This window comes from Aliinostoc maniaoense, from assembly GCF_058172895.1.
On record NZ_CP187952.1, the window covers coordinates 5,649,777 to 5,880,462 of the forward strand.

The 230,686-nt window shown below is 40.1% G+C and carries 202 protein-coding genes and 2 tRNA genes (2 of these 204 only partly in view); 116 read left to right on the forward strand and 88 right to left on the reverse strand.

Annotation, left to right across the window (positions count from 1 at the left end):
* On the reverse strand, positions 1 to 193 hold the 5' portion of the coding sequence (locus tag ACPZ3T_RS24675) for a 2OG-Fe(II) oxygenase (RefSeq protein ID WP_490272075.1). It extends 629 nt beyond the left edge of the window; the window shows 193 of its 822 coding nt (coding positions 1–193); its start codon is at positions 191 to 193; its stop codon lies off the left edge, out of view.
* 313 nt (positions 194 to 506) lie between these two features.
* On the opposite strand from ACPZ3T_RS24675, the gene ACPZ3T_RS24680 reads away from it, so the two are divergent.
* Positions 507 to 1,403, forward strand: a complete 897-nt coding sequence (locus ACPZ3T_RS24680) for a class I SAM-dependent methyltransferase (RefSeq protein ID WP_490272076.1) — start codon at positions 507 to 509, stop codon at positions 1,401 to 1,403.
* Between the two features lie 172 nt (positions 1,404 to 1,575).
* Here the strand turns inward: ACPZ3T_RS24680 and ACPZ3T_RS24685 are convergent, their stop codons facing one another.
* Both ACPZ3T_RS24685 and ACPZ3T_RS24690 read right to left on the reverse strand, forming a co-directional pair.
* Positions 1,576 to 2,403 (reverse strand): glycosyltransferase family 2 protein, encoded by an 828-nt coding sequence (locus ACPZ3T_RS24685; protein ID WP_490272077.1) that lies wholly within the window; start codon positions 2,401 to 2,403, stop codon positions 1,576 to 1,578.
* Positions 2,404 to 2,858: 455 nt separating this feature from the next.
* Positions 2,859 to 3,068: a hypothetical protein gene (locus tag ACPZ3T_RS24690; protein ID WP_490272078.1), complete on the reverse strand. Its 210-nt coding sequence runs from the start codon at positions 3,066 to 3,068 to the stop codon at positions 2,859 to 2,861.
* Positions 3,069 to 3,305: 237 nt separating this feature from the next.
* Between ACPZ3T_RS24690 and ACPZ3T_RS24695 the strand changes: the two genes are divergently transcribed.
* From ACPZ3T_RS24695 to pheT, 4 genes are all read left to right on the forward strand, one after another.
* Positions 3,306 to 5,465, forward strand: a complete 2,160-nt coding sequence (locus ACPZ3T_RS24695) for a Tex family protein (protein WP_490272079.1) — start codon at positions 3,306 to 3,308, stop codon at positions 5,463 to 5,465.
* 300 nt (positions 5,466 to 5,765) lie between these two features.
* On the forward strand, positions 5,766 to 6,161 hold the full coding sequence (locus tag ACPZ3T_RS24700) for a phage holin family protein (RefSeq protein WP_490272080.1): 396 nt from the start codon (positions 5,766 to 5,768) through the stop codon (positions 6,159 to 6,161).
* A 135-nt stretch (positions 6,162 to 6,296) separates the two neighbouring features.
* Positions 6,297 to 6,488: a YqaE/Pmp3 family membrane protein gene (locus ACPZ3T_RS24705; protein WP_490272081.1), complete on the forward strand. Its 192-nt coding sequence runs from the start codon at positions 6,297 to 6,299 to the stop codon at positions 6,486 to 6,488.
* Between the two features lie 392 nt (positions 6,489 to 6,880).
* Positions 6,881 to 9,316: a phenylalanine--tRNA ligase subunit beta gene (gene pheT / locus ACPZ3T_RS24710; RefSeq protein ID WP_490272082.1), complete on the forward strand. Its 2,436-nt coding sequence runs from the start codon at positions 6,881 to 6,883 to the stop codon at positions 9,314 to 9,316.
* A gap of 399 nt (positions 9,317 to 9,715) precedes the next feature.
* On the opposite strand, the gene ACPZ3T_RS24715 is transcribed toward pheT, so the two are convergent.
* From ACPZ3T_RS24715 to ACPZ3T_RS24735, 5 genes are all read right to left on the reverse strand, one after another.
* Positions 9,716 to 11,080 carry an IS4 family transposase gene (locus tag ACPZ3T_RS24715; RefSeq protein ID WP_490272083.1) on the reverse strand — a complete coding sequence of 455 codons (1,365 nt, stop codon included), beginning with the start codon at positions 11,078 to 11,080 and terminating at the stop codon, positions 9,716 to 9,718.
* Between the two features lie 242 nt (positions 11,081 to 11,322).
* The gene (locus tag ACPZ3T_RS24720) at positions 11,323 to 13,005 is read right to left on the reverse strand and encodes a glycosyltransferase family 39 protein (RefSeq protein WP_490272084.1); all 1,683 of its coding nucleotides are present in this window, start codon (positions 13,003 to 13,005) and stop codon (positions 11,323 to 11,325) included.
* A 124-nt stretch (positions 13,006 to 13,129) separates the two neighbouring features.
* Entirely contained in the window at positions 13,130 to 13,498 is a 369-nt protein-coding gene (locus ACPZ3T_RS24725; protein WP_490272085.1) for a hypothetical protein, read from the reverse strand.
* Positions 13,499 to 13,649: 151 nt separating this feature from the next.
* A complete protein-coding gene (locus ACPZ3T_RS24730) occupies positions 13,650 to 14,660 on the reverse strand; it encodes a DUF1350 family protein (protein ID WP_490272086.1) in 1,011 nt (336 codons plus the stop codon).
* Positions 14,661 to 14,744: 84 nt separating this feature from the next.
* Positions 14,745 to 16,937, reverse strand: coding sequence for a hybrid sensor histidine kinase/response regulator (locus tag ACPZ3T_RS24735; RefSeq protein WP_490272087.1), 2,193 nt, complete (start codon positions 16,935 to 16,937; stop codon positions 14,745 to 14,747).
* Positions 16,938 to 17,191: 254 nt separating this feature from the next.
* On the opposite strand from ACPZ3T_RS24735, the gene ACPZ3T_RS24740 reads away from it, so the two are divergent.
* Positions 17,192 to 17,377, forward strand: a complete 186-nt coding sequence (locus ACPZ3T_RS24740; RefSeq protein ID WP_490272088.1) for a hypothetical protein — start codon at positions 17,192 to 17,194, stop codon at positions 17,375 to 17,377.
* Between the two features lie 24 nt (positions 17,378 to 17,401).
* Positions 17,402 to 20,068: a chloride channel protein gene (locus ACPZ3T_RS24745; protein WP_490272089.1), complete on the forward strand. Its 2,667-nt coding sequence runs from the start codon at positions 17,402 to 17,404 to the stop codon at positions 20,066 to 20,068.
* Positions 20,069 to 20,089: 21 nt separating this feature from the next.
* Here ACPZ3T_RS24745 and ACPZ3T_RS24750 read toward each other — a convergent pair whose 3' ends face one another.
* Positions 20,090 to 21,541, reverse strand: a complete 1,452-nt coding sequence (locus ACPZ3T_RS24750; RefSeq protein ID WP_490272090.1) for a sensor histidine kinase — start codon at positions 21,539 to 21,541, stop codon at positions 20,090 to 20,092.
* Positions 21,542 to 21,823: 282 nt separating this feature from the next.
* Here ACPZ3T_RS24750 and ACPZ3T_RS24755 point away from each other — a divergent pair, with 282 nt between their 5' ends.
* The 4 genes from ACPZ3T_RS24755 to ACPZ3T_RS24770 all read left to right on the forward strand — a co-directional run bounded on the left by ACPZ3T_RS24755 (position 21,824) and on the right by ACPZ3T_RS24770 (position 27,224).
* Positions 21,824 to 22,234, forward strand: a complete 411-nt coding sequence (locus ACPZ3T_RS24755; protein WP_490272091.1) for a hypothetical protein — start codon at positions 21,824 to 21,826, stop codon at positions 22,232 to 22,234.
* A 304-nt stretch (positions 22,235 to 22,538) separates the two neighbouring features.
* The gene (locus ACPZ3T_RS24760; RefSeq protein WP_490272092.1) at positions 22,539 to 23,987 is read left to right on the forward strand and encodes a WD40 repeat domain-containing protein; all 1,449 of its coding nucleotides are present in this window, start codon (positions 22,539 to 22,541) and stop codon (positions 23,985 to 23,987) included.
* A 364-nt stretch (positions 23,988 to 24,351) separates the two neighbouring features.
* Entirely contained in the window at positions 24,352 to 24,789 is a 438-nt protein-coding gene (locus ACPZ3T_RS24765) for a BON domain-containing protein (protein ID WP_490272093.1), read from the forward strand.
* 542 nt (positions 24,790 to 25,331) lie between these two features.
* On the forward strand, positions 25,332 to 27,224 hold the full coding sequence (locus ACPZ3T_RS24770) for a lipoxygenase family protein (protein ID WP_490272094.1): 1,893 nt from the start codon (positions 25,332 to 25,334) through the stop codon (positions 27,222 to 27,224).
* 233 nt (positions 27,225 to 27,457) lie between these two features.
* On the opposite strand, the gene ACPZ3T_RS24775 is transcribed toward ACPZ3T_RS24770, so the two are convergent.
* Both ACPZ3T_RS24775 and ccsB read right to left on the reverse strand, forming a co-directional pair.
* Positions 27,458 to 27,787 (reverse strand): KGK domain-containing protein, encoded by a 330-nt coding sequence (locus ACPZ3T_RS24775; protein WP_490272095.1) that lies wholly within the window; start codon positions 27,785 to 27,787, stop codon positions 27,458 to 27,460.
* 250 nt (positions 27,788 to 28,037) lie between these two features.
* A complete protein-coding gene (ccsB, locus tag ACPZ3T_RS24780; RefSeq protein ID WP_490272096.1) occupies positions 28,038 to 29,093 on the reverse strand; it encodes a c-type cytochrome biogenesis protein CcsB in 1,056 nt (351 codons plus the stop codon).
* Between the two features lie 70 nt (positions 29,094 to 29,163).
* On the opposite strand from ccsB, the gene ACPZ3T_RS24785 reads away from it, so the two are divergent.
* A complete protein-coding gene (locus ACPZ3T_RS24785; protein WP_490272097.1) occupies positions 29,164 to 29,358 on the forward strand; it encodes a hypothetical protein in 195 nt (64 codons plus the stop codon).
* Here ACPZ3T_RS24785 and ACPZ3T_RS24790 read toward each other — a convergent pair.
* From ACPZ3T_RS24790 to ACPZ3T_RS24800, 3 genes are all read right to left on the reverse strand, one after another.
* Positions 29,355 to 31,049: a DUF3352 domain-containing protein gene (locus tag ACPZ3T_RS24790; protein WP_490272098.1), complete on the reverse strand. Its 1,695-nt coding sequence runs from the start codon at positions 31,047 to 31,049 to the stop codon at positions 29,355 to 29,357. The two genes, ACPZ3T_RS24785 and ACPZ3T_RS24790, sit on opposite strands and share 4 nt — an antisense overlap.
* A 240-nt stretch (positions 31,050 to 31,289) precedes the next feature.
* Entirely contained in the window at positions 31,290 to 31,919 is a 630-nt protein-coding gene (locus ACPZ3T_RS24795) for a chorismate lyase (protein ID WP_490272099.1), read from the reverse strand.
* A gap of 177 nt (positions 31,920 to 32,096) precedes the next feature.
* A tRNA-Leu gene (locus ACPZ3T_RS24800) sits at positions 32,097 to 32,177 on the reverse strand.
* 490 nt (positions 32,178 to 32,667) lie between these two features.
* Between ACPZ3T_RS24800 and accC the strand changes: the two genes are divergently transcribed.
* The 5 genes from accC to ACPZ3T_RS24825 all read left to right on the forward strand — a co-directional run bounded on the left by accC (position 32,668) and on the right by ACPZ3T_RS24825 (position 37,332).
* A complete protein-coding gene (gene accC / locus ACPZ3T_RS24805; protein ID WP_490272100.1) occupies positions 32,668 to 34,011 on the forward strand; it encodes an acetyl-CoA carboxylase biotin carboxylase subunit in 1,344 nt (447 codons plus the stop codon).
* Between the two features lie 455 nt (positions 34,012 to 34,466).
* Positions 34,467 to 36,056, forward strand: coding sequence for a GmrSD restriction endonuclease domain-containing protein (locus ACPZ3T_RS24810; RefSeq protein WP_490272101.1), 1,590 nt, complete (start codon positions 34,467 to 34,469; stop codon positions 36,054 to 36,056).
* Between the two features lie 157 nt (positions 36,057 to 36,213).
* Entirely contained in the window at positions 36,214 to 36,450 is a 237-nt protein-coding gene (locus ACPZ3T_RS24815; RefSeq protein WP_490272102.1) for a hypothetical protein, read from the forward strand.
* On the forward strand, positions 36,450 to 36,776 hold the full coding sequence (locus ACPZ3T_RS24820) for a type II toxin-antitoxin system PemK/MazF family toxin (protein WP_490272103.1): 327 nt from the start codon (positions 36,450 to 36,452) through the stop codon (positions 36,774 to 36,776). Before ACPZ3T_RS24815 ends, ACPZ3T_RS24820 begins: the two co-directional genes overlap by 1 nt.
* 346 nt (positions 36,777 to 37,122) lie before the next feature.
* Positions 37,123 to 37,332, forward strand: a complete 210-nt coding sequence (locus ACPZ3T_RS24825; RefSeq protein WP_490272104.1) for a DUF6887 family protein — start codon at positions 37,123 to 37,125, stop codon at positions 37,330 to 37,332.
* Positions 37,333 to 37,371: 39 nt separating this feature from the next.
* Here the strand turns inward: ACPZ3T_RS24825 and ACPZ3T_RS24830 are convergent, their stop codons facing one another.
* Both ACPZ3T_RS24830 and ACPZ3T_RS24835 read right to left on the reverse strand, forming a co-directional pair.
* The gene (locus ACPZ3T_RS24830) at positions 37,372 to 37,620 is read right to left on the reverse strand and encodes a type II toxin-antitoxin system Phd/YefM family antitoxin (RefSeq protein ID WP_490272105.1); all 249 of its coding nucleotides are present in this window, start codon (positions 37,618 to 37,620) and stop codon (positions 37,372 to 37,374) included.
* Positions 37,621 to 37,766: 146 nt separating this feature from the next.
* Positions 37,767 to 38,060, reverse strand: coding sequence for a YggT family protein (locus ACPZ3T_RS24835; protein ID WP_490272106.1), 294 nt, complete (start codon positions 38,058 to 38,060; stop codon positions 37,767 to 37,769).
* Between the two features lie 264 nt (positions 38,061 to 38,324).
* Here ACPZ3T_RS24835 and psbX point away from each other — a divergent pair, with 264 nt between their 5' ends.
* The 4 genes from psbX to ACPZ3T_RS24855 all read left to right on the forward strand — a co-directional run bounded on the left by psbX (position 38,325) and on the right by ACPZ3T_RS24855 (position 40,802).
* The gene (gene psbX / locus ACPZ3T_RS24840; RefSeq protein WP_174709687.1) at positions 38,325 to 38,444 is read left to right on the forward strand and encodes a photosystem II reaction center X protein; all 120 of its coding nucleotides are present in this window, start codon (positions 38,325 to 38,327) and stop codon (positions 38,442 to 38,444) included.
* A gap of 215 nt (positions 38,445 to 38,659) precedes the next feature.
* Entirely contained in the window at positions 38,660 to 39,583 is a 924-nt protein-coding gene (locus ACPZ3T_RS24845) for a Ycf66 family protein (RefSeq protein ID WP_490272107.1), read from the forward strand.
* Between the two features lie 53 nt (positions 39,584 to 39,636).
* Entirely contained in the window at positions 39,637 to 40,197 is a 561-nt protein-coding gene (locus ACPZ3T_RS24850; protein ID WP_490272108.1) for a TolB family protein, read from the forward strand.
* 77 nt (positions 40,198 to 40,274) lie between these two features.
* Positions 40,275 to 40,802 (forward strand): TolB family protein, encoded by a 528-nt coding sequence (locus tag ACPZ3T_RS24855; protein ID WP_490272109.1) that lies wholly within the window; start codon positions 40,275 to 40,277, stop codon positions 40,800 to 40,802.
* A gap of 161 nt (positions 40,803 to 40,963) precedes the next feature.
* Here ACPZ3T_RS24855 and ACPZ3T_RS24860 read toward each other — a convergent pair whose 3' ends face one another.
* Positions 40,964 to 41,950: a succinate dehydrogenase/fumarate reductase iron-sulfur subunit gene (locus ACPZ3T_RS24860; protein WP_490272110.1), complete on the reverse strand. Its 987-nt coding sequence runs from the start codon at positions 41,948 to 41,950 to the stop codon at positions 40,964 to 40,966.
* Positions 41,951 to 43,430: 1,480 nt separating this feature from the next.
* Between ACPZ3T_RS24860 and ACPZ3T_RS24865 the strand changes: the two genes are divergently transcribed.
* The 4 genes from ACPZ3T_RS24865 to ACPZ3T_RS24880 all read left to right on the forward strand — a co-directional run bounded on the left by ACPZ3T_RS24865 (position 43,431) and on the right by ACPZ3T_RS24880 (position 45,774).
* Complete coding sequence (locus ACPZ3T_RS24865; RefSeq protein ID WP_490272111.1) at positions 43,431 to 43,865, forward strand: AbrB family transcriptional regulator; 435 nt, start codon at positions 43,431 to 43,433, stop codon at positions 43,863 to 43,865.
* Between the two features lie 174 nt (positions 43,866 to 44,039).
* A complete protein-coding gene (locus tag ACPZ3T_RS24870) occupies positions 44,040 to 44,906 on the forward strand; it encodes a CPBP family intramembrane glutamic endopeptidase (protein WP_490272112.1) in 867 nt (288 codons plus the stop codon).
* Between the two features lie 261 nt (positions 44,907 to 45,167).
* The gene (locus ACPZ3T_RS24875; RefSeq protein WP_490272113.1) at positions 45,168 to 45,455 is read left to right on the forward strand and encodes a type II toxin-antitoxin system Phd/YefM family antitoxin; all 288 of its coding nucleotides are present in this window, start codon (positions 45,168 to 45,170) and stop codon (positions 45,453 to 45,455) included.
* Positions 45,439 to 45,774 carry a type II toxin-antitoxin system RelE/ParE family toxin gene (locus tag ACPZ3T_RS24880; protein WP_490272114.1) on the forward strand — a complete coding sequence of 112 codons (336 nt, stop codon included), beginning with the start codon at positions 45,439 to 45,441 and terminating at the stop codon, positions 45,772 to 45,774. The genes ACPZ3T_RS24875 and ACPZ3T_RS24880 overlap by 17 nt, the downstream gene beginning before the upstream one ends.
* A 77-nt stretch (positions 45,775 to 45,851) precedes the next feature.
* On the opposite strand, the gene ACPZ3T_RS24885 is transcribed toward ACPZ3T_RS24880, so the two are convergent.
* The 3 genes from ACPZ3T_RS24885 to ACPZ3T_RS24895 form a co-directional block, all read right to left on the reverse strand.
* Positions 45,852 to 46,796, reverse strand: a complete 945-nt coding sequence (locus ACPZ3T_RS24885; protein ID WP_490272115.1) for a heme o synthase — start codon at positions 46,794 to 46,796, stop codon at positions 45,852 to 45,854.
* A 128-nt stretch (positions 46,797 to 46,924) separates the two neighbouring features.
* Positions 46,925 to 47,098: a hypothetical protein gene (locus ACPZ3T_RS24890; protein ID WP_490272116.1), complete on the reverse strand. Its 174-nt coding sequence runs from the start codon at positions 47,096 to 47,098 to the stop codon at positions 46,925 to 46,927.
* A 116-nt stretch (positions 47,099 to 47,214) separates the two neighbouring features.
* Complete coding sequence (locus ACPZ3T_RS24895) at positions 47,215 to 48,150, reverse strand: COX15/CtaA family protein (RefSeq protein WP_490272117.1); 936 nt, start codon at positions 48,148 to 48,150, stop codon at positions 47,215 to 47,217.
* A 403-nt stretch (positions 48,151 to 48,553) separates the two neighbouring features.
* On the opposite strand from ACPZ3T_RS24895, the gene ACPZ3T_RS24900 reads away from it, so the two are divergent.
* From ACPZ3T_RS24900 to ACPZ3T_RS24925, 6 genes are all read left to right on the forward strand, one after another.
* Positions 48,554 to 49,660, forward strand: coding sequence for a cytochrome c oxidase subunit II (locus tag ACPZ3T_RS24900; protein WP_490272118.1), 1,107 nt, complete (start codon positions 48,554 to 48,556; stop codon positions 49,658 to 49,660).
* A 125-nt stretch (positions 49,661 to 49,785) separates the two neighbouring features.
* Positions 49,786 to 51,504, forward strand: a complete 1,719-nt coding sequence (gene ctaD, locus ACPZ3T_RS24905) for a cytochrome c oxidase subunit I (protein ID WP_490272119.1) — start codon at positions 49,786 to 49,788, stop codon at positions 51,502 to 51,504.
* Between the two features lie 190 nt (positions 51,505 to 51,694).
* Positions 51,695 to 52,315: a cytochrome c oxidase subunit 3 gene (locus ACPZ3T_RS24910; protein WP_490272120.1), complete on the forward strand. Its 621-nt coding sequence runs from the start codon at positions 51,695 to 51,697 to the stop codon at positions 52,313 to 52,315.
* A gap of 229 nt (positions 52,316 to 52,544) precedes the next feature.
* The gene (locus ACPZ3T_RS24915) at positions 52,545 to 53,549 is read left to right on the forward strand and encodes a GDP-mannose 4,6-dehydratase (protein ID WP_490272121.1); all 1,005 of its coding nucleotides are present in this window, start codon (positions 52,545 to 52,547) and stop codon (positions 53,547 to 53,549) included.
* 44 nt (positions 53,550 to 53,593) lie between these two features.
* The gene (locus ACPZ3T_RS24920) at positions 53,594 to 54,754 is read left to right on the forward strand and encodes a glycosyltransferase family 4 protein (RefSeq protein WP_490272122.1); all 1,161 of its coding nucleotides are present in this window, start codon (positions 53,594 to 53,596) and stop codon (positions 54,752 to 54,754) included.
* 164 nt (positions 54,755 to 54,918) lie between these two features.
* Entirely contained in the window at positions 54,919 to 55,290 is a 372-nt protein-coding gene (locus ACPZ3T_RS24925; protein WP_490272123.1) for a hypothetical protein, read from the forward strand.
* A 118-nt stretch (positions 55,291 to 55,408) separates the two neighbouring features.
* Here the strand turns inward: ACPZ3T_RS24925 and ACPZ3T_RS24930 are convergent, their stop codons facing one another.
* Both ACPZ3T_RS24930 and ACPZ3T_RS24935 read right to left on the reverse strand, forming a co-directional pair.
* Positions 55,409 to 56,152 carry a DsbA family protein gene (locus ACPZ3T_RS24930; RefSeq protein ID WP_490272124.1) on the reverse strand — a complete coding sequence of 248 codons (744 nt, stop codon included), beginning with the start codon at positions 56,150 to 56,152 and terminating at the stop codon, positions 55,409 to 55,411.
* A 302-nt stretch (positions 56,153 to 56,454) separates the two neighbouring features.
* Positions 56,455 to 57,240, reverse strand: coding sequence for an RNA polymerase sigma factor SigF (locus ACPZ3T_RS24935; RefSeq protein WP_490272125.1), 786 nt, complete (start codon positions 57,238 to 57,240; stop codon positions 56,455 to 56,457).
* 479 nt (positions 57,241 to 57,719) lie between these two features.
* Here ACPZ3T_RS24935 and ACPZ3T_RS24940 point away from each other — a divergent pair, with 479 nt between their 5' ends.
* Together ACPZ3T_RS24940 and prfB are read left to right on the forward strand one after the other, a co-directional pair.
* Positions 57,720 to 58,448 (forward strand): Bax inhibitor-1/YccA family protein, encoded by a 729-nt coding sequence (locus ACPZ3T_RS24940; protein ID WP_490272126.1) that lies wholly within the window; start codon positions 57,720 to 57,722, stop codon positions 58,446 to 58,448.
* 146 nt (positions 58,449 to 58,594) lie between these two features.
* Positions 58,595 to 59,711, forward strand: a protein-coding gene (gene prfB / locus ACPZ3T_RS24945; RefSeq protein ID WP_490272127.1) for a peptide chain release factor 2 whose coding sequence is annotated in 2 segments (ribosomal slippage) — positions 58,595 to 58,666 and positions 58,668 to 59,711 — 1,116 coding nt in all. Because the reading frame shifts where the segments join, the coding sequence is not laid out codon by codon here.
* Here the strand turns inward: prfB and ACPZ3T_RS24950 are convergent.
* Positions 59,676 to 59,816: a hypothetical protein gene (locus ACPZ3T_RS24950; RefSeq protein WP_490272128.1), complete on the reverse strand. Its 141-nt coding sequence runs from the start codon at positions 59,814 to 59,816 to the stop codon at positions 59,676 to 59,678. The two genes, prfB and ACPZ3T_RS24950, sit on opposite strands and share 36 nt — an antisense overlap.
* Before the next feature lie 61 nt (positions 59,817 to 59,877).
* Here ACPZ3T_RS24950 and ACPZ3T_RS24955 point away from each other — a divergent pair, with 61 nt between their 5' ends.
* The 5 genes from ACPZ3T_RS24955 to ACPZ3T_RS24975 all read left to right on the forward strand — a co-directional run bounded on the left by ACPZ3T_RS24955 (position 59,878) and on the right by ACPZ3T_RS24975 (position 62,960).
* A complete protein-coding gene (locus ACPZ3T_RS24955; RefSeq protein WP_490272129.1) occupies positions 59,878 to 60,033 on the forward strand; it encodes a DUF3285 domain-containing protein in 156 nt (51 codons plus the stop codon).
* A 289-nt stretch (positions 60,034 to 60,322) separates the two neighbouring features.
* Positions 60,323 to 60,853 carry an rRNA maturation RNase YbeY gene (ybeY, locus tag ACPZ3T_RS24960; RefSeq protein ID WP_490272130.1) on the forward strand — a complete coding sequence of 177 codons (531 nt, stop codon included), beginning with the start codon at positions 60,323 to 60,325 and terminating at the stop codon, positions 60,851 to 60,853.
* A gap of 139 nt (positions 60,854 to 60,992) precedes the next feature.
* Positions 60,993 to 61,454: a diacylglycerol kinase family protein gene (locus tag ACPZ3T_RS24965; RefSeq protein ID WP_490272131.1), complete on the forward strand. Its 462-nt coding sequence runs from the start codon at positions 60,993 to 60,995 to the stop codon at positions 61,452 to 61,454.
* A gap of 139 nt (positions 61,455 to 61,593) precedes the next feature.
* Positions 61,594 to 62,193, forward strand: coding sequence for an anthranilate synthase component II (locus ACPZ3T_RS24970; RefSeq protein ID WP_490272132.1), 600 nt, complete (start codon positions 61,594 to 61,596; stop codon positions 62,191 to 62,193).
* Complete coding sequence (locus ACPZ3T_RS24975) at positions 62,193 to 62,960, forward strand: MBL fold metallo-hydrolase (protein ID WP_490272133.1); 768 nt, start codon at positions 62,193 to 62,195, stop codon at positions 62,958 to 62,960. Before ACPZ3T_RS24970 ends, ACPZ3T_RS24975 begins: the two co-directional genes overlap by 1 nt.
* 63 nt (positions 62,961 to 63,023) lie before the next feature.
* Here ACPZ3T_RS24975 and menH read toward each other — a convergent pair whose 3' ends face one another.
* Complete coding sequence (gene menH / locus ACPZ3T_RS24980) at positions 63,024 to 63,851, reverse strand: 2-succinyl-6-hydroxy-2,4-cyclohexadiene-1-carboxylate synthase (RefSeq protein ID WP_490272134.1); 828 nt, start codon at positions 63,849 to 63,851, stop codon at positions 63,024 to 63,026.
* A gap of 200 nt (positions 63,852 to 64,051) precedes the next feature.
* The gene (locus ACPZ3T_RS24985) at positions 64,052 to 64,453 is read right to left on the reverse strand and encodes a metal-sensing transcriptional repressor (protein WP_490272135.1); all 402 of its coding nucleotides are present in this window, start codon (positions 64,451 to 64,453) and stop codon (positions 64,052 to 64,054) included.
* A 394-nt stretch (positions 64,454 to 64,847) separates the two neighbouring features.
* Here ACPZ3T_RS24985 and ACPZ3T_RS24990 point away from each other — a divergent pair, with 394 nt between their 5' ends.
* The 3 genes from ACPZ3T_RS24990 to ACPZ3T_RS25000 all read left to right on the forward strand — a co-directional run bounded on the left by ACPZ3T_RS24990 (position 64,848) and on the right by ACPZ3T_RS25000 (position 67,580).
* Positions 64,848 to 66,065: an HhoA/HhoB/HtrA family serine endopeptidase gene (locus ACPZ3T_RS24990; protein ID WP_490272136.1), complete on the forward strand. Its 1,218-nt coding sequence runs from the start codon at positions 64,848 to 64,850 to the stop codon at positions 66,063 to 66,065.
* Positions 66,066 to 66,292: 227 nt separating this feature from the next.
* Positions 66,293 to 67,474, forward strand: coding sequence for an aldo/keto reductase (locus ACPZ3T_RS24995; protein WP_490272137.1), 1,182 nt, complete (start codon positions 66,293 to 66,295; stop codon positions 67,472 to 67,474).
* Positions 67,443 to 67,580: a hypothetical protein gene (locus ACPZ3T_RS25000; protein WP_490272138.1), complete on the forward strand. Its 138-nt coding sequence runs from the start codon at positions 67,443 to 67,445 to the stop codon at positions 67,578 to 67,580. The genes ACPZ3T_RS24995 and ACPZ3T_RS25000 overlap by 32 nt, the downstream gene beginning before the upstream one ends.
* Before the next feature lie 41 nt (positions 67,581 to 67,621).
* On the opposite strand, the gene ACPZ3T_RS25005 is transcribed toward ACPZ3T_RS25000, so the two are convergent.
* Positions 67,622 to 67,963, reverse strand: a complete 342-nt coding sequence (locus ACPZ3T_RS25005) for a XisI protein (protein WP_490272139.1) — start codon at positions 67,961 to 67,963, stop codon at positions 67,622 to 67,624.
* Positions 67,964 to 68,021: 58 nt separating this feature from the next.
* Positions 68,022 to 69,314, reverse strand: a complete 1,293-nt coding sequence (locus tag ACPZ3T_RS25010; protein ID WP_490272140.1) for a hemolysin family protein — start codon at positions 69,312 to 69,314, stop codon at positions 68,022 to 68,024.
* 74 nt (positions 69,315 to 69,388) lie between these two features.
* On the opposite strand from ACPZ3T_RS25010, the gene ACPZ3T_RS25015 reads away from it, so the two are divergent.
* The 12 genes from ACPZ3T_RS25015 to ACPZ3T_RS25070 all read left to right on the forward strand — a co-directional run bounded on the left by ACPZ3T_RS25015 (position 69,389) and on the right by ACPZ3T_RS25070 (position 78,423).
* Positions 69,389 to 69,694: a hypothetical protein gene (locus ACPZ3T_RS25015; protein WP_490272141.1), complete on the forward strand. Its 306-nt coding sequence runs from the start codon at positions 69,389 to 69,391 to the stop codon at positions 69,692 to 69,694.
* On the forward strand, positions 69,642 to 73,172 hold the full coding sequence (mfd, locus tag ACPZ3T_RS25020; protein ID WP_490272142.1) for a transcription-repair coupling factor: 3,531 nt from the start codon (positions 69,642 to 69,644) through the stop codon (positions 73,170 to 73,172). The genes ACPZ3T_RS25015 and mfd overlap by 53 nt, the downstream gene beginning before the upstream one ends.
* 135 nt (positions 73,173 to 73,307) lie before the next feature.
* Positions 73,308 to 74,144 carry an endonuclease/exonuclease/phosphatase family protein gene (locus tag ACPZ3T_RS25025; RefSeq protein ID WP_490272143.1) on the forward strand — a complete coding sequence of 279 codons (837 nt, stop codon included), beginning with the start codon at positions 73,308 to 73,310 and terminating at the stop codon, positions 74,142 to 74,144.
* Positions 74,131 to 74,550 carry a hypothetical protein gene (locus tag ACPZ3T_RS25030; protein ID WP_490272144.1) on the forward strand — a complete coding sequence of 140 codons (420 nt, stop codon included), beginning with the start codon at positions 74,131 to 74,133 and terminating at the stop codon, positions 74,548 to 74,550. Before ACPZ3T_RS25025 ends, ACPZ3T_RS25030 begins: the two co-directional genes overlap by 14 nt.
* A 52-nt stretch (positions 74,551 to 74,602) precedes the next feature.
* Positions 74,603 to 75,166: a Uma2 family endonuclease gene (locus tag ACPZ3T_RS25035; protein ID WP_490272145.1), complete on the forward strand. Its 564-nt coding sequence runs from the start codon at positions 74,603 to 74,605 to the stop codon at positions 75,164 to 75,166.
* Positions 75,167 to 75,352: 186 nt separating this feature from the next.
* Positions 75,353 to 76,660, forward strand: coding sequence for a hypothetical protein (locus ACPZ3T_RS25040; protein ID WP_490272146.1), 1,308 nt, complete (start codon positions 75,353 to 75,355; stop codon positions 76,658 to 76,660).
* 137 nt (positions 76,661 to 76,797) lie between these two features.
* Positions 76,798 to 77,013, forward strand: a complete 216-nt coding sequence (locus ACPZ3T_RS25045; RefSeq protein ID WP_490272147.1) for a hypothetical protein — start codon at positions 76,798 to 76,800, stop codon at positions 77,011 to 77,013.
* Positions 77,014 to 77,433 carry a type II toxin-antitoxin system VapC family toxin gene (locus ACPZ3T_RS25050; RefSeq protein WP_490272148.1) on the forward strand — a complete coding sequence of 140 codons (420 nt, stop codon included), beginning with the start codon at positions 77,014 to 77,016 and terminating at the stop codon, positions 77,431 to 77,433.
* Positions 77,434 to 77,550: 117 nt separating this feature from the next.
* Positions 77,551 to 77,724: a type II toxin-antitoxin system HicB family antitoxin gene (locus ACPZ3T_RS25055; RefSeq protein WP_490272149.1), complete on the forward strand. Its 174-nt coding sequence runs from the start codon at positions 77,551 to 77,553 to the stop codon at positions 77,722 to 77,724.
* A 185-nt stretch (positions 77,725 to 77,909) separates the two neighbouring features.
* Entirely contained in the window at positions 77,910 to 78,035 is a 126-nt protein-coding gene (locus tag ACPZ3T_RS25060; protein WP_490277362.1) for a DUF6888 family protein, read from the forward strand.
* Positions 78,032 to 78,265: a DUF6887 family protein gene (locus tag ACPZ3T_RS25065; protein ID WP_490272150.1), complete on the forward strand. Its 234-nt coding sequence runs from the start codon at positions 78,032 to 78,034 to the stop codon at positions 78,263 to 78,265. The genes ACPZ3T_RS25060 and ACPZ3T_RS25065 overlap by 4 nt, the downstream gene beginning before the upstream one ends.
* A 26-nt stretch (positions 78,266 to 78,291) precedes the next feature.
* Positions 78,292 to 78,423 (forward strand): hypothetical protein, encoded by a 132-nt coding sequence (locus tag ACPZ3T_RS25070; protein WP_490272151.1) that lies wholly within the window; start codon positions 78,292 to 78,294, stop codon positions 78,421 to 78,423.
* 58 nt (positions 78,424 to 78,481) lie between these two features.
* On the opposite strand, the gene ACPZ3T_RS25075 is transcribed toward ACPZ3T_RS25070, so the two are convergent.
* The 5 genes from ACPZ3T_RS25075 to ACPZ3T_RS25095 all read right to left on the reverse strand — a co-directional run bounded on the left by ACPZ3T_RS25075 (position 78,482) and on the right by ACPZ3T_RS25095 (position 82,559).
* Positions 78,482 to 79,300, reverse strand: a complete 819-nt coding sequence (locus ACPZ3T_RS25075) for an EndoU domain-containing protein (RefSeq protein ID WP_490272152.1) — start codon at positions 79,298 to 79,300, stop codon at positions 78,482 to 78,484.
* A 103-nt stretch (positions 79,301 to 79,403) separates the two neighbouring features.
* On the reverse strand, positions 79,404 to 80,399 hold the full coding sequence (gene ilvC / locus ACPZ3T_RS25080; protein WP_490272153.1) for a ketol-acid reductoisomerase: 996 nt from the start codon (positions 80,397 to 80,399) through the stop codon (positions 79,404 to 79,406).
* A 162-nt stretch (positions 80,400 to 80,561) separates the two neighbouring features.
* Entirely contained in the window at positions 80,562 to 80,804 is a 243-nt protein-coding gene (locus tag ACPZ3T_RS25085; protein ID WP_490272154.1) for a hypothetical protein, read from the reverse strand.
* Positions 80,805 to 80,815: 11 nt separating this feature from the next.
* Positions 80,816 to 81,682: an aldo/keto reductase gene (locus ACPZ3T_RS25090; RefSeq protein ID WP_490272155.1), complete on the reverse strand. Its 867-nt coding sequence runs from the start codon at positions 81,680 to 81,682 to the stop codon at positions 80,816 to 80,818.
* 94 nt (positions 81,683 to 81,776) lie between these two features.
* Entirely contained in the window at positions 81,777 to 82,559 is a 783-nt protein-coding gene (locus ACPZ3T_RS25095; RefSeq protein WP_490272156.1) for an ABC transporter permease, read from the reverse strand.
* Between the two features lie 222 nt (positions 82,560 to 82,781).
* Here ACPZ3T_RS25095 and ACPZ3T_RS25100 point away from each other — a divergent pair, with 222 nt between their 5' ends.
* Positions 82,782 to 83,405, forward strand: a complete 624-nt coding sequence (locus tag ACPZ3T_RS25100; protein WP_490277363.1) for an exopolysaccharide biosynthesis protein — start codon at positions 82,782 to 82,784, stop codon at positions 83,403 to 83,405.
* Between the two features lie 128 nt (positions 83,406 to 83,533).
* On the opposite strand, the gene ACPZ3T_RS25105 is transcribed toward ACPZ3T_RS25100, so the two are convergent.
* Entirely contained in the window at positions 83,534 to 83,728 is a 195-nt protein-coding gene (locus ACPZ3T_RS25105; RefSeq protein WP_490272157.1) for a heavy-metal-associated domain-containing protein, read from the reverse strand.
* 337 nt (positions 83,729 to 84,065) lie between these two features.
* Positions 84,066 to 84,296: a K(+)-transporting ATPase subunit F gene (gene kdpF, locus ACPZ3T_RS25110; RefSeq protein ID WP_490272158.1), complete on the reverse strand. Its 231-nt coding sequence runs from the start codon at positions 84,294 to 84,296 to the stop codon at positions 84,066 to 84,068.
* 342 nt (positions 84,297 to 84,638) lie between these two features.
* Here kdpF and ACPZ3T_RS25115 point away from each other — a divergent pair, with 342 nt between their 5' ends.
* Positions 84,639 to 84,839: a hypothetical protein gene (locus ACPZ3T_RS25115; protein WP_490272159.1), complete on the forward strand. Its 201-nt coding sequence runs from the start codon at positions 84,639 to 84,641 to the stop codon at positions 84,837 to 84,839.
* Positions 84,840 to 85,109: 270 nt separating this feature from the next.
* Here the strand turns inward: ACPZ3T_RS25115 and ACPZ3T_RS25120 are convergent, their stop codons facing one another.
* The 4 genes from ACPZ3T_RS25120 to ACPZ3T_RS25135 all read right to left on the reverse strand — a co-directional run bounded on the left by ACPZ3T_RS25120 (position 85,110) and on the right by ACPZ3T_RS25135 (position 89,170).
* A complete protein-coding gene (locus ACPZ3T_RS25120) occupies positions 85,110 to 86,075 on the reverse strand; it encodes a PrsW family intramembrane metalloprotease (RefSeq protein WP_490272160.1) in 966 nt (321 codons plus the stop codon).
* Positions 86,068 to 86,988, reverse strand: coding sequence for a class I SAM-dependent methyltransferase (locus tag ACPZ3T_RS25125; protein WP_490272161.1), 921 nt, complete (start codon positions 86,986 to 86,988; stop codon positions 86,068 to 86,070). Before ACPZ3T_RS25125 ends, ACPZ3T_RS25120 begins: the two co-directional genes overlap by 8 nt.
* An 89-nt stretch (positions 86,989 to 87,077) precedes the next feature.
* A complete protein-coding gene (locus ACPZ3T_RS25130) occupies positions 87,078 to 87,221 on the reverse strand; it encodes a hypothetical protein (protein WP_490272162.1) in 144 nt (47 codons plus the stop codon).
* Between the two features lie 269 nt (positions 87,222 to 87,490).
* The gene (locus ACPZ3T_RS25135; protein WP_490272163.1) at positions 87,491 to 89,170 is read right to left on the reverse strand and encodes a DUF3352 domain-containing protein; all 1,680 of its coding nucleotides are present in this window, start codon (positions 89,168 to 89,170) and stop codon (positions 87,491 to 87,493) included.
* Between the two features lie 362 nt (positions 89,171 to 89,532).
* Here ACPZ3T_RS25135 and ACPZ3T_RS25140 point away from each other — a divergent pair, with 362 nt between their 5' ends.
* Together ACPZ3T_RS25140 and ACPZ3T_RS25145 are read left to right on the forward strand one after the other, a co-directional pair.
* Complete coding sequence (locus ACPZ3T_RS25140) at positions 89,533 to 89,676, forward strand: hypothetical protein (protein WP_490272164.1); 144 nt, start codon at positions 89,533 to 89,535, stop codon at positions 89,674 to 89,676.
* A 56-nt stretch (positions 89,677 to 89,732) separates the two neighbouring features.
* The gene (locus ACPZ3T_RS25145; RefSeq protein ID WP_490272165.1) at positions 89,733 to 92,327 is read left to right on the forward strand and encodes a M1 family aminopeptidase; all 2,595 of its coding nucleotides are present in this window, start codon (positions 89,733 to 89,735) and stop codon (positions 92,325 to 92,327) included.
* Here ACPZ3T_RS25145 and ACPZ3T_RS25150 read toward each other — a convergent pair.
* Positions 92,324 to 92,674, reverse strand: coding sequence for a hypothetical protein (locus ACPZ3T_RS25150; RefSeq protein ID WP_490272166.1), 351 nt, complete (start codon positions 92,672 to 92,674; stop codon positions 92,324 to 92,326). The two genes, ACPZ3T_RS25145 and ACPZ3T_RS25150, sit on opposite strands and share 4 nt — an antisense overlap.
* 101 nt (positions 92,675 to 92,775) lie before the next feature.
* Positions 92,776 to 93,861, reverse strand: a complete 1,086-nt coding sequence (locus tag ACPZ3T_RS25155; RefSeq protein ID WP_490272167.1) for a hypothetical protein — start codon at positions 93,859 to 93,861, stop codon at positions 92,776 to 92,778.
* 298 nt (positions 93,862 to 94,159) lie between these two features.
* On the opposite strand from ACPZ3T_RS25155, the gene ACPZ3T_RS25160 reads away from it, so the two are divergent.
* From ACPZ3T_RS25160 to ACPZ3T_RS25175, 4 genes are all read left to right on the forward strand, one after another.
* Positions 94,160 to 95,881 carry an ABC1 kinase family protein gene (locus ACPZ3T_RS25160; protein ID WP_490272168.1) on the forward strand — a complete coding sequence of 574 codons (1,722 nt, stop codon included), beginning with the start codon at positions 94,160 to 94,162 and terminating at the stop codon, positions 95,879 to 95,881.
* 62 nt (positions 95,882 to 95,943) lie between these two features.
* Positions 95,944 to 96,324 carry a hypothetical protein gene (locus tag ACPZ3T_RS25165; RefSeq protein ID WP_490272169.1) on the forward strand — a complete coding sequence of 127 codons (381 nt, stop codon included), beginning with the start codon at positions 95,944 to 95,946 and terminating at the stop codon, positions 96,322 to 96,324.
* A 226-nt stretch (positions 96,325 to 96,550) separates the two neighbouring features.
* On the forward strand, positions 96,551 to 97,876 hold the full coding sequence (locus ACPZ3T_RS25170) for an RNA-guided endonuclease InsQ/TnpB family protein (RefSeq protein WP_490272170.1): 1,326 nt from the start codon (positions 96,551 to 96,553) through the stop codon (positions 97,874 to 97,876).
* Between the two features lie 428 nt (positions 97,877 to 98,304).
* Entirely contained in the window at positions 98,305 to 99,339 is a 1,035-nt protein-coding gene (locus ACPZ3T_RS25175; RefSeq protein ID WP_490272171.1) for a hemolysin family protein, read from the forward strand.
* 349 nt (positions 99,340 to 99,688) lie between these two features.
* Here the strand turns inward: ACPZ3T_RS25175 and ACPZ3T_RS25180 are convergent, their stop codons facing one another.
* Both ACPZ3T_RS25180 and ACPZ3T_RS25185 read right to left on the reverse strand, forming a co-directional pair.
* Positions 99,689 to 100,954 (reverse strand): MFS transporter, encoded by a 1,266-nt coding sequence (locus tag ACPZ3T_RS25180; protein ID WP_490272172.1) that lies wholly within the window; start codon positions 100,952 to 100,954, stop codon positions 99,689 to 99,691.
* Between the two features lie 344 nt (positions 100,955 to 101,298).
* A complete protein-coding gene (locus ACPZ3T_RS25185; protein ID WP_490272173.1) occupies positions 101,299 to 101,766 on the reverse strand; it encodes a MarR family winged helix-turn-helix transcriptional regulator in 468 nt (155 codons plus the stop codon).
* 278 nt (positions 101,767 to 102,044) lie between these two features.
* Here ACPZ3T_RS25185 and ACPZ3T_RS25190 point away from each other — a divergent pair, with 278 nt between their 5' ends.
* From ACPZ3T_RS25190 to ACPZ3T_RS25230, 9 genes are all read left to right on the forward strand, one after another.
* Positions 102,045 to 107,072 carry a PAS domain-containing protein gene (locus ACPZ3T_RS25190; RefSeq protein ID WP_490272174.1) on the forward strand — a complete coding sequence of 1,676 codons (5,028 nt, stop codon included), beginning with the start codon at positions 102,045 to 102,047 and terminating at the stop codon, positions 107,070 to 107,072.
* Between the two features lie 2 nt (positions 107,073 to 107,074).
* Positions 107,075 to 108,754: a hybrid sensor histidine kinase/response regulator gene (locus ACPZ3T_RS25195; RefSeq protein WP_490272175.1), complete on the forward strand. Its 1,680-nt coding sequence runs from the start codon at positions 107,075 to 107,077 to the stop codon at positions 108,752 to 108,754.
* Positions 108,755 to 109,054: 300 nt separating this feature from the next.
* A complete protein-coding gene (locus ACPZ3T_RS25200) occupies positions 109,055 to 109,954 on the forward strand; it encodes an alpha/beta fold hydrolase (RefSeq protein ID WP_490272176.1) in 900 nt (299 codons plus the stop codon).
* A 169-nt stretch (positions 109,955 to 110,123) separates the two neighbouring features.
* Positions 110,124 to 110,675 (forward strand): NADPH-dependent FMN reductase, encoded by a 552-nt coding sequence (locus ACPZ3T_RS25205; protein ID WP_490272177.1) that lies wholly within the window; start codon positions 110,124 to 110,126, stop codon positions 110,673 to 110,675.
* 309 nt (positions 110,676 to 110,984) lie between these two features.
* Positions 110,985 to 111,827: a YaaW family protein gene (locus ACPZ3T_RS25210; RefSeq protein ID WP_490272178.1), complete on the forward strand. Its 843-nt coding sequence runs from the start codon at positions 110,985 to 110,987 to the stop codon at positions 111,825 to 111,827.
* A complete protein-coding gene (locus ACPZ3T_RS25215; RefSeq protein ID WP_490272179.1) occupies positions 111,809 to 113,140 on the forward strand; it encodes an O-antigen ligase family protein in 1,332 nt (443 codons plus the stop codon). The genes ACPZ3T_RS25210 and ACPZ3T_RS25215 overlap by 19 nt, the downstream gene beginning before the upstream one ends.
* Before the next feature lie 929 nt (positions 113,141 to 114,069).
* Positions 114,070 to 114,198: a hypothetical protein gene (locus ACPZ3T_RS25220; protein WP_490272180.1), complete on the forward strand. Its 129-nt coding sequence runs from the start codon at positions 114,070 to 114,072 to the stop codon at positions 114,196 to 114,198.
* A gap of 9 nt (positions 114,199 to 114,207) precedes the next feature.
* Positions 114,208 to 114,729 (forward strand): Ycf51 family protein, encoded by a 522-nt coding sequence (locus tag ACPZ3T_RS25225; protein WP_490272181.1) that lies wholly within the window; start codon positions 114,208 to 114,210, stop codon positions 114,727 to 114,729.
* 281 nt (positions 114,730 to 115,010) lie between these two features.
* Positions 115,011 to 115,910, forward strand: a complete 900-nt coding sequence (locus tag ACPZ3T_RS25230) for a DNA-methyltransferase (RefSeq protein ID WP_490272182.1) — start codon at positions 115,011 to 115,013, stop codon at positions 115,908 to 115,910.
* Between the two features lie 75 nt (positions 115,911 to 115,985).
* Here ACPZ3T_RS25230 and ACPZ3T_RS25235 read toward each other — a convergent pair whose 3' ends face one another.
* Positions 115,986 to 116,198 (reverse strand): hypothetical protein, encoded by a 213-nt coding sequence (locus ACPZ3T_RS25235; protein WP_490277364.1) that lies wholly within the window; start codon positions 116,196 to 116,198, stop codon positions 115,986 to 115,988.
* 522 nt (positions 116,199 to 116,720) lie between these two features.
* Here ACPZ3T_RS25235 and ACPZ3T_RS25240 point away from each other — a divergent pair.
* Genes ACPZ3T_RS25240 through ACPZ3T_RS25250 form a run of 3 tightly spaced genes read left to right on the forward strand, consistent with a single transcriptional unit; the run spans position 116,721 to position 118,438 of the window.
* Positions 116,721 to 117,881: an SGNH/GDSL hydrolase family protein gene (locus ACPZ3T_RS25240; RefSeq protein WP_490272183.1), complete on the forward strand. Its 1,161-nt coding sequence runs from the start codon at positions 116,721 to 116,723 to the stop codon at positions 117,879 to 117,881.
* A gap of 36 nt (positions 117,882 to 117,917) precedes the next feature.
* Positions 117,918 to 118,280 carry a DUF4864 domain-containing protein gene (locus ACPZ3T_RS25245; protein ID WP_490272184.1) on the forward strand — a complete coding sequence of 121 codons (363 nt, stop codon included), beginning with the start codon at positions 117,918 to 117,920 and terminating at the stop codon, positions 118,278 to 118,280.
* The gene (locus ACPZ3T_RS25250) at positions 118,244 to 118,438 is read left to right on the forward strand and encodes a hypothetical protein (protein ID WP_490272185.1); all 195 of its coding nucleotides are present in this window, start codon (positions 118,244 to 118,246) and stop codon (positions 118,436 to 118,438) included. The genes ACPZ3T_RS25245 and ACPZ3T_RS25250 overlap by 37 nt, the downstream gene beginning before the upstream one ends.
* A gap of 4 nt (positions 118,439 to 118,442) precedes the next feature.
* Here the strand turns inward: ACPZ3T_RS25250 and larE are convergent, their stop codons facing one another.
* A complete protein-coding gene (larE, locus tag ACPZ3T_RS25255) occupies positions 118,443 to 119,270 on the reverse strand; it encodes an ATP-dependent sacrificial sulfur transferase LarE (RefSeq protein ID WP_490277365.1) in 828 nt (275 codons plus the stop codon).
* Between the two features lie 334 nt (positions 119,271 to 119,604).
* Positions 119,605 to 121,389 carry a hybrid histidine kinase/response regulator HrmK gene (gene hrmK, locus ACPZ3T_RS25260; protein ID WP_490272186.1) on the reverse strand — a complete coding sequence of 595 codons (1,785 nt, stop codon included), beginning with the start codon at positions 121,387 to 121,389 and terminating at the stop codon, positions 119,605 to 119,607.
* Between the two features lie 324 nt (positions 121,390 to 121,713).
* On the opposite strand from hrmK, the gene ACPZ3T_RS25265 reads away from it, so the two are divergent.
* Complete coding sequence (locus ACPZ3T_RS25265; RefSeq protein ID WP_490272187.1) at positions 121,714 to 122,580, forward strand: branched-chain amino acid ABC transporter permease; 867 nt, start codon at positions 121,714 to 121,716, stop codon at positions 122,578 to 122,580.
* Here ACPZ3T_RS25265 and ACPZ3T_RS25270 read toward each other — a convergent pair.
* Positions 122,560 to 122,718 carry a hypothetical protein gene (locus tag ACPZ3T_RS25270; protein ID WP_490272188.1) on the reverse strand — a complete coding sequence of 53 codons (159 nt, stop codon included), beginning with the start codon at positions 122,716 to 122,718 and terminating at the stop codon, positions 122,560 to 122,562. The two genes, ACPZ3T_RS25265 and ACPZ3T_RS25270, sit on opposite strands and share 21 nt — an antisense overlap.
* 138 nt (positions 122,719 to 122,856) lie before the next feature.
* A complete protein-coding gene (locus ACPZ3T_RS25275; protein WP_490272189.1) occupies positions 122,857 to 122,991 on the reverse strand; it encodes a photosystem I protein PsaX in 135 nt (44 codons plus the stop codon).
* A 378-nt stretch (positions 122,992 to 123,369) separates the two neighbouring features.
* Between ACPZ3T_RS25275 and sat the strand changes: the two genes are divergently transcribed.
* From sat to ACPZ3T_RS25290, 3 genes are all read left to right on the forward strand, one after another.
* Positions 123,370 to 124,548 carry a sulfate adenylyltransferase gene (sat, locus tag ACPZ3T_RS25280; protein ID WP_490272190.1) on the forward strand — a complete coding sequence of 393 codons (1,179 nt, stop codon included), beginning with the start codon at positions 123,370 to 123,372 and terminating at the stop codon, positions 124,546 to 124,548.
* Between the two features lie 82 nt (positions 124,549 to 124,630).
* The gene (locus ACPZ3T_RS25285; RefSeq protein ID WP_490272191.1) at positions 124,631 to 124,831 is read left to right on the forward strand and encodes a hypothetical protein; all 201 of its coding nucleotides are present in this window, start codon (positions 124,631 to 124,633) and stop codon (positions 124,829 to 124,831) included.
* Complete coding sequence (locus tag ACPZ3T_RS25290; protein WP_490272192.1) at positions 124,770 to 126,929, forward strand: caspase family protein; 2,160 nt, start codon at positions 124,770 to 124,772, stop codon at positions 126,927 to 126,929. Before ACPZ3T_RS25285 ends, ACPZ3T_RS25290 begins: the two co-directional genes overlap by 62 nt.
* Here ACPZ3T_RS25290 and ACPZ3T_RS25295 read toward each other — a convergent pair.
* From ACPZ3T_RS25295 to ACPZ3T_RS25305, 3 genes are all read right to left on the reverse strand, one after another.
* On the reverse strand, positions 126,926 to 127,048 hold the full coding sequence (locus tag ACPZ3T_RS25295) for a hypothetical protein (protein WP_490272193.1): 123 nt from the start codon (positions 127,046 to 127,048) through the stop codon (positions 126,926 to 126,928). The genes ACPZ3T_RS25290 and ACPZ3T_RS25295 overlap by 4 nt on opposite strands.
* A gap of 113 nt (positions 127,049 to 127,161) precedes the next feature.
* Positions 127,162 to 129,174 (reverse strand): glycoside hydrolase family 10-like protein, encoded by a 2,013-nt coding sequence (locus ACPZ3T_RS25300; protein WP_490272194.1) that lies wholly within the window; start codon positions 129,172 to 129,174, stop codon positions 127,162 to 127,164.
* 371 nt (positions 129,175 to 129,545) lie between these two features.
* Positions 129,546 to 129,731, reverse strand: coding sequence for a hypothetical protein (locus tag ACPZ3T_RS25305; protein WP_490272195.1), 186 nt, complete (start codon positions 129,729 to 129,731; stop codon positions 129,546 to 129,548).
* Between the two features lie 187 nt (positions 129,732 to 129,918).
* Here ACPZ3T_RS25305 and ACPZ3T_RS25310 point away from each other — a divergent pair, with 187 nt between their 5' ends.
* Positions 129,919 to 130,398 carry a hypothetical protein gene (locus ACPZ3T_RS25310; protein WP_490272196.1) on the forward strand — a complete coding sequence of 160 codons (480 nt, stop codon included), beginning with the start codon at positions 129,919 to 129,921 and terminating at the stop codon, positions 130,396 to 130,398.
* 119 nt (positions 130,399 to 130,517) lie between these two features.
* Here ACPZ3T_RS25310 and ACPZ3T_RS25315 read toward each other — a convergent pair whose 3' ends face one another.
* From ACPZ3T_RS25315 to ACPZ3T_RS25325, 3 genes are all read right to left on the reverse strand, one after another.
* Complete coding sequence (locus ACPZ3T_RS25315) at positions 130,518 to 131,726, reverse strand: NupC/NupG family nucleoside CNT transporter (RefSeq protein WP_490272197.1); 1,209 nt, start codon at positions 131,724 to 131,726, stop codon at positions 130,518 to 130,520.
* Positions 131,727 to 131,985: 259 nt separating this feature from the next.
* A complete protein-coding gene (locus ACPZ3T_RS25320) occupies positions 131,986 to 133,383 on the reverse strand; it encodes an amidohydrolase (protein ID WP_490277366.1) in 1,398 nt (465 codons plus the stop codon).
* A gap of 232 nt (positions 133,384 to 133,615) precedes the next feature.
* Entirely contained in the window at positions 133,616 to 134,953 is a 1,338-nt protein-coding gene (locus ACPZ3T_RS25325; RefSeq protein WP_490272198.1) for a PPC domain-containing protein, read from the reverse strand.
* A 628-nt stretch (positions 134,954 to 135,581) separates the two neighbouring features.
* Here ACPZ3T_RS25325 and ACPZ3T_RS25330 point away from each other — a divergent pair.
* The 9 genes from ACPZ3T_RS25330 to ACPZ3T_RS25370 all read left to right on the forward strand — a co-directional run bounded on the left by ACPZ3T_RS25330 (position 135,582) and on the right by ACPZ3T_RS25370 (position 152,993).
* Positions 135,582 to 137,606, forward strand: coding sequence for a protein kinase domain-containing protein (locus tag ACPZ3T_RS25330; RefSeq protein WP_490272199.1), 2,025 nt, complete (start codon positions 135,582 to 135,584; stop codon positions 137,604 to 137,606).
* Entirely contained in the window at positions 137,603 to 137,737 is a 135-nt protein-coding gene (locus ACPZ3T_RS25335; protein WP_490272200.1) for a hypothetical protein, read from the forward strand. The genes ACPZ3T_RS25330 and ACPZ3T_RS25335 overlap by 4 nt, the downstream gene beginning before the upstream one ends.
* Before the next feature lie 115 nt (positions 137,738 to 137,852).
* Complete coding sequence (locus ACPZ3T_RS25340; protein ID WP_490272201.1) at positions 137,853 to 138,644, forward strand: cysteine hydrolase family protein; 792 nt, start codon at positions 137,853 to 137,855, stop codon at positions 138,642 to 138,644.
* A gap of 3 nt (positions 138,645 to 138,647) precedes the next feature.
* Complete coding sequence (locus ACPZ3T_RS25345) at positions 138,648 to 139,103, forward strand: cupin domain-containing protein (protein ID WP_490272202.1); 456 nt, start codon at positions 138,648 to 138,650, stop codon at positions 139,101 to 139,103.
* A 641-nt stretch (positions 139,104 to 139,744) separates the two neighbouring features.
* The gene (locus tag ACPZ3T_RS25350) at positions 139,745 to 140,317 is read left to right on the forward strand and encodes a response regulator transcription factor (protein ID WP_490272203.1); all 573 of its coding nucleotides are present in this window, start codon (positions 139,745 to 139,747) and stop codon (positions 140,315 to 140,317) included.
* A gap of 497 nt (positions 140,318 to 140,814) precedes the next feature.
* Positions 140,815 to 144,135 carry a PAS domain S-box protein gene (locus ACPZ3T_RS25355; RefSeq protein WP_490272204.1) on the forward strand — a complete coding sequence of 1,107 codons (3,321 nt, stop codon included), beginning with the start codon at positions 140,815 to 140,817 and terminating at the stop codon, positions 144,133 to 144,135.
* A gap of 25 nt (positions 144,136 to 144,160) precedes the next feature.
* On the forward strand, positions 144,161 to 145,303 hold the full coding sequence (locus tag ACPZ3T_RS25360; protein WP_490272205.1) for a hybrid sensor histidine kinase/response regulator: 1,143 nt from the start codon (positions 144,161 to 144,163) through the stop codon (positions 145,301 to 145,303).
* Positions 145,304 to 145,327: 24 nt separating this feature from the next.
* Positions 145,328 to 147,661: an NACHT C-terminal helical domain 2-containing protein gene (locus tag ACPZ3T_RS25365; protein WP_490277367.1), complete on the forward strand. Its 2,334-nt coding sequence runs from the start codon at positions 145,328 to 145,330 to the stop codon at positions 147,659 to 147,661.
* A gap of 901 nt (positions 147,662 to 148,562) precedes the next feature.
* On the forward strand, positions 148,563 to 152,993 hold the full coding sequence (locus ACPZ3T_RS25370) for a PAS domain S-box protein (protein WP_490272206.1): 4,431 nt from the start codon (positions 148,563 to 148,565) through the stop codon (positions 152,991 to 152,993).
* Between the two features lie 123 nt (positions 152,994 to 153,116).
* On the opposite strand, the gene ACPZ3T_RS25375 is transcribed toward ACPZ3T_RS25370, so the two are convergent.
* The 3 genes from ACPZ3T_RS25375 to ACPZ3T_RS25385 are packed head-to-tail and all read right to left on the reverse strand — an operon-like array spanning position 153,117 to position 157,600.
* Positions 153,117 to 154,958, reverse strand: coding sequence for an AAA family ATPase (locus ACPZ3T_RS25375; RefSeq protein ID WP_490272207.1), 1,842 nt, complete (start codon positions 154,956 to 154,958; stop codon positions 153,117 to 153,119).
* Positions 154,959 to 154,994: 36 nt separating this feature from the next.
* Entirely contained in the window at positions 154,995 to 156,899 is a 1,905-nt protein-coding gene (locus tag ACPZ3T_RS25380; RefSeq protein ID WP_490272208.1) for an ArsA family ATPase, read from the reverse strand.
* 14 nt (positions 156,900 to 156,913) lie between these two features.
* Complete coding sequence (locus ACPZ3T_RS25385) at positions 156,914 to 157,600, reverse strand: GvpL/GvpF family gas vesicle protein (RefSeq protein WP_490272209.1); 687 nt, start codon at positions 157,598 to 157,600, stop codon at positions 156,914 to 156,916.
* 146 nt (positions 157,601 to 157,746) lie between these two features.
* Here ACPZ3T_RS25385 and ACPZ3T_RS25390 point away from each other — a divergent pair, with 146 nt between their 5' ends.
* Positions 157,747 to 158,061: a gas vesicle protein gene (locus ACPZ3T_RS25390; protein WP_490272210.1), complete on the forward strand. Its 315-nt coding sequence runs from the start codon at positions 157,747 to 157,749 to the stop codon at positions 158,059 to 158,061.
* Between the two features lie 127 nt (positions 158,062 to 158,188).
* On the opposite strand, the gene ACPZ3T_RS25395 is transcribed toward ACPZ3T_RS25390, so the two are convergent.
* From ACPZ3T_RS25395 to gvpA (ACPZ3T_RS25430), 8 genes are all read right to left on the reverse strand, one after another.
* Positions 158,189 to 158,578, reverse strand: coding sequence for a gas vesicle protein GvpG (locus tag ACPZ3T_RS25395; protein WP_490272211.1), 390 nt, complete (start codon positions 158,576 to 158,578; stop codon positions 158,189 to 158,191).
* A gap of 11 nt (positions 158,579 to 158,589) precedes the next feature.
* On the reverse strand, positions 158,590 to 159,327 hold the full coding sequence (gene gvpF, locus ACPZ3T_RS25400) for a gas vesicle protein GvpF (RefSeq protein WP_490272212.1): 738 nt from the start codon (positions 159,325 to 159,327) through the stop codon (positions 158,590 to 158,592).
* A 24-nt stretch (positions 159,328 to 159,351) separates the two neighbouring features.
* Positions 159,352 to 159,819, reverse strand: a complete 468-nt coding sequence (locus tag ACPZ3T_RS25405) for a gas vesicle protein K (RefSeq protein ID WP_490277368.1) — start codon at positions 159,817 to 159,819, stop codon at positions 159,352 to 159,354.
* A gap of 23 nt (positions 159,820 to 159,842) precedes the next feature.
* Positions 159,843 to 160,277 (reverse strand): gas vesicle protein, encoded by a 435-nt coding sequence (locus ACPZ3T_RS25410; RefSeq protein ID WP_490272213.1) that lies wholly within the window; start codon positions 160,275 to 160,277, stop codon positions 159,843 to 159,845.
* Positions 160,278 to 160,279: 2 nt separating this feature from the next.
* A complete protein-coding gene (gvpN, locus tag ACPZ3T_RS25415) occupies positions 160,280 to 161,362 on the reverse strand; it encodes a gas vesicle protein GvpN (protein WP_490272214.1) in 1,083 nt (360 codons plus the stop codon).
* A 371-nt stretch (positions 161,363 to 161,733) separates the two neighbouring features.
* Positions 161,734 to 162,123 (reverse strand): gas vesicle protein GvpC, encoded by a 390-nt coding sequence (gene gvpC / locus ACPZ3T_RS25420; RefSeq protein ID WP_490272215.1) that lies wholly within the window; start codon positions 162,121 to 162,123, stop codon positions 161,734 to 161,736.
* 193 nt (positions 162,124 to 162,316) lie between these two features.
* A complete protein-coding gene (gvpA, locus tag ACPZ3T_RS25425) occupies positions 162,317 to 162,532 on the reverse strand; it encodes a gas vesicle structural protein GvpA (protein WP_010996411.1) in 216 nt (71 codons plus the stop codon).
* Between the two features lie 108 nt (positions 162,533 to 162,640).
* Entirely contained in the window at positions 162,641 to 162,856 is a 216-nt protein-coding gene (gene gvpA, locus ACPZ3T_RS25430; RefSeq protein ID WP_010996411.1) for a gas vesicle structural protein GvpA, read from the reverse strand.
* Between the two features lie 389 nt (positions 162,857 to 163,245).
* Here gvpA (ACPZ3T_RS25430) and ACPZ3T_RS25435 point away from each other — a divergent pair, with 389 nt between their 5' ends.
* Positions 163,246 to 163,512 (forward strand): hypothetical protein, encoded by a 267-nt coding sequence (locus tag ACPZ3T_RS25435; protein ID WP_490272216.1) that lies wholly within the window; start codon positions 163,246 to 163,248, stop codon positions 163,510 to 163,512.
* Positions 163,513 to 163,606: 94 nt separating this feature from the next.
* Entirely contained in the window at positions 163,607 to 165,226 is a 1,620-nt protein-coding gene (locus ACPZ3T_RS25440; RefSeq protein WP_490272217.1) for a CocE/NonD family hydrolase, read from the forward strand.
* A 214-nt stretch (positions 165,227 to 165,440) separates the two neighbouring features.
* Here the strand turns inward: ACPZ3T_RS25440 and ACPZ3T_RS25445 are convergent, their stop codons facing one another.
* Positions 165,441 to 167,057 carry an iron uptake porin gene (locus ACPZ3T_RS25445; protein WP_490272218.1) on the reverse strand — a complete coding sequence of 539 codons (1,617 nt, stop codon included), beginning with the start codon at positions 167,055 to 167,057 and terminating at the stop codon, positions 165,441 to 165,443.
* A 397-nt stretch (positions 167,058 to 167,454) separates the two neighbouring features.
* Complete coding sequence (locus tag ACPZ3T_RS25450; protein WP_490270384.1) at positions 167,455 to 168,876, reverse strand: hypothetical protein; 1,422 nt, start codon at positions 168,874 to 168,876, stop codon at positions 167,455 to 167,457.
* Between the two features lie 405 nt (positions 168,877 to 169,281).
* Here ACPZ3T_RS25450 and ACPZ3T_RS25455 point away from each other — a divergent pair, with 405 nt between their 5' ends.
* Positions 169,282 to 170,280, forward strand: coding sequence for a metal ABC transporter substrate-binding protein (locus ACPZ3T_RS25455; protein ID WP_490272219.1), 999 nt, complete (start codon positions 169,282 to 169,284; stop codon positions 170,278 to 170,280).
* Between the two features lie 210 nt (positions 170,281 to 170,490).
* Positions 170,491 to 171,261 (forward strand): metal ABC transporter ATP-binding protein, encoded by a 771-nt coding sequence (locus ACPZ3T_RS25460; protein ID WP_490272220.1) that lies wholly within the window; start codon positions 170,491 to 170,493, stop codon positions 171,259 to 171,261.
* 290 nt (positions 171,262 to 171,551) lie between these two features.
* Here ACPZ3T_RS25460 and ACPZ3T_RS25465 read toward each other — a convergent pair whose 3' ends face one another.
* Entirely contained in the window at positions 171,552 to 171,815 is a 264-nt protein-coding gene (locus ACPZ3T_RS25465; protein WP_490277369.1) for an ArsR/SmtB family transcription factor, read from the reverse strand.
* A gap of 238 nt (positions 171,816 to 172,053) precedes the next feature.
* Between ACPZ3T_RS25465 and ACPZ3T_RS25470 the strand changes: the two genes are divergently transcribed.
* The 6 genes from ACPZ3T_RS25470 (at position 172,054) to ACPZ3T_RS25495 (ending at position 177,188) form a co-directional block, all read left to right on the forward strand.
* Positions 172,054 to 172,923 (forward strand): metal ABC transporter permease, encoded by an 870-nt coding sequence (locus ACPZ3T_RS25470; protein WP_490277370.1) that lies wholly within the window; start codon positions 172,054 to 172,056, stop codon positions 172,921 to 172,923.
* A gap of 75 nt (positions 172,924 to 172,998) precedes the next feature.
* A tRNA-Phe gene (locus ACPZ3T_RS25475) sits at positions 172,999 to 173,071 on the forward strand.
* Positions 173,072 to 173,257: 186 nt separating this feature from the next.
* Positions 173,258 to 174,412 carry an Arm DNA-binding domain-containing protein gene (locus ACPZ3T_RS25480; RefSeq protein ID WP_490272221.1) on the forward strand — a complete coding sequence of 385 codons (1,155 nt, stop codon included), beginning with the start codon at positions 173,258 to 173,260 and terminating at the stop codon, positions 174,410 to 174,412.
* A 138-nt stretch (positions 174,413 to 174,550) separates the two neighbouring features.
* Positions 174,551 to 175,168: a hypothetical protein gene (locus ACPZ3T_RS25485; RefSeq protein WP_490272222.1), complete on the forward strand. Its 618-nt coding sequence runs from the start codon at positions 174,551 to 174,553 to the stop codon at positions 175,166 to 175,168.
* A 36-nt stretch (positions 175,169 to 175,204) separates the two neighbouring features.
* On the forward strand, positions 175,205 to 176,125 hold the full coding sequence (locus ACPZ3T_RS25490) for a hypothetical protein (protein WP_490272223.1): 921 nt from the start codon (positions 175,205 to 175,207) through the stop codon (positions 176,123 to 176,125).
* Positions 176,126 to 176,600: 475 nt separating this feature from the next.
* Entirely contained in the window at positions 176,601 to 177,188 is a 588-nt protein-coding gene (locus ACPZ3T_RS25495) for a hypothetical protein (protein WP_490272224.1), read from the forward strand.
* A 204-nt stretch (positions 177,189 to 177,392) separates the two neighbouring features.
* On the opposite strand, the gene ACPZ3T_RS25500 is transcribed toward ACPZ3T_RS25495, so the two are convergent.
* On the reverse strand, positions 177,393 to 177,824 hold the full coding sequence (locus tag ACPZ3T_RS25500; protein WP_490272225.1) for a hypothetical protein: 432 nt from the start codon (positions 177,822 to 177,824) through the stop codon (positions 177,393 to 177,395).
* Between the two features lie 191 nt (positions 177,825 to 178,015).
* Here ACPZ3T_RS25500 and ACPZ3T_RS25505 point away from each other — a divergent pair, with 191 nt between their 5' ends.
* Together ACPZ3T_RS25505 and ACPZ3T_RS25510 are read left to right on the forward strand one after the other, a co-directional pair.
* On the forward strand, positions 178,016 to 178,300 hold the full coding sequence (locus ACPZ3T_RS25505; protein ID WP_490272226.1) for a type II toxin-antitoxin system RelE/ParE family toxin: 285 nt from the start codon (positions 178,016 to 178,018) through the stop codon (positions 178,298 to 178,300).
* A 14-nt stretch (positions 178,301 to 178,314) separates the two neighbouring features.
* Positions 178,315 to 178,623 (forward strand): HigA family addiction module antitoxin, encoded by a 309-nt coding sequence (locus ACPZ3T_RS25510; RefSeq protein ID WP_490272227.1) that lies wholly within the window; start codon positions 178,315 to 178,317, stop codon positions 178,621 to 178,623.
* Between the two features lie 28 nt (positions 178,624 to 178,651).
* Here ACPZ3T_RS25510 and ACPZ3T_RS25515 read toward each other — a convergent pair whose 3' ends face one another.
* Both ACPZ3T_RS25515 and ACPZ3T_RS25520 read right to left on the reverse strand, forming a co-directional pair.
* Positions 178,652 to 181,135: an NACHT C-terminal helical domain 2-containing protein gene (locus tag ACPZ3T_RS25515; RefSeq protein WP_490272228.1), complete on the reverse strand. Its 2,484-nt coding sequence runs from the start codon at positions 181,133 to 181,135 to the stop codon at positions 178,652 to 178,654.
* A 96-nt stretch (positions 181,136 to 181,231) separates the two neighbouring features.
* Complete coding sequence (locus ACPZ3T_RS25520; protein ID WP_490272229.1) at positions 181,232 to 182,458, reverse strand: WD40 domain-containing protein; 1,227 nt, start codon at positions 182,456 to 182,458, stop codon at positions 181,232 to 181,234.
* A gap of 111 nt (positions 182,459 to 182,569) precedes the next feature.
* On the opposite strand from ACPZ3T_RS25520, the gene ACPZ3T_RS25525 reads away from it, so the two are divergent.
* A complete protein-coding gene (locus ACPZ3T_RS25525) occupies positions 182,570 to 182,896 on the forward strand; it encodes a DUF433 domain-containing protein (RefSeq protein ID WP_490272230.1) in 327 nt (108 codons plus the stop codon).
* 3 nt (positions 182,897 to 182,899) lie between these two features.
* Positions 182,900 to 183,241: a DUF5615 family PIN-like protein gene (locus tag ACPZ3T_RS25530; protein ID WP_490272231.1), complete on the forward strand. Its 342-nt coding sequence runs from the start codon at positions 182,900 to 182,902 to the stop codon at positions 183,239 to 183,241.
* A gap of 55 nt (positions 183,242 to 183,296) precedes the next feature.
* On the opposite strand, the gene ACPZ3T_RS25535 is transcribed toward ACPZ3T_RS25530, so the two are convergent.
* Together ACPZ3T_RS25535 and ACPZ3T_RS25540 are read right to left on the reverse strand one after the other, a co-directional pair.
* Positions 183,297 to 185,774, reverse strand: coding sequence for an NACHT domain-containing protein (locus ACPZ3T_RS25535; RefSeq protein WP_490272232.1), 2,478 nt, complete (start codon positions 185,772 to 185,774; stop codon positions 183,297 to 183,299).
* 116 nt (positions 185,775 to 185,890) lie between these two features.
* Positions 185,891 to 187,306: a kinetochore Spc7 family protein gene (locus ACPZ3T_RS25540; protein ID WP_490272233.1), complete on the reverse strand. Its 1,416-nt coding sequence runs from the start codon at positions 187,304 to 187,306 to the stop codon at positions 185,891 to 185,893.
* A gap of 97 nt (positions 187,307 to 187,403) precedes the next feature.
* Here ACPZ3T_RS25540 and ACPZ3T_RS25545 point away from each other — a divergent pair, with 97 nt between their 5' ends.
* Both ACPZ3T_RS25545 and ACPZ3T_RS25550 read left to right on the forward strand, forming a co-directional pair.
* On the forward strand, positions 187,404 to 188,333 hold the full coding sequence (locus ACPZ3T_RS25545; protein ID WP_490272234.1) for a caspase family protein: 930 nt from the start codon (positions 187,404 to 187,406) through the stop codon (positions 188,331 to 188,333).
* A 203-nt stretch (positions 188,334 to 188,536) separates the two neighbouring features.
* Positions 188,537 to 191,935 carry an AAA domain-containing protein gene (locus ACPZ3T_RS25550; RefSeq protein WP_490272235.1) on the forward strand — a complete coding sequence of 1,133 codons (3,399 nt, stop codon included), beginning with the start codon at positions 188,537 to 188,539 and terminating at the stop codon, positions 191,933 to 191,935.
* Here ACPZ3T_RS25550 and ACPZ3T_RS25555 read toward each other — a convergent pair.
* A complete protein-coding gene (locus ACPZ3T_RS25555) occupies positions 191,932 to 193,212 on the reverse strand; it encodes a formylglycine-generating enzyme family protein (RefSeq protein ID WP_490272236.1) in 1,281 nt (426 codons plus the stop codon). The two genes, ACPZ3T_RS25550 and ACPZ3T_RS25555, sit on opposite strands and share 4 nt — an antisense overlap.
* Positions 193,213 to 193,331: 119 nt before the next feature.
* On the opposite strand from ACPZ3T_RS25555, the gene ACPZ3T_RS25560 reads away from it, so the two are divergent.
* From ACPZ3T_RS25560 to ACPZ3T_RS25580, 5 genes are all read left to right on the forward strand, one after another.
* Positions 193,332 to 194,051, forward strand: coding sequence for a DUF433 domain-containing protein (locus ACPZ3T_RS25560; RefSeq protein ID WP_490272237.1), 720 nt, complete (start codon positions 193,332 to 193,334; stop codon positions 194,049 to 194,051).
* Positions 194,048 to 194,482 carry a DUF5615 family PIN-like protein gene (locus ACPZ3T_RS25565; protein ID WP_490272238.1) on the forward strand — a complete coding sequence of 145 codons (435 nt, stop codon included), beginning with the start codon at positions 194,048 to 194,050 and terminating at the stop codon, positions 194,480 to 194,482. Before ACPZ3T_RS25560 ends, ACPZ3T_RS25565 begins: the two co-directional genes overlap by 4 nt.
* A gap of 268 nt (positions 194,483 to 194,750) precedes the next feature.
* Positions 194,751 to 198,875, forward strand: coding sequence for a chromosome partitioning protein ParA (locus ACPZ3T_RS25570; protein ID WP_490272239.1), 4,125 nt, complete (start codon positions 194,751 to 194,753; stop codon positions 198,873 to 198,875).
* Positions 198,875 to 199,801, forward strand: coding sequence for a hypothetical protein (locus ACPZ3T_RS25575; protein ID WP_490272240.1), 927 nt, complete (start codon positions 198,875 to 198,877; stop codon positions 199,799 to 199,801). Before ACPZ3T_RS25570 ends, ACPZ3T_RS25575 begins: the two co-directional genes overlap by 1 nt.
* Positions 199,798 to 206,073 carry a DEAD/DEAH box helicase gene (locus ACPZ3T_RS25580; protein ID WP_490272241.1) on the forward strand — a complete coding sequence of 2,092 codons (6,276 nt, stop codon included), beginning with the start codon at positions 199,798 to 199,800 and terminating at the stop codon, positions 206,071 to 206,073. Before ACPZ3T_RS25575 ends, ACPZ3T_RS25580 begins: the two co-directional genes overlap by 4 nt.
* 19 nt (positions 206,074 to 206,092) lie before the next feature.
* Here ACPZ3T_RS25580 and ACPZ3T_RS25585 read toward each other — a convergent pair whose 3' ends face one another.
* Both ACPZ3T_RS25585 and ACPZ3T_RS25590 read right to left on the reverse strand, forming a co-directional pair.
* Complete coding sequence (locus tag ACPZ3T_RS25585) at positions 206,093 to 207,187, reverse strand: reverse transcriptase domain-containing protein (RefSeq protein WP_490272242.1); 1,095 nt, start codon at positions 207,185 to 207,187, stop codon at positions 206,093 to 206,095.
* Positions 207,188 to 207,418: 231 nt separating this feature from the next.
* Entirely contained in the window at positions 207,419 to 208,483 is a 1,065-nt protein-coding gene (locus ACPZ3T_RS25590) for an RNA-binding domain-containing protein (protein WP_490272243.1), read from the reverse strand.
* Between the two features lie 634 nt (positions 208,484 to 209,117).
* Between ACPZ3T_RS25590 and ACPZ3T_RS25595 the strand changes: the two genes are divergently transcribed.
* The 3 genes from ACPZ3T_RS25595 to ACPZ3T_RS25605 are packed head-to-tail and all read left to right on the forward strand — an operon-like array spanning position 209,118 to position 211,087.
* Entirely contained in the window at positions 209,118 to 209,879 is a 762-nt protein-coding gene (locus tag ACPZ3T_RS25595; protein WP_490272244.1) for a TIGR04255 family protein, read from the forward strand.
* Positions 209,864 to 210,520 (forward strand): hypothetical protein, encoded by a 657-nt coding sequence (locus ACPZ3T_RS25600; RefSeq protein WP_490272245.1) that lies wholly within the window; start codon positions 209,864 to 209,866, stop codon positions 210,518 to 210,520. Before ACPZ3T_RS25595 ends, ACPZ3T_RS25600 begins: the two co-directional genes overlap by 16 nt.
* An 18-nt stretch (positions 210,521 to 210,538) precedes the next feature.
* A complete protein-coding gene (locus ACPZ3T_RS25605; RefSeq protein WP_490272246.1) occupies positions 210,539 to 211,087 on the forward strand; it encodes a hypothetical protein in 549 nt (182 codons plus the stop codon).
* A 274-nt stretch (positions 211,088 to 211,361) separates the two neighbouring features.
* Here the strand turns inward: ACPZ3T_RS25605 and ACPZ3T_RS25610 are convergent, their stop codons facing one another.
* The 5 genes from ACPZ3T_RS25610 to ACPZ3T_RS25630 all read right to left on the reverse strand — a co-directional run bounded on the left by ACPZ3T_RS25610 (position 211,362) and on the right by ACPZ3T_RS25630 (position 213,940).
* Positions 211,362 to 211,748 carry an HNH endonuclease gene (locus ACPZ3T_RS25610; protein ID WP_490272247.1) on the reverse strand — a complete coding sequence of 129 codons (387 nt, stop codon included), beginning with the start codon at positions 211,746 to 211,748 and terminating at the stop codon, positions 211,362 to 211,364.
* 84 nt (positions 211,749 to 211,832) lie between these two features.
* Positions 211,833 to 212,453 carry a hypothetical protein gene (locus ACPZ3T_RS25615; RefSeq protein ID WP_490272248.1) on the reverse strand — a complete coding sequence of 207 codons (621 nt, stop codon included), beginning with the start codon at positions 212,451 to 212,453 and terminating at the stop codon, positions 211,833 to 211,835.
* 281 nt (positions 212,454 to 212,734) lie between these two features.
* Positions 212,735 to 212,929 (reverse strand): hypothetical protein, encoded by a 195-nt coding sequence (locus ACPZ3T_RS25620; RefSeq protein ID WP_490272249.1) that lies wholly within the window; start codon positions 212,927 to 212,929, stop codon positions 212,735 to 212,737.
* Between the two features lie 124 nt (positions 212,930 to 213,053).
* Positions 213,054 to 213,386, reverse strand: coding sequence for a helix-turn-helix domain-containing protein (locus tag ACPZ3T_RS25625; RefSeq protein WP_490272250.1), 333 nt, complete (start codon positions 213,384 to 213,386; stop codon positions 213,054 to 213,056).
* Positions 213,383 to 213,940, reverse strand: coding sequence for a hypothetical protein (locus tag ACPZ3T_RS25630; RefSeq protein ID WP_490272251.1), 558 nt, complete (start codon positions 213,938 to 213,940; stop codon positions 213,383 to 213,385). The genes ACPZ3T_RS25625 and ACPZ3T_RS25630 overlap by 4 nt, the downstream gene beginning before the upstream one ends.
* A 172-nt stretch (positions 213,941 to 214,112) precedes the next feature.
* Between ACPZ3T_RS25630 and ACPZ3T_RS25635 the strand changes: the two genes are divergently transcribed.
* On the forward strand, positions 214,113 to 214,274 hold the full coding sequence (locus ACPZ3T_RS25635; protein WP_490272252.1) for a ribbon-helix-helix domain-containing protein: 162 nt from the start codon (positions 214,113 to 214,115) through the stop codon (positions 214,272 to 214,274).
* 109 nt (positions 214,275 to 214,383) lie between these two features.
* On the opposite strand, the gene ACPZ3T_RS25640 is transcribed toward ACPZ3T_RS25635, so the two are convergent.
* The 4 genes from ACPZ3T_RS25640 to ACPZ3T_RS25655 form a co-directional block, all read right to left on the reverse strand.
* Entirely contained in the window at positions 214,384 to 214,629 is a 246-nt protein-coding gene (locus ACPZ3T_RS25640) for a hypothetical protein (RefSeq protein ID WP_490272253.1), read from the reverse strand.
* Positions 214,630 to 214,944: 315 nt separating this feature from the next.
* Entirely contained in the window at positions 214,945 to 219,387 is a 4,443-nt protein-coding gene (locus ACPZ3T_RS25645) for an NACHT and WD40 repeat domain-containing protein (RefSeq protein WP_490272254.1), read from the reverse strand.
* A 659-nt stretch (positions 219,388 to 220,046) separates the two neighbouring features.
* Complete coding sequence (locus ACPZ3T_RS25650) at positions 220,047 to 220,661, reverse strand: hypothetical protein (RefSeq protein WP_490277371.1); 615 nt, start codon at positions 220,659 to 220,661, stop codon at positions 220,047 to 220,049.
* Between the two features lie 58 nt (positions 220,662 to 220,719).
* Positions 220,720 to 220,938 carry a hypothetical protein gene (locus ACPZ3T_RS25655; protein WP_490277424.1) on the reverse strand — a complete coding sequence of 73 codons (219 nt, stop codon included), beginning with the start codon at positions 220,936 to 220,938 and terminating at the stop codon, positions 220,720 to 220,722.
* Between the two features lie 108 nt (positions 220,939 to 221,046).
* Between ACPZ3T_RS25655 and argC the strand changes: the two genes are divergently transcribed.
* Positions 221,047 to 222,015: an N-acetyl-gamma-glutamyl-phosphate reductase gene (argC, locus tag ACPZ3T_RS25660; RefSeq protein WP_490272255.1), complete on the forward strand. Its 969-nt coding sequence runs from the start codon at positions 221,047 to 221,049 to the stop codon at positions 222,013 to 222,015.
* 26 nt (positions 222,016 to 222,041) lie between these two features.
* Here argC and ACPZ3T_RS25665 read toward each other — a convergent pair whose 3' ends face one another.
* A complete protein-coding gene (locus tag ACPZ3T_RS25665) occupies positions 222,042 to 222,257 on the reverse strand; it encodes a hypothetical protein (protein WP_490272256.1) in 216 nt (71 codons plus the stop codon).
* Complete coding sequence (locus ACPZ3T_RS25670; protein WP_490272257.1) at positions 222,227 to 223,879, reverse strand: mechanosensitive ion channel; 1,653 nt, start codon at positions 223,877 to 223,879, stop codon at positions 222,227 to 222,229. Before ACPZ3T_RS25670 ends, ACPZ3T_RS25665 begins: the two co-directional genes overlap by 31 nt.
* 234 nt (positions 223,880 to 224,113) lie before the next feature.
* On the opposite strand from ACPZ3T_RS25670, the gene ACPZ3T_RS25675 reads away from it, so the two are divergent.
* Positions 224,114 to 224,566 (forward strand): SRPBCC family protein, encoded by a 453-nt coding sequence (locus tag ACPZ3T_RS25675; RefSeq protein WP_490272258.1) that lies wholly within the window; start codon positions 224,114 to 224,116, stop codon positions 224,564 to 224,566.
* A gap of 45 nt (positions 224,567 to 224,611) precedes the next feature.
* Here the strand turns inward: ACPZ3T_RS25675 and ACPZ3T_RS25680 are convergent, their stop codons facing one another.
* Together ACPZ3T_RS25680 and cobN are read right to left on the reverse strand one after the other, a co-directional pair.
* On the reverse strand, positions 224,612 to 225,835 hold the full coding sequence (locus tag ACPZ3T_RS25680) for a peptidoglycan-binding domain-containing protein (RefSeq protein WP_490272259.1): 1,224 nt from the start codon (positions 225,833 to 225,835) through the stop codon (positions 224,612 to 224,614).
* A 6-nt stretch (positions 225,836 to 225,841) separates the two neighbouring features.
* On the reverse strand, positions 225,842 to 230,218 hold the full coding sequence (gene cobN / locus ACPZ3T_RS25685; protein WP_490272260.1) for a cobaltochelatase subunit CobN: 4,377 nt from the start codon (positions 230,216 to 230,218) through the stop codon (positions 225,842 to 225,844).
* Positions 230,219 to 230,309: 91 nt separating this feature from the next.
* Between cobN and ACPZ3T_RS25690 the strand changes: the two genes are divergently transcribed.
* On the forward strand, positions 230,310 to 230,686 hold the 5' portion of the coding sequence (locus ACPZ3T_RS25690) for a GAF domain-containing sensor histidine kinase (protein ID WP_490272261.1). 1,561 nt of this gene lie beyond the right edge of the window; the window shows 377 of its 1,938 coding nt (coding positions 1–377); the start codon lies at positions 230,310 to 230,312; its stop codon lies off the right edge, out of view.

The window sequence follows — 230,686 nt, forward strand, 5'->3', positions numbered from 1 at the left end:
GTAGTAAGTCTTCTTTATTGGGGAAAGCATTGTATATGTCTATGACATCACTTTCATGCAATAAGTCATCTACATAACAACTATTTATTCTGTCTTTGATGGCAAAATCATTTTTTAAGGCATACTTAGACTGTTCAAGTTTATGTAAAATTTGTTCAATATAATAATTTCTTATATTATTTTGGTCTGACATTAGCAATTTAACCTACTTAGGTAAATAAATTTACAACTACTCAACTATTTTACTGTTTGAATCAAGATATTAAAGGCAAAATAGATAATTTATTCAGGAAAATTTGGCGACTTGATATTTAAGTATTATTATCGTTGAAATTATTCAATCTCTTGAATGTATTTAAAATACACAATCCAATGTAAATGTCAACTAGAATCCTACATAAACTTATTGTTTTTTTTCAATAAAGTTGACCTAATGACAAAAGCAATTTGATATATTCGTATTATCAACAGGTCAGTTCGTAAATATACGTTTAAATTCATACTCTATGTTAAAACAACAAATCAAAAACTCCGCTCAGTATTTTTTACATTCAGAGGAAATTGAGAGATGGGATGAAGATATAGTTGTTTGCAAGATTTTAAATCCCACTCCAGCCATGCAAGCAAATAGTTACTACTTTGGGCATCCGCAATGGGGAGTCGGTTATTTTCAAGCCTGCCATAGAGATGAAAAATTTGTGGAACTGTGGAAACAAGTGATTGGTAGTTGGGATGGCAAAATAGTAGTAGATATTGGTTGTGGCCCAGGGAATTTGTATGCAGCTCTCAGAGAATCTTGTGGTGAACCTGAGTTATTAATTGGTGTAGATGTTTCTCTTGGTGCTTTGAAAATAGCCAGTCAATTGGGATATAAAGCAATTGTGGCTGATGCTCAAAATCTACCTTTGGTTGCTGGTTTTGCTGATATTGTGACGCTTAATGCTACTTTGCATCATTGCGATGATATGGCCAAGGTTTTACAAGAGGCAGCTAAGTTGGTGCGTCCTGGTGGAATGCTAATCACAGATCACGATCCGCAAAAAAGTGCTTATCAGTTCAAAGGTTTAGGTTCACTATTATGGCAATTAAGGTTGCCAATTTACCGTTATATGAAACGAGGTGGACATTCCACTCCAGAGGAGCAGTCCTGGTGTTTGGCAACGGAGGTACATCACAATGCTTGTGATGGTGTGACATCAGAGATGTTTTATGAAACACTAGAACCAATGGGATTTGGGGTTAAGGTTTACCCCCATAACCATTTGGTGGGTGCAGAAGCATTAAAAGGTAATTACGGTAGACCTTTTTGGAAGTATCGTGTAGCTCAGAGATTATCTGGTATTGACCCTGACACCGCAGAAGCTGCATTGTCGTTGATGTGTGTTGCTACTCGTAAGAATTGATCAATCATTTCAGACTTAGTCTTGTAGGTTGCGTCAGATATCAAAAATCTGTTTATTGACAGTATTTAAGAGGTCTGACGCACCCTACTAATATCCCAGTTGCGTAAGTACTGGGTAACTTTTTCATCTCAGAGTTAGAAACCCTGAGAGGAAAACGGATGTAGTAGCTTCCTCAGTTGCGTTTTAATTTCTCGGTTTCAATGATACGAATTGCCAAGATAGTTTCAGCTAACACACGTTGAAATACATAATACCAACCATGCCAACCGTCAAAAATCCAGCCTTCGATAATTAAGCAATAGAGAAAGACCATCCAAGGAGCTAAAAATTTTTGTCTACGGATACGATCAACCCAATCTAGTTCATTGAAGGGAGTTTCTAGGATTTTCTTGGATTCTAGGATTGTATAGCGTTCTTGTGACCATAGCCAACGGCTAAAGGGTTTGCGATCATCGTGGTATAGATAACCAGATAGTAGAGCTGACTTACCATTCAGATGTAAAACTTGTGTATGTCCATCATCAATATAGATGGCTTTGCTTTTTTGAAAGAGGACTTGACGGGGTGGGAGTATTCTGGTGTTGCGGACGGGTTTACCAAATATACAGTACTTGAACTGAGCAAAGTAGCCATCAATTTCCCCATCGACAGGTAAGGCAGCAATTTCAGAGATTAACTCATCTGTAACTATATAATCTGCATCCAGAGAAAGTACCCAGGGTGAGTGAACTTGTTCTAAGCCATAGTTCCATTGTTTACCATGAGTATCAAATTCGCGTTGAAATACTTGGACTTGTGGGTAGGAATTGAGTATTTCCAGGGTTTTATCAGTACTATAGCTATCAATAACTATGATTTTTTTTGCCCAAGTTAGACACTCAAGTGTGCGTCCAATATTGGGTTCTTCATTATAAGTAAGGATTAAAGGTGTGATTTGCTCTAACATGGATACAGTTATGCCATCAGAATTAGACCAATTTTCTGTAGTCGGTGTTTGCATAGGAAATTAGATAATTGATGTAGTTAGGGTTTGAGTCTTTTTATGGGATAGCATATATAACCCGGTGTTTGTAGATTTTTGATCAATTAGATGATTAAGTGTAATCCATAAAATATAATCAAGGCTAAGTGTTTAGAGATATTTATAGTAAAACTTAGTAAGTTTTTATACATTATGTAACAAAGCTGATGATTGGGGTGAATATTATCAACCTGAATCGGCTTTTGGTTATGTTGTGAACTACAAAGCTAAGATGTGAAGTATATACTAGTAGTAAGATTACTATGAGGGATGATACTTAGAAATCACCACTGAGTATGATAAAAATTACGGGCTGATCGGCGTTGGAATAATAGGATATTCAAGTTAGCACTGTTGATGATTCTTGGAGAAAGACTGGATCTGTGGCGATCGCTATTCGCTATAGCTATAATGTTAGTCTTTCTCAACTTGTGTTAATTTTTCTGTTTTAAAAATCTGTGAGTGCCAGCAAACACCACAATCAACAGCAAAAGCTGTATTTGCCACGGTGCTAAAATCAAGCTCAAAATTAAACTCAAGATTGTAAACAAACTAATAATATAAGCTGTTTCATCATGACACTTTTGTGATATGTAACCAGTTGCTAAACCAGTGACAAGGGGAATCAGAAAAAACAAGGGCATTTTTAGTCACCTCCAACAGTGAAACGTAAAGTTTCTATGAAATTTGATAAAGTTCTATTTCTAATTTGGTTAATCTTACATCTTAGTTGATCGCATCACAAGAGATTAATTAAAACAAGTACATATATTTGTTAAGATTACGCAAGCATATAGTAAATTAGCTTAACATTCTGTGCTGTCACTAGCGCAAATATTTAGCATATTAAATTTAAAACTGATATTTTGCTGAGACACCTAATGCAAAACATTCCTAAGATCCTGGCAACAGAACTAGAACTTAAACCCTATCAAGTAGAAAACGCACTCTTACTTTTAGCAGAGGGTGCGACAGTTCCCTTTATTGCACGTTACCGAAAAGAACGCACTGGAGAAATGAATGAAATCCAACTGCGTGATTTAGCTGATAGGTATACATACTTAACAGAATTAGAGGAAAGAAAGTCAGTAATTTTAAAAGCGATCGCGGAACAAGGTAAACTGACTGACGAGTTACAAAATAAAATTTCATCTTGCTTACAAAAAACAGAACTTGAGGATTTATACCTACCATATCGCCCCAAACGCCGCACCCGTGCAACTATCGCTAGAGAGAAAGGTTTGCAACCCTTAGCAGATTTTATCAAAGGTTTAAATGTCAAAAATCCCGTTTCTGCATCATTACAGGAAGAAGCAGCAAAATATATTGCCGAAGCCACAGGGGTAAAAACTGCCGATGAAGCCTTGAAAGGTGCGAGTGATATTTTAGCGGAAGAAGCCGCCGAAAAAGCTGATTTACGCGCCTATATTCGGGATTATTTCTTAGAAGATGGTGTCTTTGTTTCCCGCATTAAAGATGACTACCCTGAAGGTACAACTAAGTTTGAAATGTACCGCAATTATCAAATTAAAGTCAAAAATATTGCTCCCCATAATATGCTGGCTTTATGTCGGGGAGAAGCTGAGGGAATATTAAACTTTGATATTGCTTTTGACGAAGATGTTGTCCTTTCCTATTTAGAATCCCAGGAAATTAAAACTAAAGTGCGAGGAATTAGGGATTTTTATCAAGCAATGCTCAAAGATGCTTTTAATCGCCTCATGAAAACTTCCTTAATAGGAGAAGTAATTTCAGAAAAGAAAACCTATGCAGATATAGAATCCATCAAAACCTTTGAAGCAAATTTACGAGAATTATTACTATCTGCACCTGCGGGAATGAAACCAACTTTAGCGATAGATCCCGGATTTAGAACTGGGTGCAAAGTCGCAATTCTCGAACAAACTGGTAAATTTTTAGAATATCAGGCGATATTTCCCCATCAAGCGGCTGAACAACGGAATAAAGCCGCCCAAACTCTCAAAAATTTGATTGAAAAATACAAAATCGAGTTAATTGCTATTGGTAATGGTACAGCCTCCCGTGAAACAGATGAATTTGTCACGCAAGTATTACAAGCACTAGAGCGTAAACCCATCAAAGTCATAGTTAATGAGTCTGGTGCATCTATATATTCTGCTAGTAAAGTGGCGATTAATGAGTTTCCTGATTTAGATGTGACGGTGCGAGGTGCTATTAGTATTGGTAGGCGGTTGCAAGATCCTTTAGCAGAATTGGTGAAAATTGACCCCAAATCAATCGGTGTGGGACAATATCAGCATGATGTAGATCAAAAGTTATTAAAGAAGAAATTAGATGAAACTGTAGAAAGTTGTGTGAACTATGTTGGCGTAGACTTAAATACAGCATCAAAAGAATTATTAACTTTTGTTTCGGGAATTACACCTACAGTTGCTAATAATATTGTGGCTTATCGCAATCAGCATGGGGCGTTTAAAAATCGTCAACAGTTATTGAAAGTAGCGAAACTGGGGCCGAAAGCCTTTGAACAAGCGGCGGGTTTTTTGCGTATTCGTGGCGGAGAAAACCCCTTGGATAATACAGCCGTGCATCCAGAAAGTTACCCAGTAGTGAAAGCGATCGCCTCTGATTTAAACGTACCATTAAATCAAGTTACGCAAATTGCCGAAAAACTGCAAAAGACCAACTTAAAAAAATACGTCACCGATAGCGTTGGTGAACCTACCCTGCGAGACATCCTTAAAGAACTAGAAAAACCAGGTAGAGATCCCCGTGCAGAATTTAAGTACGCCACCTTTAAAGAAGGCATTAAAGAAATCAGCGACTTGCAAGAGGGAATGGAACTAGAGGGAATTATCACCAATGTTGCTAACTTTGGCGCATTTGTTGATATTGGTGTTCATCAAGACGGGTTAGTACATATCTCCCAACTCGCCGATAGATTTATTGATGATCCTAAAAAAGTTGTGAAAGTAGGACAAGTAGTAAAAGTGCGGGTATTAGAAGTCAATGAGAAATTAAGGCGTATTAGTTTGTCCATGAAAGCCGTTAAGCAGTAACAATATAACGCGATGTGCAACTTCTTATTAAAACCCCTCCTGTAAATGTAGAGACGTTGCATGCAACGTCTCTACTTTGATTCTTGCTCCTTGTAGGGAAGGGGCTGGGGGTTAGGTTTGAGAGAAAGTTGCACACGGCGTAATATAGCAAAAAAGAACAGAGTATTCATCACTATTAAATGAAATCATCCCTTGGGGAGAGAGATAATATATCTCGCAAGGGATGCTGATATATCAGCGATTATTTAAAGATATAAGAGGAAATTACAAATAGTTTTCTCTGAATTTTTAGGTAATACAATGTTAGGAACTTTCTTAATAACTTTAGCTACAGCACTAAGCTTACTAATCGTTGATTTAGTTGTGCCTGGTGTGAACATTGCTAACTTTCCAGCCGCTTTAATTGCTGCCTTGGTAATTGGTTTAATTAATGGGTCAGTAAAACCAGTTCTTTCAACTCTATCTTTACCCCTAAATTTCTTAACACTGGGAGCATTTTCTCTGGTAGTTAACGGTATTTGTTTTTCATTAGCAGCCGCATTAGTACCAGGTTTTAGCGTTCGTGGTCTGATTGCCTTTATTTTGGGGCCTGTTGTTTTATCTTTTGCTAACACACTTATTAGCAAGTATTTTGTTGAAAAAAATCTCACCTTGCCTTCAGAGACAGATACTAAAGGTGAATTGCCATCTAGCTAGTTACAAATACCTTCAGCAAATTCCCTTGATTTCAGCCATTCTTAATCTTAATCATAAGATAATTCCTGAGATGGAGTTTGCCATTTGGTTAGTTAAACACAATGTAAATAAACTTGAAAAACTAAGAACAATCTCATGAAATTAGTACGTTTTATTCTTGGATTATTAGTACCCCCATTAGGTGTTTTCTTGACTGTGGGAATAGGGCCAACCTTAATTATTAATATTTTGCTCACCCTTTTAGGTTGGCTTCCCGGTAGTATTCATGCAATTTGGGTAATTGCTAAACATGAAGAAAAATTGAATAGCGAGAGAGGAGTTTACTAAAAACTCATATCGTTTCTTCATGTAGCTTGCCTGGCGTAGCCATAGATGCGCTTTATTCTGGACTGTAGAGACGTTGCATGCAACGTCTCTACATTATTTATGTTGCATGCAACGTCTCTACATTATTTATTTGGTACAACTTCATAGAGAATTGGTATCAGTTGAGATAAAAAATTAGTTTCTTCCTCTCAACCCTTATACCCCAACACCCCTGTGTTTGTTAGGGTGTTGGGTTTCCTGTTGATTATTAAATCTAGATGCCGCAGCCTCACTTAAATTAAAAATTACGAATTACGAATTACTAACGTAGTAGGATGATCAACGGGAAAACCTCAAAACCACAGAGGCGACCTAAAATTAAAGCAAAAGACGAACTGAAAACAAGCACACTCATGCGTATATCTCTGAATTGGCTGCGGGAACTAGTAGAGATAAAACTGAGCCACGAAGAACTGGCAGAAACCCTTACGATGGCTGGGTTTGAAGTCGAAGATATTGAAGACCGGCGCACCTGGGCTGACGGCGTTGTAGTGGGTAGAGTGCTTGAGCGTCAACCCCACCCCAACGCTGATAAGTTGAGTGTTTGCACAGTCGATGTCGGTGCGGCGGAAACTTTAAACATTGTCTGTGGTGCGTCTAATGTCCGGGCTGATATTTATGTACCAGTAGCGACTACAGGCACTTATTTACCCAATATCGACTTAAAAATCAAACCCGCCAAACTGCGCGGTGTTCCATCTCAGGGGATGATTTGTTCTTTAAAAGAACTCGGTTTACCCACAGATGTAGACGGTATTCATCTTTTCCCTGAAGAAAATATGACCTTGGGTAGTGATGTGCGCCCTTTATTGGGTTTGGATGACATCATTTTAGATGTCACCGCCACCGCTAACCGTGCAGATGCTTTAAGTATGGTGGGGATAGCGCGGGAAGTTGCAGCTTTGACAGGCGCACAGTTGAGCATCCCTGCACCTGGGGAAATATCAATATCCCAAAATGCTGGGGCGTTAAGTTTAAAAATAGCTGATACCCAAGCTTGTCCAGCTTACATTGGCACAGTGATTGATAATGTCACAATTGCCCCTGCCCCCGAATGGTTACAGCAACGCCTGCGGGCGGCGGGAGTGCGTCCCATCAATAATGTTGTAGATATTACCAACTATGTATTATTAGAATGGGGGCAACCGCTACACGCCTTTGATAAAGACCGTTTAAAATCTGTCGGTGGTAGTGAAAATACTAGCATTGGTGTGCGATTTGCTAACGCTGGGGAAACTCTTAAAACCCTAGACGGACAAACTCGCAATTTAACCACCCAAAATTTATTAATTACTGCCAATGATAAACCCGTGGCTTTAGCGGGGGTAATGGGTGGCGAAGAAACAGAAGTCCACGACGGGACACAAAGCTTAGTTTTAGAAGCAGCGTTATTTGATTCTGTCGCTATTCGCCGTTCCTCCCGCAGTGTCGGGTTAAGAAGTGAATCTTCGGGAAGATATGAACGCGGTGTCAACCGTGCAGAGTTGGAAGTGGCTTGTCGTCGCGCTCTGTCCCTGATTGTAGAATTAGCTGGCGGTGTTATTGTTCATCAAGAAACTGCTGATACCCGTCCTGATCCTTCTAGTTGGAGTCGTTCTATTTCTTTGCGTTTAGACCGAGTAAATGAAGTGTTGGGGCCTGTAATTTTGGGTGAGGACACAGGAGAACTAGAAGCGGAAGACGTAGAAAGAATCCTCACAGCTTTGGGTTGTCAGCTAACCACCACGGGAGAGAAAGTTTGGAATGTTATTGTTCCCCCTTATCGTTACCGGGACTTAGAGCGAGAAATTGATTTAATTGAAGAAATTGCTCGTCTCTATGGTTACGATCGCTTTTGTGATACCCTACCAGATAAAGCGGAAGCTGGTTATTTACCCATAGACCAAGAATTAACTCGCAAGTTACGCGCCACTTTACGCGGGGAAGGTTTAACGGAGTTAATACAATATTCCTTAGTTAAACCTGGGGATAGTAGACAAGTTGTCTTAAGTAACCCCTTATTCACCGAATATTCCGCCTTACGTACCGATTTAATCTCTGGTTTAATCGACGCATTCCAATACAACCTCGAACAAGGTAACGGTTCTCTGAATGGTTTTGAAATTGGGCGAATTTTCTGGCAAGAAGAAGAAGGTTTGTTAGAAAAAGATGCGATCGCTGGTATCATGGGCGGAGATAGAACCATTGGTAAATGGTCAAAAGGTGGCAAAGAACAACCGATGACCTGGTTTGAAGCCAAAGGTATTTTAGAAAGCGTCTTCCAGCAATTAGGCATACAAGTAGAATATCAACCTGATTGCCGTGATGCACGCCTCCACCCAGGCCGCACCGCTTCATTATGGATTAGAGGTAATAGTTTAGGTATCTTTGGACAACTCCATCCCCAAATTCGCAGAGATAAAGGTTTACCAGAATCGGTTTATCTCTTTCAGTTAGATTTAAACGTGCTGTTAGATGCTGTAGACGAGGATGAAATACTTGTGCCAGCATTTAAAGCCTATTCTACCTACCCAGCTAGCGATCGTGATATCGCTTTCTTTGCACCGGTGAAAGTTTCCGTCGCCGAACTAGAAAAAGCGATTAACAAAGCTGGTAAAGGCTTACTAGAATCTGTAGAACTGTTTGATGAATACCGTGGCGAAAACGTCCCCCAAGGACAACGCAGTTTAGCCTTTCGTCTAGTATATCGCTCAGGCGATCGCACTCTTACCGATACCGAAGTCGAGCCGGTTCACAACAAAGTCCGTGAAGCCTTAGTTGAGAAATTCGGCGTTAACCTCAGAAGTTAATCAGACCAATTCTTTATGAAGCTGCATATAATTTGATCCCCCCTAACCCCCCTTGAAAAAAGGCTACGGTGTACACACGTCTTTGTGCTGAGTGCAAAATGTGACTTGATCCCCCCTAGCCCCCCTTAAAAAAGGGGGAACAAGAATCAAAGTCCCCCTTTTTTAAGCTATCCATTATAAACATCTTTCTTAACAGGAAAGTTGACAGAAGTAAGGAGTTATGCAGCCAGGAGTCAGACAAAATAACAGCAGCAAAGATGGGGAAAAATCAAGATGAAAAGGAAAAAAACAGCAAAAAGTCCGAATGATCTCATCACAACCTGGGTGTGAACATCTCATCAGAGGAATGAAAGCACTCACACCCAACAAATTGAGTCTAGATCAGGCAAGAATTAATAATTAATGATAGAGAGACTGACAAACTTGCCAACCTTCAACAAGATCATGTAATCGAGTCAAGCCACGCCAGAGAACTTTAACACCAGGAGAACCATCGCCTTTACGACCTAAAAATCCACCAAGTCGAGCCATCCAATTGACAACTTCAGCTAAAGTAGGTGGTGATGTATGAGGATAAACTTGGTGATGTATAGTAGCATAGAGGACTTGCCACTCGTGAGGTTGTAGAACCAGTTCACAACTAGCATTCGGCTGATAACGAGCTAAGTAAGTCAAAAACAATAAACGCCAAGCAACGATGCTGTAAGTGGCCAAAGCCATCTCGATTCTGTGGGCGGTTTCCAGTTGTAGTTTCTCGATACGACAACCACTTTTTAAGACATAATGATAACGTTCAATCAACCAACGATAACTGTACCATTGCACATACTGCAAAACATCTTCCATATTCCTAATTTTTAAGGTGGTCAGCAGTAACCAACAAATTGGCTCACACTCTGGTGGAGGGTCAACTTCTGTGACCAAAATTGCTTGTAATGTGATGGCAGCTAGTTGTTCAGTCTTGGGGCGATTTTGGGGTGGTGCAATGGTAATTGTGCGATAACGGAGATTTAGGGTAGCAGTTGTTTGCGGTCGTGTAGGATTGCGTTTCACCTCCAAGGTGATTGTACCGAGTGCATCAACACATTCTACCTGTTCCCATAAATGCTGTTGAGTATCAACCAAACAGCGATTTTGTGTCGCTCGAATCAGAAAATCTGAACCAGGACGACGTGGACAAGCAAATAAGTCATAAATGTCCGCTTCCCTGTCGGCAATTGTCACTACTTCTACTGACTCAGGAATCATTGATTCGGTGCTTTTCAAAGCATCCAACCATTTTTGGCTTTCTTTTTGCGTCGTCAATTTTTGTTTTCTGTGTTCGGCCTTTCCTAATTCTTCTTCCTTTCTCGCCCACACTTGTTGCTCTATGATGCCTAATGGTATTCCCTGTGGCGAGACTGTCATGACTGAGTGGACTTTTAATCCTTGAGCATATTTGCTATCGAGATATCCTCTTCCCGATAGGGCTTTGTGAGTCGTGTAGTTCAGTTCTGTGGTGTCTTGAATCGCCAACACTACCCCATACTTACTTATTCTCTCTACTGTTGCATCTCGATGTCCTTGTCTAATCATCGCTGGTTTGATGTATGGTGAATCCCAGAAGTCATAGGTGGCTTTAGTCTGTGCCCATGTGCCACTCGCTTGTGGAATACTCGCTTCTGGTTTAGCACTTAAATTTTCTACGATTTTGATTAACCGTTTGGTTCTTCTGATGTCTCCTAAGTCTGTTGTTTCTAGTTCTGTTGTGATCCATTGTTCCATGTGCTGACTTTGGTAGATTCCCCTCTCTTTTACACAACACATATTTTCTACTTTCTGTCAACTTTTCTGTTAAGAAAGATGTTTATAATGGATAGCTTTTTAAGGGGGATTTAGGGGGATCAAAACGATGTGGGACAAGGTTATCAGACTTGTGTGTACACGGTAGACTAGGGAAGGGGGGTTAGGTTCTCCATCACCCCAAACACCTCACGTAGAGACGTGATAAATCGCGTCTTTGAAGATCAATTATCTACTGAACCGCATTGGTAAAGCTGATAGGGAATACCGATGCGGTAATGATTTTTAGGGTCAATTGTACAAATATTGTTGCCAGATAAAATTAACTTTTCAGGATAATCTCTGCGTCTGAGTCCAGGGGACACTATCCAGAGATTGAATTGGGATTTTATCGTGATGGAAAGTTGTGCAAGCTTCGTCCACACATCAGTTAAAGTAGGATAATTTTGTACAGCAGCAAAGCTGTCTGAATCTGAAGTTTGATTTCTAATTTTTTCTAGTGCTAAAGCAAAACTTAATCCTAAAGCCACATCTTGATAACTTTGATATGTCACTACTAACATCAATGGTAAAGATGGTTCTAAATTCATATTTTCAGCAACTTTCTCAGGCATAAATGGCTTTTGAAAAGCTAAATTATTAATAACTAAGATACTACTTAATAAACTGACAAATATAATAATTAATCTTTGCCGTTTAGTTTTGATATTATAATTCTTATCCTGAGAAATACTAGCCGCCAAGAGAGAGCAAACACCAGGATAATAAATAAAACTATATCTAGGAATAGCAGTAATATCTTTACCTGATAAATAAGCTATGGCAACACACTGTAACCAGATCAAACTAGTAAAACTAATGAGTGTAAATGTAGCCAAATGAGTTGTATCTTGTGACCAAATTTGTTTTAAGCCTTGAAGAATAATTAATCCTACCCAAATAGTAAAAATCAACATTAATAATCCGCAAATAATCATAATTATCAATGATTGATTTTCCACGGGTAAAGCTATCATCATTAACGCCAGATTAACGATAGTTTGATAAAAAGGCGCAAATAATTCTGTACTGGGTAGCCAATTAGTTTCTGAGCGTTGAGCGTGACTAATAATTATTACTGCCCAAGGGAGGAAGGCGATTAAAACACTAATAGATGATATAATTAAAGCAACAATAACTTTATATTTCTGTTTTTTCGGAAATTTATAGCGGTAAATTAATAGTAATAAAGTAGCAATTTCAGCAATAAAAGCGAGAATAAAAAAGTAATGGGTGTAAAACCCAATAATACTAAGAAAGATCCAGAGAAACCAAGCCCAGGATTTTACCTTTCCTTCTACAATATCCCGTTGTATCTGCATGATGCACAACAATGATAAGGTAATCAGAAACATAGGTAAGGTATAGTGCCGTGCTTCTTGAGAAAGATAAACAGCAAAGGGAGATATTGCCATCAATAATGCGGCAATAATTGCTGATTTTGGCGAAAATGCGATATAATTCACCCCATAAATAGCAGCGATCGCACCTAGACCAAATAAAACTGGGAGCGATCGCAATTGCATCACCCAATTATTTCCGAATATCCTCACCCATTCCAGCCAGCGATACATCCCACAAAAAAATAGTGGGGGATGGGTAGACTGACTAGCCAGGTTATCAGCAATTTGCACACAGCTAACTCCAGGCTGAAAAGTAAAAATATCTGGGATACTTTTTAAGGGAACAACTACATCCAAAGGTAAATCATGATAGTTTTTTCCGAAACTAAATATGGCTGTAATAACTTCATCCATCCACAAAGGCTTAAAATCTAAATAGGCAAAACGTAAAACAGCACCAATTGCGATCGCTCCCAATAAACCAAGATAGTTAAAATAACCTCTGGGATGTCTGATTATAGCCATATTAAATCACTGCTGTTTGAGTAGTTCAACAAAAGAGTGATCGTCAATCAATTTTAGATTCAATCCCCCATCCAAAATTTAAACTCTAAAATTCGGAGAATCAAACCTCACAATTTACTGTAATCTAGGTTGATGTTTCCGAACTTTGAATAGAGAGGTTAATGCGTTCTGCCCAATCTTGATGATTGTCAATCGTTAAAATTATACGTTTGAAAGACTCATTCTTAAGTTCCAAAGTTAAATAATTTTTATCTTGAGTCACATACCAAAACTCTTTACCTCTACTGCTGTAGTATGTTCCTGCCTTAATAACCCCTGGAATACTAGTCCCAGGACTACGAATTTCTGTCCAACTGCTAACAGGCTCAGTTGTGACAGCAGATGTTATATTATTGAGGGGAATCACAAAAGTTTGATTGAGATTAACGCTCAGAAACTGTTCGTACCATTCCCAGGAAATTTGTAAGTTGCCATTAAATATACTTAGCTGCATTGGCTATCATCCTCAAATTGCTAACTGCACATAAGCTGTTGAGTATCTCACTCACCAAAGTTTTGGGTGCGTTACGACTTACGCCTAACACACCCTACGTACCATACATATATTACATATACTGGCAATCACTAACCAATCATTGATCAATCTATCGCTTTTGTTCTAAAAGTTCCAGTAATTTATCTACGTAAAACTCAAATTCCGAACTTCGTCGTTGCGTAGATTGAATAATTGGCAGACTATCGGGGAAATTAATCACATAATTACCAACCTGAAAGCCTAGAGGTTTTAAATGTCCTCCTGATAAAGTATTTTGCAGTTCAACTGGAGGCTTGCGAAAAGTATTCATAAACCAATCGACAGTTTTTAAAGCGATTTTATCTGATTTAAATTTTACTAAACCTAGTAAATTAAACAGATTGGTAACGCTAATTAAAGCATAAGTTTCTTCAGGACTTGGTTTAACACCCCATCCTAGTTTATCAATGAATTTTGCTAATAATTTAGGAATTGCGCTATCAGTACCACTGTTAACAGGAGCTAAAAGAACAGAAGTTTGACCTTTGATGAATAAGTTAGAGAAGATATCTTTTTGTTCTCCAAGATAGTAACTACTTAATTCAGTAGCTGTTCTTTTTTCTTCTTTCAATTCATCAATTAATCTTTTGATATCTGCAACAATGCGCTGAATTTTTCGCTCAATTTCAACTTTATTGGCTTGTGGATTACCTTCTATGACTATTTTGCGAATAAAATCCTCCATATCTGCTTGGTGTTCTAATAATTCAGTAAACCCTTCCAAAAGAGCAATGTATTTGCAACCAATACTATGACCAATCCAGGAGAAATTTCTATCTTCTAAATACACTTGATATTCATAGTTAGCTAGTTTTGCCATTCTGATCAATTCTGGAGTAACTTTGTATTCTTCTTTAATCAGAAAACCAGCTTCTACATAATGGTTAAAGGTAAAATTAAATGGTAAGAGAATAATTGTATATCCACGATTAAATAAAGATTGCAGTAAATAACGGTAGAAAAACATAGGGGCAAAAGTCCCAAAGAAAGCCCCACCAATAAATTGAATTACCCCTTTAGGTTGTGGATGTAAAGCTACCCAACTATGAGAAACCGGCTGAAACTTAAGTTTTGGAGTCATAATTTTCTATCCCTATATCTGAACAAGTTATGATACAGCACACAACTTGACGGTTTCGGAAATTATGTCAACAGGGGTATTCCATCACCCAAATAAAGCTGAATCCGTTGAATGTTCATTGATTGAGAAACTCTTTCGAGTTAGATTAGCGATCGCTCTTATTAACTCTGTTTGCTCTACAGGTTTAGCTAAAATTTTTTGAAACCCGACTGAGTGCGCCTGTTTTTTATCTAATTCACTGGCGTAACCGGTTAAAGCGATCGCTACAAGCTGCTTATATTGTCTCACTTCACTAGCTTGAATTTTCTCCATCAACATATAACCATTGACATTTGGCATACCCAAATCACTGATAAGTACATCTTGGTGTGAATTTGCCAAAATATCTAATGCTTGTGCCGCCGATGTAGCTGTAGACACAATCATGTTATGTTGTTCTAGAATAAAAGTTAGCAACTCTTGAATTTCAGGCTCATCATCTACAACTAAAACTTTTAAACCTGATAAAAGTGATGAACCAGATGTTAAATTTAAAGAAGTGTTGGAATGATGATTTTTTTCTGTTTTCTGGCTATCTTCTAGCAGTGGTAATTGAACAATGAAAGTTGCTCCTTGGCCTTCTCCCATACTTTGAGCATCAATAGTACCACCGTGAAGTTCTACTAAATGCCGAACAATTGCTAACCCCAAACCGAGTCCACCAAAATTCCTAGTAATAGAGTTATCTGCTTGACGAAAAGATTCAAAAACATGGGGTAAAAACTCATCCTTGATACCTATGCCTGTATCTCTGACTTGAATTTGAGCCAATTTTGGTATCGAGTCTGCTAATTGAGAACTTGCTTGAGGAATTATCACAGATAACTCAATATCTACTCGGCCTCCTTGTGGAGTAAATTTAACGGCATTAGACAATAAATTCCATAAAATTTGTTGTAAACGTTTAGCATCACCTAAAACATAATATTTCTGAGTAGATGCTTTTTCTTGATCCCAGGATAAGCAACTATCAAACTCAAGTAATTTAACTGTATTGTCTATACCTCTAATTGCAAAAGATATACATATTCTTTTTTGTTCTGCTTTTAATCTTACTATCTCTATTGCTGAGTAAATAGCGGATATCAAATTAATGGGATATAACTTGAGGCTGATTTTATCTTGCATAATGCGAGATACATCGAGCAAGTCATCAATTAATTGAGTTTGTAATTTAGCGTTACGTTCAATAGTTTGCAGAGCATACTTAGTAGTTGTCTGATCTAAGGTTTTGTTTTGTAGTATCTCAGCCCAACCTAGAATCGGGTTAAGGGGCGATCGCAATTCATGGGAAAGGATAGCGAGAAATTCATCTTTACTACGATTTGCCGCTTCTGCTTCGGCTCGTGCTGACTGCGCTTGCTCTAATAACTGATTGATTGCCTCCTCGGCTTGTTTCCGCTCGCTAATATCAGATAACATTAATAATACGCCGTTAAAATTTCCCTGTTCCGTAAAAATTGGCGTGGTAGAAGCGATTACCCACACATAAGAACCATCTTTAGTCCTAAAACGACAATCAAAACGCTGTCTTGAGCCTTGCTGCCATTGTGCCAAGATGGCTGACAATTTATGCTCTGCTGTTTCTAGAATCAACTCATGCCAAGAGCGATCGCTTATTTCTTCGATACCATAACCCAACATTTCTACAAATCGCTGGTTAACGTATTCAGTTTGCATCTGTGCATTTAATAACCAAATACCTTCATAAGCAGTATCGACAATCTGACGATACTTCTGTTCACTGAGTTGAAGTTTACTTAAATTAGCTTCAGCCCGTTGTTTTGCTACCCGGAGTCCAGCATTAAGAGAACTAACTAACAATGCAACTATACTAAATAAAACCAAATGTAAAAGATTTGCACCATGCCGAAGCACTACATTATCAGCTATAGGTGTTAAGCAAAAGTTGCTCACTAAAACTGAGAGAATAGTTGCCAGCAATCCAGCTTCTAATCCACCATACCAGGAACTAAAAGTTACAGCAGCAAAAAATAGAGAGAAAACTGTTGATTTTACTAAATTTTCTAACAACAGTGTCAGCGTTAAAGCGATTACAACTGATAAAACTGCCACGGTATAGCGAGTTAAGCGATCGCGGCTCAGATGATAAAGTTGTCTAATCGGCAAGAGATTAATTAAATCAGACATCCTCAATCCTAATATTTCACTAATAGTATTTGCAGCATCCGTTAATATGAGTTTCCAGCCAAAGTTTTTGGTTACACTCTCTGTCATAACTTCTAATCTGTGTATCTTAAAAACTTGGTGTGACAATTATTTGCCAATTTTGTGACGTTCTTTAATTTATCTAGTCAGATCACTAGTTGATCATGTAAATATAAAAGTAGCTGTCCTGAAGGTTGATTGCTAGTTTGACTGTGAAAGTTGCAAGATTTAAAAGTTTTTCAGGAATTTAAAATTGTTTTTCTGTGCTGAATCATGGATAAAGTCGATCTGACTGAAAATACTCCTACAAATTGTTGAAAATTATGAAAAAATATTCTCATACACAAATCCGTAAAAATTCATCTAGTCAATCACCACGCATTAACTTATACCTTTGGTTTATCCTAATTATTGCTGGTATGACTATTGACATTTGGTTCAACCATCATCAAATGCCCTGGCGATGGTCAACCACTGTATTGAACTCACAGGAATATTCTCATCAATAAATTCTGAGTTGTAGTCATGCTGTAATGGATAAAGTTGCTCAATGGTTCTTATTTCTCCAAAGCAAAATATTCCGCACGGGACAAATATTTTGGTATAGATTATCTCGTTTACTATTACGCCCCAAACGTCTTGCAGCTTTTGAAGCTTGCATTATTGGTCTAGTATCCGGTTTAGCTGCTATTGTCTTAGGTCAAGGCGTAGGCTGGTTGGGTGGATGGCGACAACACATAGCCCATTTGTTAGCCCCTAATTGGGTATTACCAATCATGGGATTAACAGGAGGGTTGTTAGCTGGGTGGTTAGTAGAACGCTTTGCCCCCGCCGCTTCTGGCAGTGGAATGTCAGAGGTGAAAGCTGTGCTGGCACAAGTCGCCATGCCTTTGAATTTACGAATTGCTTTTGTGAAACTCATCAGTGCCACTTTAGTTCTAGCATCCGGGATGCCCTTGGGGAGAGAAGGCCCCACAGTCCAAATTGGTGCAGCCTTAGCCAATCAGTTTAGTCGTTGGTTTCCCACCTCACCAGACCACCGTCGTCAACTGATTGCGGCTGGTGCGGGGGCTGGACTAGCAGCCGCCTTTGATGCACCCATTGCTGGCGTACTATTTGTAGTGGAAGAACTTCTACAAGATGTCTCTGGTATTACTTTAGGAACAGCCATTTTAGCTTCCTTTATCGCCGCCGTGATTACCCGCATCTTTGGGACTCACAGTTTAGATTTAAATCTGCATTTAGTGAATGCTAACACCAGTTTTTTTGCACCCGAAATTCCCTTTTATATTATTTTGGGGATTTTAGCAGGTATCGGAGGTATGTTATTTAATCGGGGAATTTTAGCTGGATTGACACTCAATCAAAAATTTCTCAAAATCAGTTTGCCTTGGCGAGTAGGGCTAGCGGGATTATGCACAGGATTAGCACTCATTGTCTTACCTCCCATATTTTGGGACAACGCAGGTTTAAAGGAATTATTGCTGACAGGCCAAGGAGATTGGCAACTGGTAGGATTAGTTTTTGGGATTCAGTTTTTGCTAATTATCCTGACTTATTCTTCTGGTGCGCCCGGTGGGTTATTAGTGCCGACTTTAGTTTTGGGAGCAGCTTTAGGTTATTTAGTCGGCTTAGGCGAACAGCAATGGTTAGGACTGAGCTTGGCTACGACTTATGCACGGGTAGGGATGGGGGCTTTTTTCTGTGCGGTGGCACGCGTGCCAATTACGGCCGTGATCATTGTGTTTGAAATGACAACAGATTTTAATTTAGTGTTGCCGCTCATGATTGTCTCGGTGACTGCTTATCTGGTTGCAGAAGCCTTTGATTCGGGTTCGCTTTACGATAAATTACTGGAATTTAAAGGTATTGATTTAAACAAAGAAAACACCCCTTCAGCTCCTTGGGTAGACTTAACGGCTGCCGATGTCATGCAGCGCAGTGTGGAAACTCTCACTAGTCGGATGAGTATTGATGAAGCTTTGCAGGGTTTTTCCCAATCATCTCATCGTAGTTTTCCGGTCTTAGAAACTGGTAGATTAGTCGGCATCCTCACCCAAAAAGATATTGCTAACTTAACCCAAAGAGGTTTGCACGGGGTAAGCACGGTGGCACAAGTAATGACTCCCGAACCAATTACCGTTCAACCCCAAGATACATTAGGTCATGTACTGCACTTACTCAATCGTTACAGTATTAGCAGTTTACCTGTAGTAGATAGACGGCGTTTGGTAGGAATTATTACTCGCAGTGACATTATTCGCGTAGAAGCAGCCTACCTCAATGGTCAAGAAGATATCACAGGCCCAAAAGGAGAAAAATCCAGGGTAATTTATCAAACTCGTGGGTCAGAAACTGGTCAGGGTCGTTTATTGGTATTGTTAAGTAATCCTAAAACAGCCAGTATGCTATTAAAAATGGCTGTGGCGATCGCCCAAGATCACAACTATGAAATTGAATGTCTCAATATCATCGTCGTTCCTCGTCACGAGTCACTAGCAGAAGCTCATGTCAGTACAGGTGCTAGTCAACGTTTGCTCAGGCAAGCAAACCGCCTGGGACAAGCCTGGAATATATCTATACATACTCAAATTCGTGTCACCCACGACCTATCAGCAGCCATTTTACAAACCATCAAAGAGCATCATATTAATTTACTGCTAATGGGGTGGAAAGGTACTACCAACACACCCGGAAGAATTTTTAGCCGGGTAGTTGATGCGGTGATTCGCCAAGCACCCTGTGAAGTAGTGTTAGTCAAACTTCAAAACCAAAGCCATTTTCACCGTTGGCTTGTACCAATGGCAGGCGGCCCCAATGTCCAAGAAGCCATTAAACTATTACCAGCGATCGCTTCCTTGAGTAAAAACCCAGAGATTAACTTATTTCAAGTGTTTGCCCCAGATACAGCCGCCCCAGATACCACTACTTTAGATAAAGCGGCCGACTTTCTTCAACTCAGACTTCATAGTCAAGTCACCATAATTCCCGTTTGTGCTACTTCAGTAACCGAAGCTGTCTTAGATTGCGCTCAACAAACCCAAACTGATGTGATTGTTTTAGGGGCTTCCCGTGAGGGAATGTTACAGCAGGTAGTACATGGCAATATTCCCGCCACAATCTCACGTTACAGCCAACAAAATGTCATTTTAGTCAGGGCAGCATCTCAAATCACAGAAGTTAGCTCTGATTGTGAGTAAATTATCCACTGTTTGCTGAGTTTATGCGTTTTTTTGATGACTCACTTCTAAAGGTAAGAAAATAGTCAAAACTTCGCCGTATTGTGGACGCTGACGAACAATTAACTTACCACCGATCGCTTGAAACAGGTGTTTAGTAGCAGCAATATTCAAACTAATAGTACCTGTCTCTGGCTGAAACATCAGCAATTGCCCCAGAGCTTTACGAATTGGTGGTGTGGGAGGGTTGGTGACTTTATTTGTGTCTTGGCAGAGAGTTTGAGGCGATAATTGTAACTTGAGTTGATCTCCGGCGGGAATCACCTGCACTTGAATATGACTACCAGGGGGTAAACTGCGGGTGAAATTTTCCATTAACCCTGTGAGTACCCGATCCAACATACTAGGATTACTTACCACTGTGGGCAATTGCTGGGGTAAAACCACATCCAAAGTTAAATTGCGACGCTGTGCAGCTTGCTCCCAACGGGGAATGCTTTGATGCAACACTTGATCTAAAGACATGGGAGTTAAATGAGTAATAGCAAACTTCGTCGCCGCACAAGTTTCTAGTTCTGCCGCTTTAAACAATAACTCCATGCGATCAATTTGCTCAGTACACTCATGATCGATAATTTCCAAGCGATTAATCACAGTAGCAGGCAAATCCCGCCGCTTCAACAGCAGGCGAGTCATAGTCCGAATTGTCGTCAGTGGGGTACGGACTTCATGGGCAAAAGCCTGGAGTAATTCTACATCAGGGTTGGATGCTGGGACATGAGAACTGGGAGATGGCGCATTGGGAATCGAACATTGGGGAAATTCTTCCCTGATGCCTAGTCCCCAATCTTTAGTCTCTTCTTCTGGTAATTCCTGGAGTAAAAGTTGGCTAAACTGAAGGACAGTACGGTAATTAGGTGGTATGAGGGGGTAGTTTTGGACTAATGTATCCAACTTGGCAAATACATCGGGATTACTTAGCATAACTCGCGCACCTAGCGATCGCCATGCTTGTTGTACTACCTCTGGTTCAAAAGAAAATGCAAATGATTTTGTACCGTCCTTTTGGGTGGCTAAAACTAAAACTAAGCTAAATTTTTCTGTAAATACTAGACAAAACTGTTCTGCTGCTAAAGGATCAGCAGGTAATAAAGGCAACACCGATTCACCCGGAGTAGTTTCCTCCGCCGTATTCATCTCACCTGGCATATGAAATGGCATCAATGCCAAAGGATTAAATGGCCTAGCTGTAAAAGTCACTGTCTCCAACCTTTGAGTTAGTATTGGCTGACTAAACAAAGGTGCAGGTGCAGCTAAAACTAGTCCTAGGGTTGCATCAGGTGGCGTTTTAGTTAAAGTGCTGATTAATAAATGCTCTATCGCTGCTAGACTCATGCGCCATTGCCGCTCTGCTTTGGTTGGTGAGCCTTCAGCTACAATAGATTCACTTTCGGCTAACACTTCACTCAGACTTGGCAAGATCCATTGGTACACAGACTTTCACCTCTTGGTTCAAGAGCGACTAGCAGCTTTGAAATTTCAAGTTTCACTACTAATTAGAGGTTATAGTTATTTACACTCTAACAACAGTCGTATAACCGAACAAGATAGGCGCGATTTCCCCTAAACATACCTCAGTCTGTGTAGCTCACACCTCTAATCTCTGTTAACGTTGGTGTTTGAAGAATGGATAATACCAATCAGTTATTAAGGGTATTGATTATGGTAGATTTTTAACCGTGCAGTCTGCTCATCCTACCTCATGATTATCCAACTATGAACATCAACAGATTACAGGAACTCAAACAAAAACTGACTTCTGAAGCAGATTTGTCTGATATCTGGTTATTTTACATGGATCATTTTGCTGATCATGTAGAATTTACTGAACTGGGTGAGCCTTTATATAATGAATATTTAAATGCAGTCCTGCACAAGACTTGTCAGCAGATGTTTGGTAGGACAATCAAAATTACTGACTTTCTTCCCATATATATTGCAGAGTATAATTTTTTTCATGCCCCTTTCCAAGTTGAACGGCGTATTGGGGGTGTGATTTATTTTGAGGACATAAAAGTTGGGTTAATTGCTGTATCGGCAGATTATCCTCCTACAAATGAAGTTAAGTATTCACGATTTTCTGAGGTTATGCAATTACCTAAACTGAATCGTAACGATCTCAATTGAGACAAAAGCAAGCCATAGGAATTTTAACAAGTGCGATGAGCTACCCCCCACAATAGGTGATCTCATTCATGAATTACTGATGTAAGAAATATACAAAGATTGTTCGCACTTACCGCAAAACTAAATAAAACGGTGTAAATAATTTAATATTGGTAGTCAGGAATATAGTCCTTACTACGAACTTGATGCCAATATTTTTACATTAATTCACATATTTTTAAGTTGTTATACCTAATAATATTAATCAACCTTTTAAGTCAAACTCCTATCTCCTATAACTTCAGCAGATATTGACTGCTTACTTATGAATTTGATTAATTTTGAATTTATATTTACGTTTATTCTGCCAAAACTAATATATGCAACCTTAATTAGCGTAGTAATTGGGGCTGTAGTTGGTGGTATTATTGGGCTGATTATGGGAAAAATTAGCCGCCGGATGAAAGATACCCTTATCCCTGCAATGTTGGGTTCTTTTATTGGGATGATGCTGCTAGCAATGATACCTATTTTGGCAAGTCGAGATACTTATATAGGAGGGCCTTTTGGGGGACTGGCGATATTCTTGAAGTTTATCGTCGTAGCACCAATAGGTTCGATTATCGGTGGTGTGGTAGGTGGAATTTGTGGACTTAAGCTTTCACCCCAATTCAAGCCCCGTTTTACGCTGATTGGATTAATTTTCACCTACAGTGTGATGTTGATTTCAATCTATGCAACCTTAGCACCTTTGCCTTTTCAATTTGTCAAATCTAGTGGACAAGAGCAGAACTTTTTACCCAACATTGGTAAAATTATCGGCTATGAACAGAAATCTGGCTCATACTACAAAGGTATCAGTTGTTTAGGTTTTACTCGTGATGGTAATAAATTAGTCGTTGCTAATTCTGGTGATCTGAGAGTTTGGCAAATAGATCCAGGTAAATTACTGAACTCATTCGTTAGGACATCAGACACAGAAGTCTATTCACCTCTCACTGATAGCATAAACGCGATCGCCATTACTCCTGATGGCAAAACTTTAGTCACAGCCGCACCACAACAAATCCAAATTCGAGAACTGGAAACAGGTAACATTCTCCACAGATTGGAAGGTGGTTATTACCTCAAACTAACTCCTGATGGTAAAACCCTCATTGGTTTTCGCAAGGTAGATAAACCTACAGCAGATTTAGGAGTTTGGGAACTTAGCAGTGGTAAATTATTACGTACTTTGCCGGCTAACATCGAAACTCTTTATTCCAGCTATCCTGTAGATATTACTCCCGATGGTAAAACTGTAGTGGTTGCCAATAGTTCTTATAGTAACCAAATAGAAATTTGGGATATTGATACAGGTAAGCGTCTACAATCTTTTGGTGATAACCAAGGTAAGTTAGTCACTACACTAGCGGTTACACCTGATGGTAAAACCCTGATTACCGCCCAGAATAATAATCTGCAAATCTGGGACATAAAGACTAAAAAAATATTGAGAACTATTCCCAATGTAGGAACAGTCAACACCTTGCTAGTCACACCAGATAGTCAAACATTGATTAGTCACGGTGAAGGTGTGCAGACTCCGCCCACACAAACTAGTAATGATTTATACATTTGGAAACTTAGCACAGGCAAAAAATTATTAAGTGGGAAAAAACCACCGAAGTTTTATTTAACTAAAGCAGCACTGAGTCCTGATGGTAAAACTCTAGCTGTTAGTGATCATGAAGGTGTGAGACTGTGGCGTTTAGCTTTAAATAAATTGTCGTAACTATATACTAATTCAAACAATCTTTACCATATCTTCTTGATACAAGACAAGTATATTGGAATTTTATACTTTATTTTATTCAGTGTTTATATTGGTTTTCTTTTTTAATTGGTTGATGTAATCAAGCTCAGAAAGCTTATTAAAAATATTTAAATTTTTATGGGAATACATAGCTAATAATTTCCAAATTCCTCTAAGAAGCTTGCGGATTTTAGAAATCAATAGACGTATAGGTTTCTAGATACAGTTATCTTGGTTTGCTGTCAATATTTAGTGCCACAACTTTGATCATGGTTTAAGAGTTATTTCTTAACATGAGAAAGAGATCAATTCTTCGCTTCAAGGATTCAAATAGGAGATAAATATGAAAAAGGTAATTACCTTAGTTGTAACTGGTTTTTTATTAGTTGGTGCTTTTGGCTGTGAAGAAGCTACTAAAAATACCTCAGAAATGCCTAAAAATACAAATGAAACTGTTCAGACATCAGATAAAACAACGAAATCTATTCCTAAAACAACAGCTATTCCAACACCTACTACAGACACTAAAGCAAAGCCTGAAACTCAGAAAACTCCACTAGCAAAACCGGAATCAGATTTAAAAACCGCAGTTATTAGCAAGCTAAAATCAGGTTTGCCAGGAAATAAATTGGAAGTACAAAATCAGGATGGTGAAATTATTATTAAAGGTACAGCTAGTTCTCAACAAGAACTACAAAAAGCCGAACAATTAGTTAAAGAAGTTAAAGGTGTCAAGAGTGTCACAATAGAGGCACAAGTGAAATCTCCGAAAAAGTCTTAATAGGCAGAATAGTTAAGTTTCTAAGTAGTCAGGACTTGAGTCCTGATATAATCACTAAAACTCAAAACTTTGTTACGCAGCCCTCTTAGAGAAGGCTGCGTTTTTGGGTTTGTAGTGAGAACTTTAGTTCTCTCTCCGTTCTCTCCGTTCTCTCCGTTCGCGCAGCGTCCCGCAGGGAACAAAATAAGGACTAAAGTCCTTACTACGAACTCAGTCTGAGTCTTTTGACATTACTTAACATAGTTTGTTGTTTTAACTCGTTCTGACTTGAAACAGGGGTGTAGGGGTGTAGGCTGTGTCAAGTGTGACATCAAGACCTTAGTAATTTCTTTGAGGCAATATATAAAATTTGTTTAAAAAAACTGCAACTGAAAATCCGATTGCCATAATAGCTGTAGTTCAGTGAAATTTGTCAAAAATTCATCTAATTTGCCGACATAAAACTTTGTAAATCACCTGATTAATTACATAAGTAAATTAACAAGGTTATTTGCAATAACTTTTAAGACTATTTTGCAATCATTTGCTGTGCGGAGTTATTCATGACGGCTTCTATACCAAATAATTCAAGCAGTGCTTCCACCAATCCCAGTCTAGAAACAGCTAGAAAGCAATATAAATATAACTACAGCTACATTCCACCGATCGCAATGGTAGATCAGCTACCTAATGAGGAAGGCTTCAAGTCTAGATGGTTGGGATTGTTAGTTAAAGAGCTAAAGGTAATTTTTGTCAATATCTTGATTACTAACCGAGGGAATCGCGGTTCGGAATCAATTCGTGATGATGTCAGAAGGTTTATCCTGGAAGTTATACTTAAAGGCGCGATACCACTCAATATTACTGTCATTGCTAGAGTGCTGCAAATTGTCCCGCAGCTACTAATTCGGGGATTTTCCACAGATTTTCGAGAATTAGACGATCTTTTATTTTCACTGATTAAGGAAAGTGGAGCTTTAATAGTGGGGGATTCCCTGAATCGGATTAGGAAACTACTTGATCAAGGAAAACCTATAGGTCATGTTAAAAGTATTGAAGATTATCAAAAGTTATTTCCGGTAATTCCAGTACCAGCGATCGCAGATACTATTCAAGAAGATGAAGTCTTTGCCTATATGCGGGTAGCTGGTTACAACCCGGTGATGATTGAGCGAGTCACTACCCCAGGGGATAAGTTCCCTGTCACCGATGCACATTACCAAGCCGTGATGGGAAATGACGATTCCTTGGCTATTGCCGGGGAGGAAGGCAGACTCTATCTTCTAGACTATGCTATTTTGCAAGCTGCTATTAACGGTTCATTTCCCAAGCAGCAAAAATATCTTTATGCACCCTTAGCACTGTTTGCAGTTCCCAAAGGTTCAGATCCCCATCGACGGTTACGGCCAGTAGCGATTCAATGCGGGCAAACTCCAGGGGAAGATTACCCCATTATTACCCCAAACTCTGGTAAGTATGCTTGGCTAATTGCTAAAACCATTGTGGAAATTGCCGATAGCAACGTTCATGAAGCAGTTACCCACCTAGCTAGAACACATCTATTAGCTGGGATTTTTGCGATCGCTACGCAGCGTCAATTACCTAGTAGCCACCCCCTCAACTTGTTGCTACGTCCCCATTTTGAAGGCACTTTAGCCATTAACGATGCTGCTCAACGCGCTCTGATTGCCCCTTTCGGCGGCGTTGACACTTTACTTGCATCCACTATTGATAACTCACGGGTGCTAGCAGTACTGGGTTTACAAACCTTTGGCTTCAACACTGCCATGTTACCCAAGCAACTCCAAAAGCGTGGCGTAGATGATCCCAACCTCTTACCTGTTTATCCTTACCGAGATGATGCCCTATTAATTTGGGATGCTATTCGGCAATGGGTTTCCGACTACCTCAAACTTTACTACACCACAGATGAAGATATTCAAAAAGACACATACATCCAAGCTTGGGCGGCAGAATTGCAAGCTGATAATGGTGGACGTTTAGCCGACTTTGGTGAAAATGGCCACATCAAAACCCTGGAATATTTAGTTGATGCTGTGACATTAATTATTTTTACCGCCAGTGTGCAGCACGCTGCCGTCAACTTTCCCCAAAAAGACTTGATGGGTTATGCCCCAGGCATACCATTAGCTGGTTACTTACCAGCCTCAATTCTCAAGAGAGAAGTAACTGAGCGAGACTACCTCAATTTATTGCCCCCACTAGAACAAGCACAACAGCAATATAATTTACTATCTTTACTAAGTGCTGTATATTACAACAAACTTGGGCAATATCCACAAAAACACTTTTCAGATCCCAAAGTTGTACCCTTATTGCGATCGCTCCAAAGCCATCTAGAAGAAATTGAAATCACCATCAAAAAGCGCAACTTAAACCGTCCACCATATGAATATCTACTTCCTTCTAAAATTCCTCAGAGCATAAACATCTAATTGGGGCTTGCTGAAAAAGTCTTTTAGTGAAGATAGGGTTGGGGGAACAGGGAACAGGGAATGGGGAATGGGCAACAGTTTTACCCTGATTTAATTTCTGCTTGGGCTATTTAGCGCAACGAAATAATTAAGTCAGGAAAGTACCGAGTCCCCAAAATTTTCTCCCGCTAGCAAGAATTAACCCTACCTTGTCACCCCCTCAGTTTTCAGACTTTTAACCAAATTGTAGAGGTTTACCAAACTGATTCTTTAGCAATTTGTGCGAGTTGTTGATGAATTTCATAAATTTCATCTAATGGTGAATCAGGTTCATCAGGACAAAACTCTAATGCTAGTCTAACTTTTCCTTTCACCCATCCTTGTGCGCTAAACTTTAAAACTTCACAACTTAAACCATCAGTGTATAAATTTACTTCCACTGTTTCTTCTGCACCAATATATTCTTTAATTGCTGTAATTAAATCACGGACTTTAAAAGTTTTAGCAATTTCTAGTTTTTTGAAAGTGTCTGGTTCTATACTGACCACTTCATCATGATTTAGTCGCTCAAACCCATCTGTCATAAGAAAATCCCGCAACTAAATTTATATTTTCTGTTGCTAGGATAGATGATCCGTAATGAATCAATTCAAAATTTAAAATCAACTGGGTAATTCTCAAAAATCCCCTCTTTACCAATAAAGAGGGGATAAAACTGTTAAATCAGTGCTGGGTGTTGGGTGAACAGTTATCAATGCGTATGGTGGGGGATTTAAACCCAAGGATAAACACATCACTCTTGACTGATAACTGTTAACTGACAACTGATAACTGTTAAAAAAACCACCCGTAGGAATGTAAACCTTTACCTAACAGATTCACACCGAGGTAACAAATCCAAACCACAACAAAGCCACTAGCTGCTAGAATTGCGGGACGACGACCTTGCCAACCGCGAGTAATTCTAGCGTGGAGATAGGCGGCGAAAACTAACCAAGTAATTAACGCCCAAGTTTCTTTGGGATCCCAACTCCAATAAGAACCCCAAGCTTCGTTAGCCCAAACTGCACCAGCAATAATACCAATGGTGAGTAGAGGAAATCCCAAGCCAATGACGCGATAGCTGATATTGTCGAGGGTTTCAGCTAGGTTGAGGCGTTGGGGTGACAGGATTTGAGCAGATGTCACCGTTGGGGATGGAGGTGTGGTAACTAAGTTTAAAACGGCGGTGTTGCCTTTACCGTTTTGATTAGTTTCTAAGGGAACAAAGCCATTACTTTCTACAGATGGCATTGTGGGTTGGGAAATCAGTTCACCTGCTTTGTGCAAACGGTAGCCATTGCTACGATAGCCACCATTACCTACAGAGCTACCTTGTAGTTGAATTTCTTTGCCACGAGTGACAACCAAAAATGCGATCGCTAGTAATGAACCAACCATCAAAGCTGAGTAACTCAACATCATCACACTGACGTGCATCATCAGCCAGTTGGATTTTAAAGCTGGTACTAATGGTTCTGCTATTTGCATTTCTGATGGTAATGTCAAGGTAGCAAAAGCAGCAATACCCATAGCGACAGGGGCAGTAAAAACCCCTACGAGGCGGCTACGACTGGAATTTTCGGCAATCAGATGCACTGTAGTAATTCCCCAAGTTAAGAAAAATAGGGATTCATACAAATTACTCAAAGGAAAATAACCAGCTTCCAACCAACGCGCACCGAGAAGGGTAGCGATGCACAAATTAGCGATCGCCATACCAGCCGTTCCTAAAGCATTGGTTGCTGGTAGGCTGGGAAATGCCGCTCCCACCCAATACACCAGCATGGTGATAAATAAGACAGCAAATGAGGCGTTATCTAACCAATTCTGGAGTAAAACCAGATTCATAAAGTGTTCTCCGCAAGGGACGCTTGAAAATTTCAATTCTGACTGTTCTGATCCTAATCTGTTTCAGGAATTGAAAATTCAAAATTTTCCAGGAATCGGGTATAACTGGCAGGGGGCAGGGAGCAGGGAGCAGGGGGAGACAAGGGAGACAAGGGAGACAAGGGAGAAATTTTTACGCCAATGCCCAATGCCCAATGCCCAATGCCCAATGCCCAATGCCCAATTACGAATTACGAATTACGAATTACGAATTACGAATTACTAGTTGCCTTTTTTGAGCGTCAAAAAAATATCATAGCGGGTGCTGCGATTGTCGTTGATGGCAGATGTCACCCCAATGGAACGTGTAGAAGCTAATAGGGTTTGTTGTTGGGGGATGAGTTTGGGTAGGGGAAAATTTTTGGTTATCTGTTCTACATCCATGTAGAATTGAGCATTTGCGGGATTGGGTTCTGTTGGTACTGTCTGTTGAAAGGTAAGATTGTTAGCCAGGGTGGTACTCGGTTGAGGCAGAATTTTATCAGTGACAGGAGAACCAATCGCTAAGAAAGCTACATTACCATCTAACCAACCGTGAGTGGCGGTGAGTGTGCCGAAGGGACTAATCCAGTTAACAACAGGTTTACCTGCTACTGTGGTGGATTTGATTTGGAACTGGTACTGAGTTTCCATTACTTCATCTAGTTGTTTGATTGATGCTTCAGCTAATTGGCGATCGCTAGCTTGAATCATCAACACGAAAGCAGCCCGGAAATCTTGTGCAGCACCTGGTTTGGGAGCTCCGGGAATCACTGATACTGCAAACTCGCCTTTCATCCAACTGAGGAAATCTTGTTCTAAATCCATACTGGTAAGTGATTTTACGCCACTCCGCACTTTTTCTGGTGTAATGGGTGACAAAGGATTACCTTGGGATGTTAAAACGTATTCGCTCCATAAACGTTTTAAATTCCCTCCAGACAACATCATTAAGGTTTCTGTTGGAACACGATTTTGCATAGTTCCAGCTTGATTTTCTACAGCTAAAATCCTTTGACTCCTAGGATTGAGCCAAGAAACACCTTTAATGTGTATACCTTCTGGTGCTAATGTGACAGTTCCGGCTAAACCTTGGTTGTTTTGTAGTTGGGCTAAAACTTGAGCAGGTAAACGCCGATTTGGGGCTGTAGCTGCTATTTTCGCAGCTTGAGGTACGTTAATATAAAATTGCATTAAGGGTTGATAGCTGGCAATCTTCGGGAAATTCTCTGCAAAGCCGCCTATGGTTGCCAAGGATGTTTTATTTTTATAAGCGTCAATTGTCCGCTCTGTTGCTTGGGGTGTATCTGTAATTACCAGAAATTTTCCATCTAGGAATGCAGCTGATAGGTTTTCTCCAGGTTGTCCCTGAGTTTGTTTGATGGTAACGCCTTGGTAAGTACGCTCAATCCATTTACCTTGTTTGAGGGTTTCGGCTTGAGTAAAAATAGTTTTAGCTTTCTCAGAGTTTTTCACTGGTAAAACCATCACCATTGACTGAGAATTATTCGGTGCATTTTCAATGGTGGAGACTGGTTTAGGAGCAGATTTATTAATTGGTGGGGCTAAAATTGCTAAGGTGACTTCATCCCCTACCCAGGGTTGAATATCTTTTTCAAAATTGTATCCGTGATTGGTCAGAAAGCGATCGCGTAACTGAACTAAACTTTGATTAACTTGGGCTTGAGTTTCCTGAGTACCAAATTCTTGCAATTTCTGCCATTGTTTGGTGTCTGTAGTCAGGGAAACAGCAAATAAAGCATCACTAGGAATAATATTTGCACCCGTGAGCAAATCTCTATAAAATATCTGTCCTTGGCTAAAAAACCAATACGCTACACTCCCCACACCAATTAATAACCCAGCACCTGAGAGTGTCAATACCAAAGAAGATTTCTTCCTTTTCTTCTTGGCAGGAGACAATATAGGTGGTGTCACGTCGCTTCGCTCCGAGTTCAAAATTCAAAAGTCTCAGTTCAAACCAGCTTTAACAACTGCCACAACTGATAAGTAGAACGGTGTAAATAATTAAAGGTTTGTAGTAAGGACTTTAGTCCTTATGAGAGAACTAAAGTCCTTACTACGAACTAAATGCAATTTTTTTACATTGCTTTACATAGTTTGGTTTTTTCAAGCCGTTCTACTTCAACTGATTTTAAATATTATTAGCAAATATTTCTATGCTTTGCCATGTGGGGTATTTAGCTGCGTTGCACCTAAGTATTTAGTTAAATAAGGTGAAAAAACTTCGTAAATCAAAGTCAAAGGTTGACCATGATGCCAAAATAAGTAATGACGACCCCAAAACGGCCCTTTTACCTGAAATCCTGCTTCTAAGGCTGGTGAATACCCATAATAAATGCCCCGCACATCTCGATATAACTCAGTACGAAGACGCGCCAGACTAGCCCAAATCGGTAAGGAACGATTTTGTAAGTATTCATCTACATGGCTAGCTTCCCACCATGAGGTAGCATAAGCTAATCTCTGCCCGCTAGATGTGCGTAGCCATACTTGTCGCCTTAGCCTTGGCTCTGGAACTTTTTGAATTAACTCTGGCGCACCATCCAAATCTGTGCCAATCATTGACATATCAATGACATCTACTTCTGTAGGCTCTCCTGTGAGTAATTCTAAGTGCCTTGTGGGTGAGCCATCACCAAGTAGCAGCATCTGCCACGCCGGAGCTAATTGAGTGTGGGGCAAACTTTTTTTTATTACTTCCTCCCCACCTTGCCAAATTGGGGTAAGGCGATGCCATGCGGTTGGCAGTGTTGAGTTGTTACTTGAAGTAAAAATTGCAGTCAATGTTCTTTACAAAAGTTCACCTATTTCTATAAAAGCACAAAAAACTGAAATTAACTCCATACTAGTCAATATCGTGATCGGGAATGGGGAATAGGGCATAGGGCATTGGTAATAATTTTCCATGCCCTATGCCCTATTCTTGGTTGGGATGGAGTTTCCCACCTCTGTCAATCAAAATGCGGATGGCGAGACTCGAACTCGCAAGGCAAAGCCACACGCCCCTCAAACGTGCGCGTATACCAATTCCGCCACATCCGCATGAGTTTCACAACTACTTAATATAGCACAATAAACATAAATAAATCAAGGTAATCAGAAATTTAGCTAACTTTACCAAAAATTTAATTTCCCAGGATCACAAATTTCCCGAAGGAGGATACCAGACTGACAGAAATGTAGTATCTCCACAAGTCATATTAAAAAGGGTGTGAGTAGAAAGGGAATGTTGCCCCTGAAAACTCAGGACTCGTTAATTAAATACTAAAATTGTGCATTTTACTCTAGTAGGACTGAACATGAAAACGGAAATTCAAGGTTTCGATAGGTTTTGGGTATCAGATGTAGATGTTTAAAATTCTTACACTCCTGTAACCTCATACCCGTTCAAAGCGAAGATTTTTGTTGTGTAAGTCCTGTCTAGTTGAGGCTGGTAAATCTCCTGTCATAATTTGAGATGAAGCGATCGCTCGTTTTGCAACTTGGATGGGAGACAATTTCTATCTACTGGTACTGATATCAAAACTCGAACATGAAGTTTGACAAAATCTTAATTGCCAATCGGGGAGAAATCGCCCTTCGCATTCTCCGCGCCTGTGAAGAAATGGGGATTGCGACGATCGCGGTTCACTCGACTGTTGACCGGAATGCTCTGCACGTCCAATTAGCTGATGAAGCGGTTTGCATTGGTGAACCTGCTAGCGGTAAAAGTTATTTGAATATTCCCAATATCATTGCGGCAGCTTTAACGCGCAATGCTAGTGCTATTCATCCTGGATACGGTTTTTTGTCGGAAAATGCCAAATTTGCAGAAATTTGTGCTGACCATCACATTGCGTTTATTGGCCCTACCCCAGAAGCAATCAGATTAATGGGGGATAAATCCACGGCGAAGGAAACCATGCAAAAAGCTGGAGTTCCCACCGTACCAGGGAGTAATGGCTTAGTAGAAACCGAAGAAGAAGGATTAGCGATCGCCAAAGAAATCGGCTACCCAGTGATGATTAAAGCCACAGCTGGCGGTGGTGGTAGAGGGATGCGCTTAGTGCGATCGCAAGATGAATTTGTCAAACTCTTTTTAGCCGCCCAAGGTGAAGCAGGTGCAGCCTTTGGCAATGCTGGCGTTTATATCGAAAAATTTATCGAACGTCCCCGCCACATTGAATTTCAAATTTTGGCTGATAATTACGGCAATGTTATTCACTTAGGTGAACGGGATTGTTCTATTCAACGCCGTAACCAAAAGTTACTAGAAGAAGCCCCCAGTCCAGCCCTAGACCCAGACCTGCGGGAAAAAATGGGACAAGCCGCCGTCAAAGCAGCCCAGTTTATTAACTACACCGGTGCGGGTACTATCGAGTTTCTCTTAGATAAATCCGGTAAGTTTTACTTCATGGAAATGAACACCCGGATTCAGGTGGAACACCCCGTTACAGAAATGATTACTGGGGTGGACTTGCTAGTTGAACAAATTAGAGTCGCCCAAGGTGAAAGACTGCGGCTCACTCAAGACCAAGTAGTATTACGTGGTCATGCAATTGAGTGCCGCATCAACGCCGAAGACCCCGACCATGATTTTCGCCCAGCCCCCGGACGCATTAGCGGTTATCTTCCCCCTGGCGGCCCCGGTGTACGGATTGACTCCCACGTTTACACCGATTACCAAATTCCCCCGTACTACGATTCCCTTATCGGTAAATTAATTGCTTGGGGGCCAGATCGTGCAACTGCGATTAACCGGATGAAACGCGCTCTCAGAGAGTGTGCAATTACTGGATTGCCTACCACAATTCCCTTTCATCAAAAAATCATGGAAAACCCCCAGTTTTTAGAGGGTCATGTTTACACCAATTTCATTCAAGAGATGAAACTGTAGGGACTGGGGACTGGGGATTAAAAATAGACAGGTAAAGGGTAAGGCGTAACAGAGAGAAGTATATTATTTTCTGCTGACTACTTTCCCTTGGTTGATGTTGAACTCAGATTGATTTGAGATATAGAGACGCGAGATATCGCGTCTTTAAAAATATATTTTTGCTGAGAGCAGGCAAGCAGAAATCTTGTTAATGTACAATTATTGATCTTCGCAAATAAATATAAAATTTTAGATAATTTTCTGCTGAAAACAACATATTTAAAATCTAGAGTCTTGTTTTCATATTTAATATATAGAGAAATTAAATTGAACTTAAAGCTTGATTTTGAGTAGATAAAGTAACTTTTTGTTTAACTGTAAAATTTGTTAAAAATTCCCTATACCAGAACTTCCCTTATCTTTAGATAACGCTTATTATTGAAAAAGTAATGGATAAAGTTATTTTTTGAAATTTTATGGCTGAAAGTTATTACTTCATTAAAGACCTAATCAATGATTTAGAAAGAGGAAGAGTTAGAATCCCTTCTTTTCAGAGAGGGTTTGTTTGGGATCCGCATAGAGTTTCCTATTTTATAGACACTATCTATAAGGGTTTCCCTTTTGGCTCCGTTTTACTCTGGAGAACTAGAAACCCCTTGCGAACTGAAAGAAATCTAGGCCCCTATAAACTTCCTGATAATGATCCAGAATACCCAATAGATTATGTACTAGATGGGCAACAGAGGATAACCTCTATTTTTGGGATATTTCAAAGTCATCTCACTCCTGAAGAAGGTGAAGCTATTGACTGGACAAACCTCTTCTTTGAACTAAATAGTAAAGAATCTGTACCTTTTCAATATTTACCTGATCCTGAAAACTACGACTCCACCAGATTCTTCCCCCTTAAATATGTTTTCGATGCACCTAAATATAGGCAAGTTACTAGAAATTATGATGATGACTTAGCAAAACAGATTGATGATTTAGTTGATAGATTTAATAAGGCAAGAATTCCTGTAGAACGTTTTGAGAGCGAAGAAAGAAAGTATGTTGCAACTGTTTTTGAGAGAATTAACAGGCAAGGTATAGAACTAGATACTTTTCAACTCTTATCTGTTTGGAACTGGAGTGAAGATTTTGATCTACAAGAAAAATTTAAAGAGGTTACTGAAGAACTAGAGCCATTTGGATTTAAGGAAGTGGGTTCAGATCTTCTTCTTAAATGCTGCTCTGCGGTAGTGATGAATAGTGCAAATCCTGAAGACTTTATGGAACTTCCTGGTAGCGAGGTGCGAGAAAAGTTTGATGAAATTCGGACAGGAATATTTAGAGCTATTGATTTTTTGAAAGAAGAACTAAATATTTTTACCCTGAAACTTTTGCCTATGGAAAATATATTACCTGTTTTATCTTCATTCTTTTCTTCAGCACAAAAACAACCACCTCCTATACCTCAAGTTCAGTATGAAGCTGTTAGAACATGGTTTTGGCGTGCATGTTTTTCTCAAAGGTATGCAAGAGGAGGAGCTAAAAGCACTGATACAGATTTGTTGGAAATAGCAAATCTTAAAGCTGGCACACCTCATAAGTTAGGAGATTTTAATGTTTCCTTAGATACTAGCTTCTTTTCTAAAAATTTCTTCCGAATGTCTACAGTTGCAACAAAAATATTTATTCTTCTTCTAGCGCATGAGGAACCATTAAACTTTATTCAAGGAACGAAAATATCTCTGCAAGATGTATTGTCTCAAGGCAATCGGAAGGAGTTCCACCATATTTTTCCAAAAGCCTATCTAGAGAATGTAAAAAAGTATAACGATGAAGAAATTAATTGCTTGGCTAATTTTTCGTTGCTGGCTAGATCTGATAACAATAAAATCAAAAATAAACCGCCTAGCTTATACCGTAGTGAGATGCCTGCCGATTCATATACTTTTGAGCAAATAATAAGAACCCATTTCTGTCCTATCGAGACATTTATAGGTGATGATTATGATGCTTTTATAACATTAAGATCTGTATTGCTACTACAAAAAGCAAAAACTTTGTGCAAAATCCCCTAATTCATTGGCTTTTTAGGAGCATCGTAATATTAGCATATCTCGCTATAAGTAAGTTTTCATAAAGTTGTTCTGAAAACTTATCTGAGTCTGCTTGCTCTTGCAGTTCTGTTATAACTAGGGTAGAACTTGAAAATCAAAAATTACACTTAATGTCACGATGAAAACTGCAATTTCGCTTCCAGATTCAGTTTTTGAAGAGGCTGAAGCACTAGCTCAAGAGCTAGGATTGTCACGCAGTGAGCTTTACACCAAAGCATTACAAGAATATTTGAAAAAATACAACCGTCATCAAATCTTGCACAAGCTAAACCAAGTTTACTCTCAAGAGTCTTCTGAACTAGATCCGGTAATGGCAAGGATGCAATTTATGTCTCTCCCCCGTGAGGATTGGTAATGTATAGGGGAGAAATTTGGTGGGCGAACTTACCTGAGCCAGTGGCTTCTGAGCCTGGGTATCGTCGTCCTGTTTTGGTGATTCAAGATGATATGTTTAATCAAAGCCGTATTAATACGGTGATTGTCGTCATCATTACTTCAAATATTCAGTTAGCAGAAGCACCAGGTAATGTACTTTTACCGCGTGAAGCATCAGGTTTACCTAGAGATTCTGTTGTTAACGTATCTCAAATTTTGACCGAAGAAAGGCAGAGGGCAGGAGGCAGAAGGCAGAAGGAAGAAATACAATTTTTTCCCTCTGCCACAAGGGTTTCAAGCCCCTAAATTTATTTATGCAAAGCAAAAAAAAAGATGTGTTTTGAGACGCGAAGCGCGAGAAATACAGCGTCCTTATTAAATCCCCTGAATTTATTTATGGGGATTCCCTTCTGCCCTCTGCCTTCGTACTTCTGCCTTCTTAAAGTTAACAAAACATTCCTGGTTGAACGTATTAGTTCACTACCAGACTACTTGCAGGATCAGGTAGATGAGGGATTGCGAACAATCTTATACCTCTAGCAGCGCACAAGCTCAACAATCAGTACCAGCCTCAGACTGAGTTATCTAGGGGTGCGATCGCTAATTTCCAAAACTTGACGGAAAGCTAACAAGGTCTTTGGAGGTTCTTGTGATGAAGCCTGACTTCAGTACCATGACAAAAGGTGAGCTAAGAGCTTATGTTATAGCTCATCCTGATGATCAGGCTGCATTTTATGCCTTTGTTGACCGCTTTACGGCTGAAGCACCTTCACAGACTTTTGACATTCCCAACTCCAATGCTGAGTTTGAAGAAGTTGAAATTCTCATCAGGCAGAAGCTAAACCAACTAAACATGGGATAGTAAACCACCACAACCAGCACTGAGTATCCAACAACAGCTTCACTTTTTACCACCTTCAAAGGCTGCTAATATTTCTTCCGGCAAAGGAGTATTAAAGTCTTCTGGCATGATAAAAAGCCCTTGATCCATTCCTAAACTAGCTTGCCGATTGCATGAAACCTGAAACGGAACTAACTTGGCAATGGGAACGCCTCGGTTATTAGAAATAATAATCTCTTCCCCAAGTTCCACACGAGACAACAGGCGTGAAAGATTCGTTTTGCAGTAATGAATATTGAAAGTTTCCATGTTTCCCCAGAACTTAGTCTGTAAACTAAGTTCAGTTTGATTATGGTAATTGTGGAAGATGAAATAATTTTGCGATCGCCTTTTTTTGAAGCAAAGAGAAAATGGGCATTCTGAAAACCCATGCCCGATGCCCTATTCCCCATGCCCTAACTGACACGAGACATCATGGTAATCAATCCTTGCTGACCTAAGAGAATTTCTCTCACCAAACTTAAGATACCTACCCAAATAATCGGGGTGATGTCAACTCCACCGATAGGTGGGACGATTTTTCGCAAGGGGATTAAAAATGGTTCGGTAGGCCAGGCAATGAGATTAAAAGGCAACCGATTTAAATCAACTTGCGGATACCAAGTCAGAATGATGCGGAAAATGAACAGAAACGTCATTAACCCCAAGATAGGGCCAAGAATCCAAACAGTTAGGCTAACACCAGTCATGAAATTAATTTGAGCTACGATTTGTGGACAAAGAAAAACTGAGAGCGAAAATATAAAGTTTTAAGCTTTGTAAAGCTGTTGCTATCTAAATTCTAACCAAATGCTACTACTTATGGGCGCGTGTCGAAAAGCAACTAGACTCCAGACGGCGTTTAACTTTTGGGAATGTGTGGGCTGGGGTTGTCACATGAGACTTACGGACTTCTCAAGGAAGTAATACACTATTAGAATTATGATGAAGAGTGTAAAAAAAGGTTGAGATCCATGACACCATCTTTAGCAAATTTTCTTTGGAGTCTGCTTTGGGGTACAGCGATCGTTGTTATCCCAGCTACAGTTGGTTTGATTTTCATCAGCCAAAAAGATAAAATCCAACGTTCATAGTCTGTGGGAGAGTTATTTCAACTCTCTTAAAGGCGTTTGTCTGTCAGTGACTAAATTTACTAAACTGACAGACTTAAACTTTTCTTGAGATTGGGTAAATAGCTTCAGAGCTTCTTTGCCAGATGCTTTGAAGCTTAAATATTATATTGTAATTGCGTAGAGTAGTGATTTTAGTTGTGGCTCGCTAACATAGATTTGATATTGGGAAAAGAACAATGCTAAATTTTGGGCTGAACTCAGCCAGTGTTCTGGCTCAGGTAAATTTTGGGACAAACTCAGCCAGTATTCTGGGGATATTCCTGGCTGTGGCTGGGGCAGCACTGTATTTTCTCCGTACTGTGCGTCCAGAACTGTCCAGAGATCAAGATATATTTTTTGCGGCTGTGGGCTTGCTGTGCGGGTTTATTCTGATTTTTCAGGGATGGCGTTTAGACCCGATTTTACAATTTGGTCAATTGCTGTTAGTAGGGACAACAGTATTTTTTGCGGTTGAAAGTATTCGGTTGCGGAGTATCGCTACTCAACAAGCTAAACGTAATACTCCGATTGTGGATGAACGTGAAGTTAGTAGAGATTATTCCTATAGCCGCAGACGTGGCGGCTATGAGGCGGAAGTGGAAGACGATTTAGAACCACTACCCTATCAAGAAGAGGAAGAGGAAGAACGTCCAATACGGGCGCGGATTCGTCCTAGCAGGGACGATCGCTCTTCACGGGATGACTACTACGATGAGCCAACCCCCCGGCGCACTAGTAGCGATCGCCGTACCAGTAGCGACAGACAAGAAACGACAGATAGGTCATCACGTCGCCGTCCTACCCGTCCATCTAGTCGCACTACTGAAAGATATGAACAAGAAGATTGGGGTACTTCTTCCACCAGAGAATCTGATGATTGGGAAAGTTCTACGACGCGAGAAACTAGAAGACCTTCTCGTCGAGATAATAATACTCCCCCACGTCCAGAAGTAAACGATGATACCCCACCCAGACCCAGAAAACGCCGTCGCCCTGCTGATACTACTCCTCCCAGACAGGTAGAAGATGATGAAGCGATCCCAACTGATTATGTACCGTATAAACCCATAGAACCATCAGATTTGGATTCTGATAATTCTACAGATTATGATGATGTATAAAGCGGTCGGGATAGATGTAAGCTTATAGGCGACAAAAAAATTAGACATCTGAGGTGAAAAAATTTACTTCTCAGCTTTGGCTCCAAAGACCACTTTATTGGAGCCTGGTTTTTGGTTTTACAGGTTTACTAAGCTCTTGTGGCTCTGGTGATATTCCCCTAGGCCCTACTTCCCTCAATAGTCGCTACACCGAAGAACAACCAGCCTTAAGTGGTAATGGTCGCTTTTTGGCGTTGATTTCCCATCGTAATAATACTCACCAATTACTGGTGTACGATTTACAACAGCAAAGTTTTATGAGTACACCAGGACTAAATCGACGGGAAACAATTATTGAAAGTCCCAGCCTTAGCTACACTGGACGTTACATCGCTTACTTGACCAGTGATCAAGGTAGACCAGTAGTAGCACTGTACGATCGCGCCATACAGCAATCACAAATAGTCACCCCAACTTATCGTGGTTGGGTGAGAAATCCTGCTATCAGCCCCGATGGACGTTATATAGTGTTTGAAACCGCCGCCCGTGGGCAGTGGGATATTGAAGTTCTTGATCGAGGGCCAAATATTGAATTAGATATTCCTAATGGTGCAACAGTTGAGCCACCGCAGTAAATATTGGGCAGGGGGCAGGGGGCAGGGGAGTGTGGGGAGTGTGGGGAGAACAACTAATGACTAATGACTATTGACTGATGACTAAACCAATTATTTTTATTCCTATATTTGTTTGTGCAGGGTTATTAAGTGGGTGTTTTGGTTATCCTCGATTGGTGAATTATCCATTTGATCCTGGGGGGAGGAGTCTTAATAGTCTTGCGTCGGAACTTAATCCCCAAAGTTCGGGGAGATATATTGTGTTGACTAGCGATCGCCGAGGTAGTCAAGACGTTTATTTATTTGATACCCTGACACGTAATTTAATCGATTTACCGGGTTTAAATGCTCTAGATACCATAGCTTCTCATCCCAGTGTTTCCCAAGATGCTCGTTATATTGTATTTGCTGCTAGTCGTCAGGGGCGATCAACGATTTTTCTTTATGACCGAGAAACACGCCAATCACGGAATTTAACCGCTAATCTCCAAGCAGAAGTTCGCAATCCTACTATTAGTGCTGATGGTAGTAGGATTGCTTTTGAGTTTAGTAATAACGGTCAATGGGATATTTCAGTTTATGACCGTTTTGGGCAGCCTGTAAACGTCCCTCAAGATCCGCGATGAGGGAGTAATGAGTAATGAGTAATGAGTAATGAGTAATGAGTAATGAATGATTAGTTTTCTCCCCAGTCACCAGTCCCGAGTCACCAGTCCCCAGTTATTTAATTTTGAATTTTGTAGGCGCAAGCCTTCCCGCAGGGTATTTTGAATTTTGAATTGATTTGTCACCTGTCACCTATCACCTCTTTAACAGATTCAATGAGCGATCGCACTTGTTCTGTTCCCTCGGATGGTTCAAAGGATAAGGGAAATTTACCTTTAGCAATCATGCGTAATCCTAAAGGGGCAAGACTGAGTAATCCTCTGAGGTCTTTAAAGTAGTTACCGACTACTTGTATCCCAAATTGTCTTTCGTCAATCCAACCGCCAGCTTTGACTAAATCTACTAATACCTTACGATGGCGAATTGAGCGACTGTCACTAGCTTGTTTTTCTCTGAGAATTTGCTGTTTAATTTTAGTGATTTGTTCTAAGGGGGCAACTTCCATTGGACAAACTGCATCGCAGTATAGACAACGGGTACAACCCCACACGCCTTTAGTCCCTTCGTTGTAATTTTCTAGGCGATTAGTTGTATCACTGTCGCGGGAATCAGCAACCATACGGTAGGCTTTGGCAAGGGCATGAGGGCCAACAAAATCAGGATTAACTTCACGCGCATTGCACTCTGAGTAACAAGCACCACACATAATACAATTACCAGTTTGATCTAAAAGCGATCGCTCTTGTGGTGTTTGCAAAAATTCTCTTTCTGGGACAAATCTGGCGGCGGTACTTACATAGGGTGTCACCGCTTCTAAATTATTCCAGAAACTACTCATATCCACGACTAAATCCTTAATCACTGGCATATTTCCCAGAGGTGCGATCGTGATTTCTGGAATTTTATCAGCTTGATTTTGTAATCTAGCGAGTTCACTGGCCACATTTTCTTTACAGGCTAGAGCAGAACGGCCATTAATTCGCATTGCACAACTACCACAAATGGTATTGCGACAATTTTTGCGAAATGCTAAAGTTCCATCTTGCTCCCACTTAATGCGATTAAGACAATCCAAAATCGTATTGCTAGGTTCTGTCTCTAAAAGGTAAGTTTCTACAACAGCAGCAGAATTTTGCTGTTGCCGAATGATTTTAAAATTGACTTCCATGATTAACAACCAAATTCTGAAAATGACTGCATCAGCCTCCAAAATCTTGCATCAAGGCTGCTGGTTGCAAAAAGTGAGGTATATATAGCCTTTCCCAGTCCAATGAAGTACACACCAATTTATTCACTGTTCCCTGTTCCCCCAACCCTGTTCCCTAAAACAAAAAAACTTTGTACCTCACTAGCATGAGAACGGCTATATATTGTTGCGCCTAATTCCCTGAAGGGCATTAATAGGCTGATTGTTCAAGAGGCACTGATTCTAGTTTTAAGATCACCATGTTAATTTTAATCATATAAGCACCATCAGCTAAATTTATATTCCCATCTCAGATCAGATGTAAAAATCAATTGTAGTTGATTCTTCCCATAACCTGTTTGCCAGGATCATTCCAGGGGGTTTACCAGGAATGAATATAGGTTTATCCTCTATATTGGCGAAATATATACAATAAATGCTCTTGAGGTTCGTAAGCCATCTTGATGTCAACATCTATGACCATCAATAGTCATAAAACATCTCAAAGAGTTACTAAATTTTAAAATTTTTGTCTGTATATAAGCGTTATAGCTCAAAATAAACATCAGCTAGTTCTATCAAATCTCTAGTCAAGCTGCACATATTTATTCTGCCTCTAGACAGACGTAGATAAAACAGCAGCCATTTTTCTCCAGAGACAATAAACCAGGAGGGTAATACTCACAGGTTTTGATCTGGGTTGAATCAAAAAACTAAAGCATATAACTTACTGATCAAAACTACTCATCTGAAATTAGATTAATTTTTATAAAAGCCATACAGCAATAGTCACTCTTGGTCATGCACCCTGAATAAAATCCTGACTGCTTTTTGTTTCTAGGAGCTAGGGGATTGAGATATAAATTTAATTGCAAGTTAAATTTTAAAATAAATAATTATTTTGCTATTATTAGTCCATGCTAGTATTTAATATAAAATTACGAAGTAACAAAATCAAGAGTAATAGCTGTCAAGTACAGCTAACACTGTTGAGTTTCTTCGTAGTCTAGAGACAGAAATTTCATGTCTCGACAGGTAGGACAAAAGGGTGTATGTCCGTAAGACCATATTCAAATACGATGCTGTCTTTAGCTCAAGAGTAGCGTAAGTAAATCCTTACAACTCAAAAGCTATCAAGACAAGTACTAACAGAGGAAAACCTGCAATTTCTTTGGTCTATAACTTCTTTGTAACAGTACGACCAAAGGGGAAAATAATTGCCTTCCCGATGATGAATAATGGTTTAAAATGCCGTAAAATCACCGAAACTAATCCCTGTGGAACTCGTGACCTCTCATCTGTTGTGGTTATCCATAATAGAGGTACTTGAGAATAATATCAGCAGGAATCCACCCTTTAACTTGAAGTCCCCAGTAGCTTTATACAGATGCTAAGAACTCAAATACTGGCATAGGACAAGATAATTTATCAGTTTGGAGAGAGTAAGGAAAATTAGAGCATAATGAGTGAAACTGCAACCGCGCCTTTAACTGGAAAAGCACTGCTAGCGAAAGTAAAAGAACTTTCTAATTTACCACGGAGAGAAAGAGCCAAGCAGTGTGGTTATTACACTGTTACTAAGAATAACCAAGTCCGCGTCAATCTCACTGATTTTTATGATGCTTTACTATCGGCTAGAGGTATTCCTCTAAGTCCAGAAGCACCAAAAGATGGTCGTGGTCGTGAACCGACATACCGGGTTAGCGTTCATCAAAATGGTCAAATTGTCATTGGTGCTACATACACCAAAGCAATGGGTTTAAAACCTGGTGATGAATTTGAAATCCGTCTGGGATACAAGCATATTCACTTGATTCAACTAGGTGAAAGTGATAAGAAGCTTTCTCCTGATGTAGAAGTTGAAGATGCTGACGAAGATTTGGAAGACGAAGAATAAATTTTCGGATGGTAGGGGTGAGTTGGTGGAAAATATTTGCTAACTTATCCCGAAATCCAGAGAAAAGTTATTTTAATTTAACCCAAACATTACGATTAGACCCCTTGCAGAAGTTACCAGTTTTGGTACAGTCTTGATTAAGGAATCAGACATTTATTCTGCAAGAAGTCTATTGTGATTTTTTTGTTTATTTTGAACAATTTTCTGCCGCCATCCCTCAACAACTTACTGGTATTCATGAAAGATGCACCAGTAATATTTGTTGTGATGGCTTTTTTTATTGCTTGGGTGGGGTGTTGGCTACCAATAGCAGTAATATTACTCAGACTGCTGCATTGGCAACCAATAAAACCGTTACAACCAGAACAAAAATTACCCTTAATTGTCTCACTATACTTATTAGCACCTCTGATTGTTTGGGGTGTGATTTGGCTAACTAATAGCTCTTTCTCAGACTATGGATTTGTGGCTAATTTGGCCATGTTGGGTTCTTTATCCGTAGGTTTTGGCTTAGGAGTGTTAAGTATAGTTATTTTATATACTTGTCAATTTTGGTTAGGTTGGTGTGACTTTCAAAGATTAAATATCAAGCAAATAGCATCTATATTGCCATCGATTTTATTGATAGCATTATTAGTTGGGGGTATAGAAGAATTAGTATTTCGGGGGTTTTTGTTAACGGAATTAGAGCGAGATTATCCTGTATGGGTAGCAGCAGTGATTTCTAGCCTAATTTTTGCTCTCTTACATCTAGTGTGGGAACAACAGGAAACGCTTCCACAAATGCCAGGGTTGTGGTTACTGGGTATGATGTTAGTTTTGGCGAGGATATGCGATCGCAATAATTTAGGTATAGCCTGGGGATTACATTCAGCTTTAGTGTGGGCGATCGCTACTATAGATACAGCCCAACTAGTTACTTACACAGGAAAAGTCTCTGATTGGTGGACGGGAAAGAACAACAAACCCCTAGCGGGAGTTGCAGGAATTGTTTGTGTTTTAGGAACTAGCTTGATTCTCTGGTTATTTTCCGTATTATGAAGCAACAAATCTTAGGGGTGGGGCTTGTACCCTCAAGAATCCAAAATCCAAAACTTGTACTGAGCTTGTCGAAGTATCCAAAATCTAAAATTCGGACGGTCTACTACTTCCCTCAATAAGGTTGGGTTGACGCGAGGAAACCCAACACCAGCATCTGTGTTAAGTTTTCGGTATTTATGTTGGGTTTCGTTCCTCAACCCAACCTACATCATAATGCTATTCATATAACATATAATTAACTGTTAATTTCATGTTTAGTCTATGATCGACCTAAACAACATTCACTCTCTCTCGGAGTTTCAAAGGAACACCAAGCAGTACATCCAGCAGATGGAACAAAGTGAGAAACCTATTGTGCTGACTGTCAACGGAGCAGCTCAACTTGTCGTGCAGGATGCCAAAGCTTACCAGAAACTTTTGGAGCGATTAGAATATGCCGAAACTGTGGCTGCACTCAGACAAGGAATTGAGGAAATTAAGCATGGACAAGGAGTTCCAGCAAAAGAAGCAATGGAAGGTTTAAGAAGAAAGCATGGAATTTCGCATTAGCATCTCTCCGTCGGCTCTAGCTGATGCGGAAGCTGCCTACCTTTGGATTCGAGAGCGCGATCGAGAGATGGCGGACAAGTGGTTTAACGGACTTCTGGATGCTATGGATTCGCTTCAACGCCTTCCGGCTCGTTGTCCTGTTGCTCCTGAAAGCACAGAGTTAGGCATGGAAATTCGCCAACTGCTATACGGCAAATCAAAACGATTCCGTTACCGAATCCTATTTGGTATTTCTGAAACAGAAGTAAACATCTACAGAATTAGACATACAGCACAAAAATATCTGACAGATGATGATATCGAGTCAGAGGAGGAATAAAACTGATTGATTTTAGTAATTTTTTAATATCGAGAAATGCGATCGCGCCCTCAAAGCCAACGCGATCGCTAATTGCTTTAAGCCATAAAATTAATTACGGCACTAATTAAACGATGGGTAATGGGCAGACTATCAATCACCATCGCTAAACACAACAGCATCATGTAAGAGATGGAGTAGAGAAACACATCTCTAGCTGTAGTCCGATCTTCAGGGTTTTGTAACAAACACCAAGATTTACGGATAAATAAACCGCCTAAACCGGCGGCGAAGGCAGCGTAAATAATGCCGCTAGCGTGGAGTGGATAAACGAGTAACAGCGTTGCTGCAACTGTAATTAAGGTGTAGTACCAAATTTGTTTAACAGTAACTGTTGCACCTTCCACTACCGGTAACATCGGAATCCCCACCTTGGCGTAGTCATCACGAATCATCAACGCCAAAGCCCAGAAATGGGGAGGAGTCCACAAAAACACGATCGCAAAAATTAACCATGCAGCCCAGCTTAAAGTCCCTGTAACGGCTGCCCAACCCACTAACGCAGGAATTGCTCCAGCCGCACCGCCTATAACAATATTTTGAGTACTATGACGCTTGAGCCAGTGGGTATAAACCAAAACATAAAAAACAATACCAGAGAATGCTAGCAAAGCAGCTAACAGATTAGCAAATGCTGCCAGTAGTGTAAATGAAAGTATTGCCAGAGCGATCGCAAAAATCAGGGCATCACGGGGCTGTACTCTCCGAGAAGGCATGGGACGATGGCGCGTCCGCTCCATATCATAATCAATATCCCGGTCATAAATGCAATTAATTGTTTGCGCGCTAGCAGCCGCCAAAGTTCCGCCAGTGAGAGTCACGAATAACAACAAAGGATCTACTTCACCTTTAGCTGCAATCCACATACTGCCGGCAGTAGTAATTAATAGCAATGGGATAATTCTAGGTTTAGTTAGCTGATAATAGCTTTGAACTACCTGAAGAAAAGTTTCGTGGTGGCGAGAGACATTAGTCTCAATCATTGTTGCTTTAATTCCTTTTTTTTCAAGAACTGATATGCAGCCATTGCTCTAGATTGCTCATCCTTGCCTTTACTACTGCCATGTAGAGAGTTTTGAGTGAAAAAGGCAGGGAGGTAGAGTTTTGAGCTTCATGTGTAGGGAGAAAGTCTGCTAGGGATGGGTAGAAGGAACAAACCCTTCCTAAGTTTTCCCGCAGATAGCTTCCTCCTCACTCTTTCATATTTTTTTGGTGTCAGCAGTTCATTATCAACATAGGGCATGGGCATTGGGGAATGGGGCATTGGGCATTGGGCATTGGGCATTGGGTAGAAAAACTCGAAAAAATTATTTCTTATTTACCTTGTCTCCCTTGTCTACCTTGTCTACCTTGTCTCCCCCTGCTCCCTGCTCCCTGCTCCCCTGCTCCCCTGCTCTTGTTTCAGCTACCCATCACCTCAATTTCGCGGTTTGCCGCCCAGTCTCGGAGGGCGAGAACTGTAAAAGCTACCAAAACACCTAAAAGGCTTGCGCCTATAGCTTGGTGAGAGACAGTCAAAGGCTCGACTTGCAGATGTAATCGGAAGGTAGCAAATCCTAACAAGATTTGTAAAATTAACAACCCACCTGCCATGTTTGCCAATCGTCGCAAAGCTGGATGTAGTGCTGGTGTACGCCAGGAAATCAAGACTACTGCTAGGGTGGCAACTGTAGGCGGTACTAAACCGAAAATGTGGCTATACATCACACTACACAGTTGAGAACCACCAAAACACTGATGTAACGCCCAACGAGAGCCGACTAAAGCACCTAATAGGCTTTGCAAATAAACTAAAATTGCTGCTGTTAAACCCACCCAAGGCAGTTTACCTACATTACCTGTTCCCTGATAGGGAGTTAAGGCAATGCCAATAATCAGGAGGGTAGTGAAAAACAATAATGCTGTCCCTAAGTGGGCTGTGACGATATCAAAGCGTAATAATTCGGTGACGGTGAGTCCGCCCAAAATCCCTTGGAAGACAATTAAAAACAGGGCAAATGTCCCCGCCCAAGGTAGCCAATTAGGTAATAAGCGACGATGCCACCAGGATAAACCACACAAGGCGATCGCACTCACACCAATTAAGCTGGCATCTAAACGGTGAAACCACTCCAAAAACACTTGGAGGTTCATTTGCTTGGCTGGTACTAGTTCACCATAGCAAAGTGGCCAGTCTGGACAAGCCAGCCCCGCATTCATTACCCGTGTGGCACTGCCTATAGCCATCAAAATCAAGGTAGCTATAGCCATTCTCCACACCAAGCGACGAATTACTTCCTTGGGCTTTTGCTGCTCTGTTGTTACTTCGTTTTTTTGTTCTAGGACAAATTCGTTCATGAACAATACCTTCTGCCCACTTGTTGGTAGAACTTCTTAAAATTTGTAATTTTCATACCGACCCATATCCACCCTAGCGTATAGACCAAAGTTTATTGATCGGCTTTCTTTTAATAATTTGAATTACTTTTACCCTTACTAGCCCGAAGCTTTAGGTATTTTTTAAGTTGTCACGAATTGGTTAATATCGATACCATTTCATTTGCTAAATTTTCCTTAAATTTTTCTAATTTTTGTCATCTACTCTGGAGAGTATGTAATAAATCTCTTTTACTCAAGATTAGTAAAGTAGTCGAAAAAATTAATAAAAATTTCAGACCTTTCGGGTCAATATCTAATAGCCTAGATTACCTTAGTAAGTGAGTTGCTTCGAGATAACGTAATTAATTCATTTAAGTGAGCCGTGAAAATTCCAAGTTCCATCTGGACATTATTAGTTGGCATCGGGCTAACCCTAGCAAGCTTGTGGTACGGTCAAAATCACGGTTTGTTACCAATAGCAGCCTCTGATGAAGCTGTATTAGTAGACGGTCTATTCAATACGATGATGACCGTCTCAGCAGGTATATTTTTAATTGTTGAAGGTGTATTAATTTACTGTGCATTTAAATATCGTCGGCGGGCAGATGATCAAGAAGATGGCCCAGCAATTGAAGGTAATGTACCGTTAGAAATACTATGGACAGCTATCCCCGCAATTATTGTTATCGGTATTTCTGTCTATAGTTTTGAAGTTTATAATGACATCGGTGGTTTTGATCCCCACGCTGTTCATGAAGCTCCCATGATGCAGGAATCAATGGCAATGCCTGGGAGTGCGATCGCTGCCACCTTAAACGATACCCCTCCTAGCACCGCACCTAACCTGAATCAACAAAAATCGGATGAGGCCATGCAAGATCCAGCAACAGCCGCAGTCCGCAATGCTGATCAAATTCCCCAAAAGCGGGAAGCACCAGGTGTAGGTAGTGTTTCCCCTAGTATTGGTGCTAGTCCTGAAAAAGAGGGAAAACCAGCCCAATTACAAGTTAATGTCACCGGTTTACAATACGCGTGGATTTTTACCTATCCAGAAACGGGTGTGACATCGGGTGAACTGCACGTTCCCATTGGGCGGGAAGTGCAAATTAATATGACAGCCAATGATGTGATTCATGCCTTTTGGGTGCCGGAATTTCGCTTGAAACAGGATGCGATCCCCGGTAGACAAACCGAACTCCGCTTTACACCCAAAACCGAAGGTGATTATGCTCTTATCTGTGCAGAACTTTGCGGCCCCTACCACGGCGCGATGAGAACTCAGGTGGTAGTCGAAAAACCAGCAGCCTTTGAAAAATGGATGCAAGAGCAATTAGTTGCGAATAATAACACCATGCAAGAAGCGATCGCCGAAGGCGGGTCTTCGACCATCGCACTCAATCCCGCCGAAGCATCCCCAGACAAATTTCTTGCTCCCTACATCAACGACATGGGGATTCAGCCAGAGATGTTGCATCAGATTCATAAGTAGGGAGCAGGCAGGGGGGCAGGGAGCAGGGGGCAGGGGGCAGGGGAAGTAGAGGAAACTAATAACTCAGCACTCCCTACTCAGCATTTTTAAATATTGTTTGAATTTTCAATTCGGAGCAGAGCGACGTGACACAAGCTCAGTTACAAGAAACTGCCAACATCCCAGGTGATCATGAAGAACCAGGGATGAGAAAATGGCAAGACTACTTTACCTTTAATACTGATCACAAGGTAATCGGACTGCAATATCTAGTCACTTCGTTCATTTTTTACTGCATTGGCGGCGTTTTAGCTGACTTAGTGCGTACAGAACTGCGAACCCCAGAAGTAGATTTTGTCAGTCCAGAAGTTTACAACAGTCTGTTTACACTGCACGCCACAATTATGATTTTCTTGTGGATTGTGCCAGCCGGAGCAGGTTTTGCTAATTATCTGATTCCCCTGATGATTGGGGCGAAAGATATGGCATTTCCTAAGCTGAATGCTGTAGCTTTTTGGCTCATCCCTCCAGCCGGCTTGTTGCTGATTATCAGTTTAGTAATTGGTGATGCTGCCGAAGCAGGTTGGACTTCCTACCCTCCCTTAAGTTTGGTAACGGGACAGGTAGGTGAAGGTATTTGGATTATGAGTGTCCTACTGTTGGGTACATCGTCAATTTTGGGGGCAATTAATTTCCTCGTCACCCTGTTGAAGATGCGTATCCCCACGATGGGCGTTCATCAAATGCCCTTGTTTTGTTGGGCAATGCTGGCGACTTCGGCATTAGTTTTGATGTCTACACCAGTATTAGCAGCAGGTTTGATTCTGCTGGCGTTTGACTTATTGGCAGGAACAACATTTTTTAACCCCAGTGGTGGCGGTGATCCGGTAGTGTACCAGCATATGTTCTGGTTTTACTCCCACCCAGCAGTGTATATCATGATTTTGCCGTTCTTTGGGGCAATTTCCGAGATTATTCCTATTCACTCCCGTAAACCAATTTTCGGTTATAAAGCGATCGCCTACTCATCGTTAGCCATCAGTTTCCTAGGGTTAATTGTCTGGGCGCACCATATGTTTACCAGTGGTATTCCCGGTTGGTTGCGGATGTTCTTTATGATCACTACTATGATCATCGCCGTACCTACAGGAATCAAAATTTTCAGCTGGTTGGCGACGATGTGGGGCGGCAAAATCCAGTTTAATAGCCCTATGTTGTTCGCTTCGGGTTTCGTCGGCACTTTCGTAATTGGTGGGATTAGTGGTGTAATGTTGGCATCTGTGCCTTTTGACATCCACGTTCATGACACCTATTTTGTAGTGGCACACTTGCACTATGTGCTGTTTGGTGGTAGTGTCCTAGGAATTTTCGCCGCCATTTATCATTGGTTTCCCAAAATGACGGGACGAATGATGAATGAAACTTGGGGTAAAGTGCATTTTGCCCTAACTATTGTGGGTTTGAACATGACATTCCTACCCATGCACAAGTTAGGACTTATGGGCATGAATCGCCGTGTAGCTCAGTATGACCCCAAATTTGCTTTATTAAATGAAATCTGCACTTACGGCTCTTATATCCTAGCCGTTTCCACATTTCCCTTCATCATCAACGCCATTTGGAGTTGGTTGTACGGAGAGAAAGCTGGTAATAATCCTTGGAAAGCACTCACCTTAGAGTGGATGACTACTTCACCACCAGCCATTGAGAATTTTGAAACTCTCCCAGTCTTAACAACTGGCCCTTATGACTATGGTGTAGAACACGCACCAGCCAATGTATCCCCATCAGAGAATCCCGTACTCAGGGCTGACCCTGATGAGCCATATCCTAGTATTGAGTCGGATATAGAGACTCGAACTTAGGAAGAGGTAGGGGGCAGGGGGTAAAGGGGCAGGGGGCAGGGAGCAGGGGGAGACAAGGTAGACAAGGTAGACAAGGGAGAATTGATTTCCAATGCCCAATGCCCAATGCCCCATGCCCCATGCCCCATGCCCCATGCCCCATTCCCCAATCCCCAGTCCCCAGTCCCCAATACCCAATTAATTAACATTCATGCAAAGTCAAACTATTGACCCAGCGAAAACGCAATTAAATCATCACCATACGGCAGAAATTGCTCATCATGAAGAACATCCCGATCATCGTCTATTTGGGATCTTTGTGTTCTTGATTGCGGAAGGGATGATTTTTATGGGGTTGTTCGGAGCTTATTTAGCTTTCCGTTCAACTTTACCTGTGTGGCCGCCAGCCGGGACACCAGAGTTAGAACTTTTACTACCTGGAGTTAACACTGTTAATCTGATTGCTAGTAGCTTTGTGATGCACAATGCTGATACTGCAATCAAAAAGAATGATGCGAAAGGGATGCGTATCTGGCTGGCCATTACCGCCGCAATGGGCGCGATTTTCCTAGTCGGCCAGGTTTATGAATATACGCATCTCGAATTTGGTTTAACAACTAATTTATTTGCCAGTGCCTTTTACGTGTTGACTGGGTTTCACGGGTTACACGTCACTATCGGCGTTTTAGCGATTCTAGCAGTGTTGTGGCGATCGCGCACTCCCGGTCACTACAGTAATGAAAAACACTTTGGTGTGGAAGCTGCGGAAATCTATTGGCACTTTGTTGACGTAATTTGGATTATTTTATTCGGATTACTGTATTTACTGTAGGTATTCTGTATTAGTTGTTCACTCCACGCGGACAACTGAAAATTCCGCCCCCTGAAGGGGGTTTTTTTGTTTGTATAAAAATTTATGTTAGATAAGAGTAAGCTTGGCATACGCGTATCAGCGATCGCTTTGTTAGAATTGGTCATAACTTTTATTTGATTGTCAGTAATTTTGCGATTTGCGATCGCCTTCCGTAAGTGTTCCATGCTGCTAGAGGAAAAAGGACAATATGACTAAAACAGCCTTAATTACAGGAATCACTGGTCAAGATGGTTATTACCTGAGCCATTTACTCCTCAAGCATGGTTACAGAGTGGTGGGTTTAGTATCTCCACACCGACAACCAAATTTAGCTAAGTTGGGTGACTTAGCTAACCAAGTGGAAATCTACACCGTGGACTTGAGAGACAGCACCGCGATTTTGAATGCAGTAGAACAACTGCGTCCCCAAGAAATTTATAATTTGGCTGCACCTAGTTTTGTCCCTGATTCCTGGAAAGATCCACTAGGAACATTAGACCTGATTACCGGTACTGCTACACGGTTATTAGATGCCATCCGCCAAGTAGGTTTATCAACTCGCTTCTATCAAGCTAGTAGTTCTGAGATGTTTGGCGATGTATCTTCTTCTCCTCAAGATGAAGAAACTCCCTGTAGGCCGAAAAATCCCTATGCAGCCGCCAAACTACACGCCCATTGGACAATGGTACATCATCGACAACGTTACGGTTTATTTGCTTGTAGTGGTATTTTATACAATCATGAATCTCCCCTACGTCCGCCCCAGTTTGTTACCCGTAAAGTTTCTTTAGCCGCCGCATCAATTAAACTCGGTTTATCTAACACTCTGGAAATGGGTAATTTAGATGCTAAACGAGATTGGGGATTTGCGGGTGATTACGTAAAAGCAATGTGGCTAATGTTGCAAGTTGACGAGCCGGAAGAATATGTTATTGGCACAGGTAAACTACATAGCGTCAGGGAACTAGTATCTACAGCCTTTGAATCTGTAGGATTAAATTGGCAAAATCACATAGTGATCAACCCTGATTTACTCAGACCAGACGAACATTTTCAACTAGTAGCTAACCCAACTAAAGCCAAAAAGAATTTAGGGTGGGAAGGACAAATTAGCTTTGAAAGACTGTTAGAGCAAATGGTACAAACAGATATAGAGCGATTGCAAAACGGTAAAATAGCTCAAGTATCTAGTAAGCAACTGCTAGTAGATTAGAGTACCTTTAACAGTGTTGGGTAAAATAAATCACAAGAATATCAATGCTAATTGATCCGGTGGCAGAAAAAATTAATTCGGGTGAAGATTCCAGTCAACAAGTCAATCATCTTTTCGTATTCTTAGAGATTTTTGCACTGGAAGGCGGTATCCAATCTTATGTTAAAGATATTTTTCGGGCTTATTTAGGCTTGGGTGCAGGTTATCAAGCCGGAGTATTTTTGTTGCGGGATAGTCCTGATTGTTCAAATCCCTTTGATGGCGATCGCTTAAAATTCTACTACTTCAAAAATAAGTCCCCCCAAATCGGTAGAATCAGAATGGCTGGTGCGTTACTGAAGTATTTATTGCAAAAACGCCCCCAACGGGTTTTCTGTGGTCATATTAAACTAGCTGCACTCATCCAAACCCTCTGTCAACCATTAGGGATTCCTTACACTGTCCTCACCTATGGTAAGGAAGTGTGGGAAACACTACCAAACAAAGAACGCCGCGCCTTAGCCGCAGCCAAAGACATTTGGACAATTAGCCGCTACAGTCGAGATCAAGCCTGTGCTGCTAATGGTATAGATCCTAATATGGTGAGAATGCTACCTTGTGCCATTGATGGAGATAAATTTACTCCCGGCACAAAGCTACCAGAATTAGTGACCAAGTACGGCTTAACCGATGCTAAGGTGATCATGACTGTAGCTCGGTTGTGGTCAGGAGATATCTATAAAGGTGTAGATGTCACAATTCGCGCCCTACCGAAAATCTTGCAGGCATTTCCAGAGGTAAAATATTTAGTCATTGGTCGCGGTGATGACCAACCAAGATTAGCACAACTAGCCCAAGATTTAGGTGTGAGCGATCGCGTTGTTTTTGCTGGTTTTGTCCCCACAGCAGATTTAATCGCACACTATCGCCTTGCTGATGCCTACATCATGCCATCTCAAGAAGGCTTTGGCATAGTTTATCTAGAAGCCATGGCCTGTGGCATACCAGTATTATCCGGCGATAATGATGGATCTGCTGACCCCTTGCAAGATGGGAAAGTCGGCTGGCGAGTCCCCCACCGTGACCCCGAAGCCGTAGCCGCCGCCTGTATAGAAATTTTACAAGGAAAAGATCAGCGTTGTGATGGACAATGGTTAAGAGAACAAGCGATCGCTAATTTTGGCCAAGCTGCCTTACAACAGCAATTATTATCTCTATTAAGGTAGGGAATGGGTTTACGGGCATGGGGAATGGAGAGGAGTAGAGGAGAATTTACGCTAATACCCAATGCCCCATTCCCAATGCCCAATACCCCATGCCCAATACCCAATACCCATTGAATAATAACTAAACTCGTTATCCTAGATAAAGAGCAAGATAATACTTAAAAATGCGGCTTAATAATTCTCAACTGGATCTTTTAAATCTCCGTCCCTTACTAACACTGTTAGCAATTGGTTGGTTGCTGGCTTCTTTGGGTTTGGGGTGGTTAGTTAATTCGTTAGTGATTCTTTTTGGATTGCTATTACTAGCACCAGTGGTAGCGTTTTTCGTCTTACGCTGGTGGTTGGAACGGAATTTAGTTACAGACCAATGCCCCGTTTGTGCCTATGAATTTACAGGTTTAAATAATAGTCAAATGCAATGTCCTAACTGTGGGGAAAAACTCACAGTACAAAAAGGTCATTTTCACCGTTTTGCACCTGAAGGGACAATTGATGTCACAGCTGTAGAAATACCAAGTCAGCAATTAGAAGATTGAATCAGTTATCAGTTATATAGTGGGAAAAAATTGTAGGTTGGGTTGACGTTAGGAAACCCAACGCCATAACCAATGTTGGGTTTTGCAAAGCCTCAACCCACCCCTCCAGTTTGGTAAGTTAACTAGGATTAGTTAATTTACTTTCGATGTCTGATAGCTGTATAGCCCCAGAATAGTTTTTACTATTCATCACAAAGAAGGGTGTACCTGGTATTCCTAACTGTTGAGCTAGTTGTAAATCTTGTTGAATACTAGGCTCGGCAAGTAGGCGATCGCTGTTAAACTTCTCCATATCTAGATTTAGTTTTTTAGCGATATTTAAATACAAACTTTCACCCAGTTGCTGTTGATTAGTAAATAAGGCATTATGATATTCCCAAAACTTACCTTGTTGGTTTGCAGCCCAAGCCGCCTTTGCAGCTGACAAAGCTTCACCATGAATCGGCAAAGGTAAATTTTTATAAACTAATGTCACCTCATTACGGTGCTTAACTAGCAACTCATGCAATTTTTGATGTGCCTCAGCACAGTAGGGACATTGAAAATCAGAAAATTCTATTAACACCGTTTTTGCTGGTGTTTCTCCCATCGTGGGAGAATTAGCAATTACCGCCTGGGGGTTAGTTTGTAAATCTTGTAAAAATACCTGTCGTGACTGATTTACTTGCTGTTGTTGCTGCTGTTGATATGTTTGGACAGATTCAATAATTACTTCTGGGTGCTTGCGAAGAACTTCTAAAATTTGCTGCTCTAGTTGACTATTGGGATAATTAGCTGCTTGTACAGGAAACGACCAGCATAAAAATAAACCAAAACAGCCAAGTATTAGGTAGATGCGTAAATAGCGAAGGAACTGACCCATAATACAATACTGGATAAATTAACATCTCCATAGTATTCCCTGGGATTCGTAATTCGTAATTCGTAATTCGTAATTCGTAATTCGTAATTTATTTTTGAATAGAGGGAATTTGAAATGAGATGAACAGAGTTTTATACTCTTTTTAGTTGAGTTCAAACACTATCTTTGTGTGGTTCAGCAGATTGATTATACTACGCTACTGCTATTATCATAACTCATACCAATTCACCAAGAAACCTTTGTTTAATATGGATTTCTTAATTTTGAATTTTTAATTGATATCAGCACTAACTTAACCACTATTAAGACCCTGTTGCTACGGCTTGGGGTTGCAAATAACCAATTAAATCTTGAATGCCCTTTTGTAAATACCGAGTTACTGTCATTGGGCTAGTACCAATAGTTTTGGCGGCATCTTTGCGAGATAATTCTTTTAAAAATACCATTTCTACAGCTTGACGAGGCTTTTCTTCTAGCATATTAATTGCCCCTTGTAGTTGTTGCCGTTCTTCGTTTTGTTGCTGTAAAGCTGTAGAACGGGGACAAGGAAGTGCTTCGCCTAAAGTGATTTGACAATCAACATAATGAACTGCTGTAGCATCCAAACTCAAAGGCATCCGATTTTGGGCTGCTAATTTCGTTTCTTGCCATTCTTGCACAGATACCTTCAGTTCTTTGGCTATTTCTGAATCTTTGGGAGGACGACCTAAAGAGATTGACAACTCTTTGCGGACTTTTTGACCTTCATTGTAGAGTTCTTGCCAACGCCGGGGTATCTTTAATAGAGTACTGCGATCGCGCAAAAAATGGAGCATTTCACCGCGAATATACGGAACAGCAAAGGAACTAAAAGCATATCCTTGACTGGGATCAAAACGCTCAATCGCTCTGATTAAACCAAAATAACCAATTTGTTCTAAATCTTCATAAGGTTCATTACATTGATGACTAAATTTATGCGCCATCTTTCTGACTAATCCAGTATGTAACTGAACTAGTTGATTACGAAGTTTAATAGTAGGATTGTGGTGGTATAAGTGCAATAACTCCATACCATCAATTTGCATAGAGGACTCACTTGCTGCCATATAAAAATTCCTTTGTTGTAACTCCATTTTTTGTCAAAATGGAGTTGCGTATCTCTTTAAATCTGTAATTATTTTCCTTAGCTAACGCCCATTAAGCTATAGTCGTTTTACTGAAATTCTTATCGGACTATCTCTAGCATTCAGTATTTTTACGCATGATTTTTATTGCCTGTTAGTTACGGGCTGTGATGATTCTCCTAATAGCAATTACTCTTTAGATAAAGTTTATTTTTCGCAACAAAACTAGCTATTTATGCTGAAAAATGCTGGACTCAGCCGCAGATCATCTGTCTATTGTTGATAGACTATATAACCAGCATAAGATGAATACTCAAGCCAAATTGGCAATAATTTGAAGTTTTATGACAATCGCTAAAAATATCAAAGTTCAGATATTGTCGCTGGTGAATAGCCGTAAATGTTGGTAAGAATAAGAATAATCAGGAAGTTTTCCCAAAATACATACTGAGTTCTAAACTATGAGTAATACCAGCAATTTTCGTGAAGCTTTCCGTAACGCCCAGTCTCAAGCCCTAGTCGGCCCTAATGTCATTGCTAACGCCTTACCTTACGTCGGTGGTGGTCTAGTACTGACAGCACTGGGAACTTACGGTGGTCTGGGTATTATCCGTACCAACCCTGGAATTTTCTTCCCTACCTTTATTGGGGCAGTTATTTTAGAGTTAATACTTTTCTTTGTAGCTCAAAATGTTGCCGAAAAAGGTAATAAGGGTTTAGCATTGCCGCTTTTGGCTACCTACAGCTTATTGTCAGGATATACCCTGAGTGGTTTAGTATTTGTGGCCTTAAAAACTCAAGGTGTTGGCATTCAAGGTATTGGTTTAGCTGCCCTTGGTTGTGGAGTCACTTTCATAGTTGCCCGTCCCATTGGTTCAAATCTCTCAGAACAAGACGGCATGGCTTTGACTAAAACCATCTCTCTGGGCATTATCGCCTTAGTGGTTGTTTGCTTGACTCAATTTGTCTTTGCCTTGTTTGGTGTTTACACACCTAATTGGCTAGAAATTGCCATTTCCGGTTTAGGGGTATTTCTGTTTGCTGGAGCTTCTGTTGTTGATTTTTACATCCTGCCCCGTACTTACCGCAATGACCAATATCTACCTGCGGCTTTGTCGATGTATCTAACTTACATTAACTTATTCATCTTTATTTTGCGATTGCTGATTGCTATTAATGGCCGTCGTTAGAAATTCTTAACTAGAAAAAATGATCAGCCGTAGTTATAGAATCAATAACTACGGTTTTTTTGAGGACAGGCAAAGGCGATTAGTTAAAGCTAGAATCGGAAAATAAAATACAATAAGTAGCAATATCTCAAAATTTCTGCCAGCACATGGATGTATTAGAACTCAAACGAGAAATCGAAACGTTGTCTAGTCGCCTGGGTAAAACCCAGGACTATCTTTGACGTACCTGCACTGACAGCAAAAATTCAAGACTTAGAACAAATAGCCGCACAGCCGCAATTCTGGGATGAGCAAACCACAGCCCAAAAAACACTGCAAGAACTCAACGACCTCAAAGCCCACCTAGAACAGTATCATCAGTGGCAAGCCAGTTTGGAAGATACCAAGGCAGTAGTTGAGCTTTTGGAACTGGAAACCGATGAGGCACTATTGCAAGAAGCTGAGTCTACTATTAATAGCTTGAATCGTGACCTTGACCAGTGGGAATTACAACAATTGTTGTCTGGCCCTTATGATGCAGAGGGGGCAGTATTGACAATTAACGCTGGGGCTGGTGGTACAGATGCTCAAGACTGGGCATTTATGCTACTGAGAATGTATACCCGGTGGGCAGAAGCGCATGGTTACAAGGTAGCTTTAGCGGAAGAGTCAGAAGGTGACGAAGCTGGGATTAAATCAGCCACCTTAGAAATTACCGGTCGTTATGCCTACGGCTATTTACGCTCTGAAACCGGGACACATCGCCTAGTGCGAATTTCACCTTTTAATGCCAATGGTAAACGCCAAACCAGTTTTGCTGGGGTAGAAGTGATGCCGCAGATAGATAATACAGTACAGTTGGATATCCCAGAAAAGGATTTAGAAATCACTACAACCCGTTCTGGTGGTAAAGGTGGGCAGAATGTCAACAAAGTAGAAACAGCTGTACGGATAGTTCACCTACCGACAGGAATTGCTGTGCGCTGTACAGAAGAACGTTCCCAGTTGCAAAACAAAGAGAAAGCCCTAGCTCGCCTCAAAGCCAAGTTGTTAGTCATTGCCCAAGAACAACGCGCCCAAGAAATTGCCGAAATTCGGGGTGATATGGTGGAAGCTTCCTGGGGAAACCAAATCCGTAACTATGTATTTCATCCTTACCAGATGGTAAAGGATTTGCGTACCAATGCCGAAACAACTGCGATCGCTGACATAATGAACGGCGAACTCGATATGTTTATCCAAGCCTATCTACGGCAGGAAAATCAACTTGTAGAATCGGCATAATTGATTATGGGGCATTGGGTATGGGGCATGGGGCATTGGGCATTGGGTAAAAATTCTACCTTGTCTACCTTGTCTAGTTCCCAGTCCCCAGTTCCGAGTCCCCAATCCCCAACATAACTGCTAACAAACTGTTACATTTATATATAAAAGAACTTGTTATTTAATTATGAGTAACTCTCCTACAACAGAAACTCAACCTAGCTACGTCAAATTGGCTATGCGAAATATGGTGCGAAAGGGTGGTACTTCTTTGAAGCATTTCTTCCTTACCACCGTAGGACTGTTAGCTGTTTTTGTCGGTCTAGCTTACCTCACACACTGAATATATCCTTTAAGGGTGTAATGTTTTCTAGGCAGGGGGCAGGGGGCAGGGGGCAGGGAGAAGATAGAATATTACCTGAGTAAATGGGATAATTTATCCTGAGTTTGGGATAAGCTCAAACCATGTTCTATCGTTGCCGAAAACTCCTGTTCTTTCCTATAACTAGCAGCGAAATCCTCTTAACCCAAACTGACGTTACTTACTCATTACTCATTACTCATTACTCACTTAATTTCTGGCAGTCCCTCAACAGTCCACGATGCTAAATCCTGACAAGGAGAATTTGTAGTTGGTAGAATTTGACCTTGATGTCCAAGATGTTTTTTGTGAGTCTTCCCCAGAAGCATCTCTGAAATTGGGCTATGTTGAGCAGCAAATTGCACCTGAGACTTGGGAAAACTGGTTTAATCACTGGTTAGAAATTCTCAACTCCCACCTACCACCAGCATCTAGTTATGAAATTGGGCTACGTTTGACTGATGATACAGAAATTCAAGCACTCAACGCCCAATATCGTCAGCAAAATCAGCCCACAGATGTCTTATCTTTTGCAGCTTTAGAGGTAGATTTTCCACAAGTGGCGGAAATGTCACTTGCACCTTTGTATTTAGGGGATATAGTTGTTTCAGTAAACACGGCACAAATTCAAGCTCAACAACAGGAACATAGTTTATCTACTGAGTTGGCTTGGTTGGTAGCTCACGGTTTATTACATCTTTTAGGCTGGGATCATCCTGATGAGGAAAGTTTAATGCAAATGCTAAGGCAGCAAGTAATTTTACTGAAGTCTATTGGTATTGTTCTAGACATTGAAAATTAAAGATTTTTTGTCTTTAGGTGTGAAATTTTGACAATGCGAATATAATACTTCTGTAAAAAAGTGCGTTAAAGTTTGTTGCAATAGTAAAATCGTCCCAGATTCTCAGTATATATACGTTAATTGTACTAATTTTCAGCCTATGTCTCAACAAATATCTCCACCACCAACCCAAAATCACTTTTTCACCTTTGTTAACAAAGAACGAGATTTGTCTTGGCAAGTCGCCTCTAGTTTAATTGTCAGTTTCAAGTATGCCTGGGCTGGAATTAGCTACAGTTTTCAGACACAACGTAATTTTCGCATTCATGTGAGTGTTTGCACATTAGCGATCGCTCTCAGTGTCTTTTTACATTTGCAACCAGTTGAAATTGCGATTATTGGCATCACTAGCGGTTTAGTATTAGCCTTAGAACTATTAAATACAGCAATTGAATCTCTTGTAGATTTAACCGTCAAGCAGACATACCATGAACTAGCAAAAATCGCTAAAGATTGTGCAGCAGGTGCGGTGCTAGTTTCCGCTATAGTAGCTGTATTAGTTGCATCTATGCTATTGCTCCCACCCTTGGCAGTGCTGGTTATGTCAGCTTTGTCAAATTAAAATTGTTTACTCCACCTCTGACCCTATTAATGACTAAGATGTACTTGTAGTCATAATTGATGGCGATCGCATTTACACTGGTGCAAAACCAGTGAAAATTAAACATGGTGAGAGTAAAAACTAGGAGCTATTATAGGCTGTGATTATAGTTATCGATAATTACGACAGCTTCACTTATAATTTAGTGCAGTATCTCGGAGAACTAGCAGCTGAGTTCCCCGTAGCTTCAGATATTCAAGTTTTTCGCAACGATAAAATATCCTTAGCTGAAATTCAGCAATTACAACCCGATGCTATCGTCATCTCCCCTGGCCCCGGTCGTCCAGAGGATGCAGGCATATCCCTAGATTTAATTAAAGAATTAGGAAGTAGTTTACCAATCTTAGGTGTATGCTTGGGTCATCAAAGTATTGGTCAAGTATTTGGTGGTAATATTGTTTCTGCCCCCGAATTAATGCACGGTAAAACTTCTCAGGTAACTCACACCGGGATAGGTGTTTTCCAGGGTTTAGAAAATCCCATGACTGCCACCAGATATCATAGTCTGGTGATTGACAGGGAATCTTGCCCAGAAGTTTTAGAAATCACCGCTTGGGTAGAAGATGGCACAATCATGGGAGTGCGACACCGGAACTATCCTCACATTCAAGGTGTCCAATTTCATCCAGAGAGTGTTTTAACATCTTCAGGAAAGCAGTTACTGCGAAACTTCCTGCAACAGTTACAAGAGAATCATTAATGAAACGACGACAGTTTATTGGCTATGGTGGGGTAGGAGTAGCCACGGCTATGTTACCTACCTTTGCTTCTTTGCTGCCAGCTAATGCCCAATCTGGCGGGATATCAGTACAATGGTTGGGTCATACTTGCTTTTTGTTTACTGGTGGCGGGGTAAAAATACTAGTTAACCCCTTTCGTCCAATTGGCTGTACGGCTGGGTATCGTTCCCCAAAAGTGGCAGCAGATTTAGTATTGATTAGCAGTCAATTACTAGATGAAGGTGCGGTGGATGGCTTACCAGGGAATCCTAAGTTAGTATTTACCGCCGGATCTTATGAATTTAAAGGCATTCAGTTGCAAGGAATAGCGATAGACCACGATCGCAAAGGTGGTAAGCAGTTTGGGATCAATACTGCTTGGAAGTGGAATCAAGGGGGAGTTAACATTTTACATCTAGGAGGGGCAGCCGCACCCATTTCCATAGAACAAAAAATTCTCATGGGACGACCAGATGTATTATTGATACCTGTTGGTGGTAGTGCCAAAGCTTATAATGCTGAAGAAGCAAAACAAGCGATCGCGGTTCTAAATCCCAAAATGGTCATTCCCACCCATTACCGCACACAAGCTGCTGATCCTAACGCCTGTGATATTGCCCCCCTAGACGAATTTTTAACCTTGATGCAAGGTACACCAGTTAGTCGTAGTAATAGCGACAGAATTAATATTAATTCTGGGAATTTACCTGATAATAGTGTAATTCAAGTTTTAAATTACAAGTTTTGATTTGATCACTGTTAACTCATTTCTGTTAGAGTCGATGGGGAAATCGCTCTCCCCACCTCTCCTTCAGAACCGGACTTGACGGTCAACAAAAAAAACTCTTACAAACCTGACAAACTCTGAAGTATTTTCCAAATGAATATTATGTGCCGCATTACTCACTATTTCTAGCTGGGACATGGGGCAAATGAGAGCCATTTGCTGATTAATATCTATAAATTTAGGATCATTTTCACCAGCTAGCAAAAGTATAGGAATTTGATTATCTTGGAGTTTATCCCATAATGGTGGCTGGCTGCCAGTACCCATCAATTCAAGAGATTTAACTAATTCAGTAGGGTGATTTTGTAGCCGACTTTCTAACATTAGATTGAATTGTGGATGATTTTTAATAGCACCAAAAATTGGTTGATTGTACCAATTAAATAAAAAATTGCTGAAATCTACTTTAGATACACTTCTCGCTAATTTTCTAGCTATTTGACCATCCCGTTTCACTCTTTCTAATCGTTCTTTCTCAGTTAACAATCCTGGGGAAGCTGACTCTAAGATAACTTTATCAAAACGCTCAGGAAAATTGAGAGTCAAATATAAAGCCAATCTGCCACCCATTGAATAGCCAACCAAGAAGCATTTAGTAATGTTTAACTGATCTAGCAAGCCAATAATAGCTGCTGCTATTTTTGGCATTGTATAATAGTCATCTACACCTAATACTTGAGTGTTTCCGTGTCCGGGTAGGTCTAGTTTTAAATAAGAGAAATCATCTTTTAATATGTTGATAACTGCATCAAATTCATGAATGTTACCCATGAAGCCATGCAGAAAAAGAATTATTTTTTTGTCTGCATTAGTAATTAATGAATAGTTAAAATCGTAGTTTTCTAAAATCATAAATTACTAAATATTAAGTAGGGTGTGTTACGGCTGTGTCAAGATTTGGGAGTGTGAGCAAATCATATCAAGCCGTAACGCACCACTATCACACGGTGCGTTACGCGTTGCTTTAATACTAAAAAAGGACTAAAGTCCTTACTACAAACTTGTGATGTTCAAATTTAAGATGCAGACATAGGGCAATTATTTCTAAATTTTTAAGGCAAAAATCTATCTAAAGCAGCTTTAAGTTGTTTAATTTCTAAGTCTATATCGCCTTCTTTTGCGGCTCTAGCGATGCACTCAGTTAAATGTTCATCGAGTACGATTCTTGCTACTTTATCTAATGCACCTCTAACAGCTGCAATTTGTAATAAAACATCAGGACAAGGACTATTCTGTTGCACCATTGTCTTGATACCGCGAATATGTCCTTCAATGCGAGATAACCGATTTACAATTCGCCGTAAAGATTCTTCGCTGTGGACATGAGGATGAGAAGACTGTCCTTGTACGTGAGTATGCCCTATGTCTTCATCTTCTAGTTCATGATTGTGTATGTGTTCGTTAGCCTGAGATACAGCCGCAGATTCTTTAGTTAATCGGTTTGAGCCGTTCATTGTTGATTTCAGCACTGGTGATATTTAAGATCCTATCTCAAATAGTGGAATAGGGAGAAGAGAGACAGGGTGGACAGGGTAGACAGGGTAGACAAGGTAGTTAAATCAGAGAACAGTAGCTGATAACTCAATCATGCCCTAATTGCTAATAAATGGGTAAAAACCGAACTTTTTAAGGGAAATAGCCATAATAGCTATGAAGTTCAGTATTCCATTAACTTAATTTATGGGTGGCTCAAGTCAGAGTCTAGTTAAAACCCTAGGCAGAGAGAGCGAAACTTGCGGCTGAGAGTTAACGTCAATGTGCCAGGATTATTTCCTTATCTGCCACAATAATTTTAGATAGATTTGTCACCATTAGGTAACAACTAGGCTGCTAGATTAGGTTGTGAATATGCGATTTACTAAATTACCCCGGTCTATACGCCAACTCGGTACTCATGTATTAGCCATTATTGTAGGCGTTGCATTAACAGTCAGTTCTTTGCGGGTGTTGCCTTCCCAAGCTGAACCTGCACCCAATCCTAGTACAACTGTGGATGTACCAGAATTAATTGCTCAAAGACAGTCACCGGCTGTAACTGCTGTAGGTAACAGTAGTTTTGTCACAGCCGCAGTCAATCGTGTGGGGACAGCTGTTGTTAGGCTGGATACAGAACGGACAATTACCCGTCGAGTTGATCCTTTTTTTGATGATCCTGTTTTTCGTAGATTTTTTGGTGACAGTTTTCAAGGACAATTGCCGTCTGAACAATTGCGGGGTCTAGGCTCTGGCTTCATTATTGATAAGAGTGGTTTAATTTTAACTAATGCCCATGTGGTGGATAAAGCCGATCGCGTGACAGTGAGGCTTAAAGATGGTCGCACCTTTGAGGGTAAAGTGCAAGGTATTGATGAAGTCACAGATTTGGCTGTGGTGAAAATCAATGCTGGTAATAGTTTACCGGTTGCGCCTTTGGGTTCTTCTAGTAATGTACAGGTAGGAGACTGGGCGATCGCAGTTGGTAATCCTTTAGGTTTTGATAATACCGTCACCTTGGGTATTGTCAGCACCCTCAAGCGTTCTAGCGCACAAGTTGGCATTTCTGACAAGCGGTTAGACTTTATCCAAACTGACGCAGCCATTAACCCCGGTAACTCCGGTGGCCCCTTACTCAATGACAGAGGGGAAGTCATTGGGATTAATACAGCGATTCGTGCTGATGCTATGGGTATTGGTTTTGCAATTCCTATTGATAAAGCTAAGGCGATCGCAGATAAATTGCAACGGGATGGCAGAGTTGCTCACCCATATTTAGGTGTGCAAATGATCACTTTAACCCCAGACTTAGCTAAACAAAACAACACTGATCCTAACTCTGCCTTTACTATTCCTGAAGTTAATGGTGTTTTGGTGATGCGAGTTATCCCCAATTCCCCTGCTGCTGAGGCTGGTATCCGTCGCGGAGATGTAATTGTGCAAGTTGATGGCCAAGCTATCACCAAAGCCGAACAGTTACAGAATGTTGTTGAAAATAGCCGTTTAGGTCAAGTGTTACAGGTGAGAGTACAACGCGGTAATCGCACACAACAATTATCTGTACGCACAGCTGAGTTACAAAATGCTTCTTAAATCAGTTATCAGCTTTTCTACACTGATAATTGTTGATACTAAGTTGCTTTCAGAAATAGTATTCCTACACCCCACACTCCCCACACTCCCCACACCTCCCACACTCCCCACCCCAGGTTACTATCTTTGACTGCAACTTGGTATGAGTCATGAAATTAGGAGTACGTTTTGGCGTATCCCTAATTTTTTTTGTAGATTTAAAATTGGCAATAATTCCAAAATAACTGATGCTGTACAGAAGATTCGGACGGACAGAATTACAAATGCCGGTGTTTTCCTGCGGCGGCATGAGATATCAATATAAATGGCAAGATGTTGATCCTGCGGATGTGCCAGGGGATAATCAAGCCAATTTGGAAGCAACTATCCGCCGAGCCGTAGAATTGGGGATTAATCATATTGAGACTGCCCGTGGCTATGGTAGCTCGGAAATGCAATTAGGAAAAATATTGCCCCAGTTTCCCCGCGAACAGTTAATTGTACAAACGAAAGTTTCTCCCGTAGCAGATGCGAAAGACTTCCGGCAGACTTTTGAGACATCACTGCGCTACCTGCAATTAGACTATGTAGATTTACTAGGGTTGCATGGTATTAATAATGCGGAATTACTAGATTATAGTCTCCGTCCTGGGGGCTGTTTAGATGTGGTGCGACAGCTACAAGCAGAGGGTAAAGTCAGATTTGTCGGCTTTTCTACTCATGGTGCTACAGATGTAATTATTGATGCCATTAATACTAATCAATTTGATTATGTAAATCTGCATTGGTATTACATCAATCAATGGAATTGGCCAGCTATTACCGCCGCTACTCGCCATGATATGGGAGTATTTATTATTAGTCCCTCTGATAAAGGCGGCAAACTATATAATCCCCCAGCAAAGTTAGTGAATCTTTGTGCGCCTTTGAGTCCGATGGTGTTCAATGATTTGTTTTGTTTGAGTCACTCCCAGGTGCATACATTAAGTATTGGTGCAGCTAAACCCCAAGATTTTGATGAACACCTGAAAACATTAGAATTATTAGACCAAGCCTCAGACATTTTACCGTCAATTTTAACCAGGTTGGAAGCAGAAGCGATCGCTACTCTCGGCGAAGATTGGGTAAAAACTTGGCAAACTCATCTCCCCAGTTGGGAACAAACCCCAGGAGAGGTAAATATCCCGGTGATTTTATGGCTGTGGAATCTAGCCAACGCCTACGATTTAGTAGACTATGCAAAAATGCGCTACAATCTCTTAGGTAATGCTAATCACTGGTTTCCCGGCAATAAAGCCGATAAATTAGAGGAATTAGACCTTAAACAATGTCTTGCTCACAGTCCCCACACCGATAAAATCCCACAAATTTTAGCTCAAGCCCATCAGATGTTAGTGGGTGAAGAAGTTAAGCGTTTATCAAAAGCTTAGGTATTTCCCAGGAGACAAATATCCCATCGCTGGGGTAAGTAGGGGGCAGGGAGCAGGGAGCAGGGAGCAGGGGGCAGGGGGCAGGGAGAAAATATTACATGAGTAAATGGGATAATTTATTTTCTGGCGTTAATATTGCTGGTTGAATCAAGCCACGGCATAACCTGTATAGGGACGCAATTCAGGCGGACGAAAGCCTAGTACAATATGCTCTTTAGGGATTCCAGCCCGTTCTAAATCTGCGGCAATCCCCTCTTCTGTCCCATCTCTTTGAATCCAGATTTTACCATCTATAAGGTCAATATGAGCCAAACAGCCATGTACACGGCGTTCGCCATCCCAACCTACATCCATCCATAAATAGCGATCGCGGATAGGATCAAAGACAACTTCAGATTCTATGGGAGCATAGGAATATGGCAATGCTGCATATTCACTTAACACCCTTTCAATCACCTGACGATAATAATCTAATTGGGAACTATCCATTGCTTGATCTCCTTCTGCTTAGGATAATTTTCACCGTCTATAGTTAACGCTCATTTCCCTAATTTCCTCGTGGTACTACCAACACCTTATCAACACGATTACCATCCATATCCATGACTTCAATTCGCATACCCTCCCATTCAAAATGATCGGCGGCGGCGGGAATGCGTCCTAAATGGGTGATCACAAAACCCCCCAAGGTTTGATAGCTGCCTCGTTCTTCAAATTCTAATTCTTCTAGATTAAACAATTCCAAAAATTCTTCTACTGGTAACATCCCATCCAGTAGCCAAGAACCGTCTTCTCTCTGCACGGCTTGCGGTTCATATTCTCCGGGACTGGCGGGAACATCACCGACAATTTCACTCATAATGTCATTGAGAGTTAATAACCCTTGAATTACCCCGTATTCATCGACAATCAAGGCCATGTGCGTTGCAGTTTGCTTAAATAACTCCAAAACCTTTAAACCACGGGTGCTTTCTGGGATAAATACAGGTTGGCGTAATCCTACAGTTAAATCTAGATTTTCACCGCGAAAACTTCTGGTGAGCAAATCGGTGACTGGGATGATCCCCAAAACATTGTCTAGTCCTCCCTGACAAACTGGATACCGAGAATAGGCGTTTTCACTTAATTTTTGCCGATTTTCGGCTTGAGAGTCTTCTAAGTCTAACCAGACAATATCAGGACGAGGTGTCATAAAAGAAATCACAGAGCGATCGCCTAAACGAAAAACTCGCTCTACCATATCTTGTTCTACTTCTTCAAAAGTTCCCGCCTCTGTACCTTGTTCAATCAGAATTTTAATTTCTTCCTCTGTCACTTGCGGTTCTACAGAAGGTGTGATCCCCATCACTCGCAGCACCATATCCGTAGAAGCACTTAGCAAGTGTACCACAGGAGATGCTAATACTGCTAAGGCACGCATGGGAATAGCAACCACTGCCGCAATCCCTTCTGGGTTATTTAAAGCTAGACGCTTCGGTACTAACTCACCGATGATTAAAGATAAATAGGTAATAATTAAAACTACGATTCCAAAAGATATTGCTTGACTATAAGCAGCTAAAAAAGGTACGCGTTGCAAGTAGATATTCAGGCTTTCAGCAATAGTTGCTCCCCCAAAAGCACCAGTTAAGATACCAATCAGGGAAATACCGACTTGCACAGTAGACAGGAAATTATTGGGTGATTCAGCTAGCTTGAGTGCCACCCTAGCCTTTGTATCACCTTGGTTAGCAAGCTGTTGTAGCCTAACTTTCCGTGCTGAGACAATCGCCATCTCAGACATAGAAAACACACCATTAGCAATAATTAGTACGAGAATTATTAAAATTTCCAATGACATTGTGATAAGTTGCCGCTATTCAAAAGCGAAGTTAGCTTAATAATTAGTATCTAGTATTCAAGTTTCTTTGAGAAATGGCTAGAGGTTGGGATTGGGGAATTGGGCAGGGGGCAGGGGGCAGGGAGCAGGGGGGCAGGGAGCAGGGAGCAGGGAGCAGGGGAGACAAGGGAGACAAGGTAGGGAGGGGAAAATTTACTTCCCCTAAACCCCTACACCCCTATACCCCTACACCCCTACACATTACTCATCACTCAGCACTTACAATAGTTGACATAGCCGTCACTATACTTTCTCAATCTGGGAAGACTTCCTCCGCTAGTAGAACTTATGGCATTTTCTTCTATTGTGCGTGCCTTGGGGCGATCGCCACTCACCACTGAGTTACTTTCTAAATTAAATCGTCTACAAGAATTACGCCTCAATGGTATTCCTCGTCTACCTAAAGGCTTGGTAGCTTCGGCTTTAGCCCAAAATTCTCAAAGGAATTTATTCATAGTTTGTGCCACGCTAGAAGAAGCTGGACGCGCTTACGCACAGTTAGAAGCAATGGGATGGCAAACTGTGCATTTTTACCCGACTTCTGAAGCTTCTCCCTACGAACCCTTTGACCCAGAAACAGAAATGACCTGGGGACAAATGCAGGTTTTAGCAGATTTAGTCAAAAGTCAACAATCAACAGTTAACAGTCAACAGTCAACAGTTAACTATCAAGAATCCAATAAAATCGCCGTTGTCGCTACTGTAGGAGCATTACAACCCCATTTACCACCACCAGATGCTTTTACTCCTTTGTGTCTCACCCTCAAGCGAGGGATGGAATTTGATTTAGATGCTTTCAGTGAAAAAATCACCCGTTTAGGTTATGAACGTGTACCTTTAGTAGAAACAGAAGGACAGTGGAGTCGGCGCGGTGATATTGTCGATGTCTTTCCGGTGTCTTCCGAGTTACCAGTGCGGTTGGAGTGGTTTGGCGATGAAGTCGAGCAAATTCGGGAATTTGACCCGACAACTCAACGTTCAGCCCTTGACAAAGTTACACAAATTACCCTTACCCCTACTAGCTTTACTCCAATTATTTTAGATGCCCTCAAAGATAATGCTCAGTTTCAATTGTTGAGTTCTGAATTAAGTGCTGATGCAGAATTAGATAGTGAATCAGGCATAATCGAAGGTAGTCGCAGGTTTTTGGGGTTAGCGTATGAGAAACCAGCTTCGATTCTAGATTACTTACCAGAGGATACCTTAATTGCGGTTGATGAACCGGAACAATGTCATGCTCATAGCGATCGCTGGGTGGAAAATGCGGAAGAACAATGGTCTTTAGGAACTGGTGAATATGACTTAGGTTCGCTGCAATTACCCAAAATACATCGGTCTTTTGATGATTGTCTCGTTGATGTCACCAGATTTAAAACGATTTATTTATCGGAACTCGCGGAAGAAAATGGCGGGATAAATTTAGCTAGTCGGCGTGTACCTGTGACACCCCACCAATTTGCCAAACTAGCAGATACATTACGCCAAGAACGCGATCGCAATTTCTCGATTTGGTTAATTTCGGCTCAACCTTCCCGTTCTGTCTCGCTCTTACAAGAACACGACTGTCCGGCACAATTTATCCCTAACCCCCGTGACTACCAAGCCATTGATAAACAGCAAATCAATCATGTCCCCGTAGCGTTGAAATATTCGGGACTGGCGGAACTAGAAGGTTTTATTTTACCGACTTTCCGTTTAGTAGTCGTCACCGACAGGGAATTTTACGGACAGCATTCCCTCGCTACACCTAGCTACATCCGCAAGCGACGCAAAGCCGCATCTAAGCAAGTTGACCCGAATAAGCTCCGAACAGGGGATTATGTAGTACACAAAAGTCATGGGGTTGGTAAATTTGTCAAGTTAGAAAGCCTGACAATTAACAACGAAACCCGTGATTATATCGTAGTGCAGTATGCTGATGGTACTCTCAGAGTTTCGGCTGATCAAGTCGGCTCATTGTCTCGCTTCCGCAGTACCGGCGATAAAGCCCCAGAACTGCATAAAATGACGGGTAAAGCTTGGGAAAATACCAAAAATCGCGTCCGCAAAGCGATTAAGAAATTAGCAGTAGACTTGCTGAAATTATACGCTGCGCGATCGCAACAACAAGGTTACGCCTATCCCCAAGATATGCCTTGGCAAGAGGAAATGGAAGATTCTTTCCCCTACCAAGCCACAACCGACCAGCTAAAAGCTGTGCAGGATGTGAAACGCGATATGGAAAGCGATCGCCCAATGGATCGATTAGTATGTGGTGATGTTGGTTTTGGGAAAACAGAGGTAGCTATCCGCGCCATTTTCAAAGCGGTAACTTCCGGTAAACAAGTGGCCTTACTTGCACCAACTACCATTCTCACCCAACAACACTATCACACCATCAAAGAACGTTTTGCACCCTATCCTGTGAACGTCGGCTTACTTAACCGCTTCCGCACCGCCGAAGAACGTCGTGATATCCAAAAGCGTCTAGCCACAGGGGAATTAGATGTAGTCGTTGGCACACACCAACTTTTAGGCAAAGGTGTCAACTTCAAAGAATTAGGACTGTTAGTCATTGACGAAGAACAAAGATTTGGGGTGAACCAGAAAGAGAAAATTAAAACCCTGAAAACTCAAATTGATGTTTTAACTCTCTCAGCTACACCCATTCCCCGCACCTTATATATGTCCTTGTCGGGGATTCGGGAAATGAGTTTGATTACCACCCCACCCCCAACCCGCAGACCAATTCAAACTCACCTTTCACCGATGAATCCCGAAACCATACGGAGTGCCATTCGTCAAGAGTTAGACAGAGGTGGACAGGTATTTTATGTAGTTCCACGGGTGGAAGGAATTGAAGAAACAACCTCTAAACTGCGAGAAATGATCCCTGGGGGAAGATTTGCGATCGCTCACGGTCAAATGGACGAAAGCGAGTTAGAATCAACTATGCTCACCTTCAGCAATGGTGAAGCAGATATCCTCGTTTGTACCACCATTATTGAATCAGGCTTAGACATTCCCCGCGTCAACACCATCTTAATTGAAGACGCTCACAAATTTGGTTTATCGCAACTATACCAATTACGCGGACGGGTAGGACGTGCAGGGATTCAAGCCCACGCTTGGTTATTTTATCCCAAACAACGGGCGTTATCTGATGCCGCACGGCAACGGCTAAGGGCAATTCAGGAATTTACGCAACTTGGTTCTGGCTATCAGCTAGCAATGCGCGATATGGAAATCAGAGGTGTGGGTAACTTGCTAGGTGCAGAACAATCCGGTCAAATGGAAGCTATCGGTTTTGATTTATACATGGAAATGTTAGAAGAATCAATCCGAGAAATTCGCGGTCAAGAAATACCCAAAGTTGACGATACACAGATTGACCTCAACTTGACTGCATTTATCCCGGCTGATTATATTCCCGATATTGATCAAAAGATGAGTGCGTATCGTGCAGTAGCCGCAGCGAAATCTAAAGACGAGTTAACCCAGATTTCAGCTGAGTGGAGCGATCGCTATGGTAATTTACCAGTTCCCGCAAATCAACTATTGCGAGTCATGGAACTCAAACAATTAGCAAAACAATTAGGATTTAGCCGCATCAAACCAGAGAACAAACAGCACGTTGTGTTAGAAACCCCAATGGAAGAACCAGCTTGGAATTTATTAGCCGCGAACTTACCAGACCATCTCAAGACCCGTTTCGTTTACTCTCCTGGGAAGGTGACTGTACGCGGTTTAGCAGTGTTAAAAGCCGACCAACAATTGCAGAGTTTAATTGATGCTATGACCAAAATGCAAGGTGCGATCGTCGAGGCGGCTGTTGTTTAATACTATATAGTGCTAAATAGTTCTAAATTAAATACTGTTGCATGAACAGGGGATGATTTCTTTTAACATCGAATTTCATCCCTCAATTCAGCAGCAAGCCCTAAATAGTGGTAATAAAACTCCCTATTTCTCGCAATGACCACATTCTTATTTTGGAATATAAATAAAAAGCCATTAATCAAAGAAATTAGTCATCTTTGCAGAATATATGATGTTGACATTTTAATATTGGCAGAATCCAATATTTCTGATGTGGATATTTTATTAAACATAAATTCCGGCAAAGAACGAGTTTATTTAGCATTATTTAATATTTTATCGACAAGAATCAAATTTTACTTTAGATATCCGTCAGAATGTGTAGAACCAGTTGCAGATGAAGGATACATATCTATTAGAAGGCTATCACCGCCTATTGGCAATGATATTCTGGTAGCAGGGATTCATCTTTCTAGCAAACTTCGTATGACAGAAGATGATCAAAAATTCCAAGCAGCAAGAATGGCTGAAGTCATCAGAGAAGCCGAGGTAAGAGTTAAACATGAAAGAACTATAGTCATTGGCGACTTCAACATGAATCCATTCGAGGCTGGCGTTGTTGCAGCAGACTGTTTTCATGCGGTAATGGATCAAAATATTGCTCGTCAGCGTAGCCGAACAGTACAAGGAAAAGAAAAATTATTTTTTTACAATCCTATGTGGGGCAAAATGGGTGATAAAACTCCTGAACCTCCAGGGACGTATTTCTATGCGAGTGCTGGTTATGTCAACTACTTTTGGAACACTTTTGACCAAGTTTTATTAAGACCTGATTTATTAGACTTTTTTAGTCCAGAAAATTTAAAAATTATCTCTGATATTGATGGCAAAAGCCTATTAACATCTAATAATAAGATTTCAACTACTTATTCTGACCATCTGCCAATAGTTATTAAACTTGATATTGAGAGGATTGATCATGTTTCCAAATGAGAAAAATTTGTGGGGCGAATTACCAAAAAATTTAGAGGTGCGTACACCCTACTTAATTCTAAAAGAGCAAGCCTCTATCCTCACACAAATTACTAAAGGACTGCTCATAGGTAATGTTGTGAGAACCACTCTCAGACAAAATTTTTTTTCTGTCGGCTTGAGAATAACAGTTCCAGCATTAAATAGCTATACTTATTCAGTGGTAGACGTTCAATATCCACTAAGACTTTATCCTTTAACAATTAAAGATTACACTGACTCATCTCCAGAAATAGAATGTGCATCGGAAGAGGAGTTTGAAGCAGCTCTAGGTAATATATTGTCCTCTGATCGAGTTCAAAGAGTTATATCAACATTATTAGCTGAAGTCCAGCCTAGTGATGAACTGCAAGAGAATCCTTTTTAATGAGATGACTAATACGTTCTTACTCTGCCTGTAATTTTCAAGGTATATTCCAATGATACAGACACCATCCAAAACTTTGACGTTAGAGGAGTTTCTTAAGCTACCAGAAACTAAACCTGCCAGTGAGTACATTAATGGTCAGATTATTCAGAAATCTATGCCACAGGGTGAACACAGTACCATTCAAGGTGAATTAATTATTACTATCAATGGAGTCACCAAGCCGCAGAAAATTGCGCGTGCATTTCCAGAGTTACGCTGTGTTTTTGCAGGACGTGCGATCGTTCCAGATGTAGCCGTGTTTGTTTGGGAAAGGATTCCTCGCAATGAAAACGGGGGTATCGCCAATATTTTTGCACTAGCACCAGATTGGATAATTGAGATACTTTCACCTGAACAAAGCCAAACTAAAGTCATTACTAAAATATTGCATTCCTTGAAACATGGCACTCAAATGGGTTGGCTGATTGACCCAAGTGAAAGAGTAGTATTTGTATATTTCTCAAACCAACCACCAGATTTATTTGATAAGCCCGAACAGGTAATTCCTGTGCCATCTTTTGCAAGTGATTTACAGCTTACATTAGGAAATTTATTTGATTGGTTATTAGAGTAAAAAGTGAACATGAATATTAATGATGAAGTGGAGTTTATAATTTATCTTACAGACAACTTTATGCGTCTTATACTCTAATTAACAAAGTAAAAAAACGATGTCATAGAATCATTGCAATCACTGCTAGTAACAATAAATCTTATTGGACAGATAGGTAAAAGTATTAAGGATCGGGAGTGGTTTAAATTGGCCAAAAGTCGTATTGATATTTCAGAATGGACAATTCATTTTATTCATGATAGAAATATTACTCATTATCCTGAATATGTGAATTTTCCATTGCCTTCTAGTTTTGACAAGACTGGTAAACCTGTAATACATGGCTTAGATCAAATGACCTATGAAGATCAGATTGCCTACGAACAGGATTCTGATTATCCATATGGTTTAGCTCCCAATGCAAGCGCATACTCTGTACTGAAAAGAATCCTATTTGATGGCTATATAAAAGCAGGATGGTCGTTTCGAAATGGTAAACCAACAATCTATGGAGCAAAACCTGCTGTCTGCTTTACTGAAATGCCCCTCTACGCCCTAAAAATATATGCTTCTGAAAGAATTAATTCTTCCTCTGTAAATACGTATGGTATTGCATTACGGAAGCAAGAGTTATTTCAAGCAGGTGGTCGGCCTGTGATATATGGCTTATCTAGTTCTTACCAAGAAGCAACTAAAGGGGATTTTTACTTTGGAAAAGGTTTTCGATGTCTGGCTTCTTCCTGTGGTATAGGTTTAAACGAACAATATCGTTATGTAGCTATGAACTTAAATGAAGACAGGTGGATAGACTGGACTCACGAACGCGAATGGAGATGGGCTGACGTTAATGAAAGACTAGAGTTTCCTGGTTTACCGATATGGGTAGAAAGTAAATATAACAATTTTAGCAAAATTCTTGTGATAGTTAAAGATGCTTCAGAAACACAGGATTTAATTAATTCAATAAAAATTATGTACGATGAAGGTGTTAATATCTATGATTCAATATATAATAGAGAAGCATTAAAAAATACTTTTGTAGTTTCTCTAGAAGAAATAGAGAAACAAGAAAGCGAAAACAAATCAGATATGCTATCGATGCTTCGTTTAGAAGATTTGCCCCTAAAAAGATTTTTATACATAGCTCCCAAGGAACCTTCTTCTAATATTATTGAAAAAGTCAAACTAGCTGTTGAACAAGCTAAAAAAGAAGCTAAGAAAGCAGCAGATAAAGCCATATCAGTTGCACCTCGCAATCAAGATGGTCATATTCAAGATGTCTTCGGTTTTGCAAGTGTTGTGACCTACCAAGCTAATACAGAAATTACACAAGCATTAATTAAGTTAGGTTATGCCTCACCCTGTGATGGTGAAACTTATTTTATCTATGAAGTAACTTCAGGTGTGAATACTGAGGGAGTTTTAAGTATTGCAGAAATTGCTGCCAGAACTGCGGCAACTACGCTTTATGAATTGTTGGGTCAGCATTTTGATATACAGTCAAGATGGGATTAAAAACAATTAATAATATTAATCTCAGCAGTGTGATCTGTGAGTAATATAAGCTCTCGCCCTTACAACGACCCCTCAAATTTGACCATAACTAGTGCGATCGCTACTATATAAACTGAGAATATAGAAAAAATAAAGTCATGTCAAAAGAAATAGAACAACGGGTAGCGATTTTAGAGGCAGAAGTTGCAAGCCTCAAAAGTAAGCTAGATGTGGTTTCTTCCCCTAAAACTCCTTGGTGGCAGAAAATTGCTGGAACATTTGCTGATAACGCAGCATATGATGAAGCAATGCAGCTAGGACATGAGTATCGTGAATCTCTGCGCTCAAAGTTGATAGAATCACGAGATGTTTAAATGTATATTCTCGATACCGATCATCTTAGTGTTTTAGATCGTGGAGGATTACAGGCGCAACCTCTACTTATGCGACTAGCAAACATTAATCCTAATCAAGTTGCAGTCACAATTATCAGCTACGAGGAGCAAATGCGGGGTTGGTTGAGTTATGTTTCAAAAGCTCAAAATGTTGAAACACAAGTTCTAGCTTACAAGGAGTTAAAAAAGCAACTAACTAATTATTGTATGATTCCCATCCTAGAATTTGATCAACCTGCTGCCCAAGAATTTCAAAGACTGAAAAAAGCCTATCCCAGACTTGGCACAATGGATTTAAAAATTGCTGCTATAGTTCTGGTGAATCAGGCTATTCTATTAACTCGAAATATCGCTGATTTTGGGCAAATAGCAGGTTTAAATATAGAAGACTGGACATAAAAATAATCGCCCTTAACCCTCAACTTTGATCATAATTTAGTGCGATCGCCTGCACTACAGTTGAGTGCAAACAGCTATGGTTGTTAGCATATTCTCAAAACTTAACTTAACAAGTGTATGAAAATCAGAGCAATTATTCATCCAGCAGAAGAAGGTGGCTATTGGGCAGAAGTTCCAGCACTTCCCGGTTGTATTACTGAAGGAGACACAATAGAAGAAGTGATGGCTAATTTAAAGGACGCGATTGAAGGTTGGCTTGATGTTGCCAATAGCCGTAATGCAATTGAATGAACAGATCAGGTTGTTGAAATTTCTGAGGAAGATTTACTCTAATATCCTGAACTTTGATGATTATAATTCAGTGCGATCGCTTCATTACCGTTCGTCGTTTAAAATGACAGTAGTGGTGTGTTGAGGATGAAGTAATTTTACCAAGCGGCGAACAAGGAAAATCTTGTATCAAGGTTTGTCAATATCTGACAAACTTCTATCGTTCTATAGAGCTTTTACGTTTTGATGAGCGCACAGGCATAGTGTATATCTTTGCAGGTGAAGATTTGCAAGTTGTAATTTACCGTGATGGCAAGTGGAGGTTTAGATGAAACCAGACTTTGACACTATGAGCATTGCTGAACTACGAGCTTACGTACTTTTGCATCGAAATGACAACGAGGCATTTTACAAACTGGCTGATCGCCTAGAAGCAAGTTCTAATGATACAGACTTATACCCTATTCCAGACACAATTGAAAACATCGCCATTATGGAAACAGCAATCCAAGAACACATTAAAAAGTTGGAACACAAGCGAAATAGCTATGAAGGAGCTTAAGGCAAAAGCCTGTAAGTTGCTTGCGAGTGATGCCTGGGCTGGGCTTGCCTACACCCCTACAAAAAGCCCTTACATTTGATTATAATTTAGTGCGATCGCCTTCACCTCATTTCCCTTTCACCCCAATACTCATTGCCAGAACTGAAGAAAAAAGCTGATAAACTTGCTGTGAGCGATCGCAGTTAACCCTCAGCAGTTAATAAACTTCCTTAATTTTCACTGTCTACATTTTTTTCCTTGAGGAGTGGCATCAGGATAGAAAGTAATAATCGCCTGATCTTTTCTCACAAAAACATTAGGAAAAGTCTTGCCTGTCTCTTGATCACGGACATTATAAATACACGCACCTTCTGTATTTTTCTGTTTTTTAAATGCTAGAGTTGCATCTATAAGCATTTCTTCAGCATTGCTAATGTAGCTGTAACCTTTGATCACATCTCTTACTGTTTGGTTGCCTTTTTTGATCACTACACCCATTGTATAAATCACACCAGGAACAACTTCTTCTCTTTGGCGATTATTGGGGAGTCTACCGCCAATTCCTTGATTTTGGAGTTGCAAATATCTGCCGTAAAAATGCAACCCACCAATGTCATTAGCGTTATATATTTCACCGCAAAAAATGTGTTCAAAGCCACGACGCTTAAACCAAATCTTCGTTAAATCTTCAATGAATTGTGATTGATTTTTGCGTCCTGAAAATATTTCGCCACCGCTAACTGTTTGCAGTTTTTTTAATACTTCTGGATAAGAAGATAACAACTGTTTAAATTTATTTTGGCTGACTCTTGTACCTATAGCACCGCAAGTATTAAGTACAGCTTTATCAAAAGCATTTAACTGTGGTACTGGTGGAGTAATATCTACTTGTTGTCCTCTAGGAAAACCTACAGAAACTGGATTATCTACATTATCAAAAAATGGTAATAGTTGTGGTGCTGACTGTGCTTGAACTGGATTGTGTGAATAAAGTGGTTGAGTCAACAATAAAACAGTAACTATGCTCTGAATTTTTGGCAATGTCAGGTTTAACATAGATTTCAATGTGATGTTTTGCTGACAATCTAGCATCAAAAAATAAAGACGCAAAGCATTTAGTAGTACATTTGCGTCTTTATTTGAGATTTAAAAGGATTTTTTAAACTTTCTTCAACCAGCTAAACATAGCCCGTAAATCCTTACCAACCTCTTCAATGGGGTGTTCCGCTTCTTGACGACGCATAGCGGTAAATCCTGGTTTACCTGCTTGGTTTTCGAGGACAAATTCCCGTGCAAATTGTCCAGATTGAATCTCGCTGAGAATCTTCTTCATTTCAGCTTTAGTTTGGGCGTTGACAACCCGTGGGCCACGGGTATAATCACCATATTCAGCAGTGTTAGAAATGCTGTCTCGCATTGTGGCTAAACCGCCTTCAACTACTAAGTCTACAATCAGTTTAACTTCGTGCAGACATTCAAAATAGGCTAATTCTGGTTGATAACCAGCTTCTACTAAAGTTTCAAAACCAGCTTTAATTAAGGCACTCAAACCACCGCACAATACAGCTTGTTCACCGAACAAATCGGTTTCAGTTTCTTCGCGGAAAGTGGTTTCGAGAATACCGGCGCGAGTGCCACCAATACCTCTAGCGTATGCCATTGCGCGATCGCGTGCTTTACCGCTAGCATCTTGATACACTGCAAACAATGCTGGTACACCTTGGCCTTGTTCGTAGGTGCGTCTGACTAAATGGCCAGGGCCTTTGGGTGCAACCATTACTACATCTACATCAGCCGGGGGTACGACTTGCCCAAAGTGAATATTAAAACCGTGAGCAAAGGCTAACACATCCCCTGCTTTCAGATTTGGTTCAATCTCGTTTTTGTAAACTGTTTTTTGGACTTCATCGGGTAACAAAATCATGATGAAGTCAGCAGCATTAGCAGCATCTGCCACATTTTTTACAGTTAAACCAGCAGCTTGGGCTTTTTCGGCTGACTTACTACCCGGATATAGTCCCACAATTACATTCAAACCACTATCTTTTAAATTCAGGGCGTGGGCATGACCTTGAGAACCATAACCGATAATTGCAATGGTTTTTCCAGCCAAAAGGTCTAAATTGGCATCTTCGTCATAGTACATCCGGGCCATATGAAGTCTCTCCTGTCAGCAAGCTTTGTCATTTATTGGCAGGTTTTTGATTGTACCTCAAATTGTGTTACCACGGACGAACGGAACAATTCAAAATTCAAAATTCCACCATCAACACTAAGTAGGTAGGCAGAATAAAACCAATTCGCAATTCGCAATGGACTAACGTCCCGCTTCGCTAACGCAATTCGCAATTAATTCAGCCACCCACTCATAGGTGGGGTTTTTACCTACCTCGGGAAAAAAGGATTTTTTCGCCCACCAGGGGCGAGGTTTTGAACCTATCTTTTTCCGATAAAACCAAAGTGTCTGAAGAACAGTAAACAAGGCTAATACCCTTCTTCCCCCTGCCCCCTGCTCCCTGCTCTCTGCCCCCTGCCTTATCCCAACGACAATTTTTAACACCAACCTACTTATTATGTTTGCTGGTCAATTTTTTCTACTTCTGCGGGAGATAGTTTCACATCCACAGCACGTATAGAGTCTTCAATGCTGGAAATTTTGCTTGCGCCAGGGATGGGTAAAATACAAGGTGACTTAGAGCGTAACCATGCCAATACAATACAGTATACAGATACGCCTTTGGTTTGGGCTAGTTGGGCGATCGCTGGAATATCTTCTAAATTTTCATGGCGACGACGACCACCAAAGGGACTCCAAGGTAAAAAGGTTAATTTTTGCTGTTCACAATATTCCAGTACGCCATCTGTTTCTGGCCGACGTTCCCAGGGACTGTATTGATTCTGAACGGAGACAATATCTATCACATCTTGCGCCTGTTTAATTTGTGTGACAGAAAAGTTAGATACTCCCACAAATCGAATTAAACCATCTTTGACAGCTTCTTTGACTGGCGCGAGGGATTCTGCAATTGTATATTGGGGGTCTGGGGCGTGATATTGCCATAAATCAATCGGTTTTTCACCACCCAAGGCGGCAAAACTCACCCGAATAGTTTGCCGTAGGTGTTCAGGATTACCATTACGTACCCAATTTTGATTGGGACGCATTAAACCGCCTTTAGTAGCGACAATGACTTGGCTAGTGTCACCTTGGTAACTACTAACTGCCTTGTAAATTAGTTTTTCATTGTGGTGTTTGTCTGATTCATCTTTACAATAGGAGTCAGCAGTATCAATGAATGTGATACCCAAATCTAAAGCTCGATGGATAAGTTGAATTGATTGTGATTCAGGGGGTCGGTCATAAATTGACATTGGCATAGCACCCAAACCAATGCCACTGACTAAGATACCTGTTTTTCCTAGTTGTTGAGTTTCCATGCTTCTCGGTTGAGTTGATAGCGGTATTAACTATTTATTAGCGAGTTTAAGCTATTTTGACAATTCAACCACAGGAATAAGAAGGGGTGAATTTTTAACTGGAAGCACTGGTATAGAAACGCAGGGCAAACCGCCAGAACCAGGTAGATATCCCAAACAAGGCGACTGCTAAAAATACCGCACCTATCAACCAACTAACTTGTCCCCGGCCTAACATCACCTCGGCGGGAACTGTGGTTAAAAATGTGACTGGTACTACAAAGGTAAAGAAAAAGCGGTAAGCTGCGGGATAGGCTACCATCGGATATCGGCCAGCTTCCACTAAACCGCGTAAGACTTCAGTAACATTGTAGATTTTCACAAACCAAATACTAGTCGCCCCTAACATAAACCAGAGGCTATAAAGAATTACTAAACCGCAAAATAACGGTACTAAACTCAGAAGATAGTTTTCCCATTTTAAGCCCAGACGTTGCCCTGCGTAGCCAATAATAATGCCACCAAAGATTAAATCTGGTACTCCCCAAGGAGAGAGTGTATAGGTAGAAAGCCAAAACTGACTGCGGATAGGTTTAAGGAGGATAAAATCTAAAGTTCCTTCTTGCACATGGCGGACGATGCGATTGAGGTTAGCGGCAAGAAAGCTAGCAGAAAAACCTTGTAGTAACGTGAAAATACCGAGAACTATTAAAGCAGCTTCCCAAGACCAGCCAGTAAAAGTATAGCCGTTGCCATAAAACAAGAATAGACCAAACAGACTGCCGATTAAATTACCTAAGCTGCTGAGGGTAGCAATCAAGAAATTAACTCGATATTCCAACTCTGCGGCGATCGCAGTCGTCCAAAATAATTTCAGAACCTTCCAGTATTTTCCCATATTCTACCCGTCAGTAACTTGATGTAATCTTAACAATATTCATCCTGATACAAAAATTCTCAACGCTAAGATATGGTATGCACATCTTTGATACTGTAGAGTTTTTATGTACTTTCAGCAAAACAGTATTACACCTTCCCCAAAGGTGCAACTGATAACTGATAATTGATAACTGATTTAACTATCCCCGAACTAGGTAGACAGATAAAAAATACAGACTTTATGGCTAAACTCTCTAACGAATTGCAACGTTATTTTTTTGAAGAAACCAGACCAGAAAATGTCACTTTAGCAGATATTTTACTCCTGGCCGGGGAAAGAATTTTTGGGTTTTTGCTGGTTATTTTGTCTTTACCATCAGCTTTACCATTACCCGCCCCAGGATACTCAGTTCCCTTTGGGATTTTGATTTTTATTTTAGCTATACAGCTAATTATTGGTGCTAAAGTTCCTTGGCTACCACAGAAAATGATGAGTCATCCCATCAAACTAGAAACAGTCCAAGGATTTTTAAAAGCGGGGATTCCTTGGTTACGGAGAATTGAAGCGATCGCACGTCCCCGTTTATCTTATATTTGTACTACCTTAGCAGGCAGAGTCACCATTGGAATTGCGATCGCTTTAATGGCAATTTCCATGATGATTCCCATCCCAGGCACTAACACCTTACCAGCAATGGGTGTTTTTGTGACAGGTTTCGGTTTATTAGAAGATGACGGTGCTATTAGTTTAGGCGGCTTAGTCCTGTGTGTCATGGGAGCAATTTTAACCACTTCTATTCTCATGGCTTTGGCTTGGGGTGGTTCTAGTCTCCTCGATATCATTAAAACTTGGTTAGGACGTTGAAAAAGCAGGAAAACTGCATTAATTAATAAGTAACAAGTAGTAAGTAATAAGTATTTACTCATTACTCATTACTTATTACTCATTACTCATTTTTTCAACAGCCTACCCTTACACCCCCCAAGAAAAACTTAACTAGCAGGATAACCAGCCGCCGCTAAAGCATCTTTGATAGCAGTTTCTGATGCTTGTGACTCTACATTAACTAGCTTAGTCTGAGGATCTGCGTTCACAATTGCCTCAGCATCAACGGTTTTGACTGCATTAGTAATTTTGCCTGCACAAACAGAACAAGCCATGTTGGGAACTGTGAGTTGGATTGTCATAGATTTACGGAAATTCAAGAGTCTGTGCTTTGATCATATCTAGACTATAGGTCAGACTAAAGCTCAAATGGCAACATAATCAAAGCAAAAATTTAGTTTAAGTAGAATGGTGTAAATAATTAAAGGTTTGTAGTGTACCCCTGCGGGGAAGCAAGCTACGCGCAGCGTCTCGTTCGCTGTAAGCGTCTCGTAGAGAAGAGAGGACTAAAGTCCTTACTACGAAATAAATTCAATGTTTTTTACATTACTTTACATAGTTTGGTTTTTTCAAGTCGTTCTACTTAACTCAGTTTTCTAGAAACTGGGTTGCAGGTGTAGTGATTCATAGCTGAATTGCTCAAAATCGCTCAGGTTGAAAAATCACCACGAATAAATAAATACACAAACTGAGAGTGATCAATCCTAAAAATGCGATCGCATAAGATGCTGTTCTTGTTAATTCTACCGCAGTTGCAGCTTGTACTGCTGATGCCAAAAATACATTTAAACAGAGAAATACAAATATCAATACAGGCACTCTGTTATATTTATAACCGAAAAATTTCAATAATTCTAAGAATTTTCTCATCTATCAAAAAATTAAGGGGTTTAGGGGTGTAAGGGTATAGGGGTATAGGGGAAGAACAAGTGTTTTTTGTATATTTTGCTAGTGCCTTACCTGACTAGTAAGAGCCTCGCGTCCTAATTTTTCATTGATAACATTTATAATAGAGCATATTTTTAGACTTGCCCTTGGTAGGTTTTTAAACTTACTTTCATCCTGCCACAGATGCAATAAATTTCCGTTTCTATAAGAAATCTATACTTTCTCAGTAATTCATAAAGAATTGTATTGTTGCTAGAACCAATACTTATTCATCTTCATATACTAGATCGTATTCCTCAAACCATTAGCACAAGGAGGTGCAACATGGTTCACACTTACGAAGTATTCGTTGATATCAAGGAATTTGCGGGTCAAACTAACAGTATTTCTCAATGCGGAACGTCAAGATACGAAATTATAGCAGAGTCAAAACAAAGGGCAGATAATATGGCTCGCTCTCAAGCGAGAAACGAACATCCCAACGGTACTGAATATGATGTCAGGGTTACAAGGTTACTGAGTTAATACTCTCCCAATTGTAAACATTTTCCTCAATTAAAATCAGGCTGTATAGCATCTTTTGAGAATACGAGTTATACAGCCTTGGGGTAATTTGTAATTCGTAATTCGTAATGGGCTAACGCCCCGCTCCGCTAACGTAATTCGTAATTCCCTATGGGTACTCCTTTGCTACGCAACGCTACCGCGAACGGAGAACTCGGAGAGTAGCAAGCTAAGTAATTTGTAATTTGTAGATAAATTTTTATAATTAACTTTATTATTTGTTACATTATGTTATCCAGTCTGAGATTTTAAATACCAATAAATTAAGTAAGCTATTATCCCAAAACAAAAATTAAGTAAGAATCTAGTGGCTGTAAACGACAAAATGTCACGAGAAAGAAGCTTAACTGGATTTAAAGGGCTGAGAACTCTAACTAACAGAAATAAGCCAAAAATTGCATTGCCACCGAGGATAATTGCAAATAATAATAACCCTCTTTGCCAGTAACGATGTTGGCGTGTGCGGCCGGATATTAAAATGATTGGTTGTTGATTTTGGACTTTGCGTAGTAGCTGTTCCATGCGCCAAAACATCCACAATAGCAAAGGAAATAAACCATAACTGAGCAACTGTAGAGGTGGCGAATAACGCCAAGCAGTAGAACAAATGTTGACTAAAGCATGAAAAGTCAGAGAATTAATCCATGCCCAAATAAGTAAATTTTTGTAATTTTGGCGGCGATTGACTTGACAATTAGCAGACAAATATCTTCCTAGGGCATATCCCCAAGGGGCGGAGAACATGGCATGAACTGGTGTACCAATGGTACGATCAAAAATGCTAGCTGTGCCGTGATGTAAGTAAATCCAATTCTCTTCGGCAGTGAATCCTAAAGCAGCAGCGATAGTAAATAGAAAAACAGTGACGGGGCGTAATTGCTGCCGACGTTTTAGGTAGAAAATGGGGATAATAACTGCAATTAACTTGCAACCTTCCTCAATAGGTGCGATCGCTAGCAATTGTCTCAGAGTTGCACCAAAAATTCCACGCTGGACTTGTCGCCAGTTAACAAACTGACTAGCTACAGTTTCCAAACCTAATTGTAAACCTAGGGCAACAAAACCCGATACTGCCCCAACCACAAATAACAATAATAATAGTTGTATCGGTGGGGCAATCCTGACACGATAATAGTAATACGCCAAAAATAGCAGTGGGGGTATGACTGCCCACAGCAGCACCACAAAATCAACCACTCACCTGAGCAATAACGGTGCGATGACGAGGACTATTAGGGGTGATGCTTGGTGTTTGGAAACCAGCCGCTACTAAAGCTTGCTCAATATCCAAAGCAAAATATTGATCTAAATAAGGTTCTGTACTTTTGAGCAACGTCAAAATGTAAGGCGGCATTTTCTTGAAAGCTTCCGATTGAGGATTCATATCCATAATCGCAATATGACCACCCGGACGCAAGACACGCCGCACCTCAGCAAAAATTTGCCGGGTTGCTGACTGGGGTAGTTCATGACACACCAAACAAATCGAGGCTAAATCAAAACTAGCATCTGGTAAGCCTGTAGATTCGGCTGGAGCGTGAACCCAATTGATATTAGCTTGACGTTGTTGAGTGCGATAGTTAGCCACCGCCAAGAAATAGGGCGATAAATCTAAGCCTGTAACTTGGGCTTGGGGATAAAGTGCTTGGAGAGAAAACGTACTTAAACCCACACCACATCCCAAATCAAGGATAGTTTCTGGCGCATGGGGAATTTGCACTTGCACAATATCGTGATAACTTTGGCGGAGTTTAGCATCACCTTGCGCCTGAGCTTCCGGCCAAATTTTAGCATGGACAGCATAGGCCGCAGGTTCTAGCTCAAAAGCAGCTTTCCAACTGAGATTACCCGTTTCATAAGCGTGAAATGAAGTTTGGTAATAGTCTGGGTAAGCAAGCTGAGAATTTTCCACTTGAGCTAAATCGTCTTTCCAGTCACGTGCTTGGAGAGTTTTTACTTCATTTGTCCAAGGGACACCGATTTTTTCAGCCCGTTTAATCATCATTTGACGAGCTTGGTGTTTGGCGAGATTAGCTAAAGGCTTAATTGCTAGTATGCCATTCACCAAGCGAGAAGCCAATCCAGCAGAAGTGTTTACAGCAACAGTCATAAATCAATTGGCATCGAACAGCAATTTAAATTATGACGTAAAAGGGCATGGGGCATGGGGCATTGGGCATTGGGCATGGCACGCTTTTTTTAAGCTGAAACCTCGTCAGGGTAGGGTGTGGGAGGTGTGGGAGGTGTGGGAAGGGTGGGAGGTGTGGGAGGTGTGGGAAGAAATCTAGCTCCCCTCTCTCCCCACACTCCCCACACTCCCCTCTCTCCCCTCTCTCCCCACACTCCCCTCTCTCCCTACTCCCTGCCCCCTGCTCCCCTGCTCCCTGCTCCCTTGCTTTCTTGTCTCCCCTACACCCCTACACTAGGCTGTTGACTTTGTTAAAATTTGGGCGGTTTTTAGTAATTTTGTACGCGATGTTTAATTTGTGCCTCAAAGCCTTCTCAAAACACAGTTTCAGCCATCGTAACTACGCACATTTTTTGCATGGACAAAATCCCAAAAAAGGTACAGAGTCAACAGCCTACCCCTACACCCCCACACCCCCACACCCCTACTTCGCCGTACTCGGTTTGAGAGCTAACAACATCTCCACTTGACTAGTAGATTTATCTGGGCTGGTGGCAGTTATACCTAAACCACGGATAGAACCAAGGACAGCACTAGCTTCTGGTGGTATGGGTTGTTGATATTGGGTAGCAAAACGGTTGACTATGGTCATGGTTTTGTCCATATCTAAGTAGAAGTAACCGCCATTAGGTTTCTGTAAAGAACTTGTAATAGCTTTAAAGCTTTCGCTGTTATCTAGGGGTTGATTTTTATTGGCCAATGCTTCTCCAATTGGGCCACCCACAGCTAAAAATACTGTATCTTGATCTAACCAACCATGAGCAAATAAAGCACCTTGTTGGGGAATTTGCCATTCTGTGATGTCTTTACCGCCGACTTTTCTAGTGGCGACATTAATTCTTTGGGTTTTGGCCAGGTTATCCAACTTAGTGAGGGTTGCTTGGGCAGTTTGGCGATCGCTCGTATCAAATACCATCGCTCCACCAAAACCTACACTTGCTAATATACCTTGATTGGATGGAATCGTACCCAAGGCAAATTCTCCATCCATCCAGCCGAAAATATCTTTATCTAAGTCAAAATTGGCAATTTTTAGCTGTGAACGTGCTTGTTCTAAGGTTTGCTTAAATTCTGGGTATTCGTTAGATTGCTCGACAATGGTTTTCCAAGTCTGACTAATACCTTGTCCACTCACTAAAGCAAAGGTATCACTAGGGAATTGTCCGACTATTTTCGCCGGAGAATTTTGATATTGAAACTTATTGAGTTGGGGATCTAAATTAGCGATCGCCTTTAATCTTACCCCAGCATCATCCACACCCACAGCCGCCACCATCGATTTAACTTGTTGCAACTGTTTTAAGGTTTGGGGGGTTAAGGTTGTAGGCTGGGAACTAGTAGCAGCAAGTTGCTGAATCATCCCCGCATAATCAGGAATATAAATTTGAGCCAAGGCATTTTTCACATCTACACCTTTAGCCAGAACCGCACTTGCACCGTCTTTAGTAGCAAAGGAAGGTTGGCCTTTAAAGGTATCAATGGCTTTTTCTACCACTGGTTTTTCTGGAGAAAATACCAAATAACTATTATTTAAAACAGTACTGTATGTAGCTTTGTTAGTAGCTTCATTAGTAGTTTCTGTAATTTTTTCACCTTTATAATCAGAGTCTTTAGTTTTAACTCCCTTTTGTCCTTTTAATTTGTTAGCAAAATTTAAAGCCCCAATTTTATCTTTAATCCCCACCACCATTAATATTTGTGGTTCTTGCTGTAACTGATTTGGTGTAGGTGTATCTGATTGGTTGGTTTTAGTGGGATTTGGTGGCAATACAGCCATCATTAACCCACCCACCCAAGGCTGAATATCTTTTTCATAAGAAATGTTACTGTCAGTCATCACTTCTTTATTAAAGTCTTCTAAACCCTTGGTGACTAACTTTTGGGCTTCAGGAGTGCCAAATTGTTGCAACTTTGCCCAAGCTTGGGGGTCGGTGGTAATATAAGTAGCCATTAATGCCGAAGAAGGCACAAGTTTGGCACTGTTTAAAGCTCCCGTACTATCTCCAGCAGGCCCCCGCAAATACATATAAGCGGTGACACTACCAACAACCACAACAGCAGCACCAACCGCAGGAATTAAAAATTTTGATTTAGTTTCAGGCATTTTCTGATTTTCCTCGTTTCCTCAAATTGTTACTGAGGCTAGTAAAAACGTCATGAGAGAGTTTTCGGAATTATTCTTTATATGTTAGTGATTTTGCGGTATTTGTTAGTTAAAATAGACAACTTACGCACTATCAGTAGTTAATCCCTCCAAAAAATACTTCAAATCCAGAAAATTTAAATCCGCAAACGCCCTATTTTAAGTCACAAAAAATAACTTGGTGAAAAATGTCAAGCTATCCTAATCTATAGGAATACTGAACAGTATTTGTACTAGAAATGGGGTTGGGGGTGTAGAGGAGACAAGAAAGCAAGGGAGCAGGGAGCAGGGGAGCAGGGGGCAGGGAGTAGGGAGAGAGGGGAGTGTGGGGAGAGAGGGGAGAGAGGGGAGTGTGGGGAGTGTGGGGAGTGTGGGGAGAGAGGGGAGAGAGGGGAGCTAGATTTCTTCCCACACCTCCCACACCTCCCACACCTCCCACACCCTACCCTGACGAGGTTTCAGCTTAAAAAAAGCGTGCCATGCCCAATGCCCAATTCCCAATATAAAAAGGTAATTTACATCTATGTCACACTATTATTCTTTTGATACTGAAAATAACGGACACAAGTCTTTTGAACTGCCAGGGGCTAGGCCACACTATAACCCAGACCGCCCCGGACAGGTGGAACATATTTTTCTTGACCTGAACTTGGATATTCCCAACCAAAGTTACCAAGGTAGTTGTATGATTCGCCTACTACCTATCCGCAATGGTATAGAGCGGTTAACTTTGGATGCGGTGAACTTGCAAATCGAATCTGTCAACGTAGATGAGCAACCACAAAACTTTGACTATGACGGGGAACAGCTAACTATTGAGTTGTCAGAACCGACCCAAGTTGGTAAAAAATTATTAATTGCGATCGCTTATTCTGTAGAAAAACCCCAACGGGGTATCTATTTCATCCAACCAGACACCCACTACCCCAAAAAACCCCTACAAGTCTGGACACAGGGAGAAGATGAAGACTCCCGCTTTTGGTTTCCCTGTTTCGACTACCCCGGACAACTATCTACTTCGGAAATTCGTGTCCGTATACCTAAACCATTAATCGCCATTTCTAACGGGGAACTGCTCAACACCACAGAAGATGGTGAATATAAAATTTATCATTGGTTACAGCGACAAGTTCACCCCACTTACTTGATGACTCTGGCTGTGGGTGACTTTGCAGAAATTCAAGATGAATGGCAAGGTAAACCAGTCACCTATTATGTAGAAAAGGGACGTAGGGATGACGCTCACCGCAGTATGGGCAAAACTCCCCGAATGATTGAGTTTTTAAGCCAAAAGTATGGTTATGCCTACCCTTTCCCTAAATATGCCCAAGTTTGTGTAAGTGATTTTATCTTTGGGGGGATGGAAAATACTTCTACTACCCTGTTAACAGACCGTTGTTTACTCGATGAACGGGCAACTTTAGATAACCGCAACACTGAAAGTTTAGTAGTTCATGAACTCGCGCACCAATGGTTTGGAGATTTACTAGTTATTAAACATTGGTCTCACGCTTGGATTAAAGAGGGTATGGCTTGTTATTCCGAAGTTATGTGGACAGAACACGAATATAGTGCGGAAGAAGCAGCATACTATCGATTATCAGAAGCCCGTAGTTATTTAAGTGAAGATAGTAGCCGTTACCGTAGACCGATAGTAACTCATGTTTACCGGGAAGCGATCGAACTTTACGATCGCCATACCTATGAAAAAGGGTCTTGTGTTTATCACATGATTCGGGCTGAGTTAGGGGAAGAATTATTTTGGCAAGCCATCCAAACCTTTGTTCAAGATAACGCTCACCAAACCGTCGAAACTATCGACTTGCTCCGCGCCATTGAAAAAGCTACAGGACGCAATCTCGCATTTCTGTTTGACCAATATGTTTATCGTGGCGGCCATCCTGATTTTAAAGTCGCTTATACCTGGGATGGGGAAGCCAAGTTAGCCAAATTAACAGTTACTCAAACCCAAGTTCCCGCCGATAAAAATAATAGTAAAGAGTTATTTGACCTGAAAATTCCTGTCGGTTTTGGTTACACCCAAGGGGAATCTGCACAAGTGCAAACTCTGACTGTGCGAGTTAATCAACGCGAACAAAGTTTCTACTTCCCACTCGCCAGTAAACCTGATTTTATTAGTTTCGATGTGGGTAATCATTTCCTGAAAACAGTCTGTTTAGAGTATCCTGTCCCAGAGTTAAAAGCCCAGTTAACATCAGATCCTGATCCTATTTCTCGGATTCATGCCGCCACAGCTTTAGCCAAAAAAGGTGGACTAGAAGCTGTCAAAGCCTTGGGTGCAGCTTTGAAACATGAGCCGTTTTGGGGTGTACGGGTAGAAGTTGCCAAACAATTAGCAGCAATTAAATTAGACCAAGCCTTTGATTATTTAGTTACAGGTTTAGATGATGAAAATGCTTACGTGCGGCGAGCTGTATTAGAGGCTTTAGCCCAGATTAAAACCCGTGCGAGTTACAAAGCCGTCAAAGAAGTAGTGAAAAATGGTGACAAGAGTTACTACGTAGAAGCCACCGCTTGCCGCACTTTGGGATCTATAGCCACAGCTAATTTAGAAGACAAACCCAAAGAAGAAAAAGTAATTAAGCTGTTGCAATCTGTTTTAGAAGCAAGAGCCGGCTGGAATGAAGTTGTTCGCAGTGGTGCAATTGGCGGTTTAGCTCAACTCAAAACCTCCGAAGCTGCCCTAGATTTACTCTTGGAATACACCAAAATCGGTGTATCGCAACCATTACGTTTAGCAGCAATTCGGGCATTGGGTAAAATTTCCCTTGGTCAAAGTCCAGTTAATTTAGAAAGAATCATTGATAGATTAGCTGAACTCGCCAAAGAAACCTTCTTTTTAACTCAAATGGCAGTCGTCAACGCCTTGGGGCAAATGGAAACACCCAAAGCCATCGGAGTTTTGCGATCGCTCGCTGAACAAACCCCAGATGGCCGTGTGCGCCGCTATGCTGAGGAAGAAATCACCAAAGTGCAGAAAAATCTTGGCACAGAAACCGCATTGCGAAAACTACGCGAGGAACTCGATCAACTCAAGCAACAAAACCAAGAACTGAAAAGCCGCCTAGAGAATTTGGAAGCTAAATCTCAAGGTTAGGGAATTAGGGGTGTAGGGGTGTAGGGGTGTAGGGGTGTAGGGGAGGAATTAAGGTTTGAGTGAGAATGTTCTGGTTTTGAATGGGAAGATTCTGGTTTTGAGTGAGAATGTTCTGGTTTTGAATGGGAAGATTCTGGTTTTGAGTGAGAATGTTCTGGTTTTGAGTGATAACGTTCTAGTTTTAAATGAGAAGATTCCGGTTCTAAGTGAGAACGTTCTAGTTCTAAATGAGAATGTTTGAGTTTAGAACTCGGAGTTTGATGTTCAAAACGAGAATCTTTAGGTTCTGAAGCTGAACTGTCAACCTCTGAACTTGAAACGTCAACATTCCCACCCCCATGCCCCATTCCCCATGCCCCATTCCCCATGCCCCCCATGCCCCATGCCCCATGCCCCATGCCCCATGCCCCATGCCCCATGCCCCATTCCCCATTCCCCATTCCCTAATTTAATTCGCAATCGATGGAGCTAGCGGTGCGCGTGGAAAACCGCCGCCGCCTATGCTGTATGGCCTATTGTTATCAACAATGTAGAGTGCTTGAAATAGGCGCATAAATTCCTCATAAAACTGCCCCTTGTCTCCTACTAAGCTGTAACCATAGGCTTTTTCAAACTCTTGATTGACTCCTTTTTCAACCACTATATAGTGACAATCCCACTCAGAGCTATCAACTGTGTATGCACCATAATCTTGCAGCGCATGAAATAGTTTTTTGGCGGCTGGTGTTCGCAAGTTTAAGCTGGCTTCTGTCACCGAAGATGGTATGGCTAACAAAGAACCCATGACTAAGGAAGGATTCTTGCCTTTATATCTGCTTGGGGCTACCCTGTCGGCTCGATTTGCTGGCCAGCGATATCCAGGAATAAACTGAGAATAATAGTAATATTTTCTACCATCCAGCAAAACCTTTAAAGCATGGCGAATTGGTTGATTACTAGTTAACTCACCTTTACGAATAGTTCCTCCGATGGCAGACAAACCAGAACCACCATGTGATCCTCTAATCCCATCACCATAAATATCAACTGGGGGGTTGTAAGCATATCCATATACTGGCCCACCCGGAATACAACGCGTTAAGGGGTTTAGTTGTTGTAAAGTTTTACCATCGGGCATCAAAAAGGCGGAGCTATTATTGGGGGTGAAAGTACCGACAGTATCCGGTATGATCAAGTTATCGGGGATAGGTAACACCGAAATACCCGTCTTGCTCGTTCCAGAACATCTCACTTTCCAAGAGCCAGGACGATAAACAGGACGTAAAGGATCACTGCTTTTAAGTTTGTATAGATAAACTACATCGGCCCCAGCCCAGTAAGCCTTTTCAATATTTGCTTTTTTGTAACGTGCGCCTGAGCCAATGGGCATATTCCAAATTGATGTGGATGAAAATGGCCAGAGAAATTTATCTCGCGTCATCGGCTCTTGAGGGGTAACTACGTGATGAAGTAGAAGTGTAGCCATCAGGCTGGCTACTATAACTAAGATACGTAATCGCCACCTTGATTTAGTGAAAATTGACACAAATTGCATGAAAACTAGTCCGTAGTCATTACACAGAGGGAACGAAGTCTGTAATCATACAGTTCCTGTTGATTGATTCTGAATAACAAAAAACAGGAAAATTCTGTACTTTTATAAAGTATAATTAAGAGGAAAGATACATAAATTGCAGCAGAAAGACAGATTAAGCTCGTCAGTCATCTGTCTTTATGTCGCTATGTTTTTATTTGTATCAAGAACTACTGAGGTCATTAGCTGTTTAGCAGCTTGAAGTTCAGAAAAACACAAAACTGTCAATTTTCCAGTAGTAGAAGAGGCAAAAAAAGGCGTGGGTCAGTATCAACCTGGTCAGCTAAAACGCTACAATCCAGACACGATCGCTCGTTACTATCGCTACCGTCCTTGGTTAGTTTGGGGACGTTTACTCAAAATTAGTTGGTGTTTTGCAGTATTTGTTTTCAGTCTCAAGTGGGATGAGTGGCAAAATCAAGTTGAAAAAAAGAGAGAGAAGCGCGCTACTCAGTTACGAGAATTGCTGACCAAGCTAGGCCCAACATTTATTAAAGTTGGTCAAGCTCTCTCCACAAGACCTGATTTAATCCGTAAGGATTTCTTAGAGGAACTGATCAAACTGCAAGACCAATTACCAGCATTTGATAATGCGATCGCTTATCACATCATTGAAACTGAATTAGGTCGCTCAGTTTCAGAAATTTTTAAAGAACTTTCACCAAATCCCGTAGCTGCGGCTAGCTTGGGACAAGTCTACAAAGGCCGTTTGTTCACTGGTGAAGAAGTAGCTGTTAAGGTACAACGTCCTTACTTACGCCCAACCTTAACACTAGACCTTTATTTAATGCGGTGGGCTGCAAGTTGGCTTGCTCCCTGGCTACCACTCAATCTTGGTCATGATTTGACTTTGATTGTGGATGAATTTGGCATCAAGTTATTTGAAGAAATTGATTACCTCAATGAAGGCCGCAACGCCGAAAAATTCGCTAATAACTTCCGCAATGATCCAGAAGTCAAAGTCCCCACCATTTACTGGCAGTTTACTAGCAGTCGCGTCTTAACTTTAGAGTGGATTAACGGCTTCAAACTCACCGACACTCAAAGGATTCGCCAGGCAGGTTTAGATCCAGAAGCAATTATCCGCATTGGTGTTACCTCTGGCCTGCGACAGTTATTAGAATACGGCTTCTTTCACGCTGATCCCCATCCCGGCAATCTTTTTGCTATGCCCGATGGTCGCATGGCTTACATTGATTTTGGCATGATGGATCAGCTAGAGGAAACTACCAAAGAAACTCTCGTTGATGCACTGGTGCATCTCATCAATCAAGACTACACCGATTTAGCTGCCGATTTTGTCAATTTGGGATTTCTCACACCAGACACGAATATTGCCCCAATTGTGCCAGCTTTAGAGATGGTATTAGGCAACGCCATCGGTAAAAATGTCCAAGATTTTAACTTTAAAACCATCACCGATCAGTTCTCAGAACTGATGTATGATTACCCATTTCGTGTGCCTGCTAAATTTGCCTTAATTATTCGTTCTCTAGTCACACAAGAAGGGATTGCTTTGAGTCTCAATCCCAATTTCAAAATTGTCGAGGTGAGTCATCCTTACGTGGCTAGGCGGTTGCTGACTGGGGAATCTCCGCAATTACGCCGGAGATTACTGAATATTCTCTTTAAAGATGGTAAATTCCAGTGGCAACGCTTAGAAAATTTAATTGCGATCGCTCGTACTGATAGCAATTTTGATGTCTTACCAACAGCACAAATGGGTTTGCAATATCTATTGTCTGATGAAGGTAAATTTCTCCGTGGTCAATTGGTACTAGCACTCACGGAAGATGATCGTCTACACACAGCAGAAGTGCAGCGTCTCTGGTCTTTAGTCAAAGATGATTTAAAGCCCAATCGCTTATTTAATGCCGCGATCGCTTTATTAACAGATTTATCTAGAAACAGTGTAGCGGCTATCTTACCAGCCACAACTCTAGCATTTTTTAGTGATCCCCAATCAACAAACCACAATTAAAAGTTATCATTTTATACTGTTTTAATTAGATCATTCATTTTTTCACATCAATTGGAGTTTTCATGTACTATTATCCTCTGCAACCACCATATGTTCTTCTATTCGTTGGTCTATTTATGTCCGTGACTTCTGGTGTCGCTTTATCCGGCACATTGAAGTTAATTGTCCAAGAATGGAAAATCAATAGTACAGAAAATCCTCCATCTAGTTCTGGATTAAAACAGCTATTGTCTGTCCCTTTTGTTGGTATTACTGTAGGAGTTTGTTTATTTCTATCTTCAGGGTTAGAAATATTTGGCTTTCCTTCCCTTTTAGCTTTAGGCGTTGGTTTACCAGTTAGTTTACTGACTTGTTTATTAGTTTGGTTGCAATTGGGCAGTATGCTAGTCTTTGCTAAACAACAAGGAATGCAGTCTCTTGATTTAGATTCTTTACCTGAGTGATGTGTAAAGCCCCCAAGTATGAGGTACAAAACCAATAAGTTTTGTACCTCATACGTCTTTTAAGTGGGGGATATAAGCGAAGGTGCGGGTTTTAAACCGCCCGTAGCATCATACATTGCTATATTGTACAAATTGTGATATTGCTGTAAAGTTGACATACAGAAAATATGCGCGTAGTAACAATTAGAGATAATTGCATAATATGTACGGTTGCCAGCAAGTTTTAATGAAGCCAAGTAATGAACTTGCTGCAATCCTTGAGTTTATTTGTAGTGAGGCAAATAAACTCACTAATTGCGGCATATATTTCGCAAGACAAGTATTTCTAAAAACTGGTAAAATCATCACTAAATTTGACTTGCACAAAGAATACAAGCAAAATAAACACTTTCAGGCGTTGTATTCACAAGCAGCACAGCAAGTATTAACCACAGTAGGGGAATCATTTCAATCATTCAAACAACTCAAGAAAGCTCACTTTGAAGGTAAGCTAGAGCAAAGACCTAGATTACCTAACTATAGAAAAAAAGGTGGCTTAACTCTAGTCGCTTACCCCAAACAACACTTAAAACTGATTAACGGGCAAATTCGCATACCCTTGGGCAATCTAGTAAAAACTTGGTTTGGTATTGATTCATTCACCATACCAATGCCCAGTAATTTAGATTATCTAAAAATCAAAGAATTACGGATATTGCCCCGTAACGGTTGTTTTTATGCTGAGTTTGTCTACAAGCTAGAACCATCAAAACCCGATTTAGACTACACGTTAGCATTGGGGATAGATCATGGGATAGATAATTGGCTAACTTGTATTTCTAATGCAGGAACTAGCTTGATTGTAGATGGGCGCAAAGTTAAAAGCTTAAACCAATGGTACAACAAAGAAGTAGCCAGATTAAAAACAAATCAACCTCAAGGTTTTTGGAGCAAAAAACTTGCACACATCACAGAAAAACGTAACCGTCAAATCCGAGATGCAGTAAATAAAGCAGCCAGAATAGTCATCAATCACTGTTTAGAAAACAAGATTGGTAATGTAGTGTTTGGCTGGAATCAACGCCATAAAGACAGTATTGAATTAGGTAAAAGAAATAATCAAACTATTGTCCAGATACCAACTGCAAGACTAAAAGAGAGGATTAAACAACTATGTGAACTGTACAGGATCAAATTTCATGAGGTTGAGGAGAGCTATACAAGCCTTGCTTCGTTTTTAGATGGTGATACAATACCTAAATTCTGTGAGAAACCGGAAGGGGAGCCAGCGCGTTGTGGGGGTTCCCCCCATTGTAGCGACTGGCGTTGGGTATCTTCAGGAAAACGAGTAAAACGTGGTTTGTTTGTCACTGCAACTGGTAAAAAAGTATCAGCCGATCTTAATGCCAGTGCGAATATGCTCATTAAAGCATCGACACAGCTAAAACTAAAATTAGATTTAGCCAAGGTTGTTAGGGGGCTTTTGACTGTCCCGCCAAGGATCTTTCTTTGGGAAAAAAACTGTAAAACGCAAAAAGCGACGGTTTTAACCTCGCTTTTTGTCACAGTTTAGAATCCCCGTGCTTCAGCATGGGGAGTAGTCAATAAAGTAATGAGTAATGAGTAATGAGTAATGAGTAATAAGTAATGAGTAATAAGGAATAAGTAAATTTCTTGCTCATTACTTTTTTCAATCAGTTGCTTTAAGTAAGTCGGTGCAATAAAACCAAACTATGTGAAGAAAAGTAAATAAGGCTCAAACTCTTTCTCCCCCTGCTCCCTGCTCCCTGCTCCCTGCCCCCTGCTCCCTGCTCCCTGCTCCCTGCTCCCTGCCCCCTGCTCCCTGCCCCCTGCTCCCTGCCCCCTGCCTTATTCCAACAATAATTATTTACGCCGACCTACTTATTTGTGCCAACTATGAGCGATCGCATATATATTTAACTCATAATTAAATTTAGCGACTCATCAGGAGATTACCGATTCCCATATTTGGGAAACCATATGCTACAGCTAATAACTATCATCTTTGTTGTAATTCTAGGTTCAGCGTTGTGTTCTAGTATAGAAACTGCGCTGTTTTCTGTTTCTACCCTCAGGGTGAGACAATTAGCACAATCTAATAACCCTTCAGCCGTTGCACTATTGGCAATTCGGGAAAATATGAATCGGCCAATTGCAACCATTGTGATTCTCAATAACACTTTCAACATTATTGGTAGTATCGTCACAGGTAGCGTTGCGACTCAAGCATTAGGCTCACAATGGTTGGGGATATTTTCAGCCATATTGACTTTCTTGATTATCATTTTTGGGGAAATTATTCCCAAAACTTTAGGAGAAAGGTATTGTGAACGATTAGCGATGCTAGCCGCCATACCTATTACTGCGCTTTCTATTGTCTTCACGCCTCTAGTATGGATTTTAGAAAACGTCACTGCACCATTTTCCCAAGGTAAAAAAAGACCTACAACTAATGAAGCAGAAATCAAGCTACTCGCAAATATCGGTCAACAGGAAGGGATAATTGAAAGTAGTGAGGCGGAAATGATTCAAAGGGTATTTAGACTCAATGATGTCACGGCTGCTGATCTGATGACTCCCCGGATTATGCTGACACATATCAACGGTAATCTGACAATCGCTGAGGCAATAGCAGACATTATCGCTTCCCAGCATACCCGAATTATTGTCACAGATGACTCTATTGATCAAGTCATGGGCTTTATTTTAAAACAAGAATTACTAACTGCGATCGTTCAAGGACATGAAGACCAACAAATCGCTAAAATGACGCGCAAAGTCCGCTTTGTACCTGAACTAATTCAAGCAGATAGACTCTTGAAAAATTTCATAGAAGCTCATGAACATCTGGCTGTAGTAGTAGATGAATATGGTAGTGTCTCCGGTGTAGTCACTTTAGAAGATGTTTTAGAAGTGATTACCGGTGAAATTGTTGATGAAACTGATAGAAGTGTTGACTTGCAAGAAATTGCCCGTAAAAAGCGAGAAAAAATGCTCCAAACCATCAGTAATTAATTCGTAATACCCTACGGGAAGCAAGCTAAGTAATTCGTAATTCGTAATTAAGAAAATTATGAGTTAAGTAGAACGGCGTGAATAATTCAAGGTTTGTAGTAGGGACTTTAGTCCTCTCTTAAGGGCTAAAGCCCTTACTACAAGCCGATTCAATTAAATTTTACATTACTTAATGTAGTTTGTTTTTTTCTCGCCGACTTACTTACGTTTTCTGTAGGGTGCGTGACGCAGCAAGAATATTTGAACTTAGTCATGAGACTTATAGCGTCACGCACCAACCACCAATTGTGACACTTGCGTAAGTCCTGGAATTAGTTAAATTAATTATCAAGGGTGATTTTAAACATAGTTAGTTGTTACCTTTTAAAATGCCTTTTTGATGGTAAATTGGATAGACGAATTTTTTTAAGCTTGGTAACTTTCTATAAAAAACTATAGAGCCAATAATACAAGCTATGCCATCGAGAATTAAAGTGTTAGGTGCGCCGATATGACTCGCTAATACACCACCTAATAAATTGCCTACAGGAATCATTCCTAAAAATGACATGGTGTATAAACTCATTAATCTGCCGCGCTTATCTTCTTCTACAATTGTTTGCAGAAATGTATTACTAGCTGCTATTTGCAAAATTGTCCCTAAGCCTATAAATAACATAGTAAATAGAGAAAATGGTAAAAATCTAGAGATCGCAAAGGCAATTAAACCTACACCTAAAATTGCTGGTGCTATGGCAATTAAATTCCCAATTCCTACAATTGTTCTGCGTGTAGCTAAATAAATACCTCCTGATAAAGCTCCTAAGCCTGAAGCTGCCATTAAAAATCCTAATGTTTCTGCGTTACCTGCTAATATTTTTTCAGCAAAAATGGGTACAAGAATAGTATTTTGTAGCCCCATTAAACTAACTAATGTTGATAGTAATAATATGGCTCTAATGGGTGGAAAGCTAAAAGCATATACAAATCCCTCTTGAATTTTTTGTAAGGGATTACCTGGAGTTACTGATAAATTCCACGGTTTGACGTGCATCGCTAATAAACTAGCGATAACTGCGATATAACTCAAACCATCAATTAAAAAACAGTAGGCTATCCCTAATTGAGCAATTAATAAACCACCGACAGCCGGGCCAATTAACCGCGCACCATTAATCATAGTTGAATTAACCGCGATCGCATTGGCTAAATCATCTCTAGTTTCTACTAGTTCTGGTACAAATGCTTGTCTAGCTGGCGCATCTAAAGCATTTATAAATCCTTGAAACAAGCTTAAGGCAATGATCTGCCAAATTTGAATCACACCAGTAAATGTTAATGTCGCTAGCACTAATGACTGGATCATTGCTAGTATTTGTGTACTAATTAAAGTCCGATAGCGGGAAAATCTATCTACAAACACTCCCGCAAAGGGAGCAAGGAAAAAGTTGGGAATTTGGCTAGCAAACCCCACAACTCCCAACATTAAAGGGGATTTGGTTAAATCGTAAACTAACCAAACTGTAGCTAGTTGCGTCATCCATGTTCCAATTAAGGAAATTCCTTGTCCGGCAAAGAACAAACGATAGTTTCTGGAGCTAAATACAGGTGGTAGTCGCCATGTCTGATAATTCATGAATTGTAAATAATTAGGGTGCGTAATATATAGGAATCTGACTTAATTATTGAAATTACTTACCTAGGTAGGGAACGGGGAACGGGGTAATACCAATTCTCCAAAATAATCCTACACATAGACGGCAGGGGGCAGGGGGCAGGGGGCAGGGGAAGAATTATCTGTAGCTGGGATTTAGAGAAATGGGGTAAGAAGGAATAAAAGTGTACTTAGGGTTTGCAGAAATCAAATATGATTCCTAATATATGTCCTATCTTTTATAAATATTTTTTTTCGTGTACGTAGTATTATCAGCTAAAAATATAGAGACACCTTCACCCAATTGGATGATTCAACTAAAATACTTAAGAGAGGTTAGCGATCGCCCGATTGAGAAGTTGGGAGAAAATTTCCCGCTCAGTCACAGGAATACCTTGCATGGCTTGCTCACGTACCTCAGCTGCTAAAGGTGGTAAGACAGTTTCTAAATTCTTACCTGCATCCGTTAGCCAAATTCGCCAAATACGCCTGTCTTGAGTATCCCGTTCTCGACGCACTAAACCGCGTTCTTCCATCCTGTCTAGCACACCAGTCAAAGTACCCCCCACTTGTTGAAGTTTCTCTCCAATACTAGAAGTAGGTAAACCATCTTCTTGCCACAAACAGCATAAAACCAGCCAATGAAATGGCGTTAACCCAAAGGGTTCTAGCTTGTCTGTAAACTTACGGGTAAGCAACTGTGAAAGTAGTTTGATTCTGTAGCCAAAGTTATGAGGGGCAAGGTTATGCTGCCATGACTCTGAAGTTAGAGCGTGATCAGGTCTAACAATCATTGCATAATTATTTAGTGTACGTAATATTTATCATAAATCGATTTACCGTTTTTGACAACCAGCAGTGAATTGAATAATCAGAGGGTTAATTAACAGTTTTTTTTATTTGTAAAGTAGAGAAAATTCTTTTTGAAGAAAAGTCAATTTTTTATAAAAAAATTGCGTAAATAAACATACAATCATTTAACCAGACAATCATTATTTTAGTTGTTACGCCCTCAGCAAGCGGATTTTATTTGAAAGCGTCACAACCAACATACATTAGCCAACTTGAGAAGATGGACACTCTCAGATTACGTCTCTTGGATGCCAGCTATCAACCCCCCTTCGTGAGAGTTGCCCCAAATACCCCAGTGGAAGAAGCAATCCATCTGATGAGTCAAGGTCATGCTAGCTGTGTAATAGTTATAGAACAACAAAAATTAGTCGGTATTTTTACAGAACAAGATGTAGTCAGGGCGATCGCACATCAGACTGATTTTGCAGATATGATTATTGCACAAGTCATGGTGCAGCCTGTAATTACCTTAAGCGAGATAGACTTAGAGAATCTCAACACGGTTTTGCAAAAGTTTCGTCAGCATCATATTTGCCATCTACCCGTGATTAATGCTCAAGGACAGGTATTAGGTGTGATCACACCAGTATTGGTAAGAGATGCCTTACAACCAATTGATTTATTAAACCTGCGAACTGTGGCTGATGTCATGGAAACTGATGTGATATCTGTGCCTCCTACCATTGCAGTACAGAATTTAGCGAATCTGATGATCACTGATCATATTAGTTGTGTAGTGATTGTCGAAGCCAAGCAGCAGGCAAATTCAGCAGTAATACCCATCGGCATTGTTACCCAACGAGATATTGTCAAGTTGCAATCCCAGGGATTGGATTTAGCTTCTACACCAGCAGCAGCAGTGATGAGCGATCGCCTAGTAACTGTGGCACCGCAAGAATCTTTGTGGAGTGCATATCAAACCATGCAAACTCTAGGAATCCGTCGCGTAGTGGTGACAGGAAACAATGGCGAGTTGTTGGGAATCCTCAGCCAAAGCAGTGTACTACAAGCCTTAGATCCCACTGAACTGTGTGAAGTGATTACGGTTCTGCAACAAATAATTGATACTAAAAAAGCAGAATTAGCCCAGCAAATCACACAGCGAGAACAAATGAGTAATTTGTTGTTAGCCAGAGAAGCACATTATCACGCTTCACAAGCTAGGTTAAATGACATTCTCAATAGTGCGATCGCTAATTCTATCGTTAGTTTTCGCGTATTCTCGAATTACGATTGGGAATATGAATACCAATCTCCTGGTTGTGAAGCCATTTTTGGTTATACATCATGGGAAATTATGGACAACAAACATCTATGGATGTCACGAGTCCATCCCCAAGATGTAGAAACTGTAATTATGCCTTTGTTTGCAGATATCATGGCCGGAATTACAGCAAGTGTAGAGTTCCGATTTCATCACAAAGATGGTTCTCTGCGCTGGATTGCAGCCACCTACACCTCCCGCCATGACCCAGATAATCACTGTTGGATTGTTACGGGTATTAGTAATGACATTAGTCAACGTAAACAAGCTGAAGCCGCCTTAAGGGAGAGTGAACAACGTTGGCAATTAGCGATCGCAGGGACAGATGAAGCCATTTGGGATTGGGATATACTGACTAATCAAACCTTTCGGTCTAACCGTTGGTTTGAGATGTTAGGCTATCAACGGCATGAACTGAGTAACTGGGATGATGAATGGAGCAAACGCCTACATCCTGATGATTATCAACGAGTCATGGCGGCTCAATATGCTTATTTACAGCGACAGGTAGATAATTATAGCTGTGAATATCGTCTGCAATTGAAAGATGGTAGTTACGCTTGGTTTAGATCCCGCGCCAAAGCAGTATGGGATGAGCAAGGTAATCCAGTGCGGTTAGTCGGTTCTCTGGGAGATATTAGCGATCGCAAACGGATAGAAACCCAACTATTGCAAACAGCAACTCAATATCGATTGTTGTTTGAAACTAACCCCAATCCCATGTGGATTTTTGATTTAGAAACTTTGAGATTTCTAGCAGTGAATCAGGCTGCAATGCTCAAATATGGGTATTCGGAGTCCGAATTTATATCTATGAACCTGGCAGATATTCGTCCTCGTGAACAAATTGGCTATTTACACAGCAGGATCTCTGATTTTAAGTCTTCTTCCTCTCTCATATTTGTCTGTCAAGCAAAACACTGGAAACGGGACGGTACAATAATTGATGTGGAACTTAACTGCCATCAAATCACTTGGCAAAATAAACCTGCTGGATTTGTCCTGATCAAAGATATTACAACAGAAAAAACAGCCCTACGCGATCGCCAACGTAGTCAAGCACTCTTAGAAGAAGCTCAAAAAGTCGCACGTCTAGGAAATTGGGAATATAATCTAGCAACTGGCAAAATTAATTGGTCAAAGCAGTTATTTAATCTATATGATCGAGAGCCAGAGCAATCAGAACCAAGCTATGACGAACTCCTAAGAATATTTTATCCAGAGGATGCAGAAAAATTAGATCAAGCTGTTAAACGTGTTGTTGCTACAGGTGAATCTTATAAACTGCCATTACGAGTGATTAAACCTGACAATACGATTATGTATATTGAGGCGATTGGACAGGCAGATTTTAATGCCGAGGGTAAAATATTCCGCCTCTATGGTACTAGTCAAGATATTACTCAACGTATTGAGGCAGAAGCAAGACTGCGCCAAAGTGAAGCACGGCTAGTCACTACTCAAAAAATTGCCCATGTGGGTAGTTGGGAACTAGATTTCAATACTAATCAACGCAGTTGGTCAACGGAAACTTTTGAGATTTTTGGTTTAAATCCCCATCAACCAGAACCAACCCACGCCGAGTTTTTAGAGATGGTTCACCCAGAAGATCGCGCCGCCTTACAGACTCAGGTGATGGAGGCAATTGCACACCGCACCCCTTTGTGTTGGGAATATCGCATTATTCGCCCTGATGGGTCAATTCGTTATCTAGAATCTAGAGCAGAAGTAGCTGAGGATAGCCAAGGAAAAGTAACCAAACTCTTGGGAGCTATTTTAGATATTACAGAACGCAAACAAGCTGAATTAGAAATCATCCATAGCCGTGACTTACGAGAAGCAATTTTTAATGAATCTGCGGATGCACTATTTTTAGTAGACCCAGTGACATTCCTAACTACCGACTGTAATCAGCAAGCCTTAAAAATGTTTGGTGTATCTAGTAAAGCCGAACTGATTGGCATAGACGGTTATGCTTTTCATAAACAACCCTTTACCCGTGAAGATGTAGCTGCTTTTATTCAACAATTCAACCAGCTAGGGTTTTGGAGTCAAGAAATTGAATATGTCACCAAACAGGGAAATGCTTTCTGGGGAAGTATTGCCATGAAACGCATTCGGGTGGCTGGTCAAGATATGAATCTAGTGAGAATTACAGATATCAGTCAACAGCAAGCTGCACTCCGGGAACGCCAACAAGCTGAAACTGCCTTAGCTAGAAGTGAAGAACAACTCCGATTAACTTTAGAATTTAATCATATTGGCACTTGGGATTGGAATGTACAAACAGGTGAAGTCATCTGGAACGACAACCACTATCGTCTGTTAGGTTTAGATCCAGGCACATTAAAGCCTCTGTATCATATCTGGCGGAATGCTGTCCACCCAGAAGATATTGCGCGAGTTGAACAGCTGATATCCCAAGCCCTGAGTCAGTGTACTAATTTTGAAGCAGAATATCGTGTGATTCATCCTGATGGTAGTCTGCGTTGGCTGACTGGCAGAGGTCTGGGAATTTATAACACAGCAGGCAAACCAATTAGGATGTTAGGGATCATCATTGATATTAGCGATCGCAAATTTGCCGAGCAAGCCCTGCAAGAAAAAGAAACCTTTTTACGCAGTATTTACAATAGCGTCGGACAGGCAATTTTTGTCGTTGATGTGATCAATAATGATTTTCGCTATGTAGGTTTGAATCATACTCACGAAATCCTCACAGGTTTAAACTCTAATGAGTTAAATGATAAAACCCCAGACCAAATTCTCCCACCAAATATAGCAGGGATGATCAGGCAGCATTATCAAGATTGTATCGATGCTGGAGATACTATTACCTATGAAGAATCTCTACCTTTCCAGGGTCAACAAACTTGGTGGATTACGACTCTTACGCCCTTAAAAGACCAAAATTCACGCATTTACCGGATTGTCGGCAATAGTGTCAATATTAGCGATCGTAAGCGCACTGAACAGATGTTAGAACTACAAGCCGTCATTACTCGCAACATGGCTGAGGGGATTTGTTTGGTGCGATCTGATGATAGTGTAATTGTCTATACAAATCCTAAATTTGAGCAAATGTTTGGCTACGAATCTGGTGAATTGATAGGTCATCATGTCTCAGTTGTCAACTATGAAGATGACCAAATTAACGCTAAGTCTGTGAATGAAGTGATTTCTGCTAATATTATGCAATATGGTGAAATTACTTACGAAGTCCAAAATATTAAAAAAGATGGTACTTGCTTTTGGTCTAGTGCCACTAGCTCTGTTTTTGAACATCCTGAATATGGCACAGTATTTGTAACTGTCCAACAAGATATTACGGAACAAAAACAAGCTGAGGAAAAAATTAAAGCATCTTTAAAAGAAAAAGAAGTATTACTGAAAGAAATTCACCATCGCGTCAAAAATAATTTGGGAATTGTCAGCAGTCTACTACAAATGCAATACAGACGCACTCAAGACTCTCAAGCCACCGCCATCCTGCTAGATAGCAAAAACCGCATCGCTTCCATTGCTCTAGTACACGAAAAACTCTATCGTTCTGATGATTTAGCTAATATCAATTTTGCTCAATATATTCCTGACTTAACAACTCACTTATTTGATTCGTATAATGTTAGTTCAACTCATATTCAATTGAATATTCAAGTTGAAGATGTCAATTTAGATATTGAGACTGCTATCCCTTGTGGCTTAATTATTAATGAATTAGTTTCCAATGCCTTGAAATATGCTTTTCCCCTTCATCAAAATGGTGAAATTCAGTTGAGCTTATCTCAAGCAAGTGATAATACCTTGACACTTATAATTCGTGACAATGGTGTTGGCCTACCTGCGGAATTTGAGAGCAAAAAAACTAAAACTCTCGGTATGACTCTGATACAAGGGTTAGTGAGGCAGTTAAGGGGAACGCTAGAAATTAATAGCCAGCAGGGAACGGAGTTTAAAATTTGTTTTACAGCAGGTAGGACGTAAAAATGTTCAGTATCTCCTCAGAGACACAAAAAATTCAAACAATCAGGGTTTTAATTGTCGAAGATGAATATATCTTAGCCATCAACCTGCAAGAAACTTTAGAATCACTAGGTTATAGCGTTGTTGATATTGCCGATACCGCCGAATTAGCAATTACCAAAGCCAGAGAGTTACGCCCGAACTTGATTTTGATGGATATCCGACTAAGAGGGGAAGCTGACGGTATTCAAGCCGCAGAGCAAATCTGGAATACTCTCCAAATTCCCGTCATCTACGTCACCGGACATTCTGATAAAAGCACCGTAGAAAGAGCTACCCTCACATTTCCCTTTGGCTATATCCTCAAACCCGTCAGAGATCAAGAACTCTATGTTGCCATTCAAACAGCACTTAATCGCTATGAACATGAACAATTCTTAAGTTCTGTGTTGCGAGGAATGGGAGATGCAGTCATGGTTGTTGATGCTCAGTTGCACATCAAATACATGAATCAAGTGGCTGAAGCACTAACAGGATGGCAGCTAAATCAAGTCAAAGAGCAAATAGTAACTGAAATTTTACAACTAATTGACGAAAAAACCCTCCAACCTGTGCAAAATCCCATGCTTTCTGCTATCGAACAAGGAACTACCGTCTATCTCAGCAGTGATACTTTATTAAGGTCAAAAAACAGCACATTAATTCCCATTACTGACAGTGCTACTTGCTTACGAAATTACAATGGGGCAATTACAGGTGCTGTGATGGTGTTTCGAGATGATAGCGACAAAAGACTAGCACAAGAATGCAATCTTGCAGCCGAACGTTCCCGCCAACTAGAACTGCAAATGCTAGAAATGCAAAAAATCAACCAGTTAAAAGAGGATTTTTTAGCTGCTACTTCTCATGAAATGAGAACACCGCTATCAAACATCAAAATGGCTATTAGTACTCTCAAAGACATTCTCAATCAACAGAATATTTTCAAAGCGTTTGCTCCAGATGCTTTTGAGTCTACATTTAATTACTTGAACATTCTATATTATGAGTGCGAACGGGAACTAAATTTAGTCGATGATTTGCTGAATATGCGAATCATTGATGCAGATGTTTATCCTGTGGAATTAACTTTGATTCAAGTGCAAGAATGGCTACCTCAATTAGTAGGAAGTTTTCAAAAGATTGCCGAAAGTAAACAACAAATTTTGCAATTAAATATTCCTCCAGGTTTACCGACTTTAGTTTCTGATTTAGGGCTACTCAATCGCATTATTTCAGAGTTACTCACTAATGCTTGTAAATACAGTCCTGCTTTTGGTCACATTACAGTAACTGTTGATTGTACCGAAGAAGTCAACAGTCTCAATAATCAGGAGCATTTAGTAGATGGAAGTGAGTTTCATCTGTTGCCCAGCTTGCAAATTACAGTTAGCAATTCTGGAGTAGATATTCCCACAAATGAACAATCTCGGATTTTTGAACCTTTCTATCAAATTGTTCACAATCCAAAAAAAGATAAGTTATCAATTTTTGACACACCGGAGCAAATTTCTCAAGCTGATTCTTGGCAAGATACTGGCACAGGTTTGGGGTTGGCATTGGTAAAAAAGTTAGTAGAATATCTCCAAGGCACAATTACAGTTATGAGTGGTAACGGTTTGACAAGTTTCATAATTCAATTGCCTTTAAGATTTTCTAAATAAAGTGTTTTAATATACAATCTTGATGCCCGGAGAAAATATTTTATCTATCTCATGGCAGAATTGCCGTGCAGGCGATAAATACTAAATAAATAACTATTCCGATCACCTGACGAACTGGAATTTTAAATCTACCCGTTGCTATCTAGGAACGGGAGATTTTTTTATATTCGATCTTGCACTAGTGTTTTTAAACGCAGAGGTACGCACAGAAACTATCAGAGTTCAAAAATAACGTTTTGATCAGAATACTGGGAGGCGAGAGGCTTTAATATATATAGCAATAGTATAGGAATCTTAATAATGACTGTAACAACCGAGCAGCAAGCCAATACAGCAAATTGGGAAAAATTGGTTTGGAGTTGGCGCAATCACAAAATTCAATATACGGTCATGGGTACTGGACAACCGTTGGTACTTGTGCATGGCTTTGGTGCTTCCATTGGACATTGGCGCAAAAATATCCCAGTTTTAGCAAATGCTGGCTACCAAGTGTTTGCTGTCGATCTTTTGGGGTTTGGTGGTTCAGATAAAGCTGTAATTGATTACAGTACAGATGTTTGGGTGGAATTATTAAAGGATTTTTGGAGTGAGCATATTCAACAACCTGCTGTTTTTATTGGTAACTCTATTGGCGCGCTGTTAAGCTTGATAGTTTTGGCAGAACATCCAGAAATTACGGCTGGGGGTGTGTTAATTAACTGTGCTGGTGGGTTGAGTCATCGTCCCCATGAATTGAACCCACCTTTAAGAATTATCATGGGGGCTTTTAATCGAGTTGTGCGATCGCCAATTACAGGTAAATTTGTCTTTAATCGTATCCGCCAAAAATCCCAAATTCGCCGCACATTGTATCAAGTTTACCGCGATCGCACTGCCGTTACTGATGAATTAGTTGATTTACTTTATACTCCATCTTGCGACCCAGGGGCGCAGCAAGTATTTGCCTCTATTCTGACAGCACCTCCAGGCCCAGCCCCAGAAGAATTATTACCCAAAATAGAACGTCCTTTATTAGTCCTTTGGGGTGCTGACGATCCTTGGACACCAATTACTGGGGTCAAGATTTATGAGCAAGCCCTAGAAAATGGTAAAGATATCAAAATTGTACCTATTCCTGGTGCTGGTCATTGCCCCCATGATGAAGTGCCGGATGTTGTCAATACTCAGATTATTGATTGGCTATTTAGCTCAAACAGCTAAAATAGCCAGGGTTGAGGGGATAAACCCCTCCTTATACCAATTCAAAATTCAAAAACACCCGACACCCGACACCCTGTTTTTAATTTGACTCTGACAGAATAAATCGTTAAGATAATTAACATAGTCGTAATGACTTCGCATTTTATAAATACTTAATGATGGGTGAACTATGGTGAAAATTGTTGGCATAGGTGGTAGTTTAAGACCCAACTCCTACACCCAATTAGCTTTACAAATAGCAGCACAAAGGCTAGAAGCTATCGGTGCAGAGGTAGAAATTCTCGATTTACGACAGTTGCAATTACCATTCTGCACGGGAGCTAAAGAGTATTCGGAATATCCAGATGTGCAGAGGTTGCGTGATACTGTCCGCAACAGTGACGGATTAGTTTTAGCCACCCCTGAGTATCATGGTGGTGTTAGCGGTGTGATCAAAAATGCTCTAGATTTAATGAGTTTTGAGGAATTATCTGGCAAAGTCACAGGACTTATTAGTGTACTCGGTGGTCAGTCTAACAGCAACGCTTTAAATGACCTGCGCTTGATTATGCGTTGGGTTCATGGTTGGGTAATTCCAGAACAAATTGCGATCGGGCAAGCTTATGCTGCTTTCAATTCTGAAGGTAAAATTTTAGATGAAAAGCTTTCTCAAAGATTTGATCAATTCGCTCAGAGTTTAGTTGACAACACTCGTAAACTTAACGGTGTCAATCAATCTTAGATTTGGGATTTTAGATTTTAGATTGACGATTTTAGATTTGTTCCACCCAGCAGAGGTGGGGCTTGTACCAAAAACAATCCAAAATCCAAAATTTAAAATCTAAAATTCAGAGGTTGACATAGTCACGGTACTTTTAGGGCGTTAATTCCTCAGCCGATGCTCCCGCACCGCTTCGCTAACACGATTTAGATTTTTGTTTGATAGCAACTGCCTCTACCCACAAGGAGTTTTACCCAAACTACTAATGACTATCAAAAGCTAATAGTAGAATAGGGTACAGATACGCTCTATGAACAGGAGGCAGGGAAATTGGATGAGCTGAGGGCGGCATTAGAGTTAGCCAATGAAGATGAATTACAAGATTTAACGGCAATTTTGTTTAGCCGTAAGTTTAATCCTTTAGATTATGTCCACACGCCTGAACCCATCGAAATCCAAAGTCAGAGCCACCAAGCTTGGCTAGACTCCTTAGAAAGTCGTTTTCGCTTTTTAGCCGCCGATGGCATCACCGTGTTACGAGGACAAACAGAGCAAATAACTTACCGTCAGGCATTGATTCAGGTTTGTAAGTATTTAAAAATTCCCTATTCTCAAGATTTAACAACCATTGATTTAGAAGCAGAAGTATTTTTGTACCTTCTTGGACAAGTTTGGAAAAAATTACCGGACAATGAAAAACAAAAGTTAACTCTACAATTACAAAATCAGCTGGTGCAGTCAGAATTTAAAGAACCATTACCACCTTTATTACAAAATGATCCCTTGAGTTTATTGTTCAAAGGTGGTAGTGCCTTAGCTGTTACATCCATCGTGCAACCATTGATTTTGCAACAAATTGCCCGTCAATTTGCTATCCACTTTGCTAAATATCAAGTAGCAAAAAATGCTGTAGTTGTAGGTTCTCAAGCCGCAACTACACAGTTTCAAAGCTATGTAACTTTGCAAATGGCACGGCGAGGTATGACTTTGAGCGCAGCTCGATATAGTGCCGTTCGCAGTATCTTCGCCTTTGTTGGGCCTATGATGTGGGCATGGTTTTTTGCAGACTTAGGTTGGAGAATGATTACAACTAACTACGGCAGAATTATCCCCACTGTGTTTGCTTTGGCACAAATTCGTCTTACCCGTAGTGAATGTTGGGAGTTAGCTTGAAGTCAGCTTTTAATCATCCTAACCCACGTTTGCAATTACCTTGGAATTGTCTGCAAGTCGGGTTACTCATCTTCCCATTAACTCCGTTTTTGGGATTTGTGGCTATAGCTTTAGCCGCCTTGCTCACTTGGATACGGCAATATCGCACAATTATTCACATTCCCATTAACCGTGGCTTTGCTGTATTCAGTGTATTACTGTTTATATCTGCTAGCTTTGCTGTGGATAAAACGGCAGCTTTTGTGGGGTTATTCAACTTATTGCCATTTTTATGGCTGTTTGCAGGACTAAGCGCACTTATCCAAACCATTAGTCAGTTAAGACGCATAGCCGAAATTTTTGTGATTGGTTCTATACCAGTCCTGATTATGGGTTTTGGACAGTTGTTTTTTGGCTGGGGATTACAGTTACAGGTTTTGTGGATTTTAGTTGATGTAGCGATCGCACCTGGCGGCGTTCCCCCCAGCCGAATGTCCGCTATTTTCATGCACGCTAATATTTTGGCAGCATATTTAGCAATTGTCTTCACCCTAGGGTTAGGTTTATTGTTAGCGCAAGGATGGAGTATCAGAAGAAAAAATCAAACCCAATCTTCTATTCTGTACTCCCTACTGCCAATCATTTTAATTGCCAACTTTGCCGCCTTGATTTTGACTAACTCACGCAATGGATGGGGAATTACAATTATTGCCTGTTTAGCTTTTGCAGTTTATCAAGGTTGGCGTTGGTTGGTGGTGGCTGTATCTGGAATTATTACTAGTGTATTGTTGGCAGCTTTTGCACCTCAACCCATTGCTGAAATCTTCCGTCGTTTTGTTCCTTCCTTCTTTTGGGCTAGGCTTAATGATAGCCTTTATCCAAATCGTCCATTGGCTTTAATGCGAAAAACTCAATGGGAATTTGCCTGGTCTTTGACTCAGCAGCACCCCTGGACAGGATGGGGATTACGTAATTTTACAGCCCTTTATAAAGCTCAGATGAATGTTGATTTAGGTCATCCCCATAACTTATTTTTGATGCTATCTGCGGAAACGGGATTACCTAGTGCTGTGTTATTTTGTGGGTTATTAGGGTGGATATTATTTACAGGTATCCAGCTTTTAAAAGCATCTCATCTTCAGAGTTTAGCCAATAGATTAATCTTTTTTAGTTATCTTGTAGTTTTTGTAGAATGGTTGCTATTTAATACTGTTGATGTTACCCTTTTTGACTTTAGATTAAATACCATCTCATGGTTATTGATGGCAGCTATTGGCGGTACTGTTTATCATTATCATCAAGATGACGAGAAATTGAGAAGCAATCAAGATTAGCTAATACTAATTTCCGCTTACACATAGAAGTAGGGTGTGTTAGGCGTAATACCAATTCTCTATGAAGTTGCGCCAGATAAATGATGTAGAGACGTTGCATGCAACGTCTCTACAATACAGAATAAAGTGCATCTTTATCAAGAAACGGTATAAGCCGTAACGCACCGAAAGCTCTATAGAAAGTGCTGGATTCTCACTGCTCAGACAACGACAAGATTTTAGGAGGAAAATCCACACTGCAATCTGCCTCCCCTCCGTGTCGTTAAAAAATTAAATATAAGTCTTATATTATCTTTGAAATTAACTGACTATTAATAGTAGTTATAACTACAAAATAAATTAATCAATGGTGTTAATTTTCCGTGGTTACACTGCGGCTATTTAGAGGTTGTTGTTAATAATATGATTATATTCACGTTTGTGACTGTGAGTGTGACTAATCTAATTAGTCACTGTTGCTGATTGTTGGGAAGGTGTAGGGACAACCCTATTGGGTTTTTCCTGCATAACGGGCATCTTTTTAAAGATGCCATTTTTTATGGCTATTTTTTGTTAATTAATTCGGTTCTATTTGTATATAAATTATTAATTTAAGTATAACGAGTTGAAGAAATTAAACTACGTTAAATAATGTAAAAAGAACAATATTTAGTTCGTAGTAAGGACTTTAGTCCTTATTTGTTCCCTGCGGGACGCTGCGCGAACGCAGAGCGTCTGTCTACGACACGCTACGCGTTGGCGTAGCCTCTGTCTACGACACGCTCCGCGAACGTAGAGAACGGAGAGAGAACTAAAGTTCTCACTACAAACCTTGAATTATTTACCCTGTTCTACTTAAATTTTTGATTATTACTATTAGTCTAGCCGCTAAGGCTGTTATGAGTTGTCACAATTGATGGTTGGTGCGTGACGCTATGAGTCTCATGACTATGTTTAAATACTTTGGCAGCGTCACACACCCTACATCTACATCTGCCTTACAACATCCCCATGAGTTTGCCGGTGCATTCATCGGTAAAATGGGTGTGTCAATCATGAACCGAAAAACACCCAAGTAGCCAATTGATATGCTTACAACAGCTGACTTTCTTGAATATACTCAATGGTCGGGTATTGCCACCCTAGCGTTTGCTGCATTGGCAATACTAGCTTTTCTGTTTAAATGGGGTATCCGCTTTCGACTAGTAGGTATAACTGGCTTTATGTTGGTGCTAACTGGTGGTTTATTTTCGCTGTCAATAGTGCCTTTGAGCCGTACTGTGATTCCAGGTGCAGTAAAATACACTCTAGTCTACGATAATGGTTCAAATCAAGCAGTAATCGCTCTATCACCTCAAATTTCCCCAGACGAAGTAGAAGCTACCCTCATTCAAGCTGCTAGTAATCTCTATTCTTTCGGTCGTTCTGGTAGACAGGGAGATGATCAGCTAACAGTGCGGGCGCGTACCATTATTCACCCAGAACCAGGACTTTCTATACCACTTTACTTGGGCGAAGTCAAGCGATCGCTCGCTAATCGTGAAGATCAAAATTTAGCAATCAAGATATATCCAGAAAAGTTTGCTCAACTACCGAAATCTAACGCTTAATGAAAAAGCAGGGGAGCAGGGAGCAAGGGCGCAGGGGAGCAGGGGAAAAATCGGGGATGTTAGCGGGGTAGAACCTACCCCTCCGGGGAAGCAAGCTAGTAAGAGAGTCTGTCTACGACACGCTCCGCGAACGCAGAGAAGTTTGGTTGGTACTTTTAGTTCCCCCTGTCCCCTGAGTTTTTTGGTAAAATTGCTTGTAGCGTGGGATAATCTTGGATGTGACACAAGCAACTCAACCCTAAAGGCGATCGCATTAAAATTACTCTCTTGTCAAACTCTACTTGCATTCACAACCAATAACTACAATTATCAACTTTACACCTTATTACACACAACAATACGGCCAAGCATATTTAGGTGACAGCCTAGAAATTCTTACGAATATACCAGACAGCAGTATTAACTTAATCCTGACTTCCCCGCCATTTGCCTTAACCCGTAAAAAAGAATACGGTAACGCCAGCGCAGAAAAATACATTGAATGGTTTTTACCTTTTGCCTACGAATTTAAAAGAGTTTTAGTAGACAATGGCTCATTTGTTTTAGATTTAGGTGGTGCTTATCTTCCGGGTAATCCTATACGCAGTATCTATCAATACGAGCTTTTAATTAGACTGTGTAAGGAAGTCGGCTTTTTTCTGGCTCAAGAATTTTACCATTATAATCCAGCACGATTACCTACCCCAGCAGAATGGGTGACAATTAGAAGAGTCCGTGTCAAAGATGCAGTAAATATAGTTTGGTGGTTGTCAAAAACACCAAACCCTAAAGCAGATAACAGAAAAGTATTAAAGCCATACAGCAAAAGTATGAAACAGTTGCTTAAAAATGGCTATAAACCCCAAATTCGTCCTAGTGGACATGATATTTCTGATAAATTCCAAAAAGATAACCAAGGCGCAATTCCGCCCAATTTATTAGAAATTGCTAACACTGAATCTCAAAGTGCTTATTTACGACGCTGTAAAGCAGCCGGAATTAAACCTCATCCCGCAAGATTTCCGCAAGGATTTGCTGGATTCTTCATCAAGTTTTTGACTGATGAAGGAGATGTAGTACTAGATCCATTTGCAGGTTCTAACACTACTGGTTTTGTTGCTGAAACTTTACAACGTCGATGGGTTTCGTGTGAGATTAATGAGGATTATCTACTGGGAAGCCGTTATCGATTTGCTGATTAGTTAATAGCCTATGAGTCAGCACGGAATAGAGTTTAGGCAATGTGCAAATTTGACTATTAACTCTCAAAAGCAGATTTAAATTTCACCGTTTACTTGCATTTGATGAACTTGATCTGCTAATTCTTGACGACTTTGATCATCAAGCTTATCTATCGCTAACATTCCCATGAGAATTACCTCTTTTAGCGTTAAACGGGTGGAATGTGCTTGTTTTTGCACTGTTTCTTTAATAATTGGACTTACTCCAATTGCTGTACTAGCTCTAGCCACAAAATTTCGGGGACAAATTAGTTACTTCGCATAAATCTTAGCACCTATTACTAGCTTATTCATCAATAGAACCTAATTTAAATGTGTCAGAACACATAATTAAATTTTGTAATGTAAAAATATTAATACTGTGTAATATTTAATTCACAGTATTAAATACTTTAGGGGAGAAATATTATCTAGACCTATATATACCGCAAGCAATACTATTGGGTAAATATCTTAAGTAACAAAACAGACAGATCATCAACCTGCCCTAGAGCAGTTTTGTTTAAGCTCGATTAGATAAAAATAATCCAGTAATAATCAAGAGATATTTTAGGTATCTAAGGCAACTAACTAACGTAGAGATGCGTAAGCCTTAACTTGACAAAATATGCTTTAAAGAATTTGTAAATTGTCAAAGATAATATTGTTAACCTAGTTTACAGAAATATACACTTTACATAAGAATGATAATTTGACCACCGTAAAATTTCCTGAATACGGACAACTAAGACTGTCAAAGGAAAAAGCAGTAATTACAGGAGAAAAACCACGATGAGGGATTCTTATCTGTTGGCAGCAGGATTGTTAACAGGATTAGCAATACCAGCATCCGCTATTCCACAGATGTCAATTCTATTGCCACAAAAGCATAGCTCTGAGTGGAATGCCAAAAAAGACTTGCAGACAATCACAGATAGCAAACATCACCTTAAGGGTGACATATCAACACCGGAATTTAGTCACCAAGTATCCCATCCTCAACAAGATTTACAACCAGTATTGGGGCAGAAATTATTGCCGCACAAGCTTAACATTTCTTTACCAGAATTAAGTAGTCATTTTTTACCCCCTTCAACAGCATCAGAACCAAAGAGTAAGCAAAAAAAACTCTCTAGTGAGGATGTAGTTTCAGCAGAATTGACTAATCAACAAGTACCCATATCAATAGAATCATTATTTAATCCTAGTCATCAACCAGCAAATGTAGTATTAACTTCTGGTAATCAACTTTATTATCAAAGATTAGAAGCATTAAAAACAGGTCAAATTTACACCCGTAGAGATGTTGACAACTTTGAAGAATTAGGGGAATCAAGGGGAAAACAGCAGTTAACTTACGAAGATTGGAAAAGTTTATTAGCTTTAGAAGCAAAAGCGATCGCTCAAGGCCAAGGTAAAAACCGTCTGAGTATACTAGTGGGTGATTCTTTAAGTTTGTGGTTTCCCAGACAAAAACTGCCGACTGGTAAGTTATGGCTCAATCAAGGCATATCTGGAGACACTTCTAGCGGAATTGTCAAACGACTAACCACCTTTTCCCAAACCCGCCCGGATGCAATTTATATCATGGCTGGAATTAATGATTTAAGAAAAGGTGTGAGTGATGCAACAATCTTGAGAAATCACCGTCGGATCATGGGTAGCTTACGGCGAAATCACCCGAAAGCTCAAATATTTGTGCAATCCATCTTACCGACTCACGTATCCACCATTTCTAATAGTCGTATCCGTCATCTCAACGCTAGAATCGCTCAGATTGCCAAACAAGAACGAGTTAATTACTTAAACATTTATGGTTGGTTTACAGATAGTGATGGCAATTTGCGCTCAGATTTAACTACAGACGGAATACATTTATCGCCAGAGGGTTATGAAGTGTGGCGATTTGCTCTCCAGCAAGTAGAATATAAACTCTCTCAAACTAGAAATTGAGCATCTTACTACTACTAGGCGATCGCAAGCAGATTTATGGAAGCTACCGATAAAGATTTTATTGCTATACGTGCTGTGATAGAAAGCCAACTAGCAGCATTTCAAAAAGATGATGCTCAAGCAGCTTTCGCTCTTGCTACTCCTGGAATTAGAGAACAATTCCAAACAGCAGAGAATTTTATGCGGATGGTGAGTCTGAGCTATCCGGCTGTTTACCGTCCCCGCTCAGTATTTTTTGAGAAAATTACTACTATTCAAGACAATATTACTCAGCCAGTATTGCTACTCGCACCTGACGGTGTACCCCTGCGAGCCTTATATTTTATGGAAAAACAACCGGATGATACTTGGAAGATTAACGGTTGTATTTTAGTCTCGGTGGAGGCGGAGACGATTTAGGGGCAGCGCGGGGACAGGGGGACAGGGGGGCAGGGGGACAAGGAAGACAAGGGAGACAGGGGAGACAGGGGAGACAAGGGAGACAAGGGGGACAAGGGAGACAAGGGAGACAAGGGAGACAGGGGAGACAAGGGAGACAAGGGGGCAGGGGGGAATAGATAATTAACTGTCAACTGTGGCTACTGGTTTGATGACTTGGTTTAATTTACCACTGCGATAACCTTCTAAATCTAGGGTGACGTAGATAAATCCTAAGTCTTGGAAGGCTTTGACTACGGATTCTAAGTCTGTCATCAGGACAAAATCTTTGATTTTTTCTGGCGGTAGTTCAATGCGTGCTGTGTCGCCTTCAGAACGGACACGCAAATTCTGCCATCCTAATTTTCGTAGGTAAATTTCGGCTCTACCGACGCGTTGTAATTTGGCTACGGTAATTTCCTCACCGTAGGGAAAACGGGAACTCAAACAAGGTTGGGCTGGTTTCTCCCACCAAGGTAAACCTAATTGCTGGGAAAGTTGACGGACTTCTAATTTAGATACACCAATTTCTGCTAATGGCGATCGCGCTCCTCTTTCTTTGGCGGCTTGGATTCCTGGGCGATAATCGTGTAAATCATCGGCATTTACGCCATCGATGACATAGGGATAACCCAACTCTACAGCTAAAGGTTTGAGGTTGTCGTGTAGTTCGCTTTTGCAGAAATAACAACGGTTGACTGGGTTAGCGGTGTAATTGGGATTTGCCATTTCATGAGTCTGGATGATTTCGTGAGTAATCCCAATGGTTGCGGCTTGAATTTTCGCGTCTTCCAGTTCTTCTGGTAGTAATGACGGTGAAACAGCCGTTACAGCCAAAGCGCGATCGCCTAAAACATCATAAGCAATCTTAGCCACTAAGGTGCTATCAACACCGCCAGAGTAGGCAATTAAAGCCTTTTCCATTTGTGCAAATAATACTTTGAGTTTCTCTAGTTTTTCTGTCAGCATCATTTCTATATTGGGAATTGGGCATGGGGCATTGGGGATTGGGCATTGGGCATTGGGGAGGCAGTGCGTTGCTTTGGTTTCCAAAGTTGTAGCAACTGCTGTCATTGGGCATTGAGGTGCAATCTAACGCCGTGTGCAACCTTCTCTCAAACCTAACCCCCAACCCCTTCCCTACATAGCTTGCTTCTCCGAAGGAGTGGGAAGGGGAGCAAGATTCAAAGTAGAGACGTTGCATGCAACGTCTCTACAGTTGTAGGGGAGAGGTACTCTACGAGAAGAGCTTCGCTCTATGGAGAGGGGTTTATAGAATAAGTCGCACATCGCGTAATCTATCTTGTCACCTGTTACCTAAACTATATTTACCTACTAAATCAGCTAAAAGGGATAAGTCAATTGGTTTAGAAATATATTCATTAAATCCTGCTGCCAGGCAGATTTCCCGATCGCCTTTCATGGACATTGCTGTCTGGGCAATAATAGGAATCTGGTGATATTCTGGTTTTTCTCGTAACTGGTGTACCAAATCTAGTCCACTGCTATTAGGTAAGCGGATATCCATGAGGATCACGGCTGGTTGTTTGTTGGCGAGTGCTGCCCACATTTCCATTTCATTTTTTACCCAAGTTACTTGATAACCTAATTTACTCAGATGAATTTGGATCAGTTCACCATTTGGTAAATCATTTTCTACGAGTAAAATTTCGTTGCAAGGGCTGGGAGTTGGTAAGGGCTGTGAGGATGATCCTTGTTCATCTTCCTCTGTTGTTGTTGATAAAACTGCTCGCATCGGCTTTAGAGGCAAAATTATCGTAAAACGAGAACCAACATCAATTTCTGATTCCACCTCTACATAACCATTATGAATGGCTGCGAGTTGTTGTGTTACGGCTAAACCTAAACCAGTACCTTCATATTGGCTAGGGGAGGAATTGGGAATTTGGAAATAAGGTTGAAATAGTAAAGCTTGGTGTTCTGGGGATATGCCTGTACCTGTATCCCAGACAGTAAAATGTAGTTGTAAGTCTTGTTGTGTCACTTTTAAACCTACACTACCTTTGCTGGTAAATTTTAAGGCGTTAAACAACAAGTTTAATAACATTTGCTTGAGTCGTAGGGGATCAGCAATGAGGGTTGTGACATCGGGAGCGATTTCCAAAGATAATTTCAACCCCTTATTGCCGGCTTTTTCCTTAACTAAGGTGAGAACATTACGGCACAATTCTGGCACATCCACTTTTTCCCATTGTACTTCTAGCTGGTTAGCTTCAATTTTGGACAGATCCAAAATATCGTTAATTAAAGCTAGGAGGTGCTTACCACTGGATTGAATGATGTTTAAATACTCACGATGACGTTCTCTGGTGGGATCGTAGCCTTGGGCTAACAGTAGGTGAGTAAAGCCAATAATTGAACTGAGTGGTGTACGGATTTCGTGACTGGTGTTGGCTAAGAACTGGTTTTTTAGTTGATTTGTGCGCTTGAGTTCTTGATTAGAGACACTAAAATACTGCGATCGCTGTTGTAAAGATTGTATATGTTGCAATTGAATCAAGGCTTGCTCACACTGCTGGGCGGCTTGACTCATGAATTGGGGAATTAGTTGTAGTTGTGCAGCTGTCATTTTTGTTAGATGACAGTTGGCTGTAGTGGTAGCCATAAGTAGCCATGCCATCACTGCACCAGATTGATCATGCAATGGCCAAGCTTGAGGCGGTTTTTGTGTTTCAAAATCCTGCAAATCTTGAAGTTTAATTACAGTTTGCAATTTTAATTGCTGTTTTTTGCCATTTTTCAGTATCAATTCTCCAACTGAGTCATGAGAATCAACAGATGAAGGGCAAGAAATATAGTAAACTTTACCAACTGTATCTTCTGGTTGATATAGAGCAATAGCCACGCCGCTACTGCTTACAGCCATGCTGATTTCCTCTACCACAGTTTGCCAAATGTCTGCTTCTGGGCTGGTATTTTGGGGCATAGCCTGCAATATCGCCAGTTGCAAATCATTCAGGCGGCGTTGTAGCTGGTTCAAGCTGCTCTCCAGCCATAACTCAGCCCGAAGTTGTGGAATTGTGGCATCTATCTGTGAGTTGTGTTCTGGTAAGCTTGAATACTGCGGCATGGTCAACTAGACCGTTGGACAACTTGAAAATTACGCAAAAATTGCGAATAGGATTCTATGTATATTAGCTCACAATTATTTTTTGTCGAACAATCATAAATTATGGTGTCTATCATTACTGTACAACCAAAAATATTATCTGGGATCAAACTCCTATTTGATGGTGTGTTGGCAGAGTTTGCGCTTGCGCTTAAAACTCTCTAAAACGGCAAAAGCTAAAGCCTCTAGTGTCTACTCCTTAGTCCAATAATTGCAAAAATCAAAGTGAATGACTAGATAAATCATTCCAAATAAATATTAGCTGACTTTATTTAGATCGAACTTATGGATACACAAATTATTCAACTTATTGTCAATGGCATTGCTGTGGGGAGCATTATTGCTTTAGCCGCCGTCGGATTGACACTTACTTACGGGATTTTACGGTTGTCTAATTTTGCCCACGGTGACTTTTTAACTTTAGGTGCTTATTTGACGTTATTTTTAAACACTTTAGGACTAAATATTTGGCTGTCAATGATTTTGGCAGCAGTTGGTACAGTATTAGCCATGCTGTTATCCGAGAAATTACTGTGGTCGAAGATGCGCGCCATTCGTGCTAACTCCACAACTTTGATTATTATCTCGATTGGGCTGGCTTTATTTTTGCGGAATGGGATGATTTTAATTTGGGGTGGCAAGAATCAAAATTATGATTTACCGATTATCCCGGCTTTAGATATCTTTGGTGTGAGAGTGCCACAAAACCAATTAGTGGTGTTGGCTTTGGCAGTGTTGGCAATTTTGGGACTGCATTATTTGCTGCAAAATACCAAAATTGGCAAAGCGATGCGAGCGGTGGCGGATGATTTAGATTTAGCCAAAGTATCGGGAATTGATGTAGATAAAGTAGTTTTGTGGACTTGGGTAATTGCTGGGACGCTGACATCCCTGGGTGGGAGTATGTATGGATTAATTACAGCTGTGCGTCCCAATATGGGGTGGTTTTTGATTTTACCCTTATTCGCTTCAGTAATTTTGGGGGGAATTGGTAATCCTTATGGAGCGATCGCCGCAGCTTTTATCATTGGTATAGTTCAAGAAGTCAGTACACCTTGGTTGGGTTCACAGTATAAGCAAGGTGTAGCTCTGTTAATCATGATTGTGGTGCTGCTCATTCGTCCCAAAGGTTTATTTAAAGGAACGATTTGAGAACAGGGCATAGGGCATAGGGCATGGGGCATTGGGCATGGGGCATTGGGCATGGGGCATTGGGCATGGGGCATGGGGCATTGGGCATTGGGCATTGGGCATTGGGCATTGGGCATTGGGCATAGGGAATGACCCCATGCCCAGGAACTCAACTGTTAACTAGTGTTCTACCAAGGCAAGTTTTCTTGGTAAATAAGTTAGTAGTAAGGACTTTAGTCCTTAACTTGAGGGCTTTAGCTCTTACTACGAACTCCGCAAACTTGGCTGGTTGAACTACTAGTCAATAATGTGGAAGTAATAGGCGGCTACCAAAAAGTTAACAGCTAGTAACAATAACGCCCAACCTGTACGGAAAGTATAGGGAGGTTGCGCGCCGGAATCTGCAACTGCGGGGCTTTTGATTTTAGCCATAGGGTGTACTCCTAAATGTCATGACTCTCTCAGAAATACCAAACACAGGCGCATATTATCAAAATTCTTTAAAAATATTTGTGTGAAGTGAAAGATTTGGGCATGGGGAATTGGGCATGGGGGAGGCAGTGCGTTGCGGAGGTTTCCTCCGTTGTAGCAACTGCCGTCATAGGGAAGAGATCACCAATGCCCCATGTCCTATGCCCTAAGCGAAGGGGCGACTATCCCTCTCCAGCCACTCTTGGGTTGGAGTTTCCCGTCGCTTTCAATAAAAATCCTCCGTCTATGAGTCAAACTATTTTTTTCGTCGTACCAGCATTTTGATAAGTTAGTACATAGTTCGCAACAATTTATAGTTATCACCGAGGGGGGTTTAATTTGAGTCAGCATCCAGATGCCATTGCAGCGCACGGTGGACAGTTAGTCAATCGTATTGCCACACCGGAACAAAGAGAAGAATTTCTGTCCAAGGGCGAGTTTTTACCACGGGTACAACTTGACGATCGCTCCCTTTCTGATTTAGAAATGATTGCGATTGGTGGTTTTAGTCCTCTCACTGGTTTTATGAATGAGGCAGACTACAACCGAGTAGTAGCCGAAATGCGTCTAGCTAACGGTGTGGTCTGGTCAATACCTATTACACTTTCAGTCAGTGAAGAAGTGGCTGCACCTTTAAAAGAAGGTAGTCTTGTGCGTCTGGATAACCCCCAAGGTGAATATGTCGGGGTTTTACAGCTAACACAAAAATATCATTACGATAAAACCCGCGAAGCCATTAATGTCTACCGTACCGATGAGGCTAAACATCCAGGGGTACAGGTAGTTTATAACCAAGGTGCGGTGAACTTAGCCGGTGATGTTTGGCTATTGGAACGCCATCCCCACCCATATTTCCCAGCCTACCAAATTGACCCAGCCGCTTCCCGGCAGATGTTTAGAGAGAAGGGTTGGAAAACTATTGTCGGTTTCCAGACTCGCAACCCCATTCACCGCGCCCATGAATATATTCAAAAGTGCGCTTTAGAAACCGTCGATGGTCTATTTTTACATCCCTTAGTCGGTGCAACCAAAGAAGATGATATTCCGGCGGATGTGCGGATGCGCTGCTATGAGATTTTGCTAGAACACTACTACCCCGCAGACCGGGTAATTTTAGCAATTAATCCCGCCGCCATGCGTTATGCTGGCCCCCGTGAAGCCATTTTCCATGCTTTAGTGCGGAAAAACTACGGCTGTACTCACTTTATCGTCGGTCGAGATCATGCCGGTGTGGGTGACTATTATGGTACTTACGACGCTCAATATATCTTCGATGAATTTGAGCCAGAGGAATTGGGTATTGTCCCCATGAAGTTTGAACACGCGTTCTACTGCACCCGCACCAAACAAATGGCGACTACCAAAACCAGTCCTAGCCAACCACAGGAGCGCATTCACCTATCGGGGACAAAGGTAAGAGAAATGCTCCGTCGTGGTGAATTACCCCCACCAGAATTTTCTCGTCCCGAAGTGGCCGCAGAATTAGCTAGAGCAATGCGAGTACAAGTATTGGCCTAAAAGGGGTATAAGGGTATGGGGGAGTAGGAGAGCAGGGGAGCAGAGAGACAAGGAAGACAAGGAAGACAAGGGAGCAGGGGCAGTGTGGGGAGAGAGGGGAGTCTGGGGGGAAAGATTTGTTCTCCACTATCCCACACCTCCCACACCTCCCACACCTCCTACACCCCTATACCCCTACACCCCTACACCCTTACACGCCTACACCCTTACACCCTTAGACTATGAAGCGTCGGAGTTTTATACAAAAGATTGGCTCAATACTGGCTGTTTTGGGTGTGACTGAAGCTGAATGGTTGAATCTTAGCGATCGCTATTATCAAGCTTTAGCACAGCCAACACCACGGAAATTGGCATTATTAATTGGTATTAACCAGTACCAAAAAATTCCTGTTCTCAGTGGTTGCCTGACTGATGTACAACTACAACAAGAATTGTTAATTCATCGGTTTGGCTTCCAACCTTCAGATATTTTGACGCTGACGGATGAGGAAGCTAGCAGAGAGTTCATTGAGGCGGCTTTTGCAGAACACCTCACCCAGCAAGCCAAGCCTGGGGATGTGGTAGTTTTTCATTTTAGCGGTTATGGGACGCGGATTCAGGTAGCACCAAGCCAATCAAAAAATGCTTTAGTCCCTACAGATGCCAATCAAGCATTACAAAATGCTTCAGCAGCTAATTATTTATTAGAAGAAACCTTATTATTATTATTGCGATCGCTGTCTACAGAGCGAGTAACGGCAGTCTTAGATACTAGTTTTTATCCTCCTGAGACAGTTCAAACGAAAGGACTGAGAATCCGCGCCCGTTCTGAATTAGCTCAAGCGCAATTAGCATCCGCCGAACTAGAGTTTCTGCAACAACTCAAAACTCAAATCGCCAGCAAAACTACAAATGGTGAAGTGGGTAGCCCTGGTCTGGTGCTATCGGCTACCTCCAATACTGAACAAGTCGCTAGGGAAGTGTTGTTATCTGGATTTAGTACAGGGTTATTTACCTACGCTTTAACTCAACAGCTATGGGAGTCCACCCCATCGACAGCCATTCAAGTCAGCTTCTCCCGTGTTGCTAGTGCGATGTCTCAGTTGGGTAGCAAACAACAACCAGGACTCGTGAGTAAGAAAAAAAATCAAGCGGGAGTAACTATAGAAAATATTCTGCCGGATAGAACTATTGGGGCAGAAGGGGCAATTATTGCCACCGAAGACGACGGTAAAACAGCACAGATATGGTTAGGAGGATTACCCGCCCAGGTTTTAGAATACTACGGTAGTAATTCTCGCCTAGCTCTAGAAACTGGACAAGAGTTAGTCATGCGATCGCGCACAGGCTTAACAGCCAAAGCTCAACTTGCTAAAATCAGTGATGCCACCCCCCTGCAAGTAGGACAACTCCTCCAAGAAAGTTTGCGGGTATTACCGAGAAATATTAATTTAACAGTAGCTTTAAATACTGGACTAGAAAGAATCGAACGAGTCGATGCTACTAGTGCTTTTGCTGCCGTTTCCCACGTTTCCACCGTTGTAGAAGGAGAACAGCCAGCAGATTACGTGTTCGGTAAACTACTACAAACCCCCAGCCGCTACGGTTTATTTTCTCTCGGCGGCGAACCCATACCCAGCACCACAGGGGAATTTGGGGAAGCGGTGAAAGTAGCGGCACTGCGGTTAGCGACAAAATTACCGACGTTATTAGCAGCCAAGTTATGGCGACTCACAGAAAATGAAGGTTCTTCTCGCTTACCTGTAAAAGCAAGTTTAGAAGTGGTGGGAATTGCACCGAGAGCAGTCTTACAACGGGAAACCCTGCGAAATGCGGTAACTGACACTACTGCCAAAAAATCATCCACTAGCCAATATACCAGCCTGACAACGCCAGTCATTCCCATTGGCAGCAGAATCCAATATCGAGTCCAGAACAACAGCCAAAACCCAATTTATTTAATGCTATTGGGAATTAAGAATCATCGAACAGCGATCGCTTTTTATCCTTGGCAAATTATCCCAGAAGACGACACTTCTGATAATAAACTGCAACTGAAACCTATAGTGATTGCCCCTAGTGAGACAATCACCTTACCACAAAACGCCGTCACATCAGGATGGACAGTTTCAGGGCCAGGCTATGAATGTGAATACCAATTAATTTTGAGTACCGCACCCTTTACACAAACCTTGCAAGCCTTAGAAACTGCTAAATATCCCACAGGCGACCAACAACCAATTAGTACACTAGTTAATCCTTTAGTCATTGCCCAAGCCTTACTGCAAGACTTACACAATGCTAGCAACATCAAAACAGATGCCACAAGTACATCTACGGATGGTTACATATTAAATGTGAATAATTGGGCTAGTCTTAACTTTAGTTTTCAAGTAGCCTAGAAGCGCGGTTGGGATGGGGTGTAGGGGTGTAGGGGTGTAGGGGTGTAGGGGTGTAGGGGTATAGGGGTGTAGGGGTGTAGGGGTGTGGCATGGTGGAGAACAAATCTTTCCCCCCACACTCCCCTCTCTCCCCTCTCTCCCCACACTCCCCCTGCCCCTCTGCTCCCTTGTCCCCCTTGTCCCCCTTGTCTCCCTTATCTTCCTTGTCCCCCTGCCCCCTGCCCCCTGCCCCCTAACTCACAGTAATAACTACACCCTCACTTTCATTAGCTAATCTATCTACTGCACAAACAGCGTAAGTTCCCGGCTGCACGGTGGCGAAAGTTGTACCGGCTGATAATATTCTTTGCATTGTCCAAGTATCTCCGGTTTGACGGTAGAGTGTCCAAGAGCGTACAGGTTGATTATCTCCTGGTTGCCAATTGAGTCTACCGTTTTTGAACTCTAGTTCTTTGGGTGGCGGTGGTGGAGATTGATTGTGCCAAGACATTGTGGGTACTATGGCAGGTGTGGCATAAAGTGAGCCTTTAAATTTATCTGCAATACCTTGGCGATTGTCCGTAATGGAACTCATGCTAAAGAAAATATTCCCCAAGGATAAATCTTTAACTAAATTGCGGCTGATTTTGACTTGCTTTTCTATCTCTTCATCTTTCCAGGCTTTTCCGTCTAATTGGGAAATGTTGTTACCTGTATAAATATGTCGTCGTTGGGGATTAATTTCTGTCCACCATTTGAGTAATGCAGGATAACTTTGTTTAGTTTGGTCAGTGCGCCAATATAGTTGCGGGGCGATATAATCTATCCAGCCTTGCTCTAACCATTTTTTAGCATCGGCATATAGGACATTGTAAGCATCTAAGCCTGTGATTCCCGGTGGTTGTCCAGGGCGATAAATGCCAAAGGGACTAATACCGAATTTAACATGGGATTTTATAGCTTTAATGCCTTGGGATAGTCGCAATACCATTTGATTGACGTTTTCCCGTCGCCAGTCTGCTAAATTGAGTGTGCCACCCCTGGATTTATATGCAGCGTAGGTTTTATCATCGGGGAAAGATTTTCCTTCGATGGGGTAGGGATAGAAATAATCATCGAGGTGAATAGCGTCTATGTCATAACGTCGCACAACATCCATAATGACGTTATAGGCTCTATCCTGCACGGTTTTTGAGCCTGGATCCATCCATAACTGATTACCCCATTGATATACTACATCTGGATTGGTTATAGCTATGTGGGGTTGGACATTGGGAGTACCTTTAATGCTGGTTTTGGCGCGGTAGGGGTTGAACCAAGCGTGAACTTCAATGTTACGCATATGAGCTTGGGCGATCGCAAACTCCAAAGGATCATAAAATGGTTCTGGGGCTTTCCCTTGTGTTCCGGTTATCCAAGCACTCCAAGGTTCAATGGCGGAAGCATACAACGCATCACCCTCTGGACGCACTTGTAAAATTAGAGCATTAAAATTGAGTTCTTGTAGTCGCTTGAGAATGTTAACTAGTTCGGTTTGTTGCTGTGCCACAGGTAGTCCCGCTTTAGAAGGCCAGTCACTATTCCATACTGTTGTTAACCATGCACCGCGAAACTCTCTTTGATGGCTAACTTTGACGGTTGAGGGAGACGAACTACTGGGGGGAACTACCAGATATACAGAGTTAATTGTTTCAGCCTTGCCAAGATAAACTAAAGCTTGATAGACGATGACAGCGACATCAGCACGAGTGGCAGCGATAGTATAATTGAGTAATTTAGTATTGGGGAAACTAGCAACTAAACCCGTACTAGTAGCGATCGCAATTTGATTGTTACCATAACCGGGAATTTTAGCCGCATCTTGATAAATTTGGGGTAATTTCTCTAATAAATCGGGTTTAACCTTAGTAGCAATTTCTAAGCCATTCACCAAAGCTACTAAAACATCACCACGGGCAATTCTATTATTCAGCCCAAAAATTTGATTAGGATAGCCAGTTAAAAATCCGGTTTCATAAGCTTTTTTAATTGCACCAGCCGCCCAATGAGTCGCCGGAACATCGCTAAAGGAAATATAGGGACGTTTGACAGCCATATTAAAAACAGCCGCAACTATGGCTGCAAACTCAGCACGAGTGACTGAGTTATCCGGGCGAAAAGTACCGTTAGGATAGCCATTCAAAATGCGTCTTTCCGCCAAGGCTTCAATAAACGGACGCGCCCAATGGTTTTGAACATCCGAGAAGCGTGCAGTAGTAGATACCATTGTTGATTGCCGCTAACTTGCTTGATTTGAGAGATTCTTTGTTAATTTAACAACCAACTAGCGATCGCTACCTTATTTACGTATAAGTTTTCACATTTAGCAATCTTTCCGCCTGCTGTTTTCGTTGGGATGGTAGAAAGTAATTCGTCATACTCGCAAAGCGAGTTCGCGGAGCGTTCTCGGAGAGTAGCAAGCTACGTAACGATGCTCCCCCCCGCTACGCTCTAAGTGCAGCTATGCCGCAGGCTTTACGTAATACCACTACGCCCAACCAAGCTACGTAATGGGCTTTTCTGTGAGACATTGGGGCAGCCCCTAAATTTTGTTAAACTAGCCCATAGCAAATCAATGGATGCCACAAGCGTCAGAGTCTACTTTAAAAAATTTGCAATGCCGTCAGGATGTTTTTCTGCTTCTAATTCTTGAACACGATTTTGTAGTTGTTCAAGTTCATCAATTAACTGTAAAATTGCCACACCAATATCTGGTCTGACTTCCAGTTCAGCAGTATTATTAATTTGGGATTGCGCCCATGCTGCTAACTGCTTCAATGTCATTTTCTCGTTCTCCAATTAATCCATCTGTTGCTGTCGGGACGATAAACTATATCGTCGATGTTTATCATTAGTAATGAATTACTTTTCCCTCTACAGGCGCATTTTATATTCTATGATTTAAGTGCGACATCCTGTTGTTTTACTAGTTAAAATAGCCAAGAGCAAATCAATCTTAAGGGTATGACTAGTGGTTAGGAAATCTTTAAAATCAAGATTTATTATTGTATTTATACTGAGTTTAGTGAGTATTTTAGGTATATTTTATCTTTTAGATATAGTCAAGACATCGCCTCTGAGGGATTGCACGGCCAAATGGGGATTTATTAACACCACAAACAATAAATACTATACATCGGCAGAAACAATTGTAGTTGAGCCGTGGCGGGGTCAACATAATGTATATGGTGTATTTATGGTTCCCAATGGTTATCAATCTGAGTTTTTATTTAAACTTACTTTGCCTGAAGGAAAGACTTATTGTGGAGTCATGCACCGCGCCCATCAATCTGTGGTTTCTGGTGTAGTTGTTAAACCAGGATATTATTTACTCAAAGGTTATCTCAATACTCGGATTGCTTTAAAGTTGATCATTAAAGGTCAATACAATCAGTTAAAGCAATCACAAAATTGGGAATTAGGCTATGTGAAGAAAAGGCGTAATTCGTAATACTCGCAAAGCGAGTTCGCGGAGCGTTCTCGGAGAGTAGCAAGCTACGTAACGATGCTCCCCCCGCTACGCTCTAAGCGCAGCTATGCCGCAAGCTTTACGTAATTCGTAATTAAGAATTACAGTAAAACACCAGCGATGCAAGCAGTAATAAAACCTGCTAGTAATCCCCCAATCATCGTTCTCACACCCATACGGGCTAAGTCATGTTGGCGTTGGGGTGCAATGCCAGTAATACCGCCTATAGTAATACCAATAGAACCAATATTAGCAAAGTTACATAAGGCATAAGTTGCAATAATTACTGCCCGTTGAGATATTTTCTGGCTTTTAATCAGTTCTCCTAAATCTACATAAGCTAAAAATTCATTCAGGATTGTCTTCTTACCTAATAATGCTCCTACTTGTCCACAATCAGCCCAAGGGACACCCATTAACAATGCTACCGGAAACATCACCAAAGACAAAATCCATTCTAAGGATAGTTGCGGTAAACCAACACGCCCACCTAACCATCCTAAAACAGCATTAGCAAACGCCAACAACCCCAAAAAGGCAATAATCATTACTCCCACATTCACCGCTAACTTGACACCATCAATTGCACCAGTAGTAGCAGCATCAATGACGTTGACATAAGTATTTTCTACTTCCATGTTGGCTTTACCAGCCGTTGCAGATATTTCCGTTTCCGGGTACATTAACTTTGATACAACTAAGGAAGTCGGCGCAGTCATAAAAAAAGCTGCAATTAAATGCTCTGGTGGGATACCAAAGGAAAGATACGCGCCTAAAACTCCCCCCGCAATAGTTGCAAAGCCCCCAGTCATTACCGCATGGAGTTCTGATTGGGTCATTTTAGCTACATAGGGTTTAACTATTAATGCGGCTTCTGTCGGCCCTAAAAAAATGTTACCAGCACAAGATAAAGACTCAGAACCCGATGTTTTCATAGTCTTCATCATCACCCACGCTAAAGCATACACTACCCTTTGCAAAATGCCGTAGTAGTACATGACACTAATAAAGGCAGAAAAGAAAATAATTGTCGGGAGTACCTGAAAAGCAAATAAGTGTTCTTTAAAGTTATCCCCAAATACAAATTTTGCACCGACATCAGAGAAAGCTAAAAAACTGCTGATGATATCCCCCAAGGATTTAAAAGCATTTAACCCCCAAGGCGTTTTGAGAATGACTATTGCTAAGACAAACTCTAACCCTAAACCCCAAGCTATAGTTCGCCAGCGCACAGCGTCACGTTTCACCGAGATGGCGTAAGCTATGGCAATAAATACCAGTATTCCCAAGGCAGAAATTGCGCGTTCCATGTATGCTCCCTTATATCGCTAGGATATTTGGTCACAAAGCATACACGAAAATCTGCATTTTTCATACACGCACCTACATTTTAACGTGAGTTCGATGACCTCTCCCCAACCCCTCTCCGACGCGGAGAGGGGCTTAAATATCTTCAAAGGGCAACTAAAAATTAAGGTTTTTAAGCCTCTCTCCTTGCAGGGGAGAGGTACTCTACGAGAAGCAAGCTATGGAGAGGGGTTTTTCAAATTCGTCGAACTCACCTACATTTTACAAATCCATAACATGACGATAATGAGCCTCAATTTCTGCTACTGTTGGCGACTGGCGTTTTGTAGTCCACTGGCTGCGGTTAAATAGTTCTTGTCGTAGTTCATCAATGTTAATTGTAGTCACTTGACTATCAGCAACGATTTGTTTACCGTTTACCCATACACTATTAACTACATTGGTGGGACGACCTAAAACTAATAAACCGATGGGATCTGTACGGGGTAATAATGATAAATTAGTCAAGTCATAAAGCACTAAATCCGCTTGTTTCCCTACAGTGAGAGTACCCAATTTATCTGCCATGTTTAATCCCTTTGCACCCCCTAGGGCAGCCATTTCTACAGCTTTGCGGGGTGTTATCCAGTGGCGATAATCAAAATCGGTGACGTTGTGTAAAATAGAACCAATTTTGATGGCTTCTAGTAAATCTTGGGAGTCGTTACTAGAAGCACCATCACAACCGAAACTGACGTTAATTCCAGCTTGCTGATATTTTAAAATCGGGGCGATACCGCTACCTAAACGCAGATTACTAAGGGGATTGTGAACTACTGTAGACTGAGTTTCTGCTAAGATGGCAATATCTGCGTCATCTAACCACACACAATGAGCTAAGGAAGTGCGATCGCTCAAGTAACCTATTTCTTTAAGATGGGTAACAGCACTACAACCATATTTTTCTTGAGCAAGTTTGGCTTGGGCTTTAGTTTCCAGCAAATGAGAGTGACGACATATATTATAGCGATCGCTTAACTCAATACACCCCTGAAATAAAACATCGCTACACAACTGTATCCCCGTAGGTGCGACTAAAAAACTCACACCCTCCTCTGGGCGATGAAACTGTTGAATAGCCGCTTCCATAATTTCCAAAGTAGCCGCCGTAGTCCGAAAAAACGGTTCGTGGGTGAGATTTGCTTCCCCAGTCGGTATCCCAGCCGTCAAAGATTCATCTTGAATGAGGGGGGCGATAAAAGCCCGTATTCCCACTGTTTGATAGGCACGCACCGCACAGGCGATAGTTTCTAACTCTTGTTCGGGAATTAACACCAAATGATCTACAACACTCGTACCCCCAGACAATAGTGTTTCTACGGCTGTACCTAACGCACTCAAATAAACTTGCTCAGTGTCAATGGGTGCAAAATCATACAATTCCGCTAACCATAATTCCAGGGGCAAAGCTGACATAATGCCCCGTTGCCACATTTCTGAGGAATGAGTGTGAGCGTTGACAAAACCAGGAAGTAACAGTTTATTGCTGCCATCAACCACCGTACCGACGATATTTAAGTTGGGAGCGATCGCCGCAATTTTTCCATCTACAATTTGTACATCAGTAGTAATATAATTATCATCAGCATTAATAAACACATTTTGAATAGTAAAATTCACCATACGCTCCCAAACTATCTCTGCACCTTGTGGACAAAATTTTGACGTATTAATTTAATTAGTAGGGTGCGTCAGATGCCAAAAGTCTTTTTATCAACAGCATATAAACACTCTGACGCACCCTAAAAGACTGTTCCCTGTTCCCTGTTCCCTTTTACTGTGACACCTGCGTAAGTCCTAAAATCATCGAAACACACAGGGACACAAATTTTTGCGCCCCTGTCTCCAGATATTAGAAAACAGTTAATCTATATCTACCTCGTCTAGTGGGTGTTTTGGAAAACACAACTACATAATAAGTTCCATCATCAGGTAATTTAGCTCGATCAATTAAGGCACTATATTGACCTTCTCTGTCATTATCTGAAGATATCACCTTACCTTTGGCATCTAACAAGACGATAAAGGGAGAAAAATCTTCAAATACACTATCTGCCCGAATGCTGACTAGTTGGCCTTTTTTCCCTTCTAATTTAGTGACATTATATGAATTACCGTTTTTTAATGTTGGACTCGTCTCGGTTAATTCATTAAAATTATCCTCGATGTAGCTAGCTCTATCATTTCTCAATGCTAAGGTGTAACGACCTATATCACCTGGATTTGCGCTAGTAACAGCAATAGTATAAGTGCCTGTTGCTGGCAGTTTGGCAAATACGGAAGCATCCCTAATATTTTTGCTAATACCTGAACTACCCCTTCGCAAGATCACATTGTTATCGGGATCGAACAAAAACATATAGGGTTGTAAACTCAAATTGTTGGTACGCCGTCTATCTACACTACCTGTCAATCTGAGTTGAATTACTTGATTTTCTTGACCTTCAAATCTGTAGAAATGAAAGTACCTACCTTCAGATTTAAAGTCACCAGGAGCTAGTATTCCAAAGGGAATATCGACAAAATCAATGTCTCTATATGTAGGCTCTTTAGATGAATGATTTGCTGATATTACAGGTTGGGAATCACTTGAGTTTCTGTTATTGCTATTACGTCTATTGGAGCTACCGCTATTATTGGCAGTGTTGCGACTAGAGTTAGTGCTATTACGTCTATTGGAGCTACCGCTATTATTGGCAGTGTTGCGACTAGAGTTAGTGCTATTCCGTCTATTGGAACTACCGCTATTAGTAGCAGTGTTGCTACTGGAGTTATTACTATTACGTCTATTGGAACTACCGCTATTATTGGCAGTGTTGCTACTAGAGCTATTGCTATTACTTCTATTAGAACTACTGCTATTATTAGCAGTGTTGCTACTAGAGCTATTGCCTGTATTGGAACTAATACTATTAGATGTATTTGTATTATTCTTAGGTTTTAAAGGAGACTCAATTCTAGTTTGATTTTTCTGGGATGCAGCTTCAGGAACTTTAGTTTCATTAATGCTTTGCTTTAATGTTGGGTCATCTATTGGTAGTGAAGCAATAATAAAATTGCCCTTTCTTGGCTGAACCGTTTCAGCATTAATCGGCAAAATACAACTCGATAGGATGAAACTAGAACTGATGCCATAAATTAATAGAGACTTTAATTGGTGTTCGGATTTTTTATGCTGTGGATTCGCCATTGGTTACTCCTAAAATGTAGAACACGATTTACGTCTTTTGATTTTTAAGCCTATTTTGATAAATAGTGCCTTCTTGTCTGGAAATTGTTCCTACTTGCCTCCAATCAGAATATATTTTTGCTGTTTCATAAAATGTAATTTTTGTCAACCCTAATAAGATATAAACCCAATGAAAGTTGTATCTTCTCAATAAACTTTTAAATTCTTCCGCTACTAAAAATTATGCTGACTTATTGGATACAGTATCATAATTAGTAGTCTATTATCTTGATCGTAAAATTAACATCATAGTTATATAGTAGTAAGACTTGATTGTTATTTGCCCAGTGTCACCTAGCCATACTTACGTGGTGAGGGTAGCAGTAGGCAGTAGGGGCAGGTTGAAAAATATCATCAATGATTAACAATGATATTGCTAAACCTGTTCCTAGTAAATTTATCAGCGTCAGTCCAGCTGATTACGGAAGACTCGCACCAACATCAAAAAAAATCAAATGGGATTTTTTATATATGAAAATATTCAATGATTGATGCAAAACTTGAAATAGCGTTATAGTCCGTGTATTACTTACCGTAACTATGTTTCCAGAATTTAAGTGAGCCTTAATTATAAATAATATATTCCTATATGATTTGCTGTCTTAATCCAGATTGTCCCCATCCTCTGAATGTTGAAGGTACAAAATACTGCCAAGCTTGCGGTACACAACTAACAACTTTACTGAGAAATCGTTATCGGATAGTAAATTTGCTTTCTGATGAAGGTGGGTTTGGTAGAACTTATTTAGCAGAAGATATAGATAAATTAAATGATCAATGTGTCGTTAAGCAACTAGCTCCAAGAGTGCAGGGTACTTGGGCGTTAAAAAAGGCAGTTGAGTTATTTCAAGAAGAAGCAGTAAGATTGCAACAGTTGGGAGAAAATTCTCAAATACCCCAACTTTTTGCTTACTTTGAACAAGATAATAATTTATATTTAGTTCAAGAATTTATTGACGGGCAGAACTTAGCTCAAGAATTAAGTGAGCGATCGCATTATCAAGAAAATGAAATCAAAGAACTATTACTTGATTTATTGCCAGTCTTAAAATTCATCCATCAACAAGGAGTAATTCATCGAGATATTAAGCCACAAAATATTATTCGTCGTAAAAAAGATGGACGATTAGTATTAATTGATTTTGGAGCATCTAAACAACTGAGTGTAACAGTACAATCTCAAAAGGGTACAACTATTGGTTCACAAGGATATACCCCCATAGAGCAGTTACAAGCAGGAGAAGCTTACCCAACTAGTGATTTATATAGCTTAGGCGCGACGGCATTTCATTTACTCAGTGGGATTTCTCCTTCTCAATTGTGGATACAAAATGGCTATGGTTGGGTGGCATCTTGGCGTGAATGTGTGCAGCATCCCATCAGCGATAAATTTGCTAAAGTGCTAGATCAACTCTTAGCAATAGATTTCCATGAGCGTTATCAGTCAGCAGATGCAGTCATTGCAGACTTAACTCCCCAAAAACCACCAGTATTAGTTCCCCCAACCATAATTTCCCAAATTAACACCAGACATCCTTCTATTTTCAAATTATTAGCAGCACAAGCTAAGAAACCTCAACTTGTGGGTGCTTTAGCTTTGCTATTAGCAATAGGTACAGGAATAACTGCTTGGCAATTGGGTTTAGGTAAGAATGATCTGTCCCCAAATCCTACAATTAATATGGATGCCCGTGGGGATCATCATCTTATCAACAGTCTCAAAGCACATACAGAAGAAGTTAATACCATTGCTCTGAGTCCTGATGCCACAATACTAGCCAGTGGTAGTAGTGACAATACTATTAAACTGTGGAATCTGGAGAGGAGAGAAGTAATACAAACCCTCAAAGGACATTCTGATTATGTCTGGGCTGTAGCTTTCAGTCCAGATGGCAAAATCTTGGCTAGTGGTAGTCGGGATAAGACTATTAGATTATGGGATATAGAAACAGGAAGACAACTTGCCACTTTAGGGGAAGCGTCTGTGCCAGTGACTAGTCTAGCTATCAGCAGCGATGGTAGGATACTAGCAAGTGGACATAGTAGCAGCATACAACTGTGGGATTTGTCAACTCAAAAATTAATTACTACCTTGACAGGCCATAGTAATATAGTCAACTCTATTGCGATTACCCCAGATAATCAGACTCTTGTGAGTGGTAGTTGGGATAAAACTGTTAAAATCTGGAATTTGAATACACGCCAGATCAGGAATACCATAAGAGGTCATCAAAAGGAAATAGTTGCTGTAGCGATTAGTCCGAATGGAGAGAGGATAGCTAGTAGTGGGGTTGACAAAGAAATCAGATTGTGGGACTTAGATACAGGAGCAGCGATCGCAACTTTCAAGGGACATCAGGGAGCAATAGTTTCCCTAGACTTCGCTCCTAATAGTAAAACCTTGGCTAGTGGTAGTTACGACGGCACAATTAAACTCTGGAATCTGGGAACAAACCAACTAAAAAGCACCTTACAACAAGATCCCAGCAAAGTCACCTCAATTAAATTTAATCCGAATGGCAAAACCATTTTTAGTGGCCGTGCTAACTATAGTATTGAGATTTGGCGGATATTTGACCAATCTCAAAATGAAATTGGGCAAGGCGTTGAATGAGGAGGCAGGGGGGAGGGAGCAGGGGGCAGGGGGCAGGGAGACAAGGGAGACAAGGGGGACAAGGGAGCAGGGGGCAGGGGGCAGGGGGCAGGGGAGCAGGGGGAGTAAAACTCTTCAATTTTGAATTTTGAATTTTGAATTTTGAATTGATTAGCCCAATTCCCAACTCCTCAAATTTAATTAAGTATTAAGCACTCAATAGCATCTCAAGTTACACAATAGAAATTGGTGTTGGGTATGGCAAATATGAATCAGCCTTTGCGGAGATTGGGAGTTGCGCCGAATGCGTGGATGGTGAATGAAGCGATCGCAGATATCACCCGTCCCCAAAAAACCCCACAACCCGTATTCTTATCAACAGAAACAAAAACTCTGCGTTTAGACTTGGCAAAAACTGCCATCCTCGTTATCGATATGCAAAACGATTTCTGTCACCCAGATGGTTGGCTAGCGCATATCGGCGTAGATGTCACTCCTGCACGTAAACCTATTGAACCTTTAAATCATCTCCTACCGGCACTCCGGGGCGTAGATGTACCCGTAATTTGGGTAAACTGGGGTAATCGCCCTGACTTACTCAATATCAGTGCTGGTTTACATCATGTCTACAACCCTACAGGAGATGGTGTCGGTTTAGGTGATTCCTTGCCTAAGAATAATGCTAAGGTATTGATAGCAGGAAGTTGGGCGGCGGCGGTAGTAGAAGAACTCCCCCAATTACCCGGAGATATCCGTGTAGATAAATACCGCATGAGTGGTTTTTGGGATACGCCTTTAGACAGCATCCTGCGGAATCTGGGAGTAACAACATTATTTTTTGCTGGTGTGAATGCAGATCAATGTGTAATGACAACACTTTGTGATGCAAATTTTTTAGGCTACGACTGTATTTTAATTAAAGACTGTACTGCTACAACTTCTCCCGATTATTGTTGGCTAGCAACTTTATATAACGTCAAACAATGTTTTGGTTTTTTGACTGAATCCTCGGCAATTTTAACAGCTATAAATCATCCTGAAGCTACAGGAGGGGAATAATCAATGCAAGCTACTCGTTGTGTAATTCCTGTCATTAAATCGCCTAAAGATTATCAAGTTTATCGCATCAGTCCCCATGATAGCAATCGGTTAGCAATTATCTTTGATTCCACAAATGCTAATACTTCGTTGACTTGTTGTGTAGAAATTTTTGATGTCGGTGGAGAAACACCACCAAATCGCCATCAATGGGCGGTAGAAATGTTTTTTGTCTTGAAAGGGGAAGGTATAGCGATGTGTGATGGTAAGCAAGTCAGCATTAAAGCTGGAGATAGTTTATTAGTACCTCCGACTGGGACACATTTGATTAAAAATACAGGTCATTCTCGTTTGTATACACTAACTATCATGGTGCCTAACGAAGATTTTGCGGAATTAATTCGCAGTGGTACACCACTAGAGTTAGATGCAGAAGATATGACAGTTTTAGGAAGATTAGATGCTTTAATGTCTTGTTAATAAAGTGGGATTAAGTAGCCGTCATGAACTGCGTACACCAGAACACATGAAAAAGTCTTTCCCTTACACCCCTACACTAGGCTGTTGACTCTGTACCTTTTCAGGGGTGAAAAATTCATGCACAATCCTTTCCTTCTTTAAGTAATGAGTAATAAGTAATGAGTAATGAGTAAATACCCTACCTCTACACCCCTTTTTCAAGTCAGAACGACTTGAAAAAAAACCAAACTATGAAAAGTAATGTAAAAAAATTGTATTTAGTTCGTAGTAAGGACTTTAGTTCTTACTACGAACTAAAGTCCTTACTACAAACCTTTAATTATTTACTATTTTCTCTGTTGCCCGTTCCCTGTTCCCTCTAAGTTGCTTGATATTTGACAGTTAATGGTTGACAGGAATATGTATATTTTGTATGAGATGTATACGCAACAAACTGATGATGAAAATACATAATTCTAGGCTTTTAACTGTCTATGTAATTCCACTTAAATCCAGGCTTTATCTATTAGCGTGAAGTCGAAAAATAAGTAATTCCTGGGTTTAACAGAATAGCCTATTAGCTTATAAAACAATATAGACAGGAAATGAATTAAAAATATTCAATATTTTCACTTACTCACATCCCGCGTCAAAAAGTCATCATGGAAAAAATTCTAGTCATTGAAGATCAAGAAGATATTCGTAGCATTGTTGTAGAAATGCTAACTGAAGAGAATTTTGATGTCTTACAAGCAGAAAACGGGCAGGTCGGGATTAAATTATTACAGGAAGAAGTTCCTGATTTAATTATCTGTGACATTGCTATGCCCAAATTGAATGGATATGAAGTTGTTACTTGGTCAAGAGAAAATCCTGAAACTGAATCAGTTCCGTTTATATTTTTGACAGCTAAAGCAGCACAAGTTGATATTCGCCAAGGTATTGAATTGGGTGCAGATGATTATTTAACTAAGCCTTTTACTAGAGCAGAGTTACTAGGTGCAATTACGGCTAGGTTTGATAAACAAAAAGCATTTCATAGACAAGCCCAAAAAAAAATCACCCAGTATTATAACTATATTAATCAATCAACGAATCACAGTTTATGTGACCAACTTAATCAGATTATGGCAGTATCAAAAAATCTGATCAGCCATTATGATACAATGGGGCGCGAGGAAATATTAAAGGGTATAACCGAGATTTACAATCTCAGTCAGGATTACGTAATTTAAATACAATTAGGGTGTGTTAGCAGCGAGAGTACGTCACCGCCTTTAAAGCTTTTGGTGCGTTACGGCTTAGAGGATGTTTAGAAAGTCATCAAGGATACTAAAAACCCCTCTCCTACAAGGAGAGAGGCTTTAAAACCCCCATTCCCTTGTAGGGAAGGGGGGCTAGGGGGGTTAGGTTAGAGAGACTTTGGTGTTAATAACAATACTTTTCAAACATCCTCTTACGCCTAACACACCCTACATCTATTCATATTTTTTTATAAATTAAAAATGCGATCGCTCTTTAGATACTGACAGTAACTCAAGTGTTTTAAAAAACAAGTTCCTTGTGTAATTTAAACTAATTTAAGCACAATTTCACAGGTAAAATTTATAGGGTTTTAATTAAAAAATGCCAAATCAATACAAATCATTCTAACGGTAGATGACAAATTTTAGTAAACTATATGAGTAAAGTAAAAAAATGAGCAAAACTAGATCAGGTCGCAAAACTCAACATGATAAATTTTCCAACCACTGTTATTATTGTTGACAATTTATCAGAAGACCGTAGCATCTATCATCGTTTACTGGAACAGCAGGAGCGATACCAATATAAAATTATCGAATTTGCATCAGGAAAAGCTGCTTTAGAATATTGTCAACAAGGTATACCCGATATCATCCTGTTAGGGTTAAATTTACAAGATACAACCGGAATAGATTTCCTCACAAAACTGAAGCAGCAAAGCGGTAAAACCAATATTCCCGCCATTATGGTTTCACAATTTGTAGATGAAACTGTTGTAGTCAACGCCATGAAGAATGGCGCGCAAGACTATTTAATCAAAAACAAAATTACTTGTGAAGCCCTAAATCGTGCTTGTCAAACAGTTATAGAAAAATTCCGCTTGATGCAGCAAATAGAGCAGCAGCAAGAACAGCAACGCTTAATTGCGGATATTGCATTACGCATTCATCAGTCCTTGAGTTTGGAGAATGTATTAGAGACAGTGGTTGAAGAAGTTCGTCATCTTTTTCAGACTGATAGAGTGCTTGTCTACCAGTTTGCAGAAGATATGAGCGGTAAAGTGGTGGCAGAATCAGTCCTACCACAATGGAAGACTTTAGTCGATGTTCATTGTCGAGATACTTATCTATGTGAACATGGACTCAAGGAATTTTATTTAGGTAAACAGATTATAGTTTCTAATATTTATACAGTTGGATATTCTGAATGTCATGTGCAAATGTTAGAAGAGTTTCAAGTCAAAGCCAAGGTAATCATTCCGATTTTTTTATCCTCTCAGCAATCAGAACTAGAGGTTAATTGTAGAACAACTAATCACAAGAATTGTATATGGGGTTTATTGATAGCGCATCAATGTTCTAGTGTGCGCGAATGGCAACAATCAGAAATAGAATTATTACAACAACTCTCAGTGCAATTAGCGATCGCCATTCAACAAGTAGAATTATACCAGAATTTGCAACATCTCAACGCCCAGCTAGAAGCTAAAGTCCAGACGCGGACAGCCGAGTTAGCCAAAAGTGAACAGAAATTCCGGGCGATTTTTGAGCAAACTGTGCAGTTTGTAGGGCTTTTAACTCCAGACGGTACAATTTTAGAATTTAATCAAGCGTATTTAGATTATGTTAAAACCCCCCGCGCTCAGGTGATGGGAAGGCTATTTTGGGACTCATTCTCCTGTCCCCATAGCCAAAACTTAAAACATGATTTACAAACTGCTATTTTACAAGCATCTCAAGGAGAGTTCATCAGGTCTGAGTTGAACATAACTCATAGCAATGGTAGAACTACAACCTTAGATTTTTCCATCAAACCGATCTTTGATGAAACTGGAGAAGTTATCTTACTACTATCAGAAGGTCGAGATATCACAGAACGTAAACAAACAGAAACAGCATTGCAACAACTTAATCAATCATTAGAACATCGAGTAAAAGAGCGTACCCTTGATTTAGAGCAAGCTAACACCAAACTGCTCATAGAAATTAGCCAGCGTCAAAGAGTAGAAGATGAATTACGTCAAACTGAAATAGCACTGCGAGAAAAAAACGCGCTTTTACAGGCAATTATTGAATCTGCCCCCGTAGCAATTACTATGGTGAATGCTGACGGTGATATCATTCTGTGGAATCCAATGGCAGAAAGGATTTTTGGTTACACTGCCACACAGGTGCTAAACCAACCTATATGGATGTTTCTTGAAGACGAGGAAGAACAACTCCAGAGTTTTGTACAGAAAACTTTAGCTCATAACCCATTGAATCAACTCGAAACTCATATCAACTGCAAACATCACTGTGTGGATATCAGTCTTTCTACAGCTTTAGTTAGGCATGGTAGCGATAATTTTATTGGTGTGATGGCTATTATCGAAGATATCACCGAACGCAAACAAGCGGAAATGAAAATGTTGCAATTACAGCAGCGTTTAGAGTTTTTACTAATTTCTAGTCCGGGAGCAATTTATACTAGCAAAGCCACGGATGACTACCAAGCTACTTTTATCAGCGAAAATGTCGAAGCTTTATTTGGCTATCAATCTTCACAATACATCACCGATGAGCAATTTTGGTTCAGTCGTATTCATCCTGAAGATCAAGCCCTAGTCATCGATAAATTAGAAGAAATGAACTTTACAGGGGAAGCTGATCTAGAATATCGTTTTTTAGATCAGACGGGCAATTATCGTTGGGTGTATGATCGGGCAAAACTCATACAAGATGAACAGGGAAATCCGGTAGAATTGATTGGCTACTGGTTGGATATTAGCGATCGCAAACAAGCACAGTTAGAAGTAATTCATCATCGTGATTTGCGCGAAGCCATTTTCAATGAATCTGCTGATGCCATTTTCTTGGTAGACAATGATACCCATTTAATTTTTGATTGTAATAGTCGGGCAGTGGAGTTGTTTGAGGCCACAAGTAAAGAACAACTCCTGAATATAGAGGGCAACACACTCCATAGATATCAATTTACTCCCCAACAGTGGGCGGAAGCTCACGAAGAATTAAAAAAACAATCGTTTCTCACCCAAGAAATTGAATATATCACCCGCAAAGGCAATATCTTTTGGGGCAATTTCGCCGCTAAACAAATTCATGTAGCTGGCAGGGTAATCATTTTAGTGCGAGTCACAGACATTAGCGATCGCAAACACACCATAGAACAAATTCAGCGATCGCTCGAAGAAAAAGAAACATTACTTAAAGAAATTCACCACCGAGTTAAGAATAATTTGCAAATTATCTCTAGCTTACTGAGGATGCAATCTCGAAGAACTGATGATCAAATTACTTCTATGCTGTTTCAAGAATCCCAAAATCGTGTGCAATCAATGGCATTAATTCATGAACAATTGTATCAATCACCAGAGCTTTCGCAAATCGACTTTGGCGACTATATTCGCTCTCTGACAGATAATTTATTCCGTTGCTACGGAGTCAGTCAAAGAAAGATTCTCCTCGACATACAAACCAATGGCATTAAATTGACTCTTGACACTGCTATTCCTTGTGGACTAATAATTAACGAATTAGTTTCTAATTCTTTAAAATACGCCTTTCCTGACCCAAAAAAGGGTAAAATAGCTATTTCACTGACAAAATCTCCAGAAAATCAACTAAAGTTGATAGTTAAAGATACGGGTATTGGGATTCCCCAGTTATTAGATTGGCAAAACACTGACTCTCTGGGATTGCGGATTGTTAAAAATCTCACCAGACAAATTAAAGGCAAAATTATCTTAGAGCGTGAGCAAGGTACTACCTTCTGCGTTCACTTTTTGCAAACCCCCGATAAATTATAAATCTAATCTCACAAAAATATTCATCATGAATCCTATTCGTATCTTAATAGTTGAAGATGAGCAACTAGTAGCTGATGACCTCAGAGAAACTCTCGAATATCTGGGATATATTGTTTGTGATTTAGTAGCTTCAGGCGAACAAGCCATATTAAAAGCCGAAATATTACAGCCTGATTTAGTGTTAATGGACATTAGATTAGAAGGTGAAGTTGATGGTATTGAAGCCTCTTTTGAAATTCAGTCTCGCTTTAATTTACCAGTGGTTTACTTAACAGCTAATGCTGATCGAGCTACCTTAGAGAGAGCTAAAGCTTCACACCCTTTTGGCTATATTTTAAAACCATTTGATGAAAGAATATTAGGCACTACAATCGAAATTGCCCTATCCCGACACCAGGCAGAAATAGAAGTTAAAAAAGCCTTAGTTGTAGCTAGAACTGAGCAACAAATTGCTGAAGCTGAAAATCAGAAAACATCGCAAAATTTATATATAGCTGTCCATGAATTTCGTAACCCAATAACTACCATTAAGCTAAGTGCAGAAATGTTAAAAGCTTATGGTGATCAAATGTCAGAGCAAAGGAAACAAAACCATATCAACCGCATTGAATCTGCCACAGATAGCTTAACCAACCTGTTAGAAAACATCTTAACATTAGGCAAATCCGAATCTGAAAACCTTGTATTTAATCCTCAACCCCTAGATGTAGTTAATTTTTGTGAAGAAATAGTAGAATCTTTGCAATTATCTGTTAAAAAACAATATCACATCCTCTTTTCAGTCGATGGTAGTCATCGAATGGCCAATCTCGATGAGCAACTACTGTGGCATTTAGTCAACAATCTACTAGCTAATGCAATTAAGTATTCTCCAGTAGGTAGTAAAATATTGTTCAAGTTAATCTGGGAAGAAAACATTCTTTGTTTTCAAATCACAGATCAGGGTATAGGCATTCCACCAGAATCTCAAGCTAAACTATTTGAACCTTTTCAACGGGCTAGTAACGTTGGCAATATTCCAGGTACAGGATTAGGTTTAGCGATTGTCAAGCGATGTACCCAATTACATGGAGGTACAATATACTTTGATAGTGCTGTAGGTAAAGGCACAACATTTACAGTCAGGCTACCCTGGAAAGTAAACAGTTTATCTAGAATTTCTCCATAACAGCAGCTGGAATAATATATATTGATGATGACCAAGCGATCGCTCCAGGCTTCAGAGGATGGCATTAAAAAAGCCAAACGTGTTTTTAATCGAAAAAGATTGACACAAGAATCTCTAGCAAGTCAAATTGGTATAGACAGCCGTCAACCAATTTGGAAGTTTTTTACTGGCAAGCCAATTGACCGTCGCATCTTCAATGAAATATGCTTTTTTTTAGAGTTAAGTCCAGAAGAGATTGTTCAACCATTAGATGACGAATCAGAACCAGAACTAGCACCCCAAAAAAACCTCAAGCATGAAAACTCTGATGATATTGTTACTTTAGTTAACAAAGTCCGTGCGGCTCACTCTGAGAAAATTCAAAACCAATGCAGCACTCTGAGGTTGCTAGATGTTGGTAGAATTGTCAAATTAGATGAACTATATGTTGATGTCAACATTGTAGAAGAAATTACCAGCCAAAGATGGTTAAATATTGCAGATTTAAACATCTTCGAGAACAAATTTTCTGCTAAGATTAGCAAAAATCAAATTACTGGTTTACAAGCAATTGAAAAATTTTCTAAATTGCTAGTAGTAGGAAAACCAGGATCAGGAAAAACCACTTTTTTACAATCGGTAGCTATCCTCTGTAACTGCGGCAAGTTCCAAAAACAGCGTATCCCAGTTTTTATTAGCCTGAAAGATTTGGCAGAAAAGATTAAATTTAATGAGGAAAATATCTTATGTAATTATTTAATTCAAGAATTTAGTTATGATAAAATTGACTCTCAAGAATTACAAAAATTACTGGATGAAGGCAGAGTAATAATTCTCCTAGATGGCTTGGATGAAGTCACTGACAAACATATTGATCAAGTCAATAAGATTATTGATCAATTTTCAGAAATTTATTATAAAAATATCATAGTTATCACTGCACGTATTGCATCAGTGCATTATAAATTTAAAGGATTTGCCGAAGTAGAAATTGCTGATTTTACTAAATCACAAATTACAGATTTCGCCCATAAATGGTTTACAGCTTTTAGCCAAAATCTTCCTCACAAAGAACCGAAACCAGCAGCTAAATTTCTTGAAAAACTCACACTCCCAGAAAATCGTCTGATTCAAGAACTAGCAACTACACCTCTATTATTAAATCTCACTTGTTTAGTATTCCAATATTTAGGAGACTTTCCCAATAAACGCTCAGAAATTTATCGGCAAGGCTTAGAATTATTACTCGTGCGTTGGGATGAAGCCAGAGGTGTTAAAAGAGATGAAGTTTATCGAAATTTAACCTTATCTCAAAAAATTAAATTGCTAAGTTCCATAGCAGCAATTTTCTTTGACACAGGAGAATACTTTTTTGAAGAACAAAAAATTTGCCAATTAATAGCTGATTATCTCTGCCTTTTACCTCATGCGCCCACAGACATAGAAGATTTACAACTAGATAGTAAAAGTGTTCTCAAAGCCATTGAAGTACAACATGGATTGTTAGTAGAACAAGCCAGAGGTATTTATTCTTTTTCTCACTTAACTTTTCATGAATACTTTACCGCCAGAAAATTCGTTGCTAGTAGTGAACCAACAACATTAGAAACAATCGTCAATTATTTATCTGAACCTCGCTGGCGGGAAGTGATTATGCTCACCAGTGAAATGTTAGTTTCTGGGGATCACTTGTTTCAATTAATGAAGCAGAAAGTTGACGAATTAGCTACGAATGATCACATATTTCAGGAGTTTCTCAATTGGGTGCAAGAGAAATCCTTAACAATTAGTACAAATTATCATCCGGCTGCTGTACGTGCTTTTTACTTTACCCTTGCTCTACCTGCTGATTATTCTTTATCACGTAATCAAACCTTAGCTATCATTTTAGATAGTCATTTTGCTGGTAAATTATCTAATGATTTAGCGTTAGATTTGGCTCTTATCCATAGTCTTGCTGTGACTACCGCCTTGACACCAGAAATTTTTTGCAAACGTATTTCAGCGTTAAAAATAGCTCTAGATATTGAGTATTTACTGCCAGAGGATTCATCGTTAGGTAAATCTCTGCAAATTTTACAAGATGAATTACCAGATGCAAACCAAGAAAGGAAAGTGTTAAGACTCTGGTGGCAAACTCACGGTGAATCCTGGACTAGACATTTAAAAAATTTGCTGATAACTCACCGTCAAATTGGTTATGATTGGCAATTCAATGAGCAACATTTACAGTTAACTCAACAATATTGGGATGCCAATAGTTTATTAATATCTTGTCTGAGTACAGCCACTAATGTTAGTCCACAGTTACGAAATTTTATTGAAGAAAGTTTATTTCTACCTGCAAAAACAGCTACGGTGTACACACAAGTCAAATAAGTAATGAGTAATGAGTAATGAGTAATGAGTATTAGATGTAGGTTGGGTTGAGGAACGAAACCCAACATAAATATCGAAAATTTAACATAGATGCTGGTGTTGGGTTTCCTCGCGTCAACCCAACCTACGCCTAATCCATCATTTTAGGTTTGTTAGTATTAGATGTAGGTTGGGTTGAGGAACGAAACCCAACATAAATATCGAAAATTTAACATAGATGCTGGTGTTGGGTTTCCTCGCGTCAACCCAACCTACGCCTAATCCATCATTTTAGGTTTGTTAGTCCAGTAGGGTGTGTTAGGCGTAAGCCGTAACGCACCGAAAATTTTGGGAAGTCACCTACTCTTGCTGCTAACAAAACGCGAATCTTGAAATAGCCTTATACCAATTCTCTATGAAGTTGCGCCAAATAAATGATGTAGAGACGTTGCATGCAACGTCTCTACAGTACAGAATAAAGTGCATCTATGGCTACGCCAGGCAAGCTACATCAAGAAACGGTATTACTCATCAAGTTAGTTAACAGTTAATAATCAACTATCAATACGAAAAGTATAAAATAGTTACTAACTTATAGAAAATTTGATATGTATATTGAAAAATAGGGGAGAAAAGAATCTTATCGTTAGAGAACTTCAGCCATTTGATTGATAAGGAGAAGAAATTTAAGTATAGAGGAATTTCAGTAACTTTTACAACTTGTGTTATAAAACTTAAATCAGTAAACAGTCAATCAATTTTGGATTTTGAATTTTAGATTCAATCTGGCAATCCAAAATTTAAAACCTAAAATTCAGAGGGTCAATAGATTGTCACCAATTGCTGTGGTGCTTGAGCCTTGTATTTAAAAGTTATAGTTCAATGTCTTGATGAAATGCGATCGCATTCTTATTTCTGATTTATGACTCATCACTCTCCCCTGACTATCCTGGTAATTGATGATTGTGCCGAAGATCGGCAAATATATCGTTACTTTTTGCAGCAAGACAAGCTGTCTAGATATAACATTGCGGAGTTTGAGACAGTAACAGAGGCGATGGTATGGTGTGAACAAAATACAGCAGATGTGATTTTGCTGGATTATTTATTACCTGATGCCGATGGACTAGAGTGTCTGGAAACATTAAATCAATATCTCAACATCAGTCAATCCCCAGTGATTATGCTCACAGGGCAAGGAGATGAAAGCATCGCTGTGCGCGCCATGAAAAGCGGTGTCTACGATTACTTGGTGAAAAATTATCTCACCCCGGAAGTTCTGCAAGGTGCAATCCATCATGCCTTAGAGCGAGTACATCTAACTCGACAGCTAGAACAAAGTCGGCAACAGCAACAATTAATGCACGCGATCGCATTACAGATTCATCAGTCGCTAAAATTAGCAGAAATTTTGGACGTTACCGCCACACAAGTACGCCAATTTCTGCGGGTAGATCGGGTAGTAATCTATCAATTTCAGCCCAATATGAGTGGTAGTGTCGTAGCCGAATCAATACTTCCAGGGTGGACAGTGGCGATGGGAGTAGAACTTGAGGATAATTGCTTTGCACAATATGACCAATGGAGTAAACGCGCTATTGCAGATGTTGAGCAAGCAGGTTTAACAGAGTGTTATTTAGAGTTACTAGCACGATTTGAAGTTAAAGCCGTTCTTTCTGTCCCCATTTTCGTCAAAAATCAAATATGGGGATTATTAATAGCCCATCAATGTACTGCACCCCGTCAGTGGCAATCATTTGAACTGAGCTTATTAGATCAACTAGCTCTACAAATAGCGATCGCCATTCAGCAAGCTAGTGCCTACGAACAACTACAAGCAGAACTCCAAGAACGCAAACGAGTAGAAGCAAGCCTCAGAGAAAGCGAACACAGATTTCGCCAGATGGCAGACACTGCCCCTGTGCTGATTTGGATGTCTGGAGTAGATAAAGTTTGCCAATACTTCAATAAAACTTGGTTGGACTTTACTGGCAAAACTCTAGAACAAGAGAAAGACGATGGTTGGGCTAAAGGAGTGCATCCCGATGACTTGTCCCGTTGTTTAGAGATTTATTTGAGTGCCTTTGATGCTCGCCAAAAATTTCAAATGGAATATCGCCTCAAACGTTTTGATGGTGAATATCGCTGGATTTTAGATACAGGCACTCCCCGCTTTACCAGTGAAGGGCAGTTTCTGGGTTATATCGGCTCGTGCATAGATATTAGCGATCGCAAGCACACAGAGCAAGCCCTGATTCAGAACGAGGAGCGTTTAAATATGGCTCTTGATGCTGCGGATATGGGTAACTGGGAGTGGAAAATCCCCACAGGAGAAATTCATTGGTCGCCTAGCTTGGAAAAATTATTTGGTATCAATCCAGGCAACTTCAATGGCCAGTATGAAACTGTGGTGGCAATGATGCACCCAGATGACCGCCACAGGGTTTTACAAGCTATTAATCGTGCTGTCTATGAGAAACAAGATTACAACATCGAATTTCGTTTTATTAAACAGGATGGTACAGTACGGTGGGCTTTGGGGAAAGGTCGTGTTTTTTATGACCAACAGGGTAATCCCCTAAAAATGAGTGGCGTTGATGTGGACATTACCGAACGCAAACAAGCAGAAATGGCTCTGCAATCAAGTGAAGCTCGTTTTCAGGCCTTCATGAATCATAGTCCCGCCCTAGCTTGGATTACTAATCAACAGGCTCAAATCGTCTATATGAGCCAGACTTATTTTCAGATTATCGAACTTCCCGGTGAAAAAGTAGAGGATGTGATTGGTAAGTCAGCTTTTGAAGTCTATCCCCCAGAAATTGCCCAGCCGATAGTAGATAATATTTACCAGGTTGTCAAAACTCAGCAAAGCCTCAAAACGATTGAACAAGCTCCCAAGCGAGACGGCACACTAGGAGAATTTTTAGTTTATAAGTTCCCTCTACCGCAAACCAACGGACAATTCCTAGTGGGTGGGGTGGCAGTTGATATTACCGACAAAGTGCGTGCAGAACAAGCTCTGCAACAACTCAATCAAGAGCTAGAAGCCAGAGTAGCAGAACGGACAGCAACTTTACAAGCTAGAGAAGCTCAGTTGTTAACCTTGATGAATCTGCAACAAGCAATTTTAGAATGTACTGATTATGCAATTATTTCTCTCGATTCCCAAGGTATTATCCAAACTTTTAATACAGCTGCCCAAAGAATGTTGGGTTATACAGCAGATGAAGTGGTTGGTAAGTTGACACCACTGATATTTCATGATCCAGAAGAACTTAAAACTCAAGCAAACAGACTCTCACAACAATTAGGGCGGGAAATTCCCCCAGACATAAAATTCTTTCCCATCGCTGCCGAAACAGATAGTAATTATGAGCAAGAATGGACATACATTCGTCAAGATGGTACGCGTTTTCCCGTATTGCTCTCAGTAAAAATTCTCTCTAACTTACAAGGAGAAGCCATTGGCTGTTTAGGCATTGCCAAAGATATCACCCAGCAAAAACAAAGAGATAGACAATTCCGCAAGAATGCCGCCAACCTCGCCGCCGCCCAGCGCATTGCTCATCTCGGTAGTTGGGAATTTGATTTAAATACCCAAGAAATTATTTGGTCAGAAGAAGTTTTTCGGATCTTTGGACGTGATTTGTCCTCTGGTACACCCAGCTATGAAGAATTACTCCAGTTCACCCATCCAGAAGATCGGCAAACTTTTGACTCTGCCGTCCAAGAAGCGATCGCCAAGGGAGACTCTTACCAACTAGAATACCGATACTATGGTCTAGATGGCAGTTTGCTCTATTTACTAGCACGGGGAGAAGTTGTCTTAGATCAACATGGCAAACCTTTACGCTTATTCGGTATTATTCAGGATATTACCGAACGCAAACAAGTAGAAGCGGCACTGCGGCAAAGCGAACACCGCTATGCCACCTTAGCAGAAGCCTCTCCTGTAGCTATTCTGCGATTTGATACTGCTGGTAACTGCATCTACGTCAACGAGCGTTGGTCAGAAATGACAGGTAGACCCACACAAGCCGCCTTGGGCAAGGGTTGGGTGGAAGCTTTACATCCAGAAGATCGGGATCATTTAGTATTTCTCTTTTGTTGTTTGCAATTTACCCAGTGGATGGAGAGCTTACATCTACAAGAAAACTCTCATCTGCTTGTGGAATGGTCAAAATCCTTTAAACAAAGAGGATTTTTCCGCAGGGAAGGCCGATTAGTCCATTCAGATGGAAGCATTATCTGGGTTTATTGTCAAGCACTACCAGAAACTAACCCCAGTGGTACGATTATCGGTCATGTCGGTACATTAACCGATATCAGCGATCGCAAACAATTTGAGTTAGAAGTTATTCAAAATCGGGATTTGCGAGAAGCAATCTTTAATGAATCCGCCGATGCCATTTTCTTAGTAGATGCCAACACTCAACTCATTTTTGACTGTAATCGTCGAGCGGTTGAGTTATTTGAAGCCACTAACAAACAAGAATTAATCAATATTGATGGTCATACCCTGCAACGTCATCAATTTACCCCCCAGGAATTAGCAGCAATCACACAGGAATTAAATCAACAATCTTGTTGGAGTCAAGAAATCGAATATTTCACCTGCAAAGGCAATCTATTTTGGGGGAATTTAGCCGCTAAACAAATTACTGTAGCTGGTAAAGTGATTAACTTAGTGCGGGTGAGTGATATTAGCGATCGCAAGAAAACTATAGAACAAATTCAGCGTTCCTTAGACGAGAAAGAGACATTACTCAAAGAAATTCATCATCGTGTTAAAAACAATCTGCAAATTATCTCCAGTTTACTGAGAATGCAAAGTAGACGCTCTGTTGATCAAGGAACTTTGATGTTATTTCAAGAGTCGCAAAACCGTGTGCAATCAATGGCTTTGATTCATGAACACTTATATCAATCGCCAGATATTTCTCAAATCGATTTTGGGGATTACATCCGCAGTTTGACAGATAATTTATTTCGGAGTTACGGCATCAGTCAAAGAAAAATTAAGCTCAACATAGAAACTAATAACATCAAATTAACTCTTGATCATGCCATTCCCTGTGGACTAATGATTAATGAATTAGTTTCTAATTCCTTGAAATACGCATTTCCCGAACAACAGCAAGGGGATATTATAATTTCTCTAGAAGAAGTTCCAGAAAATCAACTAGTTTTAATTGTCAAAGATAATGGTATTGGTATTCCCGAAACCTTAGATTGGGAAAATACCAACTCTTTAGGTTTAAGAATCGTCAAAAATCTCACCAGACAACTAAAAGGTAATATGATCTTAAAGCGCGATCGCGGTACAATTTTTTATATTTATTTTGCCCAGTGAACAATTAATACCAATTCTCCAAAATCAACCTACACATAGACGGCAGGGGGCAGGGGAAGAATGAGCTGTAGCCGGGATTTAGAGAAATGGTATAACTGATAACTGTTCACTGTTCACTGTTAATTAAGCTGCTCGTTGCTCAGTTAGCACTTGATAAGCATAGTTGAAATCATCGGTAGTAATTTTGATTTCCGTGGGATCTGTGAGTCCTTGAGAGCGAAAACGGCGAATTGCTTCTACAGCCGCTTGATTGCTCAGTAAAGTTAAATCTGCACCATTCCAATCTTTGGTCATCTCTGCCCAATAGGCCAAATCCACATCTTGCAGTGGTCTGCCTTGACAATGAACTTGCAAAATTGCCAACCGACTGGCTAAATCTGGTAAATCGACTTTCATCTGTAAATCCAAGCGTCCGGCTCGTAATAAAGCTGGGTCAAGGGCATCAGGTCGATTAGTCGCCCCAATTACTAAGATGGTGCTTCCTGTCTCTACACCGTCTAACTCAGTTAACAATTGTCCCACAACGCGATCGCTAACTCCCGAATCACCACTAAAACTACCTCTAGCTGGGGCTAGGGTATCAATTTCATCAATAAAAACTACACAAGGTTCAGCTTGACGCGCCTTCGCAAATAGTTCTCGGACGGCTTGCTCACTCGCACCTACCCAACGACTGAGTAATTCCGGGCCATTGACACCAATAAAATTGGCTCTGGCTTGGGAAGCAACGGCTTTGGCTAACAAAGTTTTGCCTGTTCCCGGAGGCCCCCACAACAAAATGCCTTTGGGTGCTAGGGCTTTTGTTTGCAGATATAATTCTGGATACAATAACGCCCCTTCCACTGATTCCCGTAGGGTTTGTTTAATGTTATCTAAACCGCCAATATCTTCCCAAGCAATTTGAGGAACTTCTACTTCCACACTCCGCAACACGGCTGGTTTAATGTCTTTGAGGGCTTGTAAAAAGTCAGCTTGGCTAACGGTCATATTTTCGGGAATTTCTCCTTCAATGGAAGGAATTTGACGGCGTAGCGCAGTATATGCTGCCTTTTGACAGACTGCTTTCAAGTCAGCCCCTACAAATCCTACCGCCCTTTCTGCGATCGCATCTAGATCAACTGTCTCTTCTAAAGGCATGGCACGGGTGAGAATTTGCAGAATTTCTCTGCGCCCTTTGACATCGGGAACGCGAAACTGTACTTCTCGGTCAAATCTGCCTGGACGACGCAAAGCCGGGTCAAGATGGTCAGGACGGTTAGTAGCAGCCAAAACAATCACACCTTGACTGTGAGAAAAACCATCCATCAAGCTCAATAGTTGAGCAACCAGGCGTTTTTCAACTTCCCCTTCCACCGCACTCCGGTCTGGAGCTAAACTATCAATTTCATCAATAAAGATGATACAAGGAGCATTCTTGGCAGCTTTCTCAAAAATACCCCGCAGCCTTTGTTCCGCTTCCCCGTAATATTTACTAATGACTTCTGGCCCTACCAAGGCAATATAATTAACTCCCAGTTCTTCAGCTAAAGCCCGCGCCGTCAGGGTTTTACCAGTTCCAGGGGGGCCAACTAACAACACGCCCCTTGTAGCTTCCAATCCCAATTTTGCCAATAAATCAGGACGCTTTAAGGGGATAGCAATCAATTCTTTGAGTTCCTTGAGAACCTCACCTAGTCCCCCCACATCTTTGAGAGCATCATCAGAGGGGGTATCAGGTGGTGGTACAACCTCAGCGTCTCCCCCACCACCACTACTAGGATTAGAAGTAGGTTGAGTACGGAAACGACTTGTACCAACATCGTTACCCATATTATTAGGACGTGGTATACCCCCACTACGAGGGATACCACTCATCGGACGGGAGTTAATCTGGACATCGGTTTTAATTTCTCCCTTCTCAATTTTGTCTTCTAAAGTTTTGACTAATTCTAATAATTGCTCAAATCCCTTGAAAAGTTCACTCATACAATTACTCCAAAAATTATTTTGCTTTTGTCATCTTCATCGTTTATTTGCAGTTAATTCCTCAACTTCAAATAAAAGATTAGCTGCCCCTTGAATCCGCGCGATCGGTTCAACAGAACGCGGTAATCCGGGTAAGTGAATAATCGTTTGTTCTGGAAATAAACTGCCATCAATTTCTACCTCTTGACTGTAGCGATTCTGCACTACATAACGCTGGTTAACTCCCATTTTTTTCAGAGATGCTGTTAAGCGTATGTGTTCAGATATAATTGCTGCTTCCGACTGAATGACACCAATAAATTGAGTATGTTGAGGATTTTTCAGTTTCTTTTGTGCCTGTACAACTTGTTGGCGTAAGTGCCGCAATCGCCCAATAAAATCAACTCTCCCTAAGACATCTTGATATTTAATCCACAATTTAAATATCCAAGATAACCAATCCCCTAAAGCTGAGGGCATTTCTAAAAATCGCAACAAATGACCTGTCGGCGCAGTATCTAAAATAATTAAATCTTGTTGGTTACTATCTAATAAATCCATCACAGTTACTAGGGATAACATTTCATCAATCCCTGGTAAAGCTTGAGACATAATTTGCCGCCATGCTTCTGGCACATAGGCAACATTTATGGTTGTATCTGTTTGCGAACCTTCACCGCTAATCATATCTGCTAACTCCCACAGATAATCTGCACGGAATTGTTCTAACACTCGATTAGCATCAATTTCTTGCCCACTTAAATTAGATGCTAAATCTACAGGTTCATGTCCAAATTCTTTACCAAAAGCATCACCTAAAGAATGGGCTGGATCTATAGAAATTACTCGAATTTTTTTATCTGGATGTTGTTGAGCAGCAGCCCAAGCAATGGCGGCTGATACTGTTGTTTTGCCTACTCCTCCCTTACCACCAACAATAATTAATTGACATCCTTCGTTAATAAAATCACTAAAACTCGGTAAAACTTTATTTGGCCATTCAATTTTAGGTGCGGGAGCAAGTTCCACACTATCAATTTTTTGGATTTGGGAGGCTAGAGCATCTAAAGATACCCCACCCAAGGGTTCTACTCGCTGTTGAGGAATAATAAAAACAGGTTGGTTAGCAACAAGTTGTAAATATTTATGCAGCAGATTTTGTTGTTCAGCATAACGATCTGGTTCAATATCTGCATTGGTTAAGATTCGATTGATAAATAAACCAGCATAAGGTACTTCTAGGGTTTCTAAACTATTAATGAACCGCTCAGTTTCTAAAAAACACATCGGTTCAGAAATACCCACGACTAAACAACCGGTAAAGCTTTCATCTTGCAGTAGTCGTCTACCTTCTGCAAGTTGAGTTTTCATTTCTACTAAAAAGTTATCGACTTCATCAGCAGTATAAGTTCCTGTAAAGCTTTTGGTAATTACCCGATGCTTTTCTTGGAACAATTCTAAGGAATTTAAAATAACATCTAAGAAATCTTTTAACCGCAACAGATTTAATGTATGTCCAGAAGGGGCCATGTCTACAATTACACGATCTACTTCTTTTTCAGCTAGCAGGCGTTGGATTTCTAATAAACCCATCAATTCATTTAAACCAGGCCAGTCTAAATCCCAAACCGGGGCTAAATCGTCTCCATCTGCTAAACTACCCCGCTCAACTAATAATTCTAAAAAGTTGCTATATTTAGCTTTAAATTCTAACAACAATTTTTGAGCATCCAAGGCTTGAATGCTCAAATTTGGTAAATCACCTAATGATGAAGCAATATCAGTAACTTCTGAAAGTAATACATCTCCTAAAGAATGGGCAGGATCTGTAGAAATTAAGCGAATTTTTTCTTCAGGAAACCTTCTAGCCCAGTAACGAGCAAAACTGCAAGAAAGGGTAGTTTTACCAACCCCTCCTTTGCCGCTAAACATAACTAGATGTAGTGAATCGTAGTGGTTCATAATTAAGTTAATAGTTAAATAAAGTGATAAGGGGGCAGCGATTCTCCCAAGGTTAAATTCCAATGTGGGCAATATTGTTGCCAAGATAAAATTCTGTCTAAAAGTAAGGCTTTATCATGAGAGTTGACTAAAAGATAAATCCTGACTTCTTCTGCTTGCTGTTGAATAATTACAGAGGATTGATAAATTTCTGTGATCAGATTAATTAGGTGAGATTTTTCCTCATTTTGAGCAATGCTAAAGTTTTTTTGATTTTCATATTGTTGCTTTTTGGCTAAAAAATAATCTCTCCCACTGCCTACAGATAGCTTTTCTGGCTCTGCCAATACTTGGGGGATAAGTTTTAATGTATATTCGTGTTTATCTTGAATATTTTCTAGTTTTTCTAAATATTCCTGACTGTGATTATCTAGATAATTGAGCAAGCTGTCTTGGGAACTAAAATTAGTGCCAAAGCGCAAAGGTAAAATTGTCGTTTGGCGAAATATATCACAAATAACGCGATCGTGAGTTAAAGCCATTTTGATGATTTGCTCATCATTGTTTTGGGATGAATCTAAGGAGATTTCTGGTTCAACAATAGCTGAAATATAAGCACCATTAATTAATTCTACTGGTCTGATGTTACCTTGGGGTAAATTCAAAGTAACGTCAGGAGTTTTGAGAAAAGCGTAAGTGTAAAAATTTGGCGATCGCATCATATCAAATACAAAAAAATTGAACTTATCAACCCTAGAACTGAGATGACATATTTTGTCATAAAACTAAAAATTATGGTACTTTTAATCAAAGTATTTACAATGTTAAAATCTTAGTTATAATACTATCAATTATTCAGGTATCTTCAATGAAGAAAATACGTAATCGCGGAGCAATTAGACCTAAAATTACAACGATGCCTCGCAGTAAATCTGAGTCATCTAATCAATTAGAACTTTATAAATTAGTCACAGAACAACAAAGAATCAAACAAGAGTTGAATTTTATTGAGCAGCGTACTGTGCTACTTAAGCAACGCTTAATTACACTTAAAACCCAAATAGAAGACACAGAAAGAAATATTCATCACTTACGTAACTCTGATTCACAAATCTCTATGATGACGCGTCCAAAAACAGTTTTTGATGCTCATAATTACCAAGCTTTTGATATTGAATATTAAGCGGGTTGTGCTTAATTCATGCAACTATTCAAATTAAACTTGAACCCGCAGATGCGGGTTTTTAGTTGTTTAATTTCACTATGTAATAAATGCAGTTTTTCTCCTCAGCTTTAATTAGGAATTATGATTAAGGTGATAAAACTAAATTACCATTATCCTCATACTCGCTTCTAAACCGGGGTTGCTCTTGGTAAATTTCATTCACTTCAGATTCGGAAATCAACACAGGCTCAATCACAAAATCCTCTAGTTCATCTGCTTCTGCTTCTGATTCCGACTCAACACGTAATTCTTCTTCTAAAGCTTGGATTCTCAACAACAGTTCTTCTTCTTGTTCCTCAAAGTCTTCTTCAGAAATTTCGCCCATATCAAATGATAATTGCAGACTTAATAATTGTTTATGCAGATTTTCTTGGGCATCAAATTCAGTATTAGTCCGCTCTTGAATTTGTTCTCCAATCCACACCAGCCCGCTAATTGGCCCCATTACTGGAAATAGTAATATTTTTCCAAGCATAATCTTAACTCCTATTCAGAAATTTGAGCAAATGTATAAGGTGCAGTAAAATTGTTGTAACGAATACGTAAGCGATCGCCAAATTTTTGATCAATCACTTCCACTCGCTCACTAAATATAGACTCGTTATCCCAAGGAATCAGAAAAGCAGCATTGTAAATCATGTCTTCTGTCATTGGCTCACTTTCAATTACCTCACTGGCTAGAGGTTTGAGTTCATTAAAAAAAACTTGAATTACAGATTGTTTACGTGCTGCTAAATTACTTTCAATTAACTGCCCAATATGAATTACCTCCTCCATACTTAACGCCTTGCCTTCCATTTGATCACGCTGCTGCTTTAAGTCTGGATTAGATTCCATCATTGCTTGTAATTCAGCTTTGGTATCCCAAAAAATTTTGACGCTGACTTCTCGTGTTCCATTCAATTTTTGAAACAAATCTTGTAATTTATCTTTATATGGTTGGATAAGTTGTGTAATTACTGCATCCCAATTTTTTACAACTAATCCAAATCGCAAAGGTAACAAGGTGCGGAAACCTTTTTCCATTGCTTGTTCTAGAACTTTTTCATGGCTGATTAAATTACGACGAGAAGCTAAATATTTTTCTTTTTTGGCTTCTGAATACAAAAAAGTAAAGCCATCAACTACTTGACTATAAACAGGTTGAGCATCCAATCCATCAATCGCAATAGTTGCTGGGATGGAATCAGGAAAAATACCGTATAGATAAAAACCAAAACTCATAACTATCAAAAATGTCTACATCAATTACAACGGTTGTGAGGTTAAAACTAACTGCAATTTCGCATGAATAAGATCGATTTGAGCTAGACCTAAATCTATTTCCCCATCCACAACAATTCCCGTATTTAAAAGACGGTCTAATAGTTCTAGTACTGAAGGTTGAGTTCCCGGTTGACCAGGGTAATAAGAGCCGGGTGAGGGTAAAAGAGTCCCAACATCTCCTAAATTGATATTTAAATCGGCTGGGTCAATCTCAAAAATCTCACACAAATTTAAAACTTGTGCCTCTAACTTTTGTAAGCTTTCTGCGGCTCGCTCTAATTCAGATTCACTCAAGCATTCCTGTTCCATGCGGCGAATGACTTGCGCTTCCATCAGCTGACGGACAAGTTCCACTACAGTCAAAAGTAGAGGAACTAAACCCGCCTGGCTATTAGCTTTAGACGTGGTAGGTGGCAAATTAGGAGAGTTTTCAACTGGAGTACAAACAATTGTCATGATGCCATCTACCTTTTCTAAATTTCTTGAACCGGACTATTTACCTCATCTATTGGCTGGCAATCATTATCAGTATTAGCTGCTAACTGAATGGGTTCTTTAACGTTGGCAGAGGTGAGTAAACGTAACTGTGTTTCTAAACTTTCCAGCCGTTGCTGAAGTTGCTGGTTTTCCTCAATTAAATGTTGAGATTTGCTACTGAGATAGGGGTCATTTTCCCACCAATTTATTCCCATCTCACGGGCTTTATCAACGGAAGAAATTAACAAGCGAATGCGAATATGTAGCAGTTCAGTTGAGGCAATAGATACAGAAATATCTCCAGCAATTACAATTCCTTTATCTAAAACCCGTTCGAGAATATCCGCTAAGGTAGAACCTTGCGTAGATGTGGAAATAGCTCGACTGGCGTTAGTTTGAGGACGTGTTGGCTGTAAGGGTGTAGTAGTCACGATTAATTAGACTCTTCAATGGAATTTACATTATGGTTAATCACTAAACCTTTTTGCGTGATAGACTCAGGCTTTTCTTCAGTTAGTTGTTGTGAACTTTCAGAATGGCCATTACTTAAGGAATCATCTGCCACTGTGTCATCTGATGTCACATTGTGACGTGATTCGTCTATTGCTTGTATATGTAGGTGGTTGAGTAATTCTAAGAAAATTGTTGTTGCTTCGCTAGCAGACCAATTAGTGCGATTAAATAGCACATCTGCACAAATTTCTCTAAAATCGGAATTTTCTGGTAATACTAAAATCTCGTGTTCAGCACATACTTTAGCAATCATCAAACAAGAGCGCAAACCGGAGGTTTTTTCTCCACCTGTACCAAGGCGAAATGCTTTAACTAATCGCACGATTAACCGGGCATCATCTCTAGAAATGTTGGTTTTATGAACTAGTATCTCAATTTGAGTTAGTTCATCCGGTTCTGGCATATTAATTGTTACCAACCTATCCATCAAAGCATCTTGAGTTGAATGAACTCCGCAGTATTCTTCGGGATTGGAGGTGAAAATAGCCCGAAATTGGGGATTAACGTGGAGATATTCTGGTTGGTTGCTGCTGGGAGGAAGAGTGAGAATTTTTTCTTCTAAGGCTGATAGTAAGACGTTATTTACTTCCGGTCGGGAACGATTAAATTCGTCGTATACTAAAGTGAAACCTTCTCGACAAGCTAAAGTTAGTCTTGAATCAACCCAAGTTTGTTTCAGTTCATCCTCTACTTTGAGAACGCTGTGAATGTAGTTATCCATTAACTTTTTATGGGTGTAACCTGATTCACTGCCAATCAAATCAGAACTTTTAAACTCGTCATCTCCAAAAATTAACATGATTGGTCTATCTAGACAGTTAGCCAGGTGCATCGCTAAGGTTGTTTTACCTGTACCGGCTGGGCCGCGTAAATGAATAGCAAAACCTGATGTAAGATAACGCAATGCCCGAATTGCTATCTGCTCAATTGCTGGCGTAACGACAAATTGGCCAGGACGAACACGAAGAACAGCTCTTTTCTTATTATTTGTGGTGAGGGTCATAGATTATGATGACAAGAAAAAATAGTATTTCTAGAAAAAATCCAGATGCTTAGATACAATTTGTAACTTGATATGTTATTCTAGATATACAAACCGTAAATAAACATCTATTACTACTTAACTCCTTTAACATATAGGAGTTAATTGTTGTTACCTACAAAAAACGAGTTGAAGGGTAAAGTCTTAAGTTTAATCAACTGCTTGCATTCAATTCCGTAATAGCGTAGGATATGTAAAGTTTTACATTAAAACTCATTGTTGAATTTGCCCCCTGGTCTGACCAGTTTTCATACTGGAAGATTAGGGGGTTTTACTATTTAGCTTTAGCCGAGTCAACACATTGACTATTGTTTGGGAGTGTTGACTAAATACTAAAATGTGCCGAAAACGCTAGTAAATAAATCTTGACGGAATTGACGCAGATTTTTTCTTTGCGCTTTAGCTTGCTCTGTTCTGTCCTTTGCCGTTTCAGTCAAAAAGTCATGGGTTGTTTGTTCCAGATTTTTGTGAAACTGATGCAAAAACTTGGCTTGTGCTTGTGCTTGTGCAAATCTTGCTTTAGCTGTTTCATCTAGAAAATCTTGAGTTGTGTACTCAAGTTCTTCATGAAACATACGCAGCTCTTGAGCTTGCTTTTTAGCTTGCTCTTGTCTGTTTGCTGTGGTGGCGGCCAAGAATTCATGAGTCTCTCTAGATAGTTGAGCTACTTCCTCAGCTATTGACTGATGCTCTTGGCGGATTCTTTGCATTAAAGCCGTCATGAGGTTCTCCGCAATGTGATTACAAGCGTGAATTAACTACATTTACTGGATAATTAATATCCAGCAAATGCAGTTCCAAGAATATCTGCTGTTTTCGTTTTCTCCTGTAATTATCAGGAGTAGCGAATCAAAGCAGAATATACATGAGAATTACAAACTTAGTAATTCTGCTTTTCTAGAATCTACTTAATAATTAAGCAGGCATTGCGGCGGACTGAGTTAAACCTACAGCTTCTGCATATTTCAAGTAGGTTTCAACAGACGCGATAACGATACGAGCTTCAATTGCCAGCAATTCAATACCAACTAAAGAAACACGTACCCAAGCATCTACAACGATACCTTTGTCTAAGATGCGGTCAATAACTTCTGCCAAGCTGGAGGAAGAATTGGTTTTTTCAACTGCCATATTTTTGTACCTTAACTCATTGTTGTTTTGAACTGTGTCTGGATGAAGGTAGAAAATCAGAATTACTTAATAGTGAATTATGATTTTCTAGAATCTACTTAATAATTATTAAGCAGGCATTGCGGCGGACTGAGTAAGACCTACAGCTTCTGCATATTTCAAGTAGGTTTCAACAGACGCGATAACGATGCGAGCTTCAATTGCCAGCAATTCAATACCAACTAGAGAAACACGTACCCAAGCATCTACAACGATACCTTTGTCTAAAATCCGGTCAATAACTTCTGCCAAGCTGGAGGAGGAATTAGTTTTTTCAACAGCCATGTTTTTACACCTTAACTCATTGTTGATTCTTAGTATTAGCTAGACATTTGCCTGAGCTTCTTACTGCATTCATATTAGACATTGCTCTTCAGTAATGTAAAGACTTTGACAGGAGAAAAAGTGTAAAGAAATGCAAAAATAGCAAATGTTTAACTCCCAAAATCTAGCTGATTGTTTGATTTGTATGTGTTAAAAAGTCATTTATGTAAAAAATGTCAGTTTTAGTGTTGTAATTTGTTTGATTTGTTGTTTTTCGTGTAAGTTTATTTGTTTGAAAACATATTATATCTACATATAATTAAATTGATCAAATTAAGTAATACTACGGTTACTAAAAGTTTGGCAACATAACATAGGATATTTTCAAGAATTATCTTTGTAAAAAAATCATGTCTATGGAAGCTACTTCTGATCCTATAAGACAGGGAGCGTTAGCAGGATTAATTGCTACATTTGTAGATCAAGGACATCCACCTCAATACGCTCAGGTGATGGCAACTTCGATTATTTTTCAGACAGACTTAGATTTAAGGAATGCTCAAATTGCTAGTCTGTTAAATTGGTTAAAACAGGAAAATGAAAATATTTATAAATCTGCTCTAACTGTAGTAGAAAAAACTCGTGAGGAATTTGAACGTCGGGTTCAACACGGTTAAGTCGATCTACTCTCTTGAGGAATGGGATGATATTTTGCAGAATAATTCAGCAGTCAGAATTGATCGCTGAATTTTTTCTTGATGGCTGAAGAAAATGTACAAAATCCTCCCTAAACAAACCGCCTCGATGTACACCCGTGATGGTGTACGCCTGGATGCAGATATCTATCAACCGAATGCAGAAGGTGAGTTTCCTGTATTATTAATGCGACAACCCTACGGTAGAGCGATCGCTTCTACGGTGGTTTATGCTCATCCTAGTTGGTATGCTAGCCAGGGTTATATTGTTGTGATTCAAGATGTGCGGGGGCGGGGTACATCAGAGGGTGAGTTTGAGTTATTCGCCAATGAAATTGCTGATGGTGCAGATAGCGTTAATTGGGCGGCTAGTTTACCCGCTAGTAATGGACTGGTGGGAATGTATGGTTTTTCCTATCAGGGAATGACTCAATTATATGCGGCGATCGCCAAACCGCCAGCCCTGAAAACGATTTGTCCAGCAATGATTGGTTATGATTTGTATACAGATTGGGCTTATGAAGGTGGTGCATTCTGTCTACAAACCAATTTAGCTTGGGCAATACAATTAGCCGCAGAAACCGCACGATTACATGGTAATCAAACAGCATATCAAGCTTTATTTGCTGCTTCACGCCATCTTCCCATCAATCAGCCCGAAATTTTGCAAAAACTTGCGCCAGAGTCCTTTTATCATGATTGGCTAGCCCATCCCCAACCTGATAATTATTGGCAACAACTCTCACCTAAAACCTACTTTGACAGTGTTGACTTGCCGATGTTTCATATTGGTGGATGGTTTGATACTTATCTGCGCGGTACATTGCACCTATACAAAGATATGACAGCCCGTGCTAAGACTCTCCAACATTTAATTATTGGCCCTTGGGCGCATTTACCCTGGGGACGCAAAGTTGGGGAGGCTGATTTTGGCAAGTTAGCAGCTAGCCCCATCGATCAAATGCAGATTCGTTGGTTTAATCAATTTCTCAAAGGTGTAGATACAGGTTTATTCAATGAGTCTCCTGTGTGCTTTTTTGAAATGGGTAGCAACACTTGGCAAGATTTCCCCACTTTACCTACACCAAACCAGAAATCCTACTTTTTGTCAACCACCGGATTAGCTAGCATCCGAGAAAATGCCGGCATCCTCATCGCCAGCCCCCAATCCCCACTTCCCACTCCCCAAGACATATTAGTCCATGACCCTTGGCGACCAGTGCCGGCGGTGGGTGGTCATGCAGCAATACCGGCGGGTGTGTTTGAGCGATCGCATATAGATTCCCGTTCTGATGTGTTAACTTACACCAGCGCACCTTTAACGGCAGATTTATCTCTCATGGGGGACGTATTAGTAGAAATTTGCTGTGAGTGTGACCAAGATAGTTATGATTTATGCGCTGTACTCTCCCAGGTGTATCCTGATGGGAGAGTGTACAACATAACGCAAGGTTATTTACATTGCCCAGACACCACAAATGGCATGATTAAACAGATACAACTGCAAACAGTATGTATACGAGTAGCCAAAGGTAATTGTTTGCGTTTGAGTTTGAGTTTAGCTTGTTATCCAGCCTATGCTATGAACTCTGGGAAAGGGGCTATATTCAGTAGTGAGGGTTTCATGAAGGCTCAGATCACTACATTGAGTGTTAATTGCGATCGTTGTCAGGTTTTATTGCCTGTGGGGGTGTAGGGGTGTGGGGGTGTGGGGTGTAGGGGTGTAGGGGTGTAGGGGAAGAAAAAATTATCTGTGAACAACAAAAGACGCAAAGGATAACTTTGCGTCTTTTTAAAGAACATACCTATGCCCTATGCCCTATGCCCTATGCCCCAAGCGGCGGGGCGGCTATCCCTCTCCACCCACAAGGGGATGGAGTTTCCCGCCGCTTTTAATGAAATTGGTGAAATTAGAAACTAAATGTAGTTCTCAATGCACCAATGACTACGGAATCATTGTTATCATCATGATCTGGTGCTGTCAGCCAGATTAAACCAGGTGTGATGGTGATATTGTCGCTGACTTTGTATTGATAAAATGCCTCAAGGTGGAAAGATGTGTCACTATCTTTAGGTAATACCTCAAGATTGGAACTGGTGACTTTAGGTTCCATACCGGCGATGATACCGGCTAAATTGCCTTTTTTCCCAAGGTCAGGGAAGGCTAGAGTTACGGCATAGTTCCAAATGTCAACATCTCCACGTTCGCCTGTCAAGGTGCGGCTATTGGTATAGCCTGCCCAACCACCCAATATTATGTTATCAGTGATACCGACGGATGCCTGCACACCGTAGGAGTTGCTGGAAAATGCTACATCGTTGAGTTGCTGGTTGAGTGCTAAATTTTGGAAGGTTGCAGCATTGCTACCTGTGGCTAGTGGCTGTTTGTATGAGTTAATGTATGTTAACCCAACAGTAATGCGATCGCTAGGTTTAACTGTTAACTGTGCCAATGCGCCATAAGCACCATCAAACAAACCATTCTTAGCGGCTGGGTTGTTAGCTGTGCCACTCAAATATCCTAGACTCAGAGCCAATTTATCACTGAATTGATGGGTAACACCTATACCTGTACCACCTATCTGACCATAAATGGGGTTGCGTGTACCAAAGGTAGATAAAGCACCAAAAGCTCCATCACCATCAAAAGGATTCACGGTGCTAGTGAGGTCATCTGCTGCACCTCCAGTAGCAATCAGTTTAACTTGAGTATTCTTAGTGGCAGGGAATGCGTACCATAAAGTACCTATGGCAGCGTTATTACTTGGTGCTGCACTAGCGAAAAATAGGTTGCCCTCTGTAGTATTAATGTTGGGGGTGAAAATATTGTTGGCTTCAATTCTGGTAAACAGAGTATCTTGACCACTGAAACTACTTACCAATTCCAGACGCGCTCTGTATGCCAGAGTGGTATTCTTGTCTGTAACGTCGGTGTTTTCAACGCGATCGCCTGATAAGACATCACTTACTACAGCTACAACTTGTCCTTGTAGTTTGGTTGTGGTAGAAAACTGATTGGCTTCCAATTCAGCAGTACGAGCTTCTAGTGCGTCTACTCGTCCTCTGAGTGTGGCTAACTCTGCGGAAAACTCTTCTTGGAGTTTTTGCAAGGTAGCTAAATCTTGTTTGGTAACTAAATCAGCAGTGGCGGTAGCAATTAATTCATTGACTCTATCCAGACAAGCATTGACACCTGCGGCGAACTCATACCGTGTCATGGCGCGATTACCACGATATGTCCCATTGGGATAGCCTGCAATACAACCATAACGTTCTACCAAGGATTGCAATGCTTGAAATGCCCAATCGGTAGGTTGTACGTCTGATAATTGAGACACAGAGGTAACTTGTGACATTACCTGGTCTTGAGAGGAGTTGTCTGCTTTGACAACTGGAGTCGGGGTGTTGGATGATTCCTTAATTTCTGATGGGGTAGATATTTCCCCGGCAAATGCAGCAGTACCAGAAAATAACACCATGCTGCACAATGCTGGACTAGCTAGTAAATACTTCCAAAATTTCGCCATTTTGTCCTCACACTGAAAAATATGCTGAATTTCTACTTGGTAACACCAATACCAAGCCTTGACGATTGCAAAGTTTTTAACAACGGATTCACAGAATCTTAGCAGTACCTAGCAAATTTTTTAACAGTATAAATCAATAATTCATAAATTCCTCGATTTAAGTGTGGGTTATGTAAAGGTTAAGCATAGTAGTTGACTCAACTTTTGTCTAGTGAAGTGGGAAGTTTCCTACAACTTATCTGATAGGTGTAGGGGTTTAGGGGTTTGGGGGTGTAGGGGTGTAGGGGTGTAGGGGTGTAGGGGTGTAGGGGTGTAGGGGTGTAGGGGTGTAGGGGTGTAGGGGTGTAGGGGTGTAGGGGTAGGCTGTTGACTCTGTACTTTTTTTAGGGGTAAAAGTTCATGCAGTTTCTGTGTCTTCGTAATCAGGAGAAAATAATATTTTTCGTTTCGAGAGCGAAGACTGACCAAAAACCTGAAGAAACCATGCTTCAACATCAGCAAAGCTAATATTTAAAAGTGCATTTTTAACAACAGTAGTTGTTAAATCCATAGTCGATAGACATATGGTTAGTAGCATTTGACTGATTTCTTTAAATGGACAGCGAGCAGAAAATTGCTTGTATTTTCCAAAGAGTGATTCAATAACATCAGAAGTAGCCAAAAAAGTACCTTCATGCTTGATTTTGTTACATTGAACAGCTAGATAACCCAAAATATCTTGCTGAAGCTTCTGGAGACAATTATCATCATAATTATCTTGATTATTTGCGAAATGCACAAGAGAATCATGATTGATTCCTGATTGTTTAAGCTCAGTTTCGATACGGCGTGTTAGCAATACCATTTGATTCCATTTAATTAAATCTGATTGATAATCATTTAACCACCCCAACTTATCTCTGACTTTTTGATAAATCACTGTGGGGGCAATATCTGGAATCAGGCTAATTAGAGTTTCCACTGATGAGTTTAATAACTTAATTCCCCAATTAGTTAGCCTTTCAATATTAAAATAACGACATTGAGAACGCTGTGATGGCGGAGCTAAAAAAGATAATTCTGTTTGCTGTAATTGCTGCCTACATATGCTACACTTTTGGATAAATGATTGATATCTCTTATCTGATTCTAATTGATATTTTAATAGTAATGCCATTGCGTGAGTCACATCATGCGTATAAATTACCTCTGGATTATTTTCTTGATATAGCTTGATTCCACGCGCTAGGTCACTACTATTATCTGCAACGATTTGTCTTGGTACTCCCACCCTTTGGCTAATTTTATCTAATTGCTTTTCTATGATTTCTCCTTTGGTAGACTCCATTATTTCTATTGCTAGTATTTCTACGTCTTTATGTGATAATCCCCTCTTTTCCTCAATTACATTTGATAATAAGTATTCCTGTGACACCCCTAGCACAACTAAAGCTTTATGTTTTCCCAATGCTAAAGTAAAATCCACAATGTAAATCCAATCCCTGCGATACTCTTTTTCTCTTTTTAACTCATATATTGCTATTCTTCCTAACCATTTTCTAATACAGCTAAAGCTAGGAGTTGCCTGTGATTCACAATCATTAAATAATTCAAAAACTTTCTCTACACCTCTAAAACTAATCCCACTGTTGATTAACAAATGTATCGCTTGCTGAATTGTTTTTACATCATAATAGTGACCCTTAATCTTTAAGTCTGTTTCACCCATCTCCGATTCTATGTCGGCTGATTGGTTTTCGATTTCTGCTTTTTTTCGCTCTCCTCCTCCAACTTCAGTTTTTTTAACCTTGCTTCTGCCGCCATCGCACGCTTTTTCCACTTCTCTCTCGAATCCGTTAAGTCTCTCACTTTTATTTCTAAAGCTCTGATTTGCTTCTGTTTTACGACCGCCTTCTCTTTCCAGTTTTCTCTACCTTTCTTGAACAATCTCGCTAATCTACTCACTGGGCTTTTAAACTCTTGCATAGACTTTGACTTTGCTGGATTTTTCCGACACAATTATTGTATGAACTAATTCTGCCTTAAAACCGACAAAGTCAACAGCCTAGTGTAGGGGTGTAGGGGTTAGTAAAACGGTAAGGCAATTTGTTGTGATTACTGAGGCAGACTCGTGTTATCCTAAATTTGAGAATGAGAATTATTATTATAAAATTTCCTTCATTCTCAAAATCTATATTGAAAGTGCGATCGCAGCAGCTAGAGCATAGTTGCGGAGGGGAAGACTATGGGGAAAAGAAGCATAGCAACAAAAGGTATCCTGTCGTTAATTACCTTGGTAATATTGTCGGTAACAGTTGGTTGTAACTCATCGAGCCAGACTGAAGACACAACTACTCAAAAGTCTCCACAAGCACAGGAAGCAGCATCTACTCCTGTAGCGCAACCAGCAAAAATCAAGGTTGTAACAACATTTTTACCGATGTATTTATTTACAAAAGCTGTGGCTGGAGATGCAGCAGATGTGGAGATATTAATTTCTCCAGGCACAGAAGTCCATGAATATCAAGCTACACCAGATAACGTTAAAGCGATCGCTACAGCAGATATTTTAGTGAAAAATGGGTTGGGATTAGAGGAATTTTTGGCAGCCACCGTCAAAAATGCCGAAAACCCTAAATTAAAGCAAATTGATGCTAGTGCTGGCATTAAACCCTTAAATGAAATCTCACCAGTAGTAAAAGCCACAAAAGACCACGACCATGACCATGACCACGCTGAAGGTAATCCCCATGTGTGGTTAGATCCTGTATTAGTAAAACAGCAAGTAACAAATATTCGTGATGGCTTAATTGCTGCCGACCCAGCAAATAAAGCTACCTACGAGGCTAATGCTAGTGCTTATATTCAAGAATTAGAAAATTTAAACACTCAATTTCAGCAGACATTAGAAAAAACTCCTAACTGCACCTTTGTCACCTTTCATGATGCCTATCCATACCTAGCTCAACGTTATAACCTCAAACAAGTAGCCGTAGTAGAAATTCCTGAAGATCAACTTTCTCCAGCAGATATACAAAATACCATCAAAGCAGTTAGAAAATATAATGTAAAAGCTTTATTTAATGAGCCAGGAGTAGACAACAAATTACTCACTAGTCTTTCTCAAGACCTGAAATTAACATTAGCTTCTTTAGATTCTTTAGAAGCTGGTGAAAAAGATCCACAGTATTATTTTCAAGCCATGAAAGCTAACTTACAAACCATAGAAACAGCTTGTAAGTAACGCTTATTTATTCCTATAGCATATGCGAAATCAGAAAGGTAAGTAAGTCGGCGAGAAAAAAACAAACTACATTAAGTAATGTAAAATTTAATTGAATGGGCTTGTAGTAAGGGCTTTAGCCCTTAAGAGAGGACTAAAGTCCCTACTACAAACCTTGAATTATTCACGCCGTTCTACTTATTTTTAATTTTAATTTTGGAGTGACATTACGTGACATCGCCTGTTCTCAAAGTTGAGGGATTAACTGTATATCAAGGTAATTATTTAGCTGTGCGGGATGTTTCCTTTGAGTTAACACCAGGAACAGACACAGCTGTAGTTGGCCCTAATGGTGCAGGTAAAAGTACATTAGTTAAAGCTGTTTTAGATTTAATTCCCCGTAGTGCCGGGAAGATTGAAATATTCGGTCTTCCTCTCAATAGGTTAGGTAATTTACGTTATCTTTTAGGCTATATGCCGCAAAATTTTGTTTTTGATCGTAGTTTTCCTATTTCAGTTCAAGAATTAGTAGGTTTAGGATGGGTAGCTACAAGTAGAAATAACTTTTCATTTTTATCTAAACTACGACATCAAGCCACGGAAAAATCTTTAGCAGTAAGCGAAGCTTTAAGAAGAACAGACACTTATCACTTGCGAAACCAAAGTATTGGGACTTTGAGTGGTGGTCAACTCAAGCGAGTATTGCTAGCTTACTGCTTAGTCATCCCTAGAAAACTATTGGTATTAGATGAAGCCTTTGCTGGAGTTGATATGCAAGGTGCAGCCGATTTTTATAGGTTGTTGAATGAATTGAAGCAAGAAGAAAACTGGACAATTTTGCAGGTTTCCCATGATATAGATATGGTAAACCGTCATTGCGATCGCGTGCTTTGCCTCAATCAAACAGTCGTCTGTACCGGACAACCTGAAATTGCCCTCTCACCCCAAAACCTTTTAGCAACCTACGGCCCAGGCTTTAGCCGCTACCAACATCATCATTAAAACAGTGAACAGTGAACAGTTATCAGTTATCAGTTATCAGTCATGACATTGAGTACCCAGCTACCAACGCTTTCGACCAATTGGTAAGGTGTTTTACAAATTACTTAGGCGCAAACCTTTCCTTTGCTACGCAAGTCCGTAGGGTATTACGTAGCTTGCTTTACTGCGTAACGCTCCGCGAACTCGCTTTGCGAGTATTACGAATTACGTAGCTTGCTACTCTCCGAGAACGCTCCGCGAACTCGCTTTGCGAGTATTACGAATTACGAATTACGAATTACGAATTATTATTAGTCTTTTTCGTCCAAGTGTTCAGCTACAGCCTGATAAAGATGAAAAATATGATTATCGTGCAGGCTATAAAATACATTGCGTCCTTGTTTACGATAAGTTACTAAACGCATAGCTCGTAAATTGCGTAGCTGGTGAGAGACAGCCGACTCACTCATTTCTAATAAAGCTGCTAAATCACTGACACAAAGTTCTTTAGTTGATAAAAATGAGAGGATTCTGAGTCTATTAGCATCTCCTAAAAAGCTGAAAAAATCTGCCATACGTTGAGCTTTTTCTGTTGTCAGTAGCTCATTTGGGATCGATGGCACAATATTATTGTCTATCACAGAGTATTTCGTATTTGATTTTAGCATTTGGGTTATTGAAATTTATTTTTTTATTAAAATGTGCTTAAAATTATATCTATATATAACATTTTTTTAATTAATTAAGTAAAGCCACACAAACACAGCAATTTGATTTGTGAACATACTTTTAACAGTTGTAAAAATTAACATTATGTATGTAATTTATGGTTGTCATCTCAACTTGTTAGCAATAGCTAGTAGCAACGATTTGATAGATTTGTGGCAATTTCCATTTATGCAGCGAGCGATCGCAGGTGCTATTCTCATGGGCATAATTGGGGGTTTACTGGGTAGTTTTGTGACTTTGCGCCAGTTATCATTCTTTAGCCATGCTGTTGGTCATGCAGCATTGGTAGGGGTAGTATTAGGGGTGCTGCTACAAATCAACCCCACTTGGATGCTAATACCTTTTACGTTAGTTTTTGGGGTGATTGTTCTGTACTTAATTGATCAGACAGATTTAGCTAGTGATAGCGTACTTAGTATAGTCCTTTCGGGTGCATTAGCGATCGGTGTAATCCTAACCAATCTAATTCAAGGTTATCGCGGTAACTTAATGGGTGTGTTATTTGGGGATATTTTAGCAATTGACACTACAGATATAATTTTAACAATTCTTGTACTAGCAGCTAGTAGCATATTCTTACTCTTAACCCTGCCACAGCAAATTTTGCTCACATTAAATCTAGATGTGGCAAGGGTGCAAGGCGTTCCAGTCAACCTTTACCGCTACGGGTTTGTGGTGCTACTAGCACTGGCTGTAGCTGTCGCAATTAAAGCTGTTGGTGTTTTATTAGTGAATGCTTTTTTAGTTATTCCTGCGTCTACAGCTAAATTAATCAGTCATCACTTCAGCAATTTTTTATTCTTATCAACAATAGTTGGTGCAACTAGTAGCGTTGCAGGTATTCTTCTCTCTGGTATTTTTAACCTACCCTCAGGCCCCAGTATTGTACTAGTTCAGTTCCTGTTGTTTGTGGCTGTGTTCACCTGGTTAAAATTGGGGTGGAAATCAACATAATTTTTTTTGCTGATTTCCTTGCCAAATCATTTTATGTTTGCTAAGATAATTAATCGTGGTCAACAAAAAGACCAAGCCGGGATAGCTCAGTCGGTAGAGCAGAGGACTGAAAATCCTCGTGTCACCAGTTCAAGTCTGGTTCCTGGCATTTACAAAAAACCCTTGAAATCATTGAGTTTCAAGGGTTTTTTAATTTCCAAGCCCTAATAAAAATAGAACTAATGTTCTATTTTTGAGATAAATATTGGACATTTTTGGATACCTTTAGACCAAAAAGTGGTGTAAAAATGGTGTAAATGGTGTAGAGTAGAGGATAATTACACCATTAATACATATGTTCTCAAAAGATTCTAAGGAACGGGGATACAAAGGATCTGTATCAATCATTAGCTCTAATGGTCGGTTACAGTTGAGATTTCACTACGGTGGTAAGCGTCATTATTTGTCTACAGGATTACTTGATACTCCCGCTAACCGGAAACTGGCAGAATACAAAGCAGCGGAGATTGAGAAAGACATCTTATACGAGCGGTTTGACGAATCTTTAGAGAAATACAAGCCTAGATCATCTCTAAGTACGGTTACACCAGTTACACCAATTCACAAACCAAAACCACACTTAGATGAGCTTTGGAATAAATATAGCGAGTTCAAAAAACCTCAAGTCAGTCCTAGTACCTTCGCTAAAGACTTTACTAAGCATCGGAATCACATCGCTAAGTTGCCAACGCGATCGCTAGATGAAGCATCTGCTATTCGAGATTATCTTTTGGCCAATTTAACCCCAGATGCTGCTAAACGTTGTCTAACTCAGTTTAAAGCTTGCTGTAATTGGGCGATGGAAGAAGGATTAATAGACGCGAACCCTTTTGTTGCCATGAAAATCAAAACACCCAAGGGTGCTACAGAAGAACAAGATGTTAATCCTTTCAGTAAAGAAGAAAGAGATTTAATTATTCGTACTTTTGCTAGCGATCGCCACTACAACCACTATACTCACTATGTGCGCTTCCTGTTTTTTACAGGGTGCAGGCCATCTGAGGCAATCGCTTTGAAGTGGAAACACATTGCCAACAGTGTTATTCAGTTTCGGGAATCGGTTGTTGTCTCTGAAGATGGCTTAGTCTTAAAAGATGGATTAAAAACACAAAGAAAGCGGGATTTTCCTATTAACTCGGAAGTAAAAGCGATTTTGGATGAGATTAGACCGGAAGACGTTAATCCTGAAGCATTAATTTTCACCAGTCCGAAAGGAAAGTTTATCGACCATCACAACTTTTCTAATCGCGCATGGAAGTCTATTTTAGCCAAATGCGGCATTCCGTATCGCAAAAGCTATCAGACAAGACATACCTTTATCAGCTTATGCGTGGAATCACATATTAACAGCACTGCGATCGGGCGATGGACTGGAACCTCCGCCAAGATGATTGACAATCACTACGGTGCTACTAACTTTACAAACCTAAGACCACCTGAACTTTCCTAGAGAATATTTAAAAATTCACTATCTAAAATTCAAGAGTAAATCATGAACATACCCTTTTTGCCATTACCCAGTTCATATTGGGGATACACTCAACACTCAAAGGTAGATCATAAAGTTGAACTTCTCAAAGTTTTCGATATGATTCAATCTCAAAAACATAACCCAGAATTACTCATAACTCATACAGGTAAACCATTACAGTATTACAGGTTCTTAGTTATCGGAGAATTTTATCGAAAAAATATTGATTCTAATTCTATCTACAGTCAACTCCCTAAAAAGTTAGAACCAATTGTAAAACTAGAGGTTATGCTGTGGAGCGCAGTTATTAAAATACTTGAAAAAATGTATTCTATGAACTGTTTTATTAATTATCCTGCGACCTTATTCCATAGATTGATTGATGAGCAGGAATTAATGGAATTGATTGCCACTTACTCAGGAGGTAATCTTGCCGCCAAAAATTACATGGGTAATGTGCAATCCCAAAACCGTCAACTTCAGGGCTATGAAAATCCTTTTGATCCAGAAAAAGCTCCTGAAACAAGCGTTGACCCTAAAACAGGGAAATACGAGTGTTGGAACGGGTGCGAATGTAAAGATATTCGTGAAGCGATCAAGCCTTGGAATCAAGTTGTTAAGGAGAAATCTGGCGATCGCCTTTTCAAACCAAAACCGAAACCAAATCTACAATCGGAAATACTAAACTCTGCACCCATACCAGATGTATCAATAGAGATGGCAAGGTTATTGTAACCTGTGACATCACCAGCGCGTGTACAAAAGGGAAATGTGTACGAGATTTGTTATCAGTACAGTGATACGCAATGGGTACTCAGAACGGAAATTGAAAATGGAAAAAAGCACCCTGCTAGCAAACCAAAACCCTATCATCTTGATGCTTCTGGTAAAAGATGTTTAGGCAAAGGAAATGCAACTTGGAAGCCTTACAGAATAAGGGAAGTATTAAACTATGGTCAACATAAATGGGTACTATGCCTAGAGGGAGAGAAATGTGTAGAGGAGGCACTTTCTGGGCTTCAGATAGTATCATTTACAATTCAAGGTAGTGACTGGAACGAAAAAAGCCTCATCAAAGCAATCCAGGCAATAAAAGATGCTGATGTAGCAGGTATAGTCTATTTCCCCGATCAGGATGTTACAGGCTATAAGAAAGCAGAAAAAGTTGCACTAGCATCTGCTCAAGTTGGCTTACCATTCATCCAAATTAATCCCATAAGATTATGGCCAGATTGTCCAGAAAAAGGGGATATTGCAGACTGGTTAACCCTGAATATGAATCAAAAAGATTTTATTAAACGCTTAGAAGAAGAAATACATAAGGCTCTTGAAGATAGAAAAGCACAAGAAGCGCAATTAAAATCAAAAACATCAGATGTTGCTGATTCTGACATTCGTGCATTAACTAATCCCAACGTTGCATTTACACAAAAAGCCGTAAACTTTTTATACGGAGATAAAAAATGGATTTGTGCTGATGGCAAGTTGTATTATTGGACAGGAAAATACTATCATCATAGCCCAGACTCAGTAGAACGTCCTAAAATTGCCAATTTTTGTAATTCATTTAGTATAGTTAGCAAAGATGGCAACATCACTTACCCATATGCCAACCCCACAGCAGTGAGAAGAGTTTTGCTGTGGGTAAAAGTCAATCCTGGACAAGAGACTCAAAGGAAAGCCAGTCATTAAGCAATATGTGAGTCTACAAAGCTTATCTAGTAATCATGGTGAGTCAGTCATAGCAAGTCTCTAATTTTATGAAAAATATCAAATAATCATATTACAGGTATTGACCTTTATATAAATAATTAGTAGGGTCAATGTACAGAGATTAATTGACTAGATTGACTCACCAATGAGATACAGTAGGGTATACAGCCCTATCAATAGACTTAAACTGACTTACCCAATATAATGCTTCTCGGTAGCATGATTGTGATAGCAAAGTTTTAGATTAGCTTAACCTGAATTTGTCTTGTTTCAGGAATCTCTCAGTGTCCTTGTTGAAAGCATTAGCTTTGAGAGAAACAACCTATCTTTGAATTGTACCTTTTTGCAGGATATTAGGTGTTTTACCAGAATTGTATCGAGTACGTTGCAGCCAAGGTGGCAAAAATTATATACATATGTGCGGATAATGTAAGCATTGTTGTTGAGCAAAATTATGGTTGCCAATCCAGAAATTTGTCGAGCCAATGGGAAAAAATCTCGTGGGCCGGTTACACAAAAGGGTAAATCTATTGCTGCTCAAAACTCCACACGACATGGGTTGCTGTCAATTCACCCACCATTAGTGCTGGGGGAAGATTTGGAGGTATTCCAAGGCTTTGTGCAGTCTTTGATTGAGGAATACCAACCCACAACGGCTACTGAACAACTACTCGTACAGCAAGTCGCAATGGGTTGGTTAAAACTGAATCGTCTTTGGCAAGCGGAAGCGGCGATCGCCAATCTCGCCATCTTACGGGCTGAAATGAATTTTAAATTTCCTGATGCCCTGCAATCGCTTATTGATTCAGGAAGTGAGAGAAGTGGTGGAGAAGAACTGAAAAATTTACAGGCACAAATCAGGCAGGAAGAGCAAAAATCGCTGGCTTTACCTCCAGATACCGATAAATTAGCTCGATATGAACGGCACATTTTAAAAGGGCTAAACCAAGCATTAGAGCATTTAGCAGCAATCCGCCAGCAACGGCAGAATAGTGATTCTATGGGTTCGTCTGGTTATAAAACAGTTGAGCTAGTTAAATAGCAAGTTCAGTAGTTGAGTTGTGGATGCTTTTATATGGGCGACTTAAATGACTATGTTGAGATTGATAAATTCTTCTAGCTTGAATCACAAAGCTTGATTTACAGACAAAAGATGAGGCTGGAATTGAGTGGGTGATGAACTATGCCCAAGCTTGGGCGATCGCAATAGCACTAAAGTCTTAAAAACCGTTATATTTCGTTGATTTCAATCCCAAGATCGCGTTAAAGGCTCTATTGGTATATTTGGATCAATCTCAATCACTGTGATATTAGCATTCTCTACCACCGTATTTCCCATAATGGTATTGTGCATTGCCTCAAATTTCGATTCTTCCTCTGCAATGCGCTCGTAGTGCAGGATTACATGGTAATGCTTGGTAATTGGCTTTCCAGAGTCTGATCGCTCTATTGTGTCCCAAGCTATATTTTGTCGTTCTTCTGCTATTCGGCGATACTCATCGGCTAGTTTTTCTAGGGCGATGGCGATCGCGTGTTCTTTGGTTTGGCCGTAGCATTGTATATTGTCTCTAGGGGAATCGCTCAGAGACGATGATAATTGACAAATATACTGTCCATTGTCTTGGGGTAGGAGTGCGATCGTAATAGTTCCAGTGATGTCGGCGTTCACGTCAGTCATATTAACCGCGCTGATAAATATTTAGAGGATATGCTTACGGTTAAATTCTAAACTTAGATACAGCGCAGGTTGTTGTCAGGTATCTTTATATTCAAGTGTTTTATGAATGAGCGATCGCTTGGGCAATGTCAAAATTTACCACTTGAAATGTATACTAACGTTTGACGATAGTAACGCAAAACGATATCATTGTGATTGTTAATTTCAAGTCTGAAGAGACAAAGCTAGTTTTTGAAGGCTTTAAATCTTCTCAATACCCACCCAATATTCAGAAGACTGCTTTACGAAAATTACTTATCCTTGACGCAGCAACATCAATTAATGACTTGCGCGTTCCACCTGGAAATCGCTTAGAAAAGCTAGTTGGTGATAGAAGTGGGCAGTACAGTATTCGGATTAATGATCAATGGCGGATTTGCTTTATTTGGACAGATGAAAACAATGCTTCGGAAGTTGAAATAGTCGATTATCACTAGGTATAAAAATCATTATGAATAACAACCGATTGCCAAACATTCACCCAGGCGAAATCCTACAGCTAGAATTTTTAGAACCGTTGAATATCACAGCCTATAGATTAAGCAAAGATATAGGTGTAGCTCAGACACGAATTAGTGAAATTTTATCTGGAAAGCGCAGTATTACGGCAGATACCGCTTTGCGTTTATCCTGCTATTTTGGCAACACTGCCCAGTTTTGGTTAAATTTACAAACACAATATGATTTACGTCAAGCCCTTGAAGAAAATTCAGAAGTTTACCATCAAATTCATAAACTTCCGTCTAATGATGTAGCCTAAAATTCATACAAATTATGAGATGATCACTCTATTCGCCTATTTCAAGTTTGCGTTTTTCAATTTCGGCGATCGGTAGTAATAATGTGTTTTCTATTTGTCGTCTTACATCACTACTTATTTTACACCCATTATTCAAGCAAGCTGCCAGTAATTTATTTGCAACATAATATTTGTGAATGAGTTCCTGTTGTTTATCTCTAAAATTCCAAATATTACCAATATTTCGATGTTTGATTAGTATGTTTTTTAATTTTTTTATAAAATATTTACTATTTTGTTCAAACCAGTGATCAAACTGTTCAACATAATATTCATAATTATTATTCAAAAAATTTTGATTTTTGTGGCTAGGTAGTTTAACTCTCAGCAGTTGTAACTCTTGTAAGAGTAATGAATTAATATCATCAATTGTAAAGCTTTCTATGAATTCAATAATGTCCTTGAATACATACGGGCCGCTACTAAGACTAGAGCCAATTACAATAGCTATCTCATCTTTAAAATCAGAGTTGAAAGATAAAGTCAGATCAAACCATAAATTTTGAGTCATAAAATCATAATCCAATCCATGAGTAAAACAAATAAAATCTATAATAAATTCCAGAACAAAAAGAAGAGCTTTATCATTTTCATATTCAAGAGCAATGTCAATACATAATAGATGAAGAAGATTAAGAGTATATCTTTTGTCCCAACTTATATCAGCAGAGATTTCATCATTAAAAACCAATATAAGATCCATATAAAAGCATCTAAGAGATGAATATCTATATTCACTTCTGATTAATTGAGATTTAGTGTTTATCCAATCAAGACAATCTTGTATTTCTTCATCTAGTGCCACACTTCCGTCGATATTCATCTTCATAAGTTTTATTATTTCACTGGCATCGGTAGTCATCTCTGTTGACATTAAAAAAATTTCCTGCCAATGTTGAAAAGTAATATATTTAACTAAACTTACCCAAGCAGTCTTGTTAACAAACCACTTTGCGACTAAATACTCTTGAAACGTGAGATGTGAAAACGACCAAACTTTCTGCGATCGCTCAATTAATAACCCATGCTGAGAAGCGATCGCCTTCAAAACTGCTCGACTATCCCGCAGTCCAATTCCTAAAAACTCTGCTATGTAACCTTCAATTTCTGCCTGCTCAAACAAAACATACTGCGGCTGCTCAAACTTTTTCACCGCCAGATAACTAAGTAATTCCAGCTTTCGTTCTGGTGATAAATCTCGGTAAATCTCATCTCGCTCAATCTCCCGTGACTTGTCCCACTGCTCTAGTATTAGCTCTAACCCTTCCTCATAAAGCTTGGAACGCTTTGAGTAGAACTTGCCAGTCTGATGAAACACAGCACAAGTCAAACTCAGCAAAATTGGTGTAATCACTAAATCCCGAATCGGTTCATTCTCCTCTAGAAAAAGCTGATTTAGAAACTCCTGCGATCGCGCTAATCCTGCTGAGTCATCCCCAATAACTGCCTTAAACCAATGCTCAGAAAAAGATTGCACCTGGGCTTCATTAAAATCTGCTATTTCTACATAATCAAAACGCTCAAACCGCGATTCTTGGCTTTGCGTCCGACAGGTCACAATTACCTGCACCTGCGGATAAGAACGAGCAAACTGCTTAATTTGCTTGGTGATGTTTTTACCATCTTCTCCTGTGACTTCATCTAAACCATCTAGCAATACTAATGCTCGACCTTGATGGAAAATCAAATTAATTTCTGTGTTAGATAACTGCCAGCACTGCTCAAAATAAAGCTCCAGCGAATGGGTAAATTTACGTCCATCCTCTATAAACTCTCGCAATTTAATCAAGACTGGGATTCGGTGTGCTTGTAAATTGCCAGTGTTGCACTCGGTAACGACTCGTTGCAAATAAGTAGTCTTCCCTGAACCTGGTTTACCAACTACCATGAGATTTGTATTTTTCGCCAGTACCTCTAGTCCTGAAACCCTGTGCCGTTCTCTACCTAAGCCAATGCGATCTAAACTGCGATCGCCTGAATACCTCTCCATCCCAGTTGTAAAATCTTGCCACAGGTCATCAAGTTCTGACCTACGACTACTACTCAGTTCCTCTAGGATGTTCACATCTACAAACAAATCGCCTAAAGGAACGCAGTGATCTACACCCCATAATGGCATTGTGCTATGTAATCGCTGAATATTATCATGAATACGCGATCGCACTTGTTGTACCAGTGCATCAACAGACTGCTGATTCTGTCCTTTATATGCGGCAAATTGACCAGTAGCTTTTAGTTCCTCAAGGAGAGACCTGATTATTTCTCGAATTAATTCTGCGTCTGCGCCGTAATAAGTGCGATCGCCTATGTGTATTTCCTGTCCTTGTCCCAGGTTGACTGCATATTTCCCTTGCTGAGAGACAATCTGACCACTACCACTAAGCCAATTTCGCAGAACTGTTATATCAGCCTCAGTCTGCTGTTTTTTGACGATGCGCTCAAGTATGGTGTTAAGTTCTTCAGGGGTGGTCATTTTGATTATGGTTTAGCAGTCGATTTTTATTTGGGTTGAGATGGCGATCGCAAATAAGCAACTTTTTTCTATTTCTGTTGTAAACATAACCTGATTTTACTGTTGCCAAACTTTAATGGTCTGATCTCTACCTCCACTTATTAGTGTTTTTCCATCTGGACTAATTGCAATTGATGTCACACCTCTGCGATGTCTTTCAGGAAAAATTTGTAATTCGTTTTGATTAATTTTCCACTCTACAATTGTTTCATCATTACTTCCACTCACTAAAGTTTTACCGTCTGGGCTAAATACAAGGCAAGTAACGGCATTTGAATGTTGTTGGAGAGTCTGAGGGGTTTCTTTAGTATTTAAATACCAAAGTTTAATCTTATTGTCATTGCTGCCACTAGCCAATATTTCTCCATCTGGACTAAATACAAGCGTGTAAACAGCATCTCGATGTGCTGAAAGCGTAACTAAACATCTTTGTTTGGCTATATCCCACAGTTTGATTGTTTTATCGTAGCTACAACTTGCCAAAATGCTGAGATTTTTAGGGTTAAACGTCACACAGGTAACTTTATCTGTATGTTCCGAAAGTTTGGCGATTTCTCTTCCTGTTTCTACATCCCATAATTTAATGTCTTGGTTATCATTAGCTGCTAATATTTTGCTATCTGGACTAAAAGTAACTGAGTCAAAACCAAAAACATCAAAAAAGTTACTAAAAATGGTTTTACCAAATGTAGATAAAGCAGTTTGTTCTCCTAATCGCCAAATTTGTATTTGATATTGTGTACAAGCGGCAATTAGTTGACCATTTGGACTAATTGCTATAGAAGTAAACATATCTAACTTATTTGGAATGGGAATCTCTGGTAATATTTCCCATGTATTTATTTTCCAATGCTTAATAACTTGATATATGGCACTAACAAAATATTCTTGATTATGATTAGGACTAAAAGCTAACTTTAATCCATAACGCATCACATATTTTTGAGAAAAATCTGTGAAATTTTTGGCTAATTTATCTATGATGCTAATTCCAGTAGATTGGGTATAGTCATTCTCTGTTAAACTAGCGACACATCGCCAAGTTACTTTTTGAATGGCTTTAACTAGAGCTTTAATTGCTTCTTCATCCCAGGTTTGATAGATGCGATCGCCTATATGGATATCTCTACCTTCACCAATGTTGACATTGTATTTACCTAGTTGCGATACGATTTGGCGATCGCCAGCCAAAAGTAACTGACGTAAAAATTTTATATCTTCATCGGTTTGCTGTCCGTTTTCAACCCGATTCAGAATTTGCTTGAGGTGTTTATCAGGTGTCATTGAATACTTGTGAACAATGTATTAGTAATTTGGTTAAGAATCGCGGTTAACTCTTGGGTGAAATATAAAATTGTAAATGTAGTCTGACAAGATGATCAAAGGATAATATCTGTGACACTCAAAGAGTTAGAAAAACAACTTCTTGCCCTCAGCCCTGATGAAAAAGTCCAGGCTATACAGTTGCTTGCTCAAAGCCTTAGTAGCAGTTGGCAAGGAATTGAGAAAACCCCTGGAGTCTGTGGTGGAGAAGCACGCATTGCGAAAACTCGTATCCCCGTTTGGGTACTTGTGGAAGCTCGTCATCTTGCATACAGTGATGCTGACCTTTTGACGAGTTATCCCAGCATTACAGCTACTGATTTAGCTAATGCTTGGGTGTATGCAGAAGCCCATCCTGATGAAATCGAATTGGCAATTAAGCGTAATGAGGTAGCCTAGTCAATGGCACGATTTTACGCAGACGAGCAATTTCCATTTCCAGTTGTAGAACTATTACGTACTTTGGGACATGACGTTTTGACAGTTCAAGAAGCAGGAAAGGCAGAACAAGGTATACCTGATGAAGAAGTGCTGGCATTTGCCATCAGTCAAGAACGTTCGGTATTAACTATCAATAGAGATGATTTTATCAGGTTACATCGTCGTAATGATAATCACTGCGGCATTATTGTTTGTACTAACAATCGTAATTGGGAGCAGTTTGCAGCACGAATAAATGAGGCTGTAACATCAGAGGAATGTTTGAAAGGAAAACTAATTCGTGTCGTGCGTCCAGTCAGTTAAAACAGTTTAGTACGAATCTTTTGTAAAGAGTTTCTCATTTCTTTCAAGCCAGAAGCTATTTTTCTAAGGACATTACTGCAAAATGCTCTTGCAACAATTTGTGAATAAAGCGATAATGTCCACCAACGCGCTGAAGTAAAAGGCGTTCGGTGCAGTAGTCGAGAAAACAAGCATAGTTCCAAGGGATGTATCTCTGAAACCAAAGAATAGTACGAAGTGAAAGATGCTTGATTATAGACAAGCAACTAAACCCTAATGAACAACAAAGGAGCAGAGAAATCGTTTGAAATAATATTGTTGTTTTAATATGAAAATACGTTAAAAATAAAATATAAAAAGTTTGAGCGATAGCAATTATTAATGTAGTGTTCAATTGTTCATGAAAACCTTGATTGGGTTTATTTGAGTTTTCTATGGGAGCGAATAAACATACATTTATTAATGAAAATGGTATTATAAATATGCAAGCTAATGTCGAGATAAAAACTCCGGGAACACGAATTAAATTTGATACAAGTCTATTTTTATTTCTGATTGTATTGAGATATTCAAAAGTTAATATGAATAGATAATGATAGTGCTGATAAGGTAAATCATATTTAATAATTTGCTTTTCTACTAGTTTTGTATTATGAGTTACTTTTTTAAAGTTTTTTATTAGTAAAATACCAATTTTTTTAAATCCTAAACTATAAGCAAATTCTCCTATTAATATATGTAAGGGGTGTATCAATATTATTATTAACAGCAAGTAAATTAATATAAATAATGAAAAAATTGATCTTAATGGAAATAAAACATGATTTTCTAATTCCTGAAACGAAGGTATTCTTATACGTAATCTATGGGAAAGATAAATTTTGTGCATTATAGGTATATTTTGTCTAAACTCTCTTGGTATATCACGTTTAAACAGCCAACAAAATAGTGTCACAAAAGGGTAAAGAATTAGTCTTGCTCCGTCTGGTTTAGACTCTGTAGCAAAGATAAAACCAGGAATTAAACCTAAAACTAGAACCAGCCAAAAAATACCTAAACTACTAGGTGGCTGAAAATAAGGAAGCAAACTCGTTGTCACAATTATTCCTGTGCAAACTACAGCAAAACTGAAAAGTAGAAACCAATATTGCCATTGATAAATTTTTTTGGCAAGCATTTGAGGCTGTATTTCCTCTATAAAAAAGTCTGTTTGTGATTCTCTCTGTAACTGTTGTGCCAAAAATACCAACCATTTGCGAGTTTGCCTTCTACTAGGGGGATTTTTTCTTCGATAAGTGCGACTTCTGAATCCTTGCAACTCTATTTGGGGAGTTACAATATCTCTTGTTATGGCAGCTTCCCAGTAAGCATCAAAGAGGTATTCTAGACGTGCTTTGGTACAAGTGAGTGTTTTCCAATATTGAAGAGACAGTGTATTCTCAAACGAAATGAATCCTAAAACAGATAAAAATAGAGGTGTTCTTACCAACTTTAATAGTTCTGAATCTAGTAAAAGCGTTTCCCAGATTTCTCTCTGGTTTAGGCTAGCTAAATATGCTTGAATTTGTTCATTTATAAGGGGTTGTAGGCGAATCGCTGCATTCAGATGTAAGCGTATCTCCTGCCTCAGTAATATTTCTTCTGACTCTTGCCGATCATATTGTTGCCATTTTCTTCGCACAACTTTTTCATACTCTTCTAGACGACTACACACTACCAAATATTGCGATCGCCATTCGCTTTGCAAAAATTCATTAATCTTCTGCACACAAAGTTCTTGACGTGTTGATTCCAATTCATCCAGCCCATCGAGCATCGGCAGCAACTTCGTATCATCTAGCCAGTTTACAGCTATATCTTTCCGCACCCCATATTTCGATTTAAGTTCTGCAACTAACCACTCATGTATTGACTGCTTATCATCCTTCCAATTCGAGAGGTTAAACAGCACTGGAATTGGATAATCAGCATTTTGTTCTGCCCGTGCAATTAAAGCTTTCGCTAAATCTAGCATTGTAGTAGTTTTGCCAGCACCAGGATTCCCCAAGATTAACAATTTACCTGCAATTTCCTCTTGGTCAAAAACCTCTAAAATAGTTCTGTCATCAGGAATTGGTTCGCTAGGTTTATCCCCTATTTTGATATCAGAACTCCAAGGACGCTTTACTTGTTCTGGCTGGGCTTCTTTTCCTAAATTGATTAATACTGCACTGTGCAAAGATTGCTTGAGTCTGGCAACAACTTCATCTTTAATAATTGTTAATAACCGTTTTTCAGTGCTGGGACGTTCGGCGTTTGGTTTCTCTTGCAGAACCAAACGCAACGCTTCTTTGATAACTTCCGCATCAGCACCTTGGTAGATGCGATCGCCAATCTGAATTTCTCCCCCAGTTATCTGCCCAATATTATTGTTGAACTTACCATTTTGAGATACTGACTGTAATACACCCTCAACTATTTTGGGCGATCGGCGCAGTTGGTCAATATCATCCTCAGTCTGATTACCCTTCAGGATGCGATCAAGAATTTCACTGAGATGATTTTGATTAGCCACACTATTTTTTAAGCTGAGTTACTGAGTTAAAAATATTTTAGTCCTTTTCCGTCTTTGTGAGCTAATTTGCGCCAAAAGACAAAAATTAACCCTTAAATTACCAATACTGTGTAATTCTATGAGCTTGATTCATCCGCTTTACGGGCTACCTGTGTCACTACATTGCGAGTAGCTTCTGCACCAAAACCCAATGCTAACAAAGCAAAATAATCACCCCAACCATTAGCTCCAAAGGTGGGCTTAGTCCAATACAACTGGTTAAAACCACTACCCGCCAGCACAGTAAAGGAAATCAGATAACTGGAGAGATAAAACAATTTCAACCGCCCATTTGCAGTTTGCCATAAGCTGGCGATCGCCTTTCCTGTTTTAGTTAAAAATGGCACTTGTGAAGAGCCATTCTCAGAGACTGACGGAGCTTGAATCACCATACTAACTTCAGAACCCCCATCAATACCTTTTTCTACATCTACAACCTGAGTACCTAACGCCTTAACTTTTTCTATACCTGTATTAATTTCGGATTGTAAAGTCTGTATCTCAGTTTCTTGAGCAGGCATTAACATATACAATCTCTGCGTTAATTCAGATGTTTTATCTTCCCATTCATAGCGTTGGTTACTATCTTCTAACCCTGCTATTAAGTTTTTTAGTTTTTCTAGCTGCGTTTTTAACTGAATATAAGTATTAATTTGTTGAGAGATTTTATCTAGACCTTGTTGCAGTTCATTTGCTGTTGCAAGAACAGGAGCATTTTGTAAAACTTGTTCTAAATCTCGATCTATAACTTGAATATAGAGAGCCGATGTATCTTCTTTGAGGTCATCTTGATTAAGGCGTTGGCGGAGTTTGTCATAATAGCGAAACAAAATATGCCAATCAGGGCGTTGCTTGATCCATTTATGCCAAACTTCCTTCGCATTACTAATTGCTGCTTGCGCCTCAACAATTTGTTTGGCATCGCGTGCTTGTTTGGCAATATTAAGATAGATATCAGCCCGTGACCCAAACGCTCGTGCTTCAACCTGATCCGCCGCAATTTGAGTACGCAAATTCTCTAAATTAACTGTCACTTCATCACTTAACTTTCCTTGGCTACTGTAGGCAGAAACCGCCATACCAATGAAGATTCCCAACAATAATACAGTTAGAGGTAATGGCCAAGGATCTTTGAGTCTGACAATCACAGGAATAGTTTTTTCACCAGCCTCATAGGTCAATACTATTTCACCTGTAAATTCTCCACTGGAAGAATTATGCAAATCAAACTGGATTGGTAAACTAATCAATTCTTGTGGATTAATTTGAGTAGGTGGTGAAGTTAGTTTAATTGTGCCTGCTGGTAAAACAGAACTATTATCAGCACTTAATAAATCTACAGTAACTACTTTTAAATTACTTACTTTTTCGCTAGTCCGCAGCGTAATTGTGCGGGTAAGATTTGCTCCTCTGGTTGCGTTGATTGTAATTGCTTTAGGGTTAGTTACAACCTCTGCTTGAGCCAAATCTGGAGATTCAACCAGAATAACCAATGATAACAATAGGATTTTTAGAATATCAAAATGCCTAATTTTCATACCTGAAGATAGGTGCTAAATTATAGCCATACTACCTAATACATACCCAAAAGTGAACGCACTCTTTAGCCAAGGTCATGCCTGTATTGTTGGCGTTGGTGGTGATTTACCCAACACAGTAGATGATGCTGTCGGTCTTGCCAATATTCTCAAAGACGCGGAACGCTGCGCCTATCCACCTGAACAGTTGCATTTGTTGACTAAAGAACAGTCAAACCGAGAGGGAATCCTTGCAGCTTTAGACCAATTAGCTCAATCAACTACACCTGATTCTACGGTAATTGTCTATTTTTCTGGACATGGCTATCAAGTCAATAGTCCCATAGGTGAAGTGTATTACTTAATGCCTTTTGGCTATGACCAGACCAAACTACATAAAACAGCGATTAGTGGTACAGAATTTATCACCAAGCTACAGGCGATTTCTGCCAAAAAGCTGTTAGTCTTACTGGATTGTTGCCATGCTGGTGGCTTAGGGGATACATCAAAGTTAGGCTATGAAGCAGAAAAAGCACCACTTCCGCCAGAGGCTCAAGCTTTATTTAATCAAGGGAAAGGACGAGTTGCGATCGCTTCCTCCCAAGCAGATGAAAAATCTCTTGCAGGTAGACCCTACAGTGCTTTTACACTGGCATTAATCGAAGCATTAGCAGGTAAAGGAGCTTCGCAAAAAGATGGTTATGTACGGGTTGCAGATTTAGCGATGTATGCGCGTGAAGTCGTACCGAGAAGAACACGCGATCGGCAGCATCCCATTTTAAATTTTGAGCAAGCTGATAACTTTATCCTGGCATACTATGCAGGCGGCAAAACTGAGCCGAAAGGATTACCCTTTGAAGGCGAACCGGAGATTGAACCTGAACCTGGGGCTTTTAATCAACCAAGTACCAATAATTCGGTTATTCAAGTTGTGACTCAGAAAAATTCAAAATACAACATCAATATGGGTATAGGTAATCCCGTGATTAACGATAGCAATTAATACGACATTTATTTTCTACACCCTAACTCAATTATTTTTTTATAAAAAATAAAAATGATTTGGAGAGATATGTAATTATCTCGTGACAATGTAAGTAAAACAAAAGTGATACAGTTAGATTTACATAGATAATTAAGCAAGATTCCTTAGTTGTCTAGTGTTATCTAGTACGTCTATCTGTTTGTAACTACCTGGAGGCAGTTTTGAATAAAGCCAGTAAAGTAGAAGCAATTCTCAACGCATGGTTAGAATTCATGGCTTTAGTGGATTTGAATAATGCCAAAATTCCAGGGAAGAAAGCAGTTTTGAGTGATGTAGAGCTAGATGGAAATTACGTAAAAATTAATAAAATTACTTTCTCGAACCTCAAGCGACAAGTTACCGAAGAAACTGATCAGGAAGACAGTATTTGGGTTTTATCTTTTCCTCAACTCTCGACTGTCAACCAGGGGGAATCTGAGTATTATCCTTTGTTTAGCTTAGATATAACATCCATCCTGAAAGGAGAGTATCAAGAGGAGGGATGGAATCTTGACGATTTGGAATTAGTAGAAGCTGGAGACAACTTAGCAAGATTTCTGAAACTGGATGATGAACAGAGAGAGCAGTTAAATACCCAAGATGGGTTTACACAGTTTCTCAAAAGTACCTTTGGGCTTGAATTTGACACCTATGAAGGCTGGATGAATCAACTACAATTGCATCCATATAATTATAATATTGAGCGCAAGCCTTATTTATTCAAGTTCACAGTCAGTAACTTTCATATAAATCTCAAACCTGATTTAAAAAATATTAATTCCAGTGCAAAAAATTGGTTGAAATCTAAGCATCCAGCCTATGAGTATTTATTTGGCAAGCCTCAACTTCCAGCCCACAAGGTAACATATACAGGTGCTTTCCCAACCCATCCACCAACTGACTCTCAACTGCAAGCACTAAAACACGCTCAAACTGAATCTATAACAGCAGTTCAAGGGCCTCCGGGTTCTGGTAAAACTACACTTATTCTTCATGTCATAGCCCAGCAAGTTGTTAAACGTGCGCTCACATTACTCGAAACTGGGGAAGACATCAATAACTTGACAGTTATTAGCAGCACAGTAAATAAAGCCGTTGAAAATGTTATTGAAAAACTAGATGAATACTTGAAAGAAAAGCCTTTAGAGGATAAGTTTTTTTATTTAAAAGGAGGAAGTAAGACTAATATTAAGGCAGAGGGAGGAGCTAAAGACGCTATACAAGTTGCTATCACTGAATTACTCGATAAACAAAGCTTTGACGAAAATATATATAATTCTCTAGCAGTAGAACTTAAAATAATAGTAGGCAATTTAAAAACTCAAGAAAATCACTATTTAAACTTACGTCGTCAACGTGACGTGGATGAAATACAGCAACCTCAGCTACAGAAAAAAATTCAACAGCTTGAAGTAGAAATAGAGAGTTTGAAGATCACCCAAGTCCAGTCTGAGAGAAAATTCAAGGAACTAGACCTTTATGAAAAGTTGCCAATAGATGTCTATCAAAAAATTCAGCTTATTTTTGAGAATGCGAGATCACAACTCCCAGAAAGTAACCCTCCTTGGTGGAAAAGACTTATACTTTGGCTAACTCGCAGTACGGAAGAACAGATTTTGAAAAAAACGGCATCCAAATGTGAACAGTATATTTTACAAACTATTGATACTCCTTTTCCTGTTAAAAACCCTAAGAATCGGAGTATCTTCATTCAAGAGTTAGGCCATGTTAATACAAGAATCGAAAAAGCTAGGGAATTTAAAAATATACAAAATGACTTAAGACAATACGTAGAAAAAGCGCAGAGATTCACTAATGAGCTTAATTTGACAATTACTGAGTTGGGAGCATTAGAAAATAGATTAAAAATTACCTTAAAAGACTTTTATAATTACTTTCATGTTGATTATCATGAAGAACATAAAAGATTATTTGAATTATCGTGTCAATTACTCAAGCAAGAAGCACTACGCAATAAAGAAGATGTAAAAAAAGCTTTAACAGCATATTCAAGCTTCATTACAGGTAGTGAGAGAAATCGTAGATATTTTTCTCAAAATTCAGAAAAATTAGAAGAAACCCTAAAAGCTCTAAGTTTAATATTTCCAGTTATTACTAGCACGCTGCTTTCAGTAAAAAATATGCTGCCGTGCGTTACTGATTGCGTTGATAGAATTATTGTAGATGAAGCGGGAATGATACCACAGCATCAGACATTTCCTTTGTTGTTTAGGTGTCGCAAAGCCATTATTGTAGGAGATCCACTTCAGATTGAACCGATTATTAATTTAAGTAATCCAAGAGGCGAACAATACCGTCAATCAGCCTTTATTGAAAGAGGACTATCTGAACTTGATTATCATCTTTACAGTCCTGAAGAAACAGAACTAGCTACTACCTATCATCGAGCGGCGGGTGCAAGTGGGGAAGATGGCGATGCAGGTCAAGGAATTAAGCTAGTTGAGCATTACCGTTGTCAGCCTAGTATTATTCAATTTTGCGATCGCATCGTAGGATATGGGTTACAAGTAAAGACAAAACCTGCATCATCTCTATTGGCAACAAACCTAGTTGCGTACCACGTTGAGGGAACTATTCACAAGGATAATTTCAATACAGAAGAGGTAGCTGTAGTCAGTGAAGTAATCAAGCATTTGATTAGTCAAGGTTACTCACCAGAAGATATTGGTGTTATTTCTCCATTTAGCATTCATGCTCAAGCTTTGAAGCGTAGTTTACCAAAACAAAAAGAATTGTCTGGGTTACAAAAAGAAGCAATTGGGACAATTCATCAATTTCAAGGTTCACAGAAGCGGGTAATAATTTTATCTACAAAAGTATGCAGACCACAAGATAATCGTAGCTGTGATTGGCTCAATTCTAAACCTAATTTGCTCAATGTTGCCGTATCTAGAGCAGAAGAACTGTTTATTTTAGTTGGTAATCTTTATAGGTTAGAAAAAGCTCAAGGTTATACCCGTAAACTTGTAGAACATATTCGAGAACATGGTGAAATTTTTGAGTACAAATCCAAAGATGACTTTCCTGAGCAGCCGCCAGGAGCTACCCTTGTTCTTGATTGTGACCATTTAGATATTTTAAAAACAGCTATTGATGAAGCTGACGAAGAAATTACGATTGTGACACCTTGGATTCGTGGTTTACATAAGAACTCAGAACCAGAGCGGTTTGCTAGAGAGATAGTATCGGCTTTACAAAGAGGGGTAAAGATAGAAGTAATTTATGGTTATATGGATGCTGATGGCATTGATGATAATGACATGAAAGCGGAAAATCATTTGAGAAAATTAGTTCCTCAATATCCAGGTTTAACACTACATTCTTTAGGGAAAGAACAATACAAACGAAGTAAAGGTACGAATCAGAGAATTTTAATTTGTGACTCTAAATTTGCTGTTGTTGGTAGTTGGAATTGGCTTTCTCACCTTTACAGAGATTACTGCATTAATAATCGTGGTAATACAAAAGCTCAGATTCGGCAAGAAACTAGCATAAAAATTTTAGAATCAACTTTAATCTCAGAAATCAAAAACCAAGTAAAACAATATTTAAAGGTTTAGGAATTTTCAAGACAACATACTACTCGAAAACCAAATGATTCACTGCGTGTACTGGGATTTTCAAAATAGCGAGATGCAGAACGACAATAACTAAAATCATAATCCCAAGCACCACCCCGAAGCATTCTATATTCTGGATTCCCATCTATTGTCCATGCACTACCATCTGATGGTGCGTCTTGATAGTCTTCATGTTGATAGTCAGCGCACCATTCCCAAACATTACCGTGCATATCATATAATCCAAAGCTATTAGCAGGAAAAATTCCGACTTCGCTTGTTTGACTCACACGAAAATGTGTTTGTTGTTCCTCATGATAATTCGCTAAATATCTCGTAATTATTGCACCACAATAAAATGGAGATGTTGTGTTAGCACGACAAGCATATTCCCATTCTGCTTCACTAGGTAAACGATAGACTCGTCCTGTTTTCTGTGAGAGTCTAGCACAAAATTCTTGTGATTCATACCAAGAAATACACTCTACAGGTAAGTTATCTCCTTTAAAATATGATGGCTCAGATTCAAGTTCGTATTTTATTTTTGGAAAATTCGCAACCTCTCGCCACTGTGCTTGAGTAATAGGATACTTACCTAGAAAGAATGGTTTAAGAGTGACTAAATGTTGAGGTCGTTCATCTTCAATTGTACCAGATTCGTCTTTAGATGCGCCCATTGTAAATGAACCCCCAGGTATAGAAACCATTTTTAGTTCAACACCATTGTTCAAATCTTCTACAAAGTATTCTGCTTGATGAATATAACGTTTAGTAATTTTTCTCTGCTTACCTACTGTTACAGTTTCAAAATCAAAGGTGGAAATTACTGGAGGTATTGAAGAGAAAAACCCTTGGTAGTCTAAATGATTTATTACTAAAGATTTCTTATCTGTATTTTGATTTAAAACACTAGCTGTACTAGATAGTTTATTTTCTTCTTTTTCTAGAATTTCTTGAATTTTTTGTAAAATAGCGTAAAATCTTTCAGTATCAATTTCTGAGCGATTTTCAATTTTAAAATTGCTGGCTTCACCAAAATTATAATTTCTTTCGCCGGACTGTACAATATTTTGGATAATATATAGATTCTTTTGCTTACTACTGCATTGTTGAGATTGTTGCTCTTTATCAGTAATAAATTCAAGGAATGTTTGAATTTGTTCGTTATTTAATCCAAATTGGATAAGTATCTTTTCTAAGGTAGAAATATCTTTCTTGGATTCTTTACTATTAGCAATACGCTCTAAAATAATTACTAATTCATTAAAACCATTCATTTTGATGATTATTTAATTCAAAAAAGTTCGGAGGAAATAAAATTAATAATTGATCGCCATCTTTGATTTTACCTCTACTCTAGTATCATTAATATTGGGATATTATTATTATTTCCAGAATGAACACCGTTGACCAAAAGCTCGATTTACGCAACATACCTAGCTACTCAATTTCTGAGTCAGCACGCTATTTGCTGATTCCAGTAGGTACGTTGCGCTCCTGGCTTCATGGTCGTTTTTACCCTACAGGAGAAGGTAAACGATTCTTTAAACCACTGATTGAGCTTCCTAACCCAGAGATACCACAACTTTCATTTACTAATCTGGTAGAAGCTCATGTACTGCGGGTTATTCGTAAGGATCATCAAATTCGCTTAGATAGAGTTCGTACAGCCTTAGACTATATTGACCATCAATTTCAAGTGCCGCATCCTTTGGCTAGGGTTGAATTTCAGACAGATGGGGTGGATTTATTCGTTGAGTCAGTAGGAAAGTTGATTAATGCTTCAATGGCGGGTCAATTGGCAATGCGGGAAGCACTAAAAAACTTGCTCAGGCGAATTGAACTGGATGAAACTGGAGCAGCAATTAGACTTTTCCCCTTAACACGACTAACTGAAAACTTGACAGAAAAAGAATCTCCTAAAACTTTAGTGATTGACCCTAGAATTTCATTTGGTCGTCCAGTATTAATTGGAACGGGTATTCCAACAGCAATTTTGGCAGAGCGATATAAAGCAGGTGAATCCATAGATGATTTAGCTGACGATTATGGTTGCGATCGCCTCCAGGTTGAAGAAGCTATTCGATGTGAATTATCTCTATCTCAAGCAGGGTGAATAAAGTAGAAAAGCCAACTTTCTTTATTGACAGAGCGTTAGGCAAGAAATATGTTGCGGATGCCTTGCGTAGTACGGGTGCAAATGTGGAAGTTCATGCAGACCATTTTTTGCCTGATGCACCCGATACAGAATGGTTGCTAGAAGTGAGTCGCAGAGGTTGGTTGATTCTTACAAAAGATGATGAAATTGGGCGTAATTTTCTGGAGCAAATGGCCATTGCTAGTTCCAATGCCAAAGTGTTTGTACTATCTCTGCGAAATTTAACCGGAGAGGAAATGGCAAATATCTTCGTACAGGCTGTTGAGCGAATGGAGAAGTTTGCCCAAAGTAATCAAGCACCATTCATTGCCAAAATCTACAAATATGGCAAAGTCAGAGTTTGGAAAAATCACACCCAACTACTCAAGATACTGAAGAATCCTACTTGAGCATAGGCGTAAGCAGCCACAGTATCGCCACCGCAGAAGCTTATATAGTCTTTTTATGCACAATCTGAGCAATCATAGCTTGTTCACCCTTGGCTCAGGTATTGAAAGGCATATCGGGTTCAACAATCTGATCTATATGTTTTTTGAAATTTTTTAATAAATTTATACACGCTTCATTTTTTATGGTTATAGTAATAATTAAGACATAAGCGTTACTGAGTTTATGGCTGCCTACTAATTAATGATTGTAGTGGGTGATTAAAAATCAATGATTAAACACAGGTTGATTTTAGGCGTAATTAGCTTTGGTGTTGGTTTTGGGATCAGTCTAGTTCTAGAAAGGGATCTTAGACGAGCTGCTTTAACAGGACTGATTACTATACCTGCCGCCTCTGTAGGGATTTTTGTCACGGATAATCTCCGCAGAAAGCAACTCAATGAACACTTCTTACCAGTACAAAGCAGGGTTGCAGCACTTGAAAAACAAGTTGAGAAACTCAAAAAGCAGAAAGCCGCTTTGGAAAAAGCTATTATCGCCAGCCAAGAAAATAAGCAACAGGTAGAAACCTCTTTTGAAAGCTTACAAATTGAGTTAAGTCAACTGCAAGACCTTTTACTCACTCAACAAAATGAAAAAACAGCTACAGAGCAGGAGTTAGTAGACCTAGAGACACAAAGGCAACAGTTAACAGCAGAATCTCACCATCTGCAAACCAGGAATCAGGAATTAAAACAACAAGAATTAACACTAAACCAATATTTAGAGGCGATCGCCGCACAAAAGCAACAACTGGAAACTGATTGTAATTCTCTCCAAGCAAGGTTAAGCCAGTTACAAGCCAATATTTCAAATCAACAGCACCACCAGCAGGAACAGGCTGACTTAATAGCGCAAAAACATCTGTTAGAGACAGACATACAAACTCTATACGCTCAGATTCATCATCTCCAACAACAGGAAACTGAACTCAATCAATCGCTGGAAAGTCTGATTACTCAAAAGCAGCAGACAAACGAAAGTTTAAACCAGCAGCTTCAAAAACTTAACCAGCTACAAAAACAGATTTCGGAGCAAGAAGATGATCACGCAAAACTCACTGAAAACTTAGATGCTTTAAAACAGCAAAAAAATCAGCTAGAAATTGATTTGTCTAACCTCAAACTGCAAATTAACAGTTTAGAAAGTCAGTTATATTCCTTAAATCAATCTGTTACTAGCCTAACAACGCAGCAACAGGAAGCACAAATCAATCTTAATAGCTTACAAACCAACCTTATTCAATTGCAGCAGGATAAAGAGAAGCTAATTCAAGAATTAGCATCACTAACTGCACGAAAAGAAGCATTGCAAAGAAATTTATCCCAACCTCAGTTAAATCAACCAGTAACAAAAGAAGGTAGCCCAAGTTCATTTACTTATGCTAAGGCTGAAGGACTACCTAATAAAACTGCTCCTATCAAAGCTCAAATTTCTTCACATCAAAGACAATCTATAACCAGTGGTGGCACTACCTTTATGAATCCTCGTTATACACAAAATTTATGGGAAGAGCAAATATTGCCGTATTGGTCACATCGCGATCGCCCGTTGGGAAGGAGATTCTTAGGTAGTATTAGAATGACGCGAAAGGCTAGTGAAAAAATACTTGATATTGTTGGTCAAAACTTGCAACAGTTGGACAGAGTTACCTATGATTCTTTGCAAAATGAATTTTATGAATTAGAGCAAAATTGGTTAAAGATTTTAACTGTTGCCCTTTCAGAGTATGCTTACTACTATTCCAGTGAAAGATTTTGGCAAGGCTTTTGCGATCGCTTAGATATTAATCATAACCAAGGAGTAGAAAATACATTTCGCCGGATTGTCGATGAAGGAATAAATCTTTTAGGACTAGTTCGAGCTACAGGTGGATTTAAATTTGTTTCAACCTTATGGCTACAAAGTGGTGTCCCTGAACAAAACCTGGAGCATTTCGCCCAGTTAGTCCAAGAAATTGCTGATGAATATGGCTGGTGGGAACTAGCACACACCCAATCGGAAGAGCTTGCACAGCTACTATTGAATGTCTGTGAGGAAAAACATTCGCAGTGGGGTACATTAATTAACTTTCTTAAATCCAGCTGCTCTGAAGATGCACAAACAGAACCAGTTTCAGGACAGCTACTGCAAGGCATTGCTATAGTGGCACAAGAATTAGAACGACAAAAGGCTCTTCCTCAAGTTTTAGTAGATGAAGAACAGCGTGAAAAAATATTAGGAAATTATTACTTACCACAAAATTTTTTCCTGCGTAACTGGGATGCACTTAGTAAAGTTTTAACACCCAAGTCTGGATCTGGTCGCAGTCGAAGTATTATAACTAGACGTAGTAAACCTCTGTTATTGAGCTTAGATATTGAAGATACATTAAATACACAATTATTGCTACCAGAACAAGTTTTGTGGAAGCCAGAATGGCGACACCTCAGAGATACATATTGCCAAATTCCTCAAGGTAATTGGGAAGATACAATTCCTAATGATGGAGATTTAAGTATTCCAGAATTGATAATTGAAGTTAATCAAGCATCCCAAAAGTGGAATTGTCAACTGGTAGACCATAACCGCCAGAATTTGATGGAATGGGACTACAAGGGGATTAATAGTAATCTTCCATGTTTAGTATTTGACGCTTTAACTGGAGAACATTTACCTCTCGACTACTCTCAACCGAGAATTACGTCAGTTGAGGAAGTGTATTGCTTTACTCCTAAAGATATTCAACTGGAATTTACTAACGGTATAGAGATTTTAGATAGTTACATTCCTTCCAGTATCCGAGGATGGCGAGGTCGGCATATTAGATTAATAGCTCCAGAGTCTTCTATTGTGTTAACTATACATGAAACTAATCAGAATCAACTCATTAGCTGGAAACTTGTAAAAGACGATGAGCCAGTATTTACAGGTTTAAAATTAACAGGTAAGAAAGCAATTTATTTGGGGACTCCTACTTTCTGGTATCCACCAATTAACCAAAATCTTAATATGAATGTATTAGTTGAAGATATTACAAAGCGGAGCATTATCGCTCGGACAATTGAAACTCTATCACCTAAAAATCAATGGATTGCAATTAAGCTGAGTCAGTGGATTACTACGCCTGGATACTATGAAGCACGCTTCTGGTTTGAGGAAAAGCGATGGTCATATCGGTTTGAGGTGAAATCAAAACATCAAACTTCTGCTATTGCACCATTAAATCAGCTAAGAATTAGCAGTAACTCTGGTATTTCTGAAACTGATTTACCAATAAAACATGAGCATTCAGATAAGTTTTGGTCAGAAGTTATTAAGATTGATGGGCTTTGGCCTTTAGAAGAAATTATTTTCTTTGTATCCAACGAATCTGAAAAGATACAACAGTCGATTCAGGCAGATGCTTCAGGTAATTTAACAGTTAATTTATCAACACTGCATGAATTACTTCCTAATTCTGAATGGTATGCTTTAGATTACCAGCGTTTGGGGTTAGAGGCACAGCGATTAGTAGAGATGCAGGGCTTACCTCATAATATAACTTGGTCTTGGACAAGTAATTCTATTAATTTATCTGGTCTTCATCCTGATAAGTTTTATTCTCTATTATGCTGGAATTTACTACTACCAGATTCAGAAGCTGAAGAAATCGAAATACCGTTGATTAATCATGATGAAAACACTATTAAAGTACCGTTAAATCTTTCCACAGGTATTTATTACATTCAACTTGTTAGTCCTCAACTACTTCCAGAAGAATTAGGCTGGTGGTGTGGTAGTGGTAAAAATGACTTACCTAATAATCTTAATGAAGATAGAGAGAACTATTGTTATACAGTATTAGGTAATAGTGAATCGAAAGAGTCATTTATAGAAGCCGTCAATCGACTTAACTTAGATATTGATCGTCAACATTTGCAAACTAGAATTATCGCACTGGAAAATGAAAAATATTATTTCCCTGATTGGTTAAGCAAAGATATTTTAATAACCAAATTAAAAGCTTTATTGAACCTTTTGAGTGTGGCAGATATATCACCACCAGCAACACCATCTGAAACACAAAAATTAATATCTACCGAACCATCAATTACTACAATTTTTAGGGGTAGTTGGTACTTACTCAATGTTCGTTCTAAGAAACGGGAAGTATTTCTGAAGTTTCTAAATATTGCAATCGCTAAAAATAATTTAAAAGAAGTAATTTTAGATATAAAAATTCCCCAAGATTCAGTTTATGAAGATATTGTTTTACTGAATTTAAGCAACTTTAAAACTGCAAATTATCAACTGCAAAAAATTGATCATTTTCAAACTCTGCAACGGAAACCATTACCTTTGGAACAAGTTAGCCGAATGATAGGAAACCAATAATGTGCTTTAACGAAATTATCTTACTGTTAAGTAATCATCGGCATCCTGTAAATCCGGCAGTACCGACGACTTTAACTAAACACCAACTCATTGCGCTAATTCGCTCTAGCTTGTCACCTAACGAATCACAAGAGCAGTTAACAATTCAGGTTCAGGAGACTTTGAGCGAGTTGCAAGCACAAGGTGAAATTTATGCTGGGGTGAGAAATCGTTACTGTATTGCTCCTCCAACTGCATTGGCTTTGGATAAAAATAATTTAACAGCATTGCGTTTCCAAGGCGATCGCACCTATCTTCCCTTAGCACATCAAGTTTTAAAAACAGAGCAAAATCACAATAGCGTAAACATCCGTCCCAAAATACACAACTTTAATCGCATTAAAGACCACCTTCATCAAGTGGGAATCCGCTTAGTCACCGTTGCTGATAGCATCAATAACCTACCTTATCCTAGCCAACCTAGTAAGGCTATTTTGCGAAATCCTTGGCCAGACAATCCATTTTTGACAAGCAGTTGGCAAAGTCAAGGCTCGATTCACAGATACATACCTAGCCGTGATACAACTCAGAAACATCGCTGGACACCCTTAAACTATCACCAATTACAAGACAAATCATTACTGCAACTTCCTACTGGTGAGTATCTTTGGTTTCAAGAGGAGTGCTTTTATGAGTTAGAGCCAGATGCAGCAATGCTGGTCATGTTTGATCTCGACAAAGAAGCAGGACATCGCTTAAAAATTGAGTGGGATAAACCCCAATGTCGTCTCAATCTCCAAGGAACTAGCTTACCCAGTGCTTATGCTCAGATACTTTGGCGGTTATCTGAGCCTGATAGTGAGCGATATAGAACTCGTATTATCGAACATCATCATCACCCCTTAGTGGAAACTATATTTCAGCGTTTAGGATGCCTTTTGGTATGACACATAACAGCAACTACCTTGACCCAATCGCCGCAGTTGAGCAACCCCGCCAAGATTTTATTCGTTACCTGCTGACTGCTTACCCACTACGAGATCCTCATCTGCGCTACGGTTTAAAACAGCAGCTAGAAGTACCTGGAACCGTTTGGCAGCATCCTTATTTAGAAGGTTCTCAACCTTATCGGCCTGCTAACAGTGTGAATGCGCTGGTAAGTCAGGGTGTTTTGCATCCAGAAATGGCAAGTTTATTCACTCCCAATCAGCGTCCTCTCTACGAACACCAAGAAAACGCTGTAAAGGCAGTTATTCAGCAAAAACAAAATATCGTTGTTGCCACTGGTACGGGTTCAGGTAAAACAGAGTGTTTCCTGATTCCCATGTTGGATATGCTGCTGAAAGAAGAAGCAAATTTAGCAATAGCTGGGGTTAGAGCGTTAATTTTGTACCCCATGAACGCTTTAGTAAATGACCAAGTTAAGCGTTTAAGAAAATTACTATGTCGTCAAGAAACTATAAAAATTAGATTCGGATTTTATACTAGCCGCACTGAAAATGATAGGTACAAAGCAGAAGAAGCATTGGCGGAAGAATTACAAGCTTATGAGTCTGAAGAACTTTGGGAGTTATTTACCCAAAAAGACAAATCATCTCTCAATCTCAGCACTCGTGAAAGATTAATTGATGAAGCTATTGCCAAAATCCAAAAAATCCAAGCAATTTCTAGGCAAGAAATTTGGGATAAGCCGCCTCATATATTAGTCACCAACTACTCCATGTTGGAGCATATGTTGATTCGTCCCGTGGAACGTAATCAAGTTTTTGCTACTTCAGCATCAACTTTTAAAATGTTAGTCGTGGATGAGGCACACACATACAACGGCTCGACTGGTACTGAAGTGTCGATGTTGATAGAACGGCTAAAAGTTGCTGTCGAACAAGAAAAACCTGGAAAGATTCGCTGTATTGCTACCAGTGCCAGTTTAGGCGATGCTTCAGTTAATAATGAAATATTAGAGTTTGCTACAAAATTTTTTGGGGAATCTTTTAATCAAGTAATTCGGGGCGATCGCGTCAATGCTATCGAAAGATTAGGTGAACCTTATCTATTACCTGCTGAACTTACTCACGAAGAAATATTAGCATATTTAAGCATATTAGAATTGCCTAAAATTGATGATGATTTAAGTATTTGGTTCGACAGACTGAGTGGTTTTGTACCTACTGAACATCTAAAAGCAGCAGAGACGAAAGCGCAAGGTGATGTTCACCAGTTTCTCTGGTATGCACTTAAACAACATCCTATAGTCCACCGCCTCATTGAACTTCTAAGCCGTCAACCCCAGCCTTGGGAGAAAATTACACAATCAACAGAATTCTGGTGTGTAAATTTACCGTTCAAATCTGACGGCACTATTGATGATACTGAGACAAAATTTGCCCTCGCTCATTTATTACAATTAGGCACTCTTGCTCGTGAGAATTTAGAAAGCTTACCATTACTACCAGTTAGAATCCACCTTTTATTTCGTAGTTTAGAAGGGTTGTATGCTTGCATTAATCCTCAATGTCCTGGTGGAGTTTGTGATCCAAATTATGAAGACAAACCTCGGCGATATGGTCGATTATATTTGAACGAAAAAAGAACCTGTGATGATTGCAATTCTCCAGTTTTAGAGTTGGGTAGTTGTTATCAGTGCGGTCAAGCTTATGCCTTTACTCAAATAAATGGTGTATCTAAATTAGAACCATTACCACGCTCAAATCAAGGTTTAAGAGAAAATGGCAAAATATACACTCTGACTTCAGGATTATTAGACAGCATTACGGAAGAAGAAGAAATTGGAGAGGAAGAACAAGAATCTTCACCAGTAAACACTTTAATAATTCGCCAGCGTGATGGTTGGATTGGACTACCCACACTAGAAAAATTTACGAATAAATCTTCTGAACCAAATGAATTTTATTTAGCATGGCATCGCCCAAAAGATGCCAAAGATTTAGAGGGATGCTACCTTCCAAAATGTGCTGCTTGTGGGACAAGACCAATTCGCGCTCAAGCGATTAACCGTTTTGTAGCTTATACAGATGAACCTTTAGAGGCCATGATTGATAGCCTGTTTGATTTACTACCTGAATCTCAAGAAGATCAAGGTAGTGCATCAAAACGCAAGCTATTAACATTTTCTGATGGTCGTCAGGATGCGGCATTCTTTGCCTCTGACTACCAGCGCACTCATACAGAAACAGTTTATCGGCAAATAATTTGGCAAGCATTTCAAGAGCTTAATCCTGATGATGATATTGTTTCCATTAATCAACTGATTAATAAAGTAAAACAGCAATTTTTAGAAACATCTATTCCTCATCCAGATCGAGATTCTAGAAAGAATTATCTCAGTTACTATCCTGATGATGAGGAAAGTTTAGAAAATTATAGAGACTGTCAAGATAGTGCAGAAGCTCGTGCTAAGGAATTATTATTACGGGAATTTGCCCTGCCTTTTAATCGTCGCTCTACATTGGAAGCCTATGCTTTATTTGCTTGTCATATTGAATTGAGGGATGAACGGTTAATTGAATTGGTAGCTCGTGAATTTGAGATTTCAAATGCTGAAGCCAAGATTTTCTTGATAGTTCTCACAGATATCATTCGCCGCACAGGAATCGTGAGTGTTGATGGTGCATCGCGTTACTTCCCTGAAACTGGTGGTGTTGAAGGCGTTAGACCAGAAATGATAGATGTTCAAGGAAGGGCTAAGAATTATCTATTTTTAGAAAAAACACCTGATGAACAGAAGAAATTTAAAGATTCACCGTCATTTCTACCAAAGTTGAAGCAAAAAACAGGTGAAGTTAGTCAAGTTCAAAATAGACTTGGTTGGTATTACCTACAGCTATTTGGTGACAACTTACCAAACAGAGATAAGTTTGTTGCTCTATTTAGACAATTAGAAAAATTACGCTTATTAGAAAAAGCTAAAAATGGTCAGCAATTGAACTGGACAAGATTAAATATTATTAAAACTCAGCATGATTGGTATCAGTGCGATCGCTGTCAACAAATTATCCATGTTCCAGGTTTATCAGATATCCAAAAATCTCAAACTAAACTGAATATTTTCGGTTGTCCAGCCTTCAGATGCACTGGTAAGCTTCAGCCTTACTATGCGGAGAAAATAGAGCAAGTCAGAAACGAGCATTATCAGCAGTATATTATCAAAAATCGCCTACCTTTGCCGTTGCGATCGCAAGAACATACAGCACAGTTAGGAGTCACCGAACTAGAAAGACGCGAAAACCGTTTTCGTCGCGGTCAAATTAATCTCCTGAGTTGTTCTACAACCTTAGAAATGGGTGTAGACATCGGCGAACTGCAAGCTGTGGTTTTACGCAACTTTCCACCCCATGTTAGTAACTACCAACAACGCGCAGGACGTGCAGGACGGCGTACTGATGGAGTGGCGATTACTTTAATGTATGGCCAGCGTCGTCCCCATGACCGATTTTATTTTGAGCAACCTGAACAATTAATCGCAGGTAGTAATCAAATTCCTAAGCTTGATGCTGATAACTTCCAAATTCAACAGCGTCATATTCGCGCTGAATTACTAGCTGAGTTTTTGAAGACCAAGGAAAGAGGTGCAGAGAAAGTTACCATTGCTGAATTTTTCAGCTTATCTGTGCATAAGTTTGATTCTTTAGAGACACCACCACCCACAGCAATGGTTAGTGAATTACAAGAGTGGCTGCATAGTGATGATGCTCATAATTTGGTGCAGGTATGGATCAATAAGCTGAAAATTTCTTATGCTACCACTGATATATTAAGTCAATTTGTTGCCGCAATTTTACTGTTTCAGCAAGCACAATTAGCAGATTGGAATGATTTAGTATTACTGCTTAAAGATATTCAAGACAGTATTACTGCTGAAACTGACCGGACAAAACGAAAGGGGATGGAAAAGCGACGGGATGGTATTGAAGCGGAGTTAGAAAAAATCGGTAAGCGCAGACTGCACGATGAATTAGTTCAAGCCAGTATACTACCGATTTATGGTTTTCCCATTGATGTAGTGCGGTTATTGACAGGGGAAAGCGATGAGTTTAAATCATCTCAAGGAAAGCATAGACTAGAACGCGATCGCCGTCTTGCGCTTGGTGAATATGCACCTAGCCAAGATATTGTAGTTGATGACCGAGTGTATCAGAGCGTTGGTATTCTCAGACCGAATGATTTAGAGCAAAAATACTATTGGGTTTGCAAGAATTGTAATAATTTTGAATTATCAATTTCTGAACAAATAATTGAACAATGTTCTGTCTGTGGATGCAAACCAACTCCGGCTGCTGCTGGCAAGATGAAGCTTTACAAAGTTCCTAAAGCCTTTACTACAGACTGGTCAGTTGTCCCCAAAGTTACGCCATATACTAAACCGCAACGTCAACTAACCTCACAGGTATTTTTGGCTCAGTCTGGAGAAGACCAAGAAGAATTAGAACATGAGTTTTATAAACTCACAGTTAATCAAGGTGGAACTCTTTTTCTCGCAAATCAAGGAAGTTTGGGACGTGGTAAAGGCTTCAGTAAAGAAGGTTTTGCAATTTGCCAATACTGTGGGAGAGACCTAAGCGAACTGGTACAAAAACAGCGTGAATCCAATAACGCCAAAGGTCGCAGTAAAAAACAGCCAGTTAGTGCTAAGTTGCCTCCACATCAACACCCAATTACTGCTAGAGAATGTTCAGGTAGTGGATACCCATATATCCATTTAGGGCATGAATTTCGCAGTGATTTGTTAAAAATTGAGTTTCAGAAAACAGCAAACCTCAAACCTTTATTTGGTGACGTTGTTCATTACGGGGATGGTGGCACAGTTGCGTCTGTAACCGAACAAATATATGATGACACCGATGGCATGACATTTTGGCGATCGCTAACCTATGCACTAATAGCCGCAGCCGCACAAGTGATTGATGTGCCTCGCTCAGAATTGGATGGTTTGTTTACACCATTACCAAATAAATTTGCCCAAATTATTATATATGACAACGTTCCAGGGGGAGCAGGTTATAGCAAGCGCATAGCTGATCACTTTTTTCAGGTATTAGAGAAAGCTTTAGAAATTACTGCATCTTGTAGTTGTGATACAAGCTGCTATGACTGCTTGAGAACTTATTCAAATCAGCCATTTCATGCAGAACTAAATCGAAAAATAGTTGCTAATTTTCTCACGGATTTGGTTGTCAAACCAGACCCAGAACTACAAGCTTTTGCACCTAATGCGAATCGAGTCAAATTGTCCCAAATGGCCACACGCTTGCCTGCAATTTGTCGTATGGCTGGTAAGGAAAGTATGATTTACTTACCCAGCTTGATAGACACATTTAATTTAAATAATGGCTCGCCACTTCCTTGGTTAAAGCTGCTAAAAGATGCGGTTTATTCCATGCAGCGCAGTAATATTCTACTAGAATTAATTTTAAATCAATTACCAGAACCAAATACTGCTGCTTCTGATGCAACCAGGAGGAATTTGCAATTATTGCAGAAGCATTTGCAACAGTGGGTAGACCAAGGATTACTCAAGCTATATCAAACATCTGTGAATGATGTACCAATTTTATGCTTAAGCACTCAGCAACAAAATCGCATTGCTTTACAATTACATCAACAGGAATGGTTTGAAACCAGAAGTGGTGAAGGTGTAGATACTATATTTCAGCGTCTACAAAACTTGCGATCGCAAGCTCGACCTGTAGAAGCAATAGAACTAGAAGACCCTAATACTACAGTTATCTTCCCTGATAGAACCTGGAGTAATTTAACAATACCGCAACTACGGCAAAGACTCGGCATAGACCGTGTTTTTTCTGGTGGAGGGATGAAGATAGTTTATCGCGATCGCTACCTGAATGAGAAAGGAGCGAAAATCCTGGCTGATCTATTACAAGGTGATGGCATGAATGAAAATTCCTCTGTCACAATTTTGGTTCTAGAAGATTATAAAGGAGAGTCAGGTTCTCAGCGAAAAGCTAATTTGGAGGCGGCACTTACTCAAATTCACAGTATGGGAGTTTCTACAACAGTGAAAGTTCAACCTTGGCATGAACGCTCTTATTTTCCTCATTCCCGCGAGATGGAAGTGCTGACAGCAAATGGTCAGCGATACAAAATTATCTTTGATAAAGGGATGGATTTCTTAGAGCCAAAAGCAACTGGTGTTTATTCGGTAACAGAAGCAACGTATGTAGTAATTAATAAGCAATACTAATATAAACAGCAACACGAGTTCATGAAACTACTATATCTTCTTTTTCAGATGCTTTCTGTCTTAATTCGTTAAATATATTCAAAAATTTTATATATAGAGGATCATCTTTTCCTCTTACACTTCCTATGAATTCTATCTTCCCACGTAATGAATCCAAAAAAGACGGTACTTCATTATCAGGTGAGACGGTTTTTTTTGCATACTTAGAGATGTAAGTTTTCTCAGCTTCTTCTAAACCGTATCTCTCCCAGGCATGAAGAGTACCATAAAGATTACGAATATATTTGCGATTAACATTAACACCTTTATTAACAACTAAGCCTGTAACTTCTTGCCTTTGTGTTCTATAAGCTAATCTGACTTTTGATTCGTTTATTTGAAATCCGTTATTTTCTATAATTGTTTTCAAAGCATCACCTAATATAACTTGAGAAAATCCCTTGCTATATGATGAAACTAATCCAACAGGTAAATCTTCTCGATTAATGGAAAATGTTATATCATCAGCATATCTCGTATAAAAAATACCATTATACTTGGCAAAATTTTGAAGTTCTTTGTCCATTTTTGCACAAATTAAGTTAGAGATAATTGGTGATGTTGGTGCGCCTTGTGGCAACTTGTTTTTAAAGCAACATATCTGAGCTAAAATAGTTGCGACTTCTTCATTTAACTGGTATGGTTTTGCAATAAAAAGACCTCTTACTCTACCAAAGTTTATTGCATCAAAAAAATCCTTAATATCTATATTTAAAACAAATTTTTTCTTTGTATGGACTTTAGCATTTGTAACTATACTACGATGAGCTGCAAACCCATGAACGCAAGGTTTTGGGCTATAGACTGAATATAGTACTTGGCTTAGTTTTCTCTGAACAATTTCTAGAGAATCATTAGGAGAATGAATAGTTCTATAACCACCAGATTTTTTTTCCAAATTAAAAGTTTTATATTTTGAATTGTCAGAAGTTCTATAAATATAATAAATTAAATAATTATATGGAATTTGTAACATTTGAGCAACATCTCTTGCTGACTTTAACTCTTTGAATTTTTTGCCAAGGTCTTCACAACTTTCATATAAAAGAGGCGAAAGAGAAATTTTGTTACTCACAACTACTCAATATCTTGATAAAAAAAACCTACTAATGGCATTCCTGCTTACTGCATTACAGCAGCACTAACAGATTTTTTCACTGGTTAGCGTAAGGTTTGGATGATAATACACCGTTGCTGTATCGCCAACGGACATCAATGCTCATTAAGTAGGCTATGTGCGGCAATTCTAACATAAAAAAATCAGTACGCCAAATATTTTAACAGAATATATTTCAGGTTTGTGAGTTTATATTCTGATACCGCCTTCAAACATCTTATGATAAGTTATTCTTTTTTCATATTTTGCTGCTCTGTAATGAGGAGATTTTGCCAGAGCTAAATTAAAAACTTTGATAGATTCCTTATATTTACCTAATTTTCTTAATGCAATCCCAATTTGGGTAATGATAGTATAGTCTTCTGGATTCAATTTCAATGCAGTTTCATAAGTTTGAAAAGCTTCCTTAACCTTATCTGAGCTATCTGAGCCTAAAAGTATTTCTCCTTTTGTTTTTAATATGCTCAGATTATCTCCATCTACCTTAAGAGCATCTTCAAGGATATCTAATGCACCCTCTAAATCACCTATACTTTTGTGTGCAGAGGCATAATCAACCCTTGTTCTAGAATTGTTAGGGTTAAGATTGATTAGTCTTTTATAAGTTTCATCCATTTTCTCAATATCACCCATCAGTTTTGCTATGTTGGCTTTTTCCTTGAGAAGAGAACGATTATCTGGATTTTGTAAAAGTTTATCGTCGATATTGTCTAACTCTTGCTTTAAATACTTTTGTTTACGCTTTTGAATTTCTTGTGCTATTTCTGTGGTATTCAACTTAATGCAGTCTGTTCCTGTTTTAAGATAAGTACTACCTCCTGTTGTTTTGTATAGAAAATACTCACGGCTTGATGTTCTATAAAATTGACTTTCATCTACTCCTAAAATACTTATATTTACAACAAACAAATCTTCAATGTCTTTTTGCTCTTCGTTAAGAACATTGTAGAATGCAATATCATAAAGCGATGGAGAAACTATTGGGTCTGTATTTCTGAGTTTATTAGGGATGATTTTTTGAATTTCATCTCGCTCGCTCCTACTAAGTTTAACACCTAAAATTTTTCCAGCATCATCTATACCTATATATAGTTGACCTTCTACTAGCGCGTTAAGAAATCCAGTTATATATTCCTCTGCATGATTTACAATTTTTTTAACAGGATGTTGTGATTCTATACTCTTAAATTCAATATCTTTACCCTCCTCTCGATAGTAAATTGAATTGATTATAAATGGTGGCTGATTTTGCATAGATGATAATGTAATTTCAATAACAATAAATATTTTATACTTTAACTTTTAATAAGTAAATTTTTCAAAATAAATATAATTTTAGACAGTAGGTGTACAAGCAGCAGAAATCACGGGAGTATGTTTCAGCTTGAAATCTCCCTGCTTGACTTTGATTTGCTAGTTGCCCAAAATCAACCTTCAGTAGCGATGACATTCCGCTCACCATAGGTGAGGTGATCCGCCCAAGCACATGGGTAGTTGATTGGCAGTTCATTAGAGAAGGATCTTAATCTTGTTCAGTCTCTGTGCGATCGCCACATTATAAGCATGGTTAGATTCAGTCTGGACACTAGACACGGATCATTGATAACGGTAATAGCTAGAAATAAGCCAGTTCAGTCACTATAAGCATTAGATGGGTTTATTTGCTCAAGATGATAATTTTTTTGAGCGAGTAGGCTGTCAGCCTATAGAAAGAATTTAAGTATTTGGGTAGAAGGTAAGGGTAATCTAGAGTAGAACGAAGACTATGCTATGCTCCCTTAACTTTTGCTTAACTGTGTAGCTTGCTGTACTTGTTCAAGCGATAACTACAAAAGGAGTAAGAATTTGATATTGTCTGAGGAGCAGCCACAGTGATGAGGTTGGGCGAATGTCAATAGCTAAATTCAGTAAGTCACCACTGACCGAAGTTGTCTTGGGCGTTGAATTCAACGATCCAGGGTTCTCTTCTGTGCATTTCGGACTGTACTGGCAGAGTATTCAAGACCGATTTCCTTCTCCGCCACTTGACAGACCGCCAATAGGAGACGTTGAACTTCTTCCTATGATGCCCAAACTCCGTCGAGTTTGGTTTGAGTCACTTGACAGAAAAGAACTCATACAGTTGCAGTCAAACCGATTTCATTACAACTGGCGTCGTCAAGGTGAAGCAGATGAATATCCTCATTTTAGAGAAATATATCCAAAATTTCAAAGTGAATGGCAGCACTTTCAGAATTGGTGGTTAAGCACTGAGAAAACATTTTTACAACCGATTCGTTATGAACTTACTTATCTTAATCAGATTGATCAAAATTTTGGTTGGAAAGAGCCAGGAGATAACAATAAAATTTTCAACTTCATGAGCAAAGAATGGGAAATTACTCTGAAACAACCTCGATTGTTTAATGCTGAATTTGAATTTGAACTTCCTGATAATTTAGGGAATTTGTTAGTTCGTATTAACCAAATAATTAGGTTAGAAGATAATAATTCTATGCTACTGTTAGACTTAACAAGTCGTAGCTACGATACAAAAGTAAGCTATGAAGAATGGTTTCACTCTGCCCATAAATACACAGTTAATACATTTATAGAACTATTACAAAAAGATGTTAAACAAGATTGGGGTCTAAAATGGTTGGCACAGTAGGTCAAACAATTTCTACGGCGAATAATACGAATAAATTAGAAAATTTGGGAAACAGACAAATTAACGAAAGTTATGTTAATCATAAATACGGCGATCCGGATTTTCTAATAAGAGAATACTTTTTGTCCTTTTCTGAGCGACGGAATAAGTTGAGAGGGTTTATTTTTACAAGATTGTCTTCTGCCAAAGCAATTATAGAAGTTTTGAAATGGGGCATTAGTGGCAAAGCAAGGGATGCTTATGATGGTGCTGTAGATTTATTGGCAGAAATCAATGAAATCAATATATTAAAAGAGGCTAGTCAGTATTTAGAAGCTCTAAGCCAATTGATGATTAACTCAGTGGAAAACAGGAATATTCTAATCTTAGATCCCTTATGGGAAATACTGATAAAAGGAATCGCTTGTGCCTATCGTATCCCTGCTGAAGAAAGATTTGAATTACTCCTAACTTTCAATTTAATAGCACTAATTAATCAACGGCGAATCTTAAAAGCAACTTTTATTGATGCGTTATTGCTGCTTGCGGATGAAATAGATACTGAGCGGATAAAAAATGCGATCGCACGCTTTGCATCTGGTTATGAAACTGACCAATACATCCGTAACTATGCTGAAGAAGCTATTCAAGAGCTTTCATAAACGGCCATTACTTGACTTATGCTGCCTACTCTATCAGAGTTTGGGATAGAACCCCCTGTTTATATTCGTAAAATAGATAGCTGTGCTAGTTGGAATCCGCAAGAAGGGGATGCCAACTTAGCTGAACGTGCTAGATTAGCAGCAGCAAAACTCTTTAAAGAACCAGACAATATATATAGTCTTTGGCTGGTTAACACAGAACAAGAATTCTATGGTGTAGTGGCATCATTGAGTGCAAATAGAAGTCCTAAAAATCAAAATCTTGATTTTATTGCGATTAAAGAAACAGAATTAAAAGAAGTTGGTATAAATTTTCAACCAGTACCAGAAGGCGGTTGCTTGTATGTGCAATCGTTACATTTTAATGCACAAATTGATAAGGAGACAGCCGAAAAGCTTTGTTACAGTTTGATGAGCCAAGGTAGAGAAGCACAACGCTGTAAAAAAGTGCAAACCACTGAGATTCTTGAGCATCAACAAAAATTTGGATGTAGAGCAACTGACAGCCCAGCTATGTCATGTGATTGTGAGCAATGGGAACTACCTGCTAGTTTATCTCAAACTTGACTAGGAGCGATCGCCTGCTTTCCTGTTGGTCAAATATTTTGTTTATCTTAAGTATGGGAATAAAGGAACTGCAAGAGGTCTAATATCTAATTAGTTCTAGAAAACCTATTTAGCCTTTTATAGTCAAGGCTCTCGACCTATACAATACCTTCTTAAATCACCAAATATTTGATTTTAAAAAGTTATTCCAGTCATGTCAGTCTTAACTAAAAGTAAGTAAATCTCACCTTTTAGAAGATGGTATTAGTTGTTAATCAAGTTAAATATACTCGTATTAACCATCCCAAACAAACTGTTTCCAGTTGACAGGGATTAAACCTTTCTTGACGAGTTTATTTCTCATGCCATCATGCTTGCGATCAAGCCGAAGCGCATGGCAGATGGGGCAAAGAGTTCTCAAATTAGAAGCATGGTTACTGCCACCAGATGACAATGGGTGAATGTGGTCGATGTGAGCAGTTTTTAAACTGACTGTTCTTTGACACAATCCATTGACTTTTGGTGGTTGGTTATCTGGACTTTGACACAATCCCTCGTCTCTGGTGTAGATACACTGCCGAGAAATCTTCCATTGTTCAAGCGGTTGACGCTTCCATTGGTAAACAGGCAGGTTTGGATGTTGGCGTTTTTGCTTGACTTGTTTGTAAAGTTCAACAGACATGACTTAACTCGACTTAACAAAACATGACATGACGAGACGGAAGGTGACGGAACTCGCCTTAACGAAACCTGACGAACCAAATATTTAAAGTATGCTAAATTCCTTTAGCTCAAATCTGCCGTAACCAATGCTTCCTCTGCCATCGCCAACACCTACCAATGTTCCAGCGTTGACGATCGCTGTCTCTAATGACTTTCGATCAACAACAACCGAATCCCACAGAATTGTAAACGAACATCGCCATCCAGGTTTCACTGCCACACGGTAACGGATGTTCCTGGCTTTAGTGGATGGGTTACGTACACCAATCACTTCGACATAAATATCAGGTAGTTTCTCACTTTTGGTAGTTCCTGCTTCAATGACTTGGGGTGGATCTGGTAACTGAATTGGCCCGTCGCCATTACAGATATAAATCTGGTCGTCCATGACTTGCAGGGTGCTGGCAATGTCTGCAAGTAAGTTACCTTTGCCCCGTTTCACAGTTTTACCGCCATACTTGATGCAGCCAAAAAAGTATGTTGGCAGCAGAAATAACTGGCGTTCTTCATCCATGAGGACGGTCTTTTTCCACTCATTGGGACTATTACCAGCGACACCATCTTTTTCTTTAGCTTCTAGCGGTAAAGCATCAACGCCAAAGTGGTGTATGGCAAGTGTTCTAGTTCCCTCAATTGAAACTTTTGCTTGCAGAATGTTGGCCATATTCAGACAGTAGGTGTAAATTCAGCAAAAATTACGGGAGTATGTTTCAGCTTGAAACCTCCTTGCTTGACTTTGATTTGTTAGTTGCCAGAAATTAAACTTTAGTGGCGATCGCCAATCAATAGTTTTCAGTTTGGTATCCTGGCGATCGCGCAACTTCCCACCAGACTGAATAATGCTATGACATGATTTTTGGTGCTGGTATGCGATCGCGGATCACAAAAATGTGGTTTATTCGGATCGCTAGGATCGCTAAATACGGATCATTGATATTGTTGATTTCAAGCAGTTAGGTTTTGCTGTTCTAAAGCTACATCGAAAATCAGTCTAAAACTGACATTGGGGATAAGTCGGCGCAAAACTTGTAAATGAGCCTCGGCATCGCTGCGGCGACGAAAACGAGCGACAATCCGGTTCTGCATATTAGGTGACAGCCGGACTATGCACCAAGGACTGAGCTTTTCAAGGTATGTCATCAAATTCTCCTGGTCATTATCTGTAATTTCCAAGACAAAAGCCAGCCTACTGTGAAGGTGGCTGGCAAGAAATATCATTTTGATATTGCAATTAAATGCGGTAGGGACAGGTTGACAAATAACCTCATTTATCCTCAAAGATATCTATGAACCCGCCCCTACTTTCGTCTGGGAAACACAGGTTTTTCAACAGTTCTTCGGGAATCTCCTCAAAGTGTTCCAGCAAAAAGTTCATCAGAGCCAGGTGGCGTAAATCGGCTGGCATAGGGCGGCGGTAGTTTTTACCTCTTGCAAACCAGCGTCGCACAGTGGAAAGGGAACGAGAGCAAATCTGCGCCATTTCTTCATAACTCACCTGCCACTTGGCGTAAAACTGCTTGGGAGTCATACCCAACTGACAATAACTGTAGAATTGCATCAAATCTTGCTCTCGCTGCTTGAGTGGATGAGGATTCATAAATATGCCTCCTCGCTCATTGGTTCTAAATCTTCTTCCCAAGCAATATCCGCAGATGTCCAAGCTGCACTAGGGCAATCTTTGCTTAACCAAATTAGATAGCACCAACTCCAGCAGCAACGGTGGGAAGCAAAGCTATAAAATCGACCAATGACAATACCCCAGTCAGTATCGCTTTCATTACTAAGCCAACGCAGGCGATCGCCATATAAAAATCTGGGTGTTTTGGCTACATCAGGAAAGTTAGCGGGAAGCTCAATAGATGCGTCTGGGTATTTCAGGTTAATCAAGCCTGAGACTATATCTTGGTGATTGTGCCTGATGAGATGGAGATAAGCAGCAAGCAATTTACCATTAATGCTGTGAGTTAACGCAGAAATCAGAATTGCCGCTAGAGTTTCTAGTTCTTGCGGCTGGAGTTGCATCCAGATGCTATCAAAGTCTGCGTCAGAGTAGTTTTTGAGTTTTGCTAGTAATTCGGTGATGCCAAAATCATCGTCGGTTTGTTGATCAGCTCGGTGTTCTTCTGTTTTATAGCGAACAGGGTTTAACATTGTATATGTCTCCTGTGATATGGGGGCCAAAAGCCAGCATCCGCCCTGAGAAAGTTGATGGCTGGCTTTTGACTTATCAGTAATTATACATAAACACAGTGTATTTTTATGTTAATTTATGCGTCTTAGTGTGTTTAATAGAAAAAGACACAAGATAGCTTATGATGGTGATATGGGAAAAGTAACTGTAACTATTTACATGGAAGAAAAAGACAAAGAAGCCCTGCAACAATTGGCTGATGCAGAGGAGCGTTCTTTGTCTCAAATGGCGGTGTTAATTTTGAGACGAGCGATTAAACAAGCTCAGAATGACGGGACTATTACACCGAAATAATTTGTAGTTGGTTGAAGAGGCGATCGCACATTGCACTACACTGTACCCAGTTGGTTTTGAAGAGGTGGGTAACGGCTGTGTAATTTCTGGCAGTTTTTGAGGACAATGCTTATCTAGTTATAAGTTTGCCTTGATTTTGCGCTGCGGCGATCGCCCCTGGATTAGCAGTAAATACCTGAATTCCTGGCACTGTCACATAATCACCATCATCAGTAATTATCTTGTTGATTGATTCTTGTTTCATTGATTCCAGAATGAACAAATCATAACCATCTAAGCATTGATTACTGAACTGAGTTAAAGCATTATCTACGGTGTCTTCATCCTGACTTTTCACGGGATGTGGAAAAGACAACGCGGTTCGCGTAAATTATACGCGAATCAATAGGGGGAATTAACTTGTAATTTTAGATATTGTCGTAGTAGGTGTGTGGATGAGCGCAAATGACAATCTTAGAGAAGTATACAAGCATACGCAGTATTATTACATACCCAAACCCAATTGAACCGTAAGTAGGGGCGGGTTCACAGAGATAATCGTTAATAGTTAATGATATTTGTGAACCCGCCCCTACCTTGTATGATGCTAATGGGCGATCGCTCTTACCAAATCAATGCTAGTGAAAAAGTGGGCGATCACCTCAACATCGCTTCCGTTATCATTCCAGTTTTACTCTCGGTCTTCCACTGCACCTAATGCTTTAAGCGTGGCTTTCTCAGCTTCAGTTAAGCCTTTAACTCCTGTGATGTTCATGCGTTCATAAGGGCGATCGCTTCTGAATGTTTTAAAGCATTCTCCCGTATTAACATCCCAAAGTTTAACCGTACCATCTGCACTACCAGTTGCAAGGATTTCTCCATCGGGACTGAAAGCAACTGAATTTACCCAATTTGTGTGTCCGTGTAATACTCTTAAGCATTCACTAGTGTTGATGTTCCATAATCGTACCGTTTGGTCATCACTACTACTGGCTAGTATTTCACTATTGGGACTGAAAATAACTGAATTTACCCAGCCTGTATGCTCTTTTAAGATTAGGTAACATTCACCACTATTGATATTCCATAATCGTACTGTTTGGTCAGCACCACCACTGGAAAGAATTTTACCATCGGGACTGAATGCAACTGCACGTACTAAGCTAGTATGGCCTTCTAAAACGCGACAGCATTCACCACTGTTGATATTCCATAATCGTACTGTTTGGTCACGGCTACCACTAGCTAAGATTTCATCATTTGGACTGAAGGCAACTGTACGTACTGAACTAGTGTGTCCCCGCAAAGTATTTAAGCATTGACCATTTTGTGAACGCCATAATCGTATAGTTTGATCAGCACTAGCACTAGCTAGTATCTCGCCATTAGGATTGAAGGTTACTGAATTTACAGTATTAGTATGTCCCTGCAAGATATTTAAGCATCGGCCACTATGGAAATCCCACAATCGCACCGTTTGGTCATTACTACTACTAGCAAGTAATCTACCATCTGGATTGAAGGTTACTGCACTTAGATAATCAGTATGTCCTTGCAATGTATTTAAGCATTTATTACTAGATATTATCCATAAATATAGTTTGTGTTCATCACTGCCAATAGCTAGGATTTCTCCATCAGGACTAAAGGCAACAGCATTTACCCAATCGTTGTACCCTTGCAAAATATTAACAGATTCATTAGTCTTAATATTCTCTAGCCTAACTGTTTGGTCAGAGCTAGCACTAGCTAATATTTCTCCATCAGGGCTAAAAGCAATAGCATTTACCCAATGGGTATGTCCTTGTAAAATATTGAAGCATTCACCGTTGTGGAAACGCCATAATCGTATCGTTTGATCAGCACTACCACTAGCCAAGATTTTACCATCAGGGCTAAAAGCAATAGTATTTACCCAATGGGTATGTCCTTGTAAAATATTGAAGCATTCACCGTTGTGGAAACGCCATAATCGTATCGTTTGATCAGCACTACCACTAGCCAAGATTTTACCATCAGGGCTAAAAGCAATAGTATTTACCCAATGAGTATGTCCTTGTAAAATGTCGAAGCATTCACCGTTGTGAAAATGCCATAATCGTATCGTTTGATCAGCACTACCACTAGCCAAGATTTTACCATTAGGACTGAAGGTGATTGCACGTACTGAATCAGTATGTCCTTGTAAAATGTCGAAGCATTCACCATTGTGGAAATGCCATAATCGTATCGTTTGATCAGCACTACCACTAGCCAAGATTTTACCATCAGGACTGAAGGTGATTGCACGTACTGAATCAGTATGTCCTTGTAAGGTGTTGAAGCATTCACCACTGTCTATATGCCATAATCGCACTGTTGAGTCATCGCTACTACTAGCAAGAGTTAGTCCATCAAGACTGAAAGCTAATGCTCGTATTGAGTTAGTGTGACCTTTATAGGCAAATATTTCTCTTCCACTGGCGAGTTCCCATAAACAAACAACGCCATCATCATCTCCTGTGGCTAAGAGTTTACCATTGGAGCTAAATGCTACTCCCAAAACACTACCTAATAATTTAGCAAAAATAGAATCTATAAGATTTGCCTGAGTAAAATTGACTAGTTGTAAACTAGCATTAGTGAAATCACCTCCCTTTATAAATACACCACTCAAATTCCTCCCTTCCAACACAGCCTTATCAGCCTTCACTGCTAATGTCGCAGCATTTCCTCCAACATAGCTAACCTCGTCTTCGCTTTTACCCTGTGTTGCCTCAATAACTTTAATTAGGGACTCATTATTACCTAATATCGGCAACAGCAAATCCATCACTGCTTTTGTCAGTGATGCTTTACCAACAGTCTCTCTCAACTTATCTAAAGATTCACTTGTAAATGTTCTTAGTGGTGCAATGGCCAAAGCCTCACCACTTCCATAACGCGAAAAATAACCAGACCAAGTATAGTCAACAGGCATTGCATTACTATCCAAACCTGACTGTGCTTGGGCTAATTCCGTAAAATCTTCAGCTAACGCCCCCAACTCTGCGGCAAATTTATATGCCACAAAAAACTCTAACAGCGACCTATGCGCTGGAGTATAATCACCATCAGCATTGCGGACAAGCATCGTCTGCGCCATCATGTCATAATGCCAGTGGTCTAAATCTTTCTCCTCTTGAACGCTAGAACCAAATAAGCGACGAATACGTTCTGGGAACAAGCGATAATTCAGACTCATTTGATCAGTAGACAGCATCTCCCAAGACAGTTCGCATAAAAAGTAGAGCTTATCTGCCAAGGAAGTAAAAGTACGTTCTGCTTTGATATCTCGTTCCATCTTGCGCCGCACTGCATACAGATAAACCCGTGACATATCAATAGGTTTACCGGACTCAATATCTGGCAATGCTTCCAAAATTAAATCAGTCATCACTGGACGACGGGCTAAGTCTAATAATTGCGAATTGCCCATGACTTCTTCAACTGTGGCTGCTTCAGCTTGGTGTAGCAAAACCTGCCGTATTTGCTCATCGTTGAATTTCTCCAGTTCCAGAACTTCAAATTGTGGTGTTTCACCAGTTAGTTTGTTCGTAGAGGCTTGTAGTTCTGCATTGAGTAAAGCACGTCCTTCTTTAGCTTCTGGGAAATGTTCAGTACGACAGGTAAGGATAACTTTAGAACCTGGAACTACTACCTTTGCCAGTTCCCAGAAGTTGTTAATCATCTGTTGGCGGTCAACTTTTGCTGCCATTTCGTCAAAACCATCAAAAATGAGCAGCAATTTACCCATGCGGTTGAGTTGGTCAAAAACTTCGCTATTTAAGCGGATATTGTGTTGAGTAAAGAAGAAACCCGCCAAAACATTTTCTACATTTAAAGCCTTGGCAAAGTCACGCAGGGTGATTACTAAAGGTAGACGGGGACGTTCAACACCACGTCTTTGAGCATCCTTGTAACGTTGGAGTGCTGTCCAAGCATAGTGAAAGACAAACCAAGTTTTACCTGTGCCAAATTCTCCCAAAATGGAAATATGTTCTTTAGCAGGGTCATCCAGCCATAAGTCAATGTAACCATCAATCCAGCCGTCTTCTGCTTCATAACGGCTGACACCAATTCGCCGCTTAGTTACTGGATCAATTTCTTCTTTAGTACAAGCAAGCGGAACATATTTTTGATCAATCTTTCGGTGTTTGATTTCCGCTTCTAACCAATCAAGATAACCACTAAAGTCAGCATCTAAATCAATCAGTTCGTCAAATGTAAAGCAGTCAAGGTGACGATTTTCTTCCTTCTTGACTTCATCCCTGGCTGCGCGGGAAATGCGTCGGGTACTTACTAACCAGCCTTCATCAGTTTTTTGTTGATTAACTGATTGACGCAACGCCATAACATCACTCAGTCCCACTTCTCCCGCAACGCCACGTACAAGAATGCGGTCATAACTGCGGCGGACTGGAACGTTAATAATCCATTCAAAATATTCTTCTGCCCAGATTTCATATTTTTCTAGGCGGTAGCCCAAGGTTTCAAACCATCCTCGCATTTGTTGGGCAAGTGCGATCGCTCTACATTTATTTTCCGTTACTGCTCCGGTTAATACTGGATAATTCTGGGCTGCTAATCGTGCTATTTCTGTCCGAATCCCTTCCAGTGTAGGCAATCTCTCCAGTTGTTCTTGGATACTAGCAATCCTTTTATGTAAAGAACCAATCTGCTGACTCATTAAGACATCAGCAGGTGTGCGACTGCGTTTGGCAACTTCAATAAACACAGTCGCAAATGCAGCTACCTCTCTTCTCACGTCCATTTCTAAGCTTCTGATTTCATCTCCCAAAGTATAAGCATCAAGAAAAGCATCAACCTCAGACAGCAAAATTGAGGGGTTATTATGATCTAATGCTTTGCGAAAAGCCTGCTTAATTGCTTCTTGTCGAAATAATTCGAGAAATGCTTTTGGTTTGCCAACACCGTATTCTACTAGGGCATAGGCGTAAACACCGCTAAAATCCGCAGGTGGATGCTCTGGATCAAGGTTAAATTGCTGGAGTAACTTAATTACTGTCTCACTACGCAGAATTTTTTCTTTAATCAAAGGATTGGCAATGCTAGTAATTGCGTTGATAACTAGATCCAAGTTAATTAAGCTCATCACGACACCCCGAAAATACAGAGTTACCTTGCTAAATAAGACTTAATTACTATTACAAGGGATATCTGAGCTATAAAAGTTTTCTTTTATACTTTCTCAAGCATTGCTTAATTATGAGTTCGCCGCTCATCAAGCGGCGATCGCCATCACTAAAATATATATTGTGTTGTGTTAGCGAAAAAATTTCACTGTTTTGGTTCTTAATATTGCAAACCAATTGATCGGCTCAACTTAACCCTACTTCCTTAAAATCCACATACATACATATTTAACTGCCTCTGTCAACATATAAGTTTTAAACAAATGAAGAAACAAAATTTTAAATTTAAATAGGAATGAATTTTCTCTTGAGTTTTTGGGTTTCTTTACTTATGGGTGTAAGTTACCTCTAAAAAGGGTGTAAAAAGGGTGTAAAGTTCAAATTATTAGCCTGAAAATATTGAAATATGGTAGTTTTAACTAGGACTGAAAATCCTCGTGTCACCAGTTCAAGTCTGGTTCCTGGCATTTACAACAAACCGTTAAAACCAGTGAGTTTCAACGGTTTTAGGATTTTTAACCACTAAGAAAAATACAGCTAATATTCTATGTTCAGTAATGAATATTGGGCATTTTTAGACACTTTTAGACCAAAGATGAGGTAAATGGTGTAGAGATAATTAAACAGCAGTCAAAACAGGCTGAAAAGGTTGCAGCAAAATTCCTAAAATTTTATCAACTTCTTTGATATAATATTCAATCTCATCAATATAAACAATCGTGCCTTCTAAAAATAAAAACTTCCAGTTAGTTCCTGTAGTCACAGAACCATAGATGCGCTCAACCTCATTACCCTTGCTTTGATTAAATATCTGCGCCGCCACCATCGCCGCCACACATTGACCAAGACCGCCAATAATATCTTCTTTTTTAGCCTCAAATATAATAGTTACCGGAGCAGTAATATATAATTGCTCTTTAGAACCGCTAATAATATAATCACAAAACCCTTGTAAACCTCTTTGAGCATCAACATTAAACTCATTACCCGAAAACAGAGAAATTTGGTTATTTAATAATCGTCTAACTTCGGCTAAAATTGGCGCAATTAAAAATTCTGACCTAGCTTTTTCAGTAGAAATAGATGTCGCTAAGGGAATGTAATCACTAAGCAAAGTTTTTAAAGTTGCAGATGGTAATACTGGTTTGGTGTCAACAAATAAATTAAGGCTTTCGTCCAAGGTTAAGCCAAAATCATTTTTAACTTTTGACAGGCTAAAATCACTGTAAGCCATTCTTAATGCCTCGTTATTATTAATAATTTGGGTAGGGGCGGGTTTACCCAAATCATCGTTAATAATTGAGAATATCTGTGAACCTGCCCCTACGTATCTGCGCGTCACAATCAATCTCTTTTTCTAACGCTTCCAAAGGTACACCCAATTCTTGTAACTCCTGAATAATAGCTTGCTTCTGTTCTGTAGAGTGCCATTTCTTGCAGAAATGGTCAGTTTTACCACGAAAAATGATAGTTTTGGCGAAGCGATCGCTGGATTGGAGATAATCAGACATAATCCGCGCGACTAACTGCCTGATACACTGAGAGATAAATTTCCTATGTCGGGGCTTACGTCAGTCATATTAACTGCCGGGACAAACATTGATTATGAGGAATTATTTATGAATAAACCTAAAATTTTCATTGACGGTGAATCAGGAACTACAGGGTTACAAATTTACTCGCGTCTGACGCAACGGGATGATCTTGAGATAGTCAGTATTGAGGCATCGAAGCGCAAGGATGCAACTGAACGGGCAAAAATTATCAATTCTGTGGATGTGGTAATTCTTTGCCTACCTGATGATGCAGCCCGTGAAGCGGTGGGGTTAGTAATTAATGATACAGTAAAAATTTTAGATGCTAGTACCGCCCATCGCACAGCTACGGGTTGGGTGTATGGCTTCCCAGAAATGAACCCAGAACAACGAGAAAAAATTGCTCATGCTCAGTTTGTCAGTAATCCTGGCTGTTATCCTACGGGATTCTTGGCTTGTATGCGTCCTCTAATAGCTCAGGGGATCATTCCTGATAATTTTCCCATCACAATTAATGCGGTGTCTGGCTACTCTGGTGGCGGTAAGAATTTAATCCAAAAGTACGATAGTTTTCATCAGGAGCAAAAGGGAACAACTGGGCTTTATCCTTACGGTATCTATGGTTTACAGTTTGGGCATAAGCACGTTAAAGAAATGCAGGAACACTCTGGGTTAGCATCGCCGCCGTTGTTTGTTCCTGCTGTCGGAGATTTTGCTCAAGGGATGTTAGTACAAATACCTCTGCCTTTATGGACTTTGGAGAATCCCCCATCAGGGGAAGCTATTTATCAGGCGATCGCACAATACTATGCAGGGGAAAAGTTTGTCCAGGTAGCTCCATTCCAAGATGCAACTTTATTGAGAGACGGGACTTTCTTGGATGTCATGGCGATGAATAACACCAATATTGTACAGGTATTTGTCTTCGCCAATGACAATACCCAAGAAGCTTTATTAGTGGCACGTCTCGACAATTTAGGAAAAGGTGCATCAGGAGCAGCCGTACAAAATCTAAATATTATGTTGGGCGTTCCTGAAGATTTGGGGCTTTGAGGGCATTGGGCATATCAATTCAAAATTCAAAATTCAAAATTCAAAATTAAAGAATTTTGGGCATGGGGCATGGGGCATTGGGCATGGGGCATTGGGTAAATATTTCTCCCTTGTCTACCTTGTCTCCCCTGTCTCCCTTGTCTCCCTTGTCTCCCTTGTCTCCCTGCCCCCTGCTCCCCTGCCCCCTGCCCCCTGCCCCCTGCCTCGATGATTAACTCTTTTCCTGGAAAGAATCTAACCATTCTCGCATTTGTTCGCGGGCGATGTCTCGACCACCAAGACCAAAGGCTAAAGCGATAGCAACGGCGATCGCACCCAATAACAATCCAAATGCTAAATTGACAATATCACTAGCAATCCCAATCTGTTGCAATGCCATTGCCGAAACTAGGGTAATAATGGAAATCCGGGCGGCTTGAGCTAAAATTTTGGCTTGGCGGTTGCCGGAACTGCTAATGATGTTAAAAGCAAGATTGGCGAAGAATAAGCCAATAGCAAAAACTACTAACCCAGATAAAATTCGCCCAATAATTACCAGAATCCCAGTCAGTAAAACTGTTAATGCTGGGATATTCAGGATATTAACTGCTGCTACGGTAGCAAACAATAAAATCCCAACTAAAACTACAATACCTGCAATTTCCGATGGGGTACGAGTCGGAATTTTCGGTGTAGATGCACTTTCAGTATCGGTAACTGTTTGTGCTGTGGGTACAGGTAGACCAAGGATAGCGAAAATATTATTGAAGCCTAAACTCGTGAGGATGCTGGTAACTAAATCAGCGACAAATCGTCCCAAGAAATAGGCGAGGATGAGAATTGCTATGGCTGTAAAGACAGCAGGTAAGACATTAAGAATCTGCTGTAACATAGCGATCGCAGGTAGAGATATCGCCTCAATTTTTAAAGCATTGAGAGATGCGATCGCTACAGGAATCAAGATTAAAATGTAGACTATCGTACCGATGAGTGCCGATAAAGACTGCATTCCTGAAGCAGAAGATAGCCCAAATCTACTACCTAAATGATCAATACCAGTTGTCGCTAGCAAATTACTCACAATTCGCCGCACTACATTAGCTAAAAACCAACCAAGTGCTGCAATTAGTGTTGCTGCCAAAATATTGGGCAGAATTGACAAAATCTGGGTAATCAGAGCTTGTACTGGTTGTAGTGCTTCCTTCAGTCCCAGAGTATCTAACACTGGCACTAAAAACAGCAGAAAGATAAACCAGTATAAAGCATTACCAATTGTTTCACTCAAAGACAGGCGATTAAGTGTTAGATAATCATCCCCTGCATCTTGATTCAATCGCTCATCTAATCTGAGTGCTTGCAACCCACGTATTGTTACAAGTTTCACAATTGAAGCTAAAAACCAGGCGACTCCTAACAGGATCACTGTACCTACAATTTTTGGCAAAAAGCCAATTACTTGTTCTAGAAAGGTATTCAGTGGCCGAGAAGCTACCTCCAAACCCAAAGTTTGCAAGACAGCTACGACTGTTAAGAGCATGATGCTCCAAAACACCAAGTTAGAGATTAATTTCTCTACCTGGGGGACATCTTCACGACCTGTTATGCCAGCCGCAATCTTATTATCTATGTCTGTGCGATTAAGAATTTGCCGCGTTACTAATGCAACTGCCGCAGCAATCAACCAACCCACCAACAAAAGAGCAGTTGCTCCTAGTAAGCGGGGTGTAAACTGAATCACTTGTTGAAAAATTCCTTGCACATCAGCGATTCCTTGGTTAACTCCTGGTTGAGTTAAGGATAGGCTGGGAGACTCAGCTAATAGCCGCATCGTCTGTGACCAATCTATGCTTCCTACCTGGAATATTCCTTGCCAAGTTGTGTTCATGGTTTTTCGGAATTAATAGTGTGCATCACCAGTACAGATTACTTGCTTAGAGTCTTTTTTTACAATACCCTTAAGTACTGCACTGGTGTTTGCGTATTAATTTACCAGGAAAAGTATGTGCAATTGAGTATCAGATTATTTTTTTACTTCTCTTATGATCAATTTACAGTTTAGTTGAGTGTTGAGGGTTGAGTGTGAATTAAACTAAACATAGCTACCACACAATCATCTAGAATGTCCCAAGTTTTGGAGCAATCAATTGAAATTAATACCACTGCTACCGCAGTAGAAAATTGTTTCACCGACTTAGAACTAATGCACCGTTGGCTTAATCCTGTGTTGCGTTGTGAACCGGTGGGTGGAAGTTGGAGTACAGATATAGGTAGTAAAAGCCGCTTTGTCATTCAAATACCTGTGATCCAACCAACTTTAAACAGTGTTGTTATAGAACGCCAACCGGGTTTAGTCGTGTGGGAATTTCAGGGATTTTTTCAAGGATGCGATCGCTGGGAATGTCAACCCATACCACAAGGTACACTATTAGTCAACCGTTTTGAATTTGAGATTCCTAACCCCATAGTTAGTTGGGGTTTTAATGCCTTCGCTGCCAAGTGGACAAAAGAAGATATGCAAGCACAGCTACGTCGTCTCAAACGAGTAGCTGAGGCTGTGCAAATTGGTTGTTAAATTATCTCAAAAACCGGGTTTCTCAAAAAACCCGGTTTTTGAGATTTAAAAGCGTCCGCTTCTAATATCATTCAAGCTAATACCGTAAAATTCTTGTGCTTGCTTGATGGCTTGTTTGGTATCTTCTGCCATTAAGCCATTTAATTGGCCTTTATAAAACCCTCTCGCTTGCAGTCGTCTTTGAATCTCTAAAACACTAAAGTCGCTTTTGGGTGTTTTACTAACTAAACTATGTAATTTAGCTCTGGTAGTAGGCCCAGCAATGCCACTCACGGCTAAATAATTACCAGCTTGAAATCTTTTGACTGCATCTGCTGTGAAAGAGCCAAAGTAGCCGTTGGGTTGTCCTTTTAAATACCCGGCTTGAATTAACTGTTCTTGTAATAATCTTACTGCTTCACCGCGATCGCCTAGACGCAGTTGATCTTTATTGGCTGTTGGCTGAGGTTTAGAGGTTCTTCCACCTACACCCAGTGGCGGTAATTTTGCCATTGTGGCAGGGCCAACAATACCATCAATATCTAATTTATAAGCTGATTGAAACCTTTTGACAGATTCTTCAGTTATCGGCCCAAAAATGCCGGTAGCGTTACCGTAATAAAACCCTGCGGCTCGCAAGCGTTCTTGTAACACTCTCACCTCCTCACCTTCATCGCCTTTAGCTAGATAGTTGGGACTTTGGCGTTTTTTGGTGACTGAATTAGCAATTACAACTGGTTTTGATTTGGTGTTATTTGCATTAGTACGGGTTTGTGTGTTAGCAGTGCTAGTTGGTTGTGGTTTGGTACTGGTACTAGCGTTAGTGGTAGGTTGTGTGACGGTTGTTTGATTACTGACAAGAGTAACTTTTGGTGATTGGATAATCACCGGAGATGCACGCCAGTTATCCAATTTTTCTAAAGTGCTAACCCCAACGATACCATCTACAGGTAAACCAGCCGCAGCTTGAAAACGTCGTACAGCTTCTTCTGTCGGGAAATCATAGACTTGAGTAATAGGTGCTTGATAAAAACCTGCCTTTTGCAGTTTTTCTTGCAGATTTCTCACAGAAGGGCCTTGATCTCCCCTTTCTAATGCCCAAACACTAGTCACATTACCGAGAACCGACAGGGTGAGAGCAAGGGGTAACATATATTTCCAAGCCTTACTAGATAGACGTTTCCAGTCGGGTAGGGTGGCTGTATCTAATAAAGCAGGAAACACAAGTAAATCATGGGATTCGCTACCTTCGTAGGCGGAAGCTAGATGTAAATACGCGATATTGTCCATATTTTTTTACACCACTGACTTTTCTTCAATAACTGCTTCAGCTTGATGTACTAAGTTGCGTAAATTATCTAATGTTTGGATATTGACATCTTCCCATAAACCGCGCTGGTGTGCTTCTAATAATTTTTCCGCAATATCACGGAGAGCATGGGGATTTTTTTCTTGAATAAACTCACAAACTACGGGATCAAGCAAATAAGCCTGCATGACACCCTCATACATATAGTTTTCCACACATCTAGCCGTAGCATCATAGGCAAATAAAAAGTCAACAGTTGCTGACATTTCAAATGCACCTTTGTAGCCGTGGCGCATCATACCTGCAATCCACTTAGGATTAACTACACGAGAACGGTACACCCGTGCAATTTCTGATTTCAGTTGCCGGACGCGTGGTTGAGAGGGAATAGAATGATCGCCAAAATAAGTTTCAGGATTCTTTCCTTGAATAGAGCGCACCGCCGCCGTCAAACCCCCCTGAAATTGATAATAATCATCAGAATCCAGCAAATCATGTTCGCGGTTATCTTGGTTTTGCAAGACAATTTGCATTTGGGCTAATCGTTGGGTGAAGGCTTCGGGGTTGGGCATGGGGAATTGGGAATTGGGAATTGGGAATTGGGCATTGGGCATGGGGCATTGGGCATTGGCGTAAAAATCTCCCTTGTCTCCCTTGTCTCCCTTGTCTCCTATATCCCCTGCTCCCTGCTCCCTGCTCCCCTGCCCCCCTCCTCCCTGCCCCCCTCCTCCCCCATAGGGGTAACAACTCCAGTTGATGTAGGCTTGGGCTAAATCTTGGTCATTTTGCCAGTTTTGGGATGCCATTAAGCCTTGGAGTCCTGCACCGTAAGCACCTGGTTTTGAACCAAAGATACGATAAAGCGATCGCTCTACAGCGATTTCAGGGGTTAAACCTTGTTGTAACCATAACTCAGTATCTTGCCTGACTTGGGTAGCTATAGGGTTTTGGTCTGGTGGTTCATCTAATGCGGCGACGGCGTTGACGGCTTGCTCAAATAAATCTATCAAGTTAGGAAAGGCATCCCGGAAAAATCCCGAAATACGTAAGGTGACATCGACACGAGGTCTTCCCAAAATGCTCAAGGGAAGAATTTCTAAATCAATAACCCGCCGTGCTGCACCATCCCAAACCGGTCTAACACCCAGCAACGCTAACGCCTCAGCAATGTCATCTCCCCCTGTCCGCATAGTGGCTGTTCCCCACACAGATAAGCCGAGAGTTCGGGGATATTCCCCATGTTCTTGGGTGTAGCATTCAATCAAGTTTTCGGCGGCTTTTCTGCCCACATCCCAAGCCGTCTCTGTAGGAATAGCCCGAATATCCACCGCGTAAAAGTTCTTCCCTGTAGGTAAAACTTCCGGTCTTCCCCTTGTCGGTGCGCCTGACGGTGCGCTAGGAACGTATTTCCCATCAAGTCCCCGCAACAGATAGGTGATTTCCATCTGAGTTTGTTGGAGTGCCGGGAGGAGTTTGGTATTAATCCAGTTTAGGGAATGGGGAATGGGGCATGGGGATTGGGGATTGGGGATTGGGGCATTGGTGTAAAAATCTCCCTCGTCCCCCTTGTCTCCCTTGTCTTCCTTGTCCCCCTTGTCCCCTATATCCCCTGCCCCCTGCTCCCTGCCCCCTGCCCCCTGCCTCATCATTTCCTCTACCAATAACGCGGCATATTCCTCCAGAGTACTGACGGCATCCCCGGCGGTGTGGCAGGGATTTTGAGTTTTTTGGGCTAAAATTTGTAGGTCGTTTGGGGATAGTTCGCTGCTGAAATCGGCGGTGAGGGGGTCTAGGTCTAAACCCCAATCCTGGGCTAAAACTCTAGTAATACCTGGAGAATAGCGGTTGGGAATCCGGGCGATCGCTACAATTAAATCTCGTAATTGTCTATCTTGGGGACATTGCCCAAAAATGTGCAATCCATCCCGAATTTGTGCTTCTTTTAATTCGCATAGATAGCCATCTATTGAGTTTAAAATGAGAGATTCAAAATTCAAAATGTCTGCTTGGTCTTGAATACCTAAATCTTTATAAAGATTTTCTGCGATGACTAATTCTTTAATGCGATCGCGCAATGCTGGTAAGCGGGAAGGATCTAAACTTTCGGCCTCATAATACTCATCAATTAAATTTTCTAGCTTTTGTAAAGCCCCATATAGTTCTGCACGGGTCATCGGCGGCGTAAGATGATCTATAATCACCGCTTGGGCGCGCCGCTTGGCTTGTGAACCTTCACCGGGGTCATTCACGATAAATGGGTATAAATGAGGCATCGCACCAAAGGCCACTTCAGGATAGCAAGTGTGAGATAATGCCAAACTCTTACCGGGTAGCCATTCTAAGTTGCCATGTTTGCCCACATGAACAATTGCATCAGCCCCAAAACATTCCCTTACCCAATAATAAAAAGCTAAATAGTTATGGGTTGGCTCTAAATCCGGCGCATGATAATTCAAACTAGGGTCAAGGTCATAACCCCGTGATGGTTGAATACCGACGAATATATTGCCGAGTTGAATGCCGGGAATTGGGAATTGGGAATGGGGCATTGGGCATTGGGCATTGGGCATGGGGCATTGGGCATTGGTGTAAAAATCTCCCTTGTCCCCCTTGTCCCCCTTGTCCCCTTTGTCCCCCTTGTCCCCCTTGTCCCCCTTGTCCCCCTTGTCCCCTTTGTCTCCCTTGTCTCCCTTGTCTCCTAGTCCCCAGTCCCCAGTCCCCACTCCCCACTCCCCAATCCCCCATCTCTCCCCAATACCCTCCTGTACTGCCGTGGGTAAAGAGGCGAAATAAGCTTGATATTCTTCAGCTGATAAACTTTGTTGTATTGGTCGCCAGTCTCTACCTTCGGGATCATTAGTGATACCGGCGGTTAAACGTGCGATGAGTTCATCGCTATTGTTAGGGGGATTTTCTACTAAATAGCCTTCTTGTTGCAAGGCTTGGAGGATTTCTACACAACTGGCGGGTGTGTCTAAGCCCACGCCATTGGCTAAACGTCCGTCACGGTTGGGGTAGTTGGCTAAAATCAGGGCTATTTTGCGCTCTTGGGGTGGTTTATGACGTAATTTGACCCAATTAGCTGCCAGTTGAGCCACAAACTCGATGCGATCGCTCACTGGTTCATACACTACCACATCTGTTTCTAAGTCGGCATTTCGCGTTTGTACAGCTTTAAACGACACTGCACGACTAATAATTCTGCCATCTACTTCCGGTAGGGCAACATTCATTGCAATATCACGGGGTGAAAGTCCTTGAGATTGTGCTTCCCACTGCTCTAAAAATCCCCCACTGAGAATAACTTGCAATACAGGCACATCCAATTTTTCCCAGAGTTCCGTTTGGGGTGTTTCTGTATCTAACCGTGCCAAGGAAAAACTAGTTGTATTGAGTAATACTGCAACTTGTTCCGAGTTTTGGGGTTGGAAAAACTCCATTAACTCTGATTGCACATCAGGATCGCGCAAAGAAGAAACAAATATCGGCAAAGGCTGCAAGTTTCTAGCACACAAAGCCGCACACAACGCATCAATAACTTTAGTATTACCTGCTAAATAATGAGCGCGGTAAAACAAGATACCAACTTTGGGCATGGGGCATGGGGCATTGGGCATGGGGCATGGGGCATTGGGCATTGGGAATTGGGCATTGGGCATTGGGAATTGGGCATTGGGCATGGAGCATTGGGGTAAATATGTCTCCCCTGTCCCCCTTGTCTCCCCTGTCTCCCCTGTCTCCCCTGCCTCCCCTATCTCCCCTGCCCCCCTGCTCCCCTGCTCCCCTGCCCCCCTGCCCCCCTGCTCCCCTGCCCAATCCCCCCCATACACCCCCACACGGGGAACGGCCTGGGGTGGTGCTGGGTTATATGCAGTTGCTAAACATTTATCGCTAATAAATTGCAGAGCGTTGAGGAAATTTTTTATGCCACCTTCACTGAAATACTGCCATATTTGGTTAACAGTAGCCACAGGCAAGGTAGACTGAGAAAACAATTCAGGATCGAGAGCATCGTCTCCTGGCATTACAATTAGATTTACACCATTACGTTGAACAATTTCTTGCACTACTTCTAAACCGTAAGCCCAATAGGAACGTCCTCCTATAAGGCGCAAAATGATTACTTGGGCAAGTTCTAAAACTTGTTCGGCATAAGTATCAATGCTTATTTGTTGCTGCAACAGCAATAAATTTGCCACTCTCAATGCAGGAAATGTTGCAGGTAATTGGGGGACTGTAGCAGCCAGAGTTTGAATATCGGTATCAGCAGCTGTAATAAATACAAAGCTTGCTGGAGTTTGTTCTAGAAAAATTACACCTTCTGACTGATTCAACCCTACCGATGTGGTACTTATACGATGCATAATCCTGTATTACCGCTTTAAACTGTTGGTTAGAACATAATCAAACAATATTTCAGCCCAGAACCCTAAACCTCTTAGAAAACCATTGAAAATGCTTAGTTCTCCTGATTTGAGCTTTTCTCGAAATTTACCTTTAGTTGTATTTAATCAACTTGGGGAATTGTTGCAGCAAATGACTCAAGCAGTAGAAACTCCTGCTTTGGTACTCACAGAAGCGATTTTGTCGAGGGTGCGCGTACCTGTAGAGTGGGAAAAACAGAGATTTACATTGGTAGTTTCTGAGCGGTTTAGTGCGTTGGTAGTGGGTGAGCAAGATCAAAAGAATTTATTGTGGGAAGAACTTATCCCTTTAACCCAGGGGGGAGATAATTATACAGAGTCATTACTTTATACTAGGCTGACATTTGATGTAGAAGCGATCGCCTCCTTTATTTTAAAATTACGGGATTTGTTTGGATGTGATTCTGA

Bases quoted from the DNA above. Each gene is read 5' to 3' on its own strand.
- ACPZ3T_RS24680 (WP_490272076.1), top strand. From the start codon at position 507: ATGTTAAAACAACAAATCAAAAACTCCGCTCAGTATTTTTTACATTCA.
- ACPZ3T_RS24685 (WP_490272077.1), bottom strand. From the start codon at position 2,403: ATGCAAACACCGACTACAGAAAATTGGTCTAATTCTGATGGCATAACT.
- ACPZ3T_RS24690 (WP_490272078.1), bottom strand. From the start codon at position 3,068: ATGCCCTTGTTTTTTCTGATTCCCCTTGTCACTGGTTTAGCAACTGGT.
- ACPZ3T_RS24695 (WP_490272079.1), top strand. From the start codon at position 3,306: ATGCAAAACATTCCTAAGATCCTGGCAACAGAACTAGAACTTAAACCC.
- ACPZ3T_RS24700 (WP_490272080.1), top strand. From the start codon at position 5,766: ATGTTAGGAACTTTCTTAATAACTTTAGCTACAGCACTAAGCTTACTA.
- ACPZ3T_RS24705 (WP_490272081.1), top strand. From the start codon at position 6,297: ATGAAATTAGTACGTTTTATTCTTGGATTATTAGTACCCCCATTAGGT.
- pheT (WP_490272082.1), top strand. From the start codon at position 6,881: ATGCGTATATCTCTGAATTGGCTGCGGGAACTAGTAGAGATAAAACTG.
- ACPZ3T_RS24715 (WP_490272083.1), bottom strand. From the start codon at position 11,080: ATGGAACAATGGATCACAACAGAACTAGAAACAACAGACTTAGGAGAC.
- ACPZ3T_RS24720 (WP_490272084.1), bottom strand. From the start codon at position 13,005: ATGGCTATAATCAGACATCCCAGAGGTTATTTTAACTATCTTGGTTTA.
- ACPZ3T_RS24725 (WP_490272085.1), bottom strand. From the start codon at position 13,498: ATGCAGCTAAGTATATTTAATGGCAACTTACAAATTTCCTGGGAATGG.
- ACPZ3T_RS24730 (WP_490272086.1), bottom strand. From the start codon at position 14,660: ATGACTCCAAAACTTAAGTTTCAGCCGGTTTCTCATAGTTGGGTAGCT.
- ACPZ3T_RS24735 (WP_490272087.1), bottom strand. From the start codon at position 16,937: ATGACAGAGAGTGTAACCAAAAACTTTGGCTGGAAACTCATATTAACG.
- ACPZ3T_RS24740 (WP_490272088.1), top strand. From the start codon at position 17,192: ATGAAAAAATATTCTCATACACAAATCCGTAAAAATTCATCTAGTCAA.
- ACPZ3T_RS24745 (WP_490272089.1), top strand. From the start codon at position 17,402: ATGGATAAAGTTGCTCAATGGTTCTTATTTCTCCAAAGCAAAATATTC.
- ACPZ3T_RS24755 (WP_490272091.1), top strand. From the start codon at position 21,824: ATGAACATCAACAGATTACAGGAACTCAAACAAAAACTGACTTCTGAA.
- ACPZ3T_RS24760 (WP_490272092.1), top strand. From the start codon at position 22,539: ATGAATTTGATTAATTTTGAATTTATATTTACGTTTATTCTGCCAAAA.
- ACPZ3T_RS24765 (WP_490272093.1), top strand. From the start codon at position 24,352: ATGAAAAAGGTAATTACCTTAGTTGTAACTGGTTTTTTATTAGTTGGT.
- ACPZ3T_RS24770 (WP_490272094.1), top strand. From the start codon at position 25,332: ATGACGGCTTCTATACCAAATAATTCAAGCAGTGCTTCCACCAATCCC.
- ACPZ3T_RS24775 (WP_490272095.1), bottom strand. From the start codon at position 27,787: ATGACAGATGGGTTTGAGCGACTAAATCATGATGAAGTGGTCAGTATA.
- ccsB (WP_490272096.1), bottom strand. From the start codon at position 29,093: ATGAATCTGGTTTTACTCCAGAATTGGTTAGATAACGCCTCATTTGCT.
- accC (WP_490272100.1), top strand. From the start codon at position 32,668: ATGAAGTTTGACAAAATCTTAATTGCCAATCGGGGAGAAATCGCCCTT.
- ACPZ3T_RS24810 (WP_490272101.1), top strand. From the start codon at position 34,467: ATGGCTGAAAGTTATTACTTCATTAAAGACCTAATCAATGATTTAGAA.
- ACPZ3T_RS24815 (WP_490272102.1), top strand. From the start codon at position 36,214: ATGAAAACTGCAATTTCGCTTCCAGATTCAGTTTTTGAAGAGGCTGAA.
- ACPZ3T_RS24820 (WP_490272103.1), top strand. From the start codon at position 36,450: ATGTATAGGGGAGAAATTTGGTGGGCGAACTTACCTGAGCCAGTGGCT.
- ACPZ3T_RS24825 (WP_490272104.1), top strand. From the start codon at position 37,123: ATGAAGCCTGACTTCAGTACCATGACAAAAGGTGAGCTAAGAGCTTAT.
- ACPZ3T_RS24830 (WP_490272105.1), bottom strand. From the start codon at position 37,620: ATGGAAACTTTCAATATTCATTACTGCAAAACGAATCTTTCACGCCTG.
- ACPZ3T_RS24835 (WP_490272106.1), bottom strand. From the start codon at position 38,060: ATGACTGGTGTTAGCCTAACTGTTTGGATTCTTGGCCCTATCTTGGGG.
- psbX (WP_174709687.1), top strand. From the start codon at position 38,325: ATGACACCATCTTTAGCAAATTTTCTTTGGAGTCTGCTTTGGGGTACA.
- ACPZ3T_RS24845 (WP_490272107.1), top strand. From the start codon at position 38,660: ATGCTAAATTTTGGGCTGAACTCAGCCAGTGTTCTGGCTCAGGTAAAT.
- ACPZ3T_RS24855 (WP_490272109.1), top strand. From the start codon at position 40,275: ATGACTAAACCAATTATTTTTATTCCTATATTTGTTTGTGCAGGGTTA.
- ACPZ3T_RS24860 (WP_490272110.1), bottom strand. From the start codon at position 41,950: ATGGAAGTCAATTTTAAAATCATTCGGCAACAGCAAAATTCTGCTGCT.
- ACPZ3T_RS24865 (WP_490272111.1), top strand. From the start codon at position 43,431: ATGAGTGAAACTGCAACCGCGCCTTTAACTGGAAAAGCACTGCTAGCG.
- ACPZ3T_RS24875 (WP_490272113.1), top strand. From the start codon at position 45,168: ATGATCGACCTAAACAACATTCACTCTCTCTCGGAGTTTCAAAGGAAC.
- ACPZ3T_RS24880 (WP_490272114.1), top strand. From the start codon at position 45,439: ATGGAATTTCGCATTAGCATCTCTCCGTCGGCTCTAGCTGATGCGGAA.
- ACPZ3T_RS24885 (WP_490272115.1), bottom strand. From the start codon at position 46,796: ATGATTGAGACTAATGTCTCTCGCCACCACGAAACTTTTCTTCAGGTA.
- ACPZ3T_RS24890 (WP_490272116.1), bottom strand. From the start codon at position 47,098: ATGCCCAATGCCCAATGCCCAATGCCCCATTCCCCAATGCCCATGCCC.
- ACPZ3T_RS24895 (WP_490272117.1), bottom strand. From the start codon at position 48,150: ATGAACGAATTTGTCCTAGAACAAAAAAACGAAGTAACAACAGAGCAG.
- ACPZ3T_RS24910 (WP_490272120.1), top strand. From the start codon at position 51,695: ATGCAAAGTCAAACTATTGACCCAGCGAAAACGCAATTAAATCATCAC.
- ACPZ3T_RS24915 (WP_490272121.1), top strand. From the start codon at position 52,545: ATGACTAAAACAGCCTTAATTACAGGAATCACTGGTCAAGATGGTTAT.
- ACPZ3T_RS24920 (WP_490272122.1), top strand. From the start codon at position 53,594: ATGCTAATTGATCCGGTGGCAGAAAAAATTAATTCGGGTGAAGATTCC.
- ACPZ3T_RS24925 (WP_490272123.1), top strand. From the start codon at position 54,919: ATGCGGCTTAATAATTCTCAACTGGATCTTTTAAATCTCCGTCCCTTA.
- ACPZ3T_RS24930 (WP_490272124.1), bottom strand. From the start codon at position 56,152: ATGGGTCAGTTCCTTCGCTATTTACGCATCTACCTAATACTTGGCTGT.
- ACPZ3T_RS24935 (WP_490272125.1), bottom strand. From the start codon at position 57,240: ATGGCAGCAAGTGAGTCCTCTATGCAAATTGATGGTATGGAGTTATTG.
- ACPZ3T_RS24940 (WP_490272126.1), top strand. From the start codon at position 57,720: ATGAGTAATACCAGCAATTTTCGTGAAGCTTTCCGTAACGCCCAGTCT.
- ACPZ3T_RS24955 (WP_490272129.1), top strand. From the start codon at position 59,878: ATGAGTAACTCTCCTACAACAGAAACTCAACCTAGCTACGTCAAATTG.
- ACPZ3T_RS24965 (WP_490272131.1), top strand. From the start codon at position 60,993: ATGTCTCAACAAATATCTCCACCACCAACCCAAAATCACTTTTTCACC.
- ACPZ3T_RS24975 (WP_490272133.1), top strand. From the start codon at position 62,193: ATGAAACGACGACAGTTTATTGGCTATGGTGGGGTAGGAGTAGCCACG.
- menH (WP_490272134.1), bottom strand. From the start codon at position 63,851: ATGATTTTAGAAAACTACGATTTTAACTATTCATTAATTACTAATGCA.
- ACPZ3T_RS24985 (WP_490272135.1), bottom strand. From the start codon at position 64,453: ATGAACGGCTCAAACCGATTAACTAAAGAATCTGCGGCTGTATCTCAG.
- ACPZ3T_RS24990 (WP_490272136.1), top strand. From the start codon at position 64,848: ATGCGATTTACTAAATTACCCCGGTCTATACGCCAACTCGGTACTCAT.
- ACPZ3T_RS24995 (WP_490272137.1), top strand. From the start codon at position 66,293: ATGCTGTACAGAAGATTCGGACGGACAGAATTACAAATGCCGGTGTTT.
- ACPZ3T_RS25005 (WP_490272139.1), bottom strand. From the start codon at position 67,963: ATGGATAGTTCCCAATTAGATTATTATCGTCAGGTGATTGAAAGGGTG.
- ACPZ3T_RS25010 (WP_490272140.1), bottom strand. From the start codon at position 69,314: ATGTCATTGGAAATTTTAATAATTCTCGTACTAATTATTGCTAATGGT.
- ACPZ3T_RS25015 (WP_490272141.1), top strand. From the start codon at position 69,389: ATGGCTAGAGGTTGGGATTGGGGAATTGGGCAGGGGGCAGGGGGCAGG.
- mfd (WP_490272142.1), top strand. From the start codon at position 69,642: ATGGCATTTTCTTCTATTGTGCGTGCCTTGGGGCGATCGCCACTCACC.
- ACPZ3T_RS25025 (WP_490272143.1), top strand. From the start codon at position 73,308: ATGACCACATTCTTATTTTGGAATATAAATAAAAAGCCATTAATCAAA.
- ACPZ3T_RS25030 (WP_490272144.1), top strand. From the start codon at position 74,131: ATGTTTCCAAATGAGAAAAATTTGTGGGGCGAATTACCAAAAAATTTA.
- ACPZ3T_RS25035 (WP_490272145.1), top strand. From the start codon at position 74,603: ATGATACAGACACCATCCAAAACTTTGACGTTAGAGGAGTTTCTTAAG.
- ACPZ3T_RS25045 (WP_490272147.1), top strand. From the start codon at position 76,798: ATGTCAAAAGAAATAGAACAACGGGTAGCGATTTTAGAGGCAGAAGTT.
- ACPZ3T_RS25050 (WP_490272148.1), top strand. From the start codon at position 77,014: ATGTATATTCTCGATACCGATCATCTTAGTGTTTTAGATCGTGGAGGA.
- ACPZ3T_RS25055 (WP_490272149.1), top strand. From the start codon at position 77,551: ATGAAAATCAGAGCAATTATTCATCCAGCAGAAGAAGGTGGCTATTGG.
- ACPZ3T_RS25065 (WP_490272150.1), top strand. From the start codon at position 78,032: ATGAAACCAGACTTTGACACTATGAGCATTGCTGAACTACGAGCTTAC.
- ACPZ3T_RS25075 (WP_490272152.1), bottom strand. From the start codon at position 79,300: ATGTTAAACCTGACATTGCCAAAAATTCAGAGCATAGTTACTGTTTTA.
- ilvC (WP_490272153.1), bottom strand. From the start codon at position 80,399: ATGGCCCGGATGTACTATGACGAAGATGCCAATTTAGACCTTTTGGCT.
- ACPZ3T_RS25090 (WP_490272155.1), bottom strand. From the start codon at position 81,682: ATGGAAACTCAACAACTAGGAAAAACAGGTATCTTAGTCAGTGGCATT.
- ACPZ3T_RS25095 (WP_490272156.1), bottom strand. From the start codon at position 82,559: ATGGGAAAATACTGGAAGGTTCTGAAATTATTTTGGACGACTGCGATC.
- ACPZ3T_RS25100 (WP_490277363.1), top strand. From the start codon at position 82,782: ATGGCTAAACTCTCTAACGAATTGCAACGTTATTTTTTTGAAGAAACC.
- ACPZ3T_RS25105 (WP_490272157.1), bottom strand. From the start codon at position 83,728: ATGACAATCCAACTCACAGTTCCCAACATGGCTTGTTCTGTTTGTGCA.
- kdpF (WP_490272158.1), bottom strand. From the start codon at position 84,296: ATGAGAAAATTCTTAGAATTATTGAAATTTTTCGGTTATAAATATAAC.
- ACPZ3T_RS25115 (WP_490272159.1), top strand. From the start codon at position 84,639: ATGGTTCACACTTACGAAGTATTCGTTGATATCAAGGAATTTGCGGGT.
- ACPZ3T_RS25125 (WP_490272161.1), bottom strand. From the start codon at position 86,988: ATGACTGTTGCTGTAAACACTTCTGCTGGATTGGCTTCTCGCTTGGTG.
- ACPZ3T_RS25135 (WP_490272163.1), bottom strand. From the start codon at position 89,170: ATGCCTGAAACTAAATCAAAATTTTTAATTCCTGCGGTTGGTGCTGCT.
- ACPZ3T_RS25145 (WP_490272165.1), top strand. From the start codon at position 89,733: ATGTCACACTATTATTCTTTTGATACTGAAAATAACGGACACAAGTCT.
- ACPZ3T_RS25150 (WP_490272166.1), bottom strand. From the start codon at position 92,674: ATGGGGCATGGGGGTGGGAATGTTGACGTTTCAAGTTCAGAGGTTGAC.
- ACPZ3T_RS25155 (WP_490272167.1), bottom strand. From the start codon at position 93,861: ATGCAATTTGTGTCAATTTTCACTAAATCAAGGTGGCGATTACGTATC.
- ACPZ3T_RS25165 (WP_490272169.1), top strand. From the start codon at position 95,944: ATGTACTATTATCCTCTGCAACCACCATATGTTCTTCTATTCGTTGGT.
- ACPZ3T_RS25170 (WP_490272170.1), top strand. From the start codon at position 96,551: ATGAAGCCAAGTAATGAACTTGCTGCAATCCTTGAGTTTATTTGTAGT.
- ACPZ3T_RS25175 (WP_490272171.1), top strand. From the start codon at position 98,305: ATGCTACAGCTAATAACTATCATCTTTGTTGTAATTCTAGGTTCAGCG.
- ACPZ3T_RS25180 (WP_490272172.1), bottom strand. From the start codon at position 100,954: ATGAATTATCAGACATGGCGACTACCACCTGTATTTAGCTCCAGAAAC.
- ACPZ3T_RS25185 (WP_490272173.1), bottom strand. From the start codon at position 101,766: ATGATTGTTAGACCTGATCACGCTCTAACTTCAGAGTCATGGCAGCAT.
- ACPZ3T_RS25190 (WP_490272174.1), top strand. From the start codon at position 102,045: ATGGACACTCTCAGATTACGTCTCTTGGATGCCAGCTATCAACCCCCC.
- ACPZ3T_RS25195 (WP_490272175.1), top strand. From the start codon at position 107,075: ATGTTCAGTATCTCCTCAGAGACACAAAAAATTCAAACAATCAGGGTT.
- ACPZ3T_RS25200 (WP_490272176.1), top strand. From the start codon at position 109,055: ATGACTGTAACAACCGAGCAGCAAGCCAATACAGCAAATTGGGAAAAA.
- ACPZ3T_RS25205 (WP_490272177.1), top strand. From the start codon at position 110,124: ATGGTGAAAATTGTTGGCATAGGTGGTAGTTTAAGACCCAACTCCTAC.
- ACPZ3T_RS25215 (WP_490272179.1), top strand. From the start codon at position 111,809: ATGTTGGGAGTTAGCTTGAAGTCAGCTTTTAATCATCCTAACCCACGT.
- ACPZ3T_RS25220 (WP_490272180.1), top strand. From the start codon at position 114,070: ATGTTTAAATACTTTGGCAGCGTCACACACCCTACATCTACATCTGCC.
- ACPZ3T_RS25225 (WP_490272181.1), top strand. From the start codon at position 114,208: ATGCTTACAACAGCTGACTTTCTTGAATATACTCAATGGTCGGGTATT.
- ACPZ3T_RS25240 (WP_490272183.1), top strand. From the start codon at position 116,721: ATGAGGGATTCTTATCTGTTGGCAGCAGGATTGTTAACAGGATTAGCA.
- ACPZ3T_RS25245 (WP_490272184.1), top strand. From the start codon at position 117,918: ATGGAAGCTACCGATAAAGATTTTATTGCTATACGTGCTGTGATAGAA.
- larE (WP_490277365.1), bottom strand. From the start codon at position 119,270: ATGATGCTGACAGAAAAACTAGAGAAACTCAAAGTATTATTTGCACAA.
- hrmK (WP_490272186.1), bottom strand. From the start codon at position 121,389: ATGCCGCAGTATTCAAGCTTACCAGAACACAACTCACAGATAGATGCC.
- ACPZ3T_RS25265 (WP_490272187.1), top strand. From the start codon at position 121,714: ATGGATACACAAATTATTCAACTTATTGTCAATGGCATTGCTGTGGGG.
- ACPZ3T_RS25270 (WP_490272188.1), bottom strand. From the start codon at position 122,718: ATGGGGTCATTCCCTATGCCCAATGCCCAATGCCCAATGCCCAATGCC.
- ACPZ3T_RS25275 (WP_490272189.1), bottom strand. From the start codon at position 122,991: ATGGCTAAAATCAAAAGCCCCGCAGTTGCAGATTCCGGCGCGCAACCT.
- ACPZ3T_RS25290 (WP_490272192.1), top strand. From the start codon at position 124,770: ATGAAGCGTCGGAGTTTTATACAAAAGATTGGCTCAATACTGGCTGTT.
- ACPZ3T_RS25300 (WP_490272194.1), bottom strand. From the start codon at position 129,174: ATGGTATCTACTACTGCACGCTTCTCGGATGTTCAAAACCATTGGGCG.
- ACPZ3T_RS25305 (WP_490272195.1), bottom strand. From the start codon at position 129,731: ATGACATTGAAGCAGTTAGCAGCATGGGCGCAATCCCAAATTAATAAT.
- ACPZ3T_RS25315 (WP_490272197.1), bottom strand. From the start codon at position 131,726: ATGGAACGCGCAATTTCTGCCTTGGGAATACTGGTATTTATTGCCATA.
- ACPZ3T_RS25325 (WP_490272198.1), bottom strand. From the start codon at position 134,953: ATGGCGAATCCACAGCATAAAAAATCCGAACACCAATTAAAGTCTCTA.
- ACPZ3T_RS25330 (WP_490272199.1), top strand. From the start codon at position 135,582: ATGATTTGCTGTCTTAATCCAGATTGTCCCCATCCTCTGAATGTTGAA.
- ACPZ3T_RS25335 (WP_490272200.1), top strand. From the start codon at position 137,603: ATGAGGAGGCAGGGGGGAGGGAGCAGGGGGCAGGGGGCAGGGAGACAA.
- ACPZ3T_RS25340 (WP_490272201.1), top strand. From the start codon at position 137,853: ATGAATCAGCCTTTGCGGAGATTGGGAGTTGCGCCGAATGCGTGGATG.
- ACPZ3T_RS25345 (WP_490272202.1), top strand. From the start codon at position 138,648: ATGCAAGCTACTCGTTGTGTAATTCCTGTCATTAAATCGCCTAAAGAT.
- ACPZ3T_RS25350 (WP_490272203.1), top strand. From the start codon at position 139,745: ATGGAAAAAATTCTAGTCATTGAAGATCAAGAAGATATTCGTAGCATT.
- ACPZ3T_RS25355 (WP_490272204.1), top strand. From the start codon at position 140,815: ATGATAAATTTTCCAACCACTGTTATTATTGTTGACAATTTATCAGAA.
- ACPZ3T_RS25360 (WP_490272205.1), top strand. From the start codon at position 144,161: ATGAATCCTATTCGTATCTTAATAGTTGAAGATGAGCAACTAGTAGCT.
- ACPZ3T_RS25365 (WP_490277367.1), top strand. From the start codon at position 145,328: ATGATGACCAAGCGATCGCTCCAGGCTTCAGAGGATGGCATTAAAAAA.
- ACPZ3T_RS25370 (WP_490272206.1), top strand. From the start codon at position 148,563: ATGACTCATCACTCTCCCCTGACTATCCTGGTAATTGATGATTGTGCC.
- ACPZ3T_RS25375 (WP_490272207.1), bottom strand. From the start codon at position 154,958: ATGAGTGAACTTTTCAAGGGATTTGAGCAATTATTAGAATTAGTCAAA.
- ACPZ3T_RS25380 (WP_490272208.1), bottom strand. From the start codon at position 156,899: ATGAACCACTACGATTCACTACATCTAGTTATGTTTAGCGGCAAAGGA.
- ACPZ3T_RS25385 (WP_490272209.1), bottom strand. From the start codon at position 157,600: ATGATGCGATCGCCAAATTTTTACACTTACGCTTTTCTCAAAACTCCT.
- ACPZ3T_RS25390 (WP_490272210.1), top strand. From the start codon at position 157,747: ATGAAGAAAATACGTAATCGCGGAGCAATTAGACCTAAAATTACAACG.
- ACPZ3T_RS25395 (WP_490272211.1), bottom strand. From the start codon at position 158,578: ATGCTTGGAAAAATATTACTATTTCCAGTAATGGGGCCAATTAGCGGG.
- gvpF (WP_490272212.1), bottom strand. From the start codon at position 159,327: ATGAGTTTTGGTTTTTATCTATACGGTATTTTTCCTGATTCCATCCCA.
- gvpN (WP_490272214.1), bottom strand. From the start codon at position 161,362: ATGACCCTCACCACAAATAATAAGAAAAGAGCTGTTCTTCGTGTTCGT.
- gvpC (WP_490272215.1), bottom strand. From the start codon at position 162,123: ATGACGGCTTTAATGCAAAGAATCCGCCAAGAGCATCAGTCAATAGCT.
- gvpA (WP_010996411.1), bottom strand. From the start codon at position 162,532: ATGGCAGTTGAAAAAACCAATTCTTCCTCCAGCTTGGCAGAAGTTATT.
- gvpA (WP_010996411.1), bottom strand. From the start codon at position 162,856: ATGGCTGTTGAAAAAACTAATTCCTCCTCCAGCTTGGCAGAAGTTATT.
- ACPZ3T_RS25435 (WP_490272216.1), top strand. From the start codon at position 163,246: ATGTCTATGGAAGCTACTTCTGATCCTATAAGACAGGGAGCGTTAGCA.
- ACPZ3T_RS25440 (WP_490272217.1), top strand. From the start codon at position 163,607: ATGTACAAAATCCTCCCTAAACAAACCGCCTCGATGTACACCCGTGAT.
- ACPZ3T_RS25445 (WP_490272218.1), bottom strand. From the start codon at position 167,057: ATGGCGAAATTTTGGAAGTATTTACTAGCTAGTCCAGCATTGTGCAGC.
- ACPZ3T_RS25455 (WP_490272219.1), top strand. From the start codon at position 169,282: ATGGGGAAAAGAAGCATAGCAACAAAAGGTATCCTGTCGTTAATTACC.
- ACPZ3T_RS25465 (WP_490277369.1), bottom strand. From the start codon at position 171,815: ATGGCAGATTTTTTCAGCTTTTTAGGAGATGCTAATAGACTCAGAATC.
- ACPZ3T_RS25470 (WP_490277370.1), top strand. From the start codon at position 172,054: ATGTATGTAATTTATGGTTGTCATCTCAACTTGTTAGCAATAGCTAGT.
- ACPZ3T_RS25480 (WP_490272221.1), top strand. From the start codon at position 173,258: ATGTTCTCAAAAGATTCTAAGGAACGGGGATACAAAGGATCTGTATCA.
- ACPZ3T_RS25485 (WP_490272222.1), top strand. From the start codon at position 174,551: ATGATTCAATCTCAAAAACATAACCCAGAATTACTCATAACTCATACA.
- ACPZ3T_RS25495 (WP_490272224.1), top strand. From the start codon at position 176,601: ATGGTTGCCAATCCAGAAATTTGTCGAGCCAATGGGAAAAAATCTCGT.
- ACPZ3T_RS25500 (WP_490272225.1), bottom strand. From the start codon at position 177,824: ATGACTGACGTGAACGCCGACATCACTGGAACTATTACGATCGCACTC.
- ACPZ3T_RS25510 (WP_490272227.1), top strand. From the start codon at position 178,315: ATGAATAACAACCGATTGCCAAACATTCACCCAGGCGAAATCCTACAG.
- ACPZ3T_RS25515 (WP_490272228.1), bottom strand. From the start codon at position 181,135: ATGACCACCCCTGAAGAACTTAACACCATACTTGAGCGCATCGTCAAA.
- ACPZ3T_RS25520 (WP_490272229.1), bottom strand. From the start codon at position 182,458: ATGACACCTGATAAACACCTCAAGCAAATTCTGAATCGGGTTGAAAAC.
- ACPZ3T_RS25530 (WP_490272231.1), top strand. From the start codon at position 182,900: ATGGCACGATTTTACGCAGACGAGCAATTTCCATTTCCAGTTGTAGAA.
- ACPZ3T_RS25555 (WP_490272236.1), bottom strand. From the start codon at position 193,212: ATGAATGGTTTTAATGAATTAGTAATTATTTTAGAGCGTATTGCTAAT.
- ACPZ3T_RS25560 (WP_490272237.1), top strand. From the start codon at position 193,332: ATGAACACCGTTGACCAAAAGCTCGATTTACGCAACATACCTAGCTAC.
- ACPZ3T_RS25570 (WP_490272239.1), top strand. From the start codon at position 194,751: ATGATTAAACACAGGTTGATTTTAGGCGTAATTAGCTTTGGTGTTGGT.
- ACPZ3T_RS25575 (WP_490272240.1), top strand. From the start codon at position 198,875: ATGTGCTTTAACGAAATTATCTTACTGTTAAGTAATCATCGGCATCCT.
- ACPZ3T_RS25580 (WP_490272241.1), top strand. From the start codon at position 199,798: ATGACACATAACAGCAACTACCTTGACCCAATCGCCGCAGTTGAGCAA.
- ACPZ3T_RS25590 (WP_490272243.1), bottom strand. From the start codon at position 208,483: ATGCAAAATCAGCCACCATTTATAATCAATTCAATTTACTATCGAGAG.
- ACPZ3T_RS25595 (WP_490272244.1), top strand. From the start codon at position 209,118: ATGTCAATAGCTAAATTCAGTAAGTCACCACTGACCGAAGTTGTCTTG.
- ACPZ3T_RS25600 (WP_490272245.1), top strand. From the start codon at position 209,864: ATGGTTGGCACAGTAGGTCAAACAATTTCTACGGCGAATAATACGAAT.
- ACPZ3T_RS25605 (WP_490272246.1), top strand. From the start codon at position 210,539: ATGCTGCCTACTCTATCAGAGTTTGGGATAGAACCCCCTGTTTATATT.
- ACPZ3T_RS25610 (WP_490272247.1), bottom strand. From the start codon at position 211,748: ATGTCTGTTGAACTTTACAAACAAGTCAAGCAAAAACGCCAACATCCA.
- ACPZ3T_RS25615 (WP_490272248.1), bottom strand. From the start codon at position 212,453: ATGGCCAACATTCTGCAAGCAAAAGTTTCAATTGAGGGAACTAGAACA.
- ACPZ3T_RS25620 (WP_490272249.1), bottom strand. From the start codon at position 212,929: ATGACATACCTTGAAAAGCTCAGTCCTTGGTGCATAGTCCGGCTGTCA.
- ACPZ3T_RS25625 (WP_490272250.1), bottom strand. From the start codon at position 213,386: ATGAATCCTCATCCACTCAAGCAGCGAGAGCAAGATTTGATGCAATTC.
- ACPZ3T_RS25630 (WP_490272251.1), bottom strand. From the start codon at position 213,940: ATGTTAAACCCTGTTCGCTATAAAACAGAAGAACACCGAGCTGATCAA.
- ACPZ3T_RS25635 (WP_490272252.1), top strand. From the start codon at position 214,113: ATGGGAAAAGTAACTGTAACTATTTACATGGAAGAAAAAGACAAAGAA.
- ACPZ3T_RS25645 (WP_490272254.1), bottom strand. From the start codon at position 219,387: ATGAGCTTAATTAACTTGGATCTAGTTATCAACGCAATTACTAGCATT.
- ACPZ3T_RS25650 (WP_490277371.1), bottom strand. From the start codon at position 220,661: ATGGCTTACAGTGATTTTAGCCTGTCAAAAGTTAAAAATGATTTTGGC.
- ACPZ3T_RS25655 (WP_490277424.1), bottom strand. From the start codon at position 220,938: ATGTCTGATTATCTCCAATCCAGCGATCGCTTCGCCAAAACTATCATT.
- argC (WP_490272255.1), top strand. From the start codon at position 221,047: ATGAATAAACCTAAAATTTTCATTGACGGTGAATCAGGAACTACAGGG.
- ACPZ3T_RS25665 (WP_490272256.1), bottom strand. From the start codon at position 222,257: ATGGTTAGATTCTTTCCAGGAAAAGAGTTAATCATCGAGGCAGGGGGC.
- ACPZ3T_RS25670 (WP_490272257.1), bottom strand. From the start codon at position 223,879: ATGAACACAACTTGGCAAGGAATATTCCAGGTAGGAAGCATAGATTGG.
- ACPZ3T_RS25675 (WP_490272258.1), top strand. From the start codon at position 224,114: ATGTCCCAAGTTTTGGAGCAATCAATTGAAATTAATACCACTGCTACC.
- ACPZ3T_RS25680 (WP_490272259.1), bottom strand. From the start codon at position 225,835: ATGGACAATATCGCGTATTTACATCTAGCTTCCGCCTACGAAGGTAGC.
- cobN (WP_490272260.1), bottom strand. From the start codon at position 230,218: ATGCATCGTATAAGTACCACATCGGTAGGGTTGAATCAGTCAGAAGGT.